205 protein-coding genes, 1 tRNA gene, 2 pseudogenes and 2 riboswitches (2 of these 210 running past the window's edge) are annotated in these 230686 nt (G+C 70.6%); of the genes and pseudogenes, 142 read left to right on the top strand and 66 right to left on the bottom strand.

What is annotated here, in order from left to right; all coding sequences use genetic code 11:
* The 16 genes from rplR to truA form a co-directional block, all read left to right on the top strand.
* Window positions 1-234: the 3' portion of a 50S ribosomal protein L18 gene (rplR, locus tag ACQPZW_RS03140; RefSeq protein ID WP_433793328.1), read on the top strand. Its footprint begins 162 nt before the window's first position; only the last 234 of its 396 coding nucleotides appear in the window; its start codon lies off the left edge, out of view; its stop codon occupies window positions 232-234.
* 13 nt (window positions 235-247) lie between these two features.
* Window positions 248-871 carry a 30S ribosomal protein S5 gene (gene rpsE / locus ACQPZW_RS03145; RefSeq protein WP_043531072.1) on the top strand — a complete coding sequence of 208 codons (624 nt, stop codon included), beginning with the start codon at window positions 248-250 and terminating at the stop codon, window positions 869-871.
* The gene (rpmD, locus tag ACQPZW_RS03150; protein ID WP_043531070.1) at window positions 871-1053 is read left to right on the top strand and encodes a 50S ribosomal protein L30; all 183 of its coding nucleotides are present in this window, start codon (window positions 871-873) and stop codon (window positions 1051-1053) included. The genes rpsE and rpmD overlap by 1 nt, the downstream gene beginning before the upstream one ends.
* Window positions 1054-1503 carry a 50S ribosomal protein L15 gene (rplO, locus tag ACQPZW_RS03155; protein ID WP_433793329.1) on the top strand — a complete coding sequence of 150 codons (450 nt, stop codon included), beginning with the start codon at window positions 1054-1056 and terminating at the stop codon, window positions 1501-1503. It abuts the gene before it with no gap.
* A 464-nt stretch (window positions 1504-1967) separates the two neighbouring features.
* Window positions 1968-3308, top strand: coding sequence for a preprotein translocase subunit SecY (secY, locus tag ACQPZW_RS03160; protein ID WP_433797405.1), 1341 nt, complete (start codon window positions 1968-1970; stop codon window positions 3306-3308).
* A 74-nt stretch (window positions 3309-3382) separates the two neighbouring features.
* Window positions 3383-4036: an adenylate kinase gene (locus tag ACQPZW_RS03165; RefSeq protein ID WP_317788683.1), complete on the top strand. Its 654-nt coding sequence runs from the start codon at window positions 3383-3385 to the stop codon at window positions 4034-4036.
* An 86-nt stretch (window positions 4037-4122) separates the two neighbouring features.
* Window positions 4123-4956 carry a type I methionyl aminopeptidase gene (map, locus tag ACQPZW_RS03170; protein WP_433793330.1) on the top strand — a complete coding sequence of 278 codons (834 nt, stop codon included), beginning with the start codon at window positions 4123-4125 and terminating at the stop codon, window positions 4954-4956.
* 34 nt (window positions 4957-4990) lie between these two features.
* Complete coding sequence (locus ACQPZW_RS03175; protein ID WP_433793331.1) at window positions 4991-5419, top strand: DUF1707 SHOCT-like domain-containing protein; 429 nt, start codon at window positions 4991-4993, stop codon at window positions 5417-5419.
* A gap of 240 nt (window positions 5420-5659) precedes the next feature.
* Entirely contained in the window at window positions 5660-5881 is a 222-nt protein-coding gene (infA, locus tag ACQPZW_RS03180) for a translation initiation factor IF-1 (protein ID WP_018347787.1), read from the top strand.
* A gap of 112 nt (window positions 5882-5993) precedes the next feature.
* Window positions 5994-6110 carry a 50S ribosomal protein L36 gene (rpmJ, locus tag ACQPZW_RS03185; RefSeq protein WP_014440745.1) on the top strand — a complete coding sequence of 39 codons (117 nt, stop codon included), beginning with the start codon at window positions 5994-5996 and terminating at the stop codon, window positions 6108-6110.
* A gap of 151 nt (window positions 6111-6261) precedes the next feature.
* Window positions 6262-6642, top strand: a complete 381-nt coding sequence (gene rpsM / locus ACQPZW_RS03190) for a 30S ribosomal protein S13 (protein ID WP_433793332.1) — start codon at window positions 6262-6264, stop codon at window positions 6640-6642.
* Between the two features lie 17 nt (window positions 6643-6659).
* Window positions 6660-7067 (top strand): 30S ribosomal protein S11, encoded by a 408-nt coding sequence (rpsK, locus tag ACQPZW_RS03195; RefSeq protein ID WP_014440747.1) that lies wholly within the window; start codon window positions 6660-6662, stop codon window positions 7065-7067.
* Between the two features lie 13 nt (window positions 7068-7080).
* On the top strand, window positions 7081-7707 hold the full coding sequence (gene rpsD, locus ACQPZW_RS03200) for a 30S ribosomal protein S4 (protein ID WP_433793333.1): 627 nt from the start codon (window positions 7081-7083) through the stop codon (window positions 7705-7707).
* 95 nt (window positions 7708-7802) lie between these two features.
* Window positions 7803-8825, top strand: coding sequence for a DNA-directed RNA polymerase subunit alpha (locus ACQPZW_RS03205; protein ID WP_093618743.1), 1023 nt, complete (start codon window positions 7803-7805; stop codon window positions 8823-8825).
* A 36-nt stretch (window positions 8826-8861) separates the two neighbouring features.
* Entirely contained in the window at window positions 8862-9431 is a 570-nt protein-coding gene (gene rplQ, locus ACQPZW_RS03210) for a 50S ribosomal protein L17 (protein WP_433793334.1), read from the top strand.
* Window positions 9432-9511: 80 nt separating this feature from the next.
* Window positions 9512-10327 carry a tRNA pseudouridine(38-40) synthase TruA gene (truA, locus tag ACQPZW_RS03215; RefSeq protein WP_433793335.1) on the top strand — a complete coding sequence of 272 codons (816 nt, stop codon included), beginning with the start codon at window positions 9512-9514 and terminating at the stop codon, window positions 10325-10327.
* A 36-nt stretch (window positions 10328-10363) separates the two neighbouring features.
* Here the strand turns inward: truA and ACQPZW_RS03220 are convergent, their stop codons facing one another.
* Window positions 10364-11125 (bottom strand): hypothetical protein, encoded by a 762-nt coding sequence (locus ACQPZW_RS03220; RefSeq protein WP_433793336.1) that lies wholly within the window; start codon window positions 11123-11125, stop codon window positions 10364-10366.
* A 96-nt stretch (window positions 11126-11221) separates the two neighbouring features.
* On the opposite strand from ACQPZW_RS03220, the gene ACQPZW_RS03225 reads away from it, so the two are divergent.
* The 9 genes from ACQPZW_RS03225 (at window position 11222) to thiC (ending at window position 19205) form a co-directional block, all read left to right on the top strand.
* A complete protein-coding gene (locus ACQPZW_RS03225; protein WP_433793337.1) occupies window positions 11222-11839 on the top strand; it encodes a class I SAM-dependent methyltransferase in 618 nt (205 codons plus the stop codon).
* A 27-nt stretch (window positions 11840-11866) separates the two neighbouring features.
* Window positions 11867-13513, top strand: coding sequence for an ABC-F family ATP-binding cassette domain-containing protein (locus ACQPZW_RS03230; protein WP_433793338.1), 1647 nt, complete (start codon window positions 11867-11869; stop codon window positions 13511-13513).
* A 32-nt stretch (window positions 13514-13545) separates the two neighbouring features.
* Window positions 13546-13656, top strand: a riboswitch (TPP riboswitch).
* Complete coding sequence (locus ACQPZW_RS03235; protein ID WP_433793339.1) at window positions 13650-14234, top strand: thiamine phosphate synthase; 585 nt, start codon at window positions 13650-13652, stop codon at window positions 14232-14234. (Overlaps the previous riboswitch by 7 nt.)
* Window positions 14231-15331: a glycine oxidase ThiO gene (gene thiO / locus ACQPZW_RS03240; RefSeq protein WP_433793340.1), complete on the top strand. Its 1101-nt coding sequence runs from the start codon at window positions 14231-14233 to the stop codon at window positions 15329-15331. Before ACQPZW_RS03235 ends, thiO begins: the two co-directional genes overlap by 4 nt.
* Complete coding sequence (thiS, locus tag ACQPZW_RS03245; RefSeq protein ID WP_433793341.1) at window positions 15328-15528, top strand: sulfur carrier protein ThiS; 201 nt, start codon at window positions 15328-15330, stop codon at window positions 15526-15528. Before thiO ends, thiS begins: the two co-directional genes overlap by 4 nt.
* Before the next feature lies 1 nt (window position 15529).
* Window positions 15530-16276 carry a thiazole synthase gene (locus ACQPZW_RS03250; RefSeq protein ID WP_433793342.1) on the top strand — a complete coding sequence of 249 codons (747 nt, stop codon included), beginning with the start codon at window positions 15530-15532 and terminating at the stop codon, window positions 16274-16276.
* Window positions 16270-16842, top strand: coding sequence for a thiamine phosphate synthase (locus ACQPZW_RS03255; RefSeq protein WP_433793343.1), 573 nt, complete (start codon window positions 16270-16272; stop codon window positions 16840-16842). The genes ACQPZW_RS03250 and ACQPZW_RS03255 overlap by 7 nt, the downstream gene beginning before the upstream one ends.
* Complete coding sequence (gene thiD / locus ACQPZW_RS03260) at window positions 16839-17606, top strand: bifunctional hydroxymethylpyrimidine kinase/phosphomethylpyrimidine kinase (RefSeq protein ID WP_433793344.1); 768 nt, start codon at window positions 16839-16841, stop codon at window positions 17604-17606. Before ACQPZW_RS03255 ends, thiD begins: the two co-directional genes overlap by 4 nt.
* Before the next feature lie 69 nt (window positions 17607-17675).
* Window positions 17676-19205 carry a phosphomethylpyrimidine synthase ThiC gene (thiC, locus tag ACQPZW_RS03265; RefSeq protein ID WP_433793345.1) on the top strand — a complete coding sequence of 510 codons (1530 nt, stop codon included), beginning with the start codon at window positions 17676-17678 and terminating at the stop codon, window positions 19203-19205.
* Here thiC and ACQPZW_RS03270 read toward each other — a convergent pair.
* The 3 genes from ACQPZW_RS03270 to ACQPZW_RS03280 all read right to left on the bottom strand — a co-directional run bounded on the left by ACQPZW_RS03270 (window position 19202) and on the right by ACQPZW_RS03280 (window position 24965).
* Window positions 19202-22303, bottom strand: a complete 3102-nt coding sequence (locus ACQPZW_RS03270) for a signal peptidase I (RefSeq protein ID WP_433793346.1) — start codon at window positions 22301-22303, stop codon at window positions 19202-19204. The two genes, thiC and ACQPZW_RS03270, sit on opposite strands and share 4 nt — an antisense overlap.
* 16 nt (window positions 22304-22319) lie before the next feature.
* Window positions 22320-22394, bottom strand: a riboswitch (cyclic di-GMP riboswitch).
* Between the two features lie 228 nt (window positions 22395-22622).
* Entirely contained in the window at window positions 22623-23042 is a 420-nt protein-coding gene (locus ACQPZW_RS03275) for a ribonuclease domain-containing protein (protein ID WP_433793347.1), read from the bottom strand.
* 282 nt (window positions 23043-23324) lie between these two features.
* Window positions 23325-24965 (bottom strand): hypothetical protein, encoded by a 1641-nt coding sequence (locus tag ACQPZW_RS03280; protein ID WP_433793348.1) that lies wholly within the window; start codon window positions 24963-24965, stop codon window positions 23325-23327.
* Window positions 24966-25610: 645 nt separating this feature from the next.
* On the opposite strand from ACQPZW_RS03280, the gene ACQPZW_RS03285 reads away from it, so the two are divergent.
* From ACQPZW_RS03285 to ACQPZW_RS03300, 4 genes are read left to right on the top strand one after another with little or no spacing between them, the layout of a single operon-like run.
* On the top strand, window positions 25611-28223 hold the full coding sequence (locus ACQPZW_RS03285; protein WP_433793349.1) for a nitrate- and nitrite sensing domain-containing protein: 2613 nt from the start codon (window positions 25611-25613) through the stop codon (window positions 28221-28223).
* Window positions 28220-28627 (top strand): roadblock/LC7 domain-containing protein, encoded by a 408-nt coding sequence (locus ACQPZW_RS03290; RefSeq protein ID WP_433793350.1) that lies wholly within the window; start codon window positions 28220-28222, stop codon window positions 28625-28627. The genes ACQPZW_RS03285 and ACQPZW_RS03290 overlap by 4 nt, the downstream gene beginning before the upstream one ends.
* Before the next feature lie 44 nt (window positions 28628-28671).
* On the top strand, window positions 28672-29034 hold the full coding sequence (locus tag ACQPZW_RS03295; RefSeq protein WP_433793351.1) for a DUF742 domain-containing protein: 363 nt from the start codon (window positions 28672-28674) through the stop codon (window positions 29032-29034).
* Entirely contained in the window at window positions 29015-29635 is a 621-nt protein-coding gene (locus ACQPZW_RS03300; protein WP_433793352.1) for a GTP-binding protein, read from the top strand. The genes ACQPZW_RS03295 and ACQPZW_RS03300 overlap by 20 nt, the downstream gene beginning before the upstream one ends.
* Here the strand turns inward: ACQPZW_RS03300 and ACQPZW_RS03305 are convergent.
* A complete protein-coding gene (locus ACQPZW_RS03305; protein WP_433793353.1) occupies window positions 29632-30780 on the bottom strand; it encodes a uroporphyrinogen-III synthase in 1149 nt (382 codons plus the stop codon). The genes ACQPZW_RS03300 and ACQPZW_RS03305 overlap by 4 nt on opposite strands.
* Before the next feature lie 630 nt (window positions 30781-31410).
* Here ACQPZW_RS03305 and rplM point away from each other — a divergent pair.
* The 3 genes from rplM to glmM all read left to right on the top strand — a co-directional run bounded on the left by rplM (window position 31411) and on the right by glmM (window position 33914).
* Window positions 31411-31854, top strand: a complete 444-nt coding sequence (gene rplM, locus ACQPZW_RS03310; RefSeq protein ID WP_433793354.1) for a 50S ribosomal protein L13 — start codon at window positions 31411-31413, stop codon at window positions 31852-31854.
* A gap of 20 nt (window positions 31855-31874) precedes the next feature.
* A complete protein-coding gene (rpsI, locus tag ACQPZW_RS03315) occupies window positions 31875-32387 on the top strand; it encodes a 30S ribosomal protein S9 (protein ID WP_433793355.1) in 513 nt (170 codons plus the stop codon).
* 171 nt (window positions 32388-32558) lie between these two features.
* Window positions 32559-33914 carry a phosphoglucosamine mutase gene (gene glmM, locus ACQPZW_RS03320; protein ID WP_433793356.1) on the top strand — a complete coding sequence of 452 codons (1356 nt, stop codon included), beginning with the start codon at window positions 32559-32561 and terminating at the stop codon, window positions 33912-33914.
* A gap of 4 nt (window positions 33915-33918) precedes the next feature.
* Here glmM and ACQPZW_RS03325 read toward each other — a convergent pair whose 3' ends face one another.
* Window positions 33919-35061: a pyridoxal phosphate-dependent aminotransferase gene (locus ACQPZW_RS03325; RefSeq protein WP_433797406.1), complete on the bottom strand. Its 1143-nt coding sequence runs from the start codon at window positions 35059-35061 to the stop codon at window positions 33919-33921.
* A gap of 65 nt (window positions 35062-35126) precedes the next feature.
* Window positions 35127-35921: an MmpS family transport accessory protein gene (locus ACQPZW_RS03330; RefSeq protein ID WP_433793357.1), complete on the bottom strand. Its 795-nt coding sequence runs from the start codon at window positions 35919-35921 to the stop codon at window positions 35127-35129.
* 181 nt (window positions 35922-36102) lie between these two features.
* Here ACQPZW_RS03330 and glmS point away from each other — a divergent pair, with 181 nt between their 5' ends.
* Window positions 36103-37986 (top strand): glutamine--fructose-6-phosphate transaminase (isomerizing), encoded by a 1884-nt coding sequence (gene glmS, locus ACQPZW_RS03335; protein ID WP_433793358.1) that lies wholly within the window; start codon window positions 36103-36105, stop codon window positions 37984-37986.
* A gap of 20 nt (window positions 37987-38006) precedes the next feature.
* On the opposite strand, the gene ACQPZW_RS03340 is transcribed toward glmS, so the two are convergent.
* A complete protein-coding gene (locus ACQPZW_RS03340; RefSeq protein WP_433793359.1) occupies window positions 38007-39512 on the bottom strand; it encodes an alpha/beta hydrolase in 1506 nt (501 codons plus the stop codon).
* The gene (locus tag ACQPZW_RS03345) at window positions 39509-39871 is read right to left on the bottom strand and encodes a hypothetical protein (protein WP_433793360.1); all 363 of its coding nucleotides are present in this window, start codon (window positions 39869-39871) and stop codon (window positions 39509-39511) included. The genes ACQPZW_RS03340 and ACQPZW_RS03345 overlap by 4 nt, the downstream gene beginning before the upstream one ends.
* Window positions 39872-40037: 166 nt before the next feature.
* Between ACQPZW_RS03345 and ACQPZW_RS03350 the strand changes: the two genes are divergently transcribed.
* Genes ACQPZW_RS03350 through ACQPZW_RS03405 form a run of 12 tightly spaced genes read left to right on the top strand, consistent with a single transcriptional unit; the run spans window position 40038 to window position 51464 of the window.
* A complete protein-coding gene (locus tag ACQPZW_RS03350) occupies window positions 40038-40415 on the top strand; it encodes a holo-ACP synthase (protein WP_433793361.1) in 378 nt (125 codons plus the stop codon).
* Between the two features lie 49 nt (window positions 40416-40464).
* Window positions 40465-41916, top strand: coding sequence for an NAD(P)H-hydrate dehydratase (locus ACQPZW_RS03355; RefSeq protein WP_433793362.1), 1452 nt, complete (start codon window positions 40465-40467; stop codon window positions 41914-41916).
* 52 nt (window positions 41917-41968) lie between these two features.
* Complete coding sequence (alr, locus tag ACQPZW_RS03360; protein ID WP_433793363.1) at window positions 41969-43090, top strand: alanine racemase; 1122 nt, start codon at window positions 41969-41971, stop codon at window positions 43088-43090.
* 58 nt (window positions 43091-43148) lie between these two features.
* Complete coding sequence (locus tag ACQPZW_RS03365) at window positions 43149-44216, top strand: alpha/beta fold hydrolase (protein ID WP_433793364.1); 1068 nt, start codon at window positions 43149-43151, stop codon at window positions 44214-44216.
* Window positions 44213-44662: a tRNA (adenosine(37)-N6)-threonylcarbamoyltransferase complex ATPase subunit type 1 TsaE gene (tsaE, locus tag ACQPZW_RS03370; protein ID WP_433793365.1), complete on the top strand. Its 450-nt coding sequence runs from the start codon at window positions 44213-44215 to the stop codon at window positions 44660-44662. Before ACQPZW_RS03365 ends, tsaE begins: the two co-directional genes overlap by 4 nt.
* Complete coding sequence (gene ung / locus ACQPZW_RS03375) at window positions 44659-45342, top strand: uracil-DNA glycosylase (RefSeq protein ID WP_433793366.1); 684 nt, start codon at window positions 44659-44661, stop codon at window positions 45340-45342. Before tsaE ends, ung begins: the two co-directional genes overlap by 4 nt.
* 9 nt (window positions 45343-45351) lie before the next feature.
* Window positions 45352-46134 (top strand): tRNA (adenosine(37)-N6)-threonylcarbamoyltransferase complex dimerization subunit type 1 TsaB, encoded by a 783-nt coding sequence (gene tsaB, locus ACQPZW_RS03380; RefSeq protein ID WP_433793367.1) that lies wholly within the window; start codon window positions 45352-45354, stop codon window positions 46132-46134.
* Complete coding sequence (rimI, locus tag ACQPZW_RS03385) at window positions 46134-46604, top strand: ribosomal protein S18-alanine N-acetyltransferase (RefSeq protein WP_433793368.1); 471 nt, start codon at window positions 46134-46136, stop codon at window positions 46602-46604. Before tsaB ends, rimI begins: the two co-directional genes overlap by 1 nt.
* A complete protein-coding gene (gene tsaD, locus ACQPZW_RS03390; RefSeq protein WP_433793369.1) occupies window positions 46597-47649 on the top strand; it encodes a tRNA (adenosine(37)-N6)-threonylcarbamoyltransferase complex transferase subunit TsaD in 1053 nt (350 codons plus the stop codon). Before rimI ends, tsaD begins: the two co-directional genes overlap by 8 nt.
* Window positions 47650-47658: 9 nt before the next feature.
* Window positions 47659-47913, top strand: coding sequence for a hypothetical protein (locus ACQPZW_RS03395; protein WP_093618706.1), 255 nt, complete (start codon window positions 47659-47661; stop codon window positions 47911-47913).
* 42 nt (window positions 47914-47955) lie between these two features.
* Window positions 47956-49683 carry an ABC transporter transmembrane domain-containing protein gene (locus ACQPZW_RS03400; RefSeq protein ID WP_433793370.1) on the top strand — a complete coding sequence of 576 codons (1728 nt, stop codon included), beginning with the start codon at window positions 47956-47958 and terminating at the stop codon, window positions 49681-49683.
* On the top strand, window positions 49680-51464 hold the full coding sequence (locus tag ACQPZW_RS03405; protein WP_433793371.1) for an ABC transporter ATP-binding protein: 1785 nt from the start codon (window positions 49680-49682) through the stop codon (window positions 51462-51464). Before ACQPZW_RS03400 ends, ACQPZW_RS03405 begins: the two co-directional genes overlap by 4 nt.
* A gap of 4 nt (window positions 51465-51468) precedes the next feature.
* Here ACQPZW_RS03405 and groL read toward each other — a convergent pair whose 3' ends face one another.
* Both groL and groES read right to left on the bottom strand, forming a co-directional pair.
* Window positions 51469-53121: a chaperonin GroEL gene (groL, locus tag ACQPZW_RS03410; RefSeq protein ID WP_433793372.1), complete on the bottom strand. Its 1653-nt coding sequence runs from the start codon at window positions 53119-53121 to the stop codon at window positions 51469-51471.
* 72 nt (window positions 53122-53193) lie between these two features.
* Window positions 53194-53508 carry a co-chaperone GroES gene (gene groES, locus ACQPZW_RS03415; RefSeq protein WP_430780500.1) on the bottom strand — a complete coding sequence of 105 codons (315 nt, stop codon included), beginning with the start codon at window positions 53506-53508 and terminating at the stop codon, window positions 53194-53196.
* 217 nt (window positions 53509-53725) lie between these two features.
* Between groES and ACQPZW_RS03420 the strand changes: the two genes are divergently transcribed.
* The 11 genes from ACQPZW_RS03420 to ACQPZW_RS03470 all read left to right on the top strand — a co-directional run bounded on the left by ACQPZW_RS03420 (window position 53726) and on the right by ACQPZW_RS03470 (window position 66758).
* The gene (locus tag ACQPZW_RS03420) at window positions 53726-54922 is read left to right on the top strand and encodes a THUMP-like domain-containing protein (RefSeq protein WP_433793373.1); all 1197 of its coding nucleotides are present in this window, start codon (window positions 53726-53728) and stop codon (window positions 54920-54922) included.
* Between the two features lie 9 nt (window positions 54923-54931).
* Complete coding sequence (ybaK, locus tag ACQPZW_RS03425) at window positions 54932-55423, top strand: Cys-tRNA(Pro) deacylase (protein WP_433793374.1); 492 nt, start codon at window positions 54932-54934, stop codon at window positions 55421-55423.
* A gap of 248 nt (window positions 55424-55671) precedes the next feature.
* Window positions 55672-56760 (top strand): sugar ABC transporter substrate-binding protein, encoded by a 1089-nt coding sequence (locus ACQPZW_RS03430; RefSeq protein ID WP_433793375.1) that lies wholly within the window; start codon window positions 55672-55674, stop codon window positions 56758-56760.
* Between the two features lie 66 nt (window positions 56761-56826).
* Entirely contained in the window at window positions 56827-57630 is an 804-nt protein-coding gene (locus ACQPZW_RS03435; RefSeq protein WP_433793376.1) for an ATP-binding cassette domain-containing protein, read from the top strand.
* Entirely contained in the window at window positions 57627-58883 is a 1257-nt protein-coding gene (locus ACQPZW_RS03440; protein WP_433793377.1) for a sugar ABC transporter permease, read from the top strand. The genes ACQPZW_RS03435 and ACQPZW_RS03440 overlap by 4 nt, the downstream gene beginning before the upstream one ends.
* 46 nt (window positions 58884-58929) lie before the next feature.
* Window positions 58930-60108 (top strand): ROK family protein, encoded by a 1179-nt coding sequence (locus ACQPZW_RS03445; RefSeq protein ID WP_433797407.1) that lies wholly within the window; start codon window positions 58930-58932, stop codon window positions 60106-60108.
* A 61-nt stretch (window positions 60109-60169) separates the two neighbouring features.
* On the top strand, window positions 60170-61048 hold the full coding sequence (locus ACQPZW_RS03450; protein WP_433793378.1) for a tetratricopeptide repeat protein: 879 nt from the start codon (window positions 60170-60172) through the stop codon (window positions 61046-61048).
* Window positions 61045-62688, top strand: a complete 1644-nt coding sequence (locus tag ACQPZW_RS03455; RefSeq protein ID WP_433793379.1) for an insulinase family protein — start codon at window positions 61045-61047, stop codon at window positions 62686-62688. The genes ACQPZW_RS03450 and ACQPZW_RS03455 overlap by 4 nt, the downstream gene beginning before the upstream one ends.
* A gap of 21 nt (window positions 62689-62709) precedes the next feature.
* A complete protein-coding gene (locus ACQPZW_RS03460) occupies window positions 62710-63651 on the top strand; it encodes a hypothetical protein (protein WP_433793380.1) in 942 nt (313 codons plus the stop codon).
* Window positions 63648-65171, top strand: a complete 1524-nt coding sequence (locus ACQPZW_RS03465) for a M16 family metallopeptidase (protein ID WP_433793381.1) — start codon at window positions 63648-63650, stop codon at window positions 65169-65171. Before ACQPZW_RS03460 ends, ACQPZW_RS03465 begins: the two co-directional genes overlap by 4 nt.
* Window positions 65172-65231: 60 nt before the next feature.
* Window positions 65232-66758, top strand: coding sequence for a molybdopterin-dependent oxidoreductase (locus ACQPZW_RS03470; RefSeq protein ID WP_433793382.1), 1527 nt, complete (start codon window positions 65232-65234; stop codon window positions 66756-66758).
* 159 nt (window positions 66759-66917) lie between these two features.
* Here the strand turns inward: ACQPZW_RS03470 and ACQPZW_RS03475 are convergent, their stop codons facing one another.
* Window positions 66918-67304 (bottom strand): WhiB family transcriptional regulator, encoded by a 387-nt coding sequence (locus ACQPZW_RS03475; RefSeq protein WP_433793383.1) that lies wholly within the window; start codon window positions 67302-67304, stop codon window positions 66918-66920.
* A gap of 231 nt (window positions 67305-67535) precedes the next feature.
* On the opposite strand from ACQPZW_RS03475, the gene ACQPZW_RS03480 reads away from it, so the two are divergent.
* Window positions 67536-68384: a response regulator transcription factor gene (locus ACQPZW_RS03480; protein WP_433793384.1), complete on the top strand. Its 849-nt coding sequence runs from the start codon at window positions 67536-67538 to the stop codon at window positions 68382-68384.
* A 297-nt stretch (window positions 68385-68681) separates the two neighbouring features.
* Here ACQPZW_RS03480 and ACQPZW_RS03485 read toward each other — a convergent pair whose 3' ends face one another.
* Entirely contained in the window at window positions 68682-69083 is a 402-nt protein-coding gene (locus tag ACQPZW_RS03485) for a DUF5319 domain-containing protein (RefSeq protein WP_433793385.1), read from the bottom strand.
* A gap of 120 nt (window positions 69084-69203) precedes the next feature.
* Here ACQPZW_RS03485 and guaB point away from each other — a divergent pair, with 120 nt between their 5' ends.
* From guaB to ACQPZW_RS03505, 4 genes are all read left to right on the top strand, one after another.
* Window positions 69204-70691: an IMP dehydrogenase gene (gene guaB / locus ACQPZW_RS03490; protein WP_433793386.1), complete on the top strand. Its 1488-nt coding sequence runs from the start codon at window positions 69204-69206 to the stop codon at window positions 70689-70691.
* A 28-nt stretch (window positions 70692-70719) separates the two neighbouring features.
* Window positions 70720-71838: a GuaB3 family IMP dehydrogenase-related protein gene (locus ACQPZW_RS03495; RefSeq protein WP_433793387.1), complete on the top strand. Its 1119-nt coding sequence runs from the start codon at window positions 70720-70722 to the stop codon at window positions 71836-71838.
* Between the two features lie 106 nt (window positions 71839-71944).
* Window positions 71945-72325, top strand: a complete 381-nt coding sequence (locus ACQPZW_RS03500) for a hypothetical protein (protein ID WP_433793388.1) — start codon at window positions 71945-71947, stop codon at window positions 72323-72325.
* On the top strand, window positions 72322-72861 hold the full coding sequence (locus ACQPZW_RS03505; RefSeq protein ID WP_433793389.1) for a hypothetical protein: 540 nt from the start codon (window positions 72322-72324) through the stop codon (window positions 72859-72861). Before ACQPZW_RS03500 ends, ACQPZW_RS03505 begins: the two co-directional genes overlap by 4 nt.
* Window positions 72862-73025: 164 nt before the next feature.
* Here ACQPZW_RS03505 and ACQPZW_RS03510 read toward each other — a convergent pair whose 3' ends face one another.
* Both ACQPZW_RS03510 and ACQPZW_RS03515 read right to left on the bottom strand, forming a co-directional pair.
* On the bottom strand, window positions 73026-74417 hold the full coding sequence (locus tag ACQPZW_RS03510; RefSeq protein WP_433793390.1) for a M1 family metallopeptidase: 1392 nt from the start codon (window positions 74415-74417) through the stop codon (window positions 73026-73028).
* Window positions 74418-74436: 19 nt separating this feature from the next.
* A complete protein-coding gene (locus ACQPZW_RS03515; RefSeq protein WP_433793391.1) occupies window positions 74437-75531 on the bottom strand; it encodes an LCP family protein in 1095 nt (364 codons plus the stop codon).
* 131 nt (window positions 75532-75662) lie between these two features.
* Between ACQPZW_RS03515 and ACQPZW_RS03520 the strand changes: the two genes are divergently transcribed.
* The 5 genes from ACQPZW_RS03520 to ACQPZW_RS03540 all read left to right on the top strand — a co-directional run bounded on the left by ACQPZW_RS03520 (window position 75663) and on the right by ACQPZW_RS03540 (window position 82213).
* Window positions 75663-77492 (top strand): S8 family serine peptidase, encoded by a 1830-nt coding sequence (locus ACQPZW_RS03520; RefSeq protein ID WP_433793392.1) that lies wholly within the window; start codon window positions 75663-75665, stop codon window positions 77490-77492.
* Between the two features lie 37 nt (window positions 77493-77529).
* Complete coding sequence (guaA, locus tag ACQPZW_RS03525; protein ID WP_433793393.1) at window positions 77530-79077, top strand: glutamine-hydrolyzing GMP synthase; 1548 nt, start codon at window positions 77530-77532, stop codon at window positions 79075-79077.
* A gap of 131 nt (window positions 79078-79208) precedes the next feature.
* Entirely contained in the window at window positions 79209-80156 is a 948-nt protein-coding gene (locus ACQPZW_RS03530) for an NUDIX hydrolase (RefSeq protein ID WP_433793394.1), read from the top strand.
* A gap of 5 nt (window positions 80157-80161) precedes the next feature.
* A complete protein-coding gene (locus ACQPZW_RS03535; RefSeq protein ID WP_433793395.1) occupies window positions 80162-81055 on the top strand; it encodes an NUDIX hydrolase in 894 nt (297 codons plus the stop codon).
* A 264-nt stretch (window positions 81056-81319) separates the two neighbouring features.
* A complete protein-coding gene (locus ACQPZW_RS03540; RefSeq protein WP_433797408.1) occupies window positions 81320-82213 on the top strand; it encodes a CDP-alcohol phosphatidyltransferase family protein in 894 nt (297 codons plus the stop codon).
* A gap of 244 nt (window positions 82214-82457) precedes the next feature.
* Here ACQPZW_RS03540 and ACQPZW_RS03545 read toward each other — a convergent pair whose 3' ends face one another.
* Genes ACQPZW_RS03545 through ACQPZW_RS03555 form a run of 3 tightly spaced genes read right to left on the bottom strand, consistent with a single transcriptional unit; the run spans window position 82458 to window position 85455 of the window.
* Window positions 82458-83705 (bottom strand): phosphatidylserine decarboxylase, encoded by a 1248-nt coding sequence (locus tag ACQPZW_RS03545; protein ID WP_433793396.1) that lies wholly within the window; start codon window positions 83703-83705, stop codon window positions 82458-82460.
* A gap of 59 nt (window positions 83706-83764) precedes the next feature.
* On the bottom strand, window positions 83765-84109 hold the full coding sequence (locus ACQPZW_RS03550) for a hypothetical protein (RefSeq protein WP_433793397.1): 345 nt from the start codon (window positions 84107-84109) through the stop codon (window positions 83765-83767).
* Window positions 84106-85455 carry a PspC domain-containing protein gene (locus tag ACQPZW_RS03555; protein ID WP_433793398.1) on the bottom strand — a complete coding sequence of 450 codons (1350 nt, stop codon included), beginning with the start codon at window positions 85453-85455 and terminating at the stop codon, window positions 84106-84108. The genes ACQPZW_RS03550 and ACQPZW_RS03555 overlap by 4 nt, the downstream gene beginning before the upstream one ends.
* A 189-nt stretch (window positions 85456-85644) precedes the next feature.
* On the opposite strand from ACQPZW_RS03555, the gene ACQPZW_RS03560 reads away from it, so the two are divergent.
* From ACQPZW_RS03560 to ACQPZW_RS03595, 8 genes are all read left to right on the top strand, one after another.
* Complete coding sequence (locus tag ACQPZW_RS03560; protein WP_433797410.1) at window positions 85645-86847, top strand: PspC domain-containing protein; 1203 nt, start codon at window positions 85645-85647, stop codon at window positions 86845-86847.
* Complete coding sequence (locus tag ACQPZW_RS03565; RefSeq protein WP_433793399.1) at window positions 86844-87512, top strand: response regulator; 669 nt, start codon at window positions 86844-86846, stop codon at window positions 87510-87512. Before ACQPZW_RS03560 ends, ACQPZW_RS03565 begins: the two co-directional genes overlap by 4 nt.
* 243 nt (window positions 87513-87755) lie before the next feature.
* On the top strand, window positions 87756-89390 hold the full coding sequence (locus tag ACQPZW_RS03570; protein WP_433793400.1) for a peptide ABC transporter substrate-binding protein: 1635 nt from the start codon (window positions 87756-87758) through the stop codon (window positions 89388-89390).
* Window positions 89391-89519: 129 nt separating this feature from the next.
* A complete protein-coding gene (locus tag ACQPZW_RS03575; protein ID WP_433793401.1) occupies window positions 89520-90446 on the top strand; it encodes an ABC transporter permease in 927 nt (308 codons plus the stop codon).
* Window positions 90439-91329, top strand: a complete 891-nt coding sequence (locus ACQPZW_RS03580) for an ABC transporter permease (RefSeq protein WP_433793402.1) — start codon at window positions 90439-90441, stop codon at window positions 91327-91329. Before ACQPZW_RS03575 ends, ACQPZW_RS03580 begins: the two co-directional genes overlap by 8 nt.
* Window positions 91330-91342: 13 nt before the next feature.
* A complete protein-coding gene (locus ACQPZW_RS03585; RefSeq protein WP_433793403.1) occupies window positions 91343-92374 on the top strand; it encodes an ABC transporter ATP-binding protein in 1032 nt (343 codons plus the stop codon).
* Window positions 92367-93341 (top strand): ABC transporter ATP-binding protein, encoded by a 975-nt coding sequence (locus ACQPZW_RS03590; RefSeq protein ID WP_433793404.1) that lies wholly within the window; start codon window positions 92367-92369, stop codon window positions 93339-93341. Before ACQPZW_RS03585 ends, ACQPZW_RS03590 begins: the two co-directional genes overlap by 8 nt.
* A 222-nt stretch (window positions 93342-93563) precedes the next feature.
* Window positions 93564-94373 (top strand): hypothetical protein, encoded by an 810-nt coding sequence (locus tag ACQPZW_RS03595; protein ID WP_433793405.1) that lies wholly within the window; start codon window positions 93564-93566, stop codon window positions 94371-94373.
* Between the two features lie 193 nt (window positions 94374-94566).
* Here the strand turns inward: ACQPZW_RS03595 and ACQPZW_RS03600 are convergent, their stop codons facing one another.
* Both ACQPZW_RS03600 and ACQPZW_RS03605 read right to left on the bottom strand, forming a co-directional pair.
* Window positions 94567-94857: a chorismate mutase gene (locus ACQPZW_RS03600; protein ID WP_433793406.1), complete on the bottom strand. Its 291-nt coding sequence runs from the start codon at window positions 94855-94857 to the stop codon at window positions 94567-94569.
* Between the two features lie 252 nt (window positions 94858-95109).
* On the bottom strand, window positions 95110-96951 hold the full coding sequence (locus tag ACQPZW_RS03605; RefSeq protein WP_433793407.1) for a bifunctional metallophosphatase/5'-nucleotidase: 1842 nt from the start codon (window positions 96949-96951) through the stop codon (window positions 95110-95112).
* A 138-nt stretch (window positions 96952-97089) separates the two neighbouring features.
* Here ACQPZW_RS03605 and pcrA point away from each other — a divergent pair, with 138 nt between their 5' ends.
* Complete coding sequence (pcrA, locus tag ACQPZW_RS03610) at window positions 97090-99516, top strand: DNA helicase PcrA (protein WP_433793408.1); 2427 nt, start codon at window positions 97090-97092, stop codon at window positions 99514-99516.
* Here pcrA and ACQPZW_RS03615 read toward each other — a convergent pair.
* Entirely contained in the window at window positions 99513-100289 is a 777-nt protein-coding gene (locus ACQPZW_RS03615; protein WP_433793409.1) for a M23 family metallopeptidase, read from the bottom strand. The two genes, pcrA and ACQPZW_RS03615, sit on opposite strands and share 4 nt — an antisense overlap.
* A 125-nt stretch (window positions 100290-100414) precedes the next feature.
* Window positions 100415-101152: a M23 family metallopeptidase gene (locus ACQPZW_RS03620; RefSeq protein ID WP_433793410.1), complete on the bottom strand. Its 738-nt coding sequence runs from the start codon at window positions 101150-101152 to the stop codon at window positions 100415-100417.
* 422 nt (window positions 101153-101574) lie between these two features.
* On the opposite strand from ACQPZW_RS03620, the gene ACQPZW_RS03625 reads away from it, so the two are divergent.
* The 7 genes from ACQPZW_RS03625 to mdh all read left to right on the top strand — a co-directional run bounded on the left by ACQPZW_RS03625 (window position 101575) and on the right by mdh (window position 109543).
* On the top strand, window positions 101575-101979 hold the full coding sequence (locus ACQPZW_RS03625) for a cobalamin B12-binding domain-containing protein (RefSeq protein WP_433797411.1): 405 nt from the start codon (window positions 101575-101577) through the stop codon (window positions 101977-101979).
* A 623-nt stretch (window positions 101980-102602) separates the two neighbouring features.
* Window positions 102603-103781, top strand: a complete 1179-nt coding sequence (gene sucC, locus ACQPZW_RS03630; RefSeq protein ID WP_433793411.1) for an ADP-forming succinate--CoA ligase subunit beta — start codon at window positions 102603-102605, stop codon at window positions 103779-103781.
* Window positions 103782-103785: 4 nt separating this feature from the next.
* Window positions 103786-104667, top strand: a complete 882-nt coding sequence (sucD, locus tag ACQPZW_RS03635) for a succinate--CoA ligase subunit alpha (protein WP_433793412.1) — start codon at window positions 103786-103788, stop codon at window positions 104665-104667.
* A gap of 107 nt (window positions 104668-104774) precedes the next feature.
* The gene (locus tag ACQPZW_RS03640) at window positions 104775-106220 is read left to right on the top strand and encodes a cell division protein PerM (RefSeq protein WP_433793413.1); all 1446 of its coding nucleotides are present in this window, start codon (window positions 104775-104777) and stop codon (window positions 106218-106220) included.
* Window positions 106221-106299: 79 nt separating this feature from the next.
* Entirely contained in the window at window positions 106300-106917 is a 618-nt protein-coding gene (purN, locus tag ACQPZW_RS03645) for a phosphoribosylglycinamide formyltransferase (RefSeq protein WP_433793414.1), read from the top strand.
* Window positions 106914-108485: a bifunctional phosphoribosylaminoimidazolecarboxamide formyltransferase/IMP cyclohydrolase gene (purH, locus tag ACQPZW_RS03650; RefSeq protein WP_433793415.1), complete on the top strand. Its 1572-nt coding sequence runs from the start codon at window positions 106914-106916 to the stop codon at window positions 108483-108485. The genes purN and purH overlap by 4 nt, the downstream gene beginning before the upstream one ends.
* Before the next feature lie 107 nt (window positions 108486-108592).
* The gene (mdh, locus tag ACQPZW_RS03655; protein WP_433793416.1) at window positions 108593-109543 is read left to right on the top strand and encodes a malate dehydrogenase; all 951 of its coding nucleotides are present in this window, start codon (window positions 108593-108595) and stop codon (window positions 109541-109543) included.
* A gap of 40 nt (window positions 109544-109583) precedes the next feature.
* Here the strand turns inward: mdh and ACQPZW_RS03660 are convergent, their stop codons facing one another.
* Both ACQPZW_RS03660 and ACQPZW_RS03665 read right to left on the bottom strand, forming a co-directional pair.
* Window positions 109584-110189, bottom strand: a complete 606-nt coding sequence (locus ACQPZW_RS03660) for a hypothetical protein (protein ID WP_433793417.1) — start codon at window positions 110187-110189, stop codon at window positions 109584-109586.
* Between the two features lie 38 nt (window positions 110190-110227).
* A complete protein-coding gene (locus ACQPZW_RS03665) occupies window positions 110228-110632 on the bottom strand; it encodes a hypothetical protein (protein WP_433793418.1) in 405 nt (134 codons plus the stop codon).
* A gap of 232 nt (window positions 110633-110864) precedes the next feature.
* Here ACQPZW_RS03665 and ACQPZW_RS03670 point away from each other — a divergent pair, with 232 nt between their 5' ends.
* Window positions 110865-112085 carry an NADP-dependent isocitrate dehydrogenase gene (locus ACQPZW_RS03670; protein ID WP_433793419.1) on the top strand — a complete coding sequence of 407 codons (1221 nt, stop codon included), beginning with the start codon at window positions 110865-110867 and terminating at the stop codon, window positions 112083-112085.
* Between the two features lie 138 nt (window positions 112086-112223).
* On the opposite strand, the gene galT is transcribed toward ACQPZW_RS03670, so the two are convergent.
* The 4 genes from galT to ACQPZW_RS03690 form a co-directional block, all read right to left on the bottom strand.
* Window positions 112224-113309, bottom strand: a complete 1086-nt coding sequence (gene galT / locus ACQPZW_RS03675; protein WP_433793420.1) for a galactose-1-phosphate uridylyltransferase — start codon at window positions 113307-113309, stop codon at window positions 112224-112226.
* On the bottom strand, window positions 113306-114082 hold the full coding sequence (locus tag ACQPZW_RS03680) for a DeoR/GlpR family DNA-binding transcription regulator (protein ID WP_433793421.1): 777 nt from the start codon (window positions 114080-114082) through the stop codon (window positions 113306-113308). Before ACQPZW_RS03680 ends, galT begins: the two co-directional genes overlap by 4 nt.
* A 70-nt stretch (window positions 114083-114152) precedes the next feature.
* Window positions 114153-115067: a glycosyltransferase family 2 protein gene (locus ACQPZW_RS03685; RefSeq protein WP_433797412.1), complete on the bottom strand. Its 915-nt coding sequence runs from the start codon at window positions 115065-115067 to the stop codon at window positions 114153-114155.
* Window positions 115067-115999, bottom strand: coding sequence for a sulfotransferase (locus ACQPZW_RS03690; protein WP_433793422.1), 933 nt, complete (start codon window positions 115997-115999; stop codon window positions 115067-115069). Before ACQPZW_RS03690 ends, ACQPZW_RS03685 begins: the two co-directional genes overlap by 1 nt.
* A gap of 62 nt (window positions 116000-116061) precedes the next feature.
* Between ACQPZW_RS03690 and ACQPZW_RS03695 the strand changes: the two genes are divergently transcribed.
* Entirely contained in the window at window positions 116062-117300 is a 1239-nt protein-coding gene (locus tag ACQPZW_RS03695) for a WecB/TagA/CpsF family glycosyltransferase (RefSeq protein ID WP_433793423.1), read from the top strand.
* Between the two features lie 199 nt (window positions 117301-117499).
* Here the strand turns inward: ACQPZW_RS03695 and ACQPZW_RS03700 are convergent, their stop codons facing one another.
* Entirely contained in the window at window positions 117500-118057 is a 558-nt protein-coding gene (locus ACQPZW_RS03700; RefSeq protein WP_433793424.1) for a hypothetical protein, read from the bottom strand.
* A gap of 1 nt (window position 118058) precedes the next feature.
* On the bottom strand, window positions 118059-118685 hold the full coding sequence (locus tag ACQPZW_RS03705) for a DUF4262 domain-containing protein (protein WP_433793425.1): 627 nt from the start codon (window positions 118683-118685) through the stop codon (window positions 118059-118061).
* 112 nt (window positions 118686-118797) lie between these two features.
* Between ACQPZW_RS03705 and ACQPZW_RS03710 the strand changes: the two genes are divergently transcribed.
* Window positions 118798-119172: a glyoxalase gene (locus tag ACQPZW_RS03710; RefSeq protein ID WP_433793426.1), complete on the top strand. Its 375-nt coding sequence runs from the start codon at window positions 118798-118800 to the stop codon at window positions 119170-119172.
* A 77-nt stretch (window positions 119173-119249) separates the two neighbouring features.
* On the opposite strand, the gene ACQPZW_RS03715 is transcribed toward ACQPZW_RS03710, so the two are convergent.
* The 8 genes from ACQPZW_RS03715 to cysC form a co-directional block, all read right to left on the bottom strand.
* Window positions 119250-120242, bottom strand: coding sequence for a glycoside hydrolase family 26 protein (locus tag ACQPZW_RS03715; protein ID WP_433793427.1), 993 nt, complete (start codon window positions 120240-120242; stop codon window positions 119250-119252).
* Window positions 120235-120969, bottom strand: coding sequence for a methyltransferase domain-containing protein (locus ACQPZW_RS03720; RefSeq protein WP_433793428.1), 735 nt, complete (start codon window positions 120967-120969; stop codon window positions 120235-120237). Before ACQPZW_RS03720 ends, ACQPZW_RS03715 begins: the two co-directional genes overlap by 8 nt.
* Window positions 120966-122468, bottom strand: a complete 1503-nt coding sequence (locus ACQPZW_RS03725) for a lipopolysaccharide biosynthesis protein (protein WP_433793429.1) — start codon at window positions 122466-122468, stop codon at window positions 120966-120968. Before ACQPZW_RS03725 ends, ACQPZW_RS03720 begins: the two co-directional genes overlap by 4 nt.
* On the bottom strand, window positions 122465-123343 hold the full coding sequence (locus ACQPZW_RS03730) for a sulfotransferase domain-containing protein (protein ID WP_433793430.1): 879 nt from the start codon (window positions 123341-123343) through the stop codon (window positions 122465-122467). The genes ACQPZW_RS03725 and ACQPZW_RS03730 overlap by 4 nt, the downstream gene beginning before the upstream one ends.
* A 2-nt stretch (window positions 123344-123345) precedes the next feature.
* Complete coding sequence (locus ACQPZW_RS03735; protein WP_433793431.1) at window positions 123346-124575, bottom strand: hypothetical protein; 1230 nt, start codon at window positions 124573-124575, stop codon at window positions 123346-123348.
* On the bottom strand, window positions 124576-125937 hold the full coding sequence (locus ACQPZW_RS03740; RefSeq protein ID WP_433793432.1) for a hypothetical protein: 1362 nt from the start codon (window positions 125935-125937) through the stop codon (window positions 124576-124578). It lies immediately after the preceding gene.
* A complete protein-coding gene (locus tag ACQPZW_RS03745; RefSeq protein ID WP_433793433.1) occupies window positions 125934-127652 on the bottom strand; it encodes a Wzz/FepE/Etk N-terminal domain-containing protein in 1719 nt (572 codons plus the stop codon). The genes ACQPZW_RS03740 and ACQPZW_RS03745 overlap by 4 nt, the downstream gene beginning before the upstream one ends.
* Before the next feature lie 92 nt (window positions 127653-127744).
* The gene (cysC, locus tag ACQPZW_RS03750; RefSeq protein WP_433793434.1) at window positions 127745-129265 is read right to left on the bottom strand and encodes an adenylyl-sulfate kinase; all 1521 of its coding nucleotides are present in this window, start codon (window positions 129263-129265) and stop codon (window positions 127745-127747) included.
* A 181-nt stretch (window positions 129266-129446) separates the two neighbouring features.
* Between cysC and ACQPZW_RS03755 the strand changes: the two genes are divergently transcribed.
* The 17 genes from ACQPZW_RS03755 (at window position 129447) to ACQPZW_RS03835 (ending at window position 154777) form a co-directional block, all read left to right on the top strand.
* Entirely contained in the window at window positions 129447-130697 is a 1251-nt protein-coding gene (locus ACQPZW_RS03755) for a glycoside hydrolase family 26 protein (RefSeq protein WP_433793435.1), read from the top strand.
* Window positions 130698-130789: 92 nt separating this feature from the next.
* Window positions 130790-131704: an ABC transporter ATP-binding protein gene (locus ACQPZW_RS03760; protein WP_433793436.1), complete on the top strand. Its 915-nt coding sequence runs from the start codon at window positions 130790-130792 to the stop codon at window positions 131702-131704.
* Window positions 131697-132554 carry an ABC transporter permease gene (locus tag ACQPZW_RS03765; RefSeq protein WP_360290884.1) on the top strand — a complete coding sequence of 286 codons (858 nt, stop codon included), beginning with the start codon at window positions 131697-131699 and terminating at the stop codon, window positions 132552-132554. Before ACQPZW_RS03760 ends, ACQPZW_RS03765 begins: the two co-directional genes overlap by 8 nt.
* Window positions 132551-133504 (top strand): ABC transporter ATP-binding protein, encoded by a 954-nt coding sequence (locus ACQPZW_RS03770; RefSeq protein ID WP_433793437.1) that lies wholly within the window; start codon window positions 132551-132553, stop codon window positions 133502-133504. Before ACQPZW_RS03765 ends, ACQPZW_RS03770 begins: the two co-directional genes overlap by 4 nt.
* A complete protein-coding gene (locus ACQPZW_RS03775; protein WP_433793438.1) occupies window positions 133504-134214 on the top strand; it encodes an ABC transporter permease in 711 nt (236 codons plus the stop codon). Before ACQPZW_RS03770 ends, ACQPZW_RS03775 begins: the two co-directional genes overlap by 1 nt.
* A gap of 136 nt (window positions 134215-134350) precedes the next feature.
* Window positions 134351-134791, top strand: coding sequence for a hypothetical protein (locus tag ACQPZW_RS03780; protein WP_433793439.1), 441 nt, complete (start codon window positions 134351-134353; stop codon window positions 134789-134791).
* A 365-nt stretch (window positions 134792-135156) separates the two neighbouring features.
* Window positions 135157-136632: an FG-GAP-like repeat-containing protein gene (locus ACQPZW_RS03785; protein ID WP_433793440.1), complete on the top strand. Its 1476-nt coding sequence runs from the start codon at window positions 135157-135159 to the stop codon at window positions 136630-136632.
* A 187-nt stretch (window positions 136633-136819) separates the two neighbouring features.
* Window positions 136820-138592 carry a trypsin-like serine protease gene (locus ACQPZW_RS03790; RefSeq protein ID WP_433793441.1) on the top strand — a complete coding sequence of 591 codons (1773 nt, stop codon included), beginning with the start codon at window positions 136820-136822 and terminating at the stop codon, window positions 138590-138592.
* A gap of 16 nt (window positions 138593-138608) precedes the next feature.
* Window positions 138609-139115: a hypothetical protein gene (locus ACQPZW_RS03795; RefSeq protein WP_433793442.1), complete on the top strand. Its 507-nt coding sequence runs from the start codon at window positions 138609-138611 to the stop codon at window positions 139113-139115.
* A 239-nt stretch (window positions 139116-139354) separates the two neighbouring features.
* Window positions 139355-141646, top strand: a complete 2292-nt coding sequence (locus ACQPZW_RS03800; RefSeq protein ID WP_433793443.1) for a S1 family peptidase — start codon at window positions 139355-139357, stop codon at window positions 141644-141646.
* Between the two features lie 14 nt (window positions 141647-141660).
* Entirely contained in the window at window positions 141661-142167 is a 507-nt protein-coding gene (locus ACQPZW_RS03805) for a hypothetical protein (RefSeq protein WP_433793444.1), read from the top strand.
* A gap of 242 nt (window positions 142168-142409) precedes the next feature.
* Window positions 142410-146612: a polymorphic toxin-type HINT domain-containing protein gene (locus ACQPZW_RS03810; RefSeq protein WP_433793445.1), complete on the top strand. Its 4203-nt coding sequence runs from the start codon at window positions 142410-142412 to the stop codon at window positions 146610-146612.
* A gap of 18 nt (window positions 146613-146630) precedes the next feature.
* Complete coding sequence (locus ACQPZW_RS03815) at window positions 146631-147254, top strand: hypothetical protein (RefSeq protein WP_433793446.1); 624 nt, start codon at window positions 146631-146633, stop codon at window positions 147252-147254.
* A 219-nt stretch (window positions 147255-147473) separates the two neighbouring features.
* Window positions 147474-149282 carry an FG-GAP-like repeat-containing protein gene (locus ACQPZW_RS03820; RefSeq protein ID WP_433793447.1) on the top strand — a complete coding sequence of 603 codons (1809 nt, stop codon included), beginning with the start codon at window positions 147474-147476 and terminating at the stop codon, window positions 149280-149282.
* 34 nt (window positions 149283-149316) lie between these two features.
* Entirely contained in the window at window positions 149317-149820 is a 504-nt protein-coding gene (locus ACQPZW_RS03825) for a hypothetical protein (RefSeq protein WP_433793448.1), read from the top strand.
* A gap of 214 nt (window positions 149821-150034) precedes the next feature.
* Entirely contained in the window at window positions 150035-154231 is a 4197-nt protein-coding gene (locus tag ACQPZW_RS03830; protein WP_433793449.1) for a polymorphic toxin-type HINT domain-containing protein, read from the top strand.
* A gap of 9 nt (window positions 154232-154240) precedes the next feature.
* Window positions 154241-154777 (top strand): hypothetical protein, encoded by a 537-nt coding sequence (locus ACQPZW_RS03835; protein ID WP_433793450.1) that lies wholly within the window; start codon window positions 154241-154243, stop codon window positions 154775-154777.
* Between the two features lie 67 nt (window positions 154778-154844).
* Here ACQPZW_RS03835 and ppc read toward each other — a convergent pair whose 3' ends face one another.
* The 4 genes from ppc to ACQPZW_RS03855 all read right to left on the bottom strand — a co-directional run bounded on the left by ppc (window position 154845) and on the right by ACQPZW_RS03855 (window position 162486).
* A complete protein-coding gene (gene ppc, locus ACQPZW_RS03840) occupies window positions 154845-157640 on the bottom strand; it encodes a phosphoenolpyruvate carboxylase (protein WP_433793451.1) in 2796 nt (931 codons plus the stop codon).
* A gap of 111 nt (window positions 157641-157751) precedes the next feature.
* Window positions 157752-158759: a glycoside hydrolase family 6 protein gene (locus tag ACQPZW_RS03845; RefSeq protein WP_433793452.1), complete on the bottom strand. Its 1008-nt coding sequence runs from the start codon at window positions 158757-158759 to the stop codon at window positions 157752-157754.
* Between the two features lie 5 nt (window positions 158760-158764).
* Window positions 158765-160714, bottom strand: a complete 1950-nt coding sequence (locus ACQPZW_RS03850; protein WP_433793453.1) for a galactose oxidase-like domain-containing protein — start codon at window positions 160712-160714, stop codon at window positions 158765-158767.
* Window positions 160711-162486 (bottom strand): glycosyltransferase family 2 protein, encoded by a 1776-nt coding sequence (locus ACQPZW_RS03855; protein ID WP_433793454.1) that lies wholly within the window; start codon window positions 162484-162486, stop codon window positions 160711-160713. The genes ACQPZW_RS03850 and ACQPZW_RS03855 overlap by 4 nt, the downstream gene beginning before the upstream one ends.
* Window positions 162487-162675: 189 nt before the next feature.
* On the opposite strand from ACQPZW_RS03855, the gene mfd reads away from it, so the two are divergent.
* From mfd to ACQPZW_RS03875, 4 genes and pseudogenes are all read left to right on the top strand, one after another.
* The gene (gene mfd, locus ACQPZW_RS03860) at window positions 162676-166293 is read left to right on the top strand and encodes a transcription-repair coupling factor (RefSeq protein WP_433793455.1); all 3618 of its coding nucleotides are present in this window, start codon (window positions 162676-162678) and stop codon (window positions 166291-166293) included.
* A gap of 29 nt (window positions 166294-166322) precedes the next feature.
* Entirely contained in the window at window positions 166323-167135 is an 813-nt protein-coding gene (locus ACQPZW_RS03865) for a hypothetical protein (protein ID WP_433793456.1), read from the top strand.
* Window positions 167132-168081: pseudogene (locus ACQPZW_RS03870) on the top strand (nucleoside triphosphate pyrophosphohydrolase). The gene ACQPZW_RS03865 and the pseudogene ACQPZW_RS03870 overlap by 4 nt, the downstream one beginning before the upstream one ends.
* A 116-nt stretch (window positions 168082-168197) precedes the next feature.
* Entirely contained in the window at window positions 168198-169814 is a 1617-nt protein-coding gene (locus tag ACQPZW_RS03875; RefSeq protein ID WP_433793457.1) for a DUF885 domain-containing protein, read from the top strand.
* Between the two features lie 60 nt (window positions 169815-169874).
* Here the strand turns inward: ACQPZW_RS03875 and ACQPZW_RS03880 are convergent, their stop codons facing one another.
* Complete coding sequence (locus ACQPZW_RS03880) at window positions 169875-170591, bottom strand: hypothetical protein (protein WP_433793458.1); 717 nt, start codon at window positions 170589-170591, stop codon at window positions 169875-169877.
* A gap of 153 nt (window positions 170592-170744) precedes the next feature.
* Window positions 170745-171383, bottom strand: a complete 639-nt coding sequence (locus tag ACQPZW_RS03885) for a hypothetical protein (RefSeq protein ID WP_433793459.1) — start codon at window positions 171381-171383, stop codon at window positions 170745-170747.
* 213 nt (window positions 171384-171596) lie between these two features.
* Between ACQPZW_RS03885 and eno the strand changes: the two genes are divergently transcribed.
* The 15 genes from eno to ACQPZW_RS03960 all read left to right on the top strand — a co-directional run bounded on the left by eno (window position 171597) and on the right by ACQPZW_RS03960 (window position 182803).
* The gene (eno, locus tag ACQPZW_RS03890) at window positions 171597-172880 is read left to right on the top strand and encodes a phosphopyruvate hydratase (RefSeq protein WP_433793460.1); all 1284 of its coding nucleotides are present in this window, start codon (window positions 171597-171599) and stop codon (window positions 172878-172880) included.
* A gap of 97 nt (window positions 172881-172977) precedes the next feature.
* Window positions 172978-173544 (top strand): FtsB family cell division protein, encoded by a 567-nt coding sequence (locus ACQPZW_RS03895; RefSeq protein WP_433793461.1) that lies wholly within the window; start codon window positions 172978-172980, stop codon window positions 173542-173544.
* Window positions 173545-173553: 9 nt separating this feature from the next.
* Window positions 173554-174057: a DUF501 domain-containing protein gene (locus ACQPZW_RS03900; RefSeq protein WP_433793462.1), complete on the top strand. Its 504-nt coding sequence runs from the start codon at window positions 173554-173556 to the stop codon at window positions 174055-174057.
* Window positions 174054-174548 (top strand): amino-acid N-acetyltransferase, encoded by a 495-nt coding sequence (locus ACQPZW_RS03905; RefSeq protein ID WP_433793463.1) that lies wholly within the window; start codon window positions 174054-174056, stop codon window positions 174546-174548. Before ACQPZW_RS03900 ends, ACQPZW_RS03905 begins: the two co-directional genes overlap by 4 nt.
* A gap of 2 nt (window positions 174549-174550) precedes the next feature.
* Entirely contained in the window at window positions 174551-175459 is a 909-nt protein-coding gene (locus ACQPZW_RS03910) for an exopolyphosphatase (RefSeq protein WP_433797413.1), read from the top strand.
* Window positions 175460-175528: 69 nt separating this feature from the next.
* Entirely contained in the window at window positions 175529-175858 is a 330-nt protein-coding gene (locus tag ACQPZW_RS03915; protein WP_433793464.1) for a PadR family transcriptional regulator, read from the top strand.
* Complete coding sequence (locus ACQPZW_RS03920) at window positions 175855-176208, top strand: HAAS signaling domain-containing protein (protein ID WP_433793465.1); 354 nt, start codon at window positions 175855-175857, stop codon at window positions 176206-176208. Before ACQPZW_RS03915 ends, ACQPZW_RS03920 begins: the two co-directional genes overlap by 4 nt.
* 47 nt (window positions 176209-176255) lie before the next feature.
* Window positions 176256-176828, top strand: a complete 573-nt coding sequence (locus tag ACQPZW_RS03925) for a hypothetical protein (protein ID WP_433793466.1) — start codon at window positions 176256-176258, stop codon at window positions 176826-176828.
* A 128-nt stretch (window positions 176829-176956) separates the two neighbouring features.
* A complete protein-coding gene (locus tag ACQPZW_RS03930; protein ID WP_433793467.1) occupies window positions 176957-177556 on the top strand; it encodes an LppU/SCO3897 family protein in 600 nt (199 codons plus the stop codon).
* 45 nt (window positions 177557-177601) lie between these two features.
* A complete protein-coding gene (locus ACQPZW_RS03935) occupies window positions 177602-178411 on the top strand; it encodes a uracil-DNA glycosylase (RefSeq protein WP_433793468.1) in 810 nt (269 codons plus the stop codon).
* Window positions 178412-178453: 42 nt separating this feature from the next.
* Window positions 178454-179152, top strand: coding sequence for a DUF4129 domain-containing protein (locus tag ACQPZW_RS03940; protein WP_433793469.1), 699 nt, complete (start codon window positions 178454-178456; stop codon window positions 179150-179152).
* 153 nt (window positions 179153-179305) lie between these two features.
* Entirely contained in the window at window positions 179306-179884 is a 579-nt protein-coding gene (locus ACQPZW_RS03945) for a hypothetical protein (RefSeq protein ID WP_433793470.1), read from the top strand.
* A gap of 13 nt (window positions 179885-179897) precedes the next feature.
* Window positions 179898-180887, top strand: coding sequence for an AAA family ATPase (locus ACQPZW_RS03950; protein ID WP_433793471.1), 990 nt, complete (start codon window positions 179898-179900; stop codon window positions 180885-180887).
* A complete protein-coding gene (locus tag ACQPZW_RS03955; RefSeq protein WP_433793472.1) occupies window positions 180880-182235 on the top strand; it encodes a DUF58 domain-containing protein in 1356 nt (451 codons plus the stop codon). The genes ACQPZW_RS03950 and ACQPZW_RS03955 overlap by 8 nt, the downstream gene beginning before the upstream one ends.
* 1 nt (window position 182236) lies before the next feature.
* Window positions 182237-182803, top strand: coding sequence for a hypothetical protein (locus ACQPZW_RS03960; protein ID WP_433793473.1), 567 nt, complete (start codon window positions 182237-182239; stop codon window positions 182801-182803).
* A 15-nt stretch (window positions 182804-182818) separates the two neighbouring features.
* On the opposite strand, the gene ACQPZW_RS03965 is transcribed toward ACQPZW_RS03960, so the two are convergent.
* Complete coding sequence (locus ACQPZW_RS03965) at window positions 182819-183013, bottom strand: hypothetical protein (RefSeq protein WP_433797902.1); 195 nt, start codon at window positions 183011-183013, stop codon at window positions 182819-182821.
* Here ACQPZW_RS03965 and ACQPZW_RS03970 point away from each other — a divergent pair.
* The 4 genes from ACQPZW_RS03970 to ACQPZW_RS03985 all read left to right on the top strand — a co-directional run bounded on the left by ACQPZW_RS03970 (window position 182954) and on the right by ACQPZW_RS03985 (window position 186006).
* On the top strand, window positions 182954-184249 hold the full coding sequence (locus tag ACQPZW_RS03970) for an NAD(P)/FAD-dependent oxidoreductase (RefSeq protein WP_433797415.1): 1296 nt from the start codon (window positions 182954-182956) through the stop codon (window positions 184247-184249). The two genes, ACQPZW_RS03965 and ACQPZW_RS03970, sit on opposite strands and share 60 nt — an antisense overlap.
* 56 nt (window positions 184250-184305) lie before the next feature.
* Window positions 184306-184390, top strand: a tRNA-Leu gene (locus tag ACQPZW_RS03975).
* 177 nt (window positions 184391-184567) lie between these two features.
* Window positions 184568-185398 (top strand): Bax inhibitor-1/YccA family protein, encoded by an 831-nt coding sequence (locus tag ACQPZW_RS03980; RefSeq protein ID WP_433793474.1) that lies wholly within the window; start codon window positions 184568-184570, stop codon window positions 185396-185398.
* A 287-nt stretch (window positions 185399-185685) separates the two neighbouring features.
* Entirely contained in the window at window positions 185686-186006 is a 321-nt protein-coding gene (locus ACQPZW_RS03985; protein WP_433793475.1) for a hypothetical protein, read from the top strand.
* Window positions 186007-186605: 599 nt separating this feature from the next.
* On the opposite strand, the gene ACQPZW_RS03990 is transcribed toward ACQPZW_RS03985, so the two are convergent.
* The 3 genes from ACQPZW_RS03990 to ACQPZW_RS04000 form a co-directional block, all read right to left on the bottom strand.
* The gene (locus ACQPZW_RS03990; protein ID WP_433793476.1) at window positions 186606-187850 is read right to left on the bottom strand and encodes an acetyl-CoA C-acetyltransferase; all 1245 of its coding nucleotides are present in this window, start codon (window positions 187848-187850) and stop codon (window positions 186606-186608) included.
* A gap of 130 nt (window positions 187851-187980) precedes the next feature.
* On the bottom strand, window positions 187981-188769 hold the full coding sequence (locus ACQPZW_RS03995) for an SGNH/GDSL hydrolase family protein (protein ID WP_433793477.1): 789 nt from the start codon (window positions 188767-188769) through the stop codon (window positions 187981-187983).
* A 16-nt stretch (window positions 188770-188785) separates the two neighbouring features.
* Window positions 188786-189808: an SGNH/GDSL hydrolase family protein gene (locus ACQPZW_RS04000; RefSeq protein ID WP_433793478.1), complete on the bottom strand. Its 1023-nt coding sequence runs from the start codon at window positions 189806-189808 to the stop codon at window positions 188786-188788.
* 143 nt (window positions 189809-189951) lie between these two features.
* Here ACQPZW_RS04000 and ACQPZW_RS04005 point away from each other — a divergent pair, with 143 nt between their 5' ends.
* The 3 genes from ACQPZW_RS04005 to ACQPZW_RS04015 all read left to right on the top strand — a co-directional run bounded on the left by ACQPZW_RS04005 (window position 189952) and on the right by ACQPZW_RS04015 (window position 192309).
* On the top strand, window positions 189952-190296 hold the full coding sequence (locus tag ACQPZW_RS04005) for a YkvA family protein (protein ID WP_433793479.1): 345 nt from the start codon (window positions 189952-189954) through the stop codon (window positions 190294-190296).
* 3 nt (window positions 190297-190299) lie between these two features.
* Window positions 190300-191658, top strand: a complete 1359-nt coding sequence (locus ACQPZW_RS04010) for a cystathionine beta-synthase (RefSeq protein ID WP_433793480.1) — start codon at window positions 190300-190302, stop codon at window positions 191656-191658.
* A 321-nt stretch (window positions 191659-191979) separates the two neighbouring features.
* Complete coding sequence (locus ACQPZW_RS04015; protein ID WP_433793481.1) at window positions 191980-192309, top strand: hypothetical protein; 330 nt, start codon at window positions 191980-191982, stop codon at window positions 192307-192309.
* A 288-nt stretch (window positions 192310-192597) separates the two neighbouring features.
* On the opposite strand, the gene ACQPZW_RS04020 is transcribed toward ACQPZW_RS04015, so the two are convergent.
* The 4 genes from ACQPZW_RS04020 to ACQPZW_RS04035 form a co-directional block, all read right to left on the bottom strand.
* The gene (locus ACQPZW_RS04020; protein WP_433793482.1) at window positions 192598-193104 is read right to left on the bottom strand and encodes an N-acetyltransferase family protein; all 507 of its coding nucleotides are present in this window, start codon (window positions 193102-193104) and stop codon (window positions 192598-192600) included.
* Between the two features lie 49 nt (window positions 193105-193153).
* Window positions 193154-194056, bottom strand: a complete 903-nt coding sequence (locus ACQPZW_RS04025; protein ID WP_433793483.1) for a ribonuclease Z — start codon at window positions 194054-194056, stop codon at window positions 193154-193156.
* A 297-nt stretch (window positions 194057-194353) separates the two neighbouring features.
* Window positions 194354-195295, bottom strand: a complete 942-nt coding sequence (ppk2, locus tag ACQPZW_RS04030) for a polyphosphate kinase 2 (RefSeq protein ID WP_433793484.1) — start codon at window positions 195293-195295, stop codon at window positions 194354-194356.
* A gap of 44 nt (window positions 195296-195339) precedes the next feature.
* On the bottom strand, window positions 195340-196758 hold the full coding sequence (locus tag ACQPZW_RS04035) for a CHAD domain-containing protein (protein WP_433793485.1): 1419 nt from the start codon (window positions 196756-196758) through the stop codon (window positions 195340-195342).
* A 90-nt stretch (window positions 196759-196848) separates the two neighbouring features.
* Here ACQPZW_RS04035 and ACQPZW_RS04040 point away from each other — a divergent pair, with 90 nt between their 5' ends.
* Window positions 196849-197028 carry a hypothetical protein gene (locus ACQPZW_RS04040; protein WP_433793486.1) on the top strand — a complete coding sequence of 60 codons (180 nt, stop codon included), beginning with the start codon at window positions 196849-196851 and terminating at the stop codon, window positions 197026-197028.
* A 5-nt stretch (window positions 197029-197033) separates the two neighbouring features.
* On the opposite strand, the gene ACQPZW_RS04045 is transcribed toward ACQPZW_RS04040, so the two are convergent.
* The 3 genes and pseudogenes from ACQPZW_RS04045 to ACQPZW_RS04055 all read right to left on the bottom strand — a co-directional run bounded on the left by ACQPZW_RS04045 (window position 197034) and on the right by ACQPZW_RS04055 (window position 198716).
* Window positions 197034-197363, bottom strand: a complete 330-nt coding sequence (locus ACQPZW_RS04045; RefSeq protein ID WP_433793487.1) for a hypothetical protein — start codon at window positions 197361-197363, stop codon at window positions 197034-197036.
* Window positions 197364-197608: 245 nt separating this feature from the next.
* Window positions 197609-198268, bottom strand: coding sequence for a peptide-methionine (S)-S-oxide reductase MsrA (gene msrA, locus ACQPZW_RS04050; protein ID WP_433793488.1), 660 nt, complete (start codon window positions 198266-198268; stop codon window positions 197609-197611).
* Window positions 198269-198270: 2 nt separating this feature from the next.
* Window positions 198271-198716 (bottom strand): annotated as a pseudogene (locus ACQPZW_RS04055) (HIT family protein).
* Window positions 198717-198740: 24 nt separating this feature from the next.
* Here ACQPZW_RS04055 and ACQPZW_RS04060 point away from each other — a divergent pair.
* From ACQPZW_RS04060 to ilvA, 3 genes are all read left to right on the top strand, one after another.
* The gene (locus tag ACQPZW_RS04060) at window positions 198741-199892 is read left to right on the top strand and encodes a cystathionine gamma-synthase (protein ID WP_433793489.1); all 1152 of its coding nucleotides are present in this window, start codon (window positions 198741-198743) and stop codon (window positions 199890-199892) included.
* 26 nt (window positions 199893-199918) lie between these two features.
* Window positions 199919-201277, top strand: coding sequence for an amidase (locus ACQPZW_RS04065; RefSeq protein ID WP_433793490.1), 1359 nt, complete (start codon window positions 199919-199921; stop codon window positions 201275-201277).
* 96 nt (window positions 201278-201373) lie between these two features.
* Complete coding sequence (gene ilvA, locus ACQPZW_RS04070) at window positions 201374-202639, top strand: threonine ammonia-lyase (protein ID WP_433793491.1); 1266 nt, start codon at window positions 201374-201376, stop codon at window positions 202637-202639.
* A gap of 125 nt (window positions 202640-202764) precedes the next feature.
* On the opposite strand, the gene greA is transcribed toward ilvA, so the two are convergent.
* Both greA and ACQPZW_RS04080 read right to left on the bottom strand, forming a co-directional pair.
* Complete coding sequence (gene greA, locus ACQPZW_RS04075; protein ID WP_360300780.1) at window positions 202765-203259, bottom strand: transcription elongation factor GreA; 495 nt, start codon at window positions 203257-203259, stop codon at window positions 202765-202767.
* A 144-nt stretch (window positions 203260-203403) separates the two neighbouring features.
* Window positions 203404-203823 (bottom strand): DUF4307 domain-containing protein, encoded by a 420-nt coding sequence (locus ACQPZW_RS04080; RefSeq protein WP_433793492.1) that lies wholly within the window; start codon window positions 203821-203823, stop codon window positions 203404-203406.
* 116 nt (window positions 203824-203939) lie between these two features.
* On the opposite strand from ACQPZW_RS04080, the gene mca reads away from it, so the two are divergent.
* From mca to ACQPZW_RS04100, 4 genes are all read left to right on the top strand, one after another.
* Entirely contained in the window at window positions 203940-204821 is an 882-nt protein-coding gene (gene mca / locus ACQPZW_RS04085; RefSeq protein ID WP_433793493.1) for a mycothiol conjugate amidase Mca, read from the top strand.
* Between the two features lie 76 nt (window positions 204822-204897).
* Complete coding sequence (locus ACQPZW_RS04090; protein ID WP_433797416.1) at window positions 204898-205188, top strand: hypothetical protein; 291 nt, start codon at window positions 204898-204900, stop codon at window positions 205186-205188.
* A gap of 273 nt (window positions 205189-205461) precedes the next feature.
* Complete coding sequence (locus ACQPZW_RS04095; RefSeq protein WP_433797417.1) at window positions 205462-207948, top strand: putative bifunctional diguanylate cyclase/phosphodiesterase; 2487 nt, start codon at window positions 205462-205464, stop codon at window positions 207946-207948.
* Window positions 207949-207957: 9 nt separating this feature from the next.
* The gene (locus ACQPZW_RS04100; RefSeq protein ID WP_433793494.1) at window positions 207958-209937 is read left to right on the top strand and encodes a thioredoxin domain-containing protein; all 1980 of its coding nucleotides are present in this window, start codon (window positions 207958-207960) and stop codon (window positions 209935-209937) included.
* Window positions 209938-209939: 2 nt separating this feature from the next.
* Here ACQPZW_RS04100 and ACQPZW_RS04105 read toward each other — a convergent pair whose 3' ends face one another.
* The gene (locus ACQPZW_RS04105) at window positions 209940-210500 is read right to left on the bottom strand and encodes a Uma2 family endonuclease (protein WP_433793495.1); all 561 of its coding nucleotides are present in this window, start codon (window positions 210498-210500) and stop codon (window positions 209940-209942) included.
* 181 nt (window positions 210501-210681) lie between these two features.
* Here ACQPZW_RS04105 and ACQPZW_RS04110 point away from each other — a divergent pair, with 181 nt between their 5' ends.
* Together ACQPZW_RS04110 and purE are read left to right on the top strand one after the other, a co-directional pair.
* Window positions 210682-211824, top strand: a complete 1143-nt coding sequence (locus ACQPZW_RS04110) for a 5-(carboxyamino)imidazole ribonucleotide synthase (RefSeq protein ID WP_433793496.1) — start codon at window positions 210682-210684, stop codon at window positions 211822-211824.
* Complete coding sequence (gene purE, locus ACQPZW_RS04115) at window positions 211825-212325, top strand: 5-(carboxyamino)imidazole ribonucleotide mutase (RefSeq protein ID WP_433793497.1); 501 nt, start codon at window positions 211825-211827, stop codon at window positions 212323-212325.
* On the opposite strand, the gene ACQPZW_RS04120 is transcribed toward purE, so the two are convergent.
* The 6 genes from ACQPZW_RS04120 to ACQPZW_RS04145 form a co-directional block, all read right to left on the bottom strand.
* On the bottom strand, window positions 212322-212903 hold the full coding sequence (locus tag ACQPZW_RS04120) for a hypothetical protein (protein WP_433793498.1): 582 nt from the start codon (window positions 212901-212903) through the stop codon (window positions 212322-212324). The genes purE and ACQPZW_RS04120 overlap by 4 nt on opposite strands.
* Window positions 212900-214135, bottom strand: a complete 1236-nt coding sequence (locus ACQPZW_RS04125) for a hypothetical protein (RefSeq protein WP_433793499.1) — start codon at window positions 214133-214135, stop codon at window positions 212900-212902. The genes ACQPZW_RS04120 and ACQPZW_RS04125 overlap by 4 nt, the downstream gene beginning before the upstream one ends.
* The gene (locus ACQPZW_RS04130) at window positions 214132-214875 is read right to left on the bottom strand and encodes an ABC transporter ATP-binding protein (protein WP_433793500.1); all 744 of its coding nucleotides are present in this window, start codon (window positions 214873-214875) and stop codon (window positions 214132-214134) included. Before ACQPZW_RS04130 ends, ACQPZW_RS04125 begins: the two co-directional genes overlap by 4 nt.
* On the bottom strand, window positions 214872-215633 hold the full coding sequence (locus tag ACQPZW_RS04135; protein WP_433793501.1) for a zf-HC2 domain-containing protein: 762 nt from the start codon (window positions 215631-215633) through the stop codon (window positions 214872-214874). The genes ACQPZW_RS04130 and ACQPZW_RS04135 overlap by 4 nt, the downstream gene beginning before the upstream one ends.
* The gene (locus tag ACQPZW_RS04140; RefSeq protein WP_433793502.1) at window positions 215630-216166 is read right to left on the bottom strand and encodes an RNA polymerase sigma factor; all 537 of its coding nucleotides are present in this window, start codon (window positions 216164-216166) and stop codon (window positions 215630-215632) included. Before ACQPZW_RS04140 ends, ACQPZW_RS04135 begins: the two co-directional genes overlap by 4 nt.
* 98 nt (window positions 216167-216264) lie before the next feature.
* Entirely contained in the window at window positions 216265-221397 is a 5133-nt protein-coding gene (locus ACQPZW_RS04145) for an SCO7613 C-terminal domain-containing membrane protein (protein WP_433793503.1), read from the bottom strand.
* Between the two features lie 228 nt (window positions 221398-221625).
* Here ACQPZW_RS04145 and ACQPZW_RS04150 point away from each other — a divergent pair, with 228 nt between their 5' ends.
* Window positions 221626-222780, top strand: coding sequence for an acyl-CoA dehydrogenase family protein (locus ACQPZW_RS04150; RefSeq protein ID WP_433793504.1), 1155 nt, complete (start codon window positions 221626-221628; stop codon window positions 222778-222780).
* A 44-nt stretch (window positions 222781-222824) separates the two neighbouring features.
* Here ACQPZW_RS04150 and ACQPZW_RS04155 read toward each other — a convergent pair whose 3' ends face one another.
* On the bottom strand, window positions 222825-223703 hold the full coding sequence (locus tag ACQPZW_RS04155; protein ID WP_433793505.1) for a helix-turn-helix domain-containing protein: 879 nt from the start codon (window positions 223701-223703) through the stop codon (window positions 222825-222827).
* A 290-nt stretch (window positions 223704-223993) separates the two neighbouring features.
* Here ACQPZW_RS04155 and ACQPZW_RS04160 point away from each other — a divergent pair, with 290 nt between their 5' ends.
* The 3 genes from ACQPZW_RS04160 (at window position 223994) to ACQPZW_RS04170 (ending at window position 230349) form a co-directional block, all read left to right on the top strand.
* Window positions 223994-224812 (top strand): SAM-dependent methyltransferase, encoded by an 819-nt coding sequence (locus ACQPZW_RS04160; protein WP_433793506.1) that lies wholly within the window; start codon window positions 223994-223996, stop codon window positions 224810-224812.
* 134 nt (window positions 224813-224946) lie between these two features.
* On the top strand, window positions 224947-226731 hold the full coding sequence (locus tag ACQPZW_RS04165) for a putative bifunctional diguanylate cyclase/phosphodiesterase (RefSeq protein ID WP_433793507.1): 1785 nt from the start codon (window positions 224947-224949) through the stop codon (window positions 226729-226731).
* A 255-nt stretch (window positions 226732-226986) separates the two neighbouring features.
* Window positions 226987-230349, top strand: coding sequence for a CARDB domain-containing protein (locus ACQPZW_RS04170; RefSeq protein ID WP_433793508.1), 3363 nt, complete (start codon window positions 226987-226989; stop codon window positions 230347-230349).
* Here the strand turns inward: ACQPZW_RS04170 and ACQPZW_RS04175 are convergent.
* Window positions 230330-230686, bottom strand: partial view of a DUF2809 domain-containing protein gene (locus tag ACQPZW_RS04175; RefSeq protein WP_433793509.1) — the 3' portion only. Its footprint extends 81 nt past the window's final position; 357 of the gene's 438 nt are visible here — the last part of the coding sequence; its start codon lies beyond the right edge, outside the window; it ends in the stop codon at window positions 230330-230332. The two genes, ACQPZW_RS04170 and ACQPZW_RS04175, sit on opposite strands and share 20 nt — an antisense overlap.

A 230686-nucleotide genomic window follows, 5' to 3' on the forward strand; every position in this document is an offset into this window, starting at 1 on the left:
ATCATCGACGACCTCAAGGGCCACACGCTGGCTTCGGCCTCCACGCTCGACGCCTCGATCCGGGGCAACGAGGGCGACAAGACCGCGCTGTCCGGCAAGGTCGGTTCGCTGCTCGCCGAGCGGGCCAAGGCCGCGGGGATTTCCAAGGTCGTCTTCGACCGCGGTGGCAACAAGTACGCGGGGCGGATCGCCGCTCTGGCGGACGCCGCTCGCGAAGCCGGACTCGAGTTCTAGGAGGAATTGACCAATGCCTGGTCAGCAGCGCCGAGGCGGCGGGTCCGGCGGTAACACCGAGGGTGGCAACCGCAGGGACAACCGTCGCGAGGGCGGCCGCGGCAACGCGCCCGTCGAGAAGACCCCGCACCTGGAGCGGGTCGTCGCGATCAACCGTGTCGCGAAGGTCGTCAAGGGTGGTCGTCGCTTCAGCTTCACCGCCCTGGTGATCGTCGGCGACGGTGACGGCACCGTCGGTATCGGCTACGGAAAGGCCAAGGAGGTGCCCGCGGCGATTGCCAAGGGCGTCGAGGAGGCCAAGAAGCACTTCTTCAAGGTTCCGCGGATCGGTGCGACCATTCCGCACCCGATCACCGGTGAGGCTGCCGCGGGTGTCGTCCTGCTCAAGCCGGCTTCCGCTGGTACCGGCGTCATCGCCGGTGGCCCGGTGCGCGCCGTGCTCGAGTGCGCGGGCATCCACGACATCCTGTCGAAGAGCCTCGGCTCGTCGAACCCGATCAACATCGTGCACGCGACCGTGGCCGCTCTGAAGGGCCTCGAGTCGCCGGAGGCCGTCGCCAAGCGTCGCGGCCTGCCGGTCGAGGACGTGGCGCCGGCAGCCATGCTGGCAGCGCGTGCGGAAGCGGCGGTGCACTGATGGCACGCTTGAAGGTCACCCAGATCCGGTCCGGGATCGGCCGTAAGCAGAACCAGCGGGACTCCCTGCGGTCGCTCGGCCTGAAGCGGATCAACGATGTGGTGGTCAAGGAGGACCGCCCCGAGATTCGGGGCATGATCTTCGCGGTGAACCACCTCGTCACTGTCGAGGAGGTCGAGTAAATGGCGATCAAGGTTCACCACCTGCGTCCGGCGCCCGGTGCGAAGACCGCCAAGACCCGCGTGGGTCGTGGTGAGGGTTCCAAGGGCAAGACCGCCGGTCGCGGCACCAAGGGCACGGGTGCCCGTAAGAACACCCCGGCGTCGTTCGAGGGTGGGCAGATGCCCATCCACATGCGCCTGCCGAAGGTCAAGGGTCTGGGCAACCGGCCCCGTAACAAGGTCGTCTTCCAGGTCGTCAACCTGGACCGGCTCGCCGAGCTGTTCCCCAACGGCGGCTCGATCGGCCCGGCGGAGCTGGTTCAGGCCGGCGCCGTCCGCAAGGGCCAGCCGGTCAAGGTGCTGGGCTCCGGCGAGCTGGGCGGCGTCGCGCTGACCATCTCGGCGCACGCGTTCAGCGAGTCGGCCAAGGAGAAGATCGCTGCTGCCGGTGGCTCCGTCACCGAGCTGTAAGGCGTGAAGCGGTAGGAGGCCGCGGTTCCGGGACACCCCGGGGCCGCGGCCTCCTCCGTTGTGGAGGTGGGCGTAAACGGCCCTGTGCGGGGCGTGAGGCCCCGATTGCGCTTCGGGTGCTCATCGGTGCGGAAACGGCACCAAAGTGCCGTGACGGCCGCCTCAGGGCTTCGATGCGCCCGAATCGCCGCGACACAGTGGTTGTCCTCGATGGAAGCGGGCTGTGATCCGGCCTGTGACGTAGGGTGGGACAGGCACTTCGATGGACGCGCAAGTAACCGGTTCAGCCACGAAGCGGGACACTTGTGTTGTACTGGGACATCGGCCCAGACGATGCCGCTGGTTGCGCTCTCGGCCTTGCTGATACAGTGCTCCGCTGGCGGCCTCTATGGCTGTCCAATGATGTGTGCCCGAAGTTCCGGGATACCGCAACCCAGAGTGTGGCGACCACGCAGGAGGATCAGTTGTTGTCCGCCTTCACGAGTGCGCTTCGGACGCCTGACCTGCGGAAGAAGCTGCTCTTTACGGTAGCGATCGTAGGGATCTACCGTCTCGGTGCCACATTGCCCAGTCCGGGTGTCTCATACGCCAATGTGCGGGCGTGCCTCAAAATCACCGAGGCAGCCAACAACGATCTGCTGAACCTGCTGAACCTCTTCTCCGGCGGCGCGCTGCTCCAGCTCTCCGTCTTCGCGCTGGGCATCATGCCGTACATCACGGCGTCGATCATCCTTCAGCTGCTCACCGTGGTCATCCCGCGTCTCGAGCAGCTGCGCAAGGAGGGCCAGTCCGGCCAGGCGAAGATCACGCAGTACACCCGGTACCTGACGCTCGGCCTCGCGGTTCTGCAGGCGTCGGCGTTCGTCGCCCTCGCGCGGACCGGTCAGCTGTTCAACGGCCTGTGCGACCAGAACGACCCGACCTACCAGATCATCCCCGAGAGCACCGGCATCCCGATGTGGCTCACGCTGAGCGTCCTCGTGATGACGATGACCGCCGGCACCGGTGTGGTCATGTGGCTCGGCGAGCTCATCACCGACCGCGGCGTCGGCAACGGCATGTCCGTCCTGATCTTCACCTCGATCGCGGCCCGCCTCCCCGGCGAGGGCTGGAGCATCAAGGAGTCGAGCGGCACCGGCAAGTTCATGCTCGTGATCGGCCTGGTCCTGGTCATCATCGCGCTGGTGGTCTTCATCGAGCAGGCGCAGCGCCGGATCCCGGTGCAGTACGCGAAGCGCATGATCGGCCGGCGGATGTACGGCGGTACCTCGACCTACATCCCGCTGAAGGTCAACCAGGCGGGTGTCGTCCCGGTCATCTTCGCCTCGTCGCTGCTCTACCTGCCGCAGCTGTACCTGCAGTTCTTCGACAAGAACACCCTCAAGCCGTACCAGGTCTGGATTCAGAACAACCTGGCCGACCCGGTCAACCCGCTGTACATCGGCGTGATGTTCCTGCTGATCATCTTCTTCACGTACTTCTACGTGTCGATCACGTTCAACCCGACCGAGGTCGCGGAGAACATGAAGAAGTACGGTGGGTTCGTTCCGGGTATCCGCCCGGGCAAGCCGACCGCCGATTACCTGGACTTCATCCTCAGCCGGATCACCCTGCCGGGTGCCCTGTACCTTGGCTTGATCTCGGTTCTGCCGAACTTCTTCTTCATCTGGCTCAATCAGTCGCAGTACCAGAACTTCCCGTTCGGTGGTACGGCAGTGCTGATCATGGTGGGTGTGGGTCTGGAGACGGTGAAGCAGATCGAGAGCCAACTCATGCAGCGGAACTACGAAGGGTTCCTCCGGTAGTGGGGACGCGGGGCCGGGGGGCTCTGGCGTCGACGGTAGGCGTGGTTCTTCCTGACCGAAGCGAGGCGATGTAGGTGCGGCTGGTACTGGTGGGCCCTCCGGGGGCCGGCAAGGGGACCCAGGCTGAGTTCATCGCCGCCCATCTCGCTGTACCGAAGATCTCGACCGGGGACATCTTCCGGGCGAACGTGTCGCAGGGGACGCCGTTGGGCGTCGAGGCCAAGCGCTACATGGACGCCGGGCAGCTGGTCCCGGACGAGGTCACCATCAACATGGTCCGGGACCGGCTCGCCGAGCCGGACGCGGGTGACGGCTTCCTGCTGGACGGCTTCCCGCGTACCGTGCCGCAGGCCTCGGCCCTGGACAAGCTCCTGGCCGACCTGGGCACCGCTCTCGACCTGGTGATGGAGCTCGTGGTCGACGACGACGAGGTCATCCGGCGGCTGTCCGGCCGCCGGACCTGTCGTGGTTGCGGAAAGATCTGGCACGTCGAGTTCGACCCGACGAGCAAGGAGAACATCTGCGACCGCTGCGGCAGCGAGCTGTTCCAGCGCGACGACGACAAGGCCGAGACGATCGGCAACCGCCTCGTCGAGTACGCGGACAAGACCGCGCCCCTGGTCGACTTCTACGGCGCTCAGGGCAAGCTGGTGGGGATCGACGCCACCGGGCCGGTCGAGGACGTCACCGTTCGCGCGATCGACGCTCTGCGGTCGTACGGCGGCTGACACCGCACCACGGATAGACCGACGCCGCCCCGGGTAGATCCCGGGGCGGCGGCATTGTTGAGACCGAGAGAGTTAGGCTCACCGCCATGCGCCGCCAAGAGCTGAACATTCAGCTGAAGACTCCCGAGCAGATCGAGTTGATGCGGGCGGCCGGCCTGGTCGTCGCGGCGGCCCTGGACGCGATGCGCGAGGCGGTCGCCCCGGGTGTGTCCACCGCCGATCTCGACGCGATCGCCGAGAAGGTGATCCGGGACGCGGGCGCGGTCCCGTCGTTCAAGGGCTACCACGGCTTTCCGGCGTCGATCTGTGCCTCGGTCAACGAGCAGGTGGTGCACGGCATCCCGAGCGCCGGCCAGGTGCTGCACGAGGGCGACCTGATCTCTCTGGACTGCGGCGCCGTCCTGAACGGCTGGCACGGCGACTCGGCGATCACCGTCGGCGTGGGCGAGACGGACCCGGCACTGCTGAAGATGGCCGAGGTCGCCGAGGACGCGATGTGGGCCGGGATCGCGGCGGCCGCGCGGGGCATCCTCAATGGTCGTGGCAAGCAGACCGACATCTCGTTCAACATCGAGCGGTCGGTCCGCAAAGCCGGGCGGTACGGGATCGTCGACGGCTACGGCGGTCACGGCATCGGCACGGAGATGCACCAGGACCCGCACATCCTCAACCACGGCAAGCCGGGCCGCGGGATCAAGCTGCAGCCGGGTCTGGCGCTGGCCATCGAGCCGATGATCACGATGGGCTCGCCGCGGACCGTGGAGCTGGACGACGGGTGGACCGTGGTGACCCGGGACAACTCGATCGCTGCGCACGTCGAGCACACCATGGCGCTGCTGGAGGACGGGGTGTGGGTGACCACCGCGCCGGACGGTGGCCGGGCCCGGCTGGGCGATCTGGTGACCGCTCGCCAGCCGTAGTCATCGATGGCGTGGCCCTGCCATGCTGTCACGCATGGCGCACGAGGGGATGCGGGCCGGCGACGGTGACCGCCAGAGGGTTGCGGACCAGTTGCGGGAGGCGCTGGACCAGGGCCGTCTGGATCTGAGCGAGTACGACGAGCGCGTCCAGCAGGCGTATGCGGCGAAGACCTACGGCGAGCTGGAGGGCCTGCTCGCCGACCTGCCCGGCACGGTCCCGGTGGAGAAGGCCCGCATCGAGCCGCACCGGCCGGCCGCGGCGCCGGGGCAGCCGGTGAAGGGCGACCCGTCGAAGCCGGCTCTCCCGGGCATCCTGGGGGTGTTCCTGGTGTGTGTGGTGGTGTGGGCGATGAGTGGCCTCGGCTCGGGGGAGTGGCCCTACTTCTGGCCGGGCTGGGTTCTGATCCCGGTCGTCTTCGCTCTTCTGGCACACTTCAGGGACCGTGGCAAACGAGGTCACTGAGGCGGATATGGTCGAGGTGTCCGTCGGCGAACACGCCCGACAGCGGGTTACGGAACCCTCGGTTTGGCGTCGCTGTTACGGGAGCGTAGACTGGCTCGCTGGCGCGTAGCGTCCACTCCTTCGTGTCCTCAAGCGCTTCGAGGACCGGTGGAGCCGCGGCTGGTTCGGGCCCCATCGTGGGGTTCGGATGTGACGTTGCGCAAGCCTGCCCCAAGAACCCGATGTCAGGTAGCGGAGGACATGCCAAAGAAAGACGGAGCCATCGAGATCGAAGGCCGTGTGATCGAGCCACTGCCGAACGCTATGTTCCGCGTTGAGCTCGCCAATGGTCACAGGGTCCTGGCACACATCTCCGGGAAGATGCGCCAGCACTACATCCGCATCCTTCCCGAGGACAGGGTCGTCGTCGAGTTGTCGCCGTACGACCTGACCCGTGGGCGCATCGTCTACCGCTACAAGTGAGCCTGGCTCGAGACGGGGAAGGGCTTCCGGGCCCCGGTCCAGCTCGAGAACGGCTCCTTTCGGGTCCGCGGGGAATCACCACATCCCGTCTGACTGAGAGTTAAGGCAAACCGTGAAGGTCAAGCCGAGCGTCAAGCGGATCTGCAACAACTGCCGGGTCATCCGGCGGCACGGCCGGGTCATGGTCATCTGCTCGACCGACCCGCGCCACAAGCAGCGCCAGGGCTGAGCTCAGCGCAAGGATCCGCACCACTGAACAAGCTCGTCCCGGCCGTGGGTGACCACGGCTGCACCCCCGGTCGGAGGCCGGGGCCCGCCCGAACAGGCGGGATGGGACGGGCACAGACCTCCGAGATCACGAACGAGGAGTACCGCCAGTAATGGCTCGTCTCGTCGGCGTCGATCTCCCCCGCGAGAAGCGGTTGGAGATCGCGCTCACTTACATCTTCGGTATCGGGCGTACCCGTGCCGTGGAGACACTGACTGCTACCGCTATTGACCTGAACAAGCGTGCCAAGGACTTGACGGAAGAGGAGCTGGTCCAGCTCCGGGACTACATCGAGTCCAACTTCAAGGTTGAGGGCGACCTGCGCCGCGAGGTCGCTGCGGACATCCGCCGCAAGGTTGAGATCGGCTGCTACGCCGGCATCCGCCACCGCAAGGGCCTTCCCGTGCGTGGACAGCGGACCCGGACCAACGCTCGTACCCGCAAGGGTCCGAAGCGGACGGTCGCCGGTAAGAAGAAGCCCGGTCGGAAGTAATAGGAGCGCACTGACTTATGCCACCGAAGGCACGCGCAGGGGCCGCAGTAAAGAAGGTCCGGCGCAAGGAACGCAAGAACGTCGCCCACGGGCAGGCGCACATCAAGAGCACCTTCAACAACACCATCGTGTCGATCACCGACCCGACCGGTGCGGTCATCTCCTGGGCCTCTTCCGGCCAGGTGGGCTTCAAGGGCTCCCGCAAGTCGACCCCGTTCGCCGCGCAGCTCGCTGCCGAGGCGGCCGCCCGTCGTGCCATGGAGCACGGCATGCGCAAGGTCGACGTTTTCGTCAAGGGTCCGGGCTCCGGCCGGGAGACCGCCATCCGTTCGCTGCAGGCCGCCGGCCTCGAGGTCGGTCAGATCTCCGACGTCACGCCGCAGCCGCACAACGGTTGCCGTCCGCCGAAGCGCCGCCGGGTCTGAGGGAGATCTAGAGATGGCTCGTTACACAGGTGCGGACTGCAAGCGCTGCCGCCGCGAGAAGATGAAGCTGTTCCTCAAGGGCAGCAAGTGCGATGGGCCGAAGTGCCCGTTCGAGTCGCGTCCCTTCCCGCCCGGCCAGCACGGCCGTGGTCGGACCAAGGAGACCGAGTACCTGCTCCAGCACCGCGAGAAGCAGAAGGCCCGTCGCGTGTACGGCGTGCTCGAGAAGCAGTTCCGCGGTTACTACGAGGAGGCTGTCACCAAGCCCGGCAAGACCGGTGAGGTGCTGCTGCAGATCCTCGAGTCGCGTCTCGACAACGTCGTCTACCGGGCCGGCTACGCCGCGTCCCGTGACGCCGCCCGCCAGCTGGTCAAGCACGGCCACTTCCTGGTGAACGGCATCAAGGTCGACATCCCGTCGTACCGCGTCCGGGACAAGGACATCGTCACGCTCCGGGAGAAGTCGAAGGAGCTCACGCCCTTCGTCGTCGCCCAGGCGCAGGCCGGCTCCAAGCCGGTCCCGGCGTGGCTGGAGCCGATCCCCAGCGAGATGAAGATCCTGATCCACTCGCTCCCGGCCCGCGCTGTCATCGACACGCAGGTCCAGGAGCAGCTGATCGTCGAGCTCTACTCCAAGTAGCAGCTCTTTCGAGGTGCCGGCCTTCGGGCCGGCACCTCGAAGCAGAACAGAGACGGCCATCAAATAGTGGGTGGCCCGACAGAAAGAAGAACAGCGTGCTCATCAGCCAGCGGCCGACCCTCTCGGAGGAGTCGCTCAGCGAGACCCGTTCCCGGTTCACCATCGAACCGCTGGAGCCGGGCTTCGGCTACACCCTCGGTAACTCCCTCCGTCGGACCCTGCTGTCGTCCATCCCGGGCGCGGCGGTCACCAGCATCAAGATCGACGGCGTGCTGCACGAGTTCACCACGATCCCCGGTGTCAAGGAGGACGTGGTCGAGCTGGTCATGAACGTCAAGGAACTGACCGTCAGCTCCGAGCACGACGAGCCGGTCAGCATGTACCTGCGCAAGCAGGGCCCGGGCGACGTGACCGCCGGGGACATCCAGCCGCCGGCCGGTGTCTCGGTGCACAACCCCGATCTGAAGCTGGCGACCCTGAACAGCAAGGGTCGGCTGGACATGGAGCTGACCGTCGAGCGCGGTCGTGGCTACGTCACCGCGGCGCAGAACAAGAACGCCGGCGCCGAGATCGGCCGCATCCCGGTCGACTCGATCTACTCGCCGGTGCTCAAGGTCACTTACCGCGTCGAGGCGACCCGTGTCGAGCAGCGCACCGACTTCGACCGCCTGATCATCGACGTCGAGTCGAAGGCGTCGATCTCTCCCCGGACCGCGCTGGCCTCGGCCGGCTCGACCCTCGTGGAGCTCTTCGGCCTCTGCCGTGAGCTCGACGAGACCGCCGAGGGCATCGACATCGGCCCGTCGCCGCAGGACGCGCAGCTCGCTGCCGACCTGGCCCTGCCGATCGAGGAGCTGGACCTCACCGTTCGGTCGTACAACTGCCTCAAGCGCGAGGGCATCAACAGCGTGGGCGAGTTGATAGGGCGTACGGAGGCTGACCTTCTGGACATCCGGAACTTCGGCCAGAAGTCGATCGACGAGGTCAAGATGAAGCTCGCCGGGATGGGCCTGGGCCTGAAGGACAGCGCGCCGTCCTTCGACCCCGCGCACGTGGTCGACTCGTTCGGCGACGTGGACTACGACACCGACGACTACCGCGAGACCGAGCAGCTCTAAGAGCTCGGCTGCGCCCCATTTCAAGGAGCAATTGAAATGCCCACGCCCACCAAGGGTGCCCGCCTCGGCGGCAGCCCGGCCCACGAGAAGCTCATCCTGGCCAACCTGGCCACCGAGCTCTTCCGGCACGGGAAGATCAAGACCACCGAGTCGAAGGCCAAGCGGCTGCGCCCGCTGGCCGAGCAGCTCGTCACGAAGGCCAAGCGCGGCGACCTGCACGCCCGTCGCCGGGTGCTGGCCACCGTGAAGGACAAGGACGTCGTGTACGCCCTGTTCGAGCAGATCGCTCCGCGGTACGCCAACCGCCCCGGTGGGTACACCCGGATCACCAAGATCGGCCCGCGCAAGGGTGACGCCGCTCCGATGGCCGTCATCGAGCTGGTCGAGGAGCTGCAGGTCGCGGCCACCACCGGCCCGTCCAAGGAGGCCCGCAAGGCCGCCGCGCAGCAGGCCAAGGTCGAGGCGCTCGCCCCCGAGGACGACGCCCCGGTCGCCGCCGCCAAGGCCGACGACGTCCAGGACGACCAGGACGCCGAGGCGCCGGTGAGCGCTTCCGGGGACAAGCCCGGCGACAAGGCCGAGGGCGAGGACACCGACAAGGCCTGATCCACACGGATCAGATCCACATCGGGCGAGGCCCGGCATCCTTCGGGGTGCCGGGCCTCGGCTGTCTCTGGGGAGAGAGCATGACGGACACCATTCGGCTTCGCCTGGACGTGTCGTACGACGGCGCGGACTTCTCCGGCTGGGCGGCTCAGCCGGGGCGCCGTACCGTCGCGGGGGTCCTGATCGAGGGTTTCGCCCGCCTGATCGGGGCCGAGACGCCGCTCGGGTTGACCGTCGCCGGCCGCACCGATGCCGGGGTGCACGCCACCGGCCAGGTCTGCCACGTCGATCTGCCCGTCGAGCGCTGGGCCGAGCTGGAGGGCTCACTGCTGCGCCGGCTCGCCGCGGTGCTGCCGGCGGACGCGCGAGTGCGTGCGGTGGCGCCCGTGCCGGACACGTTCGACGCCCGGTTCTCGGCGACGTTCCGGCGTTACGAGTACCGGGTCTCGGACGCGCCCTGGGGGCCGGAGCCGCTGCGCCGGCACGACACCCTGGGCTGGATGCGGCCGCTCGACCTGGACCGCCTCAACGCCGCCGCGGCCGGGCTGCTGGGTGAGCACGACTTCGCGGCGTTCTGCAGGCGCAAGGAGCACGCCACCACGATCCGGGCGATCAACCGGCTGGACTGGCGGCGTGACCCCGACGGGGTGTGTGTGGCGACCGTACAGGCCGACGCGTTCTGTCAGGCCATGGTGCGGAGCCTGGTCGGGGCGATGCTCACCGTCGGTGACGGGCGGCGGGCCCCGGAGTGGCCGGCCAAGCTCCTCACTCTGCGCGAGCGGTCCAGCGAGGTGATGGTCGCCGCGGCGCACGGGCTCACCCTGGTCGCGGTCGGCTATCCGGACGAGACCGGGTACGCGGCCCGCGCCGAGGCCACCCGCCGCCTGCGCGCCTGAAGTCCCCGTGTGGCCGCGGTGACGACCACACGGGGATCACGACGCCCGACGGATCAGGACGGTGTCGTGGAGGTGCGTGTCGAGGATGTCGTGGGTCAGCTGCCGGACCTGCGGGGCGTCCGCGGGGATCAGCTCGCCCGACGGGCCGGTGATCACGCAGTACATGACGAAGTGGCCGCGGGTGCGCCACAGGATTGGGGTGCCCGGGCCGGTCATCGCGCCGGACATCCCGGTGAAGCTGCCGTCGCCCGTCTCGACCAGGTAGCGGACCTGGTCGCTGACGGCCATCGCGCTTGTCGCGTCGGGCAGGTTCAGCAGGCCTGCGGTGATGCGGTAGTCGGCGTACGGGACGGTGAGAGCGGCCCGGACCGCCTGCGAGCACCCGTACCGCTGAAGGGTCGTGGCCAGGGCGCCGCCGGCCGCGAGGGAACAGTCGGCGGTGAGGGACGTCTCCGTCACGCCGAAGGCGGTGATGCCGGTGGGGAAGACCTCGTCCGCGCTGAGCGGCGCCGGATCCACCGCCCGGGTCGCGATCCGCTCGTCGACCTCGGCCCAGGCGAGCTGTGCCGACGGGCGGCGATCGTCGGCGACGATGAGGACACCCAGCATCACGACGATGCCGAGCACGATCAGGCCGGCCAGGCCACGGGTGAACAGATGGGTGGTCAGTGGCTCGCGCCGCAGGTGGCGCCGGGACCGGCGACGATGCTGGCCCCGGGCGGAGAATCGGATCGGCAGGGACAGACCGCCCGCCGGCGCGGCGCGATGGGCGGAGCGCGACGGGGTGGCGTACCGCATGGGCCTCAAGCTAGGCGCGCACGCTGATCGATTGACGCACACCGTGTCCGCCACCCCGGCGAGGTGCTCGTCACCCCGCGGCGAGACACTTGACGGGTGACCGCCGACCACTACTTCACCGCCGATCCCGACGCGCCGCTGCGGCGTGGCGAGATCGAGTTCACCGTCGCCGGCCGGGACTACCGGCTGGCCGTCGCCTCCGGGGTCTTCTCGGCCGGCCGTCTCGACCCAGGCACCGCCGTGCTGCTGCGCAAGGCCGGTCTGCCCGACGGCCGGGCCGAGGGCACCTTCCTGGACCTCGGCTGCGGGTACGGGCCGATCGCCTGCGTGCTGGCCAGTGAGGCGCCGCGGGTCACGGTCTACGCGGTCGACGTCAACTCGCGGGCCCGTGACCTGGCCGTGGAGAATGCCGAGCGGCTCTCCCTCGGCGAGCGGGTCCTGGTGCGGGCGCCCGACGAGGTGCCCGACGACGTGACGTTCACGGAGATCTGGAGCAACCCGCCCACCCACATCGGCAAGGCCGGGCTGCACGCCCTGCTGGAGCGCTGGCTGCCCCGGCTCGCCCCCGGCGGCACGGCCTGGCTGGTGATCAACCGCCACCTCGGCGGCGACTCGCTGCACACCTGGCTGACCGGGCTCGGCTGGACCGTCGAGAGAACGGCCAGCCAGAAGGGGTTCCGGGTCCTGCGGGTCACCGGAAATTCGGCTGACTGAACGCGCGCTGACAGGGAGGATGCCGCCATGGGTTACGTGGATGTCGCCGGCGCCGGATTCGTGCTCCCGGATGGTCGAGAGCTGTTCTCCGACGTGTCGTTCCGGGTCGGCGAGGGCGCCAAGGTGGCGCTCGTCGGTCCCAACGGAGCGGGCAAGACCACGCTCATGCGCATGGTGGCGGGTGACATACCGACCCAGTCCGGGACCATCGCGCGTTCCGGTGGGCTCGGAGTGATGCGCCAGTTCATCGGCATGATCGGCGACGACCGTACCCTCGAGGATCTTGCTCTGTCGCTCGTCTCACCCGCCCTGCGCGAGGCCGGCGCGCGGTTGGGGGCGGCGGCCGCGGCGCTCGGCGAGACCGAGAAGTCCCAGATCGCGTACGCCAACGCGCTCTCCCACTGGGGTGAGGTCGGTGGATATGACGCCGAGGTGCTCTTCGACACGGTGACCGTCTCGATTCTCGGCAAGCCGTGGGAGGAGGCTCGTTCGCGCATCGTGCGGACGCTCTCCGGCGGCGAGCAGAAACGGTTCGCCCTCGATCTGCTGCTGCGTGGCAACGACGAGGTGCTGCTGCTCGACGAGCCGGACAACTTCCTCGACGTCCCGGCCAAACGCTGGCTGGAGCAACGGATGCGCGAGTCGAACAAGTCGATCCTCTACGTCTCGCACGACCGGGAGCTGCTGGCCGAGACCGCGAGCCGGGTCGTCGCCGTCGAGGGTGGCAGCGCGTGGACCCATCCGGGTGGGTTCGCCTCCTGGCACGAGGCCCGGATGAACCGGCACGAGCGCATGGAGGAGCTGCGCCGCCGCTGGGACGAGGAGCACGAGAAGATCAAGGAACTGGTCTTCATGCTCAAGAACAAGGCCGCCTACAACGACGGGCTGGCCTCCCGATATCAGGCCGCGCAGACCCGGCTCCGCAAGTTCGAGGAGGCCGGCCCGCCGCCACTGCCGCCGAAGGACCAGGCGGTGAAGATGAACCTGCGCGGCGGCCGCACCGGCAAACGCGCCGTCATGTGTGAGCAGCTCGAGCTGGAGAACCTGACGTTCCCGTTCGACCTGGAGATCTGGTATGGGGACCGGGTCGCCGTGCTCGGCGCGAACGGCACCGGCAAGTCGCACTTCCTGCGCCTGCTCGCGGCCGGCGGCACCGACCCCGACCTGGAGCACAAGCCGGTCGACGGGGCGCCCCTCGCGAAGGTCTCGCACGACGGCAAGGCCCGGCTTGGGGCGCGGGTCCGGCCCGGCCACTTCTCGCAGACCCACGACCGGCCGGAGCTGGTGGAGAAGACCCTGGTCGAGGTCCTGTGGCGCGGCGACGAGCACCGGTCCGGACTGGACCGGGCCGGGGCCATGAAGCACCTCAACCGGTACGAGTTGGCAGCCCAGGGTGACCAGCGGTTCGGGACCCTCTCCGGTGGACAGCAGGCGCGATTCCTGGTGCTGCTCCTCGAACTGTCCGGGGCGACCGTGCTGCTGCTCGACGAGCCGACCGACAACCTCGACCTCGCCTCGGCGGAAGCGCTGGAGGAGGGGCTCAAGGCCTTCGACGGCACGGTGATCGCTGTCACGCACGACCGCTGGTTCACCAGGTCTTTCGATCGCTTCGTGCTGTTCAGGAGCGACGGCGAGGTGGTGGAGGTCCCGGAGCCGGTCTGGGACGTCCGCTAGTTTTCTCGTCACGGACCGGTTATGGTCCGGTTACGACAACCCACGGGAGTCCGGGCACCGGGCTGAGAGGGGGGCTGATGCGGCCCCCGACCGTCGAACCTGATCCGGGTAATGCCGGCGCAGGGAGGAGTGCTTCATGGGCACATCGTTTCCCCGTATCCACGTCATAACCGATGACATCGACGTCGTTCGCGGTGTCGCGGGACTTCCCGACGTGGCGGTCCAGATCAGAGTCAAGAGCAACGACGCTTCGGCGTACGCGCTGACCTGCGCCGCCATCGCGGTGTGCCGGCCGGTCGGCACGATCGTGCTGGTCAACGACCGGGTCGGGGTCGCGCTCGCGGCCGGGGCGGACGGCGTGCACCTCGGGGCCGACGACCTGCCGGTGCACGCCGGACGCCGTGTCCTCGGGCCGGCCGCGATCATCGGCGCCACCTGCCGTGATCCGGACGCCGCCCGGGCCGCCGTCGAGGCCGGAGCCGGCTATCTCGGCGTCGGGCCGGCCTATCCCACGTCCACGAAGGACGGGCTGCCACCACCACTCGGACCGGCCGCGATCGCGGCCGTCGCCGACGCGGTGCCGGGCATCCCGGTTCTGGCGATCGGTGGTATCACCGCGGAACGGGTGCCGCAGCTCGCGGTGCACGGGATCGCGGCGGTCTCCGCCTTCGCGGCGGATCCGAAGGGAGCGGTCGCGGAGTTCCTGGCGGTACTCCCATGAGCCGCGATCCCGGCGCCTCCACGCCGTGCCGTGTGGCCGTCGTCGGGGGCGGCATCATCGGTCTCGCCATCGCCGCCGAACTGCTGTGCCGTGGGGCCGACGTCACGGTCCACGATCCGGCGCCGGCGGGGACGGACGGGGCGTGGCATGTCGCGGCCGGGATGCTCGCACCCGGTGGGGAGTCGGCGTTCGAGTATCCGCATCTCACCCGGCTTCTCGAAGCGGGGCACGAGCTGTGGCCCCGGTTCGTCGCCGGGCTCGGGGACGTCGGTTACGACCGGGCCGGGACGCTTTCGCTGGCTCTCACCGCGGACGACGTGGCAGAGGCGGCGCGGGAGTGGAAGCACCAGAGACTGACGCCGCTGACCGGCTCCCAGGTGCGCGATCTCGAGCCGGCGATCTCGCCCCGGGTCCGGGCCGGGGCCTTCGCCGCGGCTGAGCATCAGGTCGATCCGCGCAGGATCGTCGCCGCCCTGCGGGACCGGTTGAGAGGCCGGATCGTCCCGCGCCGCATAGCGGACCTCTCCGAACTGGACGCCGGTGGCACGCCGGCGGCGACGAGCACGGTGGCGGGCCGAGCCGGCGGAGGGTTCGACGTGATCGTCGTGGCCGCCGGGCACCACACCGGCGCACTCACCGGGCTGCCGATCCGGCCCGTCAAAGGCCAGGTCCTCCGCCTGCGCGGCGATCCCGGTCTGCTCGAGCACGTGATCGACGGCGCGGCCGACGGGCGGCACGTCTACCTGGTCCCGCGCGCCGACGGTGAGGTCGTCGTCGGCGCCACCCAGGAGGAGCGCGCCGACCGGGCGCCGACCGCCGGCGGGGTGCACGACCTGCTGCGCGCCGCCCTCGACCTGGTGCCCGGCCTGGCCGAGCACGAGCTCACCGAGGTCGCCGTCGGGCACCGGCCGGGCACCCCGGACAACGCGCCGATCCTGGGGTTCCTCGACGACGACCGCCGGATCGTGGTGGCGGCCGGCCACTTCCGCAACGGCATCCTGCTCACCCCGATCACCGCACGACTCGTCGCCGACCTGGTGCTCACCGGCTCGGCGGATCCGATTCTCGACGCGTTCGCACCCGGGAGGTTCCGATGAAGCTGACGATCAACGGCCAGACCCAGAGCAGGCCCGGCACCTGCTCGGTCGCGACCCTGGTCGCCGAGATCATCGCCGCCCAGCGTGGGGTGGCGGTCGCGGTCAACGGCACCGTGGTGCCCCGGTCGACCTGGTCCGAAGTGGATCTGGCGGACGGCGACCGGATCGAGGTCCTCACCGCCGCGCAGGGAGGTTGACGTGACGTTCCTTCCGGAGAACGGGCTGATCCTCGGGACCGGCGGGGCGAACAGTCTCGCCGCGCTGGAGGACGCCATCGAGGCTTCCGAGACGACGCTGGTCACGGTGGCGCTGCGCCGGGTCGACGCGGCCGGGCCCGGGCTGCTGCCGATGCTGGACCGGCTCGGCGTGCGGGTGCTGCCCAACACGGCCGGCTGCTACACCGCCGGTGATGCGGTCAAGACGGCGCAGATGGCGCGGGAGGCGTTCGAGACGGATCTGATCAAACTCGAGGTCATCGGGGACGAACGGACCCTGCTGCCGGACGGGATCGAGCTCCTGCGAGCGGCCGAGACACTCGTCGCCGATGGGTTCACCGTCCTGCCGTACACCAGTGATGATCCGATTCTCGCCCGCCGCCTCGCGGACGCCGGATGTGCCGCGGTGATGCCGGCGGGGTCACCGATCGGCTCCGGCCTGGGCATCTCCAACCCGCACCACATCGAGTTGATCGTGCAGAGCGTCGACGTGCCGGTGGTCCTCGACGCCGGCATCGGCACCGCCTCCGACGCGGCGCGGGCCATGGAGCTCGGGTGTGACGCGGTGCTCGTCGCGAGCGCGATCACCCGGGCCGACGACCCCGCGGCGATGGCGGCGGCGATGCGGCACGCGGTCCGGGCCGGCCGTCTCGCCCGCTCCGCGGGGCGCATCCCACGACGGTTCCACGCGGTCGCCTCCACCGCCGACGCCGGCATCGCGCAATGGTGACCCCGAAGGGGCTCGTCGTGCTCACCGATCGGCGGTCCGCTTCGGCGCCCCTGGTCGAGGTGGTCCGGAAGGCGGTCCGCGGCGGCGCCGCCTGGGTCGTCCTCCGCGAGAGGGATCTTTCGTACGGCGATCGCGCGGCCCTGGCCACGAGGCTCCGGTCGGTCGTCCCCGACCATCGGTTGATCATCGCCGGCCCGGACCCGCTCGGCGGGACGGCCGTGCATCTGTCCGGTTCTGATCCGCTCCCGCCGGGGATGTCACTGACCGGCCGTTCGTGGCACGGCACGGAGGACCTGTCCGGAGTGGACTACGTCACGGTGTCGCCGGTCTATCCGACGGCATCCAAGCCGGGGTACGGGCCGGCTCTCGGGGCGACGGGGGCCGCCGAGATGCGCGCGCCCGTGCCCTGGCTCGCCCTCGGCGGGGTCGAGACGGCCGGGCAGGCGGCGGAGTGCGCGGCCGCCGGTGCCGCCGGGATCGCGGTGATGGGGGCGCTGATGAGATCCCCCGATCCGGAGGGTACGGCCCGCTCGCTGGCGTCGGCTTTCGGTGGAGGTGCGCGGTGACTCCGCCCGTGGTGTTGACGATCGCCGGGTCGGACTCCGGTGGGGGCGCCGGGATCCAGGCGGATCTGAAGACGTTCGCGGCACTCGGGGCGTTCGGGACGTCGGTGATCACGGCGATCACGGCGCAGAACACGCTCGGGGTCACCGCCATCCACCCCGTTCCGGTGGACGTCGTCGCGGCTCAGCTCGACGCCGTGCTGTCGGATCTCCCGGTCGCGGCGGTCAAGGTCGGGATGATCTCGGATCCGGCGGTGGCCGAGCTGCTCGCGTCGCGTGTGGACGCTCTGCCGAACCTCGTCGTCGACCCGGTTCTCGTGGCCACCGCGGGAAGCCGGTTGGGGGAGGCTGCGGTGGTGGGGGTGCTTACGGCGTACCCCTGCATTCTGACCCCCAACCGGCACGAAGCCGGCGCCCTCCTGGGGCGGCGAGTGGAGACCACCGAGGAGATGATCTCGGCGGCGGCCGAGCTGGCGGCCCTCGGGCCGCGCGCCGTCGTGGTGACCGGCAGCGAGCTGGCGCTCGACGTCCTGCATGTGGCGGGGGAGACCACGCTGCTGCGCGGTGATCCGGTCGTGACCGAGAACAACCATGGGTCGGGTTGCACGTTCTCGTCGGCGATCGCGGTGCGGCTGGCCGCCGGTGACCCGGTGCCCGGCGCGGTGGCGGCGGCCAAGGACTACGTGAACCGCGGCCTGCGCGGCGGCAGCGGATGGCGGCTCGGCGCGGGACCGGGCCCGCTGGACCACTTCGGCTGGTCCGTCTAGATCTCCGGCGGCGCCGGCGGTGGTCCCTCGCTGCCTACGACTGCCGGTTTCATCCATATCTGGGGAGGTTTGATCATGCGTCGCAAGGTCTACGTGGAAGGTCCCCGCCCGGACATCCGGGTGCCGTTCACCGAGGTGGTGCTGACCGGCGACAACCCGCCGGTACGCCTCTACGACACGTCCGGCCCCGGCAGCGAACCCTCGGCCGGGCTGCCCCCACTGCGGAAACCCTGGCAGACCGGGCGCACCCAGCTCGCCTCCGCGCGCGCCGGGATCATCACGCCGGAGATGGAGTACGTGGCCGTCCGTGAAGGCGTCGCGCCGGAACTCGTGCGCGACGAGATCGCCGCGGGACGGGCCGTCCTGCCCGCCAACGTCAACCACCCCGAGTCCGAGCCCATGATCATCGGCTCGCGCTTCCTCGTGAAGGTCAACGCCAACATCGGCACCTCGGCCGTCACCTCCTCGATCGACGAGGAGGTCGAGAAACTCACCTGGGCCACCCGCTGGGGCGCCGACACCGTGATGGACCTGTCGACCGGGCCGCACATCCACGAGACCCGGGAGGCGATCGTACGGAACTCGCCCGTCCCGATCGGGACGGTTCCCCTCTACCAGGCCCTCGAGAAGGTCAAGGGCGACCCTCTGAAACTCTCCTGGGAGATCTTCCGGGAGACCGTCATCGAGCAGGCTGAGCAGGGCGTCGACTACATGACGATCCACGCCGGAGTGCTGCTCGCCTACGTGCCGATGGCCGCCGAACGGGTCACCGGGATCGTCTCCCGCGGCGGGTCGATCATGGCGGCCTGGTGCCTCGCCGAACACCGGGAGAACTTCCTCTACACCCACTTCCGGGAGCTGTGCGAGATCTTCCGGGAGTACGACATCACGTTCTCCCTCGGCGACGGGCTCCGCCCCGGATCGATCGCCGACGCCAACGACGAAGCCCAGTTCGCGGAGCTGCGCACCCTCGGGGAGCTCACCCACATCGCGTGGGAGTACGACGTACAGGTCATGGTCGAAGGCCCCGGTCACGTGCCCATGCACAAGATCAAGGAGAACGTCGATCTCCAGGTCGAGCTGTGCGGCGGAGCGCCGTTCTACACCCTCGGACCGCTCGCGACCGACATCGCGCCCGCCTACGACCACATCACGTCGGCCATCGGCGCCGCGATGATCGGATGGTTCGGGACGGCGATGCTCTGCTACGTCACGCCTAAGGAACACCTCGGGCTGCCCAACAAAGAAGACGTCAAAGCCGGGATGATCGCCTACAAGATCGCGGCCCACGCCGCCGACATCGCCAAGGGACATCCCGGCGCTCAGGAGTGGGACGACGCGCTGTCGCGGGCGCGGTTCGACTTCCGGTGGGAGGACCAGTTCGAGCTGGCCCTCGATCCGGAGACGGCCCGGTCCTATCACGATGAGACCCTGCCGGCGGCGCCCGCCAAGACGGCGCACTTCTGCTCGATGTGCGGGCCGAAGTTCTGCTCCATGAAGATCAGCCACGAGATCCGGGCCGCGGGGATGAAGGCCAAGTCGACCGAGTTCGTCGACGCCGGCGGGCGGGTCTACCTGCCGGTCACGCCTACCGCTTAGGCGTCCTCGTCGGGCTCCGGCGGGGCCGGGGTCCGCTTCGCCGCCGGCAGGAAGTCGTAGATCGGCTCCCGGTCCGGTTCCGGTTCCGGCTCCCTGATGGGGAGGTTGCGTTCGGCCAGATCTTCCATGGCCTCGCGCGCCCCGGTGGGGTTCGCCACCCGTTGGTCGGTGACGGGCTCGTCCGTGGCGGCGGGGCTGTCATCGGCGGGCTCGTCGACGGCCGGCTGTGGGGAACGGCGGGTGCGGGCCTTGCGGCGTCCGGAGCGCTTGCGGTTCCGCTCCGGCGTCTGCGCCTCTGCCGTCGGCCCGTCTGGTTCGGGCTCGGGGTCTTTCCGGGGTTCATCCTCAGCCGGTCGGACATCGGGCTCGGGCCGGGCTGTTTCGGCGTCGAATCGCGCTGTCCCGGGCTCGGGTCGTTCCGGCCCGGAGGGGGGCTCCGCTGTCTCGGCTTGGGGTTCAGCCGCTTCCGGGCCAGGCTCCGGCTCGGGCGGAACCGGCTCGGTGGATTGCTCGTCCCTGCCGTCGTCCCGCTGAACAGAAACGGATTCCGGCTGGTCCCTCGTCTCGGGCTTCGGCTCCGGCGGTGCATCGGCGTCCGGCTCCTGCGTCGCTGTGGGCTCCACGATTTCCGCTGGAGGCTCGATCGCGATGTCGGTATCGGGCTCCCGGTCGATTCCGGCAGGGGTGCGCGGTTCATCGGCGACCTGCGTCGCGGAGACCTCGACGTCGGGCATGGAGGCGGGCTCCGGCTCGGCGGCGGGAGTGGTGTTCGTCTGAGCGCGGGCACGCTTGGCAGGGGCCTTCGCCGGGGCTCGTTTCACGGCGGTCGACTTCGTCGCGGCGGCCTTGGCAGCGGCGGTCCTCGTCGTGCCTTTGCGGGGAGTCGCCTTCTTCGCGGGGGCGCCTCCGGCGGCCGCGGGGTCCGCGCCGTCAGGGAGGACGGTCGCGGATTCGGAGGGGGGCTCGGGGGCGGGAGGCAACTGCAACACCGGGACCGGCGCGGTCTCCGAAACGGCTTCACCACGGCTGGCCGCACTCACCGGCCGTGGTGCTGTCTTCGCCGGAACGGGGGCGACGGTGCTCGGCTCGATCCGATAGCGGTAGAGGATGCCCTCGTCGCGAACCACGAAGTCGTCCGCCCCGTCCGGGCGGGTCCAGGTGAGGATCATCTGCCCGTACTTCTCGGCGAGCTTCACCAGCGCCGGAAAGGTGTCGACCACGACGACCGGCTTACCGGGCGGACTGGCCATCGGCTCCACCGGTACCAGCAGATGGGTGTAGCGTCGCTGAATCTGCTCGCGAGTGCGTAACGGCACCTGTCCCAGCGCCCTCCATGCGACGACACCGGCGCCGATTAGGGCAGCCGTAAGGAGGTAGAGTGCATATCTGCGGGCCTGAGCTGCGCTAAACAACGTGTAGCCGAACGGCTCGATTATGCGATCTCGGAGTAGTGGCCTCTCCTTGCTGCTGGACTGATCGACTATCAGACTTCCTGCCCCGTTCGCGAGAGTCATCTGAACGGGCGTCAGATTCAGTGGAAGTTGTGCTTCGAAGAGAGAACCGTCGTCATGCCGTATCTGTGCGTTAATCGCGACGGCTATTTCGCCCAAGTCTGTGCCGATTGCCTCGCCGGCGTCTTTTGCATTTTGAGCCAGGCTGCCGAGATCTAGATCGACTGTCCCGGTGAAACGGTTTGATGTGAACCGCTGCTGTTGTGAAAGCTGTAAGGTCTTGTGCCATCCGATCTGCGCGGAAAGACGTGCGCTGACCTGCACTTGTCCGGGCGCTCCTCTGTAGTCCAAGTGAAGGACGATGTGGTTGGCGAGCCTCCGGAATACGGGGTCGGGAGAGTAGACCGCGGTCCCGTCGTAAGCGGCTGAGTGGGGTACCTCGGCAGAATAGGCGAAGGTCATCGACTCGCCGGATTTACCGGTGACGCTTGTTGCCTCGACCGTCGGCTTCATGTAGCCGAGTACGCCGAGAGCCAGCCCGAGGAGGCCAACCGCGGCTGTGATGACGGCTAGCGCTCGAAGGGCGGGAGATAGACGGCCGACCGCTTTGAAAATGGCTGCTGCAGTAGCCAAGGAGCCGCCTCCGCCAGACATGCCCTTCGCTCTCTTCTTCCGGCTACCGCGCGGGATGTCCCGACGGGTCTTTACTGCTGCGACTCCGCCCGTACTCAGCAGAAATCCGAGTACTCCCAACCCGGTGGGGCTGAGGAGTGGCTTGATCCATTGGCCGACCATCGGGACGTGGAAGACAGCGCGGCCGATGATGTCCTCGGCGGTTGGCGAATCGGCATCAGTGGCCTGGTTGTTATCGCCTTTGAGGACGAAGCCCTCTTCGGCGTTGCCGTCGATGATGCGATGAAGTACTTCGGTTCGGCCCTCGTTGCCATGATAAGCGGCGATCTGGCCAATCTCGTAGGAATCGGATTTCATCAAGATGACAAGGTCGCCGGCGTAGTACACCGGCTGCATGCTGACGCCATGAGTGACGACATACGCGATTCGATGTGTACCGAGACCCCAAGCGCCGATGGCCGCCATCACGAGGATGGCGGCCAGTAGGAGGCGCTTAATGTTCGAGGGTATGGCTGACTCCGGCCGGTCCATACACTCGCGAAACGCGAGTCGGAACTTCCGCTCGAAGCCTACCCATCGCTTAGATCCCGGGGCGGAGACCAGAACCTTCAGGCCGGTGATGGTGTCCCAGGCTTCGGAGCCGGAGCCGGCAGGGCAATTCCAAAGACCGGTTGCCTGGTGCACACACGTCACGTAGGTCGGCGAGAGGGTGGCGGAGTTGGACGTAGTGCCAGCAACCAACGCCTTGACCGTTCCAGTGATGATCGGGTCGTCGTTGCCGTCCTCGGTGACGAGCGTGACGTCGACATCGGTGTACTTACCGGTCGTCACGCTGGTCGTGATGTCAACGTCAGACATGGCGGCGCCCGTGATGGCGATGTCGGCCGAAAGGCCGCCGGCGAGGACCAAGGTCGTTTCGTTGGCCACGCCAGGTGCGGTGAATGCGGTGGCGCCGGCGGCGGCGACGACTCCGGCGACAGCGACGCCGCTCGCGAGCTGAATGAGGTTGCGCATATGAAGATCTCCCCTGGTCGGTAGCCCAGCCGGCCTCTTGGGCCCTGTGGCTTTGCGTCCCCGGCTTGCGCCGGGTTTGCGTTTATCGGCCGAGCGGGTGCTCGTTGCTTGCGCCAGTTTGTTCGGTCGGGGAGAGGACCGGCTAAGGGCTCGGGCAGGGTTTTCTGGTGCTGGTTTCAGTGTTTCCGCGCTTGAGCCCGATCCCGGTGCTATGTGGTTGCCGGATGGTTGCCGGGAGCGGGCACGCGTGCCTTCAGGGGTGGAAACGCGACGCGGCGGCCTCCAGGGGGCAGCCGCCGCGTGTACGCGAGAGAACGGATCACAGGCGGTAGAAGGTGACGTAGTGATCCGGGGTGAAGTAGGCGACGCGGGTGCTCCGGTTGACGACGATGCGGTAGGCGTCGCGGGAGGCGCCGCGGGCGCGGGAGTAGACGTCGTATTCGCTGTACGTGGCGGTGGGCAGCTGGCCCTCGCGGTTGTAGAAACGGCCGCCGGTGTAGTTGTAGTTGCCGTACGGCCAGGAGTACCAGCCGGCGGAGGTCGGCCAGCCGAGGGACTGCCAGCCGGTGAATGCGGTGCGCGCGGCCGAGCAGCGGCTGATCGTGCAGCTGTTGTAGACGGCGGCCTGCGCGGCGTCGGTCGATGACGGCGACACGATCGCGGGGGCTACCAGGGCGGTTCCGGAGAGGGCCAGGATCATGGCCAGGCCGGAGAGGAACCGGCCGATGCGGGTGATCATGTTCGGACTCCCGATGTCGGTGGGGGGTGAACCCGGACATCGAGAATCGTCACTGTTTTGAGTGGCCGGCGGTACCTCCCGATCCCATCATTCCATCGGCGTTCGCCGATGTTTCACTACGGCGGGACTCCGTCGGTCGGCCACCTGTCACTGCGATGCAACGGGAGGTGTGCTGGTGACCGGGGCGGCCCGGCGCCGTTGGCTCGGCGGATCAGGACCACGGCGGGCCGGGATATGGCGAAGGTCCGGACCCGGGGAGCGTCCGGACCTCGACGTTCTCGGTCATGCGCCGCCGAGGCCGTTGACCCAGTTGACGTATTCGTCCTCCCTGCGGCCCTGTCCGCCGGGTGCGGTGGGCGGTGGGGCGATCGGCGTCGGCTGGGGGAGCGGGGCGCTGATCGGGGTGGGCTCCGGTGTGAGCGGCGCCCGGGAGGCGACCCGCGGGTGTTCGGCGGTGTCGATGCCGGTGCGCGGGACGGGCTGGTTGGTGGTGAAACCGTTGAACGAGCCGGTGTCACCGGTCAGCGCCGGGGACGGCGTGACGGGCTGGGGTTCGGGGGCGGACTTTCGCGTACGCCATCCGCGTCGCAGGCCACCCGGGGCCTTGACCGGCGGCTGCTGCTGTTGCCCGGAGAAACGTGGCTCGGCGTCGGCCTGCGCTTGGCCGAAGGCCGCGGGCCCGTGAGACGGCGAGTGCGCCTGGTTGTACGGCGCCGGAGGGGGCGTCTGGCCGTAGGGCGCCGGCGGATGAACAGTGGCCGGCGCGACGCCCGGGGGCAGGGAGGCCGGCTGCCCGCCGAAGCCGGATGAGGCCGGACCGCTCAGATCCTGCAGCGGGTGCGGCCGATCGGTGGCCGGGAGCGGAAGGACGCCGGTGTCGGACGGGCGCAGCTCGTCCTCGGGGCGCCGGGCCGCGGCGGCCGCGGCCTGGGCGATCGCGGACTGCACGGGTACGTCCCGGCGGGGCAGCGTGGCCCGGCCGGTGGCGGGGGCAGCGGCAGAGGCCGGCGTCGGCTCGGGCTGCGTGTCGTCCGGCGCGTCAGCGGGGTTCGTCGGCTCGGAGGTGCGGGCGGGCTCGGAGGTGGTCCGCAGGATGGCGGCGAGCACCGAGCCGAGCACTCCGGCACCGGCGGCGGTCATCGCGCCCCAGTAGGGGTCGAGGCGGAAGCCGCCGGTCGTGCCGGGGCCGGCGATCAGGTAGGCCACGGTCAGCAGGGCAGGCCCGGCGAGTCCGCTGAGCGCCACCGTGATGGTCGGCATCTTCCGGCGGCGCGCGGCCAGGCCGATGACCACGCCGGCGATCAGAGCGATGACGGGCATCGTGGCGAACCGGGTGTGCTCGGCGACGGCGCCGGGAATGAGGCCACCGTCGAGGACGCCGAGCCGGACGGGCTGTTGGGACCTGCCGGGCAGCAGCGACGGCGCGACGGAGACAAGGGCCACGAACCACACGGCGACGGTGATCGTGGAGAGGCTCCAGCGGGCGACGGCCCGGGCGGCGGCCGCATAGGCGGCGAAGATGCCGACGGCCGCGCCCAGTCCCGCGCAGATGCCGATCACCAGGACCGGCTGCACCCCGGCGACCTGGGCGGACCGGGCCGGCTGCATGGTCAGCGGAAGCACGGCGAGAGCGCCGAGCCCGGCGGCCAGGCCCATGCCGAGGGCGCCGCCGGAGCTGACCGGGCGGGGTGACCAGCGGGGGCGCAGACCGGTCGCGACCACGGCGCCGATCGCCGCGGCGGTCATGGTGATCCAGGCGACCCAGGCCAGTTGCGCTGTCCATTGATCACGCTGAGTGAGGTCCAGGGTCTGGTCGAGCCGCACCATGCCCAGGCCGTAGGCGATGCCGAGTTGACCGGCCCCGACGACCGCGGCTGCCGTGGTGGTGGCGGCCAGCAGCTTCAGCCAGCTCCGTAATGCCATGGTGCGCACGTTACGGAATGTTCCGCATGGTGCGCCAGTCCGGGGTCGTCTTCTTAAGGCACCCTAAAGTCGCGTACGTCTATGATCGACGTTCATCGATAAAAATTCGGTCACGTACGGTGACGCCCGAACGACCCGTGAGCTACTTGCCAGATGGCGAGTCCAGAGTGGACACTGTCGCCCGCGGACAACGAGTCCGTCGTGTCGCGCCAAACCTTGCCACCGTGTTCATCGAGGTCGCGGGACAGAACTCCCACATAGTGGTTGGAATGCTGATGGTGTCCGGTGATCATGGCCTCACGGACGGTTGTACGTGACGTATTCGTGCACGTCAACGCCGCGAACATGGACACCCGGCGAGTTCGCGCGCGCTTATCACCCGGACAGCGGACCCTTTTACCGGAGGATCCAGACTTCCCAAAGGGCCCGGCGTTCTGATGAAATCGCCGCCGTGCCGGAAACGGCGCGGGCCTTGCCGCGGGCACCGAAGGCCGGACCGCGGCCCGGCATGGGCCGGCTCCCGCCGTGGTGCGGAGCGGGGACGACCGCTAAGGAGATGTCGTGAGCACGGGATCCTCGCCCCTGGCTGTACGACGTGGCCTCCGGAGCCAGCGCCGGCCCCGGCTCCGCTCGCGACTCGCCGGCATGCTCGTCCTTCCACTGCTCGCGGTGGCCGGCGTCTCCTCGGTGCGTCTGCTGCAGGTCGGCCACGAGGCGAGCAACGCCGAACAGGTCGCACAGCTCGCCGACCTCGGCACCGACCTCTCCAACCTGAGCCGGCTGCTGCACGACGAGCGGATGGCCGCCATCGAGTTCCTGGCCTCGCCCGGTGGGCCGGAGACCGCCTTCCGTGAGGCGGCCAAGGCGGTGGACTCGCAGGCGCAGGCGTTCCATACCGAGCGGACCGCGATCACCTCGATCCCGGAGCGGGTCGAGGCCCGCCTGACCGCGATCGAAGGCCAGCTTCGCGGCCTCGCCGAGCTCCGGGCCACGGTCGGCGCGCGCGGCGAGATCGGGCCGGCCGACGCCGGTCAGCGCTACGGCGCCGTCCTCAACTCCCTGGTGGGGTACGAGAGCCTGCTCAGCCAGGTCGCCGAGAACGGTGAGGTCGCCGACAGCCTGCGTACGGTCGCCGCCTTCACCGAGTTGGAGAGCGCCGTCGCCGACCAGGCCTCGCTCGCCTATGTCGCCCGGGCCACCAACAGCCTCGACGCCGACCGGCAGCGGGCGCTGATCGCGACCCAGACCACCCGGGCCGCGGCCGTCGCCGACCTCCGCGAGGTGGCCACCGGCGCGCAGGTCGCCCTGGTCGACTCGGTGCTCGCCGACCCGCTGGTCGCCCGCGCCGACGAGGTGAGCGCCCGCCTGACCGGTGACGGAGCGGCCGGCCTGGCCGAGGTGTCCGATGCGTTCAGCGACGTGATCGTGCTGCTCCGCGGCACCGAACGTGAGCTGGAGGAGCAGGCGGTCACGCTCGCCGACGACGAGCGCACCTCCACCACCCGGCTGGCCACCGTCGAGCTCATCGCGGTGCTGGTGGTCCTGATCGCGACCGTCACGATCGCCTTCTACCTGGGCCGGTCGCTGCTGCTCTCGGTGCGCCGCCTGCGCGAGGGCGCCCTCGCGGTGGCCAGCCGTGACCTGCCCGAGGCGGTCAGCCTGCTGCAGGACGTGGAGAGCCTCGGGGAGGGCGGCGTCGACCGGATCGTCGCGCAGAGCCGTGACCCGATCCACCTCACCGACCGCGACGAGTTCGGTGAGGTGGCCGAGGCGTTCAACATGGTGCACCGGGAGGCCATCCGGGTCGCCGCCGAGCAGGCCGCCCTGCGGATCAGCCTCTCCACCATGTTCCTCAGCCTCGCCCGGCGCAGTCAGTCGCTGGTCGACCGGATGATCGGCGAGCTCGACCAGATCGAGCGGATGGAGGAGGACCCGAAACGGCTGGCCCGCCTCTTCGAGCTGGACCACCTCGCCACCCGGATGCGGCGCAACGACGAGAACCTGCTGGTGCTGGCCGGCGCCGAGGTGGGCGCCCCGCGCCGCGAGGACGCGCTGCTGATCGACGCGCTCCGGGCCGCGCAGTCGGAGATCGAGCTCTACCACCGGATCGAGTTCGGCACCGTCGACACCGACGTGCTGATCGCCGCGGCCGCCGTCAACGACGTGGTCCGCCTGATCGCCGAGCTGCTCGACAACGCCACCCGCTTCTCCGCCCCGGACACCGTGGTGATGGCGCAGGCCGGGCGTAACGGAGATCACGCGATCGTCCGGGTCGAGGACCGCGGCCTGGGCCTCTCGGCCGAGCAGATCGAGCAGCTCAACCGCAAACTGAGCGAGCCGGCCGATGTGGACGCCTCGGCGTTCCGGCTGATGGGCATCGCGGTCGTCGGCAGGCTCGCCTCACGGCACGGCATCCGCGTCGAGCTGCGGCCCGGTCAGGACGGCGGCACGCTCGCCGAGGTGGTGCTGCCGGCCGACATCATCGTCATCCCGGGAGGGGTGAGCGCCCCGCCGCCGCGGGCGGCCAGCTGGACCCGGCCCGGACCGCCGCCTCAACTGCCGATCGGCACACCGCGCAGCCCGGAGTCACGGCCGGCCGTGCGTACCGCTCCACCCCCGCCTCCCGCACCGGTACGGGCGCCGCTTTCCGACGTACCGATGTCTGCATTGGATCTGCAGCCGACGCCGAATCGCCCACCGCTGCCGACGCGGGTTCCGAAGGCGGTCGACCCGCCGCCGCCGTCGGAGGCGACCCCGCCGCTCCTGCCGCCTGCGCCTGCGTCGCCGGCGCCTGCGGCGCCGCCGGCGCCCGCGGTGGTTCCGGCGCAGCCCTCGCCGATTCAGATGGAGATGCAGCACAGCTGGTTCGAGGGCGAGGACGAGGAGACCGGCGCGCACGGCATGCCGACCGCCGGGTACGCCCCACCGCCGACCGTTTCCGCCCAGCCGGCCCCGAAGCCGCGGGTGAACGGGGACGACCGCTGGCGGACCGCGGCCGACGAGGGCTGGCACCGTGCCATGGCGGCGGCCGACCCGAGGGACGCCGGGACCACCCGGTCCGGCCTACCCAAACGGATCCCGCAGGCGCAACTCGTTCCCGGCGGGGTGGAGACCACCCCGCGGGCGCAGCACCGTCGCAGTCCCGATGAGGTTCGCGGGCTACTTTCCGCGTATCACACAGGAGTGCAACGAGGGCGGACGGACGGCGTTGCCGAGACCGCCGCCGCAACACAGGCTCCGAAGGAGAAGGAACAGTGACCAGGCCCCCCACCATGCATGACATGGGCTGGCTGCTCAGCAACTTCGCCGACAGCGTCGCGGGCATCGCGCACGTGATCGCGGTCTCCGCCGACGGTCTGCTGCTCGCCACGTCCCGGGATCTTCCGGCCGACCGCGCCGACCAACTCGCCGCCATCACCTCGGGCGTGGTCAGTCTCACGGACGGCGCGTCCCGGATGTTCAACGCCGGCGCGGTTCGACAGACCATCATCGAAATGGACAGCGGCTATCTTTTCCTGATGTCCATCAGCGACGGTTCGTCGATGGCGGTCCTGGCGGCGCGCAACAGCGACGTCGGTCAGGTCGGCTATGAGATGGCGCTGCTGGTGGAGCGTGTCGGCGCGGCCCTGTCGCCGGCGGCACGCGAGGCCGTCAGCCACTAGACGCCCGGGGTTGATCGCCCTGGCGGAGACGAGGTGACCGCGACATGACACAGCCGCATGATCCCCGGGGCAACCTGGTGCGGCCGTATGCGGTCACGCGCGGCCGGACCGAACCGAGCCGGGACATCCCGATCGAGGCGCTCCTGCACGCGAGTCCGGCGGCCGTGCAGGAAGCGCGATTCGCCGGGCACGACAAATACCGCATGGCCGTGCTGTGTGAGCCGAAAGCCATATCGCTCGCCGAGCTCGCCGCGCACACCCGGTTACCACTGGGGGTAACCCGGGTGCTCGTCGCCGACATGGTCGCCGACGGGCTGCTTCAGCTGCACAGTGCCGCTCCGAAGACCGGATTCACGGAGCGGATGGATCTGCTGGGAAGGGTGTTGGGTGGACTTCGCAAGCTCTGAGGAGCGGACGCGACCGCATCCCACTGAGATCACGTCCGCGAAGATCGTCGTCGCGGGTGGTTTCGGTGTGGGCAAGACGACTCTCGTCGGGGCTGTCTCCGAGATCGAGCCACTCACCACCGAAGCGGTGATGACGGTGGCCGGCCAAGGGATCGACGACGCCTCCAAGGTGCCGGAGAAGGGCAGCACCACGGTGGCGATGGACTTCGGCCGGATCACCATGGCCGACGACCTGATCCTCTACCTCTTCGGCACCCCGGGGCAGACCCGCTTCTGGTTCATGTGGGACGAGCTGATCCGTGGCGCGGTCGGCGCGGCCGTGCTGGTGGACACCCGCCGGCTCACCGACGCGTTCGCGCCTCTGGACTACTTCGAGAACCGGCATCTGCCGTACCTCGTGGCGGTCAACTGCTTCGACGGAGCGCCCCGCTACGAGCCGGAGGAGGTCCGGGAGGCGCTGGCCATCCCGGCCCGGGTGCCGCTGGTGTTGTGCGACGCCCGGCACCGTGACTCGGTCAAGAACGTACTGATCAGCGTGGTCGAGCACGCCATGACGACTCTGGTGGCCGAGCACGGGCGGGCCACGCCGGTCCCCTCCTAGGGCGGAGGGATCCGGTAGCCGCGTTTCACGACGGTCTGCACGACTCCGGGCACGGCCAGGCCGGCCCGGAGCCGGGCCACCGCCATCTCGACGGCGTGCTCGTCGGCGCCGCGGGGCAGGGCCTGCAGCAGGGCGGCGCGGGACAGGACCCGGCCCGGCGACCGGGCGAGGGCCCGGAGAACGGCCATCGGGGCGGGCGCCAACGGGCGCAACTCGCCGTCGACCACCGCGGCATGACCGCGAAGGATGATCGAGTGTCCGGAGACCTGGAGCGTCACCGCCCGCTTCGGCAATTCATCGACGATGGTACGAACCAGCGCGCTCAACCGGGCCCGGCCGGGAGCGGCCACCGGCACACCCTGACGGCGTAGCGGCGCTGAGGTGACGGGGCCCACACATGCGGCCATGACGTCGTCGCGCAGCGCCTCCAGCAGGGCGTCCGAGCCCGGCCCGGCGGCGCGCAGGACGGCCTGCACGGCGGCGGCCGAGGTGAACGTCACGGCGTCGACCAGACGTCCCATGATGAGATCGGCCAGCCGGTGCAGCGGCGCCGGGTCGGTGGGCGCTGCCCAGCGGTAGACCGGCAGCTCGATGACCCGCGCGCCGGCCGACTCCAGCGCCTCGGTGTACTCCGGCTGGCTCTCCCCGTGCAGCTGCATGGCGACGGTCAGGCCGGCGACGCCCCGGGCGGTCAGGTGGTCGACGACCTCCTCGTAGCCCTCGCCATCCGGGGACCACTGGTCGCGCAGACCGGCGGTGCGGACCGCGGCCCGGGCCTTGGGACCGCGGGCCACCAGGTAGGCGCGGGCGAGAACGGCACGCAGCGGCTCGCCGAGACCCCAGTTCTCCGCGGCCTCCAACCAGCCGCGCATGCCGATGCCGGTGTTGACCAGCACGATGTCGGGCGGGGTGTCGAGACAGGCGCGAGTGGCGGCCCGGAGCTCGGCGTCGTCGGAGATCGGGACGATCCGCAGGGCGGGGGCCAGCACCACCCGGGCGCCACGCGCCTCCAGGAGGTTGGCCAGCTCGTCCTTACGACGGTCGGCGGTGACGCCGATGGTGTAACCGGACAGCGCGGCGGTCGGCTCGGCCAGAGCGGCCGCCGTCAGCACCGCCCGCCGGGCGCCCGGGGTCCGGTCGGTCATCCGATCCCCGGGTCGAGAAGTCGCGGCGTGGCCGAACGGTCCACCGAAGGGCACGCTCGAAGCCCGCCGTCCTCAGCGTAGACCCGCTCCCACGTCACGCTTGCGTTCCTCGCCATGCCTCCGTCCGGGGCACGCCGCGACTCCTCCTCGTCGAACCGGCGAGCCGGCTCGACGAACACCGTCAGGTCCGTCCTCAACCCTGACGGTGGTCTCTCCATGGTGCGCCCGACAGCGCGGCATCGGCCAATGCCGGGCCGCGTCGTCCGTCGTTGCGCGCCGTTGGCCATGCACCGAAGCGTGCCGGGGTCGAATTTCCTACGAGCGTCCCATTTGTTTCGAGCCTGCTAAGTCGGGCGAGGTGGGCGGTGCAACCCGGTGCGGGTGGGTCCGTCTCGCGGAGTATGCTGGCATCGTTTGGAGTTCGACCAGGGCTGAGGGTTTGCAACCAGAACCTTCGCCGGATGCTCGGTGCCCCGAACACTGCCTGTTTTGACCACGCGCCGCGCAGCCGGGTAATGTTGCCTGCTGTTGTGCGACTGATGCGAGTGGTCCCTCTGCGGGGTTGCTTGACGCATCTACTCGATGCGACCAGCGCGCACCCCCAGACCGACGACGAGACAAGGTAATTCTGTGCGTACGTACAGCCCGAAGCCGGGTGAGATCGAGCGTCAGTGGCACATTATCGACGCTTCTGACGTCGTTCTGGGCCGCCTGGCTACCCACACCGCGACGCTTCTGCGTGGCAAGCACAAGCCCACGTTCGCCCCGCACGTCGACACCGGCGACTTCGTTGTGATCATCAACGCCGGCAAGGTCGCCCTGACCGGCAACAAGCGGCAGACCAAGGTCGCCTACCGCCACTCCGGCTACCCCGGTGGTCTGAAGCAGATCGGCTACGAGGAGCTGCTCACCAAGCGCCCCGAGAAGGCGATCGAGCTGGCCGTCAAGGGCATGCTGCCGCACAACAAGCTCGCGCGGCAGATCATCAAGAAGCTGAAGGTCTACCCGGGAGCTGAGCACCCGCACGCCGCGCAGCAGCCGAAGCCGTTCGAAATCAAGCAGATCGCGCAGTGAGCGCGGGAGAAGGCAGCAGCATGTCCGACATCATCGAGCCCGAGGTCGTTGAGACCGTCGAGACCGTCGTCGAGACCGTCGAGGAGCCCGCTGAGACGGTCGTCGTCGTCGAGACTCCCGCGCCGGCCCGCGTCGTCCGCCCGGGTGGACGCCCGATCCAGACCGTCGGCCGCCGCAAGGAGGCCATCGTCCGGGTGCGCCTCGTGCCCGGCAACGGCAAGATCACCTGCAACGGCCGTGACCTCGAGAACTACTTCCCGAGCAAGGTCAACCAGCAGCTCATCCGCGAGCCGCTCGTCACCGCTGAGCGGACCGAGCAGTTCGACGTGATCGCCAACCTTCGTGGTGGCGGCATCACCGGTCAGGCGGGCGCCCTCCGCCTCGCCATCGCCCGTGCCCTCATCGAGAGCGACCCGGACGACCGTCCCGCTCTGAAGAAGGCCGGCTTCCTGACCCGTGACGCCCGGGTCAAGGAGAGCAAGAAGTACGGTCTCAAGAAGGCCCGTAAGGCTCCGCAGTACTCGAAGCGCTGATTTTTGCGCCTCGGTCCGAATCGACGGCCGAGCACGCCCCTTTCCTCAAGGGATGTGCTCGGCCGTCGATGTTTTCTCCGACACCCTCCCCAACTAGCCGTTCCGGTACTCGTGACCAGCCGAACACTGATGCAGGCTTGAGGTCGCAATCACCGGTGAAAGGAAGCCGCCATGGGGCGACTCTTCGGCACGGACGGCGTTCGCGGCCTCGCGAACGGCGATCTGCTCACTCCGGAACTGGCCCTCTCGGTCGCCGTCGCGGCCGCCCGGGTGCTGGTCGAGACGGACGGCAGCCACCCGCCGCTCGCCATAGTGGGGCGTGACCCACGGGCCAGCGGCGAGATGCTCGAGGCCGCCGTCGTCGCGGGGCTGGCCAGCGCCGGAGCCAACGTGGTCCGAGTCGGAGTGCTTCCCACACCGGCCGTCGCCTACCTGGTCGGGCAGACCAACGCCGACCTCGGCGTGATGATCTCGGCCTCGCACAACCCGATGCCCGACAACGGGATCAAGCTGTTCGCGGCCGGCGGCACCAAGCTGCCGGACGAGCTCGAGGAGCGCATCGAGAAGGCGGTCGAGGACGGCCACGCGCTGATCGGCCGCCCCACCGGCGCCGGGATCGGCCGGGTCAACGACCTGCTCGACGGCGCCGAGCACTACATCAAGCACCTGATCGACTCGCTGCCGCACCGGCTCGACGGGCTCAAGGTCGTGGTCGACTGCGCCAACGGGGCGGCCAGTGAGGTCGGGCCGGTGGCGTACCGGGAGGCCGGCGCCGAGGTCATCGCCATCCACGCCGAGCCCGACGGCCTCAACATCAACCTGGACTGCGGGTCCACCCACCTGGAATCAGTGCGTGAGGCGGTCCTCCGGGAGGGCGCCGACCTGGGCATCGCCCACGACGGCGACGCCGACCGCTGCCTGGTCGTCACCGCCTCCGGCGAGGTCGTCGACGGTGACCAGATCATGGCCATCCTGGCCCTCGCCATGCGCGACGCCGGCACCCTCACCGACGACACCCTGGTCGCCACCGTGATGAGCAACCTCGGCCTGCGGATCGCCATGAAGCAGTCCGGCATCCGGCTGCTGGAGACCAAGGTCGGCGACCGGTATGTGCTGGAGGAGCTGCAGAACGGCGGGCTCGCCCTCGGCGGCGAGCAGAGCGGCCACATCGTGATGCCGGCCTTCGCCACCACCGGCGACGGCGTGCTCACCGGCCTGCACCTGATGGCCCAGATCGCCGCGTCCGGCAAGTCGCTGGCCGACCTGGCAGCCGTCGTGCACAAGCTGCCGCAGGTGCTGATCAACGTGAAGGTCGGCAACCGGGACGCCGGTGCCGCCGCCCCGACCGTGCAGGCCGCCGTCGCCCTCGCCGAGAACGAGCTCGGCGAGACCGGCCGGGTGCTGCTGCGGCCCTCCGGGACCGAGCCGCTGGTCCGGGTGATGGTCGAGGCCGTCACCGAGGAGCAGGCGCGGGCCGTCGCCGAGCGGATCGCCGACGAGGTGCGGTCGGCCAGCCCTCCCCAGTAGGCGATCAGCCCTTCAGTCTGCGGACCGCCTCGTCGATCACCTCGGGGCGTTTGCAGAAGGCGAAGCGGATGAGGTGCCGGCCCGCGTCCTGATGGTCGTAGAAGACCTGGGTCGGCACCGCCACCACCCCCGAGCGGGCGGGCAGCTCACGGCAGAACTCGACGCCGTCCGTCCCGCCGAGGGGACGGATGTCGGCGGTCACGAAATAGGTGCCCTCCGACGGCAGGACAGCCAGGCCCGCGTCGGTGAGCCCGGCGACCAGACGATCCCGGCGGTCCCGTAGACCCGCCGTGAAACCGGTGAAGTAGGAGTCCGGCAGGCCCAGCGCCACCGCGACGGCGGGCTGCAGCGGTGAGGCGTTGACGAAGGTCAGGAACTGCTTGACCCGCAGCATCGCCGACACCAGCCGGGTCGGGCCGGTGGCCCACCCGACCTTCCAGCCGGTGCAGGAGAACGTCTTGCCGGCCGACGAGATCCGCAGAGTACGGTCGCGCATGCCCGGTAGTGAGGCCAGTGGCACGTGCGGCGCCGTGGCATCCGGGAAGACCAGATGCTCATACACCTCGTCGGTGACCGCGAACACGTCGAACTCCTGGCACAGCCCGGCGATCAGCTCCAGCTCGGCCGGCGTGAAGACCTTGCCCGTCGGGTTGTGCGGCGAGTTCAGCAGCACCAGACGGGTCCGCCCGCCGAACGCCGCCCGCAGCTCGGCGGGGTCGAACTCGTACCGCCCGGACGGCCCCGGCCGCAGCGTGACCGGCCGGCGGACCGCCCCGGCCAGGGCGATCGAGGCGGCGTACGAGTCGTAGTACGGCTCGAAGCACACCACCTCGTCACCCGGCTCACAGAGCGCCAGGATCGCGGCCGCGATCGCCTCGGTGGCCCCGGCGGTGACCGCGACCTCGGCCTCCGGATCCCGCTCCAGGCTCCAGAACCGCTGCTCGTGCGCGGCGATCGCGTGCCGTAACGCGGGGATGCCGGCCAGCGGAGGGTACTGATTGGCCCCGGTGGCGAGCGCCTCGGCGGCCGCGGCGAGCATCTCCGGCGGGCCGTCGGTGTCGGGGAAGCCCTGACCGAGGTTCACCGCCCCGGTCCGGGCCGCGAGCGCCGACATCTCGCTGAAGATCGTCGTGCCGAACGGGCGCATCCGCGCGACGAGCGGATCCGCCGGGGTCGAGGTGGTCACCGTGCTCCTGCCTGCCATGCGTGCTGTCAGTAGAGGACGAGGTCGTAGCAGTTGGCCGTGGCCAGGGTGCCCTCCGCCGTGTTGGCCGCGACCTCCTTGCCGTCGACGCTGGCCCGGCAGCTGATCGAGCCCGAGTCGATGCCGGTGCGCATCGCGATGACCGAGACCACCGAGGGGCCCTTCATCGTGGTCGTGAACTTCCACGGCAGCTCGGCGTTGCCGGCCCGGGCGGGAGCGCCGTCCAGCTTCTCCATGTAGAGGATCTCGGCCGGACCGTCGCCGGTGACCTCATAGGTCACGCTGATCTCCTTGCCCTCGCCGATGCCGGGGATGTTCGTCGGCAGAGCGGGAAGGTCGGGGAAGCCCGGGAAGCCCGGTGCTCCGGAGGGCAGCAGGTCGGGGAAGGTGGGGTCGGTGATCGGCTCGGCGGCCTTCTTGGCGTCGTCGGCGACCTCGTTGACCTTGTCCACCGTCCGGTCGACCAGCATCACCGAGGCGGTCACCACACCGCCGCAGAGCAGCAGGGTGATGGCGAGGATGAGGGCGATCAGCGGCGTCTTGCTGCGGCGCGGCGGGAGGGGTGCCGGTCCGTAGCCGGGTTGCTGCCCGTAGCCGGGCTGTGGCGGGTAGCCGGTGGCCGGGTCGTAGGGCGGCGGCGATGGCGGTGCGTAACCGGTGGTCGGGTCGTAGGGCGGCGGCTGGGCGTAGCCGGCGTTCGGATCCGGGCCGACCGGCGGGAACTGAGCGGTCGGCGGGTAGTCCGGCGGCGGCGTGAAGTGAGGCGGCCGGGGTGGCTGTCGCGGCTCGCTCGGATCGCTCATCTTTCCTCCCGGTGGGGCACCGTCTTTCGACGGTACGCCAGCGCCGCACGGCGAGGATCAACCACCCGTACGGGCCACAGGCTCACCAACGTGGCTCGACTAGGGTTCCGATCACATACGATGCTCATAACTGTGCTTCCCGAGCATGACGGATGAGCGAAAGTCGGTTAGGCTGCCCGTCATGTGTGGGATCGTGGGTTACGTAGGCAATCGCCCGGCACTGAGCATCGTCATCGACGGGCTGCGCCGCCTCGAGTACCGCGGTTATGACTCCGCGGGCGTCGCCATCATCGACAATGGCCTGGTCAAGACTGAGAAGAAAGCGGGCAAGCTCGCCAACCTGGAGAAGGCGCTCGCCGAACGGACCGGCGACGGCATCGAGACCGGCGTCACCGGGATCGGCCACACCCGCTGGGCAACCCACGGCGGTCCCACCGACCGTAACGCCCACCCGCACCTCTCCGTCGACGGCCGGGTCGCCGTCATCCACAACGGCATCATCGAGAACTTCGCCCGCCTGCGCGTCGAGCTCGAAGCGACCGGTGTCGAGTTCCGCAGCGACACCGACACCGAGTGCGCGGCCCACCTGCTCGCCGCCGAGATGCGCAAGCTGCGCGAGTCCGGTGCCGAGGACGGCCCTGCACTGCTCGCCGAGGGCATGCGCCGCGTCGCCAACCGGCTCGAGGGCGCCTTCACCCTGCTCGCCGTCGACGTCGAGGTGCCCGACGCGGTCGTCGCCGCCCGGCGCAACTCGCCACTCGTCGTCGGCCGCGGCAACGGGGAGAACTTCCTGGCCAGCGACGTCTCCGCCTTCATCGAGCACACCCGTGAGGCGATCGAGCTGGGCCAGGACCAGATCGTGCTGATCACCCCGGGCGGCATCGAGATCACCGGCTTCGACGGGACCCCGGCCACCGGCACCGAGTTTCACATCGACTGGGACGCCTCGGCCGCCGAGAAGGGCGGCTACGAGTACTTCATGCTCAAGGAGATCGCCGAGCAGCCGCAGGCGATCGCGGAGACCCTGCTGGGCCGGCTCTCCGAGCGTGGCGAGATCATCCTCGACGAGGTCCGCCTCACCGACCAGGACCTGCGCGACGTCGACAAGGTCTTCATCGTGGCCTGCGGCACCGCCTACCACGCCGGGATGGTCGCCAAGTACGCCATCGAGCACTGGGTGCGCATCCCGTGCGAAGTGGAGCTGGCCAGCGAGTTCCGTTACCGCGACCCGATCCTGGACCGCTCCACGCTGGTCATCGCGATCAGCCAGTCCGGCGAGACCATGGACACCCTGATGGCGATCCGGCACGCCAAGGAGCAGAAGGCCCGCGTCCTCGCCATCTGCAACACCAACGGCTCCACCATCCCGCGTGAGTCCGACGCCGTCCTCTACACCCACGGCGGCCCGGAGATCGCGGTGGCGTCCACCAAGGCGTTCCTCACCATGCTCGTCGCCTGCTATCTGATCGGCCTCCACCTCGCCCAGATCCGCGGCGTCATGTATGCCGACGAGGTCGCCGCCGTGGTGTCGCGGCTGCGCCGGACCCCGGACAACCTGCGTGACCTGCTCGGCCGGATGGAGGAGGTGCGCGCCCTGGGCCGTGACCTCAAGACGGCCTCGACGATGCTCTTCATCGGCCGGCACGTCGGCTTCCCGGTGGCGCTGGAGGGCGCGCTCAAGCTCAAGGAGCTCGCCTACATCCACGCCGAGGGCTTCGCCGCCGGTGAGCTCAAGCACGGCCCGATCGCCCTCATCGACAAGGGCACCCCGGTGGTCTGCGTGGTCCCGTCCCCGCAGGGGCGCGGCGTGATGCGCGACAAGGTCGTCTCCAACATCCAGGAGGTACGCGCCCGCGGCGCCCGCACCATCGTGATCGCCGAGGAGGGCGACGAGGACGTCCGGCAGTTCGCCGACCACCTGATCTACGTGCCGCACACCCCGACCCTGCTCGCCCCGCTGATGACGACGGTGCCGCTGCAGATCCTCGCCTGCGAGATCGCCTCGGCCCGCGGTTACGACGTCGACCAGCCGCGCAACCTGGCCAAGTCGGTCACCGTCGAGTGACCCTCCACTGAGGTGCCGGCTCACGGCGCCCCGCCCAGGGTGATGCGGGCGAGGGCGTCGAGGGCCGGCCCGCCACGATCCCAGTAGCCGAGGTGGCCCGCGTCGAACTGGCTGGGGAAGACGCGGGCGCCGAAGCCGGGGTCACTCGGGTTCCGGCCGAACCACAGATGGCGCTCGCCGTCCGGCAACAGGTCCTTCGGCGCCACCGCGGCGTACTGGATCGGGTCGGTCAGCGACGTCGTCGACCACACCCGGTCGGTGGGGAGACGCAGCTCGGCCGCGGAGTCGACACCGACGCCGGGCGAACCGACGAAGACGACCGTGTCGGCCGGCAGCCCACCGGCGGCCGCCGCCCGGCCCACCACCAGCGAGCCGTAGCTGTGCCCCAGGACCGTCTGATGCGCCGGCCCGCCCTCGTGGGTGGCCCGCAACGCCTCCTGGAAACGGGTCAGCTCGGGGGCGCCGTCCCGCGCCTGACGGTCCGAGGCGGCCTCGTGCACGAAATCCGGGGCGTCGTAGTCGAGCCACAGGACCGCGCTCGCCGACTGGGCCGGGCCCAGCTCGCCGGCCCGCACGGCCACCCGCTCCGCGCGGGTCAGCTCACCGCCCAGCGACTTCAGGTCCGAGGTCATGCCCGGCACGTGGGTGAGGACGTGGGCGGAGTGGTCCGGGTCGCCGAGAGCGACCACGGCACGGCCCTCGCCGTCCAGACCGAGCCCGATGAGGTACGCCCGGGGCCCGCCCTCCTCCTCCAGACGCGCGGTCAGCCTGTCCAGCCCCTCGCGCAGGTCACCGAGCCGGCCGCGATCCACGCCCGCCGCCCGCATCCGGTCCAGCTCGAGGCGTGCGTCGTCGAGCAGGAGCCGGTTGGCGACGTCACGGTCGGCGATCGGGATGCCGTCCGCGCCGGCGAACGCGGCCGGATGGGTGACCAGCAGCCATGTGCGCTCGGCCGGGGACCACTGCTCCCACCAGCGCCGGACCTCGCCGGGGCCGGCGGTGCACGGCGGGAACGACGCGGGGGCCGGCGGGGCGGGCGGGATCGCGGCCAGGACGCTCAGCCTGGTCGTGGCGGTGCTGTCGGCCTCGGCGGCGAGGGCCAGGGCGGTGGTCAGATCACCGGCCACCGACCTGACCGCCTCATCCGTGCCGGGGTGGCCGTGGACCGTACCGTGATCGTCGATGATCAAACCGGAACGTCGCGCCGCCGCGCATGCCCTGTCGAGGAGCGCGCGTGCCCGGCCGAGGGCCGCGGCGAACTCGCTGAGCGCCTGATCCGCACGCCAGCAGACCACCCGGAAGAACGCCGCTTGGCGGCGAAGCGCGCCGAGCCTGGCCAGGGCGGCCTCGGCCGCCGCGCCCGACCATGAGCCGCGCAGCCGGCTCAGCAGAGAGCCGAACTCGGTGCAGAGGGCGCCTGCGAGCGCCGCCCAACGGCGCCAGGCCAGCGCGGTGGACAGCCAGCGGTCCGGATCGGTCGCCCGGAGCTTCGCATAGGTGACCGCGGAAGCGTCGACGGCGTTCATCGAGCCGTCCTCGTCGTGGAACGGGAGCCGGTGTGGCCCCGAGCCGAATGGGGCGCGGCTGGGAGAACGGTGGTGCCGGTGCTGGTCAGCCTGGTCGCGGCCCGGGCATCGGCCTGCTCGTAGGCCGTGGCGGCCTCGCGGATGTGGGACGCGGTCTCGGCGGTGTCGTGGGCCAGCGCGGTCACCATCCGCCGGGTGGCGTCGGTCACCAGCGTGGTCGCGGCGGTGGCCGCCCAGTGCGGCGACGGGTCGGCGGCCGGGGCGGAGGCGGTGGCGCCGGTGATCCGGTCGGCGAAGGCGGTGACGGCCGTCGCGTCCTGGCGCAGGCCCTCGGTGTCGACCTGGAAGTCGGTACTCATCGGGGAAACCTCCATGGGGGCGAGGGGATGCGCCGACGTTAGAGGCCTGCCCGGGGCGCCCGGGATCGCCTGTGGATGACCGTCCACAGCTCTTGCGCCCGCCGACGCCGTCCTGATAGGCGGGCGGCCAGGGGAAAGTGACCGGGTGCGCCGATAGGGTGACGTTGTGATCGTGTCTGTCGGCATCGACGTCGTCCTGGTGGAACGCTTCGCCCGCGCACTGGACCGGACCCCGCTGCTCGCGGGCCGTCTCTTCACCGAGGCCGAGCGGCTGACCAGGTCGGGAAATCCACGGTCGGCAGAGTCGCTCGCCGCACGGTTCGCCGCCAAGGAGGCCGTCGCCAAGGCACTCGGCGCGCCGGTCGGCATGCGATGGCACGACTGCGAGATCGTCACCGACCCCGACGGCCGCCCGTGGTTGACCGTCTCGGGTACGGTCGCCGCCGCGGCGACCGAGCGTGGCATCGGTCGATGGCATCTGTCCCTGTCGCACGACGGCGGGATCGCCTCGGCGATGGTGGTCGCCGAGGCGGGCAGCAAATGATCGTCCAGATCGTTCGCCACCCGGCAGGCGACGGACAACGGGAGGAATCATGCGGCAGGCGTGGCGGGTCGGCGATGTGCGGGCGGCCGAGAAGAGCCTGATGGCGACCTTGCCCGAGGGAGCCCTGATGCAGCGGGCCGCCGCCGGGCTGGCCCGGCGCTGCGCCCTGCTGCTGGAGGAGACCGGAGGGGTGTACGGTGCTCGCGTCCTGCTGCTGGTCGGCAGCGGCGACAACGGCGGTGACACGCTCTACGCCGGCGCCGCGCTGGCCCGTCGTGGCGCCCAGGTCCGGGCCCTGCTGATGACCCCGGGGCGGGTGCATCTGGCCGGTCTGGCCGCGCTGCGTCAGGCCGGCGGCTTCACCACCCGTGACCTGCCGGGCCGGGCCGACCTGGTGCTGGACGGCATCGTCGGGATCGGGGCGAGCGGCGGGCTGCGGGCGGAGGCGGCGGTGATCGTCCGCGAGCTTCCGGCCCTGCGCCGCCGCGACGGTGAGCGGGCCGTCATCGTGGCCGTCGACGTCCCGAGCGGTGTGACCGTGGACACCGGTGACGTGCCGGGTGAGGCGGTGACCGCCGACGTGACGGTCACCTTCGGATGCCTCAAGGCGGCCCACGTGCTCGGCCCCGCGGCGGTGCGCTGCGGTCAGGTCGATCTGGTCGACATCGGTCTCGGCCCGGCCCTGACCGGCTCGCCCGCGGTTCGGGTGGCTGACGCGGCCGACATCGCCGAGTGGTGGCCCCGGCCGGGCGTCACGTCGGACAAGTACACCCGCGGCGTGGTCGGCCTGGCGACCGGGTCGGCGTTCTATCCGGGCGCGGCCCTGCTCTCCACCGCGGGCGCGCTGGCCGGCCCGTCCGGCATGGTGCGGTATGCGGGCAGCGCGCACCGTGAGGTGGTCCGCGCCCATCCGTCGGTGGTGGTCGCCGACCGGGTGGCCGACTCCGGCCGGGTGCAGGCCTGGGTCTGCGGCTCCGGTCTCGGCTCCGGCGAGGAGGCCCGCACCGAGCTGCGCAGCGTGCTGGCGACCGCGCTGCCGGTGCTGCTCGACGCGGACGCGATCAATCTGCTGGTCGGCGGCGAGCACGCCGAGGACCTGCGCCGGGACGCCCCGCTGGTGCTCACCCCGCACGACGGCGAGTTCAAGCGGCTGGCCGGGGAGGCGCCGGGCGCGGACCGGGCCGCTGCGGCCGCCCGGCTCGCCGCGTGGACCAACGCTGTGGTGCTGCTGAAGGGGGACCGGACCATCGTCGCCACCCCGTCGGGGGAGATCTGGGCCAATCCCACCGGCAGCGCCGCGCTGGCCACCGCCGGGACCGGGGACGTGCTGGCCGGGTTGCTGGGATCGCTGCTGGCCGCCGGAGTGGCGCCGGTGCGCGCCGCCGTCGCCGCCGCCTACGTGCACGGGCTGGCCGGGCGCCGAGCCGCCGAGTCCGGGCCGGTCACGGCGTCGGACGTGGCATCCGCCCTGCGCCCGGTGCTGGCGGACCTGCTCGCCTGAGCGAAGGGCCCTGTCCGGCGGAAAATGTCATACGCCTCAGTAGGGTGGAGGCATGTGGCAGGCCGAAGTCCGCGTCGATCTGGACGCCATCCGGGACAACGTCGCGTTGCTGCGCGCCCGCACCTCCGCCGAGGTGCTGGTGGCGGTCAAAGCCGACGGCTACGGCCACGGCCTGGTGCCGGCGGGCCGCGCCGCACTGTCCGGCGGCGCCACCTGGCTCGGCGTCGCCACCCTCGACGAGGCGCTCACGCTGCGCCGGGCGGGCGTTGCGGCGCCGGTCCTTGCCTGGTTGCTCAGCCCCGGCCTGCCGCTGCACGAGGGCGTCGAGTCCGGTATCGATCTGAGCGCCGCGACGACCGGCCTGCTCGACGAGCTGGTGACCGCCGCCCGCCGGGCCGGGCGCCCGGCCCGCGTGCATCTCAAGCTCGACACCGGGCTGGCCCGCGGCGGCGCGGGCGTCGCCGACTGGCCGGCCCTGCTGGAGGCGGCAGCGAAGGCGCAGGCAGGCGGCGACATCGAGGCGGTCGGGGTCTGGAGCCACCTCGCGTGCGCCGACGAGCCGGGTCACGAGTCGATCGACCGTCAGCTGGCCGCCTTCCACGAGGGCCTGGCGCTGGCCGCGTCCTACGGCATCACCCCGCGCTATCGCCACCTCGCCAACTCGGCGGCCACGCTGACCCGGCCCGACACGCATTTCGACCTGGTCCGGGCCGGGATCGCGGCCTACGGTCTGTCACCGATCGCGGGGGAGACCTATGGTTTGCGACCGGCCATGACCGCCCGTGCCCGGGTGACCCTGGCCAAGCGGGTTCCGGCCGGTCAGGGTGTGTCCTACGGGCTGACCTACACGACACCGCGGGAGACGACGCTGGCCGTGGTGCCGCTGGGCTACGGCGACGGCGTGCCCCGGCACGCGTCGAGCACCGGCCCGGTGCGGGTGGGCGGCACGACGGCCCGGATCGCCGGGCGGGTCTGCATGGATCAGCTGGTCCTCGACGTGGGCGACGAGCCGGTGGTGGCCGGCGACGTGGCGACCCTGTTCGGTCCGGGGGACGACGGCGAGCCGACCGCTGACGACTGGGCCGCCGCCACCGGCACGATCAACTACGAGATCGTCACCCGGTTCGGCAGCAGCCGCGTGCCGCGGCACTACGTCGGGGAGGCGGCCCGGTGAGAGGCGGCCGCGTGTCATGTCGCTGTGTCGGGGAGGCGGCTCGGTGAAAGGCGGTTCAGTGAAGCGTTCGAGGGTCGTCAAGGGCGCCGGCATATTCGGGGCCGCGGTGGGTGTCGCCGCGGCCGGTCTGGCGACCGCCTTCGCCGTCGAGCGGGTGCTGGTCCGGCGCTCGGTCAATGCGCCCGGCGACCCGTTCGTCGACGAGCCGTTCGGTGATCAGCCGTTCGATCGTGAGCTGACCGTCACCGCCGCCGACGGCACCGACCTGCACGTGGAGATCATCGAGCCGGCCGGCGCGCCCGGTGAGCCGACGATCGTTTTCGTGCACGGCTTCGCGCTGGACATGGGGACCTTCTACTTCCAGCGCAAGGTGCTGGCCGAGCGGGGCGCCCACCGGATGGTCTTCTACGACCAGCCGGGTCATGGCCGGTCCAGCAAGCTCAAGTCCGGCACGTATGACCTGGCCGCATTGGGCCGGTCGCTGGCGGCGGTGCTGACCGAGACCGTGCCGGAGGGCCGGATCATCCTGGTCGGGCACTCGATGGGCGGCATGACGATCATGGCGTTCGCCGAGCAGTTCCCGGCCTGGTTCGGCAACCGGGTGACGGGCGTGGTGCTGATCTCCACCTCGGCCGACCTCTTCGAGAAGGCCAAGCTTGGCATCACGAACGTGGTGGCCCGGGTGAGCGCGCCGTTCTTCCCTCTCTGGGACAAGGCGGCCCAGCTCGGCGGCGGCACCATCGACCGGGCCCGGGTCGCCTCCTCCGATCTGGCCTGGCTGCTGACCCGGCGGTACGGGTTCGGTGAGCCGAAGCCCAGCCCGTCGCTGGTCACCTTCGTGGAGAGCATGAACTCGAAGACCTCCGCGGAGACGTTGACCAAGTATCTCCAGACCCTCTACACACACCATCGTTCTCCGGCGCTGTCCGCGCTGCGTGGTGTTCCGGTGCTGGTGGTGGTGGGCGACCGCGACTATCTGACCCCGGTGACCCACTCCGAGCAGATCATCGAGAACCTGCCCCAGGCCGAGCTGTTGACGATCGAGAACAGCGGTCACGTGGTGATGCTGGAGAAAGCCGATCAGGTCAACGCCGCACTGATCCCCTTCCTGGAGAGACTGACGTGAAGTTGAAGACCGTCGAGGAGACCCGAGAGTTCGGGCGGCGGCTGGCGGGTGTGCTGCGGCCCGGTGACCTGGTGCTGCTCACCGGTCCGCTGGGCGCCGGCAAGACGGCCCTGGCGCAGGGCATCGGCGCCGGCCTCGGTGTGCACGGCCCGATCACCTCGCCGACCTTCGTCATCGCCCGCGTGCACCGGGGCCCGGTGCCGCTGGTGCACGCCGACGCGTATCGGCTGGGCGACCGGCCGGACCCGCGTGCCGAGATCGACGACCTCGACCTGGACGCCTCCGCCGACGACGCGGTCACCGTCGTCGAGTGGGGTGTGGGTCTGGTCGAGCAGCTCAACGACGAGTATCTGCAGGTCCGACTGGACCGGCTGGACGACGACACCCGCACTGTGGAGTTGCTGCCGCACGGCGGCGACTGGGCACACCGACTGGAGACCTTGTGAACCTGATCGAGCAGCTGCCGGCCGAGTGGCGCGCCGAGCTGTCCCCCCACCTCGACGCCGCCGCGACCACCGCCCTGGGCGAGTGGGTGGCGGGGGAGTACGCCACGGAGACCGTCTACCCGCCGGTGGAGGACCTGTTCGCGGCGTACCGGCTGTGCTCGCCGTCGCAGACCCGGGTGCTGATCCTCGGCCAGGACCCGTATCACGGTCCCGGCCAGGCGCACGGCCTCAGTTTCAGCGTGCGCGAGGGGGTTCGCCGTCCGCCGTCGCTGAGCAACGTCTTCAAGGAGCTCAACGAGGACCTGAATGTGCCGAAGCCGCCGGGTGGCGATCTGACCGGCTGGGCCAGGCAGGGGGTGCTGCTGCTCAACGCGGTTCTGACGGTCCGGGCGGGCAAGGCCGGGTCGCATGCCAACAAGGGCTGGGAGGCGTTCACCGACGCCACGATCAAGGCCCTCAACGCGCGTGACGAGCGGATCGTGTTCCTGCTCTGGGGCAGCTACGCCAAGAAGAAGGCGGTGCTGGTCACCAACCCGGCGCACGCCGTCCTGGAGGCCGGCCACCCCAGTCCGCTCAACCGGGTCGGGTTCCTCGGCAGCCGCCCGTTCAGCGCGGCCAACAAGGCTCTGGCCGACGGCGGTCGGCCGGTCATCGACTGGGACCCGCGGGCCACCGTCTAGGGTTTCGCTGTGCTGGTACTGGCTCTGGACACCGCAACCCCCGCGTCGACGGCGGCGCTCGTCGAGGTGACCCCGGACGGGCTGTCCGGGATCGCCGAGCGGCGCACCGTCGATCCACGCGCCCACGGGGAGCGCCTGGCCCCGGAGATCGCCGCGGTGCTGGGCGATGCCGGGCTGCGGCCGCGTGACCTCGCCGCGATCGTGGCCGGGTTGGGCCCGGGGCCGTTCACCGGCCTGCGGGTCGGCCTGGCGACCGCGGCGAGCATGGGGCAGGCGCTGGGCATCCCGACGTACGGCGTGTGCTCGCTGGACGGGCTGGGCCGGGCGGCGGGTCCGGGGCGGGTGCTGGTCGCGACCGACGCGCGGCGCCGTGAGGTGTATTTCGCCACGTATGTCGACGGCGAGCGGGTGACCGGCCCCGAGGTCGCGAAACCGGCGGATGTGGCCGGTCTGCTGCACGGCGCGGTGGGCGGGGCGCTTCCGGCGGACCTGCTGGTCCGGACGACCGGGACGGCGGACGGGATGGTGGACCGGACGGCGGACGGGACGGCCCGGGCGGAGGGCACGGTGGCCGGGCTGGTCGATCGGGCCGCGGGCGAGGGCGCCCTGAAGTACGGGGACGTGTTCGGCGTGCCTGTCGAGGAGCACCTGCTCCATCCGCCGGGCGCCGCGCTGGTCGCGCTCGCCGCTGAGCGCATCCGCGAGGCCGCGCCGAGCGAGATCCTGACCCCGCTCTACCTGCGGCGACCGGACGCGGTCGAGCCGTCCGCCCGGAAGCGGGTGCTGACCTGATGGGCGACGTCATCGAGGACGGGTCGCGGACGTTCCAGGTCGAGCGGTTCCGCTGGTGGCACATCGAAGAGGCGCTGCCGATCGAGGAGGACCTCTTCGGCCCGGAGAAATGGTCGGCCGCGATGTTCTGGAACGAGTTGGCGACCGGCCAGTTCTACCTGGCGGCGCTCGACGGGACGGCAGTCGTCGGTTATGCCGGACTGTCCGTGGTGGACGAGCAGGAGTCCTGGGTGCAGAACATCGCGGTGCGCCGTGACGCCCAGCGCCACGGTCTGGGCCGGCGCCTGCTGGAGGCGCTGCTCGCCGAGGCGGGCCGTCGCGGCGCCCGCAAGACGCTGCTCGAGGTGGCCGTCGACAACGCCCCGGCGCAGCGGCTCTACACGAGCTACGACTTCGAGCCCGTCGGCATCCGGCGTGGCTACTACCAACCCAGCAACACGGACGCCCTGGTGATGATGCGCGATGCGTGACGAACCCCTGGTCCTCGGGATCGAGACCTCCTGCGACGAGACCGGTGTCGGCATCGTGCGCGGGCACACCCTGCTCGCCGATGCACTGGCCTCCAGTGTGGACCAGCATGCCCGGTTCGGCGGGGTGGTGCCCGAGGTGGCCAGCCGTGCTCACCTGGAAGCACTGGTCCCGACCATGCAGCGGGCGCTGGACGAAGCGGGGGTGACCCTGGCCGACGTCGACGCGATCGCGGTGACCAGTGGCCCCGGCCTGGCCGGCGCGCTGCTGGTCGGGGTGGCCGCGGCGAAGGGGTATGCGCTCGCCGCGGAGAAGCCGATCTACGGCGTCAACCACCTGGCCGCGCACGTGGCGGTCGACACGTTGGAGCACGGGCCGCTGCCCGAGCCGGCGGTGGCGATGCTGGTCTCCGGCGGCCACTCGTCGCTACTGCTGGTCGACGACCTGACCGCGGGTGTGACGCCGCTCGGGGCGACGATCGACGACGCGGCCGGTGAGGCGTTCGACAAGGTGGCCCGGCTGCTCGGGCTCGGCTTTCCGGGCGGGCCGATCATCGACCGGTCGGCCCGTGACGGCGACCGTGCCTCGATCGCCTTCCCCCGTGGTCTGACCGCGCCGAAGGACCTGGTGGCGCACCGGTTCGACTTCTCCTTCTCGGGGCTGAAGACGGCGGTGGCCCGCTGGGTGGAGAGCCGCGAGCGGGCCGGTGAGCCGGTTCCGGTGGCCGATGTCTCGGCGAGCTTCCAGGAGGCGGTCTGTGACGTGCTGACCGCGAAGGCGATCGACGCGTGCCGGGCCAACGGGGTGCGGACCCTGGTCATCGGCGGTGGTGTGGCGGCCAACTCGCGCCTGCGGGTGCTCGCCGAGGAACGCGCCGCGAAACACGGGATCGCGGTGCGCGTACCCCGCCCGGGTCTGTGTACCGACAACGGCGCCATGGTCGCAGCGCTGGGCTCGCATCTGGTCGCGGCGGGGGTGGCGCCGAGCCGCCTGGACCTCCCGGTGGATTCGGCCATGGGTTTGACCGAGGTCAGTGTGCCGGGGTAGGAAGCCTTCATGATCGCGCGGATGTGGGAGGTGCGGGCCTCGCGTAGTGGCTTCGACGAGCTGCTGGCCTGGGTCTGCGACACGGCGGTGCCTGCCCTGGAGGTACTGCCACAACATGTGTCGAGTGACGTCTATTCGTCCACCGATCAACGCATCGTCGTCATCACCAAATGGCGCAACTCCCCGGAGAACCTGCGTACCCCGCCGGAGAACCTGGTGGCACGCGCTCCGCACGTCTGGGATTTCAACCCCGTCGATCGTTGACCGGTCGCAGTCGGCGCACCTCGGCTTTACCGTCGGGGCCTGATGCGAAGACTGCCTGTGAACGATCCCGGTGTCCCCGACTCCCGATCCGCCACCCGATATCTGCTCTGGCTGATCCGGCGTTCCCGCCTGACGGTGACCGCCGCCGCGCTGCTGGCGATCGCCTGGATGGGATGCCAGGCGCTGGTGCCCGCGGTCGTCGGCCGGGCCGTGGACGCGACCGTCGACCGGGACGCGACAGCACTGTCGGCTTGGGCGGCCCTGCTGCTCGCTGTGGGGCTGGTGCAGGCGTTCACCGGCATCGCACGGCACCGGTTCGCGGTCACCAACTGGCTGTCGGCCGCCTTCCGCACCGTGCAGGTGGTGGTCCGGCAGGCGAACCGGCTGGGCTCCACGCTGCCGCGCCGGCTCGACACGGGTGAGGTGGTGGCGATCGGCACGTCCGACATCACACACATCGGCAGCGCCGTCGACATCACCTCACGTGGCATCGGCTCGCTGCTCGCCGTGATCACGGTCACCGTCGTGTTGCTGCACACCTCGGTGCCGTTGGGGCTGGTGGTGCTGCTGGGCGTGCCGTTGCTGATGTCGGTGGTCGGGGTGCTGATCCCGCCGCTGCACCGGCGCCAGCGTGCCTACCGCGATCAGCAGGGCCACCTGACCGGGCGGGCCGCCGACCTGGTCGGCGGGCTGCGCGTGCTGCGCGGCGTCGGCGGCGAGGCCACCATGGCGGCCCACTACCGGGCCGAGTCGCGGGCGCTCGCCGCGGCCGGTGTGCACACCGCGCGGATCGAGTCGCTGTTGGAGGCCGCGCAGGTGCTGCTGCCGGGCCTGTTCCTGGTGCTGGTCACCTGGCTGGGCGCGCGATTCGCGGCGGACGGGCGGATCACCGTGGGGCAGCTCGTGGCGTTCTACGCCTACGCCGCCTTCCTGGTCGCGCCGCTGCGGCAGCTCACCGAGGCGATCGACAAGATGACCCGCGGGCACGTCTCCGGCCGCCGGGTGGTGACGATGCTGCGCGAGCGCGGCGACCTCCCGGACGCACCGGATCCGGCGCGCCTCCCGGCAGGCGATCTGGTGGACCACATCTCGGGCGTACGGGTGACGCCCAACCGCCTCACCGCGATAGCCGCCACCGCTCCCGTCGACGCGGCCCGCATCGCCGATCGGCTGGGCCGGTACGCCGACGGCGCCACGATGGGTGGTGTCCCCCTCATGGCCGCGGCCCTGTCCGAGGTGCGGGCCCGGATCCTGGTCGCCGACAACGAGGCGCGCCTGTTCTCCGGCCGGCTGCGGGCGGACCTCGACCCGTACGACACCGGCTCTTTGGAGAGGGCTTTGGACGCCGCCGCGGCGACCGAGACGGTCGAGGCGCTGCCGGACGGCCCGGACACCGTGGTGACCGATCGCGGCCGGGGCTTCTCCGGTGGCCAGCAGCAGCGGCTGCGCCTGGCGCGGGCCTTGATCGCCGACCCGGAGGTGCTGGTCCTGGTGGAGCCCACGAACGCGGTGGACGCGTGGACCGAGGCCCGGATCGCCGAGCGCCTACGGGTGGCGCGAGCCGGCCGCACCACGGTGGTGTGCACGAACAGCCCCCTCATGCTGAGCCAGGCCGATCATGTGTGTTTCGTCGAGGACGGCCTGGTGGTGGCCACCGGCCCGCACGCCGGCCTGTTGAGCACGGCGCCCGCCTACGCCCGTCTGGTCCGGCGCGGCAACGGATCCGGCTCCGACGACAAGCGTGAGGAAGCCGGCGAGGACCGGTCGTGAGCCGGCGGCTGCCGGTCGCGGACGCCGCGCAGGTCCGCCGGTACGCCCGTGACCTGATCCATCGCCACCCCGGCCTGTTCCGTGCCACGATCAGCCTGCACGTGGCCGCCGCGCTTGCCGGTCTGGCCGGGCCCCGCCTGCTCGGCGAGTTGGTCCAAGGCGTCCACGATCGCGTTCCGATGTCCGATCTGGATCGCCTGGCCCTCGCCATCGGCGGGTTCGTCCTGGCGCAGACCGTGCTGATCAAATGCGCCCATCTGGCCTCGGCGCGGCTGGGGGAGCGGGTGCTGACCCGGCTTCGTGAGGAGTTCGTCGACCGGGTGCTTGCCCTGCCGCTGTCCACGGTGGAGTCCGCCGGATCCGGCGACCTGCTCACCCGGACCACCCGGGATGTCGACGCGCTGTCCAAGTGTGTCCGGTTCGCCGTGCCGGAGACGCTGATCGCGTTGATCACCCTTGCGCTCGTGGTCGGGGCGCTGCTGCTGGTCAGCCCGATCTTCGCGGCGCCGTTGCTGATCGGGGTGCCGATCGTGGCGGCCGGATCGCGGTGGTATCTGCGGCACGCGCCCCGCGGATACCTGCGACAGAACGCCGCCTACTCGGACGTGACCGAGGGGCTGACCGAGACGGTGGAGAGCGCGCGTACGGTCGAGGCGCTCGGCCGCCAGCGGCAGCGGGTGCGGCGTACTGACGTCGACCTGCGGCGATCCTGGCGAGCCGAGCGGTACACGCTGCGCCTGCGGACGGTGTGGTGGCCGGTCATCGAGATCAGCTACGTGGTCCCGATGGTGCTCACCCTGCTCATCGGCGGCTGGCTCTTCATGCAGGGCCGGGTGACGCTCGGCGCGCTGACGGCCGCGGTGATCTACGTGCAGCAGCTCGTCGATCCGCTGGACCGCCTGGTCGGCTGGCTCGACGAGCTGGAGGTCGGCGCGGCCGCGCTGGCCCGGCTCCTCGGTGTCACCGCCGGGCCCCCGCCGCCGGTCACCGGCGCCGCGGAGCCGGCCGGCACCCGGATCGAGGTACGCGACGTGCGCTTCGCCTACGAGCCCGGACGCGAGGTGCTGCACGGCGTCGACCTCGTCCTCGAACCCGGCGAACGGCTCGCCGTCGTCGGGGTCTCCGGGGCCGGGAAGTCCACCCTCGGCCGGCTCCTCGCCGGGGTCCACCGGCCCACCTCGGGCAGCATCACGGTCGGCGGCGTGCCGCTGGAGGCGCTGCCACCCGACCGGCTGCGCGCCGAGGTCGCTCTCGTGACCCAGGAGCACCACGTCTTCATCGGCACCCTGCGGGACAACGTGGCGATGGTCCGGCCGGGCGCGCAGGAGGGGGAGATCCGGGCCGCGCTCACCGCCGTACAGGCCCTCGCCTGGGTCGACGAGTTGCCGGACGGGCTGGACACGATGGTCGGCGCGGGCGGCCTGCCACTCACCCCGGCGCAGGCTCAGCAGGTGGCGCTGGCCCGGCTGGTGATCGCCGACCCGCACACGCTGGTGCTCGACGAGGCGACCGCGATGCTCGACCCCCGGGCCGCCCGGGACCTCGAACGGTCACTCGCGGCGGTGGTGAGCGGGCGGACCGTGGTCGCGATCGCGCACCGGCTCTTCGCGGCACACGACGCCGACCGGGTGGCGGTGATGGACGGCGGCCGGATCGTCGAGCTGGGATCACACGACGAGCTGGTGGCCGCGGGTGGGGCGTACGCCGCGCTGTGGAGCTCGTGGCAGGGCGCCGAAATGAAGAAGGCGCGCCCCGAGGGCGCGCCTTCTCCGTCGAGCTAGCCGGTCAGAAGCCCGGACCGTGCTGGTGGCCGTGCCCGTGACCGTGACCGTGCCCGTGTCCGCCGCCGGCGGCCGGAGCCGGCTCGGCCGGCTTCTCCACGATGAGGCTCTCGGTGGTGAGCAGGAGCCCGGCGATCGAGACGGCGTTGGAGACCGCGTTACGGGTCACCTTCACCGGGTCGATGATGCCGGCCGCGGCCAGGTCGACATACTGGTCGGTGGCCGCGTTGAGGCCGTGGCCCCAGCCCAGCTCGTTGACCTTGCCCACCACGACGTAACCGTCGTGGCCGGCGTTCTGCGCGATCCAGCGCAGCGGCTCGACGAGCGCCTTGCGGACGATGCCGACGCCGAGCGCCTCCTCGCCGGTGAGGCCGAGGTTGCCCTCGAGCTCCTTGGCGACCTGGGCGAGGGCGGCGCCGCCGCCGGGGACGGTGCCCTCCTCGACGGCCGCCTTGGTCGCCGCGATGGCGTCCTCGATGCGGTGCTTGCGCTCCTTCATCTCGACCTCGGTCGCGGCACCGACCTTGATCACCGCGATGCCGCCGGAGAGCTTGGCCAGCCGCTCCGAGAGCTTCTCGCGGTCCCAGTCGGAGTCGGACGCCTCGATCTCCTTGCGGATCTGCGAGACCCGGTCGGCGACGTCGGAGGAGTTGCCGCCACCGTCGACGATGGTGGTGTTCTCCTTGTCCACGACGATCCGCCGGGCGCTGCCCAGCGACTCGAGGCCGACCTGGTCGAGCTTGTAACCGAGCTCGGGGGCGATCAGCTCGCCGCCGGTCGCGATCGCGAGGTCCTGCAGGATCGCCTTGCGGCGGTCACCGAAACCGGGCGCCTTCACCGCGACGACCTTGATGGTCTTGCGCAGCGAGTTGACCACCAGGGTGGACAGGGCCTGGCCCTCGACGTCCTCCGCGATGATCAGCAGCGGCTTGCTGGTCTGCAGCACCTTCTCCAGCAGCGGGAGCAGCTCCTCGATGCTGGAGATCTTCTGAGTGGTGATGAGGATGTGGGCGTCCTCGAGCACCGCCTCCTGCGCCTCGGCGTCGGTCACGAAGTTCGGCGAGATGAAGCCCTTGTCGAACTGCAGACCCTCGGTCACGTCGAGCTCGGTGAGCAGCGCCGAGCCCTCCTCGACGGTGATGACACCGTCACGGCCGACCCGGTCCATCGCGTCGGCGATCAGCTCACCGATGTTCGCGTCCTGCGCCGAGATGGTGGCCACGTTGGCGATCGCCTTGTGGTCGTCGACCTCGACGGCCTTGGCGAGCAGGGCCTTGGAGACGGCCTCGGCCGCCCGGTCCATGCCGCGCTTGAGGCCGATCGGGTTGGCGCCGGCGGTCACGTTGCGCAGGCCCTCGCGGACCAGCGCCTGCGCGAGCACGGTCGCCGTGGTGGTCCCGTCGCCGGCGACGTCGTTGGTCTTGGTCGCCACCTCCTTGACCAGCTGGGCGCCGAGGTTCTCGTACGGGTCGGAGAGCTCGATCTCCTTGGCGATGGTGACGCCGTCGTTGGTGATCGTCGGCGCGCCGAACTTCTTGTCCAGGACGACGTTGCGACCGCGCGGACCGAGGGTGACCTTGACCGTGTCGGCGAGGGTGTTGACGCCGTGCTCCAGGAGGTGCCGGGCGCTGTCTGAGAAGCTGAGGATCTTCGCCATGAATGGTCCCTTCACGCACCAGCGCCCTGCCCCGAGCTATCGGAACAGGGCGCAAGCGCAATCAGTTAGGTCTTACTTCTCGATGACCGCGAGGACGTCGCGGGCGGAGAGCACCAGGTACTCCTCGCCGGCGTACTTGACCTCGGTGCCGCCGTACTTCGAGTAGAGGACGACGTCGCCGACACTCACGTCGAGCGGGACGCGGTTGCCCTTGTCGTCGATCCGGCCGGGGCCGACGGCCAGGACGGTGCCCTCCTGGGGCTTCTCCTTGGCGGTGTCGGGGATCACGATGCCGGAAGCGGTCGTGGTCTCAGCCTCGTTCGCCTGGACCACGATGCGGTCCTCGAGCGGCTTGATCGCAACCTTGGTCGCGGTAGTCACGGGCATACCCTCCTGGGTATCAGGTTTCGCCGGCCGTGAAACAGGCCGGTCAATGCCTCATGCCACCGGGCGGGGCCGTCGTCGCGGGTGCCGGTCCGCCTGGTGCCTAACCGCCACGGAGGACCCGGGCGGCTGGCACCCTCATGTCGAGAGTGCTAACGCCGAGACTATGCCGGAACTAGCACTCCGTCAACCAGAGTGCCAACCAGTCACGCCAGGGAGAATGCCTATCGTGAGCCCTGAGTCGTTGCAACTGTTGCGTACCCCCGAGGGGTTGAAAGCCCTGGCCGCGGCGGCTGAGGTGACCGGCGGTGAGCCACTCGCCGCTGCCTCGGCCCTACGGGCCCGGGGCTTCGGCGCGGAACTCTCCGCGGCCGCCTTGACCCAGGCTAGTTTGCGCGAGCGCGCCGCGATGAAGTTCGGCCCGGACGCCGCCGGGATGTTCTTCACCAGGGCCGGCCTGGAGCAGGCGACCCGGGCCGTGGTGGCCGACCGGCGGGCCGCGCGGCTCGCCGCCGCGGGCGTCCGGACCCTCGCCGACCTGGGGTGCGGGCTCGGAGCGGACGCGCTCGCCGCGGCCCGGCAGGGCATCACGGTGTACGCCGTGGACGCCGATCCGGTCACGGCGGCGATGGCGGCCGCGAACGCCGAGGCGGCCGGGCTCGGCGACCGGATCACCGTGGAGTGCGCCGACGCGACCACGGTGCCGGTGGAGCGGTACGACGCGGTCTTCGCCGACCCGGCCCGGCGTCAGGCCGGCCGCGGCCGGGTGTTCGACCCGAAGGCCTACTCCCCACCGTGGGACTTCATCGCCGGGCTGCCCGGCCGCACCCCGCGCACGGTTCTCAAACTCGCGCCCGGCATCGACCACGCGCTGCTGCCGCCGGGCGCCGAGGGGGAGTGGGTGAGCGTTGGCGGTGACCTGGTCGAGGCCGCGTTCTGGTGTGGCCCGCTCGCCGAGGTCCCGCGCCGCGCCACGCTCCTCGCCCCCGGCGCGGGCCCGGCCGCCGGGCTGACCGGCACGGGTGAGATCCGGGCCGAGGTGGGGCCGGTCGGTGCCTGGATCTACGACCCCGACCCGGCGGTGGTCCGTTCGCACCTGGTCGCCGAGTTCGCCGCGTCGGTCGGCGGACGGCTGGCCGACCCGGAGATCGCCTACGTCTACACCGACGACCCGGTGGACACGCCGTTCGCCCGCCGGCTCGGCGTGACCGAGGTGCTGCCGTTCTCCCTCAAGCGGCTCCGCGCGCTGCTGCGGGAGCGTGGCGTCGGTGTGCTGGAGATCCGCAAGCGGGGCTCGGCGCTGGTGCCCGACCAGTTGCGCAAGGACCTCCGGCTGTCCGGGCCGAACACGGCCGGGCTGGTCCTGACGCGGGTGGAGGGGGCACCGATGGCGCTGCTCACCACCGCGGCGATGTAGTTTGCGCGGATGGCCAAGAAAGCGGCCGGTACGCCGGCCACCGTCGTGCTGACCACGGAGCGGGTGGCGCATGCGCTGCACCCGTACGAGGTGTCCCCCGACGCGCCCAACTACGGGGCGCTGGTGGCCGAGGCGCTGGGTGTCGCTCCGGAGCGGATGTTCAAGACCCTGGTGGCCGAGGTGGACGGCGCTCTCGTGGTCGGGGTCGTGCCGGTCACCGGCGACCTGGACCTCAAGGCGCTGGCGTCGGCGGCCGGCGGCAAGCGGGCGGCGCTGGCCGATCGGGCCGCCGCCGAGCGCAGCAGTGGTTACGTGCGCGGCGGGATCAGCCCGCTCGGGCAGCGCAAGCGGCTGCCCACGGTGATCGACGACTCGGCGACGGGGCTGGATCTGATGTATGTCTCGGCGGGTCGCCGCGGCCTGCAGGTGTCCCTCGCGCCGGCCGATCTGATCAGGCTGACCGGCGCGATCGTCGCCCCCATCCGGGCCGGGGTGTCCTGACGCGATGTTCTTCGGGTTTCGTCCCACTTACCGAACCCGACCTACTTAGCGTTGTCTCATGCAGAGCACGTTGCCGATTCGTTACGCCGGGCTTCGACATAGACCGACATCGGCGCTTGTGTTCCCTGTCACCGGAGGAATACGTTGCCGGACACAACAAACTGCCCAGCAGCGATTCTCCCAGACGCTGTTGTCCTGACAAATCCGAACGGAAGTTCCGGATTTACCCCCGGAAGGACATATAGGGAATGCGTAATCGAATGCTAGCCCTGTCCGCGGCCGGCCTGCTGGCCGCGGGAGGTCTGTCCGCCTGCACCTCCGAGGGTGGCTCCAAGGGTCGCGGCTCGGACGCGGTGATCGGCGTGATCCTGCCCGACACCAAGAGCTCGGCCCGCTGGGAGACCGCGGACCTGAAATACCTGGCCGAGGCGTTCGCCGCCGCGGGCGTCCCGGCCGACATCAAGAACGCCCAGGGCGACAAGGCGTCGTTCCAGACCATCGCCGAGGGCATGATCCAGACCGGCGTCAAGGTCCTGATGACCGTCAACCTGGACTCCGGCACCGGCAAGAACGTGCTGGACAGCGCCCGGAAGGCGGGCATCCACACGATCGACTACGACCGGCTCACGCTCAGCGGCGGCGCCGACTACTACGTCTCCTTCGACAACGTCGAGGTCGGCAAGCTCCAGGGCCGGGGCCTGGTGGACTGCCTCGCCGAGAAGCGGGTGTCCACGCCGGTGGTCGCCTTCCTCAACGGCTCACCCACCGACAACAACGCGACCCTCTTCAAGGAGGGCTACGACTCGGTCCTCCAACCGAAGTTCGACTCGGGCGAGTACCTCAAGGGCCCGGAGGACGCGGTTCCGGACTGGGACGGCGCCAAGGGCGGCACGATCTTCGAGCAGCAGCTCACCAAGGATCACAAGATCGCCGGCGTGCTCGCCGCCAACGACAGCCTCGGCAACGCGGCCATCGAGGTCCTGAAGAAGAACAAGCTGAACGGCACCGTCCCGGTGACCGGTCAGGACGCCACCGTCCAGGGCCTGCAGAACATCCTCATCGGCGACCAGTGCATGACCGTCTACAAGGCGATCAAGAAGGAGGCCGCCGCGGCCGCCGCGCTGGCCATCTCCCTCGCCCGTGGCGAGACCCCGACCACGGCGACGGAGACCGTGATCGACCCGGAGTCGAAGGCCCCGGTCAAGGCGCTGCTGCTCAGGCCGGAGGCGATCACCAGGGAGAACATCGAGGTGGTCCTCCACGACGGGTACGTCACCCGGGAGTCACTCTGCACCGCGGCTTTCGTGACGGCCTGCACCGAGGCGGGAATCAGCTGAACCCGGCGACGACGCCGCCCCGGGCCTCCCGCGGGCGGCGCCCCAGCCAATGAAGGAGAGACATCCGTGGCCGCGACACCCCTACTGGAGCTACGCGGGATCGACAAGAGCTTCGGTCCCGTCCAGGTGCTGCACGACGTCGGCATGAGCGTCTACCCCGGCGAGGTCACGGCACTGGTCGGTGACAACGGCGCCGGCAAGTCGACGCTGGTCAAATGCATCAGCGGCATCTACACCATCGACGCGGGCACGCTTCTCTTCGACGGCCGGCCGGTCACCGTGCACAGCCCACGGGACGCCGCCGATCTCGGCATCGAGGTCGTCTACCAGGACCTCGCCCTCTGCGACAACCTGGACATCGTCCAGAACATGTTCCTCGGCCGGGAGCAGAAACGCGGCATCGTCCTGGACGAGCCGACGATGGAGCAGATGGCCGCCGAGACGCTCGCGAGCCTTTCGGTACGCACCGTCAAGTCACTCCGCCAGCTGGTCGCCAGCCTCTCCGGGGGCCAGCGGCAGACCGTGGCGATCGCCAAGGCGGTGCTCTGGAACAGCAAGGTCGTCATCCTCGACGAGCCGACCGCGGCTCTCGGCGTGGCGCAGACCGCGCAGGTGCTCGAGCTGGTCCGCCGGCTGGCCGACAACGGTCTCGGCGTGGCGCTCATCTCCCACAACATGAACGAGGTCTTCGCGGTCTCCGACCGGATCGCCGCGCTCTACCTGGGCCGGATGGCCGCCGAGGTGAAGACCAGCGACGTCACCCACGCCCAGGTCGTCGAGTTGATCACCGGCGGGCGCAGCGGCAACCTGGGTCTCCCGCCGGAGGGGCCCACCGACTTCGCCGACCTCATGCCGGGGAGCCACCTGTGAGCATTTCGACGTACGACATCCCCGGCGGTGTCAAGATCGCCAAACCGACGGTCGCCGGCCACTTCCGGGACTATCTGGGCCGGATCCGCGGCGGTGACCTCGGTGCCCTGCCCGCCGTGCTCGGCCTGGTCGTCCTCACGCTGATCTTCGGCGCCGCCCGTCCCCACTCGTTCTTCAGCGCCGGCAACCTGGCGAACCTCTTCAACCAGGCCGCCGGCCTCACCATGATCGCGATGGGGCTGATCTTCGTCCTCCTGCTGGGCGAGATCGACCTCTCCGCCGGGTACGCGGCCGGCGTCTGCGGTGCGGTGATGGCGATCGTCCTGACCGAGTGGGGCTACGCCGAGCCGCTGGCGCTGATCGGGGCGCTGGTCACCGGCGTCGTGATCGGCCTGGCCCTCGGCATCCTGGTGGCCAAGATCGGCATCCCGTCGTTCGTGGTCACGCTGGCGGCCTTCCTCGCCTTCCAGGGCGTCCTGCTCAACCTGCTCGGCGAGGGCAAGAACCTCTCGATCCCGGACGGCTTCATCAAGTCACTGAACAAGGACAGCCTCCCGGTCTCCTGGAGCTGGGGGCTGGCCATCGCGTCGGTGGCGGTCTTCGCGCTGTTCCAGTTCGTGCGCTACCGCGGCCGGGCCGACCGGGGGCTGCTCACCGAGCCGGTCGGGATCACCCTGCTCCGAGTCGCCGGCATCGCGGCGCTGATCCTGACCATGACCGCGATCCTCACCCAGGAGCGGGCGATCAACCCCGGTGTCGCCTCGCTCAAGGGCGTGCCGATCGCGGCGCTGGTGATCGGTGGCTTCCTGGTGCTGTGGACGCTCGTGCTCGGCCGGACCTCGTACGGCCGGCACGTCTACGCCGTCGGCGGCAACCCCGAGGCCGCCCGCCGGGCCGGCATCGCGGTCGACCGGATCCGCATCTCGGTCTTCGCGATCGGCTCGTTCATGGCCGCGATCGGCGGGATCATGCTGGTCAGCCGGGCCGGGTCGGTCGACCCGAACACCGGTGGCAGCAGCACCCTGCTCTACTCGGTCGGCGCCGCGGTGATCGGCGGCACCAGCCTCTTCGGCGGCAAGGGCAAGGTCATCCACGCGGTGATCGGCGGCGCGGTGATCGCGGTCATCGACAACGGCATGTTCCTGATGGACTTCTCCTCCGGGACGCGCTACATCTTCACGGGTGTGATCCTGCTCATCGCCGCCGGTGTCGACGCGCTGGCCCGGCGTCGCGCGGCGACCGGCAACCGGTGATCAGGGCCCGATGAACGAGACGACGGGGCCGGGGTCGGGTTCGCTGATGCGGGCCGGCCCGAGTCAGGAAGAGGTCCGCAAGCACAACCTCGGGACGCTGCTGCGCTACGTGCACATGCACGGCGCGACGTCCCGGGCCGAGCTGACCACCCGGCTCGGGCTCAACCGCAGCACGATCGGCGCCCTGACCGCCGACCTGATCGGTGCGGGACTGGTCAGTGAGGCGGCGCCACGCGAGACCCGCCGGGCCGGCCGGCCGTCGCTGGTGGTGCGGCCCGAATCCGGGCGGGTGTACGCCTACGCGCTCAGCATCGAGGTGGACCGGCTGCGGGCGGCCCGGGTCGGGCTGGGCGGCCGGATCCTGGAGCAGTACGAGACCGAGCGCCCCCGCGGCATGAGCGCCGGCGAGGCGGTCCGCCCCCTGGCCCGTTACGTCCGCACCATGCGCTCCGGGGCCCCCGCCGACGGCCGGTGCGTGGGCAGCGCCGTCGCCGTGGCCGGCATGGTGCGCCTGGAGGACGGCATGATCCGCCTGGCGCCGACCATCGGCTGGGTGGACGAGCCGATCGGTGAGGCACTGCGCAGTGAGCTCCAGGAGTTCGGACCGCTGAGTGTCGGCAACCACGCCGACGTGTGCGTGCTGGCCGAGCACTCGCGTGGGGCCGCGGTCGGCTCGGACAACGTCATCTACCTGTACGGCGACGTCGGTGTCGGCGCCGGGATCGTGGCCGGCGGGCGGCGGGTGCACGGGCACGGCGGCTACGGCGGTGAGGTCGGCCACATGGTCGTCAACCCGTACGGCCGAACGTGCAGCTGTGGCTCCCGGGGCTGTTGGGAGACCGAGATCGGCGAGCACGCCCTGCTGCGCCTGGCCGGGCGGGAGGACCGCAGCGGCCGGGAGGCGGTGCTGGCCGTGGTGGACGCCGCGATGCGCGGGGACAGCTCGGCACAGCACGCGTTGCGGCAGGTCGGCGACTGGGTCGGGTTCGGAGTCGGCAACCTGGTGAACATCTTCAACCCGGAGGTCGTGATCTTCGGCGGCACCCTGCGCGACGTCTACCTCGGTGCCGCGGCGCAGATCCGTAGCCGGCTCAACGCGGTCGGGCTGCCCGCCTGCCGCGAGCACGTCCGGTTGCGTACGCCCGAGCTCGGCCCCGACGCGGCCCTGATCGGAGCGGCCGAACTGGCCTTCGAGCACCTCCTCGACGACCCCCTGGTGTCCTGATCGGACGTTTTGGTCCACCGTCGTGAATGGGCGCTGCCCCCGAAGATCTATGCTGCCCGCCATGCTCCCGCGTCAACCGGATCTGGACCCGGCAGCCGCCTATCCGCGGATCACCGGTCTGCGGGTCGCCCTGGACTCCGGGGACTGGCCGGCGTGCCGCGCCGTCCTCGACGCCGCCGAGCCGGTGGAGCGCACCGAGCTGACCATGATCGGCCTCACGGAGCCGGGCCTGGAGACGTTCCTGCGGGGCGTGCTGGACGGCGATCCGGGTGACGGGGCGGCCGCCGTGCTGCTCGGCCGGCACCTGATCGAGACAGCCGACCCGGTGCGGGCCGAGCGGCTGCTCGTCGACGCGGCTGCCCGCAGCCCTCGGGACCCGGCGATCTGGACGGCCCGCCTGAGCACCGCCGGTGACCTGGGGCTCGCCCGGTCCGAGGTGGACCGGCGGTACGCCCGGCTCGCCGAGATCGACCCGCACCACCTGCCCGGGCAAAGGCGGTACCTTCTGCGGCTGTGCCCGCGACCAGGCGGCGACTGGGAGCCGGCGCACACGTTCGCCCGTACGGCAGCGGGGTCCGCGCCGCCCGGATCGTTCGGACCGGTGCTGATCGCCGAGGCCCACCTGGAGCGCTGGCGGGAGGAGCACCGCCGGAGCCCGTCCGCGGGACGCCGCTATCTCGCCGCCGACGAGGTCCGTGCCGAGTTGCACGAGGCCGCGCGACGCTCGGTGTGGCACGCCGACTTCCGGCACGCGCACGGCTGGGTGCGGGTGGTGAGTACGTTCGCGATGGTGTTCGCCCTGCTCGACGACCGGCCCGCCGCGGACTCGCTGTTCACCGCGCTGGGCGACCTCGGTTCCCGGCACCCGTGGGCGCACCTGGGCGATCCGGGCCAGGCGATCGTGAAGTATCGGAGACGGGCGCGGGGAGGCGGCACATGAGGCGACTGGAGGTCGACGGGATCCCGGCGGTGCTCGCGCCGGTGACCGGTCCCGCGCACGCCGGCCTGGTCTTCCGGGTCGGCACGGCGGACGAGCCACTGGCCCGGCGCGGCATCACCCGCCTGGTCGAGCACCTGGTGACCGACGGGTTGGGAGTGACCGGCCGGACCAGTTGGACGACCGGGCCGGAGCACACGTGGTTCCACGTGCAGGGCTCACCGGCCGAGATCACCGAGTTTCTGACCGGCGTGTGCGGAGCGCTGAGCAACCCGCCGACGGAGCGCCTCGCCACCGTGCGTGACCTGGTCCAGGGCGCCCGGCCCGACCGCGACCCACTGCCGATGTGGCGGCACGGCGCCCGTGGCTTCGGTGTCGTCAGCTATCCGGAGTGGGCGCTGCCCGGCCTCACCGAGGCGCACCTCCGCGAGTGGATCGCCCACTGGTTCACCCGCGACAACGCGGCGCTCTGGCTGGCCGGCGACGTGCCGGAGGGCCTGCGCCTGGACCTTCCGGCCGGGATCCGGCAGCCACCGCCGCCGGCCGCCACGACACTGCCGGCCACCCCGGCCTGGTTCACCGGTGGCGTCGGCTGGGACACGGTGATCGCCCGCGGGCCCGGCGCAGCGGTCTTCGCCAACGTGCTGGAACGCCGGGTGCACCGCGAGCTGCGTGACCTCACCGAGCAGATCCGCACCGAGTACGTTCCCCGGTCGGACGGCACCGCGCGGATCCTGACCGTCGCCGATCCACTGCCTGGCCGGGCCGAGGCGGCCCTCGGCGCCCTGGTCGATGTGCTCGCCGCGGTTCGGGCCGGGCAGATCGACCCGGACGAGGTGGCGGCCGTGGTCAAACTCACCGCTGAGGGCCTCCGCGACTCCGAGTCACGGGGCGCCCGCCTGCCCGGGCAGGCGTTCAACCTGCTCGCCGGGCGCGAGGTGCAGACCCTGGAGGAGGCACTGGCCGAGGTGCGGGCGGTCACCGCGGCCGAGGTGGCCGGGGTGGCGACCGAGGCGTACGCCGCCGGCCTGCTGATGGTCCCGCCCGGCAGCACCGCCGAGTGGGCCGGATACACCGCGGCCCCGGCGATGTCGGACACCGTGCCGCCCGGCCGTGTCCATCGTGGCCGCCGTGACCGTGCCCTGCGGTTGATCAGCGGCGACGAGGGTGTCGGCGTGACCGGCCACGGCGTGGTCGCCGCCGTCCGCTGGGACTCCTGCGCGGCCCTGCTGGCATGGCCGGACGGCGGCCGTCGTCTGATCGGCGAGGACGCGGTGACGGTCCGGGTCGAGCCGACCCTCTACCGGGGCGCCGACCGGGTGGTCCGCGAGGTGGACGCCCGGGTCCCGGAGCGACTGCGGATCGAGATGCCACCGCGTGACCGTGACGACATCCCGCAGCCGGAGCCCGCACCCCGCGACGGCGGCGCGCGACGCCACGCCGTGGCGGCCCTCTGCGGTGTGCTCGCGCTCTTCTTCCTCGGCGGTGGCCTCTGGCTCCTCATCCAGTTGCTGACCGGCGCGGAGACCGACAACCCGCGCGGCGAGGAACTGCTGGTGCTCGCCGGATCCCTCGTCTTCGGCGCTCTCCTCGCCCGGTCCGGCTGGGCCGCTGCGCGGGAACTGGGCAGCCGCCGGGGGTGAACGCGCTCTATAGTGCCCGCCATGATCGGATCCAGCGACGTGGTGCTCGACGGGGCCGCCGCGTACCCGGAGATCGCCGGGCTGCGCGCCGCGCTCCGGCGCCGGGACTGGCCGGCCGGCCGGGCTCTGCTCGACCAGCTGGAGCCGTCGGCCCGCAGCGCCGCGCTGCAGGCCTGCGCCGGTGAGCTGGGCCTGGAGGAGTTCCTGCGCGATGTGCTGACCGCCGACGTCACCGACGCCTCCGCGGCCGCGCTGCTCGGTCACCACCTGATCCACGTCGGCTGGGAGATCCGCTCCGGGCAGTACGCCCGGCACATCAGCTCCCGGCAGTTCCACCGGTTCCACGACTGGCTGCGGCGGGCCGAGCAGGTGCTGATCGACGCCGCGGCCCGCCATCCGAGAGACCCGGCGATCTGGACCGCCCGGCTGCTCACCGCCCGGGGCCTGCAACTGGGTCTGGCCGAGACTCGCCGCCGACTGGACCGAGCACTCGCCGCCCAGCCCCACCACCTGCCCGCCCAGCTGCAGTTCCTGCAGAGCGCCTGCCCCAAATGGGACGGCACCTGGGAGCTGGCGCACGGTTTCGCCCGCGACGCGATGCAGGCCGCCGCACCCGGCTCGCCGCACGCGGTGCTGGTCGTCCACGCGCACGTCGAGCACATCTTCGGCGACGACGACACCGACGTCTTCCAATACCTCGCGAACGACGCGGTCCGCAACGAGATCTACGAGGCGGCGCACCGCTCGATCTGGCATCCGGAGTTCCGGCACGGCCCCGGCTGGCTGCAGGCGCTCAACGCGTTCGCGCTGATCTTCACGATGCTCGACGATCGCCGGTCCGCCGCGACCGCGTTCGCCGGCCTCGGCAACCTGGCCGCGGAATACCCGTGGAACCAGGTCGGCAGCGACGTGAACGCGCAGGTCCGGGAGGCTCGGGCATGGGCGTACGAGGGAGCCTCGTGACCATCCGCCAGGAGGTCGACGGGGTGCCGGTGCTGATCGCGCCGACCACCGGGCCGATGAGCGCGGGACTCGCCTTCCGGGTCGGTTTCGTCGACGAGACGCTGCCCCGCCGTGGCATCACGCACCTGATCGAGCACCTCGCTCTGCACACGCTCGGGGTGGCCGACTACCACTACAACGGCGCGACCGGCGTCGAGCACACCGTCTTCCACATGCAGGGCGCCGAAACGGACATCGTCGCCTTCCTGAACGGCGTCTGCGCCGGCCTCGCCGACCTGCCGCTGGACCGTCTCGCCGTCGAGAAGGAGATCCTGCGCACCGAGCAGAACTCCCGGGGCGAGGGGCCCGCCGGGCGGCTGGCCCTGTGGCGGCACGGTGCCCGCGACTACGGCCTGGCCAACTACCCGGAGTTCGGGCTCGGCGGGATCGGCCCCGACGACCTGCGCGCCTGGGTGGCCCGATATTTCCACCGGGACAACGCGGTTCTCTGGATCGCCGGGCCCGGCGTGCCCGCCGGACTGCGGCTCGACCTGCCGGGCGGCACGCGTCAGGTGGCCCCGGCGCCCTCGTCGATTCTTCCGGTACGCCCGGCGTACTTCCCCGGCGCGGAGGACGCGGTCGCGTGGGACGCCGTCGTCGACCGGGGAGAGGCCGCGGCGGTCTTCGCCGAGGTTCTGAGACGGTCGATGTTCCGTTCGCTGCGTCAGGAGAGCGGTCTCTCCTACAACGTGGTTGCCGACTACACGCCCCGCGCCGACGGCCGTGCCGTGATCACGGCGGCCGCCGACTCGCTGCCCGAGAAACAGGGCGCGGTGCTCGGCGGCCTCGTCGACGTGCTGGCCGCGGCCCGCCTCGGGATGATCGACGACGCGGAGGTGACCGCGGTCGTCAACAAGCGCCGGGAGGAGCTGCGACAGGCCGAGGCCACCGGCGGCCGCCTGTCCGGCCAGGCGTTCGACGTGCTCGACGGCCGCCCGGCGCGGAGTCTCGACGAGGTGCTGGCCGAGCTGGACGCGGTCACCCGGGACGAGGTCGTCGCGATCGCGGCCGCTGCCTGCGCCGACGGACTGCTGATGACTCCGGGCGACACCGAGGCCGACTGGGCCGGATTCGTCGCCGCGCCGCCGTCGTCGGTGCCACCGGTGGACGGCGTGACCCACCGGCCGACCGATGACACGGTGCCGCAACTGATCGTCGGGGAGCGGGGGATCAGCCTGGTCCGCCCGGACTCGACGACCACCGTGCTCTTCGACGAGTGCTCGGCCGTGCTGACCTGGCCGGACGGCGGCCGCGTCTACATCGGGCACGATGCCGTCCAGCTGCGTGTGGAGCCCGTCTTCTACCCCGAGGGGCCGGCGATGACGGCAGCCCTGGACGCCTGGACCCGGCCGGAGTCGCGGGTCACGATGCCGCCCCGTGATCCGGAACGGATACCCCGCCCGCCGGCGCCCGCTCCCGGGCCACCCGCCCGGAGCGACTCCGTGCTCGCCCGGACCCTGCGCCGCATCCGGCGAGGCTGACATGATTCCGTAAGGTCTCCAGGCGTATCCGTCCCGGCGGAGAACGGGGACGATGACGGAGTGAAAGCGTCGATCAGATCCGGGCTCGGTGGGGTGGTGGCGGCCGCGGCCGCTCTCGGCGTCGCCGAGCTGGCCGCCCTCGCGACCGGAGCCCGCTCCGCCCCGATCGTCGCGGTGGGCGGTGTGGTCGTCGACCACGTGCCCGCCCCGGTCAAGGACTTCGGGATCGCCGTCTTCGGGGTGCACGACAAGACCGCCCTGATCACCGGTACGGTGCTGCTGCTCGCCGGCTACGCCTACGGGGTGGGTGTGCTGGCCCGGCGGCGATGGGCACCGGCGGTCGCGGGGGTCGCGCTGTTCGGGCTGGCCGGAGCGGTGGCGGCGGTGACCAGGCCGGGCGCCGGCGTGACGTCGGTGATCCCGTCACTGGTCGGCGCCGCGGTGGCCGTGGTGGTGCTCGGTCATCTACGGCGACGGGCCGGCGCGGCCGACATCGACGACGGGGGCGGTGGGCCGTACCAGATCGAGGAGAGCCGTCGCCGCTTCCTCCGTGACCTGGGGATCGTCGCAGCGGCCGCAGCGGTCGCGGGTGTCGCCGGCCGGATGCTCACCTCGCGCCGCGCGGTGACCGTGGCCCGGGAGGCGGTCGCGTTGCCACCCGCCGCCGGGCCGAAGCCGGTGCTGCCGGCGGGGGTCGACGTGCCCGGCGCCCACCCCTATGTGACGCCCAACCGTGCCTTCTACCGGATCGACACCGCCCTGGTCACGCCGCAGGTCGACCCGGAGGCCTGGGAGCTGCGGATCCACGGGATGGTCCGCAATCCGATCACGCTGACCTGGGCCGATCTGCTGAAGCGGCCGATGGTCGAGCGCTACGTCACGATCGCCTGCGTCTCGAACGAGGTGGGCGGCGACCTGATCGGCAACGCCCTCTGGCTCGGCACCCCGATCAAGGACCTCCTCGACGAGGCCGACCCGCTGCCCGAAGCCGATCAGGTGGTGCAGCGCTCGGTCGACGGCTGGACCTGTGGCGCGCCGACCGCGGCGCTGCGCGACGGCCGGGACGCGCTGCTCGCGATCGGGATGAACGGCGAGCCGCTGCCGGTCGAGCACGGCTTTCCGGCCCGGATGATCGTTCCCGGACTGTACGGCTACGTCTCCGCCTGCAAATGGATCACCGAGATCCAGCTGACCCGGTTCGCCGACTTCGACGCCTACTGGGTGCCGCGCGGGTGGTCGGCGCTGGCGCCGGTGAAGACCCAGTCGCGAATCGACAGCCCGGGCGACGGAAGCCGCAAACCCGCGGGTCCCGTGACGATCGCCGGAGTCGCGTGGGCGACACATCGGGGCATCGCCGCGGTCGAGGTGCAGGTGGACGACGGTCCGTGGCGGCCCGCCACGCTGGCCGCCGCGGTCTCCGCGGACACCTGGCGGCAATGGAGCCTGACCTGGGACGCTTCCGCCGGGCGGCACACCCTTCGGGTACGCGCGACCGATCTCGATGGGGTGACACAGACGCCGCTGGAGGCGCCACCGGCACCGGACGGGGCCACCGGGCTACACCAGGTGACCGTCGAGATCGGGTAGTGGGAAGCCGCACTTTCGGTCCGACTCGGGAAAGCAAGTCGCTCATACGGTGGCTTGCATGTCCACCGATGCGGTTGAAGAACCGCTGAACCACTCGACACGGTCCTCGATCGAGGACCGTGCCGGAAGCCGTGTGGTGATGCCGCGTGCCGGGCGGCGTCAGGCCGCCGGTGCCTGCCGTTGCGCGGGCACCGTCGTCTTGTGGGGCCGGCCGAGGCGAGCCTCGAGCCGGAGCAGGTCGACCCGTCCGTGACGGTCCGCCAGATCCTCCCAGCCGACCGCGAGCAGCCGCAGCCGCTCCGATTCGCTGAAACCTCCCCACACCCCGTACGGCTCGCGTACGGCGAGGGCGTGCGCGGCACACTCCGCCCGGACCGGGCAGGCGCCGCACATGGTCTTCGCCTTGGCCTCCCGGCGACTGCGGGACGACCCGCGCTCGCCGTCAGGGTGGAAGAACTGTGCGCTGTCCCGGCCTCGGCAGAGCCCCAGTCGTTGCCAATCCCAGACATCGGCAATGGGACCGGGCAGTCTGCGAACGTTCGACATCAACACCCTCCTCCCGCGCGGCACCGCGGAGCGTTCGTCGTGAGGGGCCAGGATCCGGCCTTTTGCCGGTGTACCCAGGCCACGCCAACCTCACACGCGCCATGTCGATGTCTTCGCGAGCGGTATGGCAAAGGGGTGGCAAGTCATACCTTTCTTTCCCGTTTTTTCCATCTAAAGCGCGTAATGCTGCGGCCCTCGCGTGATCTCCTCTGAGAGAGAAGGAGGATCACTGTGCGTACCGTCCTCGTGTGCGTCCGAACCCCGTTGGCGGCCCAGACCGTCGCGTCCACCGCGGCCCGGCTCGGCATGACCGGCGTCGTCCGGACAGCGGTCAGCGAGACCGAGGCCATGATCCGACTGGCGGAACGGCCCGCCGAAGTGGTCCTGGCCGACACCGCCGTGACTCGGCCCGACAGCGTCGGGTTCACCCGGCGTGTGCTCGCCCGCGCCCCCCAGGCGCAGGTGGTGCTCTTCGGAGCGGAAGATCCGCGGGTCGCCGCGGCGGCAGTCGCCGCCGGTGCCCGGGGCGTCATCCGCGGCGTCGAACACGACCTGGTCAGTGTCGTCGCCAAGGCGCTGCTCCTACTGCTGTTGCCGGTGCGCCCGCAAGGCATGCCGATAAACGGCGCCAACGCCCAACCGGCCACCGTGGCCGGCGGTGTGCGCAACAACAACTCCCCGGCGGCCCGGGGCCAATACCAGCAGGGTGGCATCGGCGTGCACAACGCCGCGTCCGTACCTGCCATGCTCGGGCCCAACGCGCCGATGGTCCCGGCACAGCGTGGCGACGCACCCATCGATCCCGCCACCGGGCGGCCGATGGTCGCCTGGCCCGGCAACGAAGCCGGTGTGGGCATGACCGACGCACAACCCACCGGGCGGCGGCTGACGCTTACTGAGCGTGAGCTTCAGGTGCTGCGCGGGATGGCGGACGGTAAGAGCAACGCCGAGATCGGGCGGGAGCTCTTCGTGTCCGAGGACACCGTCAAGACCCATGCTCGGCGGCTGTTCCGCAAGCTCGGGGCCCGGGATCGGGCTCACGCTGTCGCCGCGGGATTCCGGGCGGGGCTGGTGGCATGAGGTAGGTGGCCTGGTCTGCCTGGCCTGGTTGGCCCGGTGGATCAGGTTGGGATGCGGTTGGCACGGTGGCTTCGGTGGGCGGTTCGGTCTGCTGAGCTTGCTGGCTCCGCTTCGCTCCGCGGCAAAACGCCTTTTTACCGGTGATGAGGCAGGCGATTTCCCGCCACCCAGCAAACCCCGCTGGGCGTCGGGAAATCGACTGCCTCATCACCGGCGGCGTTTTGCGGGCCGTTCTGTGGCTACGCGCGGCCTGGGAAACTACGGGGGGTCCGGCGGGGCTGCGTAGTTGTTCTTTGACTAGGAGGGCTCGTCGTCTGAGCCTTCGGTCAGGGTGTCGTGTACGCCGTCGGCGTAGCCCCTTGCGTACTCCCACGTCACGTAGTGGTCGGGGTCGGGGTCGTAGGCCGGCTCGTGGACTCGTGGGCGGCCGCTGCTCAGCAGGTGGCGCAGGTTGCCCCGCAGCAGGTCCCAGTCGAAGTAGTGCGGCTCGTGACAGTCCTCGCACTCGATCACCAGTCCGCGGATGCCCGTCGGACTGAGCAGCGCCTGATAGATCTCCAGGTCGGAGAGGTCCTCCAGGACATCCTGCCGCTCGTCCTCGGTCAGCGGTTCGGACTCGGCGTCCTCGTTGAGGTCGTCGAGACCGGCGGCCGGGTCGGTCGGGTCGCCGTTGAACGGGTCGATGGGCTCATCTTGCACCCCCATACCGTACTCACCTCTCGAGCGTGTGTGCTGGCCCGCACGTTCTGTCCGCCGCCCGGGTGCCACGCCCGGGATGGGTAGGATGATGAACTCCGCCTCTTCTCTAGGGAATGATCTGTGGAAACTGACAGCGCTCGTACCGTTCCTCTCGGCCTCACGTTCGACGATGTGCTGCTGCAGCCAGGCGAGTCGGACGTGGTGCCCAGCCGGGTCAACACGGTCACGCGCCTGACCCGTAACGTCGAGCTCACGATCCCGCTGCTCTCCGCGGCGATGGACACCGTGACCGAGGCGCGCATGGCCATCGCCATGGCGCGTGAGGGTGGCATCGGCGTGCTGCACCGCAATCTCTCCGCGGAGGACCAGGCGGCCCAGGTCGACCTGGTGAAGCGGTCCGAGTCCGGCATGATCACCAACCCGATCACGTGCAGCCCCGACGACACGCTCGGCCAGGTCGACGCCCTCTGTGCGAAATACCGCATCTCGGGCGTCCCGGTCGTCGACGGCGAGACCCGCCTGGTCGGCATAGTGACCAACCGTGACATGCGGTTCGTCAGCGACCCGACCACCAAGGTCCGCGACGTGATGACCAAGTCGCCGCTGTTCACCGCCCCGGTCGGGGTGAGCAAGGACGACGCGCTCGACCTGCTGCGCCGCCACAAGGTGGAGAAGCTGCCGCTCGTCGACGAGCAGGGCCGGCTGCGCGGGCTGATCACCGTGAAGGACTTCACCAAGTCCGAGCAGTTCCCGAACGCGACGAAGGACGACCAGGGCCGGCTGCGGGTGGCCGCGGCGGTCGGGGTCGGCGACGACTCGTACAAGCGGGCCCGCGGCCTGATCGACGCCGGCGTCGACGTGATCATCGTGGACACCTCGCACGGTCACCAGCGCCAGGTGCTCGACATGATCGCCCGCCTGAAGAAGGACACCGTCACCGACATCGTCGGCGGCAACGTGGCGACCTACGCGGGCGCCAAGGCGATGGTCGAGGCCGGCGCCGACGCGGTGAAGGTCGGTGTGGGGCCGGGCGCGATCTGCACCACCCGCATCGTCGCGGGCGTGGGCGTGCCCCAGATCACGGCGATCATGGAGGCGGCCCGGGCCTGCAAGCCGGCCGGCGTTCCGGTCATCGGCGACGGGGGTATTCAGTACAGCGGCGACATCGCCAAGGCTCTGGTCGCCGGGGCCAACGCGGTGATGCTCGGTGGTCTGCTGGCCGGCTCCGAGGAGAGCCCCGGCGAGCTGATCTTCGTGAACGGCAAGCAGTTCAAGTCGTACCGGGGGATGGGCTCGCTCGGCGCCATGCAGTCCCGTGGCCAGGCCAAGTCGTACTCCAAGGACCGCTACTTCCAGCACGACGTGCCGGAGGAGAAGCTGGTTCCGGAGGGCGTCGAGGGCCAGGTGCCCTACCGCGGTCCGCTGTCCCGCGTGGTCGGCCAGCTGGTCGGCGGGGTCCGGCTCGCCATGGGCTACGCCGGCGCCGAGACGATCACCGATCTGCAGGAGCGCGGTCAGCTCATCCGGATCACGGCGGCCGGTCTCAAGGAGAGCCACCCGCACGACATCCAGATGACCGTCGAAGCCCCCAACTATCACTCGCGGTAACCTCCGCCCCCTTAATAAGGAACAGGCCATGCGTGACGTCGTGGAGATCGGCCTCGGTAAGACCGCGCAGCGCGGCTACCACCTGGACGACATCGCCATCGTTCCGAGCCGTCGCACCCGCGACGTGGAAGACGTGTCGACCGAGTGGAAGCTCGACGCGTACCCCTTCAAGATCCCCTGCGTCGCGCACCCGTCGGACGCCACTCAGAGCCCCGACTCGGTGATCGCCCTGGGCCGCCTCGGCGGTCTGGGCGTGCTCAACGCCGAGGGTCTCTGGACCCGGTACGAGAATCCCACCAAGATCCTGGAGGAGCTGGCCTCGCTCGACGAGGACGCCGACGCCACCCGGCGCCTGCAGGAGGTCTACGCCGAGCCGATCAAGCCGGAGCTGATCGCCGAGCGGGTCCGCGAGATCCGCGCGTCCGGCGTCACCACGGCGGTCCGGGTGTCGCCGCAGCACACTCTGGCGCTCGCTCCGGTGGTGCTGGATGCGGGCGTCGACCTGCTGGTCATCCAGGGCACCCTGGTGTCGGCCGAGCACGTGTCCACGACGGACGAGCCGCTCAACCTCAAGGAGTTCATCGCCGACCTCGACCTGCCGGTCATCGTCGGCGGCTGCACCGACTACAAGACGGCGCTGCACCTGATGCGGACCGGTGCTGCCGGTGTCATCGTCGGGGTCGGCGCCGACGAGTGGTCCACGACCGACACCGTCCTCGGCATCCGGGTGCCGATGGCCACCGCGATCGCCGACGCCGCAGCCGCCCGCCGTGACTACCTGGACGAGACCGGTGGCCGCTACGTGCACCTGATCGCCGACGGCGGCATCGCCACCAGCGGCGACATCGCCAAGGCGATCGGTTGCGGCGCCGACGCGGTCATGCTCGGCGAGCCGCTCTCGCTGGCCGAGGGCGCCCCGGCCGGCGGCGCGTGGTGGCACTCGGCGGCGTCGCACCCGGCTCTGCCGCGCGGCGGTTTCTGCATCGCCGGCGAGCCCGACGGCACTCTGGAGGAGGTGCTGTACGGCCCGGCCAACAGCGCCAACGGTCAGCTGAACCTCTTCGGCGGCTTGAAGCGGGCGATGGCCAAGTGCGGTTACCGCGACGTCAAGGAGTTCCAGAAGGTCTCCCTGGTCCTCGACCGGTAGGCACCTGAGCAGCACACGCAACGGCGGGCCCGCGGGCCCGCCGTTGCGTCGTTGCGGGCGCGGCCGGGTATCGGTGACGCCGCATGCCCTGGCTACCATCGCCGCCATGATCCAAGACATCGCGGGGATGCTGGTCGGTCAGGACTTCGGGGCATGGTCGCGTGCCGACATCGAGCGGATCGCCGGTGCCGTCGGCTGGTCCGTCCAGGACGATGAGTACAACCTCGTCATCGAGACCGGCGGCCCCGTCCGCGCGCGCTCCACGAAGATCGGCTACGGCCAGGACGACTTCGGCTTCGGCGAGCAGGTCGACCTCCAGGTCACCGAGACGTGCGCCGCCGGCGATCTGGCAGCGGTGCACGCGGCCACGCTGACCGCGGTGGTCTCCGTGCTCGGGCCCCGGCCATGGTCGGCGGACCCGACGCGTGGGCGTTCTGGCGGGTTCCGCGGGTCCGGGTCGAGCGCAGCCCGCGGACCTCCTCGGTGACCCTGCGGGTCGAGCCGGCCGAGCCGACCGAGGCCGAGGAGTGCAGCAACGCCGAGTGGAGCCCGGACTGGCAGCCCGAACACCTCTGGAACGCCGAACCGGACGTGGGCGGCGACGCCGGTAGGTCGCTGCTGGGCATGATGATCTACGAGGCCCGGCCGGCGGAGACCTGGGACGAGTTCGAGAAGAGCATGCGTGACCTGCTCGTCTCGTTCGGCGCGGACCTCCCGGCGCTGCTCGACTACGTGCCGCATGTGCTCTGTCAGGTCACCCCGGAGACCGGTGAGCACGAGTTGTCCGTGTGGGCCAACGCGAGCGGCATCCACGCCGACGTCATCACGTTCAACACGACCGACTCGACCGAGACGTCGACGATGCCGCTGGAACCCGGGAGCGGTGCGCTCGCCGCGGACTTCGTCATGGAGGTCGTCCGGGGCTGGGGTCTCGACTCACCGGCGCGGTTGCGGTGTCGTTCCTACAGCCCGGCCCCGGTGCGGCTGAGCGCACGGTCGGGGTTCCGCGTCCCCGACGCCTGAGATCTGCCGCCGGCCCGGTGTGCCGAGCGGGCTGGCGCGCCGGGGGAGCCGGGGCACCGGGGGAGTCACCCGGAAAACCGCATCGGCCCGGCGGTCGCGGTGCGGTCCTGCACCGGGACCGCGTCGCGGGGACAGGCTCGGGGCCCTGCGTGGCCGTACCGGAATCAGGGGTTGGGGGGTTGGGTCTTCGCGGTGAGCCACGCATCGAAGAAGGTGCTCAGGTCGCGGCCCGCCGCGGTGGAGGCGGCCTTGACGAACTGGTCCGTGGTGACGTTGCCGTCGCGGTGCTCGGCGGTCCACGTCTTGACCAGCTTGAAGAAGGCATCGTCGCCGAGGGTCTTGCGGAGCGCGTGGACGGTCATGCCGCCACGCTGGTAGACGGCGTTGCTGAAGAGGCGGCGCGGGGTCGGGTCGCCGGGTGTCTCGGCCCAGTTGAAGCTCGCGTAACGCCGGTCGAAGATCTGTTGCGCGGTCTGCTCGCCGCTGTGCTCGGACCAGAGCCACTCGGCGTAGGTCGCGAAGCCCTCGTTGAGCCAGATGTCCTGCCAGCGGGCGAGGGCCACGCTGTCGCCGAACCACTGGTGGCCGAGCTCGTGCGCGACGACGCCGGTGTTCTCGCCGGTGAGGAAGAACGTGTTGCCGTAGACCGGGCGGGACTGCGTCTCCAGCGCGTAGCGGATCTGCTCCTCGTCGACGACGACCCCGCCGTTGGCGCCGAACGGGTACGGCCCGAACCGCGTCTCCAGGAAGTCGGTGATCTCGCCGGTGCGGGCCAGCGACTTCGCGGCCGCGCCGTCCGCCGGCAGCGACTCGGGGACCGCGATGATCATCGGGCGCCCGGCGTGGGTGCTCTCGGTGATCCGGTACTGCCCGATCACGACGGTGGCGAGATAGCTGGCCATCGGTGACGCCTCGGTCCAGCGCCAGGTGGTCAGGCCGTTCGCGGTGTCCTTCGGGCCGGGCACGCCGTTGGCGATGACCTCGACCCCGTCCGGCACGGTCATCGCGAGCCGGAACGTCGCCTTGTCCGACGGGTGGTCGTTGACCGGGAACCAGGTGCTCGCCGACTCCGGCTGGCCCAGCGCGACCGCGCCTTTGCCGCCGTCGCGGAGCCATCCACTGGTGCCGAGCGTGTCGTTCTCGGTGGGTGCGGGCGTGCCGGCGTAGGCGATGACCACGGTGAACCCGCGGCCGTCCGGGATGCCGGCGGCCGGGGTGACCACCAGCTCGGAGCCGTCGGCGGACGACCTCGCGGCGACGCCGTCCACGGTGACCTCGGTGGCGTCGAGCCCGGCCAGGTCGAGGTTGAAGCGGGACAGGTCCTGCGTGGCCGTGGCCGTGATGGTGGCCGTGCCCTCGAGGCGGCCGGCCGACGGGTCGTAGCGCAGCGACAGATCGTAGCCGCCGACGTCGTAGCCGCCGTTGCCGTACTTCGGGAAATACGGGTCGCCGGCCCCGTCGGCTCCGGCGCTGAAGACCGGGCTCGGCGCCGGGTCGGGTGTGGCCGACGAGCAACCCGCCACCAGCAGGACCAGTCCGACCGCCCAAACCCTCATGTCATCGAGGGTACGTCCACTACTTGTCGACCAGTTTGGGGTGTCCTGCGAGGTATTGACGATGATTGCCCTTGGCGATGGCTTTGATGAACCCTCGTCCCTCGTCCTTGAGCTGCTCACCGAGGTATCCGCCGCCGCTGCCGACGCCCTCCCCCGGCAGGTCGACCGTGGTGATCTTGTCGGGCGTGAGGTCACGGAGCGCGTAGGCGTACTCGAACGGGGTACGCCCGCCCACGTAGACGAGCGACGTCCCGAGCGCGTCGATCACCGGGCGGAGCCTCGTCGGGTCGCTCAGTCCCTGCGTCAGGGCTTTGGCCAGGATCGCTTCGACCATCTGTCGCTGGTGGCGCTGCCGGTCGTAGTCGCCGTTGGGCAGCCCGTACCGCTGCCGTGCGTAGTCGATCGCCTGCCAGCCGACCAGGCGCCGCACACCGGGCTGGTAGGTGGCCTGTGGTCCGATGTAGTCGCCGCCGGAGAGGGTCCGCATCGAACCGTCCGGTTTGCGGTGCCGCGACTTCACCTTCTGGTCGATCTTCATGTCGATGCCGCCGAGCTGGTCGACCAGTTTGTCCAGACCGCCGAAATTCAGGATGGCGCCGCCCTGGAAGGTCTTGATCCCGGTGTAAGCGCTGAGAGCTCTCGTGAGCAACTCGTAACCCTGCTCGACGCTTTTCTTGTCGGACCCCGGAATGCGGGAGCCACGGCTCATCGCCTCGGTGATCTTGTGTTTTCCGCCGCCGAACCCGGACTTCCGGTACGCCGGAATGTCCACTCGCAGGTCCCGGGGCAGCGAATACAGATATGCGGACTTCAGATCCGCCTCCACATGCAACAGCATGATCGTGTCGGCGTGCGGCTCCCAGTCGGGGATGCTCACCCGGGTGTCGACGCCGATCAGCACCAGGTCGAGCGGCCCCTTGATGTCGGCACCGGGCGACGGCGCGGGTGACGCGCTCGGGGTGATGCTCACGAGCGGGGCGGCGCTGCTCGATGTGACCGGCGCGGCGGCCGGCCCGGACGAGCGCCGGCTGACCGCGATGGCGACGCCGACTCCGGCGATCAGGGCCAATGCGACGCCGGCCACGATCGACCAGGTGATCTTGCTGTTCCGCATAGCCGGAACAGTAAATGACAGCGCGGTAACGCTCAATGCCGTGGGCTATTGCGATATTCAAGATCACCGGTACGCTGGCTCGGCGATTCGCCGGTCCGCGGCGAACCGCCCACGGGGAGGCATGTCCAAGAATGAATTCCACTCGACGGCGGATCATCACAGGTCTCGCCGCCGTCACCGCTCTGACCGCCGGAGTGATCCTGGCTCCGGTCGCCGGCGCGGCGGTGACCGGTTCCGTCCAAGGTCTTCCGACCCGTCTGCTGGTCGGCCTGCGTGCCGGTGTCCCGGCCGAGGTCACCCTGCCCAGCCTGCAGCGGCTCGGTCTGCCGACGGCCGACGGTGACAGCACCGCACGCCGCCTGCTCGGCGAGATCGGGGCCAAGGCGATCGTGGTTCCGAACGGCCGCCTCTCGGCCGTGACCGCCGCCCTCAAAGCCGACCCGAACGTCGAGTACGTCCAGGTCGACCCGCAGGTCGAGAAGTCCGACGTGACCACGAACGACCCCTGGATCACACAGAAGCGCCAGCCCGAGCTGGCGCAGATGAACGTGCCGGCCGCGTGGGAGACCACGACCGGGTCGGCGATCACGGTCGCGGTCGTGGACACCGGCGTCAACACCTACGGCGACCTGGCCGGAAAGGTGCTGGCCGGATACGACTTCCACAACAACGACAGCAGCACCTGGGACGACGAGGGCCACGGCACGATGGTCGCCTCGCTGATCGCCGCGACGCCGAACAACGGCAAGGGCATGGCCGGGGTCTGCGCCCAGTGCCGGATCCTGCCGGTGAAGGTGCTCGGCAAGTCCGGCCTCGGCTACCACTCGGACATCGCCAAGGGCATCATCTACGCCGCCCAGAAGGGCGCGAAGATCATCAACCTGTCGCTCGGCGGCACCGCCACCTCGGCGGTCCTCAAGGACGCGGTGGCCTACGCCAACGGCAAGGGCGCCCTGGTGGTCGCGGCGGCCGGCAACGAGGACACCGACGTGCGGAGCTATCCGGCGGCGTACGCGGACGTGCTCGCCGTGGGCGCGACCGACACCCGTACCGGCGGCACGGCCCGCACGTGGTTCTCCAACTACGGCAGCTGGGTGGACGTCGCAGCCCCCGGCATCACCGCGGCCATGAAGTCCGACGGCGTGTACTGCTGGGACAGCCGGCAGTCGTGCTGGGTCAAGAAGTACGACCCGAGGACCGGAAAACTGGTCTACGACGACTACGCGGTGCAGGGCACGTCGTTCTCGGCCCCGCTGGTCTCCGGGGTGGCCGCGCTGGTCGCGTCCCAGCGCCCGAACTACTCGGGTGGGTCGCTGCGTTACGCGATCATCAGTTCGGCGCGCAAGGACAACAGCTGGACCCAGTACGGCACCGTCGACGCGGCGGCCGCGCTGACCCGGGGCACCGACGGCACGCCGCCGGCCGCCACCGGTCTCGCCCCGGCGGCGAACGCCAAGGTGCGCGGCAACGTGGCGATCACCCCGACCGGCCTGACCGACGACTGGTTCGGCGTCCGGAACGTCAACCTCTACGTCGACGGCAAATGGCACAGCTGGGACTACACCGCCCCGTTCGCCCCGGTCCTCAAGACGGGCACCCGCAACGGCGCGGTCAAGGTCCAGCTGCTGGTCTACGACAAGGCGGGGAACCACGTCTGGCTCCCGGCCCGGTGGTACACCGCCGACAACCTCGCGCCCAGCGCATCGATCACCAAGGCCCCGGCCAACAAGGCCAAGGTCAAGGGCACGGTCAAGGTGTACGCGAAGGCGGCCGACCGCTCCGGGATCAGCAAGGTCCAGCTGATCGTGAACGGGAAGGTCGTGGCGACCGACACCACGGCGGGCTACGTGCTCAGCTTCAAGGTGGCGAGCCAGAAGAAGACGATGAAGGTCAGGATCAGGGCGTACGACAAGGCGGGCAACGTGAAGTACACGACGATCCGCACGTACTACCGGGCCTGACGCGTTCGGGGTGCTCACTCGCCGATAAACTCGCCGGGTGAGTACCCCGCGTCCCGTTCTCGTCGTCGACTTCGGCGCCCAGTACGCTCAGTTGATCGCCCGCCGGGTCCGCGAGGCCCGTGTCTACTCCGAGATCGTCCCGCACTCGATGCCGGTGGCCGAGATGCTGGCGAAGAATCCCGCCGCGATCATCCTCTCCGGCGGCCCCTCCAGTGTCTACGAGCCGGGCGCGCCCACGCTCGACGCCGGACTGTTCGACAGCGATGTGCCGGTCTTCGGCATCTGCTACGGCTTCCAGGCGATGGCCCAGGCGCTCGGCGGCACGGTGGCCCACACCGGCTCCAGGGAGTATGGGCGGACCCTGCTGGAGACCCGTGGCGGCACCCTGCTCCGTGAGCTTCCCGCCGACCTCCCGGTCTGGATGAGCCACGGCGACAGCGTCTCGGTCGCGCCGTCGGGTTTCGAGGTCACCGCCTCCACCCCGGGCGCCCCGGTCGCCGCCTTCGAGGACCTCACCTCCAAGCGGGCCGGTGTGCAGTTCCACCCCGAGGTGGCGCACACCGAGCAAGGCCAGGAGATGCTGAAGCGGTTCCTCTACGACATCGCCGGCATCGAGCCCACCTGGACGCCCGGCAACATCATCGAGGACCAGATCGCCCTCATCCGCTCCGTCGTGGGCGACAAGCAGGTGCTCTGCGCCCTCTCCGGCGGTGTCGACTCGGCGGTCGCCGCGGCCCTGGTGCAGAAGGCGATCGGTGACCAGCTCACCTGCGTCTTCGTCGACCACGGTCTGCTGCGGTCGGGCGAGGCCGAGCAGGTGGAGAAGGACTACGTCGCGGTGACCGGCGTCCGGCTCGTCGTCAAGAGCGTCGAAGAGCAGTTCCTGGGTCATCTGTCCGGTGTCACCGACCCGGAGCAGAAGCGCAAGATCATCGGCCGGGAGTTCATCCGCACCTTCGAGGCGGCCGCCCGTGAGCTCGACGCCGAGCGGCACATCGAGTTCCTCGTGCAGGGCACCCTCTACCCCGACGTGGTGGAGTCCGGTGGCGGCACCGGCACGGCCAACATCAAATCGCACCACAACGTCGGCGGCCTTCCCGACGACCTGCAGTTCTCACTGATCGAGCCGCTGCGCACCCTGTTCAAGGACGAGGTGCGGGCGATCGGCAAGGAGCTGGGCCTGCCCGACGAGATCGTGCAGCGGCAGCCGTTCCCCGGGCCGGGTCTCGCGATCCGGATCATCGGCGCGGTGGACCGGGAGCGGCTGGACATTCTTCGTCAAGCCGACCTGATCGCCCGCGAGGAGCTCACCGCGGCCGGCCTCGACCGCAGTGTCTGGCAGTTCCCGGTGGTGCTGCTGGCCGACGTGCGCAGCGTCGGCGTGCAGGGTGACGGCCGGACCTACGGGCACCCGGTGGTGCTGCGGCCGGTCTCCTCCGAGGATGCGATGACCGCGGACTGGTCGCGCCTGCCGTACGACCTGATCGCCAAGATCTCGAACCGGATCACCAACGAGGTCCGCGAGATCAACAGGGTCGTGCTGGACGTCACGAGCAAGCCTCCGGGCACCATCGAGTGGGAGTGACGGTCAGTAGTGGATCAATCGCCCAGGGCGGCGTAACCCGCCCTGAGCTGCGATTACTCACCGCTATCCCACTGTCAGGAATTTGACAGAAGTTCTTGAGAGGTAACAAATCGCGGGCAGAATTGCGGCCCGTGACCCCCGCACTCGAACCGCTCCGCCGGATCGCCGCCTACGCCGTCGCCCGCGACGGCGAAGGCCGCGTGCTCCTGGTCCGGGCATCGTCCAGATCCGGCACCCCCGGAGTCTGGTCGCTGCCCGGTGGCGCCGTCGACCACGGCGAAGACCCCAACCACACCGTCGTCCGCGAGACCGCGGCGGAGACCGGGCTCTCCGTCGCCGTCACGGGGCTGCACGACGTGCTTGCCGACATGCGCTCGATACCGCACCGCGGCGTCACCATCCACACCGACCGGCTGGTGTACTCGGTGTCGGTGCGCGGCGGCAATCTCATCGACCGGGTCGGCCACAACACCGACCTGGCCCGCTGGCACACCCTCGAAGAGGCGGAGAGACTCAAGCTGCGGCCGTTCACCGCGGCCGCGCTCGGGCTCTCCGCCGACGCCGGTGACCTGCGGCCCGAGGAGGCGCCGGTCTTTCCGTCCTTCTACGCCTACGAGGGACCGGACGGCCTGCACCGGGCTCAGCGCTTCGCCGCCTACGCGATCGCCACCGACCCGTTCGACAATCTCCTGCTCACCCGGATCTCCGACGGCTACCCGGGCGCCGGCTGCTGGCACCTGCCCGGCGGTGGCACCGACTACGGCGAGCAGCCCGGCGCCGCCCTGATCCGCGAGCTCGTCGAGGAGACCGGTCAGGAGGGCCGCCTCGTCGAGCTGCTCGGCGTGGCCAGCCACCGCGACGCCGCCTCACTCGGCCCCGAGGGCTACCCGATCGATTGGCACGGTGTGCGCGCCTTCTACCGGGTCGTCGTGGACAAGCCGACCGAGGTCACCATCCACGACGTCGGCGGATCCACCTCCGAGGCGCGATGGATGCCGCTCACCGAGGTCGCGGCGCTCGGCCCCGACCAGCTCACCGAGGTGACGGCCGATGCTCTGCGGGCGGCGAAGCTAATCTAGAGCGGGTGAAGATCAATAGACGGGCGGCGGCGTACGGGGTGAGCCGCTCCGGCGACGGCGGTGTCCTGCTCACCCGCGGATCGGACCTGTCCGCGTTCCCCGGTGTGTGGTCGCTGCCCGGCGGCGGCATCGACCACGGCGAGCACCCGGATGACGCGGTCGTCCGGGAGTTCGCCGAGGAGACCGGGCTGGCCGTCCGGATCACCGGGGTGCGGACCGTCCTCGCCGACCTGGCCCGTCTGCCGGACGGCACGATCGAGCACACCGACCGCATCGTCTACGACGTGGCGGTCACCGGCGGCGAGCTGACCCCCGAGACGGCCGGCACCAGCGACCTCGTCGCCCGGGTCGCGCCGGCCGACGTGGCGGACCTCCCCCTGCTGCCCTTCACGGCCGGGGTGCTCGGTGTGCCCTTCGAGCCCGTCGACCTCACGGATGAGACCTTCGGCACGCCCGAGCCGACCGGCCGGGTGCAGCGCTTCGGGGCGTACGCCCTGGCCACCGACCCGGCCGGGCGGATCCTGTTGACCCGGATCGCCGACGGATACCCCGGTGGCGGACACTGGCACCTGGCCGGCGGCGGCACCGACTTCGGCGAGACCCCGGAGCGCGCCCTCGCCCGCGAGCTGTATGAGGAGACGTCCCAGCGGGGCCGGATCACCGGACTGGTCGGCGTCTCCCACCGATATGACCCGGCCGCGCTCGGACCCGAAGGAGTGCCCCTCGACTGGCACGTGATCCGGGTCGTCTACCAGGTCACGGTGCCCGAGCCGACCGTCGCCGCGGTCACCGAGGCGGCCGGTGGATCGACCGCTGAGGCCGCCTGGTTCACGCCTGATCAGGCCCGCAACCTGCCCCTCACCGAGCTGACCCGGGATGTGCTGGGCCGGACGGGCTAAAATCAAATCCAGAAGGTTGAGGACGTGTCCGTCGGTCCGCTCGGGGAATGAATCCGTCAGGGCTCACGGTTGAACCACTGGATTGTTCGCCCTCTCGCCAAGCCCGTCCGGCTGTGCGATGGTGTAACCCGCAATTTCGCCGGGCTCGCGAGTCCCCGGCGGAACAACCGAACTCCATGGAGGAAGCACGTGCCGAGTTCCCCTTGGCGCCGGCGTCGATCGACGGATAGTCCTCGTCCCGCCGGGCGTCGTTGGGCAGGCCGGCTGCGCCGGGGCGGATCTCTCGCCCGGCAGGCCCTGTTGGTTCGGGTGGGCCGCCGCTCTGCCGATACCGGGCGGGCCGCGACCGCGACCCGGGCCGAGGTGCTGCACATCGGTTCCGAGCCGGTGCGGACTCTGACGATTCCCGCGCCGGGGGTTCCCTTGGATGTTTCCGTCGCCGAGCCAGACCCGGCGCCGGCTTCCATTCCCCTGCTGCCCGGTGAGCGCACCATGTCCCGCCGTGCGAGCTTCGCGCTCGTCAACGCCTGCACTCTGGCCAGCCTGGGCCTCGGCCTGCTGGCGATCTTCCTGGCCATGGACGGTCACGTCCAGATCGCCGCGGCCTGCCTGGTCGCCTGTGTGATCTTCGACGGCCTGGACGGTGCGCTCGCCCGTAAGCTCGGCGTCGCCAGCCCGTTCGGCGCCCAGATGGACTCGCTCGCCGACATGTGCTCGTTCGGCCTCGCCGCGCCCGTCGTGGTCTACGCCTCCCTGGCCGACCAGGTGCCGCAGGCAGCCGCCGCGATCGCCACCGCCCTGGTCGCCGGGTGCGCCGCGATCCGCCTGGCCCGGTTCAACGTCTCGCCCAAGGACGGCCGGTTCTTCTGCGGCGTCCCCACGACGATGGCCGCCGCGGTCCTCGCCCTCACCGTGCTGATCGGCCTGCCGCTGCCCGGCATGGTCCAGCTCGCCGGTGTGACCCTGCTCGCCTTCGCGATGGTGTCCAGCTTCCCGTATGCGAAGCTTGCCCGCCTCCTGAAGCTGCCGCCGTGGCTGTTCCTGCTGCCGATCGTCGGCGCGCTGGTCGAGCCCCGGCTGACGTTCGTCCTGATCGTCGCGGCCTACCTGGTCAGCGGCCCGATCCTCTGGATGCGCACCCGCCACACCGCCGTCTGACCCTCGACACCGCAGAGGCCGTCCTTCCTACCGGGGAGACGGCCTTTCGCGTCTCCCCGGAGACCAGCCCGAACGGCGTCCCCGTCCCCGGACGGGTTCACGGGTGGCCCGGTGGGTGTGGGGGCGGCGGCCCTGAGACAGTGCGGCGGCCGTGGGGTGGCCCGGTGGGTGTGGGGCGGCGGCGCTGAGACAGTGCGGCGGCCGTGGGGTGGCCACGGCCGCCTTACCGCGTCTTACCAGATGGTCAACTGGTGAAGCGGGCGATCACGGTCGAGCCTCCGACGACGCGCTCGCCGACGCTGACCAGCGATTCCGCCCGGTCGGCGGGCAGGTAGACGTCGGTGCGGGAGCCGAAGCGGATCAGCCCGTAGCGCTCGCCCTTGGCAAGAAGCGTGCCGACCGGCGCCCGCTGCACGATGCGCCGCGCGATCAGACCGGTCCGCTGGGCGATCGCCACCGTGCCGTGCTCGGTGTCCAGCACCGTGTAGGCCGCCACATTGTGCTCGGCGGCCGCGGTCGCGGCGTTGGCGTAGCCGCCCTCCTCGACGAAGTAGTCGGCGACCCGGCCGGCCACCGGCGCACGGTTGACGTGCACGTCGAAGACGGACAGGAAGACCGCGATCCGCAGGAACTCGCCCGGCCCGAAACGCTCGTCGCGCATCCGCTCGACGGAGAGGACCTTGCCGTCGGCGGCGGAGATCACGGCGGCCGGGTCGCCGGGCACATCCCGCTCGGGGTCACGGAAGAACGCCGCGACCGGGGCGGCGAGAAGTGCCGGAACCAGCCACAGCTTCGACTGCGGCCGGACCCGGCGGGCCAGCACGGCCAGGCCGAGGGTGATGCCGGCCGCGGCCACGCCGTTGGAGTCGATGTGCATCGTGCGGGTCAGCGGCACACTGGACGTCCGGAACGCGGGGGCCAGAGTCGCGGCGCCGGACACCTCGGCCGGGCTGAACCGCAGCTTGTGCACGCGCAGCGGAGGCTGGTTACGGACGACCAGGTCGGAGCCGACACCGAAGAGCGCCCCCTGCCGGAACAGCTCGGCGGCGGCACCCTGGGTGCGGCCCGGGCCGGCCGGCGCGGCCACGGAGAGGACGGCGCCGTCGGACAGGTATTTCCCGAGCCGGTCGATCAGGGTGCGGGCTTCCTCGGCGGTGCCGGTCAGCGGCTCCCCGACGATCACCACGTCGGCGGGCTGGGCCTCGTCGAGGGACTCCACGACTTTCACCCGGTCGGCGACCCAGCTGCCGAGGCCGGTGATGTGGCCACGGAGCAGGTCGGTGCTGCTGTTGGCGCCGGGAACGAGGGTGAGGGCGTCGCCCGGGAGCAGCGCCTCGACGGCTGCGGCCACCACGGCCGAGGAGTGGTCGGCGCCGACCAGCAGAGCGGACGTGGCCGCGTTCTGCCGGGCGAACTCGGCGGTCAGGGCTCGGGCGGCCCGGTCACCCACGCCGGGGACGGGCGCCACGGAAACAGTCGGAAACGCGGTCATCACGCGAGCATATTGCCCCGCCCACGGGTAGTCGTCCCGTGGGCGGGGTCGCGGGCGTCTCATTCCTGATGGGGACGCTCGCCGGTCTCGTGGTCCCGGGCGAATCTGTCGGCCGGGTCGTCGAGCAGCTCGCGCACGATCGAGGCGTGCACCTCGGGCGGCAGGTCGCCCGGCGTCTCGACCGTCGCGGCGGCCGGGACCGGGACGGGCGGCGGCTCCCGGCGCCCGGAGCGGATCGCCCCGAGCAGGCCGACCACCCCGAAGAAGATGAGCCCGCCGGCCACGATCCAGCCGACCGCCGGCAGCTCCAGGCTGACCACCTGGGAGACCGCCCACCAGAGCGCCACCAGTAGGAAGATCAGGCCGAAGGTCAGCGACACCCCGTCCATCCGGTGCGGCTTCATCGGATCACCTCCACGTTTCCGGCCTCGAGACGGATGTCGAGGTTGAGCGTGCCACCGCCGGCGCCGTCCGACCCGAGGTCGGTGGTCTGGCGGTACGAGCTGTCGGCGAACTCCTCGGTGAACAGGACCAGCCGCCCGCCCTCGACACCGGCCTCGACGGTCGCGTCGACCTTCGCCGGCAGCAGAACCTTGAGCTGGCCGAGCTTCATGTCGATCGCGGTGTTCTGCGTCTGGCCGGTGAAGTCGATCTGGCGCAGGTCCAGGGTGACGTTGCCGGCGTTGAACTCGTACGTGTCGGCGACCTCGGCCAGGGTGGCCGGCCGGTAGACGCTGGGGGTCCATTCGCGGCCGAATCGCTCCAGCCCGGACGAGACGCCCAGGGCGAAGCTCAGCACCACGGCGAGCGCGATCAGGCCGCGGGCCCGGCCGAACCAGGCGCCGACGATCAGGCCGAGCGCGGTGGTCGCCAGCGCCGCCGCGAAGTAGGCGGAGATGTCCACGTCCACGCCGCTCATGTCGAGCGCGCCGATCAGGCCGCTCACCATGATGACGGCGAAGAAGGTCAGCCGGCCGAGGATCGACCGCTCCTTCGGCGGTTTCGGCGGCTTGGGCGGTGCCGGCGGCGCGGGCGGCGGCGGGGTGGGCCCGGCGAACGGGCCGTGCGGCGCGAACGGCGGCCGGAAGCCTCCGGTCGGCGGCGGGGGCGGAGGTGTGTACGCCGGGGGAGTGGTCATCGATTCGTCGGCCGGTGAGGCCGTGGGCGCCGCCACGAACGCCACCGTCGGCTCCTCGGCGTGCGGCGGCGGCGCGGTCGGTGGGGCCCCGGGCGGTGCGGTGGCCGGAAACGAGGGCGCGCCGCTTCTCTTGATCAGCAGGAACGCGCCCAGGATCACGGCGGCGGCGAGCATGCCGGCCCGGACGCCGTCGTTGACGATGAACGCGAACGTGATCAGGGCGGCGCCGCCGAGCAGCACCACCGAGAGCGGCTGCATGCCCGACCGGCCCTTGCCGAGCAGCGACTCGACCGGCGAGGCGGTGTCACCCTCGGACGGCATGATCAGCCAGCCGATCAGGTAGAGCAGGACGCCGCTGCCGCCGAGGACGGCCAGGACGGCGAGAAGCACCCGCCAGAGCACCGGATCGGTGTTGGTCGCCCGGGCCACGGCGCCGCAGACGCCGGCCACGTATCGGCCCTGCCGCGGGCGGACCAGCTGCTGACGGGCCCAGACGGCGGAGGCCGTGGAGACCCAGGGCGGCACGTTGGAGCCGGGCGGGAATCCGCCGGGCTGGTCGGAAGGCGCCTGGTCACCCTTCTTGGGACCGGCACCGGACGGTTCGTCGTTCATGTTCTCGATCCTGCTCGGTCCGTCACCCCAGTCGCTTCCGGCGCCGACCCTGAGGCCACCCTGAGATATCCGCGGCCGGTACGGGGGATGTTCCCCGTGGTCCAGCCTTGCGCCACGTGTGACGATCGGAGGGTGAGTACCGCTGCCGCACCACCGCCGCGCCGGCTTTACCGGCCGCGCGACCAGCGCATCGTCGCCGGGGTCGCCGCCGGGCTGGCGCGCCACCTCGGCTTGCCGGTGCTGGCCGTCCGCATCACGCTCGTCGTCCTGCTCGGCTTCAACGCGCTGGGCCTGCTGCTCTACGCCGCCTACTGGGCGGTGCTGCCGCAGGAGGCCCGCGGCGAGGAGGAGCGGCCCCGCCGTGACCTGGGCGCGCTGATGCCGTTCGCGGCGATCGGCCTGGGTGTGATCCTGTTGCAGGCCCAGCTCTTCGAGGACCAGGTGGCCACCACGGCGGGCTGGATGATCGCGGTGATCGCGGTCGGCGCCGGCGTGATCTGGCACCAGTCCGACCCGAGCCGCCGTGACGCGCAGTCGGAGAATCTCGCGTCGACCCCGTGGTTCACCGCGATGGTGTCGGAGACCGACCGGCGCTCGTTCGTCGTCCGCTTCATCGGCGGCGGCATCCTGGTCGCCGTCGGGATCATCGGTGTGGTCGCGGTCTACTCCCCGACCGACTCGTTCTCCGCCGTCTTCAACGGTGTGATCTTCGCCTTCGTCGGCCTGCTCGGGGTCGGTGTGGTGGTCGCCCCGCTGGTCTGGCGCACCTTCGGCCAGCTGCGCGCGGAGCGTGAGGGGCGCATCCGTGAGCAGGAGCGGGCCGAGCTGGCCGCCATGATCCATGACCAGGTGCTGCACACGCTCGCCCTGATCCAGCGCAACTCCACCGACATCAAGGAGGTGCAGCGCCTGGCCCGCGGGCAGGAGCGCAGCCTCCGCAACTGGCTCTACCGGCCGACCGGCTCGCCGACCGAGCGGTTCGCCGCGGCGCTGGAGCAGGCCGCGGCCGAGGTGGAGGACACCTACGCGATCACGGTGGAGACCGTCGTGGTCGGTGACACGCAGTGCGACGAGAGAGTGGGGGCTCTGGTCGCGGCGGGGCGTGAGGCGCTCGTCAACGCGGCCCGGCACGCCGGCGTGCAGACGGTTTCGCTCTACGCCGAGGTGGAGGAGGATGAGTTGAGCGTCTTCGTCCGGGATCGAGGCACCGGCTTCGATCCCGGCGGCGTGGCGGACACCCGGCACGGGGTGCGGGGGTCGATCATCGGGCGCATGCAGCGTCACGGTGGGCGGGCCGAGATCCGCAGCGCCCCCGGAGACGGTACGGAGGTGCGGCTGATGCTTCCCGTGTCGCGGGAGAGTGTGACCGCTGGTAAGGAGTCTGTGCGATGACCGAGCCCGTGACCGAGCCGGAAGCCCGTCGGCTCAATGTCTTCCTGGTCGACGACCACGCGATGTTCCGCGCCGGCGTGCGCGCCGAGCTGGGCGTGCACGTCGACGTGGTGGGCGAGGCGAGCACGGTGAGCGAGGCGATCAGCCGGATCGCCGCGGTGCAGCCGGACGTGGTCCTGCTCGACGTGCACATGCCGGACGGCGGGGGCCGGGCGGTGCTGGAGTCGGTGCGCCGTTCCCACCCGCAGGTCAAGTTCCTGGCCCTCTCGGTCTCCGACGCCGCCGAGGATGTGATCGGTCTCATCCGGGCCGGCGCGCGGGGCTATGTGACGAAGACGATCTCGCCGGACGAGCTGGCCGCGGCGGTGCGCCGGGTGGCCGACGGCGACGCCGTGTTCAGCCCCCGGCTGGCCGGTTTCGTGCTGGACGCGTTCGCCTCCCGGGCCGACGTTCCGGTGGCCGACCCCGAGCTGGACCAGCTCACCAACCGCGAGCGTGAGGTCCTGCGGCTGCTCGCGCGGGGGTATGCCTACAAGGAGATCGCCAAGGAGCTGTTCATCTCCATCAAGACGGTCGAGACACACGTTTCTAACGTTCTGCGTAAATTGCAGATGAGTAACCGTTACGAACTGTCACGATGGGCAGCCGATCGGCGTCTGGTCTGACCCTTCCGGGCAGGTTTCTTGGTGGTTTTTCATATAGGCTGCGCTCCGTGCTGCACCAGAAGCCGCATGGAGTTATCCCTGTTCAGGGCGAGTAAACCCGCCTAAACGGTCGCTCATGAGGCTTTCTGCGGACGTAGACGCCTAATATCGGCTTGGTAACGGCGCTCCGGGTTTTGATGCCTCTGTGTCACAGTGGCTGCTACTCACACACCCCTCGTGAGCGCCCCTGAAGGAGGCTCTCCCATGCTTGGGAAACGCCCGTGGAAGATGGCGGCCGTAGCGGCCGCCATCTCCCTGTTGGTCGCCGGTTGTGGCAGTGGTGATTCGGAGGATCCGACAGCCGCCGCCAACACGGTCGTGATCGGCATCTCCGAGCCGCAACACCTTCTTCCCACCAACGCCACCGACAGCAGCAGCGCACAGGTCCTCAACTCCCTCTTCTACCCGTTGGTGAGCTTCGACGCGGAGAAGAAGCCGGTCGAGGTCGCGGCCGAGAAGATCACGGTGTCGAAGAACAACCGGGTCTGGACCATCGCGCTCAAGCCGGGCTTCACCTTCCACAACGGCGAGCCGGTCACCGCGGAGAACTACATCGACGCGTGGAACTACGGCGCCTACAAGCCCAACGCCCAGCAGGGTGGCTACTTCTTCGAGCGCATCGAGGGGTATACCGACCTCAACCCGCTCGACCCCGACGGCGCCGGCCCGGAGAAGGCCCCGAAGCCGGCGACCAACAAGATGTCCGGGCTGAAGAAGATCGACGACCTGACCTTCAGCGTGACCCTGTCGGCGCCGTTCGCGAGCTTCAAGTCGGTGATCGCCTACTCGGTCTTCTTCCCGCTCCCCAAGGCGGCGTTCTCCGCCGACGGCGTGATCGCCAAGGGGTTCGAGGACAAGCTGATCGGCAACGGCCCCTTCAAGATCAAGGGCAGCTGGGAGCACGACGACAAGATCGTCGTGGAGAAGTACGCCGACTTCAAGGGCGTGGTCCCGAAGATCGACGGCGTGACGTGGAAGATCTACGGGGACCAGATGGCCGCGTACGCCGACCTGGTCAGCAACAACCTCGACGTGCAGACCACGATCCCGACGGACGCGCTGCCCAACGCGCCGGCCGACCTCGGTGAGCGGTTCCAGAAGAGCGAGAACTCGGTCTTCGAGTTCATCGGGTTCCCGACCTTCCTCCCGCAGTACAAGAACGCCGACGTCCGCAAGGCGATCTCGATGTCGATCAACCGGGAGGAGATCGCATCGCAGATCTTCCTCGGTTCCCGGACGGCCGCGAAGTCGTTCGTCTCGCCGGTGGTCAGCGGCTACCGCGAGAACAGCTGCGGTGAGCCGTGCGAGTACAACCCGACGAAGGCCCGTGACCTGTACCGGCAGGCGGGTGGTCCGAAGGAAATCAAGATCACCTACAACGTCGACGGCGGCCACAAGTCGTGGGTCGACGCGACCTGCAACCAGATCCGTGCGTCGCTGCAGGTCAACTGCATCGGCGAGCAGGAGCCCAAGTTCGCCGTCATGCAGGAGAAGCTGCAGAAGAAGCAGGACATCGGCCTGATCCGCCTCGGCTGGATCATGGACTACCCGCTGATGGAGAACTACCTCAACCCGCTGTACGGCACCAACGGCGGCTCGAACTACTACGGCTGGTCCAGCACCGCGTTCGACACGCTGGTCAAGCAGGGCTCGGCGGCGGCGACCCCGGAGGCTTCGATCAAGAAGTGGCAGGCCGCCGAGGACATCCTTGCCGCGGAGATGCCGGTCATCCCGCTGCGGTACGGCCAGAACGTCTACGGCTACTCCGAGCGGGTGGCGAACGTCGAGGTCGACCTGTTCAGCAGGGTGAATCTGTACGAGATCGAAACGCTCGCCTGATCTGACCGACTGCACATTGGTGGCGTCACGGAGCGTATGCGACCGTGACGCCACTACTGTGTGACCCGACCTTTCCCGTCGCCCGGCTCACGAGGCCGGCGCCCCCTCCGCGGAAGAAGTCCAATCCGTATGTTCCGCTACATCGTGCGGCGCCTACTGCAGATGATCCTGACGTTCTTCGGGGCCACCTTCGTGGTATTCGCGCTGATGTTCGCCAACCAGGACGACCCCATCCAGGCCCTGGCAGGCGAGAAACCGGTCAGTGACTCGCTGCGAGAAGCGCTCACTGAGCGTTACCACCTCGATGAGGGTCTTCTCAGTCAGTACTGGTACTACATGAGCAACCTGCTCACCGGTGATCTCGGTGAGTCGATCACCGGCCGGGAGATCGGCGCCGTGCTCAAGGACTCCTGGCCGGTGACCGTGCAGTTGGCGCTGATGGCGCTCGTGCTCGCGGCCGGGCTGGCGCTCGTCGCCGGTGTCGTGTCGGCGATCCGCCGCGGCGGCCTCTTCGACAACGGTGTGCTCGCCTTCACTCTCCTGCTCCTGGCCATGCCGATCGTCGTGCTCGCCCCGGTCGCCCAGTTGATCTTCGGTATGGAGCTGGGCTGGTTCCCGGCGACGGCGTCGCGCAACGCCTCGTTCTACGCGCTGCTGCTGCCGGCCATCGTGCTCGCCACCACGGTGGTGGCCACCCAGCTCCGGGTCACCCGGAGCTCGGTCGCCGAGAACCTGCGCGCCGACTACGTGCGGACCGCCCGTGCCAAGGGCCTGGCCCCGCGCCGTGTCGTCTGGGTGCACGTGCTGCGCAACTCGTTGATCCCCTTCATCACCCTGATCGGTGTCGACCTCGGTGTGCTCATGTCCGGCGCTCTCGTCACCGAGGACGTCTTCAACATCCCGGGCGTCGGCTCCAAGCTCGCCCAGGGCATCCGCAACGAGGACGGGCCGATGGTGGTTGGCTTCGTCAGCGTGCTGGTGATCGTCTTCCTGGTCATGAACCTCGTCGTCGACCTGCTCTACGCCGCCCTCGACCCCAGGATCCGCTATGAGTGACCCGACCGCGCTCACCATGGCCGACAGCCGGCCGCGCAGCCTCGCCGGCGACGCGTGGGAGGATCTGCGCCGCAACAAGATCTTCTGGGCCTCGGCGGTCCTGGCCCTGCTGATCCTGCTGATGGCGCTCTTCCCTTCGCTGTTCACGTCAGCCGACCCCACCGACTGCACACTGTCGAGGCAGCACGCCGGCCCGTCCGGTGGCGCGCTGCTCGGTTTCGACTTCCAGGGCTGTGACGTCTTCGCCCGTACCGTGCACGGCGCCGGCAACTCGATCCGGGTCGGACTGCTCTCCACCCTGCTGGCCGGCCTGATCGGATTGTCCTTCGGGATGGCCGCCGGCTACTTCGGCGGCGTGATCGACGCCGTCCTGTCCCGCGGTATCGACATCGTGCTCGGCATCCCGTTCCTGCTCGGCGCGGTCGTCTTCTCCGGCCGTCTCTCCGGCCCGGGTGACGACGGCGTGACCGCGGTGACTCTCACGCTCGGCCTGCTGACCTGGACCTCGGCCGCCCGGGTGATGCGCTCCTCGGTGGTCGCGGCGAAGAACCAGGACTACGTGGCCGCGGCCCGGATGCTCGGCGCGAGCCCGGCCCGGCTGATGTTCCGGCACATCCTGCCGAACGCGATCGCCCCTTTCATCGTGGTGATGGCCCTGCTGCTGGGCGCCAACATCGCGGCCGAGGCGACACTGTCGTACCTCAACGTGGGGTTGAAGGGCGACGCGATCAGCTGGGGGCAGCAGATCTCCGAGGCGCGCAAACACGCCCGGGTCGCGGCCGGCCCGCTGGTCTGGCCGTCCGTCTTCCTCGCCGCCACCGTGCTGGCCTTCATCATGCTGGGCGACGCCATCCGCGACGCCTTCGACCCGAAGCTGCGGTGAGAAGGGTGAACCCGTGACCGACATCAAGGCGCAGCTGGACGTCCTACCCGGACTGGACCCGCGCGCACCCCTGCTCCAGGTGAACGACCTGCATGTCGAGTTCCGCACCCGGGACGGCGTGGCCAAGGCAGTGAACGGGGCGAGCTTCTGGCTGAATCCCGGCGAGACCCTGGCGATCCTGGGCGAGTCGGGTTGCGGCAAGTCGGTGACCGCTCAGGCGATCATGGGCATCCTGGAGACCCCGCCCGGGCACGTCACCCGCGGCGAGGTCCGCTACCGCGGCGTCGACCTGCTGAAGCTGCGGGAGGAGGAGCGCCGGCGGGTCCGCGCCAACCGGATCGCCATGATCTTCCAGGACGCCCTGTCCGCTCTGAACCCGGTCTACACGGTCGGCTTCCAGCTCGCCGAGCCGTTCCGGGCGCACCGTGGCATGTCGCGGGCGGACGCCAGGCGCCGGGCGATCGAACTGCTCGACCAGGTCCGCATCCCGGACGCGAAGGCACGGGTCAACGACTACCCGCACCAGTTCTCCGGCGGTATGCGGCAGCGCGTCATGATCGCCATGGCGCTGGCCCTCGACCCCGAGGTGCTGATCGCCGACGAGCCGACCACGGCTCTCGACGTCACTGTGCAGGCGCAGATCATGGGCCTGCTCGCCGAGCTCCAGCGGGACCGCAACATGGGCCTCATCCTGATCACTCACGACATGGGTGTGGTGGCGGACGTGGCCGACCGCATCTCGGTGATGTACGCGGGCCGGATCGTCGAGGAGGCGCCGGTCTACGACATCTACGCGCGGCCCGGCCACCCGTACACGCGGGCGCTGCTCGAGTCGATTCCCCGGCTCGACCTGAAAGGACAGCAGCTCACCACCATCCGGGGCCTGCCGCCGGCGCTGACCGCCATCCCCGCCGGGTGCGCGTTCAACCCGCGCTGTGGTTACGCCAAGGAGCCGTGCCGGCAGGATCCGGCGCCACCGGCGTACGCGATCGCGCCCCGCCGCACCGCCCGCTGCCACTTCTTCCGGGAGGTCCTCGGTGAGTGACGTCGTCCTCGAGACCAGGAGCCTGGTCAAGCACTTCAAGGGGGAGATCCGGGCCGTCGACGGGGTGGACCTGCAACTGCGCCGTGGCGAGACCCTCGGCGTGGTCGGCGAGTCCGGCTGCGGCAAGTCGACCCTGGCCAAGCTGCTGGTCGGGCTGGAGAAGCCGACCTCCGGGGCGGTCGCGGTGCGCGGCCAGGACATGACCAGGCTCAAGGGCGGTGACCTGCGCCGGGCCCGCCGCAACATCCAGATGGTGTTGCAGGACCCCTACACCTCACTGAACCCGCGAATGACGGTCGGCGACATCGTCGGTGAGCCGTTCGAGATCCACTCCGACGTGGTGGCGAAGGGCAAGCGGCAGCAGGCCGTGCAGGACCTGCTCGACACGGTCGGCCTCAATCCCGACCACATCAACCGCTACCCGCACCAGTTCTCCGGCGGACAGCGACAGCGCATCGGCATCGCCCGGGCGCTGGCCCTCAAGCCGGAGATCATCGTCTGCGACGAGCCGGTGTCGGCGCTCGACGTGTCCATCCAGGCTCAGGTGATCAACCTGCTGGAGCGGCTGCAGGACGACTTCGGGCTGTCCTACATCTTCATCGCCCACGACCTGTCCGTGGTCCGGCACATCGCCGACCGGGTCGCCGTCATGTACCTCGGCAAGATCGTCGAGCAGGGCCACGACGTCGCCATCTACGACCAGCCGACTCACCCGTACACCCAGGCTCTGCTCTCGGCCGTGCCCGTGCCGGATCCGAGCCTGCGTGGCCACCGCCGGCAGATCGTCCTGGAGGGCGACGTCCCGTCGCCGGCGAACCCGCCGTCCGGATGCCGCTTCCGGACCCGGTGCTGGAAGGCGCAGCAGGTCTGTTCCGAGCAGGAGCCGCTGCTGCAGATCAGGGAACGGTCGCCGCATCCGAGCGCCTGTCACTTTGCGGAGATCAGCAGTCCACTTCGGGCGCGCTGAACAGGCTTTTCGCCGAGATTCTCAGGCCGGGAGATCAACGATCTCCCGGCCTGAGTCGTTTCCACAACGACGGGGCCCCCGAGAACGACCCTACGTTCGGGGTCAATTGAAAGAGCATATTTTGATAGACGAAAACGCTACTTCAGAGTCTTTGCCTCGTTAGTCCGATATGGCACCGTCTGTTTACCGAGTTACCTACCTGAGAGGAAAACGGTAAACAGCATGAACAGGACTATGCGTTCGGTGACGATGGCCGGGCTCGGCCTTCTCGCCGGTGCCACCGTCGCCACTGCGCCGGCGATGGCCTCCGGAACCACTACCGCTGCGGCGAAGCCGGAGAAGACCGCGGTCCAGACCTACGGCACCTACGGGGACACCGTCGTCGGGTACTACGGCACGCGTGGCGGCTGCCAGCAGGCTGCCGTCTTCGGCGGGCGCCGTGGCTTCTGGGCCACCTCGGCCTACAGCTGCAACACCGTCTCGGTCATCCCCGCCGGCGTCGTCGGCGTCCGTCCGGGCGCCTACGCGCTCCTGGTCGACCCGAACGACTGCAACTGGGGTGCGTCGGGCTTCCAGAGCTACTACACCACTCAGGCCTTCCGCTTCTCCGGTGACAGCTTCCTGGCGTACGGCCCGACGTGGCGCGCCTGGGTCGCCAGCCCGGTCGGCATCAGCCCGTTCGGCTACCGCTCCGGCTTCAGCCACTGGTGGAAGTTCGGTAACCGCGGCAAGAGCTGGGGCGGCCGCTGGGGCAACTGGGGCTACGGCGGCGGCTGGGGCGGCGGCCACGGCGGCGGCTGGGGCGGCGGCTACGGCGGCGGTCACGGTGGCGGCCACGGCGGCGGTCACGGTGGCGGCTACGGCGGCGGGAACGGTGGCGGCTACGGCGGCGGTCACGGTGGCGGCGGCGGCCTCGGCGGCGTCCTCGGCGGCGTCCTCGGCGGCGGCTACGGCGGCGGTCACGGTGGCGGCGGCGGTAACGGCGGCGGTCACGGTGGCGGGAACGGCGGCGGCCACGGCGGCAGCCGGTAAGGGGGTCACGCCTACATAGAAGTCACGGACCGCGGCGGACATCCGCCGCATCTGTGAGACGACACCGTTCAACGGTGGTTGCTTGACTGCAGCCGGGCCACTTCGGCCCGGCTGCAGTCCGTTGACGGGTCGGAGCGGGCCGGCCGCAGCTCGTCGCTGGATCAGCTCCGGCCGGCCGAAGCTCGTCGACGGGTCAGAGCGGGCCGCGGCCCGAGCGCAGCAGCAGGAGCGCGACCTGGGTGCCGTCCGGCCCCAGCGCCTCCCGGAAGTGCTCGATGATCTCCCGCTCGCGGGCCAGTACGAGGCGGGTGCCGCCGCTGGCCATCCGGGTCTTGCCGACCTCCTGCGACAGGGCCGCGCGTTCCTGCCACAACTCGATGATCGTCTTGTCGATCTCGTTGATGCGCTCACGAATGGCGACGATCTTGGCGGCGGCTTCGTTCTCGCCCGCGCCGGTGGTCTGGTCCATCACGTCGGCGGTCATGTCCTGCTCCTCGGGTGCTGGAGTCCCGGCCACCCCGGCCCGGACAGCATCAAGCCCCGGGCTGGGAGGCCCGGGGCTTGATGTAGGTCTGGGGTTCAGGAGCGACCTACGACTGCCCCGGCCATGGAGAAAAGGCACGGCCGGTGCCATAGGTAAAAAATCGCGCCTGCTGGATCACGAGCCGAGTATGCCCCCGGCTCGGACGGTCCCGCAAGGAAACCGCCCGAGTGTTGGGACGAAAGTCTGCGCTGATCAGGAGGTGGTCGAAATGCGGTCGGCCGGGCCCGGCGCGATCGGGCCGGTGGCCAGATGGGCCACGAGCGCGTCCACGTCGAAGCCCGGCGCGATGACGCGCCCGTCCGGTCCCTGGTTCAGGTTGCTGAACCCGTCACCGCCGTTGGCCAGGAAGTCGTTGGTGGTGACCAGGTAGTTCGCGGCCGGGTCGATCGGCGTCCCGTTCAGGGCCAGGTTGCTGATCTTCGATCCGGGCGTGGCCGAGGCGCTCCACGTGTAGGTCAGACCGGCCGACACCTGCAGGATCCGCTGGGTGGTCTGCCCGGCGAACCCGACGAACTGCTGCTCCAGCGCGTCCTTGATCTCGGCGCCGGTGAAGGTCTGCGTGACGACCAGGTTGTTGAACGGCTGGACGGTGAACGCCTCGCCATAGGTGACCTGGCCGTACGCCTCGCCGCCGCTGGACTGGTCGGCGTCCAGGTCGGCGCGGACGCCACCGGGGTTCATGAACGCGATCTGAGCGCCGGCGGACCGGGTGTAGGCGAGCTGCGCGTCGGCGATCACGTCACCGAGCGGGCTCTCCCCGGCCGCGGTCGTGGTACGCACGATGTCCGTGCTGATGCTGCCGACCAGCCGGTTCGCGATCGGGGCGACCGCGGTGCGGTACTTGTCGGCGACCTTCTTGGCGGCGGCGTCGACGGTGTCGGGATTCTTGAGGTACGCCCCGGACGCGTCCCGCTTCCAGCCGCCGTTGCCGTCCGGCACCCCGTTCTCGACGATCACGTTCTTCGCGGTGATCTCGGTGAACCTGCCGGTCCGCCGGTCCAGCGTGTAGTCGATGTCGGTGACCAGCTGGCCGTTGCTGCCGGCGCTGGTGACGACGGTGTCGACGCCCTTGCTGTTCGGCAGCTTGCACGAGTAGAAGCGGTGCGTGTGCCCGGAGACGACCACGCCGATCTCGGGAGCGAGCCCGGCCACGATCGGCTTCAGCGGCCCGTTGAAGCCGGTGCAGTCGGAGACCCCCGGCGTGGGTGTGACCGACGCCTGCGAGCCGCCCTCGTGCAGCAGCAGGACCTGGGCCCTCACCCCGAAGAGCCGCAGCACCGAGCTCCACCTGTTGGCGGTCTCCACCTCGTCGGTGAAGGTGACGTCCTTGATGCCGGCCGGGTTCACGATGCCGGGCGTGCCCTCCAGCGTCATGCCGATGAACCCGACCGGCACACCGTTCACATACCGGATGTCGATCGGCGGCAGGATCGGCAGTCTCGTCTTCTTGCTGATGGTGTTGGCGGCCAGGTAGGTGAACTTCGCACCCTGGTACGGGTCGCCGTCCTGGCATCCGTCGACCGGGTGACAGCCGCCGCGCTGGATCCGGATCAGCTCGCTGACGCCCTCGTCGAACTCGTGGTTGCCGACCGAGCTGACCTGCAGCCCGATCTGGTTCATCAGCTCGATCGTCGGCTCGTCGTGGAACGCGGCGCTGACCAGCGGGGTCGCGCCGATCAGGTCACCGGCGCCGGCGGTGATCGTGGTGCGCCCGTCGGCCTGAGCCTCGGCGCGCAGCTTCTTCAGATAGGTGGCCAGATACTCCACGCCACCCGCGGGCGTGCTGGTGCCGCCGGCGTTCACCACCGCACCGCTGCCGGTGGGTGGGTCGATCGCGCCGTGGAAGTCGTTGTAGCTGAGGAACTGGCCCTTCACGACGGCGCCCCGGGGCGTGCCGTGGGACACGGAGACCGCGGCGAACTCGGGCGGCGGCGCGGCCGCCGCGGTCTGCGCGGGTGAGACCGTGGTGAGCAGGCCGGCGGCGGCCAGCAGGGCTATCGGCGCGGCGAGTTGCCGGCGCTTCGGAAGAGGCATGGGATCGATCCCCCGATCGGAGAGACTTCTTCACCAACCGGCTCAGCCTAAAGGTGTGAGATTCATAGTTCACCGCTGATGTACGAGCCGGTCGGCGCCGCATTCGTGTCGGGGGTGCCGCATACAATGTTCCCCGCGATGCGACCTTCCTCAGAACCTTCCGACGCCCTGTTCCCCCTGCCCGCGGTGCGGACTCCGGAGGCGCCCCGGCCGGCGCCGCGGCCGGTGTCGCCCCGGCTCGACCCGGAAGCGCTGCTGACCGGCCTCAACGGTCCTCAGCGGGATGCGGTCACCCACTCCGGGGGACCGCTGCTCATCGTGGCCGGCGCCGGCTCGGGCAAGACCCGGGTGCTGACCCATCGGATCGCGTATCTGCTGGCCGAGCGCAACGCACATCCGGGCGAGATCATGGCGATCACGTTCACCAACAAGGCCGCCGGTGAGATGAAGGAGCGGGTCGCCCATCTGGTCGGTCCGCGCGCCCGGATGATGTGGGTGTCGACCTTCCACTCGGCGTGCGTGCGCATCCTGCGCGCCGAGCACGAGCACGCCGGGCTGAAGAGCACGTTCTCCATCTACGACGCCGACGACTCGCGCCGTCTCATGACCCTCGTGGCCCGCGAGCTCGACCTCGACCCGAAGCGGTACACCGCACGGGGCCTGGCCGCCCAGGTGTCGAACCTGAAGAACGAGTTGATCGAGCCGGACGGGTTCAAGGCGAACGCGAAGGGGCCGAACGAGCGGGCCGTCGCCGAGGCGTACGAGTTGTATCAGCGGCGGCTGCGTGAGGCGCACGCGCTGGACTTCGACGACATCATCATGACCGTGGTGCACCTGTTCCAGTCGCACCCGCACCTGGCCGAGGCGTACCGTCGCCGGTTCCGGCACGTGATGGTCGACGAGTACCAGGACACCAACCACGCGCAGTACACGCTGATCCGCGAGCTGGTCGGCTCCGGCGACGAGGCGTCCGAGCTGTGCGTGGTCGGCGACGCGGACCAGTCGATCTACGCGTTCCGTGGGGCCACGATCCGCAACATCCTGGAGTTCGAGCGCGACTATCCGCAGGCGCGCACGATCCTGCTGGAGCAGAACTACCGGTCCACCCAGACCATCCTGACCGCCGCCAACGCGGTGATCGACCGGAACACGTCGCGCAAGCCCAAGCGGCTCTGGAGCGATCAGGGCCCGGGTGAGCAGATCGTCGGTTACGTGGCCGACACCGAGCACTCCGAGGCCGACTGGGTGGCCCGCGAGATCGACCGGCTCACCGACAACCACGACGTGCGCCCCGGTGACGTGGCCGTCTTCTACCGGACGAACGCGCAGTCCCGTGTCTTCGAGGAGGTGTTCATCCGGGTCGGCCTGCCCTACAAGGTGGTCGGCGGGGTGCGCTTCTACGAGCGCAAGGAGGTCCGCGACGCGCTGGGCTACCTGCGCGCGATCGTGAACGACGACGACACGGTCAGCATCCGGCGGGTGCTGAACACCCCGAAACGGGGCATCGGCGACCGGGCCGAGGCGTGCGTCGAGGCACTGTCGTCGCGCGACCGGGTCTCGTTCGGTCAGGCGCTGCGCCGGGCCAAGGACGCGCCGGGCATCTCCACCCGCGCGGTCAACAGCATCAACGACTTCGTGCAGCTGCTCGACGACCTGCGGGTGCTCGCGCTGTCCGCCCCGCCGGAGGAGGTGCTGGAGGCGGTCCTGCAGCGCTCCGGGCTGCTCAGCGAGCTGGAGGAGAGCCTCGACCCGCAGGACCAGGGCCGTGTGGAGAACCTTCAGGAGCTGGTGAGCGTCGCCCGGGAGTACACCGAGCGCGTCGAGTCGCTGGCCGACGAGGACGTGGAGCAGGTCGCGACCTTGGCCGGGTTCCTGGAGCAGGTGGCGCTGGTGGCCGACGCCGACCAGATCCCCGACGACGACCCCGACCATCAGGGCGTGGTCACGCTGATGACCCTGCACACCGCGAAGGGCCTGGAGTTCCCGGTGGTCTTCCTGACCGGCCTGGAGGACGGCGTGTTCCCGCACATGCGGGCGCTCGGCGACAACTCCGAGCTGGAGGAGGAGCGCCGGTTGGCGTATGTCGGGATCACCCGGGCCCGGCAGCGGCTCTACCTGTCCCGCGCGGTGACCCGGTCGGCGTGGGGCCAGCCGCAGTACAACCCGCCCTCACGGTTCACCGACGAGCTGCCGGTCGAGCTGGTGCGGTGGGAGCGGACCGGTGGGTCGTACACGTCCTGGTCGGGGACCGGCGGCGGAGTGGGCGGCCGCGCCGGCGGATTCGGCTCGGGCGAGCGGCAGCGCGGCGGCGGCTTCTCCGGCGGCACGCCGAAGGCGCAGCGCATCGCCGAGCGGCTCGGCATCGACGCCAGCAAGCTGGCCACCGCCAGCGATCTGAAGCAGGCGCCCAAGGTGGATGCCGGAGACAGGGTCAACCATCAGAGGTACGGTCTGGGCCGCGTCCTGACGGTCGAGGGGCAGGGCCCGGGCACCCGTGTCCAGATCGACTTCGGCGACCAGGTGATGTGGCTGATCCTGCGGCACGCCCCGATCGAGAAACTCTAACCCTCCGGTGTGGAGCAGCCCTGGATCTCCACGCCGCGCTCGCGCATCCACGCGGTCGGCTCGACCGGGTTCGGGAAGTGGTCCAGGTGCACCTCGAAATGCAGGTGCGGTCCGGTCGAGTGCCCGGTCGAGCCCTCGTCTCCGATGTGCTCGCCGGCCCTGACCCGCTGACCGATCTCCACACCGATCGCCGACAGGTGCCCGTAGTGGGTGAGCCGGCCGTCGCCGTGGTCGATCAGGACCGCATTGCCATACCCTCCGTTCGGCCCGGCCGCGACGACCACGCCGGCTCCGGCCGCGACGATGGCCGTGCCGTGCGGCGCGGCCAGATCGACACCGGCGTGCAGGCGGCCCCAGCGCTGCCCGAAGCAGGACGTGACCTCCGCCGACGGATTCGGGTGCGTCCACCGGACCCGGGGGAGTGGCCTGGTCTTACGGAGGGCGGGGGCGGCGTTCGGGGCGACGGCCCGCGGGACCGGGGCCGAGCGGTCGAGGGTCTTGCCGGGTGCCTCGTCCCCGGCCGGCGCCACGACTGGCAGGGCTCCGGGGGCGTGCGCGGCTGTCGGCAGGCCCCCGCCGCCACCGATCGGCGAGGCCGAGGCGGCCATGCTCACGGCGCCGATGCCGGCGGCCAGGGTGGCGCTCAGCGCGGTGACCGAGAGGGCGGTACGGCTGCTGGTGGCGAAGAGTGCGGGGAAGGCGGGGGCGCGGTGCCGGCCCAGATTCTCCTGCCGGTGGCGTCCACCTCGGCCGGATGACGAATGCTGCCCCACGCGGATGGTCCCCCCGGCTGCCGTGACGTTGTGCTGTCACGTACCTGTCGGCGCGGGAACGGGGGCGCTTACGTGGAAAGTCGACGTTCAACCCAGTTGCAACTGGGTAGGAGGATATGCGGTGGTTAGGAAGCCTCGGCGTCCAAGGCGGCGTACACCGACTCCATCTTGAGCTTGATGCTGACGCCGCGCTCCTCGAGGAAGGTGATCGGGTCGACCGGCGTGCCCTTGATGTGCACTTCGAGGTGCAGGTGTGTGCCGTACGAATACCCGGTGTTGCCCACCTCGCCGATCACCTGACCGGCCTTGACCACATCGCCCTTGTTCACCAGCGTGCGCCGGGAGTGGGCGTAGATCATCTCGGTGCCGTCGTCCTGCCGGATGGTGATCTGGTAGCCATATCCACCGGAGTAACCGGCGGCCGTCACCGTTCCCCCGTGCACCGCCTTGTAGGGCGTGCCGTCCGGGGCGGCGAGGTCGATACCGGCGTGCAGCTTGCCGAACCGGACACCGTAGGCCGACGTGAACTCGTAGTCGTCGAGCGGCAGAAGGTAGACGTCCTTCGCGGCGTCGTCGGCGCTGAGCTGAGTGTTGGCCTCGCGGTTCTCGCCACGGGAGGCCGCGTTGTCCCCGTCACGGTTCTCCAGGGCGTCGGTGGTGATCGACGAGCCCTTGGACAGACTCTGCAGGACGTCGGGGTCGACTGCCTTGTTGTCCGGAAGGTTGGAGGCCGCGCCCAGGGCGACGACACCGGCTCCGACGAAGGCGGAGGTGACAACGACTGCGTAGCGGCTGCGCGGAGGTGTCGGCACTCGGCGCCGACCGCGATAGCGATCGGGCTCAGACGACAAGCGCTGGCGCACGAAGAATCCTCCGTCAGTGGCATTGCGGCGACAGATCCTCGGTTCAGACCCCGGGAAATTGGGTTGAACAGTGGTCCGCCGGACTGTCGTTGTGGGGGGAACCTGTGCGACAGCCGTGGCCACGGTAACGAAACGGCAGCCCGGTCACAAGTCGCAGCGCCAATTTCATGACAGTTCCTGGTCAGCATTGATCAGCTATTGTCCGAATTGGTCTGCTTTCCGGATCCCTCATGTGTCGACTCTAAGTAATGGCCATGAAAGCTCTCAGTAATGTGACCCAAAGAACAATTCCTCCTGACGGGTGGCCGTCACCTCCGGGTACCGGGGCCCCGCGTGGCGGGTTACCGTTCGTTAAGGTGACCGCGGAGGGCGGCCCGCAGCGGCGGCCGGACACCGGGGTCGGACAGCCCGAAGGGGTCAGCATGCAAGCACGGATCAGGGTCGTCGTCGCCAAGCCCGGGCTGGACGGGCATGACCGCGGTGCCAAGGTGATCGCGCGTGCGCTGCGCGACGCGGGCATGGAGGTGATCTACACCGGCCTGCACCAGACGCCCGAGCAGATCGTGGAGACCGCGATTCAGGAGGACGCCGACGGCATCGGGCTGTCCGTTCTCTCCGGGGCGCACATGACACTCTTTCGGAGAGTGCTGGAACTGTTGGCGGAGCGTGATGCCTCGGACATCGTGGTATTCGGCGGGGGCATCATTCCCGAGGACGACATCACGGAATTGCAATCACTCGGGGTAGCCGGCCTATTCACGCCGGGTGCATCCCTCGAATCCATCGTCGAATGGGTCCGCGCCAATGTGGCAGCGTCCGTCAGTTGATTCGCGAGTAGATTTCGGCTGCTTGCCGGCGCTGTCCCGGCAGCGCTGAGGCGCCGGGTCTCCGACCTCTGCCCGGCGCGGACCTCAGCGCGGTGCAGACATCGGCCCAGCGCAAGGGGAGAGGCCGGACGCACCCCTCACACGTCCGGCCCCTCTATGCGCGATGCCCCGCCGCCACCCCTCGACCGACAGGGCATCGGCCGCTTCCTTGCGGACGCCGTAGCGCTCCGACACCACACTCAACGACCCCCTCCCGGGCGGGTTACGCGCGCTCGCGTGATTTTTCCGCCGGCCGCGCGAGCGGGGCTGCCGGCCGGTGCGAGCTGCGCCGGCACATCGCCGCCGACCGCTGGAGCGAGTTCTCTGTGTCCACACGGTGCACGGTGGCCTCTACCGTCCCGGAGCTGCGCATTCGTCACTCCGGTGTGTGGTCTTGCACACCGCGCACCCGCGCGCTCACCGAGCCGGTTCAGGTCGCTAGTCTGCGGGTGAAGGCCATTTCGCAGCTGTGGGAAGGCCGGACGATCCTCACGCTGGCGGCGCGCCGCGCTGCCCCGCGCACACAGGTCGGGACGCAATGGTGCGGCTTGCCGGCGCTTGGCGTCGCGAGCGAAAGGAGACACGTGGACCTGTTCGAGTATCAGGGGCGCGACCTGTTCGAACGGCACGGGCTGCCCGTGCTGGGCGGCGGCGTCGCCGAGACCCCGCAGGAGGCCCGGGCGATCGCCGAGCGCCTCGGTGGCAAGGTCGTCGTCAAGGCACAGGTCAAGGTCGGTGGCCGCGGCAAGGCCGGCGGCGTCAAGCTGGCCGACGGAGCCGACGAGGCCGAGGCCCGCGCGAGCGACATCCTGGGCATGGACATCAAGGACCACACGGTCCACAAGGTGATGCTGGCCGAGACGGCCGACATCGTGGAGGAGTACTACTTCTCCTATCTGCTGGACCGGGCCAACCGGACGTTCCTGTGCATCGCCAGTGTCGCCGGCGGCATGGAGATCGAGACGGTCGCCGAGGAGGACCCCGAGCGGGTCGCCAAGATCGCGATCGACGCGAGCAAGGGCGTGGACGAGGCGAAGGCGCGCGAGATCGTGACCGCCGCCAAGTTCCCCGCCGATGTCGCCGACCAGGTCGTCGACATCGCGGTCAAGCTGTGGCAGGCGTTCGTCGCCGAGGACGCCACGCTGGTCGAGGTCAACCCGCTGGCCAAGGTGGGCGACGGCCGGGTGCTGGCCCTCGACGCCAAGGTCACCCTCGACGAGAACGCCGGTTTCCGGCACCCCGACCACGAGGCGCTCGAGGACAAGTCCGCGGTCGACCCGCTGGAGCAGGCCGCCAAGGCCAAGAACCTCAACTACGTCAAGCTCGACGGCGAGGTCGGCATCATCGGTAACGGCGCCGGCCTGGTCATGTCGACCCTGGACGTGGTGGCCTACGCGGGCGAGAGCCACGGCGGCGTCAAGCCGGCCAACTTCCTCGACATCGGCGGCGGCGCCAGCGCCCAGGTGATGGCGAACGGCCTGGAGATCGTCCTCGGCGACCCGGCCGTGAAGTCGGTCTTCGTGAACGTGTTCGGTGGCATCACGGCCTGCGACGCGGTCGCCAACGGCATCATCCAGGCCCTCGAGCTGCTCGCCGAGCGCGGCGAGACCGTCACCAAGCCGCTCGTGGTCCGCCTCGACGGCAACAACGCCGAGGCCGGCCGGGCCATCCTCGACGGAGCGAACAACCCGCTGGTCGAGCGGGTGGACACGATGGACGGAGCGGCCCAGCGCGCCGCCGAGCTCGCGGCTGCGGGGAAGTGAACTAATGGCGATCTGGCTCACCAAGGACTCCAAGGTCATCGTCCAGGGCATCACCGGTGGTGAGGGCTCCAAGCACACCAAGCGGATGCTCGCCGCGGGCACCCAGGTAGTAGGCGGCGTCAACCCGCGCAAGGCCGGCACCAAGGTGGACTTCGACGGCACCGAGCTGCCCGTCTTCGCCACCGTCGCCGAGGCGATCGCCGAGACCGGCGCCGACGTGTCGGTCATCTTCGTCCCGCCGGCGTTCACCAAGGCCGCGGTCGTCGAAGCGATCGACGCCGAGATCCCGCTGGCCGTGGTGATCACCGAGGGCGTGCCGGTGCAGGACTCGGCGGCTTTCTGGGCGTACAACGTGGCCAAGGGCCAGAAGACCCGGATCATCGGGCCGAACTGCCCCGGCATCGCGTCGCCCGGCGCCTCCAACGCCGGCATCATCCCGGCCGACATCACCCCGCAGGGCCGCATCGGCCTGGTCAGCAAGAGCGGCACGCTGACCTACCAGCTGATGTACGAGCTGCGCGAGTTCGGCTTCTCCACCGCCGTCGGCATCGGTGGCGACCCGGTCATCGGCACCACCCACATCGACGCGCTCAAGGCCTTTCAGGAGGACCCGGAGACCGACGCGATCGTGATGATCGGTGAGATCGGCGGCGACGCCGAGGAGCGTGCGGCCGAGTTCATCAAGGCCAACGTCACCAAGCCGGTCGTCGGCTACATCGCCGGCTTCACCGCGCCGCCCGGGAAGACGATGGGCCACGCCGGCGCCATCATCTCCGGCTCGGCCGGCACCGCCGACGCCAAGAAGGTCGCCCTCGAGGCGGCCGGGGTCAAGGTCGGCAAGACGCCGTCCGAGACCGCCCAGCTCATGCGCGACATCTTGAGCTGATCACGGCTGTGGAAACGGCGCGCTGTCGATCGGGAACCGACCTGATCGGCGGCGCGCCGTCGTTTCTGCATCGCCGCACCGGCCACGGCATGGAAAAGTAGGCGCCGATGTCCAGCACAACCGACCGACCCGGCGGCTCGGAGGACCCGTTCGCGGTCGCCGAGGCGCTGCAGTCCGTGGTGCGGGACACGGCCGCTCTCGATCGCGAGGCGCTCACGCCGCCGGAGGACCGGCCCACCGAGGCCATCCCGGTCGGTGACGGCCACCGCGACACCGTGGTCGTCGACGACGCGATGCTCGGCCGCCGGGAGACCGTGCGGGTGCCCGTCCAACGCCGGCCACCGCAGGGGCGCGGAGCCCCACTGCCGGTGGCGGTGCTCTTCGCGACCGTGTGGGCGGCCCTGCTCACCTACCTCCCGGTGGCCGCGGTGATCGGGCTGGCCCGCACCCTCGAGGGCTCCGGCGGGCTCATCGCCGCGGCGCACGCCGGACTGGCCGGCTGGCTGCTCGGGCACGGCGTTCCGATCGGCACCTCGATCGGGCCGCTCGCACTGGCGCCGCTGCTGCTCACGGGGCTGATCGTCTGGCGGCTCAACCGGGCGGGACTGCACGTCACCCGCGCCATCGGGGCCCGGCGCACCGGGTCGTTCGGGAAGGCGCTCCTGGTCGCGGTCGCGGTCGGTACGGCGTACACCCTGATCGGTGTCCTGGCCGCCCAGGTCACCGACGGCCGCGGCACCGGGATCTCCACCGCCCGCGCCGCGGCGCATTTCCTCGCCCTCGGCCTCGCCGGGGCGCTGCTCGGCTCGCTCCGCGGCACCGGCGCCGTGACCACGCTGGCCCGGCGGCTGCCACCGGCGCTGCGGCACGGCATCCGCACCGGGCTGGTCGCCGCGTTCCTGATCGTCGGGGCCGGCGCGGTCGTCGGCGGCCTGGCGGTCGCGCTCGGCGGCGCCCAGGCCGCCGAGATCATCGCCAACTACCGGACCGGCGTCGCCGGACAGGCCGGCATCATCCTGATCAGCATGGGGTACGCGGTGAACGCCACCGTCTGGGTGGCCGCCTACCTGCTCGGCCCGGGATTCGCGATCGGCGTCGACTCGGCGGTCCGGCTGACCGAGGTGACGCTCGGCCCGCCCCCGATGGTGCCGCTGATCGCCGGCCTCCCCGAAGGCCCGATGGGTGCGGCCGGGACGGTGCTGCTCGCGCTGCCGGTGATCGCCGGGGCGGTGGCCGGCTGGACCCTCACCCAACGGCTGCGGTTCGGCCGGGAGAGCGCGTGGCGGGCCACTCGCCGCAAGAGCAAGGGCAAGGTCACCGTCGCCGACGCCGAGCCGCCGTGGCCGCTGGTGATCATGTCGAGCCTGCTCGCCGGGCCGGTCGCCGGGCTGGTGCTGGCCGGGCTCGCCTGGGCGTCCGGTGGCGCGCTCGGCTCCGGGCGGCTGTCCCGGATCGGCCCTGACCCGATACAGACCGGCATCGTCACCGCGATCGTGGTGGCCGTCGCGGTCACCCTGGGCGCGGCCGCGACCCGGGCCTTCCGCCGTCGCTGAAAAGCGGTTGCGATCGGGGTGAGCCGTCTGAAACGCCCCGGTTGCCGGGCGCCCGCCGAGGCGACGATAGGGTGCACAGGTGACTGACCCCGCGCCCGCCCGCCTGGTCGTTCTCATCTCCGGGTCGGGCAGCAACCTGCAGGCTCTTCTCGAAGCGACAGCCGACCCGGCGTATGGCGCGACGGTGGTCGCCGTCGGTGCCGACCGGGACGGGATCGCCGGACTGGGCCACGCCACGGCCGCCGGGATCCCCACGTTCGTCGACTCGGTGAAGTCCTACCCGACCCGTGACGACTGGGACGCCGCACTGACCGCGCACGTCGCCGAGCACCGGCCCGACCTGGTCATCTCGGCCGGGTTCCTCAAGCTCGTCGGCAAGCAGTTCCTGGACGCGTTCGGCGATCGGTACATCAACACGCACAACGCGCTGCTCCCCGCGTTCCCGGGAATCCACGGGCCGCGGGACGCGCTGGCGTACGGCGTGAAGGTGGCCGGAGCGACGCTCTTCTTCGTGGACGCCGGTGTCGACACCGGGCCGATCATCGCGCAGACCGTGGTCCCCGTGCTCGACGACGACACGGAGGAGACGCTCACCGAGCGCATCAAGGTGGCCGAACGGGCCCAGCTGGTCGAGTTCGTCGGCAAGCTGGTCCGCGACGGCTGGACCATTCAGGACAGAAAGGTACGGATTTCGTGACCACCTCTTCTGACGAGGGGCGCCGTCCGATCAAGCGGGCGCTGCTGAGTGTCTGGTACAAGGACGGCATCGTCGAGCTGGCCCAGGCCCTGCACGCCGCCGGAGTGCAGATCGTCTCCACCGGTTCGACCGCGTCGACCGTGGAGAAGGCCGGTGTGCCGGTCACCCGGGTGGAGGAGCTGACCGGGTTCCCGGAGATCCTCAGCGACCGGGTCAAGACCCTGCACCCCAAGGTGCACGCCGGTCTGTTGGCCGACCTGCGGCTGGAGGGCCACGTCCAGGAGCTCGCCGAGTTGGGCATCGAGCCGTTCGACCTGCTCGTCAGCAACCTGTACCCGTTCACCGAGACGGTGGCCTCCGGTGCGGGCGTCGAGGACTGCATCGCGAAGATCGACATCGGTGGTCCGGCGATGGTCCGGTCCGCGGCCAAGAACCACGCGTCCGTTGCGGTCGTCACGGCCGTCTCGGCGTACCCCCTGATCGTCGACGCTCTCGCCGAAGGCGGATTCTCGCTGGCCCAGCGGCGCGCGCTGGCTGCCCGGGCCTTCGCGGACATCGCGGAGTACGACGTCGCCGTAGCTCGCTGGACCGCCTCGGCGCTCGCCGCCGACGCTCCCGAGTGGCCGGCGTTCGACGGGCTCGCGCTGCGCCTGGAGAACACCCTGCGGTACGGGGAGAACCCGCACCAGAAGGCCGCCCTGTACGTGGACCCGGCGGCGCCGGCCGGTCTGGCCCAGGCGGAGCTCCTGCACGGCGGCGAGCTGTCGTTCAACAACTACGTCGACGCGGACGCCGCCTGGCGCAGCGCCAACGACTTCACCGAGCCGTGTGTCGCGATCATCAAGCACGCCAACCCGTGCGGCATCGCGATCGGCGCGGACGTGGCCGAGGCGCACCGCAAGGCGCACGCCTGTGACCCGCTGTCGGCGTACGGCGGCGTGATCGCGGTCAACCAGGAGGTGACGCTGGAGCTGGCCAAGCAGCTCGACGGCATCCTGACCGAGGCGATCGTGGCCCCCTCCTTCCAGGCCGAGGCGCTCGAGCTCTTCCGCGGCAAGAAGAAGCTGCGGGTGCTGGCCGCCCCCGTCTGGAACCCGCCGCCCGCCGAGATCAAGCAGGTCAGCGGCGGTGTGCTGGTGCAGACCGCGGACCGGATCGACGCGTCCGGCGACGACCCGGCCAACTGGACGCTGGCCACCGGCACGGCGCTCACCGGCGCTGACCTGGCTGACCTGGTGTTCGCGTGGCGGGCGGTGCGGGGGGTGAAGAGCAACGCGATCCTGCTGGCCAAGGGCGGCGCGACCGTCGGAGTCGGCATGGGGCAGGTCAACCGGGTCGACTCGGCGCACCTCGCGGTGAACCGGGCCGGCGTCGAGCGTGCCGCGGGCAGTGTGGCCGCCTCCGACGCGTTCTTCCCGTTCCCGGACGGCCTGGAGGTGCTGATCGCGGCCGGTGTGAAGGCGGTCGTGCAACCGGGCGGCTCGATCCGCGACGAGTCGGTCATCGAGGCGGCGGCGAAGGCCGGTCTGACCGTCTACCTGACCGGAACCCGCCACTTCTACCACTGAGCGTGACAGCAGTGGCTTAGGTCCCCTCGGACCGACCGGCTCGTAACGGCGTGTTAACCGGCTGATACGGTCGCGAAAAGTCGCCCGGACACTGGGAGTGCAGAGCTATGGGCAAGAAGGTAACCGTCGTAGGCGCCGGTTTCTACGGGTCCACGACCGCACAGCGTCTCGCCGAGTACGACATCTTCGAGACGGTGGTTCTCACCGACATCATCGACGGCAAGCCGGCCGGTCTCGCGCTCGACATCAACCAGTCCCGGTCGATCGAGGGCTTCGAGACCAAGGTCGTCGGCGTCTCCACCGGCCCGAACGGTGAGGGCTACGAGGCCATCGAGGGCTCGGACGTCGTCGTGGTCACCGCCGGTCTGCCGCGTAAGCCGGGCATGAGCCGGATGGACCTGCTCGAGGTCAACGCGAAGATCGTTCGTCAGGTCGCCGAGAACATCAAGAAGTACGCGCCGAACGCCGTCGTCATCGTGGTGTCGAACCCGGTGGACGAGATGACCGCGCTGGCCCAGCTGGCGACCCAGTTCCCGAAGAACCAGGTGTTCGGCCAGGCCGGTGTGCTCGACACCGCCCGGTTCACCAACTTCATCGCCGAGGAGCTCAACGTCCCGGTGAAGAGCGTCAAGGCGCTGACCCTGGGCTCGCACGGCGACACCATGGTTCCGGTGCCGTCGCGCTGCACGGTCGACGGCAAGCCGCTCTCCGAGCTGCTCCCGGCCGAGAAGATCGAGGAGCTGGTCGTCCGGACCCGTAACGGTGGCGCCGAGGTGGTCGCGCTGCTGAAGACCGGTTCGGCGTACTACGCCCCGTCGGCTGCCGCGGCCCGCATGGCCAAGGCCGTCGCCGAGGACTCCGGCGAGGTCGTGCCGGTCTGCGCGTGGGTCGACGGGGAGTACGGGATCTCCGGCGTCTACCTGGGCGTCGAGGCCGAGCTGGGCGCCACCGGCATCCGCAAGGTCGTCGAGGACAAGCTCACCGACACCGAGCTGGCCGGCCTGAAGGAGGCCGCTGAGGCGGTCCGCGCCAAGCAGGCGGACGTCGCCGAGCTCTGAGTCGCACACTGAAGGCCGGGGCGAACGCTCGCCCCGGCCTTCAGACTGTCAGTGCCGCGGCGATCAGGGTGATGAGCACGCAGAGAGCGACGACCGCAGTGGTCGGCCCGCGGGGCGCGTTCTTGGCCAGCGCGAACGGCACCACCAGGACCGGGATGACTCCGGCCGGGGCGGCCCAGCGCATGCCGTGGACGAAGGCGGCCCCACCGGCCCCGCTGATCAGGTGGACGATCGGGAAGTCGTCGAACGGGAAGAGCACCAGCGCGGTCGGTGACACGGCGACGGCCGCCGCGCCGATCGTGTAACACCAGCCCCGGTGCACCCGTTTCCAGAGCAGCACGAGGGCCCAGCCCAGCCCGAACACGGCGAAGACGATCACCCAGCCGGCGATCGCCATGGCCTGGGGGTTGCCGCCGGTCAGTCCGCGTACCCCGTCGACGTAGGCCCGTGCGGTGGTCTCCCGGACGGCGAAGAGCACGAAGTACGTCACACTGCCGACCAGCCAGGCGAGAGCACCGAGCGTGACCCGGCCGATCGACGGCACCGGCGGCTCGGGTGGTGAGGCAGGTGGGGCGGTGGTGATGCCGCGGGCGCGGCTCGGCACGGTCTTGGCGCTGCGCCGTTTTCGGCGGGCGGGTCGGCTCACGACCCCGCCGGCCGGACATCGGAGAACATCGCCCGATGTTAATGGGCGAGCGCGAGCGCGACGGTGAGGGACACGACCGCGGCCGACCCCACCAGGACGGGACCCCACCGGCGGAGCAGCGGGTCCTCGAAGACGATCACACCGGCCGTCACCAGCACGGTGATCCAGGCGGTCTGCCCACCGACGACGAAGTCGGAGCCACCACCGGGGAACGGGTCCTTGTCCGCGCGGGTGGGGAGGAACCAGAGCACGACCGGCACGGTCAGGGCGGCGACGGTGACCAGCGGGAGGCGACCGGTCCTCAGGCAGCCGGCCCCGACGCCCGCGACGAGGACCACGAAGCTCCAGCCGGCGAGAACGAGCAGTGCGGGCCGGTCGCCGACGAGGCTCTCGGCGGTACGGATGACGTCGTCGCGGAAAAGGGCACCCGTGACGAGCGACACGACGATGCCGGTTGCGATCGGGACGACGGTGAAGGCCCGACCTGCCGTTTCGCGTAGATCGTCCCTGCGCGTACCACCGTGACGAGGTTCGTAGCGCTTATCGGCACGCCGGCTCTTCATTCCCTGGGATGGTAGAGGGGGTCGGACAGGACGAGGCCGCCCGGCGATCTTCGGAGGGCGGGCAGTACGCTCGTACTGCTAAGCATGTGTTTCGGGAGAGGAGCGCCGGCCGATGGCGAAAATCAAGGTCAAGAACCCGGTCGTCGAGATCGACGGCGACGAGATGACCCGGATCATCTGGAAGCAGATCCGTGAGCAGCTGATCCTGCCGTATCTCGACGTGAACCTCGAGTACTACGACCTGTCGATCCAGTACCGGGACGAGACCGACGACCAGGTCACGATCGACTCGGCCAACGCCATCAAGCGGCACGGTGTGGGCGTCAAGTGCGCCACCATCACGCCCGACGAGGCCCGGGTCGACGAGTTCGGCCTGAAGAAGATGTGGCGTTCGCCGAACGGCACGATCCGTAACATCCTCGGCGGCGTGGTCTTCCGCGAGCCGATCATCATGAAGAACGTGCCCCGTCTGGTACCGAACTGGACCAAGCCGATCATCATCGGCCGTCACGCCCACGGCGACCAGTACAAGGCGACCGACTTCGTCGCGCCGAAGGCCGGCAAGTTCACCGTCACCTTCACGCCGGAGGACGGCTCCGCGCCGATGGAGTTCCACGTCACGGACTTCCCGGCCGGTGGCGGTGTTGGCATGGCGATGTACAACTACGACGAGTCGATCCGTGACTTCGCGCGCGCCTCGTTCCGGTACGGCCTGGCCCGCAACTACCCGGTCTACCTGTCGACCAAGAACACGATCCTGAAGGCCTACGACGGGCGTTTCAAGGACCTGTTCGCGGAGATCTTCGAGACCGAGTTCGCGGAGAAGTTCAAGGAGGCCGGTCTCATCTACGAGCACCGGCTGATCGACGACATGGTCGCCGCCGCGCTCAAGTGGGAGGGCGGCTACGTCTGGGCCTGCAAGAACTACGACGGTGACGTGCAGTCCGACACCGTGGCCCAGGGCTTCGGCTCGCTCGGCCTGATGACCTCGGTGCTGATGACCCCGGACGGCCAGACCGTCGAGGCCGAGGCCGCCCACGGCACTGTCACCCGGCACTACCGGCAGTGGCAGAAGGGCGAGAAGACCAGCACCAACCCGATCGCCTCGATCTTCGCCTGGACCGGTGGTCTCAAGCACCGCGGCAAGCTGGACGGCACCCCCGAGGTGACCACCTTCGCCGAGACGCTCGAGCGGGTCTGCATCGAGACCGTCGAGGGCGGTCAGATGACCAAGGACCTCGCGCTGCTCATCGGCCGGGACGCCCCGTGGCTGTCGACCGACGAGTTCATGAACGCTCTCGACGAGAACCTGGCGCGCAAGCTCGGCGCCTGACCTCGAAGCACTTCCGAAGCCCGTCGGCCCACGCCGGCGGGCTTCGTGCGGAACGCCTGCGACGAGGAGTGACCCTCGGGTGACATGACTCGTTGAAAGCGATGGGGAGGCCTTGTCCCGGGCCTCCCCATCGTCGTCTCAGATGTCGCGCAGCCGCTGGGCCGCGGCCTCCGGGACGATGTCGTTGACGAAGGCGCCCATCGCCGACTCCGACCCGGCCAGGAACTTCAGCTTGTCCGCGGCGCGCCGGATGCTGAACAGCTGCAGGTGCAGATAACCCAGGTCACGGCCCTCCCCGGTGACCGCCTGGTGCCATGCCGAGATGTACGGCATCGGCTTGCCGAACAGGCCGTCGAACCGGCGCAGCACGTCGAGGTAGAGCGGGCCGAACGCGTCCCGCTCGGCGTCGCTCAGCGCGGGCAGGTCCGGCAGCCGCCGATGCGGGGCCAGGTGCACCTCGAACGGCCAGCGCGCGGCGGCCGGCACGTAGGCCGTCCAGTGCTCGTTGGACGCGATCACCCGTACCTTCGCCTCCTGCTCGGCGGCGAGGACGTCGGCGTACAGATTGCGCCCGGTCTTCTCGAAGTGCCGCTGCGCGGCCCGGAGGTAGGCCGCGGTCTTCGGCGTCACCGTCGGGTAGGCGTAGATCTGCCCGTGCGGGTGGTGCAGCGTCACGCCGATCTCGACGCCCCGGTTCTCGAACGGGAAGACCTGCGCCACCTCCGGCACCCCGGACAGCTCGGCGGTGCGGTCGGCGAGAGCGTCGATGACGGTACGGACACGCGACGCCGGCAGCGAACCGAAGGCACTGTTGTGATCGCTGGTGAAGCAGACGACCTCACATCGGCCGTGCCCCGGCCGCACCGGCACCATGTCGGTGACCTGGGTGATCTCGTCCGGCACGATCCGGTCGGAGAACGACGGGAACTGGTTTTCAAAAACCACCACGTCGTAGTCGGGCGCCGGGATCTCGCTGGCGAACCGCTCGCTCGTCGGGCAGAGCGGGCACGCGTCCGACGGCGGCAGGAAGGTCCGCGTGTTGCGGTGCGCGGCGACAGCGATCCACTCGTCGGTCAGCGGGTCGTATCGCAGCTGGGAGGCCGGCGGAGGCGGCGGCAACTGACGGGTGTCGGAGTACGACGAACGGCTGCTGCCGGGGGACTCGTCGAAGTAGATCAGCTCACGGCCGTCGGAGAGACGGACGCTCGAGCGGGTCGGGGTCACTGGGGGTTCACCACCACGAGTTCAGGGACGGTTTCCGACAGCAGGGCACGGGCGTCGTCGTCCAGCCCGTCGTCGGTGATCAGGACGTGCGCGCGGGACAGCGGCACGATCGAGGAGATGCCCACGGTGCCCCACTTGGTGTGGTCGGCGAGCACGACCAGGCGCTCGGCCGCCTCCACCAGCGCCCGCTTGACATCCGCCTCCATCAGGTTGGGCGTCGTGTAACCGGCGCGCTCGCTCATCCCGTGCACCCCGAGGAACAGCATGTCCAGGTGCAGGGTGCCGACGGCGGCGACCGCCACCGGGCCGACAAGAGCGTCCGAGGGGGTACGGGTGCCGCCGGTCAACACCACGGTCTGATCCGGTCGGCCGGCCCGGTAGAACACGTCGGCGACCGGTATGGAGTTGGTCACCACGGTCAGCGCCGGGACGTCGACCAGGCGCTGGGCCAGCTCCGCCGTCGTGGTGCCGGCCGACAGCGCGATCGCGTCGCCGGGCGAGACGAGAGCGGCGGCCCGCTGGGCGATCGCCGCCTTCTCCCCGCGCTCGCGCACCGATTTCGCGGTGAACCCGGGCTCGTGTGCCGAACCGGGACTGACGGTGGTCGCGCCGCCATGTACCTTCGCCAGCAACCCACGCTCCGCGAGCGCCTCCAGGTCACGCCGGATCGTCATGTCGGACACGCTGAACTCGGTGGCCAGCTCGGTGACCCGGACGCCGCCGGCAGCGCGCACCCGGTCGAGGATCGCCGCCTGTCTCTGCTGTGCCAGCATCAGCTGGACCGAACTATTCCGAACACACTCGAACAGTACCGCGTGATCGGGTACGTGCGAAAGGGTGAGTTCAGATACCACGCCCTCGTTTGTGCAGCGCTGAAAGGACGTTCTCCACCTTGACCGCTCCGGTCATCGCCGCCAAGGCGATCGCCGCACGAGGTTCCCGCCAATTCGCCCGCACCGCCTCCCGGGTGTACCGCCACGCGGCGACCCGGTTGCCGGACGCCGCCGACCAGCACGCCAACTGACCGTAGACCCGAGCCGCGCCCGGACGGCAGCCACTGATCTCCGGGTGCCGCTGCATCATCCAGCGCAGCGACGAGATCTTGGTGGCGTACTCGTACGTGTAGTGCGAGGTCCGGCCCCACAGCACCCGGACCAGCGGCTCGTCCAGATGAACGATCGGCGCGCGGCGGGCCGCCCTGAGCAGAAGATCCCAATCCTCGTTCTGGCTGCCCGGCGCCTCCTCGGAGACCAGCCCGATCCGCTCCGGATCCAGCGCCTCCCGCCGGATCAGGAACGACGACGAGTGCAACATCGCCATCCGCGACCGGGCCAGGTCGTCCACCGTCACCCGGGACCGGCCGGCCAGACGGGGTGTGGAGCGACCCTCGTACTCCACCTCGATCGCACACGTGGCGAACTCGGCCTCCGGCTCGGCCAGCAGCGCGGCCACCTGACGGCGCAACTTGTCCGGCAGCCACCGGTCGTCGTCGTCACAGAACGCCATCAGCTCGGTGTCCAGCGCCAGCAGGCCGGTGTTGCGCGCCCCGGCCAGCCCCGCGGTCCGCCAATTCGTCAACACCAGCACCGGTACGCCGTCCGTCGACGCCAGCAGATAGTCCGGCTCGGTCTGGTCGTAGACCACCACGATCTTCAGCTCGCCCGGATAACGCTGGGCACGGACCGCGGCGATCGAGGCGCGCAGCAGTTCGGGACGGTTGCGGGTGGGGATGACCACCCCGATCGACGGCCAGTTCATCATGCCTCCGAAGCGATCGAGATCGGGTAGCCGTACGCCCGCAGCAGGGGCCCGCAGACCGCGCCGACCAGGCGCCGCTGCGACAGGGGCAGCGCCGACACCCAGGCGTCGTCCCGGCGTAGCGGCAACCGGCCCACGGTGAACCGCATCGGATTGCCGGCCGCGCTGTGTCCCGCCCGCAGATCGGCGTGCCCGTTCCGCAGGAAGTCCAGATCCTCCGGGCGCGGCGGGGCACCGGCGAACTCGGCCAGCCCCTCCAGCCCCGCCCGCGGATCGGCGAGGAACTCCTCGTAGCGGATCCGCCGGACCGGCACGCCGCGCCGGGCCAGCAGCCCGAACGCGGCATTGTGGGCGTTCCACAGCAGAGCCGAGCGCCCCGGAGAGTACCGGGTCATCTGGTCCAGGCCGTCGGTCTCCGGCCGGGCCACCGTCTTCGTCCACGAGTAGGCCACCCCGCGGGCGTCCCGGACCACGTGCACCACCCTGAGGTCGATGTCGTCCGCCCAGCGCAGCACGTGGGCAAGCGCCGAGTGCTTGGAAGAGTCGATCACCACGCGGGCACCGGAGACCTCGGCCGCGGCGGTGTAGACCCGGGCGTAGTAGGAGGCGTACTCACGGACCTCGTCGGAGGCGGTGGCCGCCGAGGCCAGGCGGGGGATGTGCCGGGTCCGCTCGACCGTGTCGCGCAGCGCGTGCACCCGGTCCACGTCGACGTTGGACCAGCCGTTGAAGGCCAGGTCCCCGACCCGTCTCCAGAAGTCGCAGCCGGAGAACCGGTCGCCGCAGCCGCACCGCTCGTCGTCCCGGACGTCGCGTTGCCACAGGTGGACGACCTCACCGAGAGCACACATCCCGGGCAGCTCACCGAGCAGGCGTTCGACGAGAGTTGTACCACTTCGCCCGAATCCGCCAAGAAATAGCACTTCTGCCACTTTGGCCCACCTTTGCTCGTTTCGCTCTGGTAACGAGTCAAGCAGGGAAAAGGAGGCGTCAGGTGACGATCGAGGCTTTCGACCGTGTACAGCTCGATGGGACGGGCATCGACCGCATCACCGAGGACGAGGTCGTCGCCGTCGTCCGGGAGGCACTCGCACACGGACGCGGCGGCCGGATCATCACCCCGAACGTCGACATCCTGCGCCGCGCCGCCGCCGACCCGGGAGTGCGCCGACACCTCGACGACGCCGACCTGATCGTCGCCGACGGGATGCCCCTGGTCTGGGCCAGCCGTCTCCGCGGCGTGCCCCTCCCGGAACGGGTCGCCGGCAGCAGCCTCATCTGGTCCCTCTCCGAGGGCCTGGGCCGGGATGCCCGCTCCGTCTTCGTGATCGGCGGCACCCCGGTCGCGCCCACCCGCAGCCCGGCGCACCGCACCCTGACCGGCCGCACCCCGGCCGATCGCACCTCGGTGGACCGCGCCTTGACCGACGGCCCTCGGGTCGATCGGATCTCGGCCGATCGCACCCCTGCCGATCCCACCTTGATTGACCGCGTTTTGACCGACGGCCCTCTGGTCGGCCGCATCTCGGCCGATGGCACCCCTGCCGATCGCGCATTGATTGACCGCGTTTTGACCGACGGCCCTCCGGCCGACCGTGCCTTGACCGACCGCGCCATGAACGAGCGCGCCCTGGCCGAACCTGCCCGGACTCGCAGGCCGGCGAACCGCGGTGGCATTCGGACCCTCGGACCGGCCGAGCGAAGCGGTATCCGTGGATCCGACAAATCCGGCGTCACATCCGCGGCCGTCAAGGCGGCCCGCGACGCCGCGGCCGCGGTGAGGGCCGCCCGCCACGCCGGCCAGGACGGCGCGGCCCGGGCCGCCGCCCGGCTCGCCGAGACATTCCCCGGCCTGCGGATCGCCGGGACGCTCAGCCCCGACTTCGGTTTCGAGGAGGACGAGGGCACCTACGCCGACTTCTGTGCCTCTGTCGTCGCCGCTCGGCCCGATCTGGTCTTCGTCGGCCTCGGCTTTCCCAAGCAGGAGCTCGTCATCGAACGGCTGCGCCCGAAACTGCCGGCCACCTGGTTCGTCGGCTGCGGCGCCGCGGTCAACTTCGTGGCCGGCGACATCGGACGTGCCCCGCGCTGGATGCAGCGCACCGGCCTCGAATGGGCCCACCGCCTCGGCGTCGAGCCCCGCCGCCTGGCCGGCCGATACCTCCGCCACGACGCCCCCTACGCCCTCCGCCTCCTGGCCCGAGCTCCTCGGCGCCGAAGTCTCCGCCCCTGACGGCTCCCGCCGTCGAAGGTCCTGTCTCTGATGGCTCCCGCCGTTGAAGGTGCTGTGTCTGATGGCTCGCCCCGTGGAAGTCCCGGCCCGATGGCTCGCCCTGTGGAAGGTCCTGGCTCTGATGGCTCCCGCCGCCGAAATCTCCCGTCTGATAGCTCGCGCGTCGAAGTCTCCGGCTCTGATGGCTCGCCGTCGAAGGTCAGCGCTCGTGATCAGCGCGGAACGGCCCGGCGAGAAAGCGGACCACGGGCAGGGGTGGCCGCGACCCGGGCACGGCGGGTGTCCCGGCTGTCTCGGGGGCGGCCGGGACGGCGGACCGGAAGTGCAGAGCAGGAAGCAGTGATCGGCGGTCGCCATGAGCCGGAAGCGGCGATCTGACGTTGCCCTGACGGGGAAGCGGCGATCGGACGTCGCCCTGAGCGGAGAGCGGTGACCGGGCGTCGCCCTGAGCGGGAAGCGGTGTCCGGTGGCCGCCTTGGGCGGCCTCACAATCGCCCTCGGTGGTGCCGGTGGTGCCGGTGGTGCCGGTGGTGCCGGTGGTGCCGGTGGTGCCGGTGGTGCCGGTGGTGCCGGTGGTGCCGGTGGTGCCGGTGGTGCCGGTGGTGCCGGTGGTGCCGGTGGTGCCGGTGGTGCCGGTGGTGCCGGTGGTGCCGGTGGTGCCGGTGGTGCCGGTGGTGCCGGTGGTGCCGGTGGTGCCGGTGGTGCCGGCGTCGGTGGCCGCGGTGAAGCGGAGCGTGGGCAGGGCAGGGGTGGTCATGTCAGTCCTCACGGTTGCTTCCCTCGCCGCCGGGTGACGAGGGTGGGGTGAATGGAGAGTGCGCCGGGCGGGAGCGGCCGCCACGGGCCGCCCGGTGGCGCTGGGCCCGCCGCTCCGAGGCACCGGGTAGGCCGCGGAACGTGCCGCATCGGCGGCCCGCGCGGGTGGCCGGGGCGCCGATGGTCGGCTGGGGATAGTCGAGGGCGTCGTAGCCGCTCTGCCAGGGGAAGCGATCGGCCGGATCGGGCCAGGCGAGCTGTAGCAGCCGGACCCGGTCGTCGCCGTAGCGCATCAGCGCCGCCCCCGGGAACAGGGTCTCCGAGATCTCGCCGCCGACGACCCGGACCTCCTGCCCGTCGAGGAGGCCGCGCAGGCGGTGCCCGTGACGCAGCAGCAGCCCCTCGTCGCAGACGCGCCCGGCCACCTCGTTGAGCAGCACGTGCCCCGTCTCCGGTGGCAGCCCGGCGATGGTGAGCTCGGGAAACCCGTAACCGGTGAGGCCCACGGTGTAGGCGAAGGGCACCGTGTCGGGAGGGTCGTCCTCGGTGGGCACCACGTGCACGACGGCCCACCCGAATCTTTCGATGATCTCGCTCTGCTCGTCGAAGAAGTCGTCGAGGTAGGACACCGCGGACACCCCCGTTGGGCTCGGCCTGGCTGACTGAGCCCCACTATGGAACACACGTACGACATTTTTCGGCGACTGGTTAACCGTACGCCCGTACTGTTAAGGTCTGGTCATGGGTTTCCGCATCGACGACCTGCATCATGTGCAACTGCTGATCCCGCCGGACGGTGAGGGTGCAGCCCGAGCGTTCTACAGCGGTGTCCTCGGCATGGCCGAGATCGTCAAGCCGGCGGTGCTGGCCGCCCGGGGTGGCTGCTGGTTCCGCGGTGGTGGCTGGGAGGTGCATCTGTCACCGGTCCCGGATTTCGCGCCGGCCCGCAAGGCGCACCCGGGCGTGCTGATCAGCGGCCTGGACGCGCTGGCCGCGACGCTGGAGGCCGCCGGTCATCCGGTCGAGTGGGACCCGCATTTCCCAGGTCACCGGCGGCTCTACTCCGCCGACGGCCATGGCAACCGGCTGGAGTTCCTGGAGCGGATAAACGAGTGAAAGGACGGGTCCGGCAGTGAAAGGGCGGGAAAGGACGAGGGGGACGGCAGCGGGAGCGAGAGGACGACAGGGGCGGCTCAGGGATTGAAGTACGGGTCCTGCGCCAGCCGCTGGAAGGCTCGGAAGGCCCGCTTGTCCCCGGTGAGCTGAAACTGTTGGTTGGGCCCGTTCCCCTCGGGGTCGGACTCGAAGTAGGCGATGGCCTTGATCTGCTTGTTCGCCTTGAAGGTGCGCTCGGCGTCCTTGAGCCAGGCCGCCCGTGACTCCGAGCCCCACGCCTTGGCCACCCCGAACTCGCCGATGACGATCGGTTTCGGTCGTTGCGCGGCCCAGTCGAGGAACGGCCCCATCAGCGTCCCGATCGGCTGGAAGTCGAAGCCGGCGTAGACGTCGACGCAGGTCCAGTCGACCTGGTCGTCACCGGGGTAGAAGGCCGGCGCGTCGCCGCGGATGAAACCCTCGGCGGTCGGGCACCACACCCAGGACACGTTCTCGGCCCGCTCCTCGCGGAACACCTTCCGGACGTACCTCCAGGCGGCGATGTAGTCCTCGCCGGACCACATGGTGGCCTGCAGGTTGGGCCGGTCCATCTCCCAGCGCATCCGCAGCAGCACCGGCTTCCTGATCTTCCGGATCGCCTTGGCCTGTCTACGGATCAGGTCGTCGTGCTCGCCGGCGAGGATGGACCGGTTGTCGCCGGTCGCCCAGCTGATCATGAGGGACGCTCCGTCGGCGAGGAACGCCTCGTCGGAGAGGGTGCCCATCATCTGGTCGAACCGCCGGTACGTGTTGATGAAGTCGAGCCGCCGTCCCATCGACCGCTCCAGTTCGCCGACGGCGGTGAGCCGCCCCACATGGGTCAGCTCGTCCGGTTTGATCCATGCGCCGAAGTAGGCGCCCCTGGTCGGCGGCTCGAACGGCCCGGCCTCGAACGGCCCCGGATCGACGGCCACGGCGCGCGGCGGGGCGGACAGATCGGGTGACGGGGCGGGAGGCGGCGGATCGTCGCCGCCGCTGCCGCAGCCGCTCAGCAGCAGGACGATCAGCACCGACAGAAGCCGCTTACCCATGGATCCGCCGGGCCGTGTAGAGGACGTTCACCGCGTAGCCGTCGCTGCCCGGCAGCCGCCGTGCCGCCGCGTCCGCGAGCCGTGCCATCCGGTTGTCGTGCAGCGACGGCGTGAGCATGGAGAACCCGCGCCGTTCCACGATCTCGAAGCCGTGCCGGTCGAGCAGCTTCTCCACCTGGGTGTGCGACAGTTCGGCGAACCAGCGTTCCCCGTCGTGCCGCCGGGCCCGCAGGTGCCGCACCGATCCGGCGTTGCCGTGGTTCTCGACCACGAGCAGCCCGGACCCGCGGTGCGGCAGCACCTTGGCGGCGAAGGCGAGGGCCCGGTCCCGGACGCCCTCGTCGACGTTGAGCAGCAGCCGGAAGATCGTGACGACGGCCGGGAAGCCCGCCGCCACCGGCTGTGGCACGGGACCGTCGCCGGCGACCCGGTGCCAGTAGGCGCGGGACCCCACCTCGGCCGCCTTGGCCATCATCTCGGCCGACGTGTCGTACCCGTGTGCCTCCCGGACCAGGCCGTGCAGCGCGCGGATCGCCCGCCCGGTGCCGCAGGCGAAGTCGTGCTGCACCGGCGGGTGCTCGACGAACTCACGGCGCACCAGCGACCGCAGGTAGTCGCGTTGCCGCTCGTTGATCCGCGACGCGTAGCTGTCCGGTGCGTACGTCACGGTCTCGTACTTCTCGACCGCCTCCGTGTCCTGGAACACCTGGGTGTAGTCGCTGGTCAACTCTTCCTCCTGAATGCGCCGAGCATCAACGGGCCGCGGAGCAGCCACGCTCCCGCGGCATAGGCCGGAACGGCGGCGACGACGGCCGCCGGGACGAGAACGACGAAGCCGAAGCACCCGATCGCCAGCGCGGCCGCGCGGAGGGTGCCGGCTCCGAAGGGGTGCAGCCGGGTGCTGCGGTAGACCTGCGCCAGCGGCAGCAGGTTGTTGACCACCATGGCCCCGGCCAGGCCGATCGCGGCGCCGATCGCGCCCCAGTGCGGGATCAGCAGCACGTCGAGACCGACGGTGACGGCCAGCGCGATCAGCACGTTGCCCAGGTTCGCCGAGGTGCGGCCGGCCATCGCGAGCACCATGTCGACCATCCCGCAGCCGGTCGCGACCAGCATCGCGGAGGCCAGCACTAGCACCACCGGCACGCCGGCGGCGTACCCCTCGCCGAACAGCCTCAGATAGCGGGGCGCGAACGCGATCACCAGCAGGCAGACCGGCCAGGTGACCAGGACCAGCCAGCCGGTGGCGATCTGGTAGAGCCGCTTGGCGGCCGCGTGGTCGCCGGTGCTCAGCGCCTCGGCGAGCCGCGGCTGCACCGACTGCGACAGGCCCTGGTTGGCGAACTGGATCAGCACCACGAAACGCCCGGCCACCGCGTAGACCGCGGCCGGCGCCAGCCCGCCCAGGGCCGCGACCAGCAGCACGTCCACCCGTTGCAGGGCGAGTTGCGCGACGGCGGCCACCGCCCGCGGACCGGTGAAGATCCAGAAATCCCGGCGCAGCCGCCGTCGCTCGGTCCGGGTGATCTCGGCGACGACCAGACCTCTGCGGTACGCCGTACGCGCCGCGAATCCAGCGAGGATGACGACCGGCAGATAGGGGGCTGCCCAGGCGAACGCGAAGACCGGCAGCGACGCGGCCGCCCACATCGACGCCACCCCGGCCGCCCCCACGGCGAGCAGTTGCAGCACACTGCGCAGGATCCGGTCCAGCAGCACGGTCGGCCGCATGCTGCGGTAGCCGCGGGTCACGGTGAGCAGCACGTCGGTGAGCGCCTGCAGTGGGACGAAGACGGCCAGCACCCGGAGGCCGGTGGTGTGCTCGGCGATCACGTGCGGGGCCCGGCCGGCGGTGAGATGGGCGATCCACGGCGCGGCCAGCCACATGGCCGCCGCCAGGAGCACGGAGAACACCGCGACGGGCGGTAGCCCGGCCCGCAGGCACGCACCGAGCAGATGGTCCCGGCCGGTGGCGCGCAACCGGGCCGGCCAGTAGACCAGGCCGGTGTGCGTGCCGAGCTTGGCCAGCCCGCCGACCAGCACGAACGCGGCCGTGGCGGCGAAGAGGGCGCCCGCCTGCTCGGGGCCGAGGACGCGGGCCGCGATCCAGGTGACCACCACCCCGGCGCCACCGGCCAGTGCCGAGCCGGCCATGTTGGCCAGTCCGCCGCGGGCCGCGCCCCGGGCCGTCCCGGCCGGCTCCGGCTGGGTGGCGGTCGCGGTCACGCGCGGCGCCACACCGGGGTCCGCCCCAGCCACCCGGCCAGTGCCTCGTCGTGCGACCGGTAGTATTCGCGCAGGTCACGGCGCAGGCCCGGGTCCATGTCGGACTCCCGCGGGCGGGCGTTGTGCTGCTCGAACCGTGGCTGCCCGAGCCCGGTCGGCAGCCCGAGGAAACGGCACACCTCGTCGTAGACCTCGGCCGGCTCGGTGAAGAACCGCTCGCTCTCCACCACGTGGATGCGCTCGCGCCCGACGTGCTGGGCCATCACGCTCAGGTATCGGGCGTACTCGCCACGGGCCCGGTAGGCGTGATGCTGGTGGGCGAAGCTGTAGTAGGCCGGGTCGAGCGCGAGCCGGCTCTCCTCCCGGTGCACCCGGGCCGGCTCCAGGGTCAGCGCCGCCCCGAAGTCCGTCTCGGACTCGTAGCCGCGGGCCACCTCGTGATGATGCTGCGAGTAGGCGCGCTCCACCGGGTCACGGACCAGGACCAGGAGCTTGGCGTACGGCAGATCGCTCGCGATCCGGGCGGCCGCCTGCGGGTGGTACATGTAGTACGGGCTGGACTCGAAGGTCTGCGCGCGTACCCCGTGCTTCTCGGCGACCCGTTCCGCGCTGCGCAGGGTCGGGAAGTGCCCGCGGTACCAGTCCGGCCCGCGCCGGTACGACGTGTCGAAGTAGTGCACGCCCTTGTGCAGCACGGCTTTGAGCACCACGGGGTGCGCGGCCAGCGCCCGGTAGAGCGACGTGGTCCCGCAGCGCTGTCCGCCACAGATCAGGAAGGACGGCAGCATCCGTCTCTCCGCGGTGAGCCGCCCGTAGGACCGGGAACCCAGGTGCACGACCCGTTTGACCGGCGACGGAAGGTTGCGAACATGCATGGCTACAGCTCCTCCACGCGCCGGATCAGCACCGGCAACAGCCAGGTTCCGAGAACGCCCAGCCGGGCGCCCGCCTCGGCCTGCTTGTCGGTCAGGTAACGGACGGCCAGGTCGATCAGGTAGAGCAGGGCGGTGATCTCCCGGGCGACCGGCGCCACCCCGAACGGGGCCAGCAGCTCGTCGGCCCGGTGCACGCACGCCTCCACCGCGGCCCGGGCGTCACCTGACGACTGGATGCGTCGCTGCAGCTCGTGGTGGATGGCGTCGAAGCCGAGCGGCACACCTGTGGCGAACCGCTCCCAGTCCCAGACGAGCAGCGTGTCGGTGAGGTTCGCCATGTTCCACGGGGCCCAGTCGCCGTGCCACGCGCCGTACCGCAGCGCGGTCTCCCCGCTGTGCGCGGCCAGCACGTCGACGGCGGCGGCCAGCCCGGCGCCCTCCGGCCGGTCCGCGACCGCGGCCAGCCGCCCGCGCAGCTCGTGCCAGTACCCGCTGCCGGTCAGCGGCCCGGTGGTGATCCCGCAGCAGCCGGCGATGTCGACCATCGCGGCGGTCAGGCGCCGTGCGGACAGCGGGGCCCGGGGCAGCCAGACCGGCAGCGCCGACTGGACCAGCACCTGCATGCCCCGCCACGTCCCGGCGTGCAGCACCCGCGGCACGGTCAGCTTGCTCAGCCCGCTGCCGGCGAGCGTGGTGAGCGCCGCCGTCTCCGCCTTGACCAGGCCGCGGGTGAGTGGCCCGGTGCCCAGTTTGCCGAAGGCGAAGGTGTCGCCGTCCGGGCTGAGCAGCTGAAGCACCGGTTTGCGGTTGGCCCGTGCCGGGCCGATGTGCAGGCTCACCGCCACGTCGCGGCGCAGCGCGTCGCTCAGGTGCCCGTCGATGCCGGCCGACGCCGGTCCGGTGACCCGGATCCGGTCGCGGAAGAGCACGCCGCTGGTCCGGGTGTGCACGGCCGCGACCACGGCGTCACGTTTGAGCCGGGCGATCCGTGACTGCGGTTCCGCGTAGCGGCGGACAGCGGCCGCGGCGACCGCGGGGGAGAGCATGGGGACCAGCAGGCGGGGCCGGCGCAGGTTGGGGACCACCAGGTACTCGGCGACCAGCGGGCCGGGCGTGCCGTCCGTCCGGCACGGCTCCGGGTAGAGCTGGGCGAGCACCTCGGTGAGGTACTGCGTCCGGAGTGCGGCGTCCCCGGCGGTCAGCTCTGCGGGAGCCGTCTTTACCGGGCTCAATTATCGATCCCCTCCATCGGAATTGCGCCAGAGCAGCGCATATGCCAGAACCATGAAGGCCAGAGGGGTGACCAGCGAGTTGTACCAGAGCATTGCGGAGAACGACGTGACCAGCGCCGCGCTGCCGGCGATCCCGATCGGGCTCCGGTCGCGGCGGAAGCGCCACAGGCCGTACGCGAAGAAGCCGAGATAGCCGGCCGCCCCGGCCGTGCCGTGCGCGTAGAGGAGTTGCCAGAGCTGCCCGTTGCCGCCGACGGTGAAGTTGCCGCAGCGCTCGCAGCCGGCGCTCTCGCCCACGGTGATCGAGTTGCGCCCGCCCAGGGTGTTGCGGGTGCCGCCGTACCCGATCACGGGGGAGCCGGCGAACCCGTCGAGCGCCTTGTCGATGAGGAACGAGCGGACGCCGTTGGACTTCCCGTTGTCCAGCCGGGCCTGCACGGTCGCGCCGAGCGGGGTGGCGACCATCGCGAGGGTCAGCGCGGCCGCCGCCACCGGCAGGGCCACGAGGATCCACAGCCGGCCGGCCAGCACGTGCCGGAACGCCACGTAGGCGACCAGCAGGCCGACGCCGATCCACAGCCCGCGGTTCAGCGACGCCACCGCCGGGATCACCGACACGGCCAGGCAGAGCACGGCCAGCAGCTTCTTGCCGGCGCCGCGGGTCCACCACGCGGCCACCACGAGCCACGGTGCGAGCAGGCAGAAGTTGTTGCCCCAGGTGTTGGTGTAACCCCACGGCGCGGCGGGACGCGGCTTCTCCCCGCCGACCAGGTCCATGATCTGCGCGGCGTACGGGTGCACGAGCGACCGGACGAACCCCCTGTTGCGCACCCCGGACGGCAGCAGCCACTCCACCGGTGACGTGAACTCGAAGTTCCCGGCCACCATGCCGAGCAGGCCACCGGCCACGGTCAGTACGAACATGCCGGCGAGCAGGCGCACCAGCCGGCGACGGGACAGCTCGGCCTCGGTCAGGTTGCCTGCGTAGACCAGCAGGACGGTCAGGGACGCGTACATCGAAAGCTTGTAGACGACCGCGACCAACCGCTCCGTCGCGCGTTCCGGCACCGTGCCGGGCGGGTCCGCGCCCAGCGCGGCGATGCTCACCACCACCGCCGCCAGGAAGATCACCCACCAGGCGAAGCCGGGTGGCAGCCGTAGGACCCGGCCCGCCACCCGCCGGCGCACCAGCAGGAACAGCATGGCCGCCGCGGTCATCGGGAAGATCAGCACACCCAGGCCGAGCGCCCACCACAGCGGGTAGAGCAGCAGGATGCCGGCCACCGGCCAGGACGGCAGCGAGCGGTTCTTGACGGTTCGCGGAGCGGGCCCGGCGTGCGCTGCCGCCGCGACCGCCGTCACGTGTCGTCGCTCTCCGCGGCGCCCGTACCGGCCAGGTCACTGACCGCGACGGCCTCGCCGTCATCCTCGCCGCCCGGCCGCTGCCGGCCGGCGTACGACAGCTGCTGCGCCGACTCGTCCGGCAGGTCCTCGTCCGGCAGGTCCTCGTCCGGCAGGTCCTCGTCGGGTGCCGGCAGGGTCACCGCGGGGGCGACCAGATCACCCGGCTCCATGGCGGGGAGCCGCGGCAGGACCACCGTGCCGAGCAGGCTCGTGCCGACCCGGCGCAGCTGCTCGGCGGCGTCCATCAGGGCGGGCCGCTTCGAGCGGCGCAGCTCGACCGCGAGGATCGCCGCGTCGGCCAGGCTGGCCAGGCTCTGCGCGTCGGCGCTGCTGCTGGTCGACGGCGCCTCGATGACCACGTACCCACCCTGGCCGCGCAGCGTCTGCAGGGTGTCCTTGAGCCGCTGCGACTGCATCAGCCCCGCCGCGGTGGCCGCGCCCCCCGTGGTGATCACCCGCAGCGAGGGGATGCGCGGGGTGCGCTGCAGAGCCTTGGCCAGGCTGACCCGGCCGGCCAGCAGGTCGGAGAGGCCGGGCGCCGCCGCGACCCCGAACATGCGGGCCAGTGGCGCGGCGTCGATCACGCTCTCCGGCAGGTGCGCGCCGATCAGGACCACGTCACTTCCGGTACGCGCCAGCGCCGCCGCCAGGTTGGCCGCCACGAGGGTGCTGGCCGAGCCACGGTTGGTCCCGGTGACCACGATGACCTGGTCGTCGTCGGACATCGACGCGAGCACCTCGTTGCGCAGCCGGTTGAAGATGCGGCCGCCCGGTCCGTACGGCTGGAGAACGTCGTCGAAGTGTGGCGTGCTGCGCTCGTCGAGGACCGCGAGGACCGGCACCCGGCCCCGGTCGCGGACGTCACTCGGTGTGACCAGCCGCCGGTCGAATCGTTCCCGCAGGTAGGCCAGGCCGAGCCCGAGCAGCAGCCCGAGCATGCCGCCGGTGCCGATGTTGAGCCACGCGTTGGGGCTGGTGGGGTCCTCCGGCAGCCGGGAGTCGCTGATGATGCTGCCGCCGCCGACCATCGTGGTGGTCAGCTCGTTGAGCCGCCCGGTCAGCGAGTTGAGCTGGTTCTGCGAGTTGTTGCGCAGGCTCTGCAGGTTGCCCTCGCTGGAGCTGCCCTTGGCGGCCGCCGCGAGTTTGGCGTTGATCCCGGCCAGCATCGTGGTCAGCTGCCGGACCTTGAGGTTCAGTGAGCGGATCCGCTTGTCCAGCTGGGCGCGGGCGGTCTCCTCGCGGTTGCGCAGGTACGCCTCGGCGAACGCGTGCGACCCGGCCTGCGCCGCCCGTGGCTCGTCCGCCTTGAAGGTGATCACCAGGACCGTGGTGTTCGCCGGCACCTGCACCGACACCGATTTGGCCAGTTCGATCGGGGACTCGCTGCTGCGCAGGAGCGTGGCCGCCTTCACCGCGACCGCCCCGGACCCGACGAGCTGTGCCTCGGTGTCCAGGTTGACGGTGCCCTTGGTCCGGCCGCCCTCCGCGTTCGTATCCTGGCTCACCGATTCGACCAGTACCGATGCGGACGACTCGTACACCTTCGGCATGGCCCGTGTCAGGACCGCGCCGCCACCCAGGCCGGCACCCATGGCCACCAGGGCGATCCACCAGTGGCGGCGGAACGCACCGAGGTAGTGCGAGAGATCGGACGAGGGGCGAGACGGTTCCATCAGTCTTCGGCGGCCCTTCCCGGGAAAAGAGTGTCGGTTTGGGCGTTTCGCCCCGAAGGGCTAACGTCGCACTCTCGCCGAAAGTGATGGGTTTATCCCATTTTGGGCTCCACCCAACCGTTTTCCACCAGATGACTGAGCACCATTTCGACCGCCTCCGGAACGGTCATCGTCGTGGTGTCCACGGTCAGCTCGGCGTCGGTCGGCTCCTCGTACGGATCGTCGATGCCGGTCATCCCGCGCAACTGCCCGGCCCGCGCCCGCGCATAGAGCCCCTTGCGGTCCCGGCTCTCGCACACCTCCAGCGGCGTGGCCACGTGTACCAGGACGAACCCGGCGCCGGCCTCGACCGCCATCCGCCGGGCCGCCGCGCGGGCCTCCTCGTACGGCGCGATCGGGCAGGCCACCGCCATGCCGCGATGCCGGCCGACCTCGGCCGCGACCCAGCCGATCCGGCGCACGTTACGGTCCCGGTCGGCCTTGCTGAAGCCCAGGCCGGCGGTCAGCTCCCGGCGCACCACGTCGCCGTCGAGCAGGGTGATCGTGCGATCCCCGTTCTCCCGCATGGCGTCGGCCAGGTTGCGGGCGATCGTCGACTTGCCGGACCCGGACAGGCCGGTGAAGAACACCACCAGGCCGCGGTGCCGGCGCGGCGGCCGCACCCGGGACAGCTCGCGGGCCACGGCCGGCGGCGTGTGCCACTCCGGCAGCGGGAAGCCCCGGTCGAGCAGGTCGTCGATCTCGGTCGGGCTCATCGCCAGGCGGCGGTTGCGTGGCGGGATGTCGTCGCGCCAGCGCCACTGCCCGTCCCGGTTGTCGTAGGCCAGCTCGCGCGGCACCAGCACGCGCAGCCCGGCCCCGGAGAGGGTGTCGCCGGTGGAGAGCACGTGGCTCACCCCGTAGGCGGCCGCCACCTTGGCGCGCAGCAGTGCGTCACGCATCTCGTCGCCGCGGGTCAGTAGCGGCACCGCGACCACGGTCGCCGGGGGCATCCGGTCGCGCGCCGCGAAGATCGAGCGGACCAGCGCTTCCGGCGGCAGGCCGTCCGGTCCCGGTCCGCTGACCGGGATCAAGATCAAGAGATGAGCCGCAAGGGTACGGGCGGCGTGCGCGATCTGCGCCAGCTGCGGCCGGTGCAGTGGCCGGTCGGCGATGACGCCCAGCACGCGGCCCGGCGGAATCAGTGCCCGGACCTCCTCCGGGGTGCGCCGCAGCCGCTGGAACGGCCCGTGCCCGCCGTCGCCCATCCGCTGCACCGGCCCGCCGATGCCGAACCTGTTCTCCCCGGTCGGCCACACGTCGGTGACCTCGATCGCGGCGACCGGCGCGCCCTCCGGGTCGGTCAGCACCAGCGTGCGGCGAGCCGGGTCGGCCGGGTCCAGCGCGACCGCCACCTCACCGGGGACCTCGCAGGTCACCGGCACCGGCCACGGGGTGCCGTCGGCGAGCTGCCCGCGCCGGGCGAGCGTCGCCAGATCGGCGCGGCCCAGGAAGCCGGTCAGCGGAGCGTAGGCGCCGGAGAGCAGAAGCTCGAGGTCGGCCAGCTCATAGGGGCGTGGGGTGAAGGAGGGCGCGTCCCGGAGAACGTCCTCGGGTAGTACCGAACCATTCACTTCGTATCCCCCTGAAGCTGTTTGGGGGACAGTTTCCCAGGCGCTGTCGACCGGGTCGAGTCGGGATCTCAGTCCAATCCTGATCTTTCCCCGGTAAGGATGAAAGCTGTCAAAACGCACTTTACATTTAAATCCGGGTGTTACTGGACATTACGCCGCGATCCTTTGATACTCGGCCCTTGTGAGAAAGTCCCTGCAACTCGTCGCGCTGACCACGGCCTTCACCATGTCGATGACCGCAACGCTCTCCTGGGCGTACAGCGGTGGGCCGGACCGGCGCGGCGCTACGACCGGTCCCCCCGCCCTCATCGAGCCGTCGTCCGCACCATCGCCCGCGCCGTCACCATCGGTGACCCGGGTCGCCCCGGCACTCACCCCGCGTGCCGTCACGACTCCCACCCGGCACGCCGTCACCACGCCCATCCCGGTGGCCACCGATCGGGGCTCCGACCACCTGGCGAGCTATCCGGGGGAGTCGGCGCCGCGCGGCTGCCGCACCGGGGCGAGGCTGGTCCCGACCTGCGGCATCCTGTGGGGCGTGGCGCCCGGCGCGCGTACCGAGGCCCGCGGCGTGCAGGCCCTCGCCGAGTTCGAGCGCAAGACCGGCCGGCACCAGGCGGTGTTCCACGCCTACCACCGCGGCATCCGCCAGGTCTTCCCGACCCCGCAGGAGATCGCCATCTCGCGCGAGCCCGGCCGCAAGCGGATCCTGCTGCTCAACTGGAAACCGGAGAGCGCCACCTGGGCCGGGATCGCCCGCGGCGACCGGGCCACCGACGAGTTCCTGACCCGGCTCGCCGCGCACATCCGGCAGAACTACCGGGAAAGGTTCTTCTTCGCGATCCACCACGAGGCCGAGGACCAGGTCCGCGAGCAGCCCGGCTCGGGGTACACGGCGCGCGACTACGCGGCGATGTTCCGGCACGTGGTGAAGCGGCTACGGGCGGAGGGCGCCCACAACGTGGTGACCGTTCTGGTCCACATGGCGTACGTGCCGCACACCACCAAGAGCTGGTTCCAGCACATGTACCCGGGCAACGACGTGGTCGACTGGATCGGCTTCGACACCTATTCCTACAGCGACCCGGGGTACGGCCACGGCGACTTCGCCGAGCTGCTCAACCGCCGGTCGGCCAGCAAGCCGAACTGGCCCGGCTTCTACAACTGGGTGACCCGGCGCCACCCCGGCAAACCGCTCATGGTCGCCGAGTGGGGAGTCTGGTTCTCCAAGCGCAACCCGGACCACATGGCCGAGTTCTACCGTGAGGTCGGTGACCAGATCAGCCGGTTCCCCAAGATCAAGGCGATGGTGCACTTCGAGACCCCGTCCAACCACAAGGGCCAGGACTCGTCGGTGGACAGCACACCCGACGCCCTGCGCGAGTACCGTCGACTCGGCAGGCTCCCGGTCTTCCAGGTGTCCCTGAGCTAAGGGGCGAAGCTGAGAGCGGGCTGAGAAACCCTGAGTACCTCTCAGGGGAGTTCCGGATCCATATCCGTGCGGCCGCTTTCTAGGCTGAGCCCGTGACCATCATCGTTACGGACGGGCTGACCAAGACGTACGGCGGCGGGGTGACCGCCCTCGCGGACCTCACCGTCGCGGTCGATGCCGGCGTCATCGGCCTGGTCGGCGCCAACGGCGCCGGCAAGAGCACCTTCATCAAGATCATGCTCGGGTTGCTGTCGCCCTCCAGCGGCAGCCTCCGGGTCTTCGACCTCGACCCGGTCACGCAGACCGACCGGGTTCGCGCCCGTGTCGGCTACATGCCGGAGAACGACTGCCTACCGCCGGACGTCTCGGCCGCCGAGTTCGTCACCCACCTGGCCCGGATGAGCGGCCTGCCGAAGACCGCGGCCCGCGAGCGTGCCTCCGAGGCGCTGCGGCACGTCGGCCTCTACGAGGAGCGCTACCGGCAGATCGGCGGCTACTCGACCGGCATGAAGCAGCGGGTCAAGCTGGCCCAGGCCCTCGTGCACGACCCCGACCTGCTGCTGCTCGACGAGCCGACCAACGGCCTCGACCCGGCCGGCCGGGACGCCATGCTCAACCTGATCCATCGGATCGGCAACGAGTTCGGCATCTCCGTGGTCGTCTGCTCGCACCTGCTCGGCGAGGTCGAGCGGATCTGTGACTCGCTCATCGCGATCGAGGGCGGCCGCCTGCTGCGCGCCGACCGGATCTCCTCGATGACCGAGGCGTCCGACATCCTGGCGGTCGAGGTCGCCGACGGCATGGACGAGCTGGCCGCCGCCCTCGCCGAGCGTGGGCTGGCGGTCACCCGTGAGGGCCGGCTGCTGCTCGTGCCGCTGGAGTCGGACGAGGCGTACGACCGGATCCTGCACGCGGTCACCGATCTCGACCTCAACCTGCACCGCCTGGACCAGCGTCGGCACCGCGTCGCCGAGCTCTTCACCAAGAAGGAGACGGCCGATGTCTGAGGCCGGCGTCATCCATGACATCGGATACCAGCGTTACGACGGCCCGCGTCTGGGCCGGTTCGCGATGCAGCAGGCGCTCTATGTGCACGGGCTGCGCGCGGCGTACGGTCTGGGCCGTTCCGCCAAGGCGAAGATCTTCCCCTGGCTGGTCTTCGGCATCATGCTGCTGGTCGCGGTGATCGTGGCCGCGATCCGCTCCCTCACCGGTGAGTCGGTGCTGAGCTACCTCGAGTTCGCCGGCCAGATGAGCTTCCTGATCATCTTCTTCACCGCGATCGTGGCGCCGCAGCTGGTCTCCCGTGATCTGCGGGCCGGCGTGCTCCCGCTGTATTTCAGTCGGCCGCTGCGTGCCGCCGACTACGTCTCGGCCAAGTTCGCCGCCATGGTCAGCGCGATCTGGCTGCTGCTCGGCGTGCCGCAGTTCATCATGTTCCTCGGCGCCGCGTTCACCACCAAGGACGGCGTCAAGGGTGTGTTCAACGAGCTGGGCGACCTGCTGCCCGGCTGGGGTTACAGCCTGCTCTGGGCGCTCATGTTCGCCGCCATCGGCCTGCTGGTCGCCTCCTTCACCGGCAAGCAGGCGTTCGCGGCCGGCGGCATCGTGGCGGTCTTCCTGGTGACCACCCCGATCGTCGGGGTTCTCAGCTCCCTGCCCTCCACCACCGCCAACCAGCTGGCCTTCCTGTCCAGCCCGATGACCCTGCTCGCCGGGGTCGGGCAGTGGATGGGCGGCCGATTCGACCTTGAACTGGGCCGGTTCGGCCCGATCTACGGCATCGAGGCGGTCTGCCTGATCGCCGTCTGTCTCCTCATCCTGCTGGCCCGCTACCGGAAGGTGGCCTCGCTGTGACCACCCAGACGCTCCCGGCCGAGACGTCCACCACCACCGCCGGCGTGGTCGAGCTGTCCACCGTCTCCCGGTGGTACGGCAACGTGGTCGCCGTGAACGACATCTCGATGTCGCTGCACCCCGGGGTGACCGGTCTGCTCGGGCCGAACGGCGCCGGCAAGACCACCGTGCTGCACATGATGGCCGGCTTCCTGGCGCCCTCCAAGGGCACCGTCACCATCGACGGCAAGCCGACCTGGCGCAACCCGGCGATCTACCGTGACCTCGGTCTGGTCACCGAGCGCGAGTCGGTGCACGGCTTCCTCACCGCCCGCCAGTTCGTGACCGCCTGCGCCAAGATGCAGAAGCTGCCGAACCCGGCCGCCGCCGCCCAGCGCGCGCTGGAACTGGTCGAGATGACCGGCGCCGCCGAGCGCCGCATCGAGACCTTCTCCAAAGGCATGCGGCAGCGCACCCGGGTCGCCGCGGCTCTGGTGCACGAGCCGCGGGTGCTGCTGCTCGACGAGCCGTTCAACGGCATGGACCCGCGCCAGCGCATGCACATGATGGAGTTGCTGCACCGCCTCGGCGACAACGGGCACACCATCCTGTTCAGCTCGCACATCCTGGAGGAGGTCGAGCAGGTCGCCGGGCTGGTCCAGGTGATCGTGGCCGGCCGTCTGGCCGCCTCCGGCGACTACCGCAAGATCCGTCGCCTGATGACCACCCGGCCGCACGTCTTCGCCGTGCGCAGCTCCGACGACCGCCGGCTGGCCGTCGCGCTGATCGGCGAGAAGTCGGTCGCCGGCATCGAGATCGAGGCCACCGGGCTGACCGTGCGGGCCTCCGACTACGGCAGCTTCACCCGCGTGCTGCCCCGTATCGCTCTCGACCAGGGCATCCGGCTGCGCCAGCTGGTGCCGTCCGACGAGTCCCTGGAGAGCGTCTTCTCCTACCTGCTGGAGGGCTGATGTCCACGGTTGCTTTCATCACCGCGCGCGGCCTCTTCGGCCGTCGCCGAGCCCTGTTGCTCCTGCCGCTGCCGGTGCTGCTGATCGGGCTGGCCCTGATCTGCCGGGCGTACGGTGTGTCGCCCGACATGTGGGGCCAGGCGGTCATCGTCGGCCTGGGCCTGGCCGTGGTGCTCCCGGTCGTGGCCCTCATCGTCGGCACCGGCGTCCTCGGCTCCGAGGTGGACGACGGCACGATCGTGCACATCCTCACCAAGCCGCTGCCCCGCTACGAGATCATCCTGGCGAAGTACGCGGTCGCCGCCGCCGTCACCGCCGTGGTGTCGGCCGTGCCGCTCTTCGTCACCGGAGCGCTGGCCGGCTCGATCAAGCTGGGCGTCGCCCTGGCCGTGGCCGCGGTGGTCGGCGCGTTCGCGTACTCCGCGCTGTTCCTGCTCTTCAGCCTGCTCAGCCGTCGTCCGGTGCTGGTCGGCCTGGTCTACATCCTGGTCTGGGAGGGTCTGCTCGGAAACTTCGTCAGCGGCACGAAGAACCTGGCGATCGGCCAGTACGTGGTCACCATCGCCGACAAGATCGCCCCGACCGCCATCCTGGAGTCCACGATCGGCCTGACCACCGCCCTCGTGATGAGCGCGATCTTCATCGTCCTGGGCACCCTGGCCGCCATCAACCGCCTGTCCTCGTTCAGCGTGGCCGGCGAGACCAGCTGACCCGACAGCGACTGAGGCCCGCGTCACCGCACGGTGACGCGGGCCGCCGCTATTCGAGTCCTCTATACAGCGCCTCCCCGACCCTCGAAGTCCGCTTATGTTCGCGTTCCAAGCACTCACGTCGAGGGGAACGCACATGAATCGCCTGTGGACTTCCAGCCGTGTCGCCGCCGCCGCGTCGGCGGTCGTGGCAACCGTCGCCACGCTCGCCCTGTCGAGCCCCGCGCAGGCCGCGCCGACCTCGTGGAAGGTCGCCAACGGCGCGGCCGCCGCCACCGGGACACTCGAATACCGATCGGTGACGACCGGCCGCTACGCGGACATCGTCGGCGGCATCACGGTCGCCGCATCCGACGGCCAGTGCTACTACCTGCGCTACTACGTCGCCGCCGACCTGCTCGGGAGCGGCTTCAACTCGCCGCGGCTCTGCGGCGCGGGCGCTTTGCCGGTGGAGTCGCACTCCTTCCTGCCCCTGTTCGGGACGCGGGGCTTCCGGTTCGGGCTCTGCCGGGTCGCTCCGGGAACCCCCGAGGAGGCCTCCTTCGCCGATCTGGGCACCCACTGCGTCCGTGTCTGACACGACGGTCCGGGTGGACATGGCGGGGCGCCTCGACTCCCCGCGATGGAGGTGGGCCCCGTCCCGGGAAGGGGTGGGGCCCGTCCGCTGAGCCTCGTGCCACGACGGCGGCTGAAGCGCTGCTCACGGCCCTCGTGCCGTCGCGGCGGTAACGGAGATCACAGCACGTCGATTTACTTCGCCGTGACATCGATCTATGGTTTGGCTCTGCTCGATCTACGGGGGATCGACGGTGCCGGACGGCGCAGCCATGCGCACGATCCGCTTTGCACTTCCCTTGTGGCGAGCCAGCAGGCGCAAACGGGGGAAGGCAAGCAATGGCGTTGAGATTTTCGTGGCGGCCGATCGGTGTAGCCGTCGTCGGCATGTTCTCCCTTCTGGCCTCCGCGCTCGTCGCTCCCGGCGCGGCCGTTGCCGCTGACGTGCCGCATCTGCGGGTGCTGCCGCTCGGTGACTCGATCACCTACGGCGCCGGCAGCGACATCGGTGGCGGCTACCGCCCACCGCTGTGGCAGAAGGTGCGGAACCAGTCCGCCTTCACGATCGACCTCGTCGGGTCGCAGCGCTCCGGCGCGGTCGCGGACCCGCAGCACGAAGGCCACAGCGGCTGGTTCATCGAGCAGATCAACGCGAACGCGGCCTCCTGGCTGACCAGTTCCGCGCCGGATGTCGTACTCCTGCACATCGGCATCAACGACCTGGACCGCCAGCCCACCCAGGACGCGCCGAAGGATCTCCAGGACCTGCTCGCCACGATCTTCACCGCCCGGCCGACCGTGACCGTCGTGCTCGCCGGGCTCCTGCCGCACGATCCGGCGCTGGCGGCGCGGGTGGACGACTTCAACACCCGGGCGCAGCAGATGGTCGCGGACCGGGCGGCGGCGGGCAACCGGATCCGGTATGTGGATTTCCCCCTCACCGCCGATCAGATGGCCGACCGGCTGCACCCCGCCGACTCGGGTTACGCGGTGATCGCTCAGACGTATTTCACGGCGCTTCAGCAGGTGGTCGCCGAGGGCGCGATGACCACGTCGCCGGCTCCGGCCGGAAGCGCGCCGGAGACCGGAAGCAAGGTGCGGTGGGCCGACTTCGACGGTGACGGGCGCGACGACTACTGGGTGATCGCCGATGGTGGCGCCGTGCACGTCTGGCTCAACCGCGGCAACGCCACCTGGTCGTACCTCGGTCAGGTCGCGACCGGGCTGACCAGCGACCGCAGGCAGGTCCGGATCGCGGACTTCGACGGCGACGGCAGGGCCGACTACCTGTGGGTCCAGCCGAGCGGTGCGGTACGGGCGTACCTGAACCGCGGCGGTGACAGCGGAGGCGGCTGGCCGCTGCTGGGTCAGGTCGCGACCGGCCTGACCGCGAATGCCCAACTGGTGCGGTTCGCCGACTTCGACGGCGACGGCAGGGCCGACTACTTCCTGTTCAGCGCCGACGGCTCGGTGGTCGTCTACCTGAACCGTGGCGGCGACGGGCACGGCGGCTGGGTCGACCACGGCAAGGTCGCCGGCGGACTGACCACGGACGCGAGCCGGGTCCGGCTGGCCGACTACGACGGTGATGCCAGAGCGGACTACCTGTGGCTCGACGAGACCGGCGCGGTGGATGCCTGGTTGAACCGCGGCGGTGACGGGCGTGGCGGTTGGCAGGGCCTGGGCCGGGTGGCGCCGGGTGCGACGGCCGATCACGACCAGGTGCGCTTCGCCCGGTACACCGCTGACGCCCGCGCCGACTATCTGCGCATCAATCTGAACGGCTCGGTGGACGCCTGGACCAACGGCACCGCGGGCTGGACCGGCCCGCAGCGCATCGCCGGAGGTGCCGTCATCGAGTGACCCGGCTCGCATTCGCCCTGACGAATGCGGGCAGGCCAGCGGGCATCGAGACATGCACCTATGCTGGCGGCCGTCCGTCGTCAACCATCTGTTCAGGAGGTAGTCGCAGTTGCGCTACGAGATATTCGGTCACGGGGCATCCAGGAACGCAGCGACACGATTGTCGCGGCGGGCCGGGTGGGCCGGTGTGACCGCAACAGCGATCGTCCTCGGCGTCACCGGGAGCACCCCTGCTCTCGGCGTCACCGGTGGCGCCCTGGTGGAGCAGGGCACCTACAGCTTCGTGGCGCATCTCGCGATCGGTGAGCGGGGTGTCGGCCAGGCCTGCACCGGCGCGCTCGTCGACCCGCAGTGGGTGATCACCGCGAAGGCGTGCTTCGGCGAGGCTCCGGCCGCCGGCAAGCCTGCCCAGCCGACTACGGTGACGATCGGGCGGGCCGATCTGACCGGCACGGCCGGCCAGGTCCGTACCGCGGCTCGCATCGTGCCGCACCCCGACCGCAACGTCGTGCTGGTCAAGCTGAACCAGCCGACCACGATCGCCCCGGTGGCGCTGGGCGCCACCGCCCCGGCCGCCGGTGACGTGCTCCGCCTGGCCGGCTACGGCCGCACCGCGACCACGTGGGTGCCGGACGCTCTGCACTCGGCCCAGTTCCAGGTCGGCGCCGTCGGTGCCGGCCTGATCGACGTGGCCGGACTCGTCGACACCCAGCCGGGCATCTGCAAGGGCGACGCCGGTGGCCCAGCCCTCCGGGAGAACGCCGGCGCCGTCGAGCTGGTGGCGATCCACCACACGTCCGCTCAGGGCGGCTGCCTCGGCTCGACCGCCACCGAACGCGACGCCGTCGAGACCCGTGTCGACGACATCGCGACCTGGATCCGCACGTACGCGCCCGGAGGTCTCGCCGAGGACCACCGCGACGACGTGACACTGACCTACAACTACGCCTCCGGCGCGGTCGGCCCGTTCACCTTCGTCACCAGCGCCGCCGGCACGATGTCGGCGCGTGGCGGCTGCAACACGGCCGCCGGCCTCTACACCGCCGCCAGGAACAAGGTCTTCCGCGGCGACTTCAACGGTGACGACATCATCGACCAGGTCGTCTTCAACGGCGGCAGCAACGGGCAGACGCTGACCCTCGACACCTTCCTGACCAAGGCGGACGGCACCTGCTCGCCCGCGGTCCGGTCGTGGACCAGCACCACCTTCGGCTCGTACGACCGCATGCTGATGACCAGCGGCGACTACAACGGCGACGGCCGCACCGACCTGGCCGGCTTCTACAACTACGCCAACGCCAGCATCGGCCTGTTCCTGTGGACGGCCCGCGCCGACGGCACGTTCGGCAGCCCGACCCGCAAGTGGTTCAACGACGCCACCCCGTACTGGGGCGAGATCGGCCGCATGAAGGTCTTCAGCGGCGACTTCAACGGCGACGGCCGCGACGACGTCGGCTCCTTCTACGGCTTCGCCGACTACAGCGTCGGCATCTACGGCTGGACCGCCAACGCCTCCGGCGGTTTCGACGAGGACAAGCGGATCTGGTATGTGCCGGCCGAACCGTACTGGGGTGACCCGAACCGGCTGCGCATCGCCGCGGGTGACTTCAACGGCGACGGCCGCGGTGACGTCGCCGGCCTCTACAACTACTCCAACGGCAACCTGGCCGTCCTGACCTGGACCGGCAAGGCCGACGGCACCCTGAACAACGCGTTCACCTCCTGGAAGAGCACGAACACCGCGTGGGGCTCGTGGGACAACACCCGTCTCACCGCCGGTGACTACAACGGTGACGGCCGCGACGACCTGGCCGCCCTCTTCGGCGGTACGGACGGCAGCGTCTCCCTGCACACCCTGACCGCGGCCGCGAACGGCGGTTTCGCCGCTCCGGTCCAGGCGTACCGATCCACCACGTTCGGTTCCTACAGCAGCATCGAACTGCCCGAAGACCGCTCCTGAGAAAGGCTGACAATCAATGAAGAAGATCGTGCCGTGGGTCGGTGCTGGGGCGGTTCTGGCCGCTGGTGTGCTGACGTTCGCCAACGCTGGTGTGGCTGCGGAGGCGGTGGATGCGCCGTCGTCGCTGGTGGAGGACTACTCGCACCCGGGTGCTGAGGCGATTCTGTCGGAGTTCGGCCTGAAGGTGTTGAAGGGTGACGGGAACATTCAGTTCTCGTCGCGGAAGTCCTTTGAGGACGAGGTGTATTGCCCGGTTGCTGAGATTCAGGTGGAGAAGTCGGTGGCGGTGGAGCCGTATGGCTACTACTACTGCTTCAAGACGTCGGGCACGAAGGGTGTGTTGACGCTTGAGGTGCCGGGGACGTTCGGTGTGCGTGCCGGTAACTCTGCGGTGAAGGCTACGGCGCAGACGGATGAGGGCACTGAGGTGTTCGATATTCCGGCGAACACGCCGAAGGCGATCGATCCGGGTGACGGCAACGGTCTGCCGACCGCGGTCCTGGTCGAGCTCCGCATCGGCTGATCATCTCTCCGGGGATGGGCCGTGGCGGCGCCGCGGACCCATCCCGTGGAGTGATCGACGGCGATGTGATTGCTGTCACTAAATATCGAGGAAGTTGACGGACCGCGACCTGATGTCCCTGGTCGGCGGATGGGCCGCTTCGCGGACCGCTGGTGTTAACCCCCACTCTATCGAGGATCTTCTCTATCATTCGCCTGCTGCATGTCGGTGAAGACACGGGGAGTGAGATGCGCAGACATATGCGTTCGTGGGGGGCCGGCCTGCTCGTAGCAGGCGTCACGGTCGGCCTCCTAGGTGGAGGGACGGCGCTGGCGGTGGCCGGCGCTCAGGAGGTGCCGGACGGCGGCCTGCCCTTCGTCGCCAAGGTGAGTTTCGGTGAGGACGCCGCCTGCACGGGTGCGCTCGTGCACGCGCGGTGGATCGTCACCGCCAAGTCCTGTTTCGCCGACGGGACCGGCCAGGTCGCCGCCGGTGCGCCGACCCGGCCGACGACCGTCGTTCTCGGCCGCGCCAACCTGCAGGCCGTCACGGGGCACCGGCTGTCCGTGGTGTCGGTCACGCCGCACGCCAGCCGCAACATCGCGCTCGCGGAGCTGTCCGCGCCGGTCAAGAACATCACGCCGGTGGCGCTCGACGGCGGCGCTCCGGTCGCGGGCGAGACACTGCGCATCGCCGGGTACGGCCGGACAAGCACCGTCTGGGTGCCGACCCGGATGCACGCCGGCGAGTTCACCGTCGGCGACGTGACCGCGGACGCGTTCGCGGTGAGCGGCGCCACCAGCGGAGCGACCCTGTGCAAGGGCGACGCGGGTGGACCGGCGTTCCGCGAGACCGCGGGCGGCCCCCAACTGGTGGGCATCAGCGACACGTCCTGGCAGAACGGGTGCCTCGGCGAGTCGGAGACCCGGGAGGGCGCCTTCGAGGCCCGTACCGATGATCTCTCCGACTGGATCCGGGCCGGTGTCGCGACCGTGCCCGACGGGTTGCGCGAGCCGGTCACCGGCGAGTTCAACCGGGACGGCATCGAGGACCTGATCGCCGCCGACGCCGCCGGTAATCTCTGGCTGCACCCGGGGACGAAGACCCGCACCGCCTACGGCGACCGCGTCCGCATCGGCACCGGCTGGAACGCCATGCGCGAGTTCGCGGTCGGCAAGGTCAACCGGGACGCGTACGACGACCTGCTGGTCATCGAGACGGCGACCAACATCCAGTGGTTGTATCCCGGTACCGCGGCGGGTGGGGTGTTCGGCAACCGGGTGCAGGTCGGCTCCGGCTGGTCCACGGATCTGCGGGACGTGGCGATCGGCAAGGTCGACCGTGACCAGTACGACGACCTGCTCGTGGTGAAGTCGTCGACCCAGCAGTTGTTCCTGTACAAGGGCAACGCCACTGGCGGAAGCTTCAGCGCCGGTGTCGTCTACGGCACCGGCTGGGGCTGCTGCAAGCAGCTGCAGGTGGGCAAGTTCAACACCGACGACTACGACGACCTGATCACCGTCGAGTCGTCCACCGGCGCGATGCGGATCTACCCGGGCACGGCCGCGGGCACCCAGTTCGGCCCCGGTGCCGACGCCGGCGCGGGAACCGGCTGGAACTACGCCTCCTACCTGGCCAAGGGCACCGTCGACAACACCGGCATCCAGGGACTGATCGGCGTCGACTCGGCGAACGGGCGGACCTACCTGCACCCGCGTACCGCGACCGCCGGGTGGGGCGCCCGCATCCAGCCCAGTGGCAAGATCTACGTGCCGCAGCCGTCCGACCTGGCCAACCTGGTCACCGGCAAGTTCAACCGTGACGCGTACACCGACGTCATCGGCACCGACTCCGCCGGTGTGCTGTGGCTGCACCCCGGCACCGCTGCCGACACCTTCGGGCCGCGTGTGCAGATCGGCACCAACTGGAACACCATGCGGGAGTTGGCGGTCGGCAGGATCAACCGGGACGCGTACGACGACCTGGTGGCCATCGAGACGGCGACCGACATCCAGTGGTTGTACCCCGGCACCGCTGCCGGCGTGACCTTCGGTGCCCGGGTGCAGGTCGGCTCCGGCTGGTCCACGGATCTGCGGGACGTGGCGATCGGCAAGGTCGACCGTGACCAGTACGACGACCTGCTCGTGGTGAAGTCGTCGACCCAGCAGCTGTTCCTGTACAAGGGCAACGCCACCGGCGGAAGCTTCAGCGCCGGTGTCGTCTACGGCACCGGCTGGGGCTGCTGCAAGGAGGTCACCCTCGGCAGCGTCAACAACGACGACTACGACGACCTGCTCACGGTGGTCACCTCGACCGGCGCCGTGAACATCTACCCGGGCACCGCGGCCGGCACCCAGTTCGGCCCGGGCGTCGACGCCGGCGCCGGCACCGGATGGAACAGCCGCAGCGGCCTCACCCCGATCGTTCTGGGTCAGGAGAAGCGTGCCGGGATCCTCGCCAAGGACACCACGGGCGCGCTGTTGTACTTCACCGTCCGTGACGACAAGGCAATCGACTGGGCGGACCCCATCCGCTTCGGCCCCCGCGACTGAGAACGGAGAACTCCATGAAGAAGATCGTGCCGTGGGTCGGTGCTGGGGCGGTTCTGGCCGCTGGTGTGCTGACGTTTGCTCATGCTGGTGTGGCTGCGGAGGCGGTGGATGCGCCGTCGTCGCTGGTGGAGGACTACTCGCACCCGGGTGCTGAGGCGATTCTGTCGGAGTTCGGTTTGAAGGTTCTCAAGGGTGACGGGAACATTCAGTTCTCGTCGCGGAAGTCCTTTGAGGACGAGGTGTATTGCCCGGTTGCTGAGATTCAGGTGGAGAAGTCGGTGGCGGTGGAGCCGTATGGCTACTACTACTGCTTCAAGACGTCGGGTGCGAAGGGTGTGTTGACGCTTGAGGTGCCGGGGACGTTCGGTGTGCGTGCCGGTAACTCTGCGGTGAAGGCTACGGCGCAGACGGATGAGGGCACTGAGGTGTTCGATATTCCGGCGAACACGCCGAAGGCGATCGATCCGGGTGACGGCAACGGTCTGCCGACCGCGGTCCTGGTCGAGCTCCGCATCGGCTGATCAAGCACATGAGAAGGGCGGCCGCTTTCGGGCGGTCGCCCTTCGTCGTCTAGATCCTGAGCAGTTTGCGCCTACTCCTCCTGCGATGAGTGGTCAAGCGATGATCATCACCGATGTCACAGTGTGACCGGTTTACAACCGCGTGACATCCATCTATGTTTTTGATCGCTGCTCGAGCCACGGGGGATCGATGAAGCTCCCTTCGCCGTACCCCGTGGATCCACTTCGATCACGGGGGAACGATGTCCAGACCCTTGTCCGACCTCACGCGCGGCAGGCGCCGTACCCTGGCTCTGTCGATCTTCCTGACCGGCGCCCTGCTGTATCCGGCAGTTCCCGCGTCGGCTGACGTCCCGATCACCGACCGGCCGACCGCGCTGGCCGACATGCTGAACGGCGGCCCCTCGGTGCGCCGCGCCGCCGCGGCCGCCCTGACCGGTTCCGTCGACGATCTCCGGCAGTACTTCAGTACCGGCTACGACGAGGCCCAGGCCGCCGACGAGTTGGCCGGCGCTCAGGCCCTGGCGTCCTTGGACGGTCCGACCACCCGCGCCGCGGCGCTCCAGGCGATGCAGACGTCGCCGGCGGCGATCCGGCAGTTCGTCAACACCGGCTGGACCTCCAGCTGGAACGCCGATGAGCGGATCCGTGCCACCCGTCTGCTGGAGACCGGGGGGCCGACGGTCAAGACCGCGGCGCAGACCGCGCTTGCCGGTTCCGCGGAGGATCTCGAGAACTTCCTCTCCACCGGTTACGAGAAGGCGCTGTACGCCGACGACCGGATCGCTGCGACGCGGATGCTGACCGGCGGACCGACGAACAGCGGTCCCGTCCTGAACGCCGCGGCGCAGGAGGCGCTGGCCGGAACGCCCGAGGAGCTGCAGGAGTTCCTTGGCTACGGGCAGCTGGTGGCCCGTGCGCGGGACGCGGAGCTGGCGTCACTGCAGAGCCTGACGCAGCAGGCCAAGCAGGCGTCCGAGACGACGGCGCGGGAGGCCACCGCGGCGACCGATGCGTCGAACCGTGCGGCGAACGCCGCGAACGAGGCGAAGAAGGCGGCGCAGACCGCCGCGGCGGAGACCAGGGCCGCCGGTGGGGCGGCGAAGAAGGCGGACGCCGCCGCCGGTCGTGCTGCCGACGCGGCGAAGGGTGCGGCTGACGCCGCCCGTGACGCCGTGGGTGCGTCGAATGCGGCGATGCGTGCCGCCGGGATCGCGTCGGATGCTGCTCGTAAGGCGACTGCCGCGGCGTCGGCGACGGCGCAGGCTGCGGCTCGTGCTCAGCAGGCGGCGGCGAACGCGCGTACCGGTGCCGGTGACGCCAGGACCGCCCGGATCGCGGCCGAGGCCGCCCGGGATGCGGCGGCGAAGGCTCGTGAGCTGGACCAGGTCCGCGCGCAGCGCGACCGGGCGCTGGCGGAGGCGGAGAAGGCCGCCAACGCGGCCAAGGGCGCCAGCTCGGACGCGGACGCGGCGGCTGCCGCCGCCGACGATGCGGGTGCGCAGGCGGGTGTCTCCGAGGCGGAGGCCGCGCGGGCACGCAAGGCCGCCGAGGACGCTCGTCGTGCTGCTGCCGCGTCGGCGCGGGCCGCTGAGCGGGCGGTTGCTTTCGCGCGTAAGGCCGCGGTGGCGTCGGATCAGGCGTTCGAGTACGCCCGTCAGGCTGCCGCGCACGCGGAGCGGGCTGCCGACGCGGCCGACGCTGCGGCGGCTGCTGCTGAGCGTGGTGAGAAATCGGCGACCGAGGCGTCCAAGCACGCCGCGGCCGCGGTCGAGGCCGCGAACATGGCGGTCGCCACCGCTGAGCAGGCGGCGAATCTGGAGAAGGCGGCCCGCGAGGCCGACACCACCCGTCTCGCCGAGGCCACCGAGCAGGGCATCCTTCAGGCGCAGGACGCTCTTCGCCTGGAGGAGAAGCAGAAGGCCGAGGGTGGCGAGGCCGTCGCCTGGAACAACAAGCTCCTCTGGGACACCGCTGAGGAGGACCGCGTCGACGCGGCCACCCGCCAGCTGCTCAACGAGGCGGCCACCGCGGGCACGGACGTCATGCTGGCGAAGGGCCGCAAGGCGGCGGTGACGCTGCTGACCACCGGTAGCGAGTGGACGAAGGGCGCCGCCGAGGAGGCGCTCGCCGGCGGCGAGACCGAGATGCGGTCGTGGCTGGCCGAGGGCCGCCGGACCGCGGTCGGCCAGGACGACCGGGCCAAGGTGTGGCGCCTGATCGACACGCTGCCCGACGGTACCGAGAAGACCGCCGCCCAGACGGCGCTGACCGGTGACGACGCGGCTGTGGAGCGGTTCCTGCGAACCCGTAACCACGCCGGGAAGGTGGCGCAGGATCGCTCGAAGATCTACGCGATCCTGGACGCGTCTCCGGGTCCGAACGTCAAGAACGCCGCGAATGCGGCGCTGGCGGGCACGAGCGCGGACATGCACAAGTTCCTGCGTGAGGGCCAGTACACGGCTCGTGCGGCGGACGACCGTATCGAGGTCTACCGGATCATGGAGGCCGGTGGGCCGGAGGTGAAGGCCGCCGCGCAGGTGGCGCTCGCCGGCCCCAAGTCCTACCTGACCTACTTCCTGACGACGTCGCAGTTCCAGGCGATGCAGCGGGACCAGGAGCAGGCCGCGCACGTGCAGGCGGCTCGCGCTCTGGTGATCCAGTCGCAGGAGTATGCGCAGAAGTCTCTTGCCGACGCGGCGACCGCCAACAAGGCCGCCCTGAACGCGTGGGGCAAGGTCGACGAGGCCAACAAGGCCGCCGCTGATGCGGCCGCGTACGCCAACAAGGCCGCCGGCTACGCCAACGACGCCAAGGCCAGTGCGGCCGAGGCGAAGAAGTCGGCCGACCAGGCCGCGCAGTCGGCCACCAAGGCCAAGCAGGCCGCCGCCTCGGCGCAGGCCAGCGCGAACGCCGCCGCTCAGTCCGCGGCGACCGCCACGGCTGCCGCCCAGCGTGCGCGTGCCGACGCCGACGCGGCCTACGCCGCCAAGCGGGAGGCCCGTGCGTCCGCGACCGCGGCCGGCAAGGACGCGGCGGCCGCGGACACGGCCGCCAAGGAGGCGTCCGCGATCTACACGCGGAAGCTGAAGGAGTACGAGGCCAGGCAGCGCGACACCACGGACGGCACCGGTTCGGACGGTACGGGGAGCGCGGCCGACGACCACAAGACGTGGGGCTGTCTGCAGCTCGACCCGTCAGCGGTGTCCACCGAGTGCCTGAAGGTCTACAAGGATTTCGCGGAGGCGCTGGCGAACCAGCCGAAGTGTGCGACGCCGGCGAACGCCAACTCGCCCGGTTGCCGGATGCTCGGCGACCTCAAGCAGTTCATCGGCGAGAACGACGAGGTCATGCTGGACATGCTCCAGTTCGTCCTGATGGGCTGCGGTCTCGTGCCCGTCGCCGGCGAGGTCTGTGACGGCATCGACGCCGCGGTGTCCATCGGCCGTGGCGACTGGCTCGGCGGCATCCTGTCCGCCGGCTCGGCGATTCCGCTGCTGGGCTACGGCACGACGGCTCTCAAGGCGTGGAAGAGCTCCGACAAGTTCCGCAACATCAAGAAGCTCATCGACAAGATCCGCAAGGGCAAGTGCCCGAACAGCTTCGTCCCCGGTACCCGGGTGCTGCTCGCCGACGGCAGCAGCGAGGAGATCGAGGACCTGCGGGTCGGTGACTCGGTGCTCGCCACCGATCCGGTGTTCGGCCGGACCGGTGCACGGCCGGTCACCGCGACCATCACCGGTCACGGGACCAAGGAGATCGTCGACGTCGAGGTCGCCGGCGACAAGGGCGCCGCGACCATCTCCGCCACCGCCGGCCACCCGTTCTGGGTGCCCGCACGCAAGTCCTGGATGCCCGCCGGGCAGTTGACGGCCGGCACCGACCTGCTCGACGCCGACGGCGACCGGGTCCGGGTCACCGATGTGAAAGAGCGCACCGAGGTCACCAGCGCGTACAACCTGACCGTCGGGGGCTTCCACACCTACTACGTGCTGGCCGAGCAGACGCCGCTGCTGGTGCACAACTGTGGTGAGCTGGACGCCGACGAGGGCGTGCAGATCCCGGGCCTGCCGGAGCCGGCGCACACGAAGGCCAAGCACGTCGACATCGACGACGACGGCATCAAGACCCGGGCGCAGAACGAAGGAAAGGACGCTTCCCGCTGGAAGGACGCGGCGACCGCGCAAGAGGTGATCAACCACGCCCTCAAGAAGGAGAAGAAGCGGATCGACAAGTTCCTGCGGGAGAACCCGGAGGGCGGCTCACAGGTCTCCCTGACGCTCCGCGGCGCCTACGAGTCCGGCCCGCTGGGCAGGGTCGCGGACAGCGCTGGCAACCTGTTCAACACCAGTAACACCTACGAGATCTGGATCCGCCGCGTTCCGGGTCACCCGCGAGGGTTCGTGGTGGAGACCGCGTTCCCGACCGGTAAGCGCCGGCCGTAGCCGAGGAGGGGAAAACCGGTGGCTGGTGTGATGCCCGACGGTCTCGGCCTCATCGACCTCTCGTCCGTCATCGAGTTGTACGGCGTACGCGAGCCGGGTCCTGACGCGTTGGGCATCATGCGGCGCGAGGTGGCGATGGCCGGGCGGCTCACTCGCAGCCTCTACGCCCACGACGCCCGCACGTTGCTGTCCACCCCGTCGACCGCCGACGAGTTGGCGGATCTGTGGTGTGCCGCGACGGCGGGCGTCCACCGGCTACCCCCGGACGGCATCGCCGGCCGGGAATGGATGGCGAGCGTCCAGCGGATGCTCGCCGACCACGACAGCGACCCGGCGGCGGTGGACGAGCTCCTCCGCCGCCCGGTCTCGCCGTCCACGGTGGAGCACGTCCGGCAGGCGATCGACCGGTTCACCACCCACCCCGACCACGAGTTTCCGGAGACCTGTCCGGGCGGCGTGCCGGAAACCCGGCGGATCCTGCGTGATCTGGCCGGCCACGGGCACCCCGACCTGGCGTTCCGGGTGTTCCTGCACCTCGCGTCCCGGTATTACATGCCGATCCCGAAGTCGCTGCACCAGGAGCTTCTGACGATCACTCGAGCCCTCGGCCACGACGCCGACCTGATCGACGTCCTCTCCTGAGTGCTCGAGGACCAGACCGAGGCGCGGACCACACACGGGCACATCACATAGTTCATTTTGTATATCATCTGACTCGACCATTGACGGTTACTGTGGTCGATGTCCGGCCGCCGCGTCCTTGTCGGTCGATAGCCCTGTCTGCCCGCTTCCGACTTCACCGCGCACCCCGTGCCACGTGGGTGTGCGGCGCTTCCGCGCGGGCGCGAAAGGATGAGATTGATGCCCTCCCGTAGTCACCGCCGAGTCGTCGTGGCGGGTGTTTCCGCCACGGTGATGGTGGCGGGCCTGCTCGGCGGCGGGGCCGCCCGAGCTGTCACCGGCGACACGGTGGCCGACGATGTGTACCCCTTCACCGCCCGGGTGAACGTCGGAGAGGCCGGCTTCGGCAAGGCCTGCACCGGCACGCTCGTGGCTCCCTCATGGGTTCTGACCGCGAGCGCCTGCTTCGGTCAGACCGCCGCCGGTGCACCGGCCCAGCCGACGACAGTCACGCTCGGCCGGTCCATCGCCGCCACCTGGGTAGTGCCGCATCCGGACCGGAACCTCGCTCTGGTGCGCCTGCTCACGCCGGTCAGCGACATCGCGCCGGCGCCTCTCGCCACCACGGCTCCGGGCGCCGGTGAAGTGCTGCAACTGGTCGGCTACGGCCGTACCGCCACTGATTGGATCTCCGCCCGGAAACACGCCGGAGCCGTCAGTGTCGACGCGGTCGGCGCCACCACCCTGAGCGTCGCCGGAACCGATCCGGCGACCGTGACGACCTGCAAGGGCGACTCCGGTGGGCCCGCGCTGCGCGGCACCGGCAGCACCGTCGAGCTCGTCGCGATCCACCACACGTCCACCCAGCGCGGCTGCCTGGACGCGGGGGAGGTCACCGAGTCTGGAGCGGAGGAGACTCGGGTCGACGACCTGTCCGGCTGGATCCGCGGCATCGCGGTGAACACGTGCAACGCCGCCGGCACCGCGGTCCCGACCGCCCAGACCGGTGCCGTGATCTACACCGCGGACGTCACCGGTGACTGCAAGTCCGACATCATCCACCAGAACACCGACGGCGACCTGCAGGGCTGGTACTCCAAGGGCAACATGGCCGCGGACTCCGGGCTCTTCAACGGCGCCTCGCGCCTGGTCGGCGGCGGCTGGACCACGACCAACATCCAGCGGATCCTGACCGGCGACTTCAACGGCGACGGCAAGGCCGACATCATCGGCCAGGACTCCACCGGCCAGCTGCGGGCCTGGCCGTCGACCGGCGACATGTCGGCGGACAACAAGCTGTTCACCGGGGGTGCCCGGATCGTCGGCACCGGCTTCTCCACCACGAGCTTCCCGCGGCTGCTGACCGGCGACTTCAACGGCGACGGGCGTACGGACCTCCTCGCCCAGAACGCCGGTGGCCAGCTGAAGGTGTGGGGCTCGACCGGCAACCTCAACGGGGGTGTGCTCTTCCCCGGCTCGGGCGTGGTCGTCGCGAGCGGCTACACGGCCACCGCCTACCCGCGGATCCTGACCGGCGACTTCACCGGCGACGGCCGGACCGACGTCATCGGCCAGGACTCGACCGGCCTGCTGAAGGCGCTGGGATCCTCCGGTGACCTGTCGGCCGACAACAAGCTGTTCCCCGGCCCGGCCCGGACCGTCGGCGGCGGCTGGACCACCACGAACATCCCGCGGATCCTGACCGGCGACTTCAACGGCGACGGCAGGCAGGACATCATCCGGCAGGACTCGACCGGTCTGCTGCGCGTCTGGGCGTCCACCGGCAACCTGTCGGGCGACAACCTGATGTTCGCCGGGCCGTCCCGGATCGCCGGTGGTGGCTGGACGCAGGCCGCGTACCCGCGAATCGTCCTCGGCGACTACAACGGCGACGGCAAGCAGGACATCCTCAACCAGAACCCCGCCGGTGAGCTGTGGGGCTGGGCCTCGACCGGCGACGTCTCAGCCGACAACACGCTCCTCGCCAGCGGCACCCGGCACAAGTTCGGCTCCGGCTGGACCCTCGCCGCGTTCCCCCGAATCCTCTGACGCCCCTCCCTCGAACATGCAAAAGGAGATTGCCTTGAAGATCCTGCCGTGGGTCGGTGCTGGGGCGGTTCTGGCCGCTGGTGTGCTGACGTTTGCTCATGCTGGTGTGGCTGCGGAGGCGGTGGATGCGCCGTCGTCGCTGGTGGAGGACTACTCGCACCCGGGTGCTGAGGCGATTCTGTCGGAGTTCGGCCTGAAGGTGTTGAAGGGTGACGGGAACATTCAGTTCTCGTCGCGGAAGTCCTTTGAGGACGAGGTGTATTGCCCGGTTGCTGAGATTCAGGTGGAGAAGTCGGTGGCGGTGGAGCCGTATGGCTATTACTACTGCTTCAAGACGTCGGGTGCGAAGGGTGTGTTGACGCTTGAGGTGCCGGGGACGTTCGGTGTGCGGGCTGGTAACTCTGCGGTGAAGGCTACGGCGCAGACGGATGAGGGCACTGAGGTGTTCGATATTCCGGCGAACACGCCGAAGGCGATCGATCCGGGTGACGGTAACGGCCTGCCGACCGCGGTCCTGGTCGAGCTCCGCATCGGCTGATCCACTCCCTGTTCCCGAGTAGCGATTCACCGTCGTCCCACCCGGACATGCGCGGGCAGTAGGCGCATTTCAGATTGACAAGGTGTGCGGAGTTCGTCAGTAGATGGCGAATTCCGCCACTTCTCATGGGGGAAAAATGTATCGAAGAAGATCTGTAGGCTCGGCAATCCGGCGAAAATGGTTGCTGATCGGCACGCGAGGTGTCGCCAGCACCATGGCGTTCGTTGTCGCGGGGACCCTGGTGTCAGCGGTTCCGGCGTCCGCCGAGGAGGATGTGCCCTACAACTACAAAGCCGCGCGCGAGTGGACGGCTTGGAAGGTCGCAGAGGGTACGCCCTCGATCGCTCGGGCCGCGACCGAAGCGCTGATGGGCACGGATGAGGACATTCGTGCCTTTGAACAGGGCGGCGGCGCCGACGAGGCGCAGGCGGCAGACAACCGGGCCGCCGCTGAGGCTCTGGCGAGCATGGACGGTCCGGCTGTGAAGGCTGCTGCGACGGCAGCGCTGGCGGGTACGCCGGAGGACGTCGAGGCATTCATCAGCGGTGGCTTCCAGGCAGCGTGGATCTCGGACGAGCGACTTCGTGTCTACCGTGTGATGGAAGGTGCCGGGCCGACCACGAAAGCGGCAGCTCAGGCCGCCCTCAACGGCACCGCAGAGGACGTGTCGAACTTCCTCGACGAGAAGCAGGAGAAGTCGGAGTTCGCCGACGACCGGCTCGCCGCCACGCGGATGCTGACCGGTGGCGTCAATAGCAGCGGTCCCATTCTCGATGCCGCGGCCGCCAAGGCACTTGCCGGGAGCGCCGCGGACCTGCGGTATTTCCTGGTCCGGGGCCAGTTCGTGGCTCGCGCACGGGATGCGGAGATGGCCTCCATCGCCAAGCTCACCCAGCAGGCCAAGGAAGCCGGTGAGACCACCTCGCGGGAAGCTCTGGCCGCGTCCGATGCCGCACGGCGGGCGCAGAACTCGGCAGAGGCCGCCAGGAAGGCCGCCCAGGAAGCCGCAGTCGAGGCAAAAGCCGCCGGCGGCGCGGCGAAGAAGGCGTCGGCTGCCGCGGGTCGTGCCGCGGACGCCGCTGAGGGTGCCGCGAAGGCCGCGAAGGAGGCCAAGGGCGCCGCCAGCGCGGCGATGCGGGCCGCCTCGGTCGCCGAGGACGCCGCCCGACGGGCCACCACGGCAGCCTCCCTGACCGCGCAGGCGGCGGCCAACGCCCACAGCGCCGCAGCAGCAGCTCGTAGCGACAAGAACAAGGCCTCGGATGCGCGGAAGGCTGCGGAGAAGGCGCGGGATGCGGCAGCCGCATCCCTGGAGCTCGAGAGGACCCGTGTCGAGCGGGACCGCGCGATGGCCCAGGCTCAGGAAGCGGTCAACGCGGCGAAGAGCGCGAGCACCAACGCGGACGCCGCGGCTACCGCCGCGGACGAGGCCAGCGGCCAGGCAGGAGTCTCCGCCGAGCAGGCGAAGCGGGCCCGCGACGCCGCTGCCAAGGCCCGTCGGGAGGCGGCTGCCGCGGCTCGGGCCGCCGAGCGGGCACTGACCTTTGCCAAGGCCGCTGCCAAGGCGTCCGACCAGGCTTTCCAGTTCGCTGCGGATGCCGCGGCGCACGCCACCGCTGCGGCGGCGGCCGCGGAGGACGCCGCCGCCCACGCGGGTGACGCGTCGAAGGCGGCAGCAGAGTCCGCCAAACACGCGCAAGCCGCAGTCGCTTCCGCAGACCTGGCGACCCGAGCCGCCAATCAGGCGGTCGACCTGGAGAAGCTGGCCCGGGAGCAGGACGCGCTGCGGCTGACCGAAGCCACTGAGCAGGGCATCGAGGAGTCACAGGAAGCAGCCGCCGTACAGCAGGCCCACATTGCCGCAGGCGGCGAACTGGTCGCCTGGAACAGGGAACTGCTCTGGGACACCGAGGAGGAGGACCGGGTCGACCCGTCGACTCGGGCTCTCCTCAACGCGGCAACCGCGCCCGGAGCATCCGCCGAAGTGGTCCGCGACAACGGTCGGCGTGCCGCGCTGGCCCTGATGCAGACCGGCGGGCAATGGAGCCGGCAGGCGGCCCAGGACGCGATTGCCGGGACCGACGTGGAGCTGCAGGCTTGGCTGAGCCACGGACGACTGGCCGCCGTCGGGCAGGACAACCGCGCCCGGCTCTGGTCCCTGATCGACAAGCTGGCGGCCGGCGCTGAGAAGACCGCCGCGCAGACCGCGGTGAGCGGCGACGACGCCGCAGTGCAGAAGTTCCTGCGTACCCGCAGCTACGCCGGCAAGATCGCGAAGGACCGGGCGGCGGTGTACGCCATCCAGGCGACCGCCGGGCCCAACCTCAAGGCAGCCGCCGACAGGGCTCTGGCAGGCACATCCGCAGACCAGCACCAGTTCCTGCGCACCGGTCAGTACCCGGCCCGGGCTGCGGACGAGCGGATCGAGGCCTACCGGGTGATGGAAGCCGGCGGCCCGGAGGTCAAGGCCACCGCTCAGGTCGCCCTCGCCGGTCCGCCGTCGTACATCTCCTACTTCCTGACCACCTCGCGTTATCAGGCCGCCCAGCGTGACAACGAGCAGGCCAGCCACGTGGCAGCCATCGGGAAGCTGATTCTCGAGGCACAAGGCTACGCGGAGAAGGCACGTGCCGACGCGAACGAGGCGCTGAAGGTTGCGGCCCTGGCCCGCAAGGCCGAAGCAGAGGCGATCAACTACGCCAACCAGGCTGCGGCGTCACGAACCAAGGCTGAAAACTACGCCCAGCAGGCGGCGGCCTCGGCGGCCGCAGCCAAGAAGTCCGCCGACGCGGCCGCCCAGTCCGCGGCGGAGGCTCAGCAAGCAGCGGCCTCGGCGAAGGCCAGTGCCGACAAGGCTGCCCGCTCCGCCGCGGTCGCCACCGCAGCCGCGGACCGTGCAGCATCAGACGCCGCGGGTGCTCGACAGGCCGCTGCGGATGCCAAGGCAGACGCTGCCGCCGCCGGGAAGGACGCCGAGGCCGCACAGGCGGCCGCGGACGACGCAGTGCTGATCTACAACGAGCAGCTGGCGGCGTACGAAGAGCAGCGGCGTAGCGAAGAAGCCGGAAGCGGTAGTGACGGTACCGGGACTGCGAACAACGATCACCGGACGTGGAGTTGCCTGCTCCCCGACCAGATGTCCGAGGAGTGCGTCCAGGTCTACGTCTCCTTCGCCGACGCACTGATCCGGCCGCAGCAGTGCTCCGCGGTGACCGCCCGGGACAGTGACACCGGCTGCGAGATGCTCGGCGACATCATGGACTTCGCCAAGGACAATCCGGATCTGCTGCTGGATGCCCTCCAGTTCGTCCTGATGGCATGCGGCGTGGTGCCGGGCGCGGGCGAGGCCTGCGATGCCATTGATGCGGGTGTCTCACTCGCCCGAGGCGACTACGCCGGTGCCGCCCTCAGTGGAGTGGCGATGCTGCCCTTCGCCGGATACGTCGGTACGTTCTTCAAGGGCAAGCGGATGAGTGGCAAGTTCCGCAAAGCCATGGACGTCTTCGAGGAGCTGGCGGAGAAGTGCGACAACGTACCCAACGTCCCGGGGGTCGCGAAGTTCGGCAACAGTTTCGTGCCGGGCACGCCGGTGCTTCTGGCGAACGGGCGGCGTAAGCCGATCGAGCAGGTCCGCGTCGGTGACCAGGTTATGGCGAGCGACCCGGCTACCGGGCGGACCGGGGCGCGGAGCGTGACCGCCACGGTGGGCGGTGCGATCGGCACCAAGCGGCTGGTGGACATCACTGTCGACACCGACGGCGACGCCGGCACGGGCACCGCGGTGATCTCCGCGACCGCGCATCACTCGTTCTGGGCACCGCAGCTGCGGGCCTGGGTCAGCGCGACAGCGCTGACGACGGGGATGACTGTGCAGAACGCCGAGGGCGACCTCATCGAGGTCGAGCGGGTGGAGCGCCGAACCATCACGGGCGCGGCGTTCAACCTCACCGTCGACGGTTTCCACTCCTACTACGTGGGCGCCGGTGCGCAGTCGGTCCTGGTCCACAACTGCGGCAAGATCGACCTTGACGACGGCGTCGCGCAGGCGCACCCCAAGAGCCACGTGGGCGAAATGGACGACGACGACATGTTGGAGCTTGCCAAGAAGAAGAAGGGCCAGAAACATTCACTCCTGGACCCGAAAGAGGCGCAAGCGGCTGTCGATTATGCCTTGAACAACAAGCGGATCAAGGCCAGGATTGAAGCGATCGTCAAGAGTGGAGCGCATCCGCGAGGGTACACGGAGGCCATGGAAGTGGTCGACGTCAAAAAGACGATCGGTAAGGTGGCCGACGCTTCGACCGGAAAGGTCGAGAATGCTACCAAGATTAAGCTGGTGATCAAAAAGATCAAGAATGGAACAGATGGCCATGACGGCGCCTGGGTTATTTATACGCTTGAGATAGAATAGATTTCTCGGGTGTCGGGTGGGGTGATTCTGCGCCCCACCCGACACCTGTTCGGAGCCGGCAATGATCTGGAGGTGTGGTTGTCGATGGTTCACCCCGAGCAGATCGTGACTAGCCTGCTGGTGATGGTGACTGAATGCCGCCGTGGAATCGGTGGATTCGCGGAGTCGATGTGGTTGAGCCATGATTTCGGAGACGGGAGTTCCCTGACGCCCGGCCTTGAGGTCGAGCTGCCGGATGGGGCTCCGGGCGTCTATGTCGGTTTTACTGTCAGCCGATGGGCCGACAGTGACCTGCCTGGCGTGAGCGACGATGTCGATTTCGAGTTGATGATCGAGGTTGCGGACGCGGGTTTCATCGTTCATTCGGTGATTCAGGCACTGCTGGCCATGCCATTCGGCGAGTATGCCAAGGGATCCCACGTCCTGTATCGCAACCGGTCGGGGGTCTTGGACTTCGAGGCGACGTTGGTCGAGGCCCGGGCCCATGTGGCGGCGCTCTGGGACCTCGACGACGTCCTCCCCGAGGTGGGTTTTCCGCGGAGATGACGAGCCGCACGAATGGAGGCCCCGCACCGGATTCGGTGCGGGGCCTCCATTCGTCTGATGAAGCGGGTCAGCCGGTGTTGCGCATGCCGGCGGCGATGCCGTTGACGGTGGTGAGCAGCGCCCGCTCCAGGGCCGTCGAGTCGGACGGGCCGCGGCGGGCGCCCGGGGCCGTCGGGAGCTGGCGGCCCGCCTCGCCCAGGTCACGGTACTGGCGGAGCAGCGCCACCTGCAGGTGGTGCAGCGGCTCCAGGTACGTGTCGCGGACGCTGAGGGTGCGGGACAGCTCCGGCTGGTTCGACAGGATCTCGGTGCCACCGGTGATGGCCAGCACCTCCTGGACGGTCAGCGCGTACTCCTGCTCGATCTTGGTGAAGATGGGGTGCAGCTGCTCGGGGACCAGGGTCTCCACGTAGCGGCGGGCGATCGACAGGTCGGTCTTGGCCAGCATCATCTCGACGTTCGACAGGAACGTGCGGAAGAACTGCCAGTTCTCGTGCATCGCGTCGAGCTCGTTGCCGAGACCCGCGGCGCGGACGGCGGCCAGGCCCGTGCCGACACCGAACCAGCCGGGGACGATCTGCCGGGTCTGGGTCCAGCCGAACACCCACGGGATGGCCCGCAGGCCGCTCAGACCGGCGTCGGCGTTGGGGCGCTTGGCCGGGCGGGAGCCGATGTTGAGGGCGCCCAGCAGCTCGGTGGGGGTGGCGGCCCAGAAGTAGGCGGCCAGGTCCGGGTCCTCGACGAGCGAACGGTAGCGGGTGAACGCCGCGTCCGACGCCGTGTCCATCACCGAGTCCCACACCTCGAGGCGGACCGGGTCGACGGAGATGCTGGTGTGCAGCAGCGTCGCCTGGAGGACGGCGGCGACCGTGAGCTCCAGGTTCTCCCGGGCCAGGGCGGGCACCGTGTACTTGTCGGAGATGACCTCACCCTGCTCGGTCACCTTGATGGCGCCGTCGAGCGTGCCGTACGGCTGAGCGAGAACCGCCTCGTGCGTGGGGCCGCCACCGCGCCCGACCGTACCGCCGCGGCCGTGGAAGAGCCGCAGCCGGACGCCGTGCCGGGCCGCGACGTCACGCAGCGACCGCTGTGCCTTGTGGATGCGCCACTGGCTGGTGGTGATCCCGGCCTCCTTGTTGGAGTCCGAGTAGCCGAGCATGATCTCCTGCACGTCGCCGCGGGCGCGGACGATCTCCCGGTAGGCCGGGATGGAGAGCATCTCGTCGAGCAGGTCACCACCGGCGTCGAGCTCGGCCGGAGTCTCCAGCAGCGGGATGATGTCGACCTGGGCACGGCCGGTGTGGATGTCGACGAGTCCGGCCTCGCGGGCCAGCACGGCCGCGGCGAGCACGTCGTCGACACCGAGGGTCATCGAGATGATGTACGACTCGATGACGTCGTCGCCGAACCGGACCTGCGACTCGCGGATGGTGTGGAACACGTCGAACGTCTTGCGCGCCGACTCGGTGAGCGGGGTGTCGATGTTGGACAGTGGCCGCCGCCCGGTCAGCTCGGCGGCGAGCAGCTTCGTCCGGGAGGGCCGGTCCAGCTCGGCGTAGTCGTCGACCTCGCCGACCTGCGCATACATCTGCTGGAGCACCTCGTGGTGCTTCTCGGCGTGCTCGCGCACATCGAGGGTGGCCAGCTGCAGGCCGAACGCGGACGCCTGCCGGATCGCGGTGGCGACGACACCGACCGCGGGCAGCTGGCCGGAGTTGCGGGCCAGCGACGCGCGCATCAGCTCCAGGTCGGAGATCAGCTCGGCGGAGCCGAGGTAGTCGCGGCCGGGCACGTGCGGGGTGCCGTTGACCAGGCGGGCGCGGGTGTTGGCCAGCTTCGCCTTGATCGCCCGGACCTTCAGACGGTACGGCTCCTCGGCGTTGACCCGGCGGAAGCGGGCCGCGACCTCGGGCAGGTTGTCGAGATCCTGGGCGAGGCTGGCGGAGAGGTCGAGCGAGACGCCGCGCAGCCGCCGGGAGACCGACAGCTCGTCGATCAGCGTGTCCATCGCCTTCTCGGTGGCCTGGATGCCGTGCTCATGTTGGATGAGCAGCACCTCGCGGGTGACCTTCGGGGTGACGAACGGGTTGCCGTCGCGGTCGCCGCCGATCCACGAGCCGAAGGTCAGCGGCTTGGAGGTGGGTGCCGTCTCCACGCCGAGGCGGCGCAGCGTCTCGGCGAGGTCGTCGAGCACCTGCGGGGCGGCGTGGGCGTACAGGTCCTTCAGGTAGTAGACCGCGTTGCGGGCCTCGTCGGTCGGGTCCGGCCGGTCCAGGCGCAGCTCGTCGGTCTGCCAGAGCAGGTCGATCAGCTCGGCGAACCGCTTGGTGGAGACGGTGGTGTCGGTGGCGCCGTAGAGGGCGGCGGCCGCGGACTCGGCGTCGAGGGAGTCGGCGACCTGGCGCAGCTTCGACAGGATCGAGCGGCGGGCGGCCTCGGTGGGGTGCGCGGTGAAGACGGGGCGGATCGCGAGGCGGCGGGCCGCGGCGGCGATCTCGTCGGCCGGTACGCCCTTCTCGGCGATCTGCTTCGCGGCCTGGTCCAGCCAGCCGCCGTTCTTGGCCCGGCGGCGCTGCAGGTCGCGGGCGCGGTGCACCTGCTCGGTGATGTTGGCCAGGTGGAAGTAGGTGGAGAAGGCCCGGGCCAGCTTGGTGCCGGTGGTGATGTCCATCGCGGCGAGCCGGTTCGCGGCTGCCGGGGCGTCCTGGCGGACCAGGGCTCGGATCTCTTCCACCAGGTCAAGCAGGGGACGGCCCTCCTGCCGGGCCAGGGTCTGACCGAGCAGCGTGCCGATCCGTCGGATGTCGGCGCGCAGTGCGGCGTCAGGACCCTCCGGGTCGAGGTGGGCAGGCTCGTCGGACATCGGGGCGCTCCTTCGCTCGGATGGCTCCAGGACGGCGCTGTCCCGACTTCGCCGATGTTATCGGCGTACCCCCGTCCGGGGGTGAATTGAGTCAAGAGTCTCACGACCCGGTCAGCGACCGAGCATAGGCGGGGTACCACTGACCTGCGGGGGAGCCCCGGCGCCGCATGCGCCGTCCGACTCGCCGGGGCGTTTCACCCAGAGGTACGCATCGACGAGCTCCCGTCCGGTGCGCAGGGTCGGGGCACGTCCGAGCCGCCGTCCCGGTGGATTGCACCAGTGCCGGTCGCCCTTGACCCGGCGGGCCGGCCCGTTGCCGTTCCGGCTGGTGTCGACGACGAAGTGCCGGCCGGAGAGCAGACGGGACAGCTCCGTCCCGTACCGCAGATTGGCTCCTGTGGTCTGGAAGTTGGCGACGTTGATCGCGAAGCCGCGGGCGCGGGTGGCGCCGGACCGTCGCAGCGCCGGCGCCATCCGCGCGGCGGAGATCCATCCGGGGTGACCGGCGTCGAGGTAGACCGTGACGCCCGGCTCGGCCCGCAACGTATCGACCGCGTGCGCGAGGAGCCGGTAGCGGGTGGCCACGGCACGCGGCGCGAGGCATCCCGAGACGGCCTGGGCCACCGCGTCCGGTTCGAGGATCACCAGGGCGCGGCGCCCGCGCATCGCGGCGGCCATCGAGGAGATCCAGTTCTGGTACGTACGGGCGTCGCGCGCCCCACCCGCCGAGTACTGCCGGCAGTCCCGGTGCGGGATGAAGTAGAGCGTGACGACCGGCACCCGCCCGGCCGCGCCCGCCGTGGTGACCAGCCGGCGGGCCCGTTCGGCGAACCCGGGCCGCGCGTCGGTGAACCACGTCGCGGCCGGCTGGTCGGCGATGCGCCGCATCACCGCCGCCTCCGCGTGCCGCCCCGACGCGCGCAGGTTGCGCACGTAGCGGGGCGCGAGCCCGCCCGGGTCGAGGTAGAGACCGGGGGTGGCCGCGGTGGCCGGCGGCGTCCGTAGGGCCGCCGGCTCGGCCGGGTCGTGGGCGAGCGCGACGGCGGCGGCGGTGGTGACGCCGAGCAGGGCGGCGAGCAGCCCGGCCCGGCGGCCCTTCCGGTGGCGGTGCCGTGCCATCGCTGTCAGCGCACCCGCACCCAGCGAGCCACGGACGGTACGCCGTTCTCGTTCATGAGAAACAGCATGTACCACCCGGACGGCACCAGACCGGGCTTCTCCGGCACGGTCACCTCGACGGCGTCGCCGAGTCTGCGCAGCCCGAGGGCGACCGATCGCTGGTCGACGTCGGTGACGTGGGTGACCGTGCTGGGCCGCAACAGCCGGGCCGACATGACGCGGCCCGCGTCCGCACTGCCGAACACGGCCGGCGCGCCCCGGTCGACCGCGGCCGGACCGCTGGTGATCACCGGCCGGTCGCCACGGAACAGGTACGGCGGACTGTAGATCTCGATCCGCTTCTCGAAGGTGCCGGCGTTCTTCCCGGTCGGATCGTAGAGCGGGTCCCCGCCCATGGTGATCACCCGGCCGTCCGGCAGCAGGATCGCCTCGGAGTGGTAGTTGCGCCCGACCGTCGACTCGGCCGCCGTCTCGAACACGTTGCGCCGCGGGTGGTAGATCTGCGTGTCGAACAGGTCGCTGCGCGGCTCGCCCCGGTACGGACCGCCCCGGTAACCCGACGAGCCGCCGGTGGTGAGGACGGTGTCGTCCGGCAGCACGACCGTCGACAGGTAGCGGGCCGGCTTCGGCAGGTCCGGTCCCGGCCGGTACCGCGGTTCGGCCTCGTCCAGGTCGGCGACGTCGGTACGCGCCGTCGACTGCTCCGACTCGCCGACCCCGCCACCCCCGAGGATCATCACCCGCTGATCCTGGGCCGGCGGCAGCAGCACCGACGAGCTGGTCTCGTTCATCCCGGCGTCCCGCAGCCCCGGCACCGCCCGGAAGGTGTTGCGCTCGACGTTCCACAGGCCCGGCGTGCGCCCCTCGGTGTCCGAGCCGTACCCGGAGTTGGAGCCGGAGTAGAAGACCCGCCCGTCGGCCATCAGGTGCAGGCCCGGATAGGTGGGGAAGTAGCGCTTCAGCTCCGGCGCGGCCACCCAGCGGCGCTGCTCGGGCAGATACCGCTCGTTGCGCCCGGGCAGGATCCGGCCGAACTGGTCCAGGCCGGAGACCGCGAGCACGTCACCGCCGGTCAGGCCGATCAGGGTCGGGTACCAGCGGTGGTCGCGCATGCTCCCGGTGCGGACGTAGCGCTCGGTCAGCGGGTCGAACTCGTAGGACGTGCGGTCTCCGCCGTACTCCTGCTTCTCGCGGGTGATCTTCTCGGCGATGCCGTAGAGGTTGCGGGCGTCGGCGCCGGTCAGGCCCTCGAACCTGTACTGCGCGGGGGTGCGCACCACCGGGCGGTCGCCCTCGGCCACCGCGTCGGCCCACACCTCGGTCTCGCCGGCGTGCACCATGATCTGCCCGTGGTGGGTCATCTTCCGCGCGGCCGGGACGGTCGCCTTCGACCGGGTCCGATAGACCTCGCCGGTGGCCGAGAGCAGGCGGGTGCCCTTCGGGAAGACCCGCGGGCCGCCGTCCGGCGACTCGTTCTTGAGCTTCATCACCCCGGCGGCGTGCTCGACGTCGGCTTCGAGCACCTCGTAGGACCTGGTGCCCCCGGCCACCAGCAGCTTGCCGTCCGGCAGGAAGGTGTGCCCGGCGCAGAACACGTCGGTCGGCGTCGGGACCTCGGTGAACTCGTCGTCGCGCGGGTCGTAGAGCACGGTCCGGAACGACTTCGCCTCGAACGCGTCCCGGTTGTTGCCGCTGCCCGCGATGATCAGCACCTTGCCGGTGTGCAACAGCGCCGCGTGGATGGCGTTGACCTGGAAACCGCGGGGCACCGGCAGGCGGGCCCAGTGGCCGTACCTCTCCTTGTAGGACTGCCGATTGATCTGGTACGCGTGCAGCGCCTCCCCGGCGACCGCGACCATCGGCCGGTTCGCGACCGCCACCACGGCCAGCACCACCAGTGTGACCAGGCCACTGGTCAACCGCCGAGCGAGAGAGGGAGCCGAGCGGGGCTTCATGCGGGGGTTTCCTTCCTGCTGCGCAACAGCCACAAGGTGACCGGGGTGAGGCAGATCGCGAGATTGAGGGCGGGCCAGGCGTACATGGCCGGGTCGACGTGATCGACGAACGGGGAGAAGGTCAGCAGGGCGGCGTAGAGGGCGGCCCAGCGCAGGCCCGGCGCGAACGTGGCCAGCCGGTCCGGGCTGGTCGAGTCGCCCTTCGGGGTCACCACGAAACCGGACCGGCGGCGCAGCACCGCGGACAGGAACGACGAGACGTAGACCGGGGTGCACAGGGTGGAGGCGAGCATCCCGGCCAGCCCCGACGATCCCGACTTCTCGTGCGGGCTGACGTTGTGCCGCCGGTTGAAGAGGTAGAGGCCGACCTGGAAGAGGGCGGCATCCACGTAGAGCATCAGCCAGACCTCGCCGGGCACCTGCACGCCCTTCGCCCCGAGCAGCAGGAAGCAGGCCGCGTTCAGCGCGCCCAGCAGCCACGCCGCGGCGGTCAGCGGGTAGTACGACATGAGCAGCGCGTACTGCAGCGCGCGGGCCGGGCCGAGCCGGAGCAGCAGTGCCGCGAACCGGCGGACCACGACCTCGTCGGTGCCCCGTGACCAGCGGTGCTGCTGGGTGAAGTAGTCGGTCCAGGACGACGGCCCCTCGCCGACGGCCAGCACGTCCGGCGTGTAGACCGACGTCCAGCGATTGCCGGTGGCCGGGTTGCGGGTGGCGTGCAGCTCCACGCTGGTGGCCATGTCCTCGGTGATCGAGTCCTGCAGGCCGCCGATCTGCTCCAGCGCCGAGATCCGGACCGCGTTGTTCGTGCCGACCAGCATGGCGATACCCCGGCGGTTCCCCGCTCGTTGCAACAGGGCGTGGAAGAGATACTGCTGTGACTCGGCCCAGCGGGTCACCCGGTTGTCGTAGTTGCCGTAGATCTGCGGGCCGACCACGAACGCCACGTCCGGATCACGGAAGTAGCCGATCAGCCGTTCGCAGAAGTTCGGGGCCGGCACGTGGTCCGGGTCGACCGAGACGAACACGTCGTACTCCGAACCGTGCGCCGTCAGCCAGGAGTTGTAGTTGCCGTGCTTGGTCCGCGCCTTGTAGCGGCCACTCGGCGTGTTGAGCTCCGCGACGCCGTGGCGGGTGAAGTGACGGACCCCCAGCCGCTTGCACATCAGCTTGACCACCGGATCGTCGCCCTCGTCGAGCAGCCACACGTCGTAGTGGCCCTCGTAGCGGACCTGCCGGGCCGCCCGCAGCGTGCGCTCGACCATCTCGACCGGCTCCTTGCCGGGCACGATCGTGGTGAGGAACGCGACCCGCAGCGTGGTGTCCGGCACGACCGGCTGCGGATCCCGGGCCCAGAGCGTCGCGAGGCACAGCGTCACCACGTTGACCAGCCGGAACATCTCGATCGCCGCGGTCGCCACGATCATGAAGCCGGTGGCCAGGTAGAGAGTCGTGTGCAGGCCCCGGTCGGGCATCTCGATCGAGGTGACCAGCCAGCCGAAGAACGTGCTCTCGAAAGCGAAGGCGAACAGCGTGATGAGCAGTGTCCGGATCGGACGGCGACGGTCCAGCCGCCGCATCCGCACCCGGTACGGCCCACGCTCCGGCGCCTGCTCGGCGGGGCCGGCCAGCACGCTGTAGGCGCTGTAGGCGGACTGCCGGGGCAGTAGATGTGTGCTGTCCGTCTCGTCGCTCGGCATCGGCGTGCGCCCGGTCGGCGGCCGCTGCGGCGGAATCTTCCCGGTGACACTCGGGACAGGTTGAGCTCGCACGTTTCGCCTCCCCATCTCGTGCGCAACGTCCGGGCACTTTTCCACGACTGCTCCCGCCGCATGTCGGACATGCTGTGCGATAAGGCGCGCGGTGCGGGATCTGTCGGTGTGTCGGACTAAGCTGAGGGCACACCCCCGTCCTCCACCTGGACCGGGGCTGTTCGTCGTGCCCTCGGGGGGTCACTCGCCATGCAACTGTCCGGTCTGGTTCCTGCCGCTCTGCGCGATCGCGGCCTCGCCCGCGCGCGAGACCTCGCGGCCAAAGGCTTCGTCGACTCGGACTCGCTCGACCTGACCGCGCCGGTCTCGTTGCGCCCGTTCGTGGTGGCCACGGTCGCCGGCCCGGCCGACCTCGGCGGCGCCCAGCGGCCCGTGCTGGCCGTCACCGCCACCTCGCGTGAGGCCGACGACCTGGCCGACGCGCTGGCCTGCCTGGTCGACCCCGACCTGATCGCCGTCTACCCCTCCTGGGAGACGCTGCCGCACGAGCGGCTGTCGCCGCGCTCCGACACGGTCGGCCGCCGCCTCGCCGTGCTGCGCCGGCTGGCCCACCCCGGTGACACGCCGCTGCGGGTGGTCGTCGCGCCGGTCCGGTCACTGTTGCAGCCACAGCTCAAGGGCCTCGGTGATCTGGAGCCGGTGGAGCTGGTCACCGGCCGCGAGGTGGAGCTGGAGGCGGTCGCGCGACGGCTCTCCGACATGGCGTACGCACGGGTCGACCTGGTCACCAAGCGTGGCGAGTTCGCGGTCCGCGGCGGCATCCTCGACGTCTTCCCGCCCACCGACGAGCACCCGTCCCGGGTCGAGTTCTGGGGCGACGAGGTCGAGGAGATCCGCACCTTCGCGGTCGCCGACCAGCGCACCATCGACCAGGTGCCACGACTGTGGGCGCCACCGTGCCGCGAGCTGCTGCTCACCCCGTCGGTCCGCGCGCGTGCCTCGGAGTTGTCGACGCAGCACCCGGAGCTGGCCGAGATCCTCGACAAGCTCGCCGAGGGCATCCCGGTCGAGGGCATGGAGTCGCTGGCGCCCGCCCTGCTCAGCGGCACCGACAGCATGGAACTGCTGATCGACTGCATGCCGGCGGGCACCCACGTGCTGCTCTGCGACCCGGAGCGGATCCGGACCCGGGCGCACGACCTCACCCGCACCTCCGACGAGTTCCTGGAAGCGTCCTGGGCGGCGGCCGCGGTCGGCGGCCAGGCGCCGATCGACGTCGGCGCCGTCGCCTTCCGCAGTCTGGCCGACGTCCGGGCGCACGCGGCGGTCCTGCACCAGCCGTGGTGGAGCATCTCGCCCTTCGGCCTGGCCGCTCCGGAGCCGGAGAACGCGCTCCCGTGGGAGGACAGCGCCCCCGTCGAGGTGTCGCCGGACCTCGGTGACGCCGTCGCGCTCGCCGCGCAGCCCGTCCCGCTCTACCACGGCGACACCGCGAGACTCGCCGGTGATCTCGCCGGATGGGCCGGCCAGGGTTGGGCGATCGCGCTGGTCTTCGAAGGCAAGGGGACCGCTCAGCGGGCCGCCGAGCTGCTCCGCGACGCCGGACTCGGCATCACCGTGGTCGACTCGATCCCCTCGGTCATCCCCGACGGGCAGGTGCTGATCACCTGCGGCGGCCTGAACCACGGGTTCGTCGACGAGGCGTCCCGGCTCGCGGTGATCACCGGTAACGACATCTCCGGCGGTCGTGGCGCGTCCACCAAGGACATGCGCAAGCTGCCCGCCCGGCGGCGCAACACCATCGACCCCCTCGAGCTCAAGACCGGCGACTTCGTGGTGCACGAGCAGCACGGCATCGGCCGCTACATCGAGCTGGTGCAGCGCGTCGTCAACGGCGCCGAGCGGGAATACCTCGTCATCGAGTACGCCGCGTCCAAGCGTGGCCAGCCCGGCGACCGGCTCTTCGTCCCCACCGACCAGCTCGACCAGCTCTCCCGCTACGTCGGCGGCGAGTCGCCCACCCTGCACAAGATGGGCGGCTCCGACTGGCAGAAGAGCAAGGCCCGCGCCAAGAAGGCGGTCAAGGAGATCGCCGCCCAGCTCATCCAGCTGTACGCGGCGCGCCAGGCCTCCTCGGGCCACGCCTTCGGCCCGGACACCCCGTGGCAGCGCGAGCTGGAGGACGCGTTCCCGTACACCGAGACCCCCGACCAGATGGCCGCCATCGTCGAGGTCAAGCACGACATGGAGCTGCAGGTCCCGATGGACCGGCTGATCTGCGGCGACGTCGGTTACGGCAAGACCGAGATCGCGGTACGGGCGGCGTTCAAAGCCGTGCAGGACGGCAAGCAGGTGGCCGTGCTCGTGCCCACCACGCTGCTCGCCCAGCAGCACTTCAACACGTTCACCGAGCGGATGAGCCAGTTCCCGGTGCAGATCAGGCAGCTGTCCCGCTTCCAGACGCCGAAGGAGACCACCCTCACCCTGGAGGGCGCCGCCAACGGCACGGTCGACATCATCATCGGTACACACCGGCTGCTCGCCAAGTCGACCCGCTTCAAGAACCTCGGCCTGATCATCGTCGACGAGGAGCAGCGCTTCGGCGTCGAGCACAAGGAGCAGCTCAAGGCCCTGCGCGCCTCGGTCGACGTGCTGACCATGTCGGCCACCCCGATCCCGCGGACCCTGGAGATGGCGATCACCGGCATCCGCGAGATGTCGACGATCGCCACCCCGCCGGAGGAGCGGCACCCGGTCCTCACCTATGTCGGCGCCTACGACGAGAAGCAGGTCGCCGCGGCCGTCCATCGCGAGCTGCTCCGTGACGGCCAGGTCTTCTACCTGCACAACCGGGTCGAGTCGATCGACCGGGCGGCCCGGCGGCTGCGGGAGCTGGTGCCCGAGGCCCGGGTCGCGATCGCGCACGGCCAGATGAGCGAGGAACAGCTCGAGAAGGTGATGGTCGGCTTCTGGGAGAAGGAGTTCGACGTCCTGGTCTGCACCACGATCGTCGAGTCCGGCATCGACATCCCCAACGCCAACACCCTCATCCTCGAGCGCGCCGACCTGCTCGGCCTCGCCCAGCTGCACCAGATCCGCGGCCGTGTCGGCCGGGGACGCGAGCGGGCGTACGCGTACTTCCTCTACCCCCGGGAGAAGCCGCTCACCGAGCACGCCCACGAGCGGCTGGCGACCATCGCCCAGCACACCGAGCTCGGCGCCGGCATGTACGTGGCGATGAAGGACCTGGAGATCCGCGGCGCCGGCAACCTGCTCGGCGGCGAGCAGTCCGGTCACATCGAGGGCGTCGGGTTCGACCTCTACGTGCGGATGGTCGGCGAGGCGGTGGCCCAGTTCAAGGGCGAGCGCCCGGAGGAGGAGCCCGAGGTCAAGATCGACCTGCCGATCGACACGCACCTGCCCACCGAGTACATCTCGGTCGAGCGCCTGCGCCTGGAGATGTACCGCAAACTCGCCGAGGCCCGCGACGGCGCCCGCCTCGACGAGGTCGTCGGCGAGATGAAGGACCGGTACGGCGAGCCGCCCGCCCCGGTCGTCAACCTCATCGCGGTCGCCCGGTTCCGGCAGGTGGCCCGCACCTACGGGCTCACCGACGTGTCCGTACAGGGCAAGCACCTCCGGTTCTCGCCGCTGCCGCTGCCCGACTCCAAGCAGATGCGGCTCAAGCGCTACCACCCGGACTCGGTCTACAAGACCGGCACCGATCAGGTCAGCGTGCCCCGGCCCAGCACCCGGCGGATCGGTGGCGAGCTGCTGCGCGACCAGGACCTGCTCCAGTGGTGCGCGCAGCTGCTCAAGGACGTCCTCGGCGAGCCGGCGAAAACCGTCGCGGCCCGGGCGACGTAAATCACAGTGCCCGTGAGAGAGTGTTGACCATGCTGCGTGCCCGCCGAGTCGCCTCCGCTGTTGTCGCCGCGTCCCTCGCCGTGGGCGGCCTGTCCGCCTGCCGCTCGGAGTCCTCCGTGGCCGCCTACATGGGCAGCGCCGGGGAGATCACCGAGCAGGAGGTCGACAAGGTCTGGACCGAGGCGTACGACACCCTGACCGACCAGGCGCAGGCCGCGGCGGCGGAGGCGGAGAAGGCGCAGCGCGAGACCGAGAAGAAGCGTGAGGAGGCCGGCGAGGAGGTCACCCCGGCGCCCACGGTCACGGCCGAGCGGGCCCAGGTGCCGTTCACCCGTACCCAGGCGCTCCAGGCGCTCGTCGGTCACGAGATCTACGGCCGTCTCGCCGCCAAGCACTCGGTGAGCCTGCCCGCCGACGTGCCGTACGCGCAGTTCGCCGCCGAGAAGAAGCTGCCCGCCGACTCCACCTACGCGAAGCTCTACATCGAGAACTACTACCTTCGCGGCCTGCTCACCCAGTCGCTGGTCTCCACCGCCGCACCAGCCGAGGCGGACATGCGCTTCGTCTACGACCAGCTCGCCGCCAACGGCGGTGTCGAGCCCGGTCAGGACTACGCGGCCTGGCGATCCGCCCAGGGCGAGCAGAACCTGCAGGCGGTCGCCGCCGCGGCGAGACTCCGCGAGGAGGTCCGGGCCACCTCCGACGAGCTGCGGATCAGGCTCAACCCGAAGTATGCGTTCGACCTGACCGTGCTCGGGGTCGAGGCCGAGACCGGTGGCCTCGACCTGCTCACCGCCGACTTCGACGACCGCTGGGCGGTCCCGGTGGACGACCTGTCTTGAGCACCCGGATCGTCCTGCTCGTCACGTCCCCCGGCTACCGGCCGGGCTGCTGACCGCCGAGGCGTGGGACGCCGTCCGGGCGTACCCCGTCTTCGCCGGAGCGGACAGCGCCCAGGCCGAGGCGCTGCGGGTCACCGGCGTGCCGGTCACCGTGCTCGACACCGACGCACAGGGCCTCCTCGACGCCGTCGCCGGGCAATCGGCCGCCGTCTGGCTCGCCGGGCCGGACGGCGACCAGGCCTTCGCCCGGCAGCTCGGGCTGCGACTGGCCCGCGAGCCAGGCCTGGCCGAGCTGGAGCTGATGTACGGCTCCTGGGACCCGCCCGGCGCCCGGCTCCTCGACGCCGTCACCGTGATGGACCGGCTCGTCTCACCCGGCGGCGACCCGTGGAAACGGCAGCAGACTCACCTGACGCTCGCGCCCTACCTGCTGGAGGAGAGCTACGAGGCGTACGACGCGATCACCGGCGGCGACTTCGACGCGCTCCGCGAAGAGCTCGGCGACGTCCTCCTACAGGTGGTGCTGCACGCCCGCCTCGCCGAGGAACGCGAGGAGAGCGACCGGTGGAGCATCGACGACGTCGCCGGTGGCCTGGTCGAGAAGATGATCCGCCGCAACCCGCACGTGTTCGCCGGCGAGCAGGTCGCGGACATCGAGGAGATCACTCTCAACTGGGAGCGGATCAAGCGCGAGGAGAAGTCCCGCGACTCCGTGCTCGACGGGGTCGCACTCAGCCAGCCGGCCCTCGCTCTGGCCGCGAAGATCCTGCACCGTGTCGAGCGGGGCGGCGTGTCCGTGCCGCTGCCGTCCGACGACGACCTCGGCAACCTGCTGCTGCGGGCGGTCGCCGAGGCCCGCGCCGCCGGTCTCGACGCCGAAGCCGCTCTCCGGGCGGCGGCCCTCGCCTACGCCGAAGCGGTGCGCGCCGCCGAGAAGGACAGCTGACCTCCGCGTCGTCCCCGCAACCCCGGGTGTGGCCCTCACCGGGGCGGCTCACACGGTGAGTGGGTCGGTGGCCCGGTGCCGGGAAAATGTCAGTCCTTCCGAGTAGGTTTCACGGCATGCCGGAGTTCGTACCGCTTGCCGAGCGCATCGTCGACGCGCTCTTGGAGAGCGACCCCGCCACCGCGTCCTACGCGGGTGACCACCGCTTCGACGACCGCCTGCCCGACCACTCCGCCGCCGCCGTGTCCGGCCGTGTCGCCATGCTGCGCGAGGCCGGTGACGCGCTGAGCGGCGTCGACCCCGACGGCCTCGACCCGGAGGATCAGGTCGACCACGCCATCCTGACCGCCCGGGTGGAGCGTGAGCTGTTCGAGCTGACCGAGGTCCGCGAGCACGAGTGGAACCCGTTGGAGCACAACCCCGGCCCGCTGCTGCACGGGTTGATCGCCCGCCCGTTCGCGCCGCTCGACGAGCGCCTGACCAGCCTGGCCGGTCGTCTCGGGGCCATTCCCGACGCGCTCGCCACCGCCCGTGCCGTGCTGCGCGACGTGCCCCGCATCCACACCGAGACCGCGGTCGGCCAGTTCGCCGGCACCGCCGGGCTGATCCGCGACGAGGTGCCCCGCCTGCTGGCGCAGACGCCCGGCATGCGCGGCGAGGTGGAGCCGGTCGCCGCGGCGGCGCTGTCGGCGCTCGGCGAGTTCGACGGGTGGCTGCGCGCCCGGCTCGACGGCGACGACCACGGCCGTGACCCCCGGCTCGGCCGCCGGCTCTGGGAGGCCCGCCTGTGGCACACCCTCGACACCGAGCTGCCCGCCGCGGAGATCCTCTCCCGGGCCCGGGCCAACCTCGACCGGGTCAGCGAGGCGCTGCGTGAGGCGGCCGCCGAGCTGACCGGCGGCCCGGCCACCGACGAGACGGTCCGGCGCGCCCTCGCCGGCATCGCCGAGAGACATCCCGACGACACCACCATCGTCGGCCTGGCCAAGGTCACGATGGACGAGGCGACCGAGTTCGTGGGGCGGCACGACATCCTGTCCCTGGTGGACGATCCGTGCGTCATCGAGGAGATGCCCGAGTTCGCCCGGGGCGTCGCGGTGGCCTACTGTGACCCGCCCGGCCCGCTCGAGACCGCAGACGTGCCCACGTTCTACTGCATCGCGCCGGCCCCCGCCGACTGGCCGGCCGAGCGGATCGCCAGCTTCTACCGTGAGTACAACGACGAGATGCTGCGCAACCTCACCGTTCACGAGGCGATGCCCGGCCACTTCCTGCAGATCGCCCACTCCCGCCGGTTCCGGGCCGCCACCCGGGTGCGTTCGCTCGGCTGGTCCGGCCCGTTCGTCGAGGGCTGGGCCGTCTACGCCGAGGAGCTGATGGCCGGTCTCGGCTTCGGTGGCCTGCCGGTCCGGGTGCAGCAGCTCAAGATGCAGCTGCGGATGAGCCTCAACGCGATCATCGACCAGCTCACCCACTGCGACGACCTGCCCGAGGCCGAGGCGATGGCCCTGATGACCGGCCGCGGTTTTCAGGAGGAGGGCGAGGCCGCCGGCAAGTGGCGGCGAGCGCTGCTCACCTCGACCCAGCTGTCCACCTACTTCGTCGGCTACACCGAGGTCGCGGCGATCGCGGGGGCCCGCCCGTTCGGCGCCACCCCGAAAGCCTGGCACGACGCGATGCTGGCCCACGGTTCGCCCCCACCCCGCCACTTGCGAGCGCTCCTGGGCGTCTGACCCTCATCCTGCGGCGCGCCATACCCGGGTGGAGACGGCGGATTCGCCGGCCGGCCGGGGTCAGCCGGGGCGGCGGTCGTCCAGCCGGGCGTTCGGCGGGACGGTGAAGTGGGCCTCGTCGATTCCCGATCGGTAATCGGTCAGCAGCATCTCCACCGGTGTGCCGTCGACCGTGCCCGTGAAAGCGGCCACCGTGCCCTCGACCGTCACGCACACCTCGAAAGCCGTGTCGCCGCCGAACCTCAGGCACGAAGCGTATCGACCGGCGATCGTGGTCTCCCGGGGGATGACCTCCGCATCCTGCTCCCTCTTGGCGGCCTCCAGCATGTCGCGGATCGCGGCCGGGGTCACCAGGCCGGTCGAGGCGGGGATCGCTTCGTCGTCGTCCGGTGAGGTGGCGGTGCAGACGGCCTGGTCACCGTCGCCGGCGCAGCGCGTGACGGCGTCCGGGGTGCTGATCAAGCGGCCGGACGGCCAGGTGTAGGCGATCCGGGACGGCGCCTGGGAGCGCACCACCCGGGCGATGGCGCCGCCGGCCAGCCGGTAGGTGGTCGTCCAGGTCAGCGCGTCCGCGGCGGCGACCCGGTCGGCGGCCTCGGCGACCAGCGCCTCGTCGGCGATCCCGGCCGCGCCGGCCTGGTCGAGGCCGGCGCAGGCCCCCGTGGCGGCCATGACCGCAACCAGCAGAGTCGCCGTCCGCAGAGTGCCGGCGCACCGCCGACGGCCGGGGTGGGTGAGGCCGGGCCGGGGACGTTCGCGGTGCGGGGTGGCGGGCACGGGGACCACCCTGGCGCACCGGCGCGACCCCGCGCAATCGAGTATCCGCCGACACTCGTCGATGATTCGGGGGCGAATGGCACGACAATTAACCGGCCGGAGGTCCCCCATTCACGGGGCCCTCCAACCGTATTTCAATTCGATTCTCCGGAGTTATCGAGCGGCCGTCACGGAGGCCTCGGCCAGTGCCTCCTCGGCCAGGGCGGCGGCCGCTGCGGCTTCGCGCCGGGCCTGCAACTGGAGGCGCATCACGTACCGCCGGATGACCTTCGCCTGTCGCTCGTCCTTCTCGAAGATCGCGACCATCTCGGTGACCAGGGGCCCCCGGACCGGGACCTGCTGGCGGATCTGGGCCACCCGGTACGCGATGGCCGGGAACTGGACCACCTCCTCGCCGAGTTGCAGGCGGAGCAGCATCTCCTCGCCGGGCCGCAGGTCGACGTCGCCGAAGTAGGCCCGCACCGAGCGTTCGCTGAGGTCGTGCACCCGCCCGACGCGCTGCGGCTCGTCGGCCCGGACCAGCAGGATGCTCTCACCCCCGCCGCCGCGCACGAAGTTTCGCAGCTGCTCGATCTCCGGGTCGCCGAGCAGCGTGATGTCGATCCGGTTCTCGTCGGTCCTCCGCACGGTCCCCTGCTGCGAGTATCGGCCACGGGGGCCGGCCGGCCAGCGCAGGAGCACGAGGGCGCCGACTCTGAGCCCGGCGTCGGCGAGCGGAAGGGACAGGGTCACGGTGGTCTCGGTGACCCGGACCACGCGGACTTCCGTGAGGATCTCGGCCCCGATGTCCAACTCGACACGCGACCCGTCTGGCGGAAACAGGCTACTGGTCATAGTGCTCATCGCTTCGGCAGGTACGCCGCAGGTTTGAGGCGATCCGGCAGGGGAGTTCACCGGCCGCGCGAACACGCCATTGCCGGACTCGATACGCTCTGCGGTGTGGTCGGCCCGCAGGGTCGCGGACCGAAACTGTATTCGTACAACTTTTAGGGAGCGACACGACCTATGGCCACCATTGAAGCAATCGTCGCCCGCGAGATCCTCGATTCGCGGGGCAACCCGACCGTCGAGGTCGAGGTCGGCCTGGACGACGGGTCGGTCGGCCGCGCGGCGGTGCCGTCCGGCGCCTCCACCGGTGCCTTCGAGGCGCTCGAGCTCCGTGACGGTGACAAGGGCCGCTACCTCGGCAAGGGCGTCGAGAAGGCGGTCGCCAACATCGAGGAGCAGATCGTCGAGGAGCTCGTCGGTTACGAGGCCTCCGACCAGCGCCTGATCGACCAGAAGATGATCGACATCGACGGCACCGACACCAAGTCGTCGCTCGGCGCGAACGCCATCCTCGGTGTCTCGCTCGCCGTGGCCAAGGCCGCCGCCGTCTCCGCCGAGCTGCCGCTGTTCCGCTACCTCGGTGGGCCGAACGCGGCGCTGCTGCCCGTCCCGATGATGAACATCCTCAACGGTGGGGCGCACGCCGACTCCAACGTCGACGTGCAGGAGTTCATGATCGCCCCGATCGGCGCGCCGACCTTCCGCGAGGCCGTCCGCAGCGGCGCCGAGGTCTACCACGCGCTCAAGTCGGTGCTGAAGAAGAAGGGCCTGTCCACCGGCCTCGGCGACGAGGGCGGCTTCGCGCCGAGCCTGTCGGCGAACGTCGCGGCCCTCGAGCTGATCGCCGAGGCCGTCCAGGCCGCCGGCTACACCCTGGGCAGCGACATCGTCCTGGCCATGGACGTCGCGGCGACCGAGTTCCACAAGGACGGGGCGTACGTCTTCGAGGGCTCCCCGAAGTCGACCGACGAGATGATCGCGTACTACGCGAAGCTGGCCGCCGACTTCCCGATCGTCTCCATCGAGGACCCGCTGGACGAGGACGACTGGGCCGGCTGGAGCGCGCTGACCGCCGAGCTCGGCGACAAGGTCCAGATCGTCGGCGACGACCTGTTCGTCACCAACCCGCAGCGCCTGGCCCGCGGCATCGCCGAGAAGGCCGCGAACGCCCTGCTGGTCAAGGTGAACCAGATCGGCTCGCTCACCGAGACGCTGGACGCCGTGGACCTGGCCCACCGGGCCGGCTTCAAGACGATGATGAGCCACCGGTCCGGCGAGACCGAGGACGTCACCATCGCCGACCTGGCCGTCGCGGTCGGCTCCGGCCAGATCAAGACCGGCGCCCCGGCCCGCTCCGACCGGGTCGCCAAGTACAACCAGCTCCTGCGCATCGAGGAGCAGCTGGAGAGCGCCGCCCGGTACGCCGGTGCGGGCGCGTTCCCGCGTTACCGCGTCGGCTGACAGCCGTACAGCGGATCATCGGTTTGTGGCGCCCGCCTCCGGAGGCATAGGTTTCCAGGGCGGGTGCCACTGGCCACGGCTGACGGGAGGGGCGGAGATGACGGAACGCCGCACACCGAGCGGCCAGGGTCCGACCCGTCGCCGCGTCGGAGCGGCCGGCCGGCCCTCCCCGTCCCGCACCAGGAACACCGGTCCCATTCGGGTGCCGTCGGCTCGCCGTACACCCGGGGGGTCCTCCGGCGGCGCAGCCGCGCAGCGCACCGACGCTCCCCGCCCGCGCGCGCTGACCAGCCGGGCCACCATCCTCATCGCGCTCGTCGTCGTTCTCGCTCTCGCCTACACGTACCCCTTGCGGGTGTACCTGGAGCAGGAGTCGCAGATCGCCGAGATGGAGGCGGCGGTGGCCGCGCAGCGGGCCGAGATCACCGCGTCGGAGAAGCAGCTGGCGAAATGGAAGGACCCGGAGTATCTGCGCATCCAGGCGCTGGAGCGTTTCTCCTATGTGCGTCCCGGTGAGACACCGTTGCTCGTCGTGCCCAACGAGGAGGACGAGGCGGCCGCCGCGCAGACCCCGGCCGCTGCCCCCGACCGGTGGTACGACACGCTGTGGAGCAGTGTCCAAGCCGCCAACGCCGAGCCCTCCAACGCGAAACCCCAGGACTGATCCGGACTGATGGACGAACCCACCACCGCCGACCTCGACATCGTGGCGGCCCAGCTCGGCCGCCGTCCGCGCGGCACCCGGGCGATCGCGCACCGCTGCCCGTGCGGCAACCCCGACGTGGTGGAGACCTCACCGCGTCTGGACGACGGCACGCCGTTCCCCACCATGTATTACCTGACCTGCCCGCATGCCACCGCGGCGTGCAGCCGGCTGGAGTCGGCCGGTGTCATGCGTGACATGCAGGAGCGTCTCAGCACCGATCCCGAGCTGGCCAAGAAGTATGCGGTCGCACACCAGGACTATCTGGACCGTCGCACCGCGATCGAGGACGTGCCGGAGATCAAGAACGTGTCGGCCGGTGGCATGCCCGACCGGGTGAAGTGCCTGCACGTCCATCTCGGGCACGCGCTGGCGGCCGGGCGGGGCGTCAACCCGTTCGGCGACGAGGTGCGCGACGCGGTCGAGCCGTATTGGGCGGGCGGCCCGTGCGTGCGCCTGACGGACGGCGAGTGAACGTCCGGCGGGCCCGGACCGGGGACATCCGGGCGATCCGGTCCCTGGTGGACACGTACACGACCGATCGCCGGCTGCTCAGCAAGGCCACCGTCACGCTCTACGAGCAGGTCCAGGAGTTCTGGGTGGCGGAGGCGGAGGACGGCCGGGTGGTCGGCTGCGGAGCACTGCACGTCATGTGGGAGGACCTGGCCGAGATCCGTACGGTGGCGGTCGACCCGACGCTGCGCGGGCGGAAGATCGGTCACCGGATCGTCTCGGTGCTCCTCGACCAGGCCCGTGAGCTGGGCGTGCGGCGGGTCTTCTGCCTGACGTTCGAGACGCGGTTCTTCGGGTCGTTCGGGTTCACCGAGATCGACGGGGCCGCCGTGCCGCACGGCGTCTACGAGCAGTTGCTGCGGTCGTACGACGAGGGTGTCGCCGAATTCCTCGACCTGGAACGGGTCAAGCCGAACACGCTGGGGAACACGAGAATGCTGTTGCACCTGTGAGCGTGCGCGTCGCCGCCGTCGACTGCGGCACCAACGCGATCCGTCTGCTGATCGCGGACGTGGCCGGGGACAAGCTGACCGACGTCTCGCGGCGGATGGAGATCGTCCGGCTGGGGGAGGGCGTCGACCGGACCGGGACGCTCGCTCCGGCGGCGATCGCGCGCACCCGGCGGGCCCTGCTCGGTTACGCCGCCGAGATCGCCGAGCTGGGCGTCACCCGGGTGCGGATGTGCGCCACCTCGGCCAGCCGTGACGCGTCGAACGCGCAGGACTTCCGGGACATGGTCCGCGGGGTGCTCGGCATCGATCCGGAGGTGATCACCGGCGAGCAGGAGGCGGAGCTGTCCTTCCTGGGCGCCGTGAACGGTCTGGACGCCGAGGGCCCGTACCTCGTCTACGACCTGGGCGGCGGCTCCACCGAGTTCGTCACCGGCACGACCGGTGTGGAGCGGTCGATCTCGATGGACATCGGCTGCGTCCGGATGACCGAGCGGCACCTGCACAGCGATCCGCCGACCGCGGCGGAGCTGGCGGCGGCGGAGGCGGACATCGTCGAAGCCGTCGACACGGCCCTGGCGGCCGTGGCCGGGAGATCGGCGCGGACGCTGGTCGGCCTGGCCGGGACGGTCACCACGGTTGCCGCTCTGGCTCACGACCTCGAGGTGTACGACTCCACGCGCATCCACCACAGCCGGATCGACGCTGCGACGGTGGCCCGGGTGACCGATGAGCTCCTGGCGATGACCGTCGCCGAGCGGCTGGCAGAGCCGGTGATGCATCCCGGCCGGGCCGATGTGATCGGGGCCGGTGCCCTGATCATGAAGGTGATCCAGGAGCGCTCCGGCCACGACTTCGTGATCGCCTCGGAGCACGACATCCTCGACGGCATCGCCTTCGGCCTGGCCCTCTGACCCTCCCGCACCCCTCCCCGGGTAGTGCGCTGTTGACGGTACTCCGGATTGCGAAGTAGTGTGCTCCGCGTGGATGCGACGCAGCTGCTCAAAGGGGTGCTCGACCTGGCTGTCCTCGCCGTGCTGCGCGACGAGGACGGCTATGGCTACGACATCCTGCGCCGTCTGCGTGCGGCCGGTCTGGAGGACGTCGGTGACGCCTCGGTCTACGGCACGTTGCGCCGGCTCTTCAACAACGGCCTGCTGAACAGCTACGTGGTGCCCAGCGACGAGGGCCCCCACCGTAAGTACTACGCACTCAACGAGGCCGGCCGCGCCGAGCTGCAGAGCTCCGGCAAGGTGTGGCACGGCTTCGCGTCGATCATGGAAGATCTGCTTCGCGAGCGGGGGAAGGCGTGAACCTCACGGCACAGGACGAGATCGCCGTCTACGTCGAGGGCGTCCGGGAGGCGCTGGCCGGCCTGCCGGCCGCGACCCGTGACGAGTTGCTCGAGGACCTGCCGGAGCACCTGGCCGAGGTGCTGGCCGAGGGCGGCGGCTCGCTGTATGAGCGGCTCGGCCCACCGGCGGCCTATGCGGCTGAGTTGAGCGCGACCGCCGGCTTCACCGCCTCCACGCCGCCCCGGGGGAGCGGTCACGAATCGCGGAGACCGCCGCCCGCCATCGGGCGCGGATCGACCGGGCGCTGCGCCTGGCCGACGAGCAGGTCGGGCCGCTGCTCGGCTATCCGCGGGCGAGCGAGTTCCTGACCCTGTTGCGGCCCGCCTGGTGGGTTCTGCGGGGCTATCTGGCGGCCATGGCCATCGCCTTCATGCTGCACGACCACAGCACACCGCTGGGCCTGCTGCCCCGCGCCGGTGGCGATGACCTGGCCGCGATCCTGTTGATCGGCCTGGGCATCCTCGGGTCGATCTGGCTGGGCCGCCGTGGCCGGCCGACCGCACCGTGGCCTCGGCGCCTGCAGCGGCTGGGCACGGGCTTCCTGGTCCTCTTCGCGGTGATCGGCTTCTTCGAGGTCGACTCGGCGGCGCAGCGTGACTACTACTACAACGTCGGATACACCGATCCCCGCCCCGAGCCGTTGAGTGGCGTTCGCGACGTCTTCGTCTACGACGGTGACGGAAAACTCCTGGTCGGTGTGCAGCTCTACGACCAGGATGGTCAGCCCATCATGCTCGGGGAGCAGACGTGCTACGACGAGGACGGCCAGGAGATGCCGATCACCAATCCGGGATACCCCTACTGTCCCGCACGGGCGCCGTTCCAGAGCGGTGAGCCATCGTTGTCCACAGGTCCATCCACAGGCCCGACGGCGGGTGCCACAGGGCAACCACGAGACGCCAGTCCATCACCGAGTCCCAGCAGGTGACACCGCCGACGGTTGCGTCTCGGCCACGGTGACGAATCAGGCTGCAAAGGGGATCGCGCGCGAGCGACGACGGTCGCTATCCTCGCGTGCCGGCCGATGCCGGCGGTACCCCTTGAAAGGAAAGCCCGATGACAGACCCGGTTGTGCCGCCCTCATCCGGTGGCCAGTTCCCGCCGCCGAACGCGGGGCCCCAGGGTTTCCCGCCGCCGAACGCCGGTGGGCAGTTCCCGCCGCCGAACGCGGGGGCCCCGGGCTTCCCGCCGCCGAACCAGGGTGCTCCCGGCTTCCCGCCCCCGAACCAGGGCGCTCCCGGCTTCGCGCCGCCCGCGCCCTTCCCGGGCACCCCGGAGGGCAAGCCGAAGGGCAGGTTCGCCAAGAAGGCGCTCAGCATCGTGGGCACCCTCGTGGTCATCGCCATCATCGCGGCGATCAAGTTCGGGATCGGCACGGTCCTCTCCGAGGACCCGACCAAGGACGCGAAGGCCGGCGACTGCCTCGGCGTCTCGCAGGAGGTCAAGGAGACCACCACCGAGGTCACCGCCAAGATCGTCGAGTGCTCCTCGTCCGACGCGAAGTACACCGTGCTGGGCCGCGTCGAGGGCATCAAGGACGAGAACAGCACCGCCTGTGACGAGATCATCAACAACGGTCTCAAGGAGGGCGAGGAGGGTGCCGTCATCGCCTCTCAGGAGGACAAGGGCTACCTGCTCTGCCTGAAGGTCAACTGACCCTCGTGACGACTCCGGGCCGGGTCGGTCACGGGCATCGGTGAGATGTCCGCGGCCGACCCGGTGGCGTTCCGTCCGGCGCGGGGATGCTGTGCTGGACGGGTGCTTCCGTCCGGCGCCTCCGCGCGTACCCCCGAAACGGTCGTCGCCCAGGCTGCCGGGGCGGCCTCGCTGACCGCGGTGGACGCCGGTGTCGCGGACTGTTTCGCCTGTCCCCGCCTGGTCGCATGGCGCACCGATGTCGCGGTGACCAAGCGGGCGTCCTTCCGTGAGCAGGAGTATTGGGGTCGCCCGGTCCCCGGGTTCGGCCCGGCCGACGCTGAGATCGCGATCCTCGGCCTGGCGCCCGCCGCGCACGGCGGCAACCGCACCGGCCGGATCTTCACCGGCGACCGTTCCGGTGATGTGCTCTTCGCCGCACTGCACCGGGCCGGCCTCGCCAACCAGCCGACCAGCGTCTCCGCCGACGACGGTCTGGCGTTGCGGCACACCCGGATCTTCGCGGCGGTGCGCTGCGCTCCGCCGGACAACAAGCCGACACCGGAGGAGCGCGACACGTGCGCACCCTGGTTCCGCCGCGAGCTGGAGCTGATCCGGCCGACCCTGCGAGTCGTGGTCGCGCTCGGTGCCTTCGCGTGGGCCGCATGGTGGCCGGCCATGATCGCGGCCTTCGGGGTGCGGCCGCCCGTGCCCCGGCCGAAATTCGGGCACGGAGCCCGGGTCGACGTGCCCGGTGCGCCCGTTCTGCTGGGCAGTTTCCACGTCAGCCAGCAGAACACGTTCACCGGCCGGCTCACCCCCGTCATGCTCGACGACGTGTTCGGCCGTGCGAAGGATCTGGCGGGCCTGGCATGATGCGAGCGCCGACAATCCCCGAGCCACGGATCTGAGCCAGTTATGGACTTCGCCGCACTGCGCCGATGGTGGCCCCTCGCCGCTGTCCTCGGACTGCTCTTCGTGACCTCGCTCGCCGCGACCCGGTCCGCCCCGCAGCTCGACCAGCTCGAGCAGGACGCGGAGCCCACCCGGCCACCGCTGCTGCCGCCGCGCCCGTCCGTGCAGCCCAGCTTCCAGGACAGCGTGCCCGAGCCGGCGCAAGCGCTGCCCGCGTGGGTGGGCACCGCCACCCTCGCCGTGCTGATCATCGGAGCGCTCCTGATGGTGGTGGGGCTCACCTGGGCGCTGGTCCGCGATCACCTGCGCCGCCGCCCGGCCCGGGCCGGGCGGCACCAGCCGCGCCGCGCCCAGCAGACCGCCGACGACCTGGTCGCCGCCCTCGACGCCGGCCTGGAGGAGCTGTCCGACACCGACCGTGACCCGCGCCGGGCGGTGATCGCCTGCTGGGTGCGCCTGGAGGACGCCGCCGCGACGGCCGGCACGCCACGCCATCCCGGCGACAGCCCCACCGACTACGTCGGACGGTTGCTCGCCGAACAGCAGGTCGACGCCGGCGTGCTCGCCGCCCTGCTGGAGGTCTACCGCGAGGCGCGGTATGCGACGCACACCGTCGACGACCAGATGCGGCAGCAGGCACGGTCCGCCCTGGAGCGGCTCCGCGCCGACCTGGGCGCCGCCCGGAGCGGGGTGACGGCGTGAGCGGGTCGTCCTTTCCGGCCGCGCCACGTCCATGCGGAGGTGACGGCGTGAGCGGGTCTCGTCCTTTCCGGCCGCGCCATGTCCATGCGGAGGTGACGGCGTGAGCGGGTCTCGTCCTTTCCGGCCGCGCCATGTCCATGCGGAGGTGACGGCGTGAGCGATGGGGGATTGGACGATCTCTTCAGCATCGCCGACCGCCCGCGGGCGGTCGAGGAGCCGGAGGCCGTCGACAAGCGACGGTCGATCGCCGTCACGCTGGCCGGCAACGCCGCCGTCATCGGCCTGGTCGCCCTGGTCATCGTGGCCGGGCTGCGCGCGCTGGACACGAGCATCTCGCTGCTGCTCCTGGTCAGCCTTCTGATCGGTCTCCGGGTGGTGATCTACGCGGCCCGCCTGGCCGCCCCGCCGCCCTCGCCCCGGCTGCGGTCCCGGATCGGCGCGGGCCCGTCACCGTCCGGCGACGCGCTCCGTGCCGCCGTCCGCCGGTGGGAGCAGAACCTGGACCGGGCCCACTCCGACCCGGATCTGTATGCGCGTAACGTTCTGCCGGTGCTCGCGGAACTGGCCGACGAACGGTTGCGCCTGCGGCACGGCTTCACCCGGGCCAGTGACCCGCGCCGGGCCCGGGAGCTCCTCGGCGACGACCTGTGGTCGGCGCTGTCCGGGCCGGGCCGCCGCGCTCTCAAGGCCCGCGACGTCGAGACTTACCTAGACGCCATGGAACGACTGTGAGAAAGGTGCGCCGGTGACGCAGGCTCTTCCCCCGTACGAGGTCGGGCGGCTGGCCGGGGCGGTACTCGACTCGGTCGGCTCCATCCTGGTGGGCAAGCGGGACTCGCTGGAGCTGGTGCTGGCCGGAATCCTGGCCGGCGGTCACGTGCTGCTGGAGGACATGCCCGGCCTGGGCAAGACACTGACCGCCCGGTCGTTCGCCCAGGCGCTGGGCCTCGACTTCCGCCGGCTCCAGTTCACCCCCGACCTGCTGCCCGCGGACGTCACCGGCTCGTTCCTCTACGACCAGCGCAAGGGTGACTTCGCCTTCCGGGCCGGCCCGGTGTTCACCAACATGCTGCTGGCCGACGAGATCAACCGGACCCCGCCGAAGACCCAGTCCGCCCTGCTCGAGGCGATGCAGGAGAAGCAGGTCTCGGTCGAGGGCGTGACGTACCGTCTGGACCCGCCGTTCCACGTGATCGCGACCGCCAACCCGATCGAGTACGAGGGCACCTATCCGCTGCCCGAGGCCCAGCTCGACCGGTTCCTGCTCCGGGTGTCGTTCGGCTATCCGACGGCGGAGGAGGAGTGGACGGTGCTCCAGCGCCGGATGTCACGCCGTCAGGAGGAGGCGACGCTCTCCCCGGTGGTGGACTCCCGGACGCTCCAGTCGATGCAGGCCGCCCTGGAGTCGGTGGCGGTCGAGGACTCGATCGGCCGGTACATCGTTGCGCTGGCCTCGGCGACCCGCGAACACAGCGCGGTCCTCGTCGGGTCCTCGCCGCGTGGCTCGCTCGCCCTGCTGCTGCTGGCCCGGGCCCGCGCCGTGATGGCCGGCCGTGACTACGTGGTGCCGGAGGACGTGAAGGACGTCGCGATTCCCGCGCTCGCTCACCGCATAACGCTGCGCCCGGAGATGTGGCTGCGCCAGGTCAACCCGTCCTTCGTGGTTCAGGAGGTGCTCACCGCGGTGCCCGCCCCGGCCAGCGGGGCGCTTCCCACGTACGCCCGGCATGACTGACCTGTTGCGCCTCCGGCCGGCCGTGCCCGCACCGGGCGCGGCCGAGTCGTCGTCCGGCCCGGTCTGGGCGCCCACCCGCGCTCTCGGCCGGACGGTCCTGCTCACCGGCCTGCTCCTCCTGCTCGGCGTGGCACTGGGCCGCGTCGACCTGGTCCTGCTCGCGGCGCCGTTCGCGATCGGCGCGGCGATCAACCTGCGCCGCACGCCGGTCGCCGTGCCCGAGATCACCATCAGCGCCGCCGAGTCCCATCTGGTCGAGGGCGGTGACGTCGAGGCGGGACTGACCGTGGCCAACCCCGACTCGATCGACTACGACCTCGTCGTCGTCCGCGCCCGGACCTCGCCCTGGCTGAGGCTGGAGCACTCGGACCGTCCGTTCGCGATCACCGTGAACGCCGACGCCTGGGCCGCGATCGATCTGCCCGGCGAGGCTCTGCGCTGGGGCCGGCAGGACGTCGGCCCGGCCGCAGCGCGCGCCGCCGCGTGTGGTGGCCTGCTGGCCTGCCGTCCGGTGGTCACCCCCGCGAAGGGGGTCCGGGTCTATCCGGTCACCGAGCCGTTCAAGGCGACGGAGGCGATGCCGGCCGCGGCCGGCCTGGTCGGCGCGCACCGCTCCCGGCGGCCGGGTGAGGGCGGAGAGCTCGCGGGGGTACGCCAGTTCGCGCCCGGCGATCGACTCCGACGCATCGACTGGCGCGTCTCCCTACGGACACGTGACCTGCATGTCGCCTCGACCCTGTCGGACCGGGACGCCGAAGTGCTGCTCCTGCTCGACGTCCTCGGCGAGATCGGTCTCTCCGGCGGAGTCCATGGCAGCTCGTCGGTGCTGGACACCACGGTCCGGGCCGCGGCCGCGATCGCCGAGCACTACCTGCACCGGGGCGACCGGGTCTCGCTGCTGGAGTACGGCTCCAACGCCCGCAGGCTGCGCGCCGGCTCGGGCCGCCGGCAGTATCTGACCGTGCTGGAGTGGCTGCTCGACGTACGGCCCGACCAGGCCGGGACCGAGCAGTACGAGAACGTCGTCAGCGCCCACCACGTCTCCTCGTCCGCGCTGGTCGTGGTGCTCACCCCGCTGGTCGACCCGCGGGCCGCCGACATGCTCGCCCAGCTCACCCAGTCCGGCCGGTACGTGGTGGCGGTCGACACACTGCCCGAGCAGGCCGAGCCACCGGCACGCAACCAGTGGACACCGGCGGCCACCCGGCTGTGGCGGATGGAGCGGGAGAACGTGCTGGGCCGGCTGCGCGAACACGGTGTGCCGGTGGTGGCGTGGGCCGGGGCGGGCAGCCTCGACCTGGTGCTGCGTGACGTCGCCCGGCTGGCCTCGGCCCCGAGGGGACGCTGACATGCTCAACGGCCTGAACCGCCGGATCGATCGCTGGAGGACCGCCGCGGGGCGGGCGACCGCCGTGCCGTTCATGATCCGCGGAGGCATCGCCCTGGCCGGCCTGTTCTCCGTCGGTGTGGCCTGGCCGGCCGAGCTGCTGTCCAGCCCACGGGTCATGCTGCCGGTCCTGGCCGTGGTGCTCTGGCCGGCGGCGGCCCCGCGAGGCCGGGGTGGCACGGCTATCGCGCTCACCGCGATCGCCGGCTGGCTGATCGACACCGCCGGGTACGGCGCCCCGGTCGAACTGTGGCGTGTACTGGCACTGGCCACGGTGCTCTACCTGGGGCACACGCTCACCGCTCTGGCGGCTGTCCTGCCGTACGACGCCATGGTCAACTTCGACGTCCCGGCCCTCTGGCTGGGCCGTGCCCTGCTCGTCGTGCTGCTGTCGGCGGTGGTCATCGTCCTGGCGCTGGGCCTGACCGCCGACCTGGGTGGAGAGGCGTTCCAGCTGGCCACCATCGTCGGGCTGATCGCAGCGACGACTGTGACAATGGTCCTAACGCGCATGGTCCGCCGCGAGTGAATTCTGAGTGTTTCGTCACTTGACTTGGGCCGTTGTGATCGTCACAGAACGGCGCATGAAAGGGGCCGCGCGCGCGACAATGGTGGCGTGAATCCGCCGCGCATCGTCGTCGTAGGAGCAGGTCACGTCGGGCTTTACGCCGCCCTCCGCCTGTCCAAGAAGCTCAACCGGAACCGGGCCGAGATCGTCGTCATTGACCCTGTTCCGCACATGACTTACCAGCCATTCCTGCCTGAGGCAGCGGCCGGTAACATTTCGCCGCGACACGCTGTGGTGCCGCTGCGCCGGGAGCTGAAGAAGTGCCGCATCGTCTCCGGTGAGGTCACCAAGCTCGAGCACACCCGCAAGGCCGTCACGATCCAGCCGATCGACGGTCCGGCCTACGAGATGGAGTACGACCACATCATCGTGGCCCCCGGCTCGGTCTCGCGCACCCTGCCCATTCCGGGTCTGCGCGACCGTGGCATCGGTCTCAAGACCATCGGTGAGGCCATCTACCTGCGTAACCACATCCTCGACCGGCTCGACGTCGCCGCCGCGACCCCCGACGAGGACGTGCGTAAGGCGTCGCTCAACTTCGTCTTCGTCGGCGGAGGCTTCGCCGGCATCGAGGCGCTCGCCGAGATGCAGGACGTCGTGGCCGACGCCCTGAAGTACTACCCGGAGCTGGACCCCAAGGAGGTCCACTTCATCCTGGTCGAGGCCAGCAACCGGATCCTGCCCGAGGTCGGCCCGGAGATGGGCGCCTACACCGCCCGTCAGCTCGCCGCCCGCGGTGTCGACCTGCGCCTGAGCACCTTCCTGCAGTCCTGCGTCGACGGCCGGATCGTGCTGTCCGACGGTGACACGTTCCGCGCCGAGACCCTGGTCTGGACCGCGGGTGTGAAGCCGTCGCCGATGCTGGCCAACACCGACCTGCCGCTCGGGCCGAAGGGTCACGTCAACTGCCTGCCCACCCTCCAGGTCGCCGACCTCGAGACCGATGAGGTGTGGGAGGGCGCCTGGGCCGCGGGCGACTGCGCGCAGGTCCCCGACCTGACCAACCCGGGTGCCTACTGCTCGCCCAGCGCGCAGCACGCCGTCCGGCAGGCCAAGGTCCTCGCCGACAACATCGCCCAGGTGGTCCTCGGCGGCGCGCCCAAGGAGTACCGCCACAAGCATGTCGGCGGTGTCGCGGGTCTCGGCCTCAACAAGGGTGTCGCGCACGTCTACGGCATCAAGGTCAAGGGCTACCCGGCCTGGCTGATGCACCGCTTCTACCACGTCAGCCGGATCCCGTCGTTCAACCGCAAGGTGCGCGTGGTGGCCGACTGGGTGCTCGCGTTCATGCTCAAGCGGGAGACCGTGGCCCTCGGCCAGCTGCACAGCCCGCGTGAGGAGTTCACCGAGGTGACCCCGCCGGTCGAGCTGCCCGCCGAGAAGAAGGTCCGCGCCGCCGCCCGTTGATCGGGCCAATGCCGTTTCCACTGCCCGGGCGCCACCAGCTACGGTGTTCGCAGGCCGCCCGGGTGGTGGAATGGCAGACACGGCCGCCTTAAAAGCGGCTGCCCAAAAGGCGTGCGGGTTCGAGACCCGCCCCGGGCACCATCGTCCACGGTCGCGGCGGGCCCGTCGCGACCGTGATCGTTATCGCACGCGCCCTGAGCAGCATAAAAACACGGGTTTTTCAGCCTGCTCACAGCATTCGGGTGCGGCGCGAACGGCACTCACCGCTTACCCTTGAACGCAGGCATAGCGCCGCAACCTCAAGGGAGGCTGGAAACAGTGAAGACATCTAACCCGGTGCTCTCGCGCCTCGGCCAGGCGGCCGAGCGGGAGCGAGCGGCCGGGTACGGGCCATACGGGCCGGCCGCGCAGCCGGGTTACGGTCAGCCGGCATACGGCGACCCTTACCCCACTGCGACGGGCTACCCCTCCGCTCCTCCGGCCGTCCAGCCGATGACCATCGACGACGTCGTCGTCAAGACGGTCACGGTGCTCGGCATCACCGGCGCCTCCGCGGTCGCCGCGTGGACGCTCATCCCCGACGCTCTGATGGGCCCGGCCTGGATCGGCGCCGCGCTGACCGGGCTCGTGCTCGGCCTGGTCATCTCGTTCATGCGGATGGCCAACCCCGCTCTTGTGATCGCTTACGCGGTCATCGAGGGCGTGTTCGTCGGCATGGTCAGCAAGTTCTTCGAGTCGCTCTACGACGGCATCGTCCTCCAGGCGGCAACGGCCACGTTCGGCGTCTTCTTCATCATGGGGGCGCTCTACAAGGCCCGCGTCATCCGGGCGACGCCGAAGTTCGTCAAGGGCATGATCGCCGTGATGGCGGGCCTCTTCGCCGTCATGCTGATCAACTTCGTGCTGGCGATGTTCGACATCAACACCGGTCTGCGTGACGGCAGCCCGCTCGCCATCGGCTTCAGCCTCGTCTGCATCGTGGTCGCCTCGTTGAGCTTCATCCTCAACTTCAACGAGATCGAGGAGGGCGTGCGGATGGGTCTGCCGGCGCGCTACTCGTGGACCGCGGCGTTCGGCATCCTGGTCGGCCTCGTCTGGCTCTACATCGAGATCCTGCGCCTGCTGAGCTACTTCCAAGGCGACGACTGACGGTTCGTCCGTCGTCACGAGCAGCGCCCGGCCCGCCTCCCCGCGGACCGGGCGTTGTCCCGATCACACCGAATGCCCGTCCCGCGCTCCTCGCGCAGGGCGGGCATTCGCCCTTCCCAGGGTCGGGCGGTCCCGGGCGGGTCTCCGCCCTTGCCGTGGTCGGGTGGTCCGGGTCGGGCATTCGCCCTTGCCGTGGTCCGGCGGTCCCGGGCGGGTCTCCGCCCTTGCCGTGGGCGGGTGGTTCCGGTCGGTTATTCGCTCTTCGCCTCGCCGGGTATCGTCGCCGGGTGCCCGACTTCGCTCCCGCCATCGAGCGCCTGCTGACCCAGGTCCACCACTGGGACGAGCCGCGCTGGCGGTCGGCCTCCGCATCCGCCGGGCTGTCCCGTTCGGCGCTGGTCCAGGGCCTCGTGCAGCAGCTCGCCGACCTCGGCGCCGAGGCCGAGAAGCGCCCGGCCCGCCCGGTGCCGCACCTCCACGACCTGGTGCTCCGCGACCAGCTGCGGGTCCTGGCCGACGACATCCTCGCCGCCGACCCCTCCGACGACCTGCTCGAACGCGCCACGAAGGCAATCAACGACACCCGCGATTCCCTGGTACGCACCTGAGCGCCCCGCCGCGCCACCCAGTCCCGCCGCGACCACGCGACGAATCCCGCGCACGGACCGAAACGCGACCGCCGGGCTGAATGCGGCTCTCACCACGCTGTCGCCCGACCGGCCCACCACGGCTGTCGCCCGACCGGCCCGAGGGCATGATCTGTGGTGCGGGGCAAGGCTGCGAGGCTGTCGCGCGCCGGGCCTGACATGGTGATCTGTAGTGCGGCTCAGGCCGCATGTCGTCACGCTGTTGCGAGACCGGTTCGGCGTGGTGGTGCGTGGTGCGGGTTGCGGGTCGTCACGCTGTCGCTCGGCCGGTTCGGCGTGGTGGGCGGGTCGTGGGTCGTCGTGCTGTTGCGCGGCCGGTTCGGCGTGGTGGTGTGTGGTTCGGGTCGCGGGTCGTCACCCTGTCACCCGGCCGGTCCGGCGTGGTGGGGCGGTCGCGGGTCGTCGTGCTGTCAGGCGGCCGACCCGACGTGGTGATGCGTGGTTCGCTGTCGCTCGGCCGCCTCACGTCGGGGTGCGGAGCGGGACCCGCGGGCGGAGTCGGGCAGAGAGCGGGCCCGGCACGTGGTGCGACGTGCCGGGCCCGAGCAGGGGTGGTGCGGTCAGCTGAGGCGCTCGATGATCAGGGCCATGCCCTGCCCGCCGCCGACGCACATGGTCTCCAGGCCGATGCTCTTGTCGTGCCAGTCGAGCGAGTTCAGCAGGGTGCCGGTGATGCGGGCGCCGGTCATGCCGAACGGGTGGCCGACCGCGATGGCGCCGCCGTTCACGTTGAGCTTCTCGATCGGGATGCCGAGATCCTGGTAGGAGGGGATCACCTGGGCGGCGAACGCCTCGTTGATCTCGACCAGGTCGACGTCGCCGATGGTCATGCCGGCCCGCTTGAGGGCCTGCTTCGACGCCTCGACCGGGCCGAGGCCCATGATCTCCGGTGACAGAGCGGTGACGCCGGTCGAGACGATCCGGGCGAGCGGCGTGATGCCCAGCTCACGGGCCTTGGTGTCGCTCATGATGACGACCGCGGCGGCACCGTCGTTGAGCGGGCAGCAGTTGCCGGCGGTGACCCGCCCGTCTGCCCGGAAGACCGGCTTCAGCTGGGAGACCGCGTCGATGGTGACGCCGGCGCGAGGGCCGTCGTCCTTGGAGACCACGGTGCCGTCGGGCAGTGTCACGGGGGTGATCTCCCGATCCCAGAACCCGTTGGCGATGGCCTTCTCGGCGAGGTTCTGGCTACGTACCCCGAATTCGTCCATCTCCTCGCGGGAGATGTTCTTGACCTGAGCCAGGTTCTCGGCGGTGTAGCCCATCCCGATGTAGATGTCCGGGGTCAGGCCGTCCTGGCGCGGGTCGTGCCAGGTGGTGCCGTTCTTCGCGGACATGACGGTACGGGCCTGGGCGTCGGCGAAGTACGGGTTGTTCCACGAGCCGCCGACGAGTTCCTGTGCGGCCGAGGGCAGGCCGTCGGAGCTGCCGCGGGCGAATCGGGACACGGTCTCGACACCGGCCGAGACGAAGATGTCACCCTCTCCGGCCTTGATGGCGTGGAAGGCCATCCGGGTGGTCTGCAGCGACGACGAGCAGTACCGCGTGACGGTGGCGCCGGGCAGGCCGTCCAGGCCCAGCTTGGTGGCGACGACGCGAGCCATGTTGAAGCCCTGTTCGCCGCCGGGGAGACCGCAACCGAGGTAGAGGTCCTCGATGAGCGTGCGGTCCAGCTGCGGCACCTTGGCGAGGGCGGCGTCGACGATCGTGGTGGCGAGGTCGTCGGGGCGCAGATCCTTCAGCGAGCCCTTGTGGGCGCGGCCGATGGGGGAGCGGGCAGTGGCGACGATGACAGCTTCCGGCATACGGCCAGTTTACTCATCGGTAACATGGTCGGAAGCGCGAATTTGTCACACGCCGTGAAAAAACCCCGTCCGTATGGTCGCAACCGCCGCCCCAACGCCGCGGAGACGGCCATGGAAGCCACGCCGGGTGTCAGACCTCGGTCATCGCGGCCTTCGCCACCGCCGGGTAGAGCGCATGCGCCCACACCCGATAGCCGTCGGCCGACGGGTGGAAGCCGTCGTAACAGAGGGTCCCGGCGTCGGCGCGGAACACGGCGCCCGTCTCGGAGGCCAGATCGACGACCACACCTCCGGCATCGGTCACCGCCTTGGCCTGGGCTTTCGCCAGCCGCCGCCCGATGAGCCCGGCGATCTGCCGCAGCGGCGGCGCCATCGACCGGGAGGCGCCCAGATCGGGGCAGGTGCCGACGACCACCTGGACGCCGGCCGAGCGCAGCCGGCGGACGGCCTGGGCGAGATGGCCGGCCGCGTCCTCGGCGGCCCGGCCGGAGGCGGCGTCATACGAGCCGATGAGGATGACGGCCACGTCGGGGCGGTCCCCGAGCAGCGCCCGGGCGACCTGGGTGGCGAGGTCGCTGGACCGTGACCCGGCCACACCGACGCTGGAGAGCAGCACGTGCCGTTGCCCGTTGCCGGGGGAGCCGTCGGCGAGCAGCCGGGCGAGCTGGCCGCCGACCGTGTCGGACAGCCACTCCACACCGACGCCGACCGCCGCCGAGTCACCGAGCAGCACCAGGCGCAACGGCGGCGCGCTCTGCGGGCCCATCGAGGTACGCAGAGCGAGCCCCATGGTGGGCTTCGCATATCTCCGCGCCTTGGCCGCCAGCATCTCGCCGGCCAGCAGGGCGACCCCGCCCACCGCCCCGGCGAGCAGGCTGGTGGCCGCGGCCCTGGTCAGACGTTCCGGCAGTCCGGCCATGTCCCGCCTCCCTGCGTCAGCCGACCTGATGATCCTCTGGGGTATACCCTACGGCCCCGTCGGTGGGGTCACCGCTGGGAACGGGGGCCGCAGCCGTCGGCCGTGAACTGAACCAGCGGTAGCGCCGCATCCGGGCCCACCGGCCCGCCGGGGCGACCTCGGTGCCCGGGGCGCGGACCGCCTCGTCGGCCGCCTCGGGCAGGGTGCGCACGTCCTCGGCGACCGGAAGGGTCACGCGATCGCCGGTTCCGAGCACGGCCATCACCGTCGGCATCATCACGGACACGGCTCTCGCGTACCCCTCGACCGACGGGTGGAAACGATCCTCGCTGTACATCCGTGCGGGGTAGGCCTCGAACATGGGGCCGAGCAGGTTGCCGATCGACACCGTACGCCCGCCGGCCTCGACCACCGCGACGGTCTGCGCGGCGGCCAGCTGACGGCTCCAGCGCCGGGCCAGCCAGCGCAGCGGCGGCTTGATCGGCTGGATCGCGCCGAGATCGGGACAGGTGCCGACTACCACGTGGCAGCCGGCCGCGCGCAGCCGGCGCACCGCATCCCCGAGATGGCGCACCGCGGCCGGCCGGGCCGAGACGTGCGTGACGTCGTTACCGCCGATCAGGATGATCGCCAGGTGGGGTTGATATTCCAGGGCGGCGTCCACCTGGTACGGAAGCCCGGCCGACACCGAGCCCACCACGGCCAGCCGGTGCAGGCGGACCGGGCGGCGCAGGCGGCGCGAGATCCCGGTGGCGAAGAGGGCGCCGGGCGTCTCACGGGGACGGTGTACGCCGTACCCCGCAGCTGATGAGTCTCCCAGGATCACCAACTCCAGGGCCTTGCCGCCGAACTTGGCGCCGTAGACGCCGTCGCCGCGCGGTGGTGGCGCCTCGGCCATCGGGATCACCCGGCGTGCCTCGGCGGCCTGGCGCATCAGCAGCACCGCGGAGAAGGCGGTCAGACCTGCGGCTGCTCCGGCGACCCGGCCGGCGGTCTTGACCCACCGCCAGCGGATGTCCGCTACATCAATGCTGCTCATAGTCTCCCTCGCGGTCGTCGAAGGGAACCATCCGGCTCGCCCATGATCGGCATGTGTTCGCGGAGTTCGAGGCTAACTCGTGCCGGCGAGAGGCAATCATGGCGCGTTCCCGTCATGCTGGAGTTGCGGAAAGGGGAACAGAGATGGCCAAGACGTTGAAACGTGCGGCGGCGTTCACTGCGCTGGCCCGGGCGCTCACGGCGGGTAGCCGCGGTGGGCCTTCGGTGGCTCAGCGCCTCGGCGCGCTCCCACGGATGATCAAGGCGAGCACCAGGGGTGAGTATGACGGCGGTATGCGGCTGGCGCTGATGGCGGCGGCCACAGCGTACGTGGTGTCGCCGATCGACGCCGTCCCCGAGGCGTTCATCTGGGTCTTCGGGCTGATCGACGACGCGGTGGCGGTGACCTGGCTGGCCGGCGCCGTGCTCGCCGAGACCGATCGGTTCCTGGAGTGGGAGAAGACCGGCCGGCCCGCGGTCGTAAAGTAAGACGTGCGCTATTACGACAACGTAGTCGAGATCATCGGCAATACCCCCTTGGTCCGGTTGAACAGCGTGACCGAAGGCATCAGTGCCACAGTGCTGGCCAAGGTCGAGTACTTGAACCCCGGCGGCTCGGTCAAGGACCGGATCGCGCTGCGGATGGTGGAGGACGCCGAGAAGGCGGGCCTCCTCAAGCCGGGCGGCACGATCGTCGAGCCGACCAGCGGCAACACCGGCGTCGGGCTGGCCCTGGTGGCCCAGCGGCGTGGGTACAAGTGCGTCTTCGTCTGCCCCGACAAGGTCAGCGAGGACAAGCAGAACGTGCTTCGGGCATACGGGGCCGAGGTGGTGGTCTGCCCGACCGCCGTGGCCCCGGAGGACCCCCGTTCCTACTACAACGTGTCCGACCAGCTCACCCGGGACATTCCGGGCGCCTGGAAACCGGACCAGTACAGCAATCCCGCCAACCCACGCTCGCACTACGAGGACACCGGCCCCGAGCTCTGGGAGCAGACCGGCGGCAAGATCACCCACTTCGTGGCGGGCGTCGGCACCGGCGGGACGATCAGCGGCGTCGGGCGCTACCTCAAGGAGCAGGGGCCGGTGCGGGTCATCGGCGCCGACCCGGAGGGGTCCGTCTACTCCGGCGGCACCGGGCGTCCCTACCTGGTCGAGGGCGTCGGTGAGGACTTCTGGCCGACGGCGTACGACCGGAACGTCACCGACGAGGTGATCGAGGTCAGCGACTCGGACTCGTTCGAGATGACCCGCCGCCTCGCCCGTGAGGAGGGCCTGCTCGTCGGCGGCTCCTGCGGCATGGCCGTGGTGGCCGCGCTCGAGGTGGCCCGCAAGGCCGGCCCCGACGACGTCATCGTGGTCCTGCTGCCCGACGGCGGCCGTGGCTATCTTTCCAAGATCTTCAACGACAGATGGATGGCGCGGTACGGGTTCCTGCGTACCCAGTCGGGCACGCCGACAGTGGCGGACGCCCTGGCCGGCAAGGGTGCCGAGATCCCGCCGCTGATCCACGTGCACCCGACCGAGACGGTGCGCGACGCCATCGACTACATGCGGGAGTACGGCGTGAGCCAGCTCCCCGTGCTCAAGGCCGAGCCGCCCGTGGTGACCGGTGAGGTGGCCGGCTCCATCTCGGAGAAGGCGCTGCTGGACGCGCTCTTCACCGGCCAGGCCCACCTGCACGACACGATCGAGCGGCACATGGGCGACCCGCTGCCGATGATCGGTGGGGGCGAGCCGGTCGCCGAGGCCGTCGTCCTGCTGGAGAAGTCGGACGCCGCGATGGTGCTGGTCGACGGCAAGCCCGCCGGCGTCCTCACCCGTCAGGACCTGCTGGCGCACCTGAGCTAGCCGGCTGAGCTGCCGGCTTCGCTTCGCTCCGCGACAGAATGCCTTTTGACCGGTGCCGGGCCAGTCGATTCTCCGCCACCCAGCAAACCCCGCTGGGCGTCGGAGGCTCGGCTGGCCCGGCACCGGCGGCATTTTGCCGGCCGTTCTGTGGGTACGTCCTCGCGGAAACGGTGGGGTGGGGGTGCAGGTCTTGGGGTGTTGGGCATGGACCGTTACGGATAGTTGCTGTAGTCGCACAGACAGTCCGACCGCTCGGCGGCCCGCTGCTGTTGTATGTGTCGTGACGGAGCTATGAGCCACTCCCGGACGAAGGGGTAGGGGATGGTCGACGTCGACGAGGCGGCGCCCGCCGACATCGTGGACCGCCTGCTGTGGCGGGACGCGCAGCACATGCTCGACCGCCATGTGGCGGCCCGGAACGGCAACTGTGCCTGTTGCGGATGGCGCTGGCCGTGCTCGGCCCGCCGGCTCGCCGAACGGGCCGACGCCGTGGCCCGGCGCCCGTGGCGTGAGGTGTGGACGCTGCGGCACGACCTGAACAGCATGCGTGCCCTGCCCGGAAAACGGGCCGGGCTGGACGAGATCGGCAGCCGGTACACCGGCGCCGGCCCTCATCACCGCAATCACGACCACCGGAGGTATCGAGCCTGACCCCAGGACCACGACGTCGCCGACAATGCTTGACCGTCCCCCGGCAAGTACGGCTTCCCGGCCCGGCCGACGTCGACCAGCGGTGACACCGGAGCGCCCCGCCAGCGCACCGGTATCCCGCGCCCAGACCCGCCCTTGAAACTGGATCCCAGATCGGCACGCCTCCGCTGATCGAGCGCCTCCGGCCAGGCGCATCCGGTACGGGCGGGGCGGTGGGCGGGAGCACGCGACTACAGGTTCCCCCGCATTCACTCGGTCGCGTGTTCCCGCCCAACCAGCAAACCCGTGTCAGCGCAGCGAACGTGAGTAACGAAGCTGCGGCAGCGGATGATCGTTGATCGGCGCGACCCTGGTCGCGCCGTCAGGCGTCCAGCCGCCCCGCTCGTAGAACCGCCGCGCCACCGGATTGTCGGCCAGCACCCACAGCACGGCCCGGTCCACGTCGAACCCGGCCAGCTGACCCAGCGCGCTGATCATCAGCTGCCGGCCGATGCCCGAGCCGACCCGGTCCGGCTCCACATGGATCGCATAGAGCTCGGCGGCGCCGTCCGTCTCGCTCGGGCCCACGTAGGTGAACCCGGCCAACTCCCCGTCGGCCTCGGCGACGGTCATCAGGTGCGTCTCCCGCTCCCACTTCCAGCGCTCCACCCACCAGGCGCTCAGCGCCTCCGGCCCCCGGGCGGCGAACGTCTCCGGCGGGACCAGGCCGGCGTAGGCGGCGGCACGCGAGCGATGATGCAGCGCGCCGACAGCGATCAGGTCGGCGTCCTCAACCGGGCGCAACAGAACGGTCATGCCCACAGGAAACCAGTCCGTCGGCATCGCCCGACGGCCGGTGTGGCGGTCAGCCCACCGACCGGGAGGGCACCTTCACCCGGGACAGGTCCTCGGCGATCACCACCGGGCCGTCGAACTCCCGGCGAGCTTCCTCCAGGAAGCGGTTCGGTTCCGGATAACGCTGCGAGAAGTGCGTCAGGACCAGCGTGCGTACGCCGCACTCGCGCGCGACCGCAGCGGCCTGGCCGGCCGTGAGATGCCCGACCTGGGCGGCGAGCTCCGCGTCCTCGGACAGGAACGTCGACTCGATCACCAGCATGTCGACCCCCTGTGCCAGCTCGAACACGCTGTCGCACAGGCCGGTGTCCATCACGAAGGCGAAACTCTGGCCGGGGCGGGCCACGCTCACCTGATCGAGGGTGACGTCACCGAGCCGACCGGTCCGCTGCAGCTCACCGACGGCTGGGCCGCCGATGCCGTGCTCGGCCAGCAGGGCGGGCACGATCCGACGCGAGTCCGGTTCGGTCAGGCGGTACCCGTACGTCTCGATGGGGTGTCGCAGCGGAAGCGCGATGAGGCGCCCCGCGGACGTCTCCACCTCGAATCCGGCGCCGACCGGTCCGGGCACGATCTCCGCGTTGTCCCAGTAGCTGGTGGCGTGCCGCAGGCGGTCGAAGAACTCCTGCCCACCGGCCGGGTAGTGGACGGCGACCGGGTGCGGCACCTTGTCGAGCGAGATCCGCTGGAGGACGCCGGGCAGGCCGAGGCTGTGGTCGCCGTGGAAGTGGGTGATGCAGATCCGCTTGATCGGGGTGACCGGGAGGCCCGCCATCAGCAGCTGGCGCTGGGTGCCCTCGCCCGGGTCGAAGAGGATCACCTCGTCGTCCCAGCGCAGCAGGTAGCCGTTGTGATTGCGGTGCCGGGTCGGCACCTGGCTCGCGGTGCCGAGCACCACCAGCTCGCGTGTCACTGGATCTCCCCCGTCGACCGACCCCGGATATGAAGCGACCCCTGGGGACTTCCGCGCTCGAAACCGAACGCGGTCCGGTCGGACTAGGCCGGATCCCCAGGGGTCGGGTGGCTGTCTGGTATTCGCCGCACCGCTGCCACACGGTCTCGACGTACTTCACTTACGAAGCTGTCAAGGACAGCGGCTAGCGGACAGCCACCTCACGAGTCCCGTTGCTATACAACTTCGGACCACCTCCCTTCACGTGTACGGCCACGTTATCCATCCCGCGGAGGGAGTGCCAACGAATTTGAATCACTACAGACGCGGGAATATCAGCGGGGAGTCGTTGGTCGCCTCGACCAGCAACGAGGCCGGGCCGACGATCTCCGGGTCGGGCACGCCGACGATCTCCGGGTCCTTACCGGCGTAGTTGAACCTGTTCAACACGTGCCGCATCGCGTTCAGCCGGGCCCGCTTCTTGTCGTTGCTCTTCACCACCGTCCACGGGGCGTCCGCGGTGTCGGTCCAGAAGAACATCGCCTCCTTGGCCTCGGTGTAGTCGTCCCACTTGTCCAGGGACTTCAAGTCCATCGGCGAGAGCTTCCACTGCCGGACCGGGTCCACCTGGCGGATCGCGAACCGGGTCCGCTGCTCGCCCTGCGTCACCGAGAACCAGAACTTGACCAGCTTGATGCCCGAACGGACCAGCATCCGCTCCAGCTCCGGGGTCTGCCGCAGGAACTCCAGATACTCCTTGCGGTCGCAGAAGCCCATCACCCGCTCCACGCCGGCCCTGTTGTAATAGGACCGGTCGAAGAGCACGATCTCCCCGGCGGCGGGCAGGTGCTTGATGTAGCGCTGGTAATACCACTGGGTGCTCTCGCGCTGGTTCGGTTTCTCCAGCGCGACGACCCGGGCGCCCCGCGGGTTCAGATGCTCCATGAACCGCTTGATCGTGCCGCCCTTGCCGGCCGCGTCCCGGCCCTCGAAGAGGATCAGCAGGCGCTCCCCGCTGTCCTTGCACCAGTTCTGCAGCTTCAGCAGCTCGATCTGGAGCAGGCGCTTGTCGTGGTCGTACTCCGCGCGGGGCATTCGCTCGTCGTAGGGATAGTCCTCCCGCCACGTGTCCACCGGCTCGCCGTCGGCATTGAGCAGACGGGGGTCGTCGTCCTCGTCGTCGACGACCCGGTAGCCGGACAGCTCGGCGATCGGCCCGTCGTAGGGGTTGGTGCTCGCCTGGTCGAACTCGGATTGCATACGACGATTCATACCCGCGAAGACCGAGACCGCAACCGGCTGGATCAGAACACCCGCCGAACTTTTCGCCGCCTCGCCGCCTTCGCCAGGGCCGGAACTCCCGCCAGCGCGTCCCGGCCCACCTGCTCCTGCCGGCCGTACAGCACCCCGAAATGGAAACTGTCCGAGCCCAGCTCCCGCAGCACGCCGCGGGCGATGTTGGAGTCCTGGTAGTCGCCCAGCCCGTCCTGGAGATCGGTCAGCGCCTTGACCAGCCCCTTCGCTGGCTTGCCCGCCTCGGGTGCGATCAGCTCGACCGCATACCTCGCCTGCTTGAAGCCCTTCCGCGAATCGTGGATCTCCTCCTCGACGCCCGACTTCAGCGCCGCGTCCAGCTTCGCGTCCGCCTTCTCCAGCACCTTCCGCGCCCGTCGCACCGGGTCCGGGGTCTTCGGTGAGCCGTGATCCACCAGCTCGTCGATGTGATCCAGCAGATCCAGGTAGCGATCCGACTCCAGCGCCTCGGCCAGCTCGGCCCGGCCGGCCTCGACCCGGTGCTCCAGATGCGACCGCACCCGCGCGGCGGTGTGCGCGAACTCGGGACCCGCCTCCTCGACCAGGCCCAGCAGCTTCTCCTCCAGCACCTGCGGGTCACGCACCGCACCCAGCACACCGGCCAGCCAGCGCAACTCGTCCCGCAGGTCCTGCTCGTCGAACGCCTTCCGGTACGTCTTCAGGGTGCTGCGCAGACGACGCGTCGCGACCCGCATCTGGTGCACCGCACGGGGCTCGCCACGACGGGCCGCCGGGTCGTGGCCGAGAATGGCGTCGCGCTGCTCCCGGGCGTACAGCATGACGGGGTTGCTCTGCGGTCTTGTCTTCTTGCCCTTCGTCGCGGCCAGCCGCCCGGCCAGCGCCCGCGCCACCTTCGACGGGCCCTCGGCCGGACGCGCGCCGGCGTCGAGCAACCGCTGCTCCACGGCGTCGAGGATGGTGGCGTCGCCGTCGACCAACTCGACCTCGACCTCCTGCCAGACCGTCTCCGAGCCGTCCGACTCGGCGGTCACCCGGTCCTGCGCCACCAGCGCGAGCGTGCGCCCGCCGGCGTCCCGCAGCGGTGTCTCCACCCGGTGCGTGCGCAACCGGGCCACCGGCCCCAGTGGGCTGCGCCGCACGATGGCCCGGACCAGCGCGGTCAGCTCGCCCGGCACCTCCGTGCCGTTCGCGGGAAGCCGATGCTCGGTACGGCCGGCGCCGTCACCCGGGGTCTTCAGATGCCAGCCCGCGTCGTTGCCGCCGCTGCGCTGCCGAAGAGTCCGGCGATTTCTCATCAACCGGAGGTCCTCGGTGTCGAAGTACGTGGCGTCGAGATCATGGGTCTCGGCGCCGTCGACGGCGGCTATCTCGCCGACGCCGACCAGGTCAGGAAGCTCGAACGTTTCGGGGACGTCGTATTTGCGCTCGGTCTCGGTGGCGATCTCCACCCGTCCATGGTGCCTGGCCCGACGGCTCGTGCACAGCCATGTCTCAGGTTCGCCTGGCATCGTGGTGGCCCGGCCAGTAAGGAGTGCTGCATGGACAAGTCCGAACGCCGCCCGATCCCTCTCGCCGTCTCGCTCGCCGGCCTGCGCCTCATGGGCGCCGGGGCCGTCCTCGGGCTGGCACTCGCCGTCCCCGCGGCGCCCGCCCAGGCCGACCCGCCACGGCCTCCGGCCACCACGCAGGACCAGCCCGACGAGGCGCCCGAGGGTTAGACCGGCTACCGCAGGGGCTCGTCGTTGACGTGCAGATAGAGGGCCCGCGCATAGTTCGCGGTCGCGGCGTTGTAGTACATCGTCGCCAGGCCGGTCGAGAAGCTGTTGGTGGTCAGCGCGTTCTTCGCATTCGATGAGGCGGACCAGCGGATCTCGGCATCGGTGGTGCTGATGCCGCGGCGTGCGCAGCGCAGCCGGTTCATCTCCTTACCGGTCCGCCACATGTCGAGGGCCACTTCAGCCTCACGCATCATCGCGCGGGCCTGCTGCATGAGGGACTCGGCGAGATCCCAGGCATCCTGCTCGCTCTCGTTGTGCTGGTAGATCGGATTCACATCCACCTCCCGCTGGCTCGGTTTAGAGTGTGAGCGGGATTTCCGGACATGTCGACTTTTTTCGATCGCCAGCGTGAAATCCGAGCCGCCGGCTTGCCACCGACCTCCCCACCTGATCACCGGGCTCACGGTGACGGGAAGGCCTGCCGGCGCCCTTACGCGGCAGAGACCTCCGCAGCGGTCCGCGGAATCGTGGTACTCCCATCAACGCCGTTCCGGCCCCGGCGCCGGTCGTGCGAGCAGCGTCAGTTCGTCCGAGCGACGCCGATCGGGCAGGTCATGCCGTTGGGACCGTGATTGCAGTAGCCGTTGGGGTTCTTCGCGTCGGAAAGGTACTGCTGGTGGTAGTCCTCGGCGTAGTAGTAGGTCGTCAGGGGCTTGATCTCGGTGGTGATCGTGCCGTGGCCGGCCGCGGTCACCACCGGCTGGAAGGCGTCGCGTGACGTGGCTGCCGCCTCGGCCTGGGCGTCCGTGGTGGTGTAGATCGCCGAGCGGTACTGCGTGCCGACGTCGTTGCCCTGGCGCATGCCCTGGGTCGGGTCGTGGTTCTCCCAGAACACCTTGAGCAGGTCCGCGTAGCCGATCTTCGCGGGGTCGTACACGACCTGGATCACCTCGGCGTGGCCGGTGGTGCCGAAGCAGGTCTCCTCATAGGTGGGGTTGGCGGTGAAGCCTCCCGCGTAGTCGGCCGACGTGGAGTGCACGCCGGGCAGCTGCCAGAAGATCCGCTCCGCGCCCCAGAAACAGCCCATTCCGAAGACGGCGACCTCGAACCCGGCCGGCCACGGTCCCTTCATCGGGGTGCCGAGCACGGTGTGGGTGTCGGCGACCCGGAGCTCGGCGTCGCGGCCGGGCGTCGCGGTCTCGGCGGTGGGCAGGTCGAGCTTCTTGTACCGCAGGAACACGGTCACTCCCTTCGTCCGATGTCGTCAACGCTGAGACGGAGGTATTCCTTACCGATGGTGTCCGCGACCGCCGCGGCCTCGTCGTCGCTGTCGTACTTGCGGCGGGGCCAGAAGAATCCGCGCAGGCCGTCGCCCTTGGTGCGGGGGACGACGTGGGTGTGCAGGTGGGGCACCGACTGGGAGACGACGTTGTTCATCGCGACGAAGGTGCCCTGTGCGCCGAGCGCGGCCGGCACCGCCGTGGACAACAACTGCACGAAACGGAAGTAATCCGGCAGGAGGTGGGCCTCCAGTGAGGGGAGCGTCACCACGTGGGGGCGGGGACGACCAGGACGTGACCCTTGAAGACCGGGCGGATGTCGAGAAAGGCGAGGCCCGCGGGCGACGACGCCACCATGAAGGCCGGAACGGAACCCGAAACGATGCCGCAGAACACGCAGTCCGCCATCAGGTGAGACTAGCCTTGCGCAACATGACGGCTAACAGCTACGGGTTCGACACCCTCGCCATCCACGCCGGCCAGGAGCCGGACCCGCGGACCGGTGCGGTGGTGCCACCCATCTATCAGACGAGCACCTACGCCCAGGACGCCGTCGGCGCCCCCCGCCTGGGCTACGAGTACAGCCGCTCCGGCAACCCGACACGGGACGCGCTGCAGGAGTGCCTGGCCGCGATCGAGGGCGGGCGGCGCGGGCTCGCCTTCGCCAGCGGCCTGGCGGCCGAGGACACCCTTCTGCGTGCGGTGTGCCGGCCCGGCGACCACGTGGTCATCCCGAACGACGCCTACGGCGGCACGTTCCGCCTGTTCAGCAAGGTCGCCGAGCGCTGGGGCCTGGACTGGACGGCCGTCCCGCTGGACGACATCGACGCGGTGCGGGCCGCCTTCCGCCCGGGGCACACCCGGCTGATCTGGTCCGAGACGCCGACCAACCCGCTGCTGAACGTGAACGACGTCGCGCAGCTGGCCGGTCTCGCCCACGAGTACGACGCGATGCTCGCCGTGGACAACACGTTCGCCTCGCCGTACCTGCAGCAGCCGATCGCCCTCGGCGCCGACGTGGTGATCCACTCCACCACGAAGTACCTGGGCGGTCACTCGGACGTGGTGGGCGGCGCGCTGGTCACCGCGACCGACGGGCTCGGCGAGGAGCTGGCCTTCCACCAGAACGCGATGGGCGGCGTCAACGGTCCCTTCGACGCCTGGCTGACCCTCCGGGGGATCAAGACCCTGGGTGTACGGATGGACCGGCACTGTGACAACGCCGAGCGGATCGTCGGCTACCTGAGCGAGCACCCGGCTGTGGCGAGCGTGCTCTACCCGGGTCTGGAGACGCACCCCGGTCACGAGGTCGCGGCCAAGCAGATGAGCCGGTTCGGCGGCATGGTGTCGTTCCGCGCGGCGGGTGGCCCGGAGGCGGCGATCGCGATCTGCAACAAGGCGAAGCTCTTCGTGCTCGCCGAGTCGCTCGGTGGTGTGGAGTCCCTGATCGAGCACCCGGGTCAGATGACACATCTGTCGGCTGCGGGCTCAGCGCTTGAAGTTCCCGCCGATCTCGTGCGACTGTCTGTCGGCATCGAAACCGTTGACGATCTGCTCGCCGATCTCGAGCAGGCTCTCGGATAACAGACCGACGCTGGAGAAACTGCGCGATGGATTCGACGACCTGGGTGGGCGCCACCGCCAAACAGATCTCCCGTGCGGTGCGCCGCGGTGACGCGAGCGCCACCCAGGTCGTGGCCGACCATCTCGAACAGATCGCCATCTCCGACCCGGCCCTCGGCGCGTTCCGGGTGGTCCGGGGCGGCGAGGCGATCACCGAGGCGGAGAAGGTCGACGACCAGGAGGACCTGGCCAACCTGCCGCTCGCCGGGGTGCCGGTGGCGGTCAAGGAGAACACCGCGGTGGCGGGGCTGCCCACGTGGCACGGCTCGGCCGCCGCGCGTACCCCCGAGGTTGCCGAAGTCGACCACGAAGTGGTCCGGAGGTTGCGCGGCGCGGGAGCCGTCGTCGTCGGGGTGACCAAGATGCCGGAGATGGGCCTGTGGGCCGTCACCGACGACGCGGACGGCCCGACCCGTAACCCGTGGGACCTGGAGCGGACCCCGGGCGGCTCGTCCGGTGGCTCGGCCGCCGCGGTCGCCGCCGGGCTGGTGCCGATCGCGCAGGGCAACGACGGGCTGGGCTCGATCCGGATCCCGGCCGCCTGCTGCGGCCTGGTCGGGCTCAAGCCGGGTCGCGGCGTGGTGCCGGTCGACTTCGGTGACAAGGACTGGTTCGGCCTGGTGGAGAACGGTGTGCTCACCACCACCGTGGCCGACGCCGTGCTGGGCTTCTCGGTCCTCGCCGGCCAGGCCCCGGCCAAGCTCGTCGAGCCGTCGAAACTGCGGATCGGTGTCTCGCTGCGGTCGCCGGCGGCCGGCGTGAAACCGGACGAGTCGAACGTCTCGGCCGTCACGAGGGCCTCGAAGCTGCTGGTCGACGTCGGGCACGACACGGTCACCGCCGACCCGGTCTACCCGACCGGCGTGGCCCTGGGAGTGCTGGCGACCTGGTTCGCCGGCGCGTACGTGAACTCGGAGGGCCTGCCGATCGAGCGCCTCCAGCCGCGGACCCGCCGGCACATCGCCCTCGGACGGGCCGTGATGAAGGCCGGGCTGGTCCGGCAGAAGCAGCGTGACGCCTGGCGGGAGCGGTCCACCCAGTTCTTCGCCGACAGGTCGATCGACCTGCTGCTCACGCCCGCGCTCGCGACGGCGCCGCCGCCCGCCGTGCAGTACTCCGCGTCGCCGTGGCGCAAGAACATGTGGGCCAACGCCTCGTACGCGCCGTACGCGGCGCCGTGGAACTACGCCGGGCTCCCCGCGATCGTGGTGCCGGTCGGCTTCCGCCCGGACGGCCTGCCGCTCGCGATCCAGCTCGTCGGACCGCCCGGATCCGAGTTGCTGCTGCTCTCGGTGGCCGGTCAATTCGAGGTCGCGAATCCCTGGCAGCGTCACGCGCTGGTCTGAGGCCGGGTTTCGGTGGCGCCGGGCAGACCGGCGACACCGCCGGGGCGGGCGTGTCGCCGCGGGGCGTCGCCGGGCCTGCGAGGCGACCGGGGCCGGATGGCACGATTGGTGGCCATGACCGTCTCCGGCACTCCGCTCGACCTGCTCACCCTCGCCGACGTCGAAGCCGCCCGCGACCTGCTCTCCGGGGTCGTCAAGGAGACGCCCCTGATCCCGTCCCGGCCGCTCACCGAGATCACCGGGGTGCCGGTCTGGCTCAAGTGTGAGAACCAGCAGCGCGCCGGGTCGTACAAGGTGCGCGGGGCGTACACCCGGATCTCCCGCCTGTCGGCCGCGGAACGGGCCCGGGGTGTGGTCGCGGCGAGCGCCGGCAACCACGCCCAGGGGGTGGCGCTCGCGGCGGGACTGCTCGGCGCCCGGGCCACCGTCTTCATGCCGGAGGGTGCGCCACTGCCCAAGGTCTCCGCCACCAAGGGGTACGGCGCGGCCGTCGAGTACGCCGGGACCAGCGTGGACGACGCGCTCGAGGCGGCGCACGACTTCGCCCGTACCACCGGAGCGGTCTTGATCCACCCCTTCGACCACCCGGACGTGATCGCCGGGCAGGGCACCGTCGCGCTGGAGATCCTGGCCCAGTGCCCGGAGGCGGCGACGATCATGACAGCGGTCGGCGGTGGCGGGCTGATCTCCGGGCTGGCGGTCGCGGCCAAGGCTCTGCGGCCGGACATCCGGATCGTCGGGGTGCAGGCGAGCGGCGCGGCGGCGTACCCTCCCTCGCTCGCGGCCGGCGCCCCCCGCAAGCTGGAGTCGTGCGCCACGATCGCCGACGGCATCGCCGTCCTGCGCCCCGGGGATCTGACGTTCGCGCACGTCGCGAAGCTGGTCGACGAGATCGTCACGGTCAACGACGAGGACCTGTCGGCGGCGTTGCTGGTGCTCCTGGAGCGGCACAAGACGGTGGTGGAGCCGGCCGGTGCGGCGGCCGCGGCGGCCCTGTTGACCGGCGCCTACGTGCCGGCCGGCGGCCCGGTGGTGGCCATCCTGTCCGGCGGCAACATCGACCCGATGCTGCTGCTGCGGGTGATCGAGCACGGGCTGGCCTCGGCGGGCCGGTTCCTGCGTCTGGCGGTGCGCTGCTCGGACCGGCCCGGTGAGCTGGCCCGGCTGCTGCGGGAGATCGCGGCGCAGCGGGCGAACATCGTCGACGTCAACCACTCGCGGCAGAGCCCGCGGCTCAGCTTCGGCGAGGTGGAGGTGGCGCTGTCGGTCGAGACGCGTGGGCCGGCCCACTCGTCGGCGCTGATCAAGGCGCTGCGCGATGCCGGTTACCGGGTGGCGCTGCTGGCCGACACCACCCCCTGACAGGCGAGAGCCCGCGGCATGCTCGCCGCGGGCTCCGTCGCTGATCGGTCCGGTCTGGCTGATCAGTCCGGTGTGGTGGTCGCCGCCGTCTCAGCGACACCGCGCGAGCGGTGGGACCCGATGGGTCAGCCCTCGAAGGGGCCGAACTCGACCACGGTGACCTTGATGTCCGCGCCGCTCGGGGCCGCGTAGGTGACCGTCTGGCCGGGGCGGGAGCCGAGGATCGCCTTGCCGAGGGCCGACTCGGGGCTGTAGACCTTGAGCTTCGTGGTGGAGGAGATCTCCCGGGAGCCGAGCAGGAAGGTCTCGGTGTCGCTCTGGTCGTCGTCGAAGTAGATCGTCACGACCGAGCCGGGACCGACCGAGTCGGCGGCCTTGATCTCGCCGACCTCGGAGTTGCGCAGGAACTCCTTCAAGTACAGGATCCGGCCCTCCTGGCGGCTCTGCTCCTCACGCGCCGCGTGGTAGCCGCCGTTCTCCCGAAGGTCGCCCTCCTCGCGCCGCGCGTTGATCTCCGCCGCTATCGCCGGCCGGTTGGCGATCAACTCGTCGAGCTCGGCCTGCAGCCGGTCGTGAGCGTCCTGGGAGAGCCAGGTCTTCGGCGCCTCGGAACTGGACACGGTCGATCTCCTTGTTGGAACGGGCATGGTCGAAGCATGCCGCCCGGAGGGACGACATGCTGAACGCAGCGAATTACCAAGCTTACCAGCGGTATACGAGCCGCCCGGAAGGTGAAGTGTTGTCGGATCTCGACGAAGACGGGGTCAGCCCGCGGCGCGACAGCCCATCACGTCGCCCACCGACGCGCGCGCCGTGGTCGGCACCGGCTGGCTGACGTCGACCGTCCCGCCGCCGGCCGGCGCCGGCACCGTCACCGGCTTGCGGCCGACCTCGAAACCGTCGTAGTCACGGGCCCGGACCATGCACATCGCGGCGCCGCCCTCGGGGACCCGGACCCGGAACTCCACCACCATCTCGGCGTCCGACGAGACCTTCCACCCGATGATGTCGGCGGTGTAGTCGGTCTGACCGAACTTGTCGTAGTAGGCATAGGTGAGGCCGGCGAGCCCGACGCCGAACACCACGGTGGCCACGATCGGGAGCAGACGACGCCGCCCGCCTTCACGGCGACGGCCATACCGGCCGGGCGGGAAGACGGGGGTTGTGGCGTGCGTCTCGCTCACCTGACGACCTCTCGTGCGTTTGTTGTCGGGGGGATCGGCCAGAATGGCAGGGTTCCATCTTCGCAGCCGATCCCGGCCCGCTGACCGCAGGCCTGGTCGAGAGGATCTCAACAACCGTGGCCGAGCAATTGCGTCTCATGACCGTGCACGCGCACCCCGACGACGAGTCGAGCAAGGGCGCCGCCACCATGGCGAAATACGTCGCCGAAGGTGTCCAGGTGCTGGTGGCGACCTGTACCGGTGGGGAGCGGGGCAGTGTCCTCAACCCCAAGATGGATCGGCCCGAGGTGCTCGCCGACATCACCGAAATCCGCCGCGCCGAGATGGACCGGGCGCGCGAGATCCTCGGTGTCGAGCAGGCGTGGCTCGGTTTCGTCGATTCCGGGCTGCCCGAGGGCGACCCGCTGCCGCCGCTGCCGGAGGGCTGTTTCGGCCTGCAGGACCCGGAGGAGGCGGCCAAGCCGCTGATCAAGCTGATCCGCGAGTTCCGGCCGCACGTCATGACCACCTATGACGAGAACGGCGGGTACCCGCACCCCGACCACATCATGTGCCACAAGGTGTCGGTCGTGGCGTTCGAGAAGGCCGGTGACCCCGAGCTCTACCCGGAGCTGGGCGAGCCGTGGCAGCCGTCGAAGCTGTATTACAACTCCGGCTGGACCCGGGCGCGGATGCTGGCGCTGCACGAGGGCATGCTGGCGGCGGGGCTGGAGTCGCCGTACGCGGAGTGGCTGGAGAAGTGGTCCGACCGCGACGACCGCGGCGACAAGATCACCACCCGGGTCGAGTGCGGAGAGTATTTCGGGGTTCGTGACGACGCGCTGCGCGCCCACGCGACGCAGGTCGACCCGGACGGGTTCTGGTTCCACATCCCGCTGGAGATGCAGCAGAAGGTGTGGCCCACCGAGGACTTCGAGCTCGCCCGCTCACTCGTGGACAGCCCGGTTCCGGAGTCCGACCTGTTCGCGGGCATCCGGGAGAAGGTTGACGCCCACTGAGCAGTACTCTGGCGGCGTGGAGTACTTCGCGGTCAACAACTTCGGCGACACCCGATCGGGCGGCCTGGCCGGCCCGATGGGGTTGTTCCTCATCGTCCTCATGTGTGTGGCGACCGTTTTGTTGATCCGCAACATGAACAAGCGCATCCGTCGGCTTCCCGACAGTTTTCCTCTTGCGTCGGAGCGGGATCGTGTGTCAGAGATCGCCCCCGGCGGCGACACGGCCGAGCGTTCCGCCGCCGCCGCCTCCGGCGAGGTCGAGGCCGATCGATCGGTGGTCTCTGAGCAGGTCGGAGACGCCGAGGTGGGGGGCGTGCGCGCCGAGCCTGGCGCGCCCGCTCCGCGCGACGACGCCGAGCGCCCCTGATCATCGGGCCGGGCGGCGGCCGCGCGTGGTTTCGACTCCTCCGCGACGAGTGTGTCCGTCTCGGCCCCGTCAAGCCCTGTTGCGTTCAACAGGATTGATTTAGCCTTCCGCCGGGGGCCGCACGGCCCCGGGACCCTGCGCGGAAGGGGGCGCCGACATGCCACTTGTCCGGCGCGAACTCTCCGTAACCGATCTGCACGTGCATCGTGCCGTGCGCCCGCGGATGTCGCCGTGAGAGCCGTCCGGGAGTCCTGGAGCAGCGCGACCGGCGCCATGAGCCGGCCGCGCCCGGTACGGATCCTCACCGCCGTCGTCGTGATAGCCGCCGCCGCGGCCGTCATCCTCGGCGCACTGCAACCCGTGCCGGCCACCGGCGGCCGCCCCCTGTCACCGGCCACCGGCGTCTGTGTGGCCGCCGTCCTCTCCGCCATCGCCCAACTGGCCGGCCTCCGGTTCCGGCTCGGCCCCGACGCCGTCTCGGTGAGCTGGGCCGAGGCCGCCGTGGTGGTCGGGTTCGTGGTCGCGCCGGCCGGCTGGCTGCCCGCCGCGACCCTGGCCGGCACCGGCGCGGCCTGGCTCCTGCTCGCCTGGCTGACCGGCCTGCGCAACGTCGCCGAGATAGTCCACCTGGTCGCCTCGATGACGCTCGGCGTGGCCGGCGCCGTCCTGGTCACCTCGCTGCTGGCCGGCGACGCCCCGGTGCACAGCGCCCGGCTCCCCCTGGCCCTGGCGGCGGGCGCCGGCACCTATCTGCTCATCACCTTCGGGCTGGTCGTGCTCACCCTGATGCTCCACCGCGACGCCCAGCCCGGTCAGATCGCCGCCCGCGTGCTCTACGCCAAGCTGCCGATGTCGGTCGGCAACGTCATCGTCGGCGTCCTCGCCGTCTACGCGCTGATCCGGGAGCCGCTCTGGCTGCTCGCCTTCGGCCCGGTCCTCTGGCTGCTGCACCGCACCTACCGCTTCCACCTGCGCGCCGCCGAGGAACGCCGGATGTGGGAGGCGTTCGCGACCGCCACCACCCGGCTGTCCGGCGCCAGCGAGGCCGAGGTGGCCCGGGCCGCCCTGCGCGGCGCCCTCGACATCTTCGGCGCCAGCCGCGCCGAGCTGGAGGTGCACACCGGGCAGGGCCGACGGCGGTACGCGCAGGACAGCCCCGGCCTGGAGGGCGTCGCCGGCACCCGGTCCGGCCCGGCTGTCACCCGGACGATGGTCGTCGCCGGCCGTCAGCTGGGCGAGCTCACCGTCTGGCTCGGCGACACCGGCCTGCCGGGCCCCCGCGACGAGGCGGCGATCGCGGCGTTCGGCGAGGCGCTGGCCGGCGCCCTGCACGACGCGGCAGCCCACCAGCGGATCACCGACCTGGACGCGCGAGTCGCCCACGAGCGCCTGCACGACCCGCTGACCGGCCTGATCAACCGGTTCGCACTGGCCGGCGAGGGCGACCCGCTGCTCCGCTCGCTGGAGCGGGACCGCCAGGTGGCTCTGCTGCTGCTCGACATCGTCGGCTTCCGTCAGGTCAACAGCACGCTCGGGCACGGCGGCGGCGACGAGGTCCTGCGGCTGGCCGCCGGTCGGCTCACCGCGCTGGCCCGCCCCGGTGAGCTGGTGGCACGGATCGGCGACGACGAGTTCGCGCTGCTCCTGCCGGTGACGGCGCTGGCCGACTCGGCATGGCAGCCGACCCGGCCCAGCCCGTTGCCGGCCGCTCTGCGCCGCGCCCGGGAGCTGGTCGAGCAGCTGCGACTGCCGGTCCAGGCGGCCGGTGTCCGGCTCTCGGTGGAGGTGACCGTCGGCGTGGCGGTGGCCGCGGCCGGCGAGGCCGAGGTGGCCGAGCTGCTGCGCCGCGCGTCGATCGCCGTCGACCGGGCCAAGGAGCTGGGCGTCACCGTCGGGACGTACGACAGCAGCCAGGACGCCAGCAGCACCGACCAGCTGGCGCTGCTCGCCGACCTGCAGGACGCGTTCGCCGCCGACGACCAGATCATGTTGCATCTGCAGCCCGCGGTGGACCTGGTGACCGCCGCGCCGACCGGGGTGGAGGCGCTGGTCCGCTGGCGGCACCCCCGACGGGGCTACCTGTCGCCGGCCGAGTTCCTGCCCGCGGTGGAGCGCAGCGAGCTGCTCATCCCGTTCACCCGGCGGGTGCTCGATCTGGCCCTCGCCTCGGCCGCGGACTGGACGGCGGCCGGCATCGACGTGCCCGTCTCGGTCAACGTGTCGGCGCGCAGCCTGACCGACCCGACCTTCCCGGCCCAGGTCACCGAGGCGCTGCGCCGGCACCGTACGCCCGCGTCCCGCCTGGTCCTGGAGATCACCGAGTCGGTGGCGGTCAGCGAGCAGGAGATCGTCGACGAGGTGCTGGCCCGGCTGCGGACGTCCGGCGTGCAGGTGTCCCTCGACGACTTCGGCACCGGCTTCTCGTCGCTCTCGTCGGTGACCCGGATGCCGATCGACGAGATCAAGATCGACCGGTCGTTCGTGGACGAGATGATCGACTCGGCGGCGGCCGGTGCGGTCGTCCGGGCCGCCGTCGAGCTCGGCGTCCGCCTCGGTGTCCGGGTGGTCGCCGAGGGCATCGAGACGATCGAGCAGCGGGCCGCCCTGATCGCGCTGGGCTGCCCGTCCGCCCAGGGCTACCACTTCTGCAAGCCGATGCCGGCCGACAAGATCGTGCAGGCGCTCACCCAGCTGGCCCGATCCGCCCCCGCCTCCGCCACGGGGAATGTCACGCAGCTCAGGGCCGACGGCACGGCATAGTCTGGGGGCATGGCCAACCGTCTCGCTGACGCCACCTCGCCCTATCTGCAGCAGCACCGGGACAACCCGGTCGACTGGTGGCAGTGGTCGGAGGAGGCGTTCGAGGAGGCCCGGCGTCGCGACGTGCCCGTCCTCATCTCGGTCGGCTATGCGGCCTGCCACTGGTGTCATGTGATGGCGCACGAGTCCTTCGAGGACGTGGGGATCGCGGCGCGGCTCAACGCGAGCTTCGTGGCGATCAAGGTGGACCGCGAGGAACGGCCCGACGTCGACGCCGTCTACATGACCGCGACACAGGCGATGACCGGGCAGGGCGGCTGGCCGATGACGGTCTTCGCCACGCCCGACGGACAACCGTTCTTCTGCGGCACCTATTTTCCCAAGGATCAGTTCGCCCGGCTGATCTCCTCGGTCCAGGAGGCCTGGCGGGACCAGCGGGACGCGGTGATCCAGCAGGGCGCCGCGGTGGTCGAGGCGGTCGGCGGCGCCCAGCTCGTCGGCGGCCCGACGGCGCCGATCTCCGCCGAGCTGCTCGCCGAGTCGGCCTCCGGCCTGGCCAAGGAGCAGGACGAGAGGTATGGCGGGTTCGGCGGCGCCCCCAAGTTTCCCCCGCACATGAACCTGCTGTTCCTGCTGCGCCACCACGAGCGGACCGGGTCGGCGGAGGCGCTGGAGATCGTCCGGCACGCGTGCGAGCAGATGGGCCGGGGCGGCATCTACGACCAGCTGGCCGGTGGGTTCGCGCGGTATTCGGTGGACGCCACGTGGACGGTGCCGCACTTCGAGAAGATGCTGTATGACAACGCGCTGCTGCTCCGGGCGTACACGCAGCTGTGGCGGATCACCGGCGACGCCTTCGCCCGCCGGATCGCCGACGAGACGGCCGCGTTCCTGCTCCGTGATCTCGGCACCCCGCAGGGCGGCCTGGCGTCGGCTCTGGACGCCGACACCGACGGGGTCGAGGGTCTGACGTACGCGTGGACCCCCGCCGAGCTGATCGCGGCGCTCGGCGAGGAGGACGGCATCTGGGCCGCCGACCTGTTCCGGGTGACCACGCGGGGCACGTTCGAGCACGGCAGGAGCGTGCTGGTGCTGGCCCGCGACATCGACGAGGCCGACCCGGCGCTGGTGGAGCGCTGGCGTGACGTCCGGCGGCGGCTGCTCGCGGTCCGTGCCGAGCGGCCGCAGCCGGCCCGTGACGACAAGGTGGTCGCCTCCTGGAACGGGCTGGCGATCACCGCGCTGGCCGAGCACCGGACCGAGGAGTCCCGGGCGGCGGCGATCCGGCTGGCCGAGGTGCTGGCCGATCGGCACGTCGTCGGCGGTCGTCTGCGCCGAGTCTCCAGGGACGGCGTGGTCGGTGAGCCGGCCGGGGTGCTGGAGGACTACGGCTGTGTCGCCGAGGGCTTCCTCGCCGTGCACCAGCTGACCGGTGAGGCGCGCTGGCTCGACCTGGCCCGGCAGTTGCTCGACGTCGCGCTGGCCCGGTTCGGCAATGGGCAGGGTGGGTTCTACGACACCGCCGACGACGCGGAGAAGCTGGTCGCCCGGCCGGCCGACCCGACCGACAACGCCACCCCGTCCGGTGCGTCGGCGATCTGTGCGGCGCTGGTCGCCTTTGCGGCGCTGACCGGTGAGACGTCCTATCGGGAGGCGGCCGATGCGGCGCTGGCCACCCTCGGGCCCCTGATCGAGGGTCACCCGCGGTTCGCCGGATATGCCGCCACGGTCGCCGAGGCCGCGCTGACCGGGCCCTTCGAGATTGCGGTGGCCACCGACGATCCTGCGGATCCGCTGGTGGAGGCCGCCCACCGGCACGCGCCGGGCGGTTCGGTGATCGTCGCCGGCGCGCCGGACCAACCGGGTGTGCCGCTGTTGGCCGACCGCCCGCTGACCGACGGTGCAGCCACCGCCTACGTCTGCCGCGGTTTCGTCTGCGACCGCCCGGTCACCACGTCCGACGACCTGCTCACCCGTCTCAAGGGGTGATCTCAGTGCTCCATCGGAAGATGATCATGCGGGTCTGACTGGAGTAGCCAGCGGAGCGGCTTTTCCGCCGTGACCTGGTATGCGCCGTTCGACAGCCGATACATCGTCACCGTGTTCGCGGTGTCGCGTGCCACCGTCCAGTACAGCGGGATGCCGGCGCCCGCATACTCGTTGACCTTGGTGAACCTGTCGGTCGCCTCGGAGCCGGGCGAGATGATCTCGATAACCAGCAGAAGGCCGTCGAGGTCTAGCCACACCGCATCACCTGGCTCGTGCGACCACACGGTCAAGTCCGGAATCCGTCCGGCATGACCGACGGCGCCGGGAATCCGGATACCGGGGACCTGCAGGATCTGATCATCGGGCCAACCTGCCCTCAGTAACCATGACATCAGGCGAGTGGCGATCTTGGCGTGCTTTCCATCGGGGGGCGGGACCACAGACAGGACTGCGTGTGTGCTTGTCTCGTATCGACGCCCGTGATCGTCGGCTCCGTTCATGGCGGCGAGGTCGTCGAGGGTGATGGTCTTAGGCATCAGCCTGCCGATTGCCTCTGCGCTCATACCGCAATGCTAATGGCGAGCAACGGGTGCCACCGTGTCGTGAACGGGTGAATGCGGCGGGCGGCCGGACCGGCGGCGGTAGCGCCCGGAGGGCGGGGGCGGGGTGGTGCGGGTGGGGGAGGTGTGGCCGTACCACCGCGATTTGGGGGTTGATCTGCGGCGTCGCTAGGCTGGCGTCGCGATGGATACCCGAACCGGTCTGCCTGTAGTCGGCATGGTGGGGGGCGGGCAGCTGGCCCGTATGACCCACCAGGCCGCCATTTCTCTCGGCCAGTCACTGCGCGTGCTCAGTGAGAAGCCCGATGACAGTGCCGCGCTGGTCGCGGCCGATGTGCCGATCGGCACGCACACCGATCTCGCTGCTCTGCGTGAGTTCGCGAAGGGGTGCGACGCCGTCACCTTCGACCACGAGCATGTGCCGACCGAGCACATCGAGGCGCTCGAGGCCGAGGGGGTGAAGATCTTCCCGGGGTCCAAGGCGCTGGTCTTCGCGCAGGACAAGGGCATGATGCGGGAGCGGCTGGCGGCGCTGGGGGCTCCCGTGCCGCGTTGGGCCCGCGTGACGACGAGCGAGGAGATCGAGGCGTTCGCGGGCGGCTCCTGGCCGGTGGTGGCCAAGGCCACCCGTGGGGGGTATGACGGTCGCGGCGTCTGGATGGTCGGCTCCCGTGAGGCCGCCGACGACCTGGTGTCGACCGGCATCTCGCTGATCGTCGAGGAGAAGGTGCCGCTGCGGCGCGAGCTCGCCGCCCTGGTCGCCCGGTCGCCGTTCGGGCAGGTCGCGGCCTACCCGGTGGTGGAGACCGTGCAGCGCGACGGCATCTGCGTCGAGGTGGTCGCGCCCGCGCCGGGCCTGTCCGAGGAGCGCGCGCTCGAGGCGCAGCAGCTCGCCATCGACCTGGCCACCTCGCTCGGTGTGGTCGGCCTGCTCGCCGTCGAGCTGTTCGAGACGGACGCCGGCATCGTGGTCAACGAGCTGGCCATGCGCCCGCACAACTCCGGCCACTGGACCATCGAGGGCGCCCGGACGTCGCAGTTCGAGCAGCACCTGCGGGCCGTCCTCGACTATCCGATGGGCTCGACAGCGCTGACCGCCCCGGTCGTCGTGATGGCGAACGTGCTGGGTGGTGAGCCCGGCGGCATCTCCATCGACGAGCGGTTGCACCACCTGTTCGCCACCGACCCCGGCGCCCGGGTGCACCTCTACGGCAAGCAGATCCGTCCGGGCCGCAAGATCGGTCATGTGACGGTGCTCGGCGATGATCTGCACGAGGTGCGGGCGCGGGCGGTTCGCGCCGCCAAGTGGCTTCAGGAGGGTGTGTAGATGAATCCCGTCGTCGGCATCATCATGGGCAGCGACTCGGACTGGCCGACCATGGAGGCGGCCGCGGTCGCTCTGGCCGAGTTCGACGTCCCGTTCGAGGTCGGTGTGGTCTCCGCCCACCGGACCGTGAAGAAGATGGTGGACTACGCCGAGTCGGCGGCCGACCGGGGCATCCGGACGATCATCGCCGGGGCCGGCGGGGCCGCGCATCTGCCGGGCATGGTGGCCGCGTTGACCCCGCTGCCGGTGATCGGCGTCCCGGTGCCGCTCAAGCACCTGGACGGGATGGACTCGCTGCTGTCGATCGTGCAGATGCCGGCCGGGGTGCCGGTGGCGACCGTGTCGATCGGTGGGGCGCGTAACGCCGGCCTGCTCGCGGTCCGCATTCTCGGCGCCTCGCATCCGGAGATCCGCCAGAGGATGGTGGAGTTCCAGGCCGGGCTGGAGAAGCTGGTCGCCGAGAAGGACGCGGCGCTGCGCGACCGCCTGATGGGCGCCTAGGCTCCGTCGGCTCTGGCTCCCCGGAGCACGTAGAGGGCGGTGCCGGCCGTGAAAACGGCCAGCACCGGCCACCAGGCGAGCGGGGCCGTGGACGGCTGGACCGGCCACGCCCAGATCTGCGCCGGGCCGCCGTCGAGCGGCGGCGCCGCGGCGTAGACGGCGCAGACATAGGCGAGGACCGGCAGCCAGGCCAGCCGTGTCCCGATCAGGGCGGCGCCCGCGGCGACCAGTCCGACGCAGCCGAGCGTGTTGCGGATCAGCGCGGCGTCACCGTGCCCGGCGAGGGCCAGCAGTCCGGCGGTGATCGTCACCGCTGCGGCCAGATGACCGGTTCTGATCAGGCGCCACGGCACCGGCACGCCGCGTTCCAGCCACTCGTCGGCGCCGGCCAGGGTGGGACCGAGCAACATGGCGGCCAGCAGCGGACCCACGGCCAGCACCGGCGTGCGGGCCTCCACCGGGTCGAAGAAGGGCCGGGTGGCCAGGAACCGCATGGCGGTCGCCACGAGTGCCGCGACGACCAGCAGTCCGGCGGCGAACGCCGGGACGCCGCGGGCCCGCAGATGCAGGCGGATCACGACCGGGCCAGCCTTCGCAACTCGTCCTGGTCGCAGGCACGCGCGGCGGCCAGGACCCGGCCGACCCACTGCTCGTGTTCCGGGGTCAGCTCCTCCGCCAGGTGCTCCGACGCCGTGGTGAGCGTCTGAGCGGCCGTCGGATCGGCCGGCGACGGGCAGCCCGTGTCGTAGATCAGCTCCCGGACGTCCGGCAGCCACTCCGGGTGGGCCGGGCCACCCGTCACCCCCGCCTGGGTGGTGATCGAGATCCACCAGACGTCGTCGCGGCGTTCGTCCTGCTCCCGAGCCAGGACGTCGACCGCGCGGACCGGGGCGCCGGGCACGCCGGCGACCCGGGCCAGCTGGGCCTCGACCGGGCCGGCGATGTCCTCCAGCAGGAACGCGTGCACCCGGGTGACACAGACCTGAGGAGTCCGGTCGGTGCAGACCAGGGCGAGCGCCGCGGCATCCGTGCCGACGCCACTGCCGGCCGGCGCCGCCACCACCAGGGCCGCCGCCAGCGCGCCCGGGACCACGGCGGTCCACCACAGGCGTGCCGCCAGCGACAAGAGCACCGCGCCGAGCGCGACCAGCCAGCCGGCCTGCCAGGCGTGATAGCCGACCGGCCAGACGTCCGCCGGCCCGGCGTAACCGATCACCGGGGACAGGCCCGTCCAGCGTGTCTCGTGCAGGTAGACCGGCACGGCGAGACCGAGGTAGACGATCACGCCGGCGACCGGGGCCACCAGCCGCAGCGCCACGAACCGCCCGAGCAGGACGCCGAGGGCCGCGGCGGAGGGCAGCGCGATCAGGCCGACCAGGAGGGGCCACCACCATCCGTCACCGACGTGGCTGGCACGCAGACCGACAAGGATCATCGCGATGACGAGCGGCGGCACGAGGCCGGCCAGGCCGGCCAGCGTCACCGCCGCCCAGGCGGCCACCAGCGGCTGCCAGGCCGGTCGCGGCATGGTGGAGAGCAGATCCTCGATCCGGGCTCGGCGGTCCCGGCCGATCTGCCAGGCGCCGCCGGCGACCTGTAGTGGGATCAAGATCAGGAGCGAGACGCGGAGGTACGTGGAAAGCCCCGTCCACTGACCGGCCCAGCTCTCCGGATGCGCCGCCAGCATCCACGTCATCGCCATCGCGGTGAACAGCGCGACCAGTGGCGGAGTGCCGCGACGGATCTCGGTCCACAGGATGCGCCGGGCCATACGCGCGCCGGCCGCCCGGTCGCCGCTGCCACCGGTCATGCCTGCGCCGCCCTCAGCACGGCCGTGTAGCCGCGCTCGAGCGCGGAGTCGCCGACATCGCCGTCACCGCCGGCCGCGGCCAACCGCTCCGGCGTGCCGGTGAAGATCGGACTGCCCCGGTCGACCAGGACGACCCGCTCGCACGCCACCGCGACGTCCTCCACCAGATGTGTGCTGACCAGCACACACGCGTCCACGCCAACCTCCCGCAGCAGCGCGCGGAACCGCACCCGCTGCTCCGGGTCGAGTCCCGCGGTCGGCTCGTCGAGCAGCAGCAGACGCGGGTCGTTGACGATCGCCTGCGCGATCCCGGCCCGGCGCTGCATGCCGCCGGAGAGGGTGCGCATCCGGTCGTCGGCCCGGTCCAGCAGGCCGACCCGCTCCAGCGCCCGGTCCACCGCCGTCGGTATCCGGTTCGCCGGCATCTGCTTCAACCAGGCGAAGTACTCGACGAACTCGCGCACCGTGAACCGTGGATAGAAACCGAAACTCTGTGGCAGATAGCCCAGTTCCCGGCGCACCCGCCTCAGCGCCTTCTCGTCGTCGATCGCCGTGCCCAGCAGCCGGACGGTGCCCCGTTCCGGCCGGGCAACCGTGGCCAGCACCCGCATCAGCGTCGTCTTGCCCGCCCCGTTCGGCCCCAGCAGACCGTGCACTCCGGTGTCCAGCACCAGGTCCAGACCGTCCAGCACGACCCGGCGGCCGTAACGGACCCGCAACTCCTCGACCACGACCGTCACCGGTGCGCCTCCCTCTTCCGGACGATGATCAGCAGAACCGCGGCGACCGTCGTGATCAGCCAGGCCGGGGTGGTGCCGGTGGACACCAGCAGGTCGGTGGTGCCCTCGGGACTCCACCTGGTGCCGACGACCAGCACGCCCCACGCCGCTCCGACCGCGGTCGCCGCCACGGCCGGGCCGGTCAGCGAGGCCAGCGCCAGGGTCAGCGCGGTCAGTGCCACGCACGGCAGCAGCCAGACCGCCGGGACGCCCAGGCCGGACGCGAGACCGGCGGCCACCGACACCGGCAGCGAGACGACGAGCACCGACAGGGTCCGCCACAGGACGATGCGCAGGCCGCCGTACGCCGTGGACGCGACCATCTCGTGCAGCGGATCGGTGTGCCGCCCGTAGGACATCGCCGTCCCGAGGACCGGCAGTGCCGGCGCCGTCAACAGCAGCACCCACTGCGGCACCACAGCGACCGGCTGAGCCGCCACGACCAGGGCCAGCCCGACCGTCGCCGCGACCGCGGAGATCCACGCGGCCCGCGCATGCGGACCCGACCCCACCAGCATCCGGATCCGGCGGGCCGGGGTGGCCCGCCGTACCCTCCCTTGCGGGGGCAGAGCCGTCGGCGGTGGCGCCGGATCGCCCGGGACCCGCGCCCGGCATGCCCGGCACTCGTCGAGGTGCGCCTCCAGCGACCAGACGTCCGGCTCGGTCAGCCGGTCCCGGGTCCAGGCCAGCAACTCGGCGTCGGACACGTGATGGCTCATGAGAGGGCCTCCCTCGGCAGACGCCGGGCCCGCATGGCGCGGGTCTTGACCGTTCCCTCCGGCACGCCGAGCAGCACGGCCGCCTCCCGGACGCTCAGGCCGTCCAGCACGGTGGCCTGGAGCACCGCCTTGAGCTCGGGGGAGAGGCCGCGCAGAGCGTCGATCACCGCGGTGTCCCAGACCCGGGTGAGTGCCTCGTCCTCGGCCGACGGATGCCGGCCGTGCACCGCGTCGCCGGCCGCCTCGACCGTGCGCGGGCGGACCGCGGCCCGCCGCTGCGCGTCGATCAGCCGGCTCAGCGCGATCGACCACAGCCAGCCGGCCGCCTCGGCGCCACCCCGATAGCCGGCCGCGACCCGCCACACCGCCAGGAAGGTCTCCTGCAGCAGCTCGGCCGCCAGCTCGCGATCGGGGCACCGGCGGCGCAACCGGGCCGACAGCCACGGGGCGTGGGCGCGGTAGAACGCCTGGAACGCGGCCCGGTCACCGGCCGCGATCCGGCGCAGCGCCGCGTCGTCCCCGATCGATTCCACTTCCACGCAGGGTAGGGACGCAGCGCGCCGAGATCCGGTTCACACCGGCGGTCACCGCATGTCGGAGGGCCTCGCGGAACTCCCCGGGACGCCGGCGGTCACCGCATCTTGGAGAGCACCTCGCGGAACTCCTGGGTACGCCGCCGGTTCTCGCTCGATGCTCCCAGGAACAGCAGGACCACACCGACCGGGATCAGCATCAGCCACGGGCCACCGACAGTGAAGGCGAACGCCAGCGCCGCGACCACCGTGGCGGCCGTGCCGACCACTACGGGTGCCTGTTGACGGCTGCGCGAGCCGACGATGAGCGTCGCCACCGCCCCGAGCAGCAGGAGCACCGCACGCAGGTCGCCGCCGTTGCCGGCGATCACGATGCCGATCGTCGGCACGAAAGCGGCCAGCAGCGCCGGACCGTACGCCGCCCAGCTGCTCAGATCGGGCCGGTGATGCGCCTCGACCACACCGACCGCTAGCGCCAGAGCAGCGAACGGCAGCGTGTACGCCTCCGGCAGCCCCACCTCGTTCAGCGAGATGAACAGCCACCAGCCGGCGATCTCGAACCCGACGGCCACCCAGAACAGGGTGCGCCGCTGACTCGCCGTACGGTCCGGCCGGGACGCCGTCAGGCCCAGCACCGCACCCCAGGCCGCCAGCAGCGCCGCGAGATGGGCGGGGGAGTTCAGGGCCAGCACGCCGGCGACGGCCGCCGATGCATACCCGCTCCACTCGACGGTGATCGCCTCGGCCCGGTACTGCGGCAGCCCGAGCCGGGGCAGCGCCGCCTCCAGCGACAGCAGGCCCGCGCCGACAGCGAGCACTCCGAACGCCGCCCAGTGCCGTTCCAGCCCGGCCGAGATCGCCACCGCCATCACGAACATCTGGCCCATCAGCGCGGCGAACAGCCAGCCCAGGAGACGGGCCGACTGGTTGCGCCCGGCGAGCGCCGCGACCAGGCCGACCCCGACCGCGCTGCCCAGCGTGAACACGGTCAGCGACTCCAACGCCAGGCTGCCGGCCAGCCCCGCGCCACCGGCGAGCAGGCCGATCGCGAAGACGACCCCGCGGGTGGTGCGCAGCAGCGGCGCCCGGTGCGCGACCGGTGGCGGGGTGAGCGCCAGACCCAGCATCGAGATGGTGAAGACCACCAGCGCCGCCCCGGTCGCGGCCGGGAACCGCGCGTCCAGGGCGATCGGGGTGATGAGCAGGGTCAACGCGAGACCCGGCAGGATCACCGGGACCGCCTCGGACACCTTGCCGCCGAAACCGACCGCGGCCAGCGCGGCCGCGCCTGTCAGTAGCACCGCGGCCAGGGCGCTGGTGCCGTTCACGGTGCCGGCGGCGGGTGCGGTCAGCTCCGGGATCGGGCCGTCCCAGATCGCCCGCAGCTGGCCCAGCGGGTCGACCAGCGCCGCCCGCAACGCCGGTGCCAGCGAGAACAGCGCGAGAATGGTCGGCAGCAGCGCCAGCATCACGGCGCCCGCGGCCGGGTCGGCGAGCCAGCGCTCACCCCAGCCGGACCGCCGGATCCGCATGTAGCGGCTGGCGGCCGGACTGTCGTCGAACGGCGCGATCCGCGGCACCGGCGACGGCGCCGGCGGAACCGCGCCGCGCAGCATCTCGGCGAGCACCCCCACCAGGGCGGCCGCCGCCGCGTAGAGGGCGGTCGGATAGTCGGTCGGGATGCAGGCCACCGCGGTCACCGTGGCGCCCAGCACCACGCCGATCGTGGCCCACGGCAGATATTGCGGGAGGAACCGGCCGACCGCGGCCAGGACCGCCAGGCCCAGCGTGGAACCGGCCAGCGCGGCGGTCAGCACCACCTCGATGCCGTGTCCCTGGCCGGCGGCGAGCGCGGCCAGCACACCGGGCAGCGCCAGCAGCACCGACCCGGCGGCCGCGCCGCCGATCTGCGCCCGGTGCTGCGGCAGCACCCGATCCGGGGCCTCGTCCGGCGTCTCCTCGAGCTCGGCGGTGTCCTCGAACGAGGTCGGCGGCGCCTTCACCGGAATCCGGGCGGCGGCCGCCACCACCGTGCCGAGCAGCACGATCGCCAGCAGCGCCAGCGCGGTCGACCAGGGCCGGGCCAGACCGGCCGAAGCGGCGTGCAGCAGCACCGCGGCGGCCACCCCGGCGCGGGCGCGGGCCGAGTGCGCGTCGGTCGCGGCGACGGCGGCCAGCGCGTACGCGACCGCGACCGCCGTGCCCACGAGCAGCGGTGACCACCAGGGCATGCCGAACGCGTACGGTGTGCCGATCGTGGCCATCGCGGCGGCCAGCCCCGACGCGTACGGCGACCACGGTCTCGGCATCGCGATCGCCGCCGTGATCGCGATCGCGACCAGGGCGAACGGGGCCTGCCAGGCCCCCGCTTCGGGGGTGGCCGGATAGGCGGACAGGTCGGCGGCCCACAGCGGACCGGGCAGCGACAGCGCCCTCAGCCCGCCGACCACCGCCTGCCATCCGGCGATCGCGCCCACCACGAGGGCGGCCAGTCCCAGACCACGGGCCGGGCCGGGCCGCCAGTCGTCGGGCAGGACGGTGACACCCATGCCGACCAGCAGCACCATCACACCGGCGACGGCGAGCGGCGCGTCCGGGAAGGCCAGGGCGGCGACCCGGGCCAGGGCGCCGCAGATCGCCACGGTGGCGGCCGCGGCGGCGATGTCCGGGCCGTCGAGCATCCGGTCCGTACGCCCCCGGTTGTCGATCGACTTGGCGAAGAAGAGCAGGACGGCCGCGCCGAGCAGCAGCGCGCCCACCCAGATGTCCGGCGCGGCAGCGCCCGGGGCGAAGAGCGCGGCCAGCGCCATCGCCATCGCGCCCAGGCCGGTCCCGGCCGTCATCGGCAGGCTGATCTCGCGTCGCGCCACCTGGAACACGGCGGCGTAGCTGAGCGTGGCGGCGACCGCCAGGAAGCCGGCGGCCAGGGCCGGGACGGTCGAGCCGGCGGTCGGTGGCGGGCCGCCACCGGGGTCGGAGACGGCCAGCGCGGCGGTCACCGCGGCGCCCGGGATCGCCAGCGCGGCGGCGCCGGAGGCCCAGTCGCCGATCACCCAGGCGAACAGGCGCACCGGGATCTGCCGGGCCGCGATCGCGACCATCACCCCGGCCCCGGCCAGGGCGGTCAGCACGGCCGCGGTCAGCCAGGAGGCGCTCAGCGCGGCACAGGCCCCGAACAGGCCGACGACTCCGGCCGCCGCGACGTGGGTGGCCGCGGTCCGCAGCGTGTTGGCCCACAGACCGGCGGCCCCCAGCCCGATCGACGCCAGCACGAGCGGCCACGGCGCCTCCGACCAGGGCAGGCCCAGCGAGGCGGGTACGGCCAGCGCGGTCAGGGCGATGCCGATCACCGCGCCCTCGTGCCGGATCGTGGTGGGCAGAGCGAGGGCGGCGGCGATGGTCATGAGCAGCGCGCTGAAGGCCAGCAGCCAGCCGGACGGGCCGACCGCCTCGACGAGCCGCTGAGCGTACGCCGTGGTGTCCGCGTCCCAGATCGGCCGGGCCGCCGCGATCGGGGCGACCGCCGCGCGCAGCACGTCCACCCCGACGACGAGGCCGAGCAGGACGAGCGCGCCGGTCGACGCGTACTGCGGGCCACGCCGCATCGTCTCCGGCAGCATGCCGATGACCGCGCCGGCCACCGCGACGGTCGCCGCGGCGGCCACCACGCTCCAGTTCGGCGCCACCACACCGGCGATCCGGGCCATCGCGCCGATCACCGCGAGGGTGAGCACCGCGCCCGCCACGTTGATCGCGGTCGGTTGCTTGAGCAGGCGGGCGGCGGCCACCGCGGTGAGCGCGGCGGCGATCAGGATCAGGCCGGAACGCAGCGCGTCACCCAGCACCTGTGCCTGAAGCAACGCCACCGACGAGTAGAGCAGTGCGCCCGCGGACGCGATGCAGAGCAGCGCGAAGGTCAGTTCCCGCAGCCAGTCGGCGGACGGCGGGACGGCCGGTGGCGCCAGCGGCATCGAACCGGCCGGCGGCGCGCCCTCCGGTCGTGGCCCGGGGAAGATCCGGGTCGGGAGCCAGCGGCGACGCGGCCGGTTGAAGCCGGGGATGATCAGGTCCGGCTCCTCCTGGCGGGACTCCGGGCGCGGCGGGGCGTCCGCGGCGTACGACGAGGGGTCGGCCGGGTCGGGACCGCGGTCGGTGTCCGCGTCGGCGAGCGACTCGCGGTCGGCGGGCACGGGCCGCCCCAGCGGCCAGCGCGGGACCAGCCGGCCGGCCCGGATCACCCGGGTGAGGAGCAGCAGGTCGAGGAGGGCCACGGCGGTCAGCGCGAGGCCCCAGCCGGCCGGGCTCTGGATCAGGGGGTACGCCAGAAGTGGCGCGACCGGCTGTGTCGCGATCACCGTGGCGTACCGGGGAGCGGCCAGTCGCGTGGCCCCGGCGTAGACGAACGCGGCCACCGCGGTGAGCGCGAACGTGATGCCGAGGTAGAGCGCGGTCGGCACGTCGGCGCCGGTCAACGGGCTGTCGTGCAACGCGTACAGCGTCATCGGGAGCAGGATCAGCCCGATCGCGGCGATCGTCTCACCGGTCGAGGTGAGCCCGCGCTTGGCCACGCCGGGCGCGACCGACAGGGCGATCCCGGTGAACAGCGCCAGGATCAGCGCGCGCGCGAACGGGTTGTTGACCGCCACCGTGGCGAACACGACGGCCGCCACGCCGAGCAGCAGCGCGCCCAGGACCAGCAGAATGTTCTGGACCGACTGGGTGGACGCCTCGGGCGGGTGCTCCATGGTGGCCAGCGGCGGCCGGCGTGGCGGTGGTTTCGGCCTCGTTCGCGGCGGCTCGGGCCGCTCGGTCGGGGGCGGGTCGTCGACCAGGACGGCCACCCCGTCGGTGGCGACGCCCGGCGGCCCGGTGTGCGCGGTGCCCGGCTCGGCCCAGTCCGGCGCCGGGCCCGGCCGGCGTGGCGGCCGCGGCTCCTCGGCGTCGACCTGGGGCGGCCCGGCCTCGCCGGGCTGCGGTGGTGGTGGGTAGTCGACGGGCTTGCGCCGGGCGGCGGCGGCCGCGGTGGTGCGCCGGGTCTTCGTGCCCTTGGACCGCTGCTGCTTCTGCGCATGCGCGAGGATGTCGCGCTGGAACAACGCGGCCTGGAGCTTGCTCGCGATCTTGGTCCGCTCGGCGGCGGCCTGCATGTCGCGGATCTTCAGGTCGGATATGGAGGCGTCGATGCGAGCCAGTTGTTCGTCAACGTGATCGGGCTCGTCAGCCTGCGCCACAGGACCTCCTCGACCGTCCGGCCGCTGTCTGTAGTTAGAGCATGCCTTTCCGGCACCTCATTAGAACAGTCTCAAGCGGGTGGAGATCTGTGGAAACGGCCCCGAACCCGGCGGTTTCCCCGGATGCCCAGGTGGGGCCGCGATATTCGGCACACTCCGGACTGTTGCCCAGCCCACGCTACGCACCGGTAACATTGCCCCGGGACGACCTTAGGGAAGGTTAAGGGCATGGCTGATTTCGACGTCTACCGGCTTCCGGAGGACCACGAGACGATCCGCGCCGCCGTGCGCGAGGTCTGCGACGCGCGGGTGGCCCCGCACGCCGCCGAGGCCGACGAGACGGGTGAGTTCCCCAAGGCGTCGTATGACGCCCTGCGCTCCTCGGACTTCCACGCCCCGCACATCCCGGTGGAGTATGGCGGCGCCGGTGCCGACGCCCTCGCCACCGCGATCGTGATCGAGGAGGTGGCCCGGGCCTGCGCGTCGTCGTCGCTGATCCCGGCGGTCAACAAGCTCGGCACGATGCCGCTGATCATCGCGGCGTCCGAGGAGCTGAAGGCGAAGTACCTGTCGAAGGTCGCGGCCGGCGAGGGCATGTTCTCCTACTGCCTCTCCGAGCCCGAGGCCGGCTCCGACGCCGCCTCGATGACCACCCGCGCGGTCCGCGACGGCGACCACTGGGTGCTCAATGGCGTGAAGCGCTGGATCACCAACGCCGGCGTCTCGGAGTACTACACGGTCTTCGCGGTCACCGACCCGTCCGCCCGCTCCCGCGGCATCTCCGCGTTCGTGGTGGAGAAGTCCGACGCGGGCGTCAGCTTCGGTGCTCCGGAGAAGAAGCTCGGCATCAAGGGCTCCCCGACCCGCGAGGTCTATTTCGACAACGTGCGCATCCCCGCCGACCGGATCATCGGCGAGGAGGGCACCGGCTTCGCCACAGCCATGAAGACCCTCGACCACACCCGGGTCACCATCGCCGCGCAGGCCATCGGCATCGCGCAGGGCGCGCTCGACTTCGCCCTGGGGTACGCGAAGGAGCGCAAGCAGTTCGGCAAGGCGATCGCCGACTTCCAGGGCCTGCAGTTCATGCTCGCCGACATGGGCATGAAGCTGGAGGCGGCCCGGCAGCTCACCTACGCGGCGGCCGGCAAGAGCGAGCGCGGTGACGCCGACCTGACCTACTTCGGCGCGGCCGCGAAGTGCTTCGCCTCCGACGTGGCCATGGAGATCACCACCGACGCGGTCCAGATCCTCGGCGGTTACGGCTACACCCGCGACTACCCGGTCGAGCGCATGATGCGCGACGCCAAGATCACCCAGATCTACGAGGGTACGAACCAGGTGCAGCGCATCGTGATGGCACGGCAGCTCCTGAAGGACTGATCGAGCGGGGCCTCGCCGTCGTGCCGTCCGGGCTCGGCGAGGCCCTACCCGATGCGGTTGAGCACGGCCTCCAACGTGTGACGGGTCAGCTCGGGTGGGTCCGCGGCGCCGCCGATCCGGGCCATGGCCAGGCGGTACGGCTCCGACTTGCCGGGGTCGTCGAGGAAGTGCGCGCTCTCCAGGTTCTCGAGGTAGACGACCTCCGCCAGGTTCGTGCCGCCGAGCCTGAGGACGGAGAAGGAGTCGTTGCGCAGGGCGCACAGGCCGGACCGTGGCCGTAGCACCTGGACGCACACGTTCGTGAAGTCGGCGGCCTCGATCAGGAACTCGATCTGCTCCCGCATGATCGTGGTGTCGTCGACGCCGTCGGTGAGCGCGCCGAGGTCCACGACCGCCCAGAGCTTCGGCGCTCCGCTGCCGAGCACCATCTGTTGCCGCCGCATGCGCACGTCGACGAGACGGCGGACGTGCTCGTCGTCGGAGTACCGGGTCCGGATGATCGATTCCGCGTAGGCGCTCGTCTGCAGCAGTCCGGGCACCAGCGAGCATTCATAGGTCCAGACGTACTCGGCGGCCGACTCCAGGACGAGATACGAGCAGAACCAGTCGGCGAACGAGTAGCTGTAGGAATCCCACCATTTCTTTCCGTTGAGGCGACGGTTGAGCTCGAGCAGCGACAGGCGTTCGCCCGAGTCGATCACCCCGTACAGATCGAGCAGTCTCGTCAGGTCGTCGTCCTTGAGACGGATCCGGCCGAGCTCGATCCGGCTCATCTTGGACGCGGAACCGGAGATGTGCTTCGCGGCGGCCTTCCGATCGATGCCGGCCGACTCCCGAAAGGCGGTCAGACGGCGGCCGAGAATCTCGTGGACATGGTTCGGGCGGCCTTCGTCGCCTGGTGGAGACAGGATCTTCGGGCGCAATCGGGCTCTCCGTAAAGGGGCCGAGGGCGAGCGTCCACGCATGGGGGATGCTGACGTCACCGCCATTTCACGTATGGAATCGTGCCCCGTCAATCGAAAGAGCGGCAAGCCCGGTCAGCCTTGCGAAATTGCATTCAGCCGTGACGGTGACCGGTTTCGTGCGCATGCGGGCATATTTTTCCGATAGGAGCCCGCAATGGCGTAATCCGTTCGAGTGACTTCGCCCCTCCTTTCCGGCGCCGGCGGATACATAGGATGCGGGAAGGGCCCCCGGCGCGGAGGTGACGGTGATGGAGTACGACTCTTGGGTGCCGGAGGGTGTGGACATCACCGTGCCGAACGCGTCACGGGTGTATGACTACGCGCTCGGCGGGATGCACAACTTCGCCGTCGACCGGGCGTTCTGGCACCAGGTCCAGGCGCTGTTCCCGGACGCGCACCTGATCGCGCGGGCCAATCGCGCCTATCTGGGGCGGGCGGTGCGGTGGCTGGTCGAGGAGCAGGGCGTCGATCAGTTCCTGGACATCGGCTCGGGGATCCCGACGCTGGGCAATGTGCACGAGGTGGCGCAGAGAGCCGACCCGCGGGCGCGGGTGGTGTATGTCGACGTGGACCCGATCGCGGTCGAGCAGAGCCGCAGTCTGCTGCGCGACAATCCGAAGGCGCAGGTGATCCACGGTGACCTGCGCGATCCCGACGCCGTGGTGTGGAACGACGAGGTGATCTCGTTCCTCGACTTCTCCCGGCCGATCGCGGTGCTGATGGTGGCGGTGCTGCACTTCATCCCGGACGAGGTCGCCCCCCGTGCGCTGATCTCCCGGATCGGCACGGCGCTGATGCCGGGGAGCTTCCTGGTCCTCTCGCATGTCGGACCCGAGGTGAGCGAGCAGGGCCTGCAACGACAGGAGACCGCCCGCAGGCTGTACGAGAAGACGCCCACCCCGCTCGTGATCCGAGACGGCCGGGAGTTCCGGGCTCTCATCGACGACTCCTTCGAGGTGCTGGAGCCGGGCATCGTGGCCGCCGACCGGTGGCGGCCCGACCCGGAGCAGATCGCCGACATCCCGCCGCAGCCGAACGCGCTGGTCGCGGTCGCGCGACGACGATAGGTGGCTCCGGGCTGTCACCCTCCGGGGTGGTCTGCGGGTGGGCTCGAGTGGCGATGCCTGTTCTCCGCATTGCACAGTGACGACGGCCATCACATTGCGTGCCCGGCCGTCGACTCCACGGAGGAACCGCCACCATGACGCACCTGATCCAGGCGGCGGACGGATCGGCGCTCGACGCGCTGGCTCATCGGTGGCTACACGAGGTCGCCTCGGTCGGCTACGTGCCGGGCCGGCGGGCGGAGACCTTCCAGGAGATCAAGAAGCTGCTCGAACGGCTCGTCGACACGATCACCACCGAGCCGTTCGAGCCGGGGCCGGGGCGGTGGGCCGGCGCCCGGCTGGTGGAGTTGCGGCTGGCCGACCCGAGGGTGGTCGGGGTGACCGTCCGGCTGCTCACCGCCGGGCTGGCCGGGCTCGTCGACGGCGGCCCGGACATGATCGGAGACCGGGTCCTGCGGGTGGTCGAACAGGTCGGCAACGGTTTCGCGGCGGCGTTGCGCGACACCGCGATGGCGGTCGGCGAGGAGATCAACCGGGCGATGTGGGTGACCTGGCAGGCCGACACGTCCGCGCTCCAGGACCGGTTGCAGCGTGCCCGCCTGCATGACCCGGTGAGCGGTCTGCCGAATCGGGCCCACCTGCGTGAGACGTTGCGCCGGCTGGCGGCCGGGCGCGGGCGGATCGGGGCGTGCCTGCTGCGGGTCGACGGCTTCGCCGACCTCAACGACGCCCTCGGGCACCGCCACGGTGACGATCTGCTGAGGGCGATCGGCCGGTGTCTCGGCGATCTCGTCCAGTCCTGGAACGCCACGGCCCGGGATCAGCGCACCGGACGGGAGACCGGCGGCCGCTACCTGCTGGCGCACCTCGGCGGCGAGCAGTTCGTGCTGCTCATGACCGGCACGACCAGCACCCACCAGATGGTGAAGGTGGCGAAGCTGGCCCGGCTGGCGATGCGAACGGTGGAGCTGCCGTCGGTGGACGGTTACGTGCCGCGGGTGAAGACCAGCGCCGGGATCGTGGAGGCGCCGGCCGGCTCGCGCCACGAGCCGGACGAGTGGCTGCGCGATGTGCACCGGGCACTGGCGTGGGCGCACGAGGATCCCGGCGGGGTGGTGGTCTTCGAGCAGGGCCGGGCCGAAGCGGACTACAGCCGGTACCGGCTGGCCGCCGCGCTGCCGGCCGCCCTGGAACGCGGCGAGTTCGAGCCGTTCTTCCAGCCGATCCTGGTCCTGGCCGATCGCCGGGTCGTGGCCCTGGAGGCGCTGGCCCGATGGCGGCATCCGGTGGAGGGCCTGCTGGGCCCGGACCGTTTCATCAGGCTGGCCGAGCAGACCGGCCTGGTCCGCCGGCTGAGTCACACCCTGCTGGAACGGGCCTGTCATCACGGCGCGGCCTGGCATGGCCGGGGCCACGACCTGCTGATCAGCGTGAACCTCGCCGCCGCGCAGATCGCCGACTCCGGTCTGGTCGCCGCGGTCGCGGACGTGCTGCACCGGACGAGGCTGCCCGCCGAGCGCCTGCAACTGGAGATCATCGAGAGCGACGCCGTCCGCCGGCATCCTCAGGTGCTGCAGGGCCTGGCGGACCTCGGTGTCCGGCTCGCGCTCGACGACTACGGCGCCGGTAGTGCCGGCCTGCGGTCGCTGTCGCGGCTGCCGGTGACGACGGTGAAGCTGGCGGCCGAGCTCGTGGCCGATCTGGAGGACGGCGACGACATGGCGGCGGCCGCGATCGTGCGGCACACCATCGAGCTGTGCCATGACCTCGGCATGACCGTGATCGCCGACGGCATCAGGACCGAGACTCAGCATCTGCGGCTCAGCGCTCTGGGCTGCGACCTCGGCCAGGGACCGCTCTTCGCCGAGCCGGCGTCGGCGTCGGCGTCGCTGTCACCCGTGGGCTCTCTCCCGATCTGAGGGCGGCCCGTCCGGCTCCGACCGGGGGCCTCCGTAGAGCGCGTCGCCGGTGAGCGCGGGTGCCAGTGCATGTTCTGGACGCCGAGCGTTGACGAACCAGCGATATATCTGAAACATTGAATTTCCCAGCTCGCAAAAACTTGGCAAAGACACGAAAATTTTCATGCGCGAGCCGGAAGTCCTCATCTTCCCCCTCGGCGTGGTGGCCCGCGCTTCGGCGAGTGGTCTCTGCGCCGGTCCGACAGGACGGACCTCATGCAGCCGATATCCCTCAGCCGACGGCTGGTCAGCGTGGCCCTCGCGGCCGGACTGGCCGTTCTCGGTCTCACACCCGTGGCCGCGCACGCGGCCGGCGGCCCCAACCTCGCGGCAGGCAGGGCGGTCTCCGCCAGCGGCGCCCTCGGAGCGCAGCCCGCCTCGGCCGTCAACGACGGCAATCCGAGCTCCTACTGGGAGAGCCCGAACAACGTCTTCCCACAGTGGATCCAGGTCGATCTCGGCAGCGGTGTCGCGATCGACCAGGTGGTGCTGAAACTGCCGCCGGCGTCTGCGTGGGCCACCCGCACGCAGACTCTGAGCGTGCAGGGCAGCACCGACGGCTCGTCGTTCGGCACGCTCTCGGCGTCGGCGGGGCGGGTGTTCAACCCGGCCACCGGCAACACGGTCACCATCGCCTTCGCCGCGGCGACCGTCCGGTACGTGCGGGTGCACATCACCGCCAACACCGGCTGGCCCGCCGGGCAGCTGGCCGAGCTGGAGATCTACGGCGTGGCGGGGCCGGTCGACCCCGACCCGGATCCGCCGGCCGGAGCCGACCTGGCCAGAGGCAAGGCGATCGAGGCGTCCTCGACGACGTTCAACTTCGTGGCGACCAACGCCAACGACGGCAACACCGGCACCTACTGGGAGTCGGCCGGGTTCCCGTCGACGCTGACCGTGAAGCTGGGCGCCGACGCGAACGTCACCGGTGTCGTGGTCAAGCTCAACCCGGACGCGGCATGGGGTCCACGGACCCAGAGCATCCAGGTGCAGGGACGGCCCGGGACGGCCACCGGCTTCTCCGAGCTGAAGGCGCGCGCGGACTACGGCTTCAGCCCGTCCGGCAACCAGAACTCGGTGACGATCCCGGTCAGTGGGCGGGCTTCGGACGTACGGCTGCAGATCTTCAGCAACAACGGCGCGCCCGGTGGTCAGGTCGCCGAGCTGCAGGTGATCGGCGCCTGGGCGCCGGCCCCGGACCTGGTCGTCACCTCGACGACGTGGAGCCCCGCCACCCCGGACGAGACCTCCACCATCACCCTGACCGCCGCCGTCCGTAACGCCGGCACCGTGGCCTCCGCCGCGTCCAGAGTGGACTTCAAGCTCGGCGGCGCCGTCGTCGCCGGCGCCGACGTGCCCGCCCTCGCCGCCGGGGCGTCGGCCACCGTGACCGGCAGCGCCGGCGCCCGGGCACAGGGCAGTTACACCGTCTCGACGACGGTGGACCCGGCCAACACCGTGGCCGAGACCGACAACGACAACAACACCTTCACCGCGGCCTCACCGCTCGTGGTGGGCCAGGCGCCGGGCCCGGACCTACAGGTCACCGCGATCAACATGACACCGGCGAATCCGGCGGTCGGCGCGGCGGTCGGCTTCACGGTCACCGTGCAGAACCGTGGCATCAGCGCCGCGGGCGCCAGCACCACCCGTGTGGCGGTCGGCTCGGCCACGCTGACCGGGGCGACCCCGGCGATCGCGGCCGGTGCCACCACGACCGTGACGATCGGCGGGACCTGGACGGCGACCAGTGGCGGCGCCACCGCCGTCGCGACCGCCGACTCGGCCGGTGTCGTCACGGAGACGAACGAGAGCAACAACACGCTGTCGCGCTCCATCGTGGTCGGACGCGGCGCCGCCGTGCCGTACGTCTCCTACGAGGCGGAGGCCGCCCGCTACCAGGGCACGCTGTTGCAGGCCGATCCGCTGCGCACCTTCGGGCACACCAACTTCGCCACCGAGTCCTCCGGCCGGCAGTCGGTCCGTCTGAACAGCACCGGCCAGTTCGTCGAGCTCACCTCGACCAACCAGGCCAACTCCATCGTCGTACGCAACTCGGTGCCGGACTCGGCGAGCGGCGGCGGCCAGGACTGGACCATCAGCCTGTACGTCAACGACGTGTTCAACCGGAAGCTGACCCTCAGCTCGCGCAACAGTTGGGTGTACGGCACCACCGACGACACCGAGTCGCTCTCCAACACTCCGCAGGCCGACGCGCGCCGGCTCTTCGACGAGTCGAACGCGCTGCTCGGGCAGTCGTACCCGGCCGGTACCCGGTTCAAGTTGCAGCGTGACTCCGGCGACTCGGCGAGCTTCTACATCATCGACACGATCGACCTGGAGCAGGTGGCGCCGGCGCTGAGCCAGCCGTCCGGCTGCGTCTCGATCACCGGCTACGGCGCGGTGCCGAACGACGGACTCGACGACACGGCCGCCATCCAGCGCGCGGTGACCGACGACGAGAACGGCGTGATCGGCTGCGTCTGGATCCCGGCCGGTCAGTGGCGGCAGGAGCAGAAGATCCTCTCGCCGGACCCGGCCCGCGGCCAGTGGAATCAGAAGGGCATCCGCAACGTCGTGATCCGCGGCGCCGGCATGTGGCACACCCAGCTCTACACGAACACCCAGCCGCACCAGGTGACCGGCAACATCAACCATCCGCACGAGGGCAACGTCGGCTTCGACATCGACGACAACACCCAGATCTCCGACATCGCGATCTTCGGCAACACGCAGAACCGGGCCAACCGCGGTCACGGGCTCAACGGCCGGTTCGGGAAGAACACGAAGATCAGCAACGTGTGGATCGAGCACGTCAACGTCGGGGCCTGGGTCGGCCGCGACTACTCGGACACCCCCGCCTACTGGAACCCGGGCGACGGCGTGGAGTTCACCGGCATGCGGATCCGCAACACCTACGCCGACGGCATCAACTTCTCCAACGGCACCCGGAACTCGCGAGTCTTCAACTCCTCGTTCCGGACCACCGGTGACGACGCGCTGGCGATCTGGGCGAACCCGTACGTCAAGGACCAGAACGTCGACATCAACCACGACGACCACTTCCTCAACAACACCGTCCAGCTGCCGTGGCGGGCGAACGGCATCGCGATCTACGGCGGATACGGCAACACCGCACAGAACAACCTGGTGTACGACACCGCGAACTACCCGGGGATCATGCTGGCCACCGACCACAGTCCACTGCCGTTCTCCGGCACGACGCTGCTGGCCAACAACGGGTTGTACCGGACCGGCGGGGCGTTCTGGAACGAGGACCAGGAGTTCGGCGCGATCACCCTGTTCCCGTCCACGAAGGACATCGTCGGCGTCACCATCCGGGACACCGACATCGTCGACTCGACCTACGACGGCATCCAGTTCAAGACCGGCGGCGGCAACATGCCGAACGTCGCCGTCACGAACGTGCGCATCGACCGGTCCAACAACGGCGCCGGCATCCTGGCGATGAGCGGCGCTCGCGGCAACGCGGTGCTGTCCAACGTCCAGATCACCGGCTCGGCCGACGGCGACGTCGTCATCCAGCCGGGCTCACAGTTCACGATCTCCGGACGCTGACGGAAGGCCGCGGGTCACTCCCGCGGCCTTTCCCGCGGCGGCGGGCCCGAAGATGCACGATGACCAGCGGCACGACGCCGATCGGATACCAGATCATGTCGACCGGGTCGAAGGAGGTGCCGAGCACGAGCCGGGCGGCCAGACTGTGTGCGGACAGGGCCGCGGGGATCCCGGTGAGCTGGGAGAGCTCCACACCCCAGCACCAGGCCAGGGCGATCGCACCGACGGCGAGCGGACCGGCGCGAGGGGCCAGGAAGCGGACGCCGGCCCAGGTCATCGCGGCGTAGAGGGCGGTGCCGGAGGACTGCTCCATCCAGCTGCCGACGGGCGCGACCGC

It is taken from the genome of Actinoplanes sp. CA-252034, from assembly GCF_050956125.1.
Lineage (GTDB): Bacteria > Actinomycetota > Actinomycetes > Mycobacteriales > Micromonosporaceae > Actinoplanes.

Bases quoted from the DNA above. Each gene is read 5' to 3' on its own strand.
- map (WP_433793330.1), top strand. From the start codon at position 4,123: ATGCGCCGCCAAGAGCTGAACATTCAGCTGAAGACTCCCGAGCAGATC.
- ACQPZW_RS04060 (WP_433793489.1), top strand. From the start codon at position 198,741: ATGACGGCTAACAGCTACGGGTTCGACACCCTCGCCATCCACGCCGGC.
- ACQPZW_RS04040 (WP_433793486.1), top strand. From the start codon at position 196,849: ATGGACAAGTCCGAACGCCGCCCGATCCCTCTCGCCGTCTCGCTCGCC.
- ACQPZW_RS03865 (WP_433793456.1), top strand. From the start codon at position 166,323: ATGCTGCGTGCCCGCCGAGTCGCCTCCGCTGTTGTCGCCGCGTCCCTC.
- ACQPZW_RS03745 (WP_433793433.1), bottom strand. From the start codon at position 127,652: ATGGAACCGTCTCGCCCCTCGTCCGATCTCTCGCACTACCTCGGTGCG.
- ACQPZW_RS03605 (WP_433793407.1), bottom strand. From the start codon at position 96,951: ATGCCTCTTCCGAAGCGCCGGCAACTCGCCGCGCCGATAGCCCTGCTG.
- ACQPZW_RS03960 (WP_433793473.1), top strand. From the start codon at position 182,237: ATGCTCAACGGCCTGAACCGCCGGATCGATCGCTGGAGGACCGCCGCG.
- ACQPZW_RS03765 (WP_360290884.1), top strand. From the start codon at position 131,697: ATGTCTGAGGCCGGCGTCATCCATGACATCGGATACCAGCGTTACGAC.
- ACQPZW_RS04165 (WP_433793507.1), top strand. From the start codon at position 224,947: ATGACGCACCTGATCCAGGCGGCGGACGGATCGGCGCTCGACGCGCTG.
- alr (WP_433793363.1), top strand. From the start codon at position 41,969: ATGTGGCAGGCCGAAGTCCGCGTCGATCTGGACGCCATCCGGGACAAC.
- ACQPZW_RS03800 (WP_433793443.1), top strand. From the start codon at position 139,355: ATGCGTTCGTGGGGGGCCGGCCTGCTCGTAGCAGGCGTCACGGTCGGC.
- rplO (WP_433793329.1), top strand. From the start codon at position 1,054: ATGGCGATCAAGGTTCACCACCTGCGTCCGGCGCCCGGTGCGAAGACC.
- groL (WP_433793372.1), bottom strand. From the start codon at position 53,121: ATGGCGAAGATCCTCAGCTTCTCAGACAGCGCCCGGCACCTCCTGGAG.
- ACQPZW_RS04160 (WP_433793506.1), top strand. From the start codon at position 223,994: ATGGAGTACGACTCTTGGGTGCCGGAGGGTGTGGACATCACCGTGCCG.
- ACQPZW_RS03340 (WP_433793359.1), bottom strand. From the start codon at position 39,512: ATGAACGCCGTCGACGCTTCCGCGGTCACCTATGCGAAGCTCCGGGCG.
- ACQPZW_RS04100 (WP_433793494.1), top strand. From the start codon at position 207,958: ATGGCCAACCGTCTCGCTGACGCCACCTCGCCCTATCTGCAGCAGCAC.
- ACQPZW_RS03495 (WP_433793387.1), top strand. From the start codon at position 70,720: ATGCGTGACGTCGTGGAGATCGGCCTCGGTAAGACCGCGCAGCGCGGC.
- ACQPZW_RS03570 (WP_433793400.1), top strand. From the start codon at position 87,756: ATGCTTGGGAAACGCCCGTGGAAGATGGCGGCCGTAGCGGCCGCCATC.
- purE (WP_433793497.1), top strand. From the start codon at position 211,825: ATGAATCCCGTCGTCGGCATCATCATGGGCAGCGACTCGGACTGGCCG.
- ACQPZW_RS03830 (WP_433793449.1), top strand. From the start codon at position 150,035: ATGGCGTTCGTTGTCGCGGGGACCCTGGTGTCAGCGGTTCCGGCGTCC.
- ACQPZW_RS04150 (WP_433793504.1), top strand. From the start codon at position 221,626: ATGGCTGATTTCGACGTCTACCGGCTTCCGGAGGACCACGAGACGATC.
- ACQPZW_RS04095 (WP_433797417.1), top strand. From the start codon at position 205,462: ATGAGCCGGCCGCGCCCGGTACGGATCCTCACCGCCGTCGTCGTGATA.
- rpmD (WP_043531070.1), top strand. From the start codon at position 871: ATGGCACGCTTGAAGGTCACCCAGATCCGGTCCGGGATCGGCCGTAAG.
- rpsK (WP_014440747.1), top strand. From the start codon at position 6,660: ATGCCACCGAAGGCACGCGCAGGGGCCGCAGTAAAGAAGGTCCGGCGC.
- ACQPZW_RS03295 (WP_433793351.1), top strand. From the start codon at position 28,672: ATGACACAGCCGCATGATCCCCGGGGCAACCTGGTGCGGCCGTATGCG.
- ACQPZW_RS03305 (WP_433793353.1), bottom strand. From the start codon at position 30,780: ATGACCGACCGGACCCCGGGCGCCCGGCGGGCGGTGCTGACGGCGGCC.
- ACQPZW_RS04135 (WP_433793501.1), bottom strand. From the start codon at position 215,633: ATGAGCCATCACGTGTCCGACGCCGAGTTGCTGGCCTGGACCCGGGAC.
- ACQPZW_RS03930 (WP_433793467.1), top strand. From the start codon at position 176,957: ATGACAGACCCGGTTGTGCCGCCCTCATCCGGTGGCCAGTTCCCGCCG.
- ACQPZW_RS04110 (WP_433793496.1), top strand. From the start codon at position 210,682: ATGGATACCCGAACCGGTCTGCCTGTAGTCGGCATGGTGGGGGGCGGG.
- ACQPZW_RS03355 (WP_433793362.1), top strand. From the start codon at position 40,465: ATGCGGCAGGCGTGGCGGGTCGGCGATGTGCGGGCGGCCGAGAAGAGC.
- ACQPZW_RS03680 (WP_433793421.1), bottom strand. From the start codon at position 114,082: ATGCTGGCACAGCAGAGACAGGCGGCGATCCTCGACCGGGTGCGCGCT.
- ACQPZW_RS03895 (WP_433793461.1), top strand. From the start codon at position 172,978: ATGACGGAACGCCGCACACCGAGCGGCCAGGGTCCGACCCGTCGCCGC.
- ACQPZW_RS03775 (WP_433793438.1), top strand. From the start codon at position 133,504: ATGTCCACGGTTGCTTTCATCACCGCGCGCGGCCTCTTCGGCCGTCGC.
- ACQPZW_RS04105 (WP_433793495.1), bottom strand. From the start codon at position 210,500: ATGAGCGCAGAGGCAATCGGCAGGCTGATGCCTAAGACCATCACCCTC.
- ACQPZW_RS03565 (WP_433793399.1), top strand. From the start codon at position 86,844: ATGACCGAGCCCGTGACCGAGCCGGAAGCCCGTCGGCTCAATGTCTTC.
- ACQPZW_RS03990 (WP_433793476.1), bottom strand. From the start codon at position 187,850: ATGCCGGAAGCTGTCATCGTCGCCACTGCCCGCTCCCCCATCGGCCGC.
- ACQPZW_RS04000 (WP_433793478.1), bottom strand. From the start codon at position 189,808: ATGAGCAGCATTGATGTAGCGGACATCCGCTGGCGGTGGGTCAAGACC.
- rpsM (WP_433793332.1), top strand. From the start codon at position 6,262: ATGGCTCGTCTCGTCGGCGTCGATCTCCCCCGCGAGAAGCGGTTGGAG.
- ACQPZW_RS03175 (WP_433793331.1), top strand. From the start codon at position 4,991: ATGGCGCACGAGGGGATGCGGGCCGGCGACGGTGACCGCCAGAGGGTT.
- ACQPZW_RS03475 (WP_433793383.1), bottom strand. From the start codon at position 67,304: ATGTCGAACGTTCGCAGACTGCCCGGTCCCATTGCCGATGTCTGGGAT.
- ACQPZW_RS03520 (WP_433793392.1), top strand. From the start codon at position 75,663: ATGAATTCCACTCGACGGCGGATCATCACAGGTCTCGCCGCCGTCACC.
- ACQPZW_RS03845 (WP_433793452.1), bottom strand. From the start codon at position 158,759: ATGGCACGGCACCGCCACCGGAAGGGCCGCCGGGCCGGGCTGCTCGCC.
- ybaK (WP_433793374.1), top strand. From the start codon at position 54,932: ATGGCCAAGAAAGCGGCCGGTACGCCGGCCACCGTCGTGCTGACCACG.
- ACQPZW_RS03670 (WP_433793419.1), top strand. From the start codon at position 110,865: ATGGCGAAAATCAAGGTCAAGAACCCGGTCGTCGAGATCGACGGCGAC.
- ACQPZW_RS04065 (WP_433793490.1), top strand. From the start codon at position 199,919: ATGGATTCGACGACCTGGGTGGGCGCCACCGCCAAACAGATCTCCCGT.
- ACQPZW_RS03925 (WP_433793466.1), top strand. From the start codon at position 176,256: ATGGCCATCGCCTTCATGCTGCACGACCACAGCACACCGCTGGGCCTG.
- rpsD (WP_433793333.1), top strand. From the start codon at position 7,081: ATGGCTCGTTACACAGGTGCGGACTGCAAGCGCTGCCGCCGCGAGAAG.
- ACQPZW_RS03285 (WP_433793349.1), top strand. From the start codon at position 25,611: ATGCTCGTCCTTCCACTGCTCGCGGTGGCCGGCGTCTCCTCGGTGCGT.
- ACQPZW_RS04170 (WP_433793508.1), top strand. From the start codon at position 226,987: ATGCAGCCGATATCCCTCAGCCGACGGCTGGTCAGCGTGGCCCTCGCG.
- ACQPZW_RS04090 (WP_433797416.1), top strand. From the start codon at position 204,898: ATGGGGTTGTTCCTCATCGTCCTCATGTGTGTGGCGACCGTTTTGTTG.
- ACQPZW_RS03555 (WP_433793398.1), bottom strand. From the start codon at position 85,455: ATGAACGACGAACCGTCCGGTGCCGGTCCCAAGAAGGGTGACCAGGCG.
- rimI (WP_433793368.1), top strand. From the start codon at position 46,134: ATGGGCGACGTCATCGAGGACGGGTCGCGGACGTTCCAGGTCGAGCGG.
- ACQPZW_RS03445 (WP_433797407.1), top strand. From the start codon at position 58,930: ATGCGGGCCGGCCCGAGTCAGGAAGAGGTCCGCAAGCACAACCTCGGG.
- tsaD (WP_433793369.1), top strand. From the start codon at position 46,597: ATGCGTGACGAACCCCTGGTCCTCGGGATCGAGACCTCCTGCGACGAG.
- sucD (WP_433793412.1), top strand. From the start codon at position 103,786: ATGGCGATCTGGCTCACCAAGGACTCCAAGGTCATCGTCCAGGGCATC.
- ACQPZW_RS03230 (WP_433793338.1), top strand. From the start codon at position 11,867: ATGGGTTACGTGGATGTCGCCGGCGCCGGATTCGTGCTCCCGGATGGT.
- ACQPZW_RS03710 (WP_433793426.1), top strand. From the start codon at position 118,798: ATGGGTTTCCGCATCGACGACCTGCATCATGTGCAACTGCTGATCCCG.
- ACQPZW_RS03420 (WP_433793373.1), top strand. From the start codon at position 53,726: ATGCCTATCGTGAGCCCTGAGTCGTTGCAACTGTTGCGTACCCCCGAG.
- ACQPZW_RS03780 (WP_433793439.1), top strand. From the start codon at position 134,351: ATGAATCGCCTGTGGACTTCCAGCCGTGTCGCCGCCGCCGCGTCGGCG.
- ACQPZW_RS03595 (WP_433793405.1), top strand. From the start codon at position 93,564: ATGAACAGGACTATGCGTTCGGTGACGATGGCCGGGCTCGGCCTTCTC.
- ACQPZW_RS03575 (WP_433793401.1), top strand. From the start codon at position 89,520: ATGTTCCGCTACATCGTGCGGCGCCTACTGCAGATGATCCTGACGTTC.
- ACQPZW_RS03220 (WP_433793336.1), bottom strand. From the start codon at position 11,125: ATGCGGTACGCCACCCCGTCGCGCTCCGCCCATCGCGCCGCGCCGGCG.
- ACQPZW_RS03460 (WP_433793380.1), top strand. From the start codon at position 62,710: ATGATCGGATCCAGCGACGTGGTGCTCGACGGGGCCGCCGCGTACCCG.
- ilvA (WP_433793491.1), top strand. From the start codon at position 201,374: ATGGCACGATTGGTGGCCATGACCGTCTCCGGCACTCCGCTCGACCTG.
- ACQPZW_RS03235 (WP_433793339.1), top strand. From the start codon at position 13,650: ATGGGCACATCGTTTCCCCGTATCCACGTCATAACCGATGACATCGAC.
- rpsE (WP_043531072.1), top strand. From the start codon at position 248: ATGCCTGGTCAGCAGCGCCGAGGCGGCGGGTCCGGCGGTAACACCGAG.
- ACQPZW_RS03515 (WP_433793391.1), bottom strand. From the start codon at position 75,531: ATGCGGAACAGCAAGATCACCTGGTCGATCGTGGCCGGCGTCGCATTG.
- thiO (WP_433793340.1), top strand. From the start codon at position 14,231: ATGAGCCGCGATCCCGGCGCCTCCACGCCGTGCCGTGTGGCCGTCGTC.
- ACQPZW_RS03850 (WP_433793453.1), bottom strand. From the start codon at position 160,714: ATGAAGCCCCGCTCGGCTCCCTCTCTCGCTCGGCGGTTGACCAGTGGC.
- ACQPZW_RS03935 (WP_433793468.1), top strand. From the start codon at position 177,602: ATGTCCGCGGCCGACCCGGTGGCGTTCCGTCCGGCGCGGGGATGCTGT.
- ACQPZW_RS03345 (WP_433793360.1), bottom strand. From the start codon at position 39,871: ATGAGTACCGACTTCCAGGTCGACACCGAGGGCCTGCGCCAGGACGCG.
- ACQPZW_RS03640 (WP_433793413.1), top strand. From the start codon at position 104,775: ATGTCCAGCACAACCGACCGACCCGGCGGCTCGGAGGACCCGTTCGCG.
- ACQPZW_RS03255 (WP_433793343.1), top strand. From the start codon at position 16,270: ATGGTGACCCCGAAGGGGCTCGTCGTGCTCACCGATCGGCGGTCCGCT.
- ACQPZW_RS03545 (WP_433793396.1), bottom strand. From the start codon at position 83,705: ATGACCGCGTTTCCGACTGTTTCCGTGGCGCCCGTCCCCGGCGTGGGT.
- ACQPZW_RS03280 (WP_433793348.1), bottom strand. From the start codon at position 24,965: ATGGCATTACGGAGCTGGCTGAAGCTGCTGGCCGCCACCACCACGGCA.
- ACQPZW_RS03275 (WP_433793347.1), bottom strand. From the start codon at position 23,042: ATGATCACCCGCATCGGCCGGTTCCTCTCCGGCCTGGCCATGATCCTG.
- ACQPZW_RS04020 (WP_433793482.1), bottom strand. From the start codon at position 193,104: ATGACCGTTCTGTTGCGCCCGGTTGAGGACGCCGACCTGATCGCTGTC.
- rpsI (WP_433793355.1), top strand. From the start codon at position 31,875: ATGTCCGACATCATCGAGCCCGAGGTCGTTGAGACCGTCGAGACCGTC.
- ACQPZW_RS03955 (WP_433793472.1), top strand. From the start codon at position 180,880: ATGACTGACCTGTTGCGCCTCCGGCCGGCCGTGCCCGCACCGGGCGCG.
- ACQPZW_RS03700 (WP_433793424.1), bottom strand. From the start codon at position 118,057: ATGACCACCCCTGCCCTGCCCACGCTCCGCTTCACCGCGGCCACCGAC.
- ACQPZW_RS03400 (WP_433793370.1), top strand. From the start codon at position 47,956: ATGCGAAGACTGCCTGTGAACGATCCCGGTGTCCCCGACTCCCGATCC.
- ACQPZW_RS04125 (WP_433793499.1), bottom strand. From the start codon at position 214,135: ATGACCGGTGGCAGCGGCGACCGGGCGGCCGGCGCGCGTATGGCCCGG.
- ppc (WP_433793451.1), bottom strand. From the start codon at position 157,640: ATGTCCGACGAGCCTGCCCACCTCGACCCGGAGGGTCCTGACGCCGCA.
- ACQPZW_RS03730 (WP_433793430.1), bottom strand. From the start codon at position 123,343: ATGCATGTTCGCAACCTTCCGTCGCCGGTCAAACGGGTCGTGCACCTG.
- ACQPZW_RS03550 (WP_433793397.1), bottom strand. From the start codon at position 84,109: ATGAAGCCGCACCGGATGGACGGGGTGTCGCTGACCTTCGGCCTGATC.
- infA (WP_018347787.1), top strand. From the start codon at position 5,660: ATGCCAAAGAAAGACGGAGCCATCGAGATCGAAGGCCGTGTGATCGAG.
- eno (WP_433793460.1), top strand. From the start codon at position 171,597: ATGGCCACCATTGAAGCAATCGTCGCCCGCGAGATCCTCGATTCGCGG.
- ACQPZW_RS03900 (WP_433793462.1), top strand. From the start codon at position 173,554: ATGGACGAACCCACCACCGCCGACCTCGACATCGTGGCGGCCCAGCTC.
- pcrA (WP_433793408.1), top strand. From the start codon at position 97,090: ATGCGACCTTCCTCAGAACCTTCCGACGCCCTGTTCCCCCTGCCCGCG.
- ACQPZW_RS03995 (WP_433793477.1), bottom strand. From the start codon at position 188,769: ATGGCCGGACTGCCGGAACGTCTGACCAGGGCCGCGGCCACCAGCCTG.
- ACQPZW_RS03715 (WP_433793427.1), bottom strand. From the start codon at position 120,242: ATGGGTAAGCGGCTTCTGTCGGTGCTGATCGTCCTGCTGCTGAGCGGC.
- ACQPZW_RS04015 (WP_433793481.1), top strand. From the start codon at position 191,980: ATGGTCGACGTCGACGAGGCGGCGCCCGCCGACATCGTGGACCGCCTG.
- glmS (WP_433793358.1), top strand. From the start codon at position 36,103: ATGTGTGGGATCGTGGGTTACGTAGGCAATCGCCCGGCACTGAGCATC.
- ACQPZW_RS03330 (WP_433793357.1), bottom strand. From the start codon at position 35,921: ATGAGCGATCCGAGCGAGCCGCGACAGCCACCCCGGCCGCCTCACTTC.
- ACQPZW_RS03875 (WP_433793457.1), top strand. From the start codon at position 168,198: ATGCCGGAGTTCGTACCGCTTGCCGAGCGCATCGTCGACGCGCTCTTG.
- ACQPZW_RS03510 (WP_433793390.1), bottom strand. From the start codon at position 74,417: ATGAGGGTTTGGGCGGTCGGACTGGTCCTGCTGGTGGCGGGTTGCTCG.
- ACQPZW_RS03395 (WP_093618706.1), top strand. From the start codon at position 47,659: ATGATCGCGCGGATGTGGGAGGTGCGGGCCTCGCGTAGTGGCTTCGAC.
- ACQPZW_RS03820 (WP_433793447.1), top strand. From the start codon at position 147,474: ATGCCCTCCCGTAGTCACCGCCGAGTCGTCGTGGCGGGTGTTTCCGCC.
- glmM (WP_433793356.1), top strand. From the start codon at position 32,559: ATGGGGCGACTCTTCGGCACGGACGGCGTTCGCGGCCTCGCGAACGGC.
- ACQPZW_RS03940 (WP_433793469.1), top strand. From the start codon at position 178,454: ATGGACTTCGCCGCACTGCGCCGATGGTGGCCCCTCGCCGCTGTCCTC.
- ACQPZW_RS03805 (WP_433793444.1), top strand. From the start codon at position 141,661: ATGAAGAAGATCGTGCCGTGGGTCGGTGCTGGGGCGGTTCTGGCCGCT.
- ACQPZW_RS03455 (WP_433793379.1), top strand. From the start codon at position 61,045: ATGAGGCGACTGGAGGTCGACGGGATCCCGGCGGTGCTCGCGCCGGTG.
- ACQPZW_RS03430 (WP_433793375.1), top strand. From the start codon at position 55,672: ATGCGTAATCGAATGCTAGCCCTGTCCGCGGCCGGCCTGCTGGCCGCG.
- ACQPZW_RS03685 (WP_433797412.1), bottom strand. From the start codon at position 115,067: ATGAACTGGCCGTCGATCGGGGTGGTCATCCCCACCCGCAACCGTCCC.
- ACQPZW_RS03450 (WP_433793378.1), top strand. From the start codon at position 60,170: ATGCTCCCGCGTCAACCGGATCTGGACCCGGCAGCCGCCTATCCGCGG.
- ppk2 (WP_433793484.1), bottom strand. From the start codon at position 195,295: ATGCAATCCGAGTTCGACCAGGCGAGCACCAACCCCTACGACGGGCCG.
- ACQPZW_RS03785 (WP_433793440.1), top strand. From the start codon at position 135,157: ATGTTCTCCCTTCTGGCCTCCGCGCTCGTCGCTCCCGGCGCGGCCGTT.
- mdh (WP_433793416.1), top strand. From the start codon at position 108,593: ATGGGCAAGAAGGTAACCGTCGTAGGCGCCGGTTTCTACGGGTCCACG.
- ACQPZW_RS04005 (WP_433793479.1), top strand. From the start codon at position 189,952: ATGGCCAAGACGTTGAAACGTGCGGCGGCGTTCACTGCGCTGGCCCGG.
- ACQPZW_RS03600 (WP_433793406.1), bottom strand. From the start codon at position 94,857: ATGACCGCCGACGTGATGGACCAGACCACCGGCGCGGGCGAGAACGAA.
- ACQPZW_RS03325 (WP_433797406.1), bottom strand. From the start codon at position 35,061: ATGCGCCCGTTCGGCACGACGATCTTCAGCGAGATGTCGGCGCTCGCG.
- ACQPZW_RS03810 (WP_433793445.1), top strand. From the start codon at position 142,410: ATGTCCAGACCCTTGTCCGACCTCACGCGCGGCAGGCGCCGTACCCTG.
- rplQ (WP_433793334.1), top strand. From the start codon at position 8,862: ATGCCCACGCCCACCAAGGGTGCCCGCCTCGGCGGCAGCCCGGCCCAC.
- mfd (WP_433793455.1), top strand. From the start codon at position 162,676: ATGCAACTGTCCGGTCTGGTTCCTGCCGCTCTGCGCGATCGCGGCCTC.
- groES (WP_430780500.1), bottom strand. From the start codon at position 53,508: ATGCCCGTGACTACCGCGACCAAGGTTGCGATCAAGCCGCTCGAGGAC.
- truA (WP_433793335.1), top strand. From the start codon at position 9,512: ATGACGGACACCATTCGGCTTCGCCTGGACGTGTCGTACGACGGCGCG.
- ACQPZW_RS03625 (WP_433797411.1), top strand. From the start codon at position 101,575: ATGCAAGCACGGATCAGGGTCGTCGTCGCCAAGCCCGGGCTGGACGGG.
- thiS (WP_433793341.1), top strand. From the start codon at position 15,328: ATGAAGCTGACGATCAACGGCCAGACCCAGAGCAGGCCCGGCACCTGC.
- ACQPZW_RS03500 (WP_433793388.1), top strand. From the start codon at position 71,945: ATGATCCAAGACATCGCGGGGATGCTGGTCGGTCAGGACTTCGGGGCA.
- ACQPZW_RS03580 (WP_433793402.1), top strand. From the start codon at position 90,439: ATGAGTGACCCGACCGCGCTCACCATGGCCGACAGCCGGCCGCGCAGC.
- ACQPZW_RS03795 (WP_433793442.1), top strand. From the start codon at position 138,609: ATGAAGAAGATCGTGCCGTGGGTCGGTGCTGGGGCGGTTCTGGCCGCT.
- ACQPZW_RS03270 (WP_433793346.1), bottom strand. From the start codon at position 22,303: ATGCGCAACCTCATTCAGCTCGCGAGCGGCGTCGCTGTCGCCGGAGTC.